The sequence below is a fragment of the Marichromatium sp. AB31 genome, from assembly GCF_003718685.1.
GTDB lineage: Bacteria > Pseudomonadota > Gammaproteobacteria > Chromatiales > Chromatiaceae > Marichromatium > Marichromatium gracile.
Genome location: NZ_RHFI01000004.1, coordinates 1 through 191,428, shown reverse-complemented (window position 1 = coordinate 191,428; position 191,428 = coordinate 1). Strand labels below are relative to the sequence as shown.

The following is a 191,428-nucleotide window of genomic DNA, read 5'->3' as shown; positions in this document are numbered from 1 at the left end:
TCCTCAAGCCCGCGCCCTGGACGCCGCCCTCGCCCGAGGTGCGCTTCCTGCGGGCGCTGCTGGCCCGTCAGCGCGCCCTCATCGAGGACCTGCGACGCGAGCGCAACCGCCTGGAGAAGGTCGAGGCAACCCACACCCCGGCGCTGGTGCGCGACTCGGTGCGCGAGAGCATCGCCTTCCTCGAAGAAGCCCTCGCCAAGCTCCAGCAACAGATCGACGACCACCTCGACGGCCATCCTCAGCTACGCGAGGACGTCGACCTCCTCACCTCGATCCCCGCCGTCGGCCTCAAGGTCGCTCAGCGCTTCGTGGCGCTGCTGCAAAGCCGTCCCTTCACCTCGGCCCAACAGTTCGCCGCCTACCTCGGGCTCGTGCCCGTCGAGCGACAGTCGGGCACCTCCGTGCAGGGGCGCGCCAGACTCTCCAAGGCCGGGCCTGCGCATGCACGCGCACCCTCTACATGGCCGCCGTCACCGCCATTCGCTACAACCCACACGTCAAGGACCTCTACGAACGCCTCCTGGCGCGCGGCAAGCCCAAGATGGTCGCCCTCGGCGCCGCCATGCGGAAACTCGCCCACATCTGTTTCGGCGTGTTCAAGAACCGTCGTCCCTACCAGCCCGATTACGCTTCCGCGGCTTGACGGGAAAGACGGTATCTTTGCGGTTCGAAGCAGCCTCCAGTGATCAGCCTCCAGCCGCCAGTGGCTGCCTGTCTTCGAGTGTTGGTCGGAAACGCACGCCAACCGGTCGCTGACAGCGAATGGAGAGTGGCGCTATCGTTGAGGCCAGTTCATCCACTGGCGGCTGGCAGCTTGAACCCCTTTGCGTGCTTTGCGGTTCGAAGCAGCCTCCAGCGATCAGCCTCCAGCCGCCAGTGGCTGCCTGTCTTCGAGTGTTGGCCGGAAGCGCACGCCAACCGATAGCCGGCAGTGAATGGGGGACGCTATCGTCGAGGTCAGTCCCTCCACTGGCAGCTGGCCGCTGATGGCTGGCAGCTTGAACCCCTTTGCGTGCTTTGCGGCTTTGCGGTTCAATCTCCTGGCCGCTGGCCGCTGGCCGCTGGCCGCTGGCCGCTGGCCGCTGGCCATTCGCTTGCTTTGTGTTCTTCGCGTCTTCGCGGTTCTATCTATGCTTCCTTGACGTGCGCTAACAGGTTAAAGTAACCGGTTTTTTCACGTACGAGGATGCCGCGATGGCCATCAAATCAGATCGCTGGATTCGGCGCATGGCCGTCGAGCACGGGATGATCGATCCCTTCGAGCCCGGGCAGGTGCGCGAGGGCGAGGGGGGGCGCATGATCTCCTACGGGACCTCGAGCTACGGCTATGACGTCCGTTGCGCCGACGAGTTCAAGATCTTCACCAACATCAACTCGGCGGTGGTCGATCCCAAGGCGTTCGACTCCAACAGCTTCGTCGACCTCAAGTCCGATGTCTGCATCATCCCGCCGAACTCCTTTGCGTTGGCGCGGACGGTGGAATACTTCAAGATCCCCCGCAACGTGCTCACCATCTGTCTGGGCAAGAGCACCTATGCGCGCTGTGGGATCATCGTCAACGTCACCCCGCTCGAACCCGAGTGGGAGGGCCATGTGACGCTCGAGTTCTCCAACACCACGCCGCTGCCGGCGAAGATCTATGCCAACGAGGGTGTGGCGCAGATCCTCTTCCTGGAGTCCGACGAGGTCTGCGAGACCTCCTACAGGGACCGTGGCGGCAAGTATCAGGGCCAACGCGGGGTGACCCTGCCCAAGTCCTGACCGACTGGGCGGGTGGTGTGCCCCGCAGGGAGGAACCCGCCCATGACCTTCGACCGATCGACCAAGCTGTTCGTCGTCCTCGGCGGCTTCTTCGTCTGCAATGCGCTGATCGCCGAGCTGCTCGGGGTGAAGATCTTCGCCCTGGAGCCGACCCTGGGGATCGCGCCGCTCGACTGGGAGCTGTTCGGTCAGAGCGGCTCGCTCAACTTCACCGCCGGGGTGCTGCTGTGGCCGGTGGTGTTCGTGATGACCGACATCATCAACGAGTATTTCGGCCGGCGCGGGGTGCGGCTGCTCTCCTATCTCACCGTCGGGCTGATCCTCTACACCTTCGTCTTCGCCTATCTGGCGATCCTGCTCACCCCGGCCGAGTGGTGGGTGGGCATCCAGTCCGCGCGCGGGGTGCCGGACATGCAGGCGGCCTTTGCGGTGATCTTCGGCCAGGGGATGTGGATCATCGCCGGTTCGGTGATCGCCTTCCTGATCGGTCAGCTGATCGACGTGACGATCTTTCACCGCATCCGTCGTGCCACCGGCCCGCGCTGGGTGTGGGCGCGGGCCACCGGCTCGACCCTGGTCTCGCAGCTCATCGACAGCTTCGTGGTGCTCTACATCGCCTTCGTGCTCGGGCCGCAGCGTTGGTCGCTGGAGCTGTTCCTGGCGGTGGGCACGGTCAACTATCTCTACAAGTTCGTGGTCGCGGTGGCGCTCACCCCGGTGATCTATCTGGTGCGCGCGCTGATCGAGCGCTATCTCGGCGCGGCTCGCGCCGAGACCCTGCGTGCCCGTGCCGCCGGAATCGAGAACTGATGTGCACAATGCACAGACCGGCCCCCGTGCATCGTTCGCCTCGGCTATGGTGACTGGTGAGGCCCGGTTTTCCGGGGCGGGCAGGGCGGCGCGATAGTCGTCCGGATCGAACAGGCCGAGAACGGAGGACGAGATGATCTCAGGTATCAACCAAGGGCTGCAGGGGATCCGTGTCGGCACCGAGGGGGTGCGTCAGAACGCCGCCGAGATCGCCAGCGCGCAGACCCTCAATGGTCAGGGCTCGACCCGCGAGCTGACCGAACCGCTGGTCGAGCAGACGCAGAACCTGCGTCAGGTCGAGGCCTCGAGCAAGGTGGTCGCGGCCGGTGACGAGATGATCGGCAGCCTGATCGACGTGATGGCCTGACCTCAGCCGCCGAACTGCCCCTCGGGCGTCCCACGCCCCGCCATGTCGGACGATTGTTGCCCACGTCCGTCGCAACCGCCCCCGCAGACCTCCGCATAGAACCCCAGCATCCGCTCGGCCAGCGCCGGCGCCGACCACGACTGGGCGTGTGCCTCGGCGCCGCGCGCCAGACGCGTGCGTAACCCGGTGTCGCTGAGGATCCGTGCCGCCTGATCGGCGAAGACCTGCTCGTCCTCCGGGACGATCAGCGCGCCCTTGTCGTCGGCCCCGGCGAGCACCTCCGCCGTCCCCATCACCGCGGTCGAGACCACGGGGACGCCGAGCGCCATCGCCTCGAGCAGCACCAGCCCCTGGGTCTCGGTGCGCGAGGCGAAGACGAAGGCCTCACCGGCGCGATAGCAGTCCTCGAGGCTGCCGTCGCGGTCGAGATAGCCGGTGAACAGGGTGTTCTCGGCCAGCCCCAGCTCGCGTGCCTGGGCCTCGAGTTCGGCGCGCGCCGGACCCTCGCCGACCACCACCAGCAACACCTCGGGGATGCGCGTCTTGATCCGTGCCAGCACGCGCAGCACGAAGTCGATGTTCTTCTCGAAGGCCAGACGGCTGACGTGAACCAGCACCGGACGATCGGCGGCGATGCCGTGACGTGCGCGAAAACGCGCGCCATCGCCGCGACTGAACTGGCCGAGCTCGATCCCGGTGGGGATCACCCGCGCCGGGGTGTACACGCCATAGCGCTCGAGCACCTCGAGCATCGCCCGCGAGGGCACGGCGATGGCGTCGACGTCGTTGCACTGGGCGGCGGAGAAGCGACGCGCGGCCCAGCGCATCCATGCCGAGGGCAGCCAGGGCACGTAGTGGTGCAGATACTGCTCGAAGAAGGTGTGATAGCTCTCGATCACCGGCACGCCGAGCCGTCGCGCCAGCCCGAGCCCGAGATAGTGGGCGAGGAAGGGGGTCTGGATGTGCACCAGGTCGAACCCGGCCGCGGCCAGGTGGTCGTGATGACGCCGCAGCTTGCGTGGGCGCAGGATCCGATCCTCGGGGTCGATCGGCAGATAGCGCGAAGGGATGCGCAGGATCTCGAAGGGCTCGTCGTCGTCCCCTGGTTGTGCGTATTCGGGGGCGATCAGGGTGACCGCGTGCCCCTGATCGACGAATTCGCGCGCAAAGGTCTGGATCGAGGTCGAGACACCGGTGACGCGGGGAAAATAGACATCCGAGATCATCAAGACGCGCATGGCGATTCCGCTGGGCAGCCGACAAACCGCGCAATCATAGCCTCAGGGGATCGCCAGTCGCCAGCCGGATCGAACCGCCAGGGCATGGGCGAGCGATATCAGCCGCCAGTCGCCAGCCGCCAGGAAGTTTGAACCGCAAAGCCGCGAAGGGCGCGAAGGAGAGAAGAGCCTCCAGCGATCAGCCTCCAGTCGCCAGTGGTCGCCTGTCTTCGAGTGTTGGTCGGAAACGCACGCCAACCGATGGCCGACAGTGAATGGAGCGTGGCGCTATCGTCGAGGCCGCCCTTCCACTGGCGGCTGGCCGCTGATCGCTGGCAGCTTGAATCCCTTCGCGTGCTTTGCGGCTTGGCGGTTCGAATCCGCTTCCAGCGATCAGCCTCCAGCTGCCAGTGGCTGCCTGTCTTTGAATGTTGGCCGGAAACGCACGCCAACCGGTAGCCGACAGTGAATGGAGCGTGGCGCTATCGTTGAGGTCGTCCACCTACTGGCGGCTGGCCGCTGATGGCTGGCAGCTTGAATCCCTTCGCGTCCTTTGCGGCTTTGCAGTTCAATCTCCTGGTCGCTGGTCGCTGGTCGCTGGTCGCTGGTCGAAAGCCTTCACCTCGCGGGGCGCTTTGCGCTTCAATCCAGGCCTTGCCCGGTGCGTCCCGCGCCGGGTGCTCGTTCACTCGTACAAGGAAACCGAACTCATGCACGATCGATCCCGTACCGGCGCCTCGGGCGCCATTGTCTTGATGTTGGTCCTGGCACTGGGGGCCTCGGCGGCTTGGGGGCAGGCGCCCTCGGCGGCGCTCTGGGGCTATGGGGTCAAGCCCTGTGGTGAGTTCCTGGCGGTGGCGCCCGGGGCTGCGGCACCGACGGCGCTGGCCGACCCCGAGTATCTGCACTATCGCGAGTGGTTCGCCGGGCTGATCTCGGGGCTGAACCTTGCCACCGGCGGTGACGTGCTGCATGGCGCCGCGCTGGATGCGGCGCTGGCGCGGGTACAGGCCTATTGCGAGGCTGATCCCAGACAGGACTTCTTCAACGCCGCGCTGCGCCTGCTGCGCACTCTTCAAAAGGGTCAGCAATCTGGCGGCTGAGTTCGGTCGTCACGAAATGGTCATATCGCGTTCATGGAACGTGCATCGCCGCCGACCACAATACGGCGCTGCCATTCAACGCCCACTGGGAGCTTTCCATGAACAAGACGCTTGTCGCCGCGGCCGTCACCCTTGCCGCGGCCTCCCTGTCGTCACAGGCCATGGCCCGCGACTCCATCTATATCGTCGGGTCCTCGACCGTGTTCCCCTTCTCGACCGCGGTGGCCGAGACCTTCGGTCGCAATACCGACTTTGCCACCCCCAAGGTCGAGTCGACCGGTTCCGGGGGCGGGCTGAAGCTGTTCTGCGCCGGTGTCGGCGTCGATCACCCCGACATCACCAACGCCTCGCGGCGGATGAAGGCCTCTGAGTTCGAGCGCTGCCAGGAGGCCGGCGTCGAGGACATCACCGAGGTCAAGATCGGCTACGACGGTATCGCCCTGGCCAACTCCCGCGAGGCCGAGCAGTTCGATCTGTCGCTGCGCGACATCTGGCTGGCCCTGGCCAAGGACGTGCCCAACGAGGCCGGCGAGCTGATCCCCAACCCCTACCAGACCTGGAACGAGGTCAACCCGGATCTGCCCGAGGTCGCCATCGAGGTGCTGGGTCCGCCCCCGACCTCCGGGACCCGTGACGCCTTCGTCGAGTTGGCGATGGAGGGCGGCTGCAAGACCTACGACTTCATCAAGGCGATGAAGAAAGAGGACAAGTCCAAGTACAAGGCGGTCTGTCACGGCATCCGTGAGGACGGCGCCTATGTCGAGGCCGGCGAGAACGACAACCTGATCGTGCAGAAGCTGGTCGCCAACCCCGATGCGATCGGCATCTTTGGCTTCAGCTTCCTCGACCAGAACGCCGATCAGGTGCAGGGCTCCAAGGTCGACGGCGTCGAGCCGACCTTCGAGAGCATCGCCGATGGCGACTACCCGGTCTCGCGTTCGCTCTTTTTCTACGTCAAGAACGCGCACGTCGGCACCATCCCCGGCATCGAGGAGTTCGTCGCCGAGTTCACCGGCGAGCAGGCCTGGGGCCCCGAGGGTTATCTGGTCGACAAGGGCCTGATCCCGCTGCCCGACGCCATGCGCGCCGAGGTTGCCAGCGCCGCTCAGTCGTTCGCGCCGATGTCCCGGCCCTGAGTCGAGTCCTGAGCATCGCGACCAGGGATGGTCGCCCGTCCTGAATCGGCGCCCCGCGGGGCGCTGATCGTCGTTCGTCTAGCCTGCCGGGAACCCAATGCAAGACTGGATCCTTCTCCTCGTGCTGCTCGCGGTCATGACCGCGGCCTATCATCTCGGACGTCGCCGCGCGGTCACCGGCGCCGGTGGTCCGTCGCAGGTCCACCGCCTGCATTCGCTGCCCGCCTACTACGGTCTCTATGCCGCGCTCTGGGCGGGGCTGCCGGCGCTGTTGCTGCTGGCGCTGTGGGTCGGTCTGCAGGACCAGCTGGTGCTGATGCTGCTGCAGGCGCAGCTGCCCGAGGAGATGACCGCCGGGCTCTCCGAGGGACGGCTCGGGCTGCTGGTCAACGACATCAGGAATCTCGCCTCGGGGGCGATGCTCTCGACCGAGATCACCCCGGAGTTGCAGGCCGCCGCCGATCAGTACGCCCGACTCGACCAGCTGGGACAGTGGTCGATGTGGACCGCGGTGCTGGCCCTGGCGCTGACCGGCGGCTGGGTCGCCTGGGGACGCACGCATCCAGGGTTCAAGGCGCGCAACCAGGTCGAGACCATGGTGATGGCGATCATGGTGTTGTTCTCCTCGATTGCCATCCTCACCACCCTGGGGATCGTGCTCTCGGTGCTGTTCGAGTCGCTGCGCTTCTTCTCCATGGTCTCGCCGCTGGAGTTCTTCCTCGGCACCCTGTGGAGTCCGCAGACGGCGCTGCGCGCCGATCAGGTCGGCGCCAGCGGGGCCTTCGGCGCGGTGCCGCTGTTCACCGGGACGTTGATGGTCTCGGCGATCGCCATGCTGGTCGCCGTCCCCATCGGACTGCTCTCGGCGATCTATCTCTCCGAATATGCGCCACGACGTCTGCGCGCCGTGGCCAAGCCGGTGCTGGAGGTGCTGGCCGGGATTCCCACGGTGGTCTACGGCTTCTTCGCCGCGCTCACCGTCGCCCCCTTCATCCGCGAGCTGGGCCAGTCGGTCGGGCTCGATGTCGCCTCCGAGAGCGCGCTCGCCGCCGGGTTGGTGATGGGGGTGATGATCATCCCCTTCGTCTCCTCGCTCTCCGAAGACGTGATCAACGCGGTGCCGCAGTCGCTGCGCGACGGCTCCTACGCGCTCGGCGCGACCGAGTCCGAGACCATCAAGCGGGTGATCATCCCGGCGGCGCTGCCGGGCATCGTCGGCGGCGTCCTGCTCGCCGTCTCGCGCGCCATCGGCGAGACCATGATCGTGGTGATGGCCGCGGGGCTGGCGGCCAATCTCACCGCCAATCCGCTCGACAGCGTCACCACGGTCACGGTGCAGATCGTCACCCTGCTCACCGGCGACCAGGAGTTCGACAGCGCCAAGACGCTTGCTGCCTTCGCCCTCGGTCTGACGCTGTTCGCCGTGACCCTGGTGCTCAACGTCGTCGCCCTTCACATCGTGCGCAAATACCGTGAGCAATATGACTGATCAGACCCCGGCGAGCGCGCCGAACCAGCGCACCATCGATGCCGTCAACGCCAGCCTCAAGCGTCGCCGCGCCAAGGAGCGCCGCTTCCGTCGTCTCGGCGCTGCGGCGGTGGCCCTGGGCCTGCTGTTCGTGGCGCTGCTGTTCACCGACATCATCGCCAAGGGCCATACCGCCTTCCAGCAGACCTATATCAAGCTGCCGGTCGCGCTCGAGCGCGCGCAGATCGACCCCGAGGGCAGCGGCTCGGCCGAGGTCATCGCCCGCGCCAACTATCTCGGCATCATCCGCGCTGCGCTGCGCGAGCACTTCCCCGAGGTCACGGCCCGGCGCGACAAGCGCGCGCTCTATCAGATGGTGAGCGTCGGCGCGCCGCAGCTGCTGCGTGACCGGGTACTCGCCGATCCGGCGCTGATCGGCACCACCGCCGAGGTCTGGCTGCTCGCCGACGACGACATCGACATGGTGGTCAAGGGCTATATCGATCGCGACCTGCCCGAGTCCGAGCGTCGGGTCAAGGATCGCACCCTCGGCTGGATCGAGCGGCTGGAGGCCGAGGGGCGCATCGCCAAGCGCTTCAACACCATCTTCTTCACCAATGGCACCTCGCGCGAGCCCGAGCTTGCCGGCATCGCCGGGGCGCTTGCCGGGTCCTTCTACACCCTGGCGTTGACGCTGCTGCTGTCCTTCCCGATCGGCGTGGGCGCGGCCATCTATCTCGAGGAGTTCGCGCCGAAGAACCGCTGGACCGATGTGATCGAGGTCAACATCAACAACCTCGCGGCGGTGCCCTCGATCGTCTTCGGTCTGCTCGGGTTGGCGGTGTTCATCGGCATCTTCGGGGTGCCGCGCTCGACCCCGCTGGTGGCGGCGCTGGTGCTGACCCTGATGACCCTGCCGACGATCATCATCTCCAGCCGCGCGGCGCTGAAGTCGGTGCCGCCCTCGATCCGCGAGGCCGCGCTCGGCGTCGGTGCCTCGCCGCTGCAGACCCAGTTCCATCACGTGCTGCCGCTGGCGCTGCCGGGCATGCTCACCGGCGCCATCATCGGTATGGCCCAGGCGCTGGGCGAGACCGCGCCGCTGCTGATGATCGGCATGATCGCCTTCATCGTCGACGTGCCCGCCGGGTTCACCGATCCGGCGACCGTGCTGCCGGTGCAGATCTTCCTCTGGGCCGACAGCCCGGAGCGCGGCTTCGTCGAGCGCACCTCGGCCGCGATCATGGTGCTGCTCGCCTTCCTGATCCTGATGAACCTCGCCGCGGTGTTGCTGCGTCGCCGGTTCGAGCGGCGCTGGTGAGCCGGCGCCCTGTCCTGAGTTTTCCCCGAGGCTAGACCCGCTATGATTACCACGGTAGAAGAGATCCAACGGAGCACCACCGCGATGCGCTCGGGCGAGCTGGCGCGCTCGCAAGAATCGCGCGAGACCGTCGGCGATTACAGCGTGCCCGATGCGCGCATGCGCTGTCGCGACGTCGAGGTGTGGTACGGTGACAAGCGTGCCATCCACGGCGTCAGCCTCGACCTGGGACGCAACGAGGTGCTCTCGATGATCGGTCCCTCGGGTTGCGGCAAGTCGACCTTCCTGCGCTGTCTCAACCGCATGAACGACACCATCGACGGCTGTCGGGTCAGCGGCTCGATCCAGCTCGACGGTGAGGAGATCTACGATCGCGCGCTCGACCCGGTGCCGCTGCGCGCGCGCGTCGGCATGGTCTTCCAGAAGCCCAACCCCTTTCCCAAGTCGATCTACGAGAACGTCGCCTACGGGCCGCGCATCCACGGCCTGACCAACAACAAGACCGAACTCGATGCCCTGGTCGAGACCAGTCTGCGCAAGGCCGGGCTGTGGGACGAGGTCAAGGACCGGCTCGATGCCCCCGGCACCGGGCTCTCCGGCGGTCAGCAGCAGCGTCTGTGCATCGCCCGCACCATCGCCGTCTCCCCCGAGGTGATCCTGATGGACGAGCCCTGCTCGGCGCTCGACCCCATCGCCACGGCGATCATCGAGGAGCTGATCGACGAGCTGCGCGCCAACTACTCGATCGCCATCGTCACCCACTCGATGCAGCAGGCCGCGCGCGTCTCCCAGCGCACCGCCTACTTCCACCTCGGCGACCTGATCGAGGTCGGCGAGACCAATCAGATCTTCACCAACCCCCAGCACCGCTTGACCGAGGACTACATCACCGGGCGCTTCGGCTGATCCGGCAGGGCAGGGACGCATCCAGCCCCTCGCCCCGGTGTCCGCGTGGGCGCCGGGATCGCTTCCCCCGTCCGCTCGCACCACCATGAGGCCCCAGATGACAGAGCCGACCACCCAGGCCCCCGCGGACCTCGCCCGCGGCCATACCGTCAGCCGCTATGACCAGGAGCTGGCCAAGCTGCGCGGCATCATCCTCGAGATGGGCGAGCACGTGGTCGAGCAGATCCAGGCGGCGGTCTCGGCGCTGGTCTCGCACGAGGAGAATCACGCCTTCCGGGTGCTCGATCGCGAGCCGCAGATCGACTTCCTCGCGCTCGACGCCGACGAGGAGGTGTTCCGGGTGATCGCGCGGCGTCAGCCCACGGCGATCGATCTGCGTATCGTGCTGGCGCTCTCGAAGATCGCCGGCGACGTCGAGCGCGCCGGCGACAAGGCCGCCCGCATCGCCCGTCAGACGATCGAACTCGATGCCCTCGGGCGTGGTGAGGAGCTGCTCAGCGCCAGGCTGCGCGAGGCGCTGGGCGCGCTCGACGCCTGCGCCTGCTGCATGTTCGAGCACAGTATCAATGGGGTTGCTCGCTTCGATGTGCGCGTTGCGCTCGATGTCTTCGAGCGCGAGCCGGCGCTCTACGAGGCCTCGCACGCGGTGCGCGCGTTGCTCGGCGACGAGGGGCAGGAGGGGTTGAGCGCGCGCCAGACCGTCTGCGTGCTCACCTGCGCCCACGCGCTCGAGCGTATCGGCAACCATGCCGCCAACGTCGCCGAGCAGGTGATCTACGTCGCCGAGGGTCAGGACGTGCGCTTTCGCAATCGCGAGATCCTGATCGAGACCTTGCGTCATCGGATGCTGTAGCAGGCCGCCTGATTGTGCCGGATCAGGCGATGTCGGTTTTGCTCAGTGACACCATTGTTTTTGCCATCTGCCACCCAGACAATGGTGGGCGGGCCGGGACGCGCCGGCGGTGTCGACGCGCCGTCCGACCACTGCACTCACTGCGAAACAGGGGAGTAAGCATTCATGTCGAGTGAAGGCTATCACGAGCCCATCGATGAGCTGAGCGACGAGACCCGCGACATGCACCGGGCCATCGTCTCGCTGATGGAGGAGCTGGAGGCGGTCGACTGGTACAACCAGCGTGTCGACGCCTGCAAGGACGACGAGCTGCGGGCGATCCTCGCCCACAATCGCGACGAGGAGAAGGAGCACGCGGCCATGGTGCTGGAGTGGATCCGTCGCCGCGATCCGACCTTCGACAAGGAACTCAAGGACTATCTGTTCACCGAGAAGCAGATCGCCCACCACTGATCCGGCCCCGGCCAGTGGTCGGGAGGATCGAGCCGGCGTGGCGCCTTGGTGCCGACTGGTTCAACGAAGACGCCCCTGGCGATCACGCCAGGGGCGTTTTCATATTCGCCCTTGCGTTGGCATCGGGCGTGTCCCGGGGCCATCTCCACCGACATGAAGAGGTCGCGAGCGAAGGCGGGCCGGGTCTGTGCTCGCCCGTTGCCGGTGGCGCCAGCACCGCCGTCAGCGCGCCATCCGCGCGCTTACCCTCGATTGACGGCTGACGGCTGACGGCTGACGGCTGACGGCTGACGGCTGACGGCTGACGGCTTGACGGCTGCGCGCTACTTCTCGCGCGGATAGGGCCAGGCGAGGATACCGCCCTCGAGCACCTTGACGTTGCGGAAGCCGTTGGCCTTGAGCGCCGCGGCGGCCTCGTAGCCCCGCATCGAGACCTTGCAGTAGAGGATGATCTCCTGCGACTTGTCCGCGGGCAGCTCGTCGAGTCGCGAGCGCAGCGCGCCGACCGGGATCAGGTGCTCGCCGATGCCGAGGCGCTCCTCCTCGTACTCCTGCGGGGTGCGGGTGTCGATGATGAAGCACTCGGCACCGCTGTCGACACGCTGCTTGAGTTCGGCGGCCGAGAGTCCCTGCATGAGCCCCTTGAGCTTGTTCTCGAGCACGTGTGCCGAGACGATCACGTGATCGAGCGCGAGCGAGTAGGGCGGGGCATAGGGCAGGTCGGCGTTGGCCAGCTCCTCGATACCGAGTCCGCCGCGGATGGCCATCGCCACGGTCGCCACGCGCTTGCTCGCATCCCCCGGACCGATGCACTGGAAGCCGATGATGCGACCGCTGGCGCGCTCGGCCACCATCTGGCTGATCAGCACCTTGCCGCCCATGTAACCGGGGATGTCGAGCCCGGAGATGGTCACCGTCTCGATGTCGGTGATGCCGCTGGCGCGGGCCTGCTCGGCGTTGAGTCCGGTGAAGCCGATGGTGTAGTCGAACACCTTGCAGATACCGGTGTGGGTGATGCCGGGGAAGCTGGCGCTGTCGGGCTCGATCAGGTTCTGGCCGATCACCCGACCCTGGAGGTTGGCCAGGTCGCCGTAGGGCGCGCGCACCGCCTCGCCGGTGATCAGCGAACGGCACTCGACACAGTCGCCGGCGGCGTAGATGTCGGGGTCGGAGGTCTGCATCCGCTCGTTGACCCTGATGCCGCCGAGCGCGCCGATCTCCAGTCCCGCGGCCTCGGCCAGGGCGACGTTGGGGCGTACCCCGACGGCGACCACCGCCAGCTCGCAGGGCAGCTCGGTGCCGTTGTCGAGCTTGACCCCGGCGAGCTTGCCGTCCTCGCCGAGGAAGGCGGCCACGCCGTTGCCGGTGATGATATCGGCGCCCTGGCGGCGCACCTCATTCTCGACCAGGTGGGCGAGCTGGCGATCGAGGAAGGGCAGGATCGAGTCGGTCTTCTCGATCACCGTGGTCTGGATCCCGGCCAGGTGCAGCGCCTCGCACACCTCGAAGCCGATCAGCCCGCCGCCGACGATCACCGCCTTGCGCACCTTGCCGGCATCGCGGATGGCGCGCAGCGCATCGGCGTCACCGAGCGACTGCAGGGTGTGGATGCCCTCGAGCTCGGTCCCCGGCACCGGCGGGCGCAGCGGGGTGGCGCCGGTGGCGATCACCAGCCGGTCGTAGGAGAGGGTGCGGCTCTCGCCGCTCGGCAGGTGGGTGCAGGTGACGGTCTTGGCGGCGCGGTCGATGTGCGTCGCCTCGGTCTCGACCAGCGCCTCGATCGCCTTGGCCTTCTGGAAGAAGTTGGGATCGCGGACGATGCCCGCCGGGGTGCAGATGAGCTGGTTGCGGTCGTCGAAGACCCCGCCGACATAGTAGGGGAAGCCGCAGGAGGCCATCGACAGGTCGGCCTCCTTCTGGATCAGGGTGATGGCGGCGTGCTCGTCGAGACGGCGGGCCTTGGCCGCGGCCTTGGGGCCGGCGGCCGAGCCGCCGATGACCACGATCTTGAGCGGTTGCGAGGGCATTGTCGGATCCTTCGGAAGGTAGGTGGTGGAACGCGTTCGCGTCGGTGCGCGAGAGGCGGGGGAGTGTGCCCGCAGGTCACCGGGATCGACGTGACGAATCGCAATCGGTTCCCGCTGACCCGGCGGCGGGCTGACTCAGGTCATCAGATTCTTGTCCCTGAGTCGCCACTGGAAGTGACTGAGCAGGCGTGAGCGCACCTTCTTCTCCTTGTGCTTGGCGGCGGCGGCGAGGCGCTTCTCGGCGACCCCGGCGAGGATCTCCTGCGCCCCCTTGGTGTTGTCGTCGGGTGGGGTGCGCTGGGTGTAGTTGCCGTTGGCGTCCATGTCCCAGGCGGTGCGCGAGTCGGCGAGTTGGACGTCGAGGATCAGCCGCAGCTCCTGGCGCAGCTCGGGGTCGTCGACCGGGGCGTGGACCTCGACCCGGCTGTCGAGGTTGCGGCGCATCATGTCGGCCGAGCCGATGAAGTACTCCTCCTCGCCGTCGTTGTGGAAGTAGATGATGCGCGCATGTTCGAGAAAACGCCCGACGATCGAGACCACCCGCGCGCGCGCGCTGACGCCCGGCAGTCCGGGACGGAAGCGGCAGGTGTCGCGGATGATCAGGTCGACCTGCACCCCGGCGCGGCTGGCCTTGTAGAGTGCGCGGGTGATCTCGGGGTCTTCCAGCGCGTTCATCTTCATCTGGATCAGCCCGTTGCCGGCACGCTGGTGGTGGCGGATCTCGCGGTTGATCTTGTCGACGAGCACGCGCTTGAGGGTATAGGGCGCGGCGAGGATCTTGCGGTAGCTCGGCGGTGGCGAGTAGCCGGTGAGATAGTTGAACAGCTCGGTGAGATCCTGACCGATCTCCTCGTCACAGCCGAGCATGCCCAGATCGGTATAGAGCTTGGCGGTGCCGGGGTGATAGTTGCCGGTGCCGACATGGTAGTAGCGACGCAGCTGCGAGTAGTCGCGACGCACCACGAAGATCAGCTTGCTGTGGGTCTTGAGTCCCATGACGCCATAGTTGACGTGGATGCCCTCGCCCTCGAGCCGGCGTGCCCACTGGATGTTGGCCGCCTCGTCGAAGCGTGCCTTGAGCTCGACCAGCACCGCCACCTGCTTGCCGTTGCGCGCGGCCTTGATCAGCGAGTCGAGGATGGCCCCGGCGGAGGTGCGATAGAGGGTCATCTTGATCGCCAGCACCTTGGGGTCCTCGGCGGCGGTGCGCAGGAAGCGCTCAACCGAGGTGCTGAAGGGCTGATAGGGGTGCTGGAGCAGGATCGGCCCGTTCTCGCGGATGATGTGGAAGATGTTGCGCCGGTCGTTGGCGAGCAGCGGGTGGTCGACCGGACGGTGCGGGCGATCGTGGAGTTCGGGGCGGTCGAGCGCGGCGATCTCGAAGAGGTCGCGCAGCGCCATCATGCCCTCGATCTCGAAGACGTCGGCGACCTCGTCGAGCCCCAGCTCGGCGGCGAGCATGCCGCGCTGGATCGGTTGCATGCCGGGGTCGATCTCGAGCCGCACGATGGGGGCGAAGTGACGCTCGCGCAGCTCGGTCTCGATCATCTCCAGCAGGTCGTTGGCGGCCTCGGCGTCGGGCTCGACGATGGCGTTGCGAGTGACCCGGAACAGCGCGCAGGAGTCGATCTCCATGCCCGGGAAGAGCATGTCGAGGTTGTTGACGATGAGGTCTTCGAGGGTGACGAAGGTGGTGCTGGCGTCGATCGCGATCAGTCGCTTGGAGACGTCCTTGCTCACCGGCACCTTGACCCGCGCCATGTAGACCTCGCCGCCGCCGGGGAAGCGCAGCGTCACCAGCAGGTTGAGGGTGAGGTTGGAGATGAACGGGAAGGGGTGGGCCGGGTCCACCGCCAGCGGCGTGAGCATCGGGAAGATGTTGGCGCGGAAGTGTTCGCGAAGCCGCTCGCGGGTGTCCGCGGCGAGCGCGTCGTAACGCACGATGCGGATGTCGTGTCCGGCCAGCTCCGTCATCAGGGTGTCGTGGATGCGCTTGATGTCTGCCTCGAAGGCGCGCACCGCCGCCTGACACTCCCGCAGCTGCTCGCTCGGGGTGCGCCCGTCGATGCTGGGGGTGTGTACCCCGGCGGCGATCTGCTGCTTGAGCCCGCCGATGCGCTTCATGAAGAACTCGTCGAGGTTGTTGCTGGCAATCGCCAGGAACTTGACGCGCTCGAGCAGCGGGGTACGTGGGTCCTCGGCCTCGTGCAGCACCCGGCGGTTGAACGACAGCCAGGTGAATTCGCGATTGAGATACAGGGCGGGATCGTCGAGATCGACCTCTTCGTGGATCGCCGGTGGCGGCTCGCCGATCGTCTCGATCGGGATCTCGGCCTCGACGGCCTGCGGATCTGCGCTGGTGCTCATTGCGTGTTCCCTGGCGATGCGACGTGAATCATGGAATCCAATCCCCCATTTTATCGCGAAAGTCCATGACCGTTGGGTTACAGCCCCCTGCGCCGACATTCGGGTATACAATCGCGCCATGCAGCACAGCGATCCCGACGACCTCTTCGACCGCGCAGAGATGCCGGTCGCTCCCTTTGAATTCAATGCCGATGTCGCCCGTGTCTTCCCCGACATGGTGCGCCGCTCGGTGCCCGGCTATGCCGATCTGGTCGCGCTCTGCGGGCTGGTGGCGCGGCGCGTGGCGCGGCCCGGCACCCATTGCTACGACCTCGGCTGTTCGCTCGGCGCGGTCAGTCTGGCGATGCTCGCCCGCACCCCGTCCGGGGTCGGGATCGTCGCCGTCGACAATGCCCAAGCGATGGTCGACGGACTCGCGCGCCGGCTCGCCGAGGTGCCCGGGGGCGAGCGGGTCAGGGTGTGCTGTGCCGACGTGCGCGAGGTCGAGATCGTCGACGCCTCGGTGGTGGCGCTCAACCTCACCCTGCAGTTCCTGCCACCAGAGGAGCGCGCCGGGCTGCTCGCGCACATCCGGGCCGGGATGGTCCCGGGCGGGGTGCTGGTGCTGGCCGAGAAGGTGCGCCTCGACGATGCCGCCGAGGCCGCTTTCGTGACCGCACTGCACGAGGACTTCAAGCGCGCCAACGGCTACAGCGAGCTGGCGATCGCCGGCAAGCGTGCCGCGCTCGAGCGGGTGCTGGTGCCGGAACGCGCCGAGACCCACGAGCAGCGCTTGCGCGAGGTCGGCTTCGCCCGCGTCACCCGACTCTATCAACATCTCAACTTCGTCGCCTGGGCCGCATGGACCTGACCCCCTTCGCCCCCTTTCTCGATCATCTCGCCGAGACCCCGCTGGCGCCCTGGCGCACTGCGCTGGCCGAGCGGGTCGCGCAGCGTCTCGGGCGCGGTGCCCACGGTGATCTGCCGCGCTGGGAGGCGGCGCTGGCGCAACTCCCCGAGCTGCCGCCGGGCGAGGTGCTGCTGGACGCCGCCCGCGTCGGGCTCGATGGCGCGACCCTCATGCCCGAGCAGCGCGCTGCGCTGCGCGAGGCGTTGATGGCCCTTCATCCGTGGCGCAAGGGCCCCTACAGCCTGCACGGTCTGCACATCGACACCGAGTGGCGTTCGGACTGGAAGTGGGATCGGCTGGTCGATGCCATCTCGCCGCTCGAGGGTCGGCTGGTGCTCGACGTCGGTTGCGGCAACGGTTATCACGGCTGGCGGATGCTCGGTGCCGGCGCCCGGCTGGTGCTGGGGATCGATCCGACGCAGCTGTTCGTGATGCAGTTCCAGGCGATCAACCGCTATCTCGGCAGCGAGCGGCTGAGCGTGCTGCCGCTCGGCATCGAGCACCTGCCCGCGCACCTGACCGGTTTCGACACCCTGTTCTCGATGGGGGTGCTCTACCATCGTCGCTCGCCGATCGATCACCTGGTCGATCTGCGTCGGCTGCTGCGTCCGGGGGGCGAGCTGGTGCTCGAGACCCTGGTGCTCGAAGGGGATGATCAGCAAGTGCTGGTGCCGCCGGGGCGCTATGCGGCGATGCGCAACGTCTGGTTCATCCCCACCGTGGCCGCGCTGCGGGTGTGGATGGCGCGCTGTGGCTTCGACCACATCCGGGTCGCCGACGTCAGTCCGACCACGTTCGAGGAGCAGCGCGCCACCGACTGGATGCACTTCCAGTCGCTCCCGGATCAACTCGACCCTGACGACCCGACCCTGACCCGGGAGGGCCACCCGGCGCCGGTGCGCGCGGTGCTGGTAGCGCGCCGCGCCGGTTGACGATGCTGCCTTCGGCCCGCTGGGGCCGTTGGTTCTCATGGAGGACGAGGATGTCGATCCCCGAGGTGGTGACGGCGCAGTGGCGTCATGATTTCGCTGCTCACGGTGTCCCGATGGCGGTGCTGCCGGACGGGTGTCGCGACCTGATCTGCGTCCAGGTGCAGGGTCTTGCGCCGCGCTGGATGGTGACGCCGCTGTTCGATCATGCGCACCTGCCGCGTCTGGCGTGTGCCGAGACGCGGATGGTCGGCTATCGACTGCATCCCGATGTCCGGCTCGATCAGGGTGCCCTGCTCGGTGCGGTGGCCGGGCGCGACCCCGACGACCGCGTGGCGGTGGAGGCTGCGCTTGCGGCGCATGCGTGCCGCGATCCCGCGCTCGCCGAGGCGCTCGCCTGTCTCGCCGATGCGCCGCGCCCGCTCGTCCAGAGCGCGCGGCAGTGCGGCCTGAGCCTGCGCAGCCTGCAGCGGCTCGTCGGCGAGCGCAGTGGCCGCCCGCCGGTCTTCTGGCATCAGCTCGCGCGCATCCGCCGCGCCGGGCGGATGCTCGGCGGCGAGCGGCCGCTGGCCGAGGTGGCGTTGTGCGCCGGGTTTGCCGACCAGGCGCATCTGAGCCGGGCGTGCCGTCGCTGGTTCGGGCTCTCGCCGGCACGGCTGGCGCGTGCCCCCGAGTTGCGTTGGCAACTCGGACAGCCGGGCTACGACGGCATGGCGACCGGCGAGCAGAGTTCGACCAGATAGCCGTCGGGGGTTCGGACATAGGCCGTCGTCTGCCCCCAGGACTCCTCTCGCGGCTCCTGGACCACCACGGCCCCGGCGGTGCACGCGCGCTCCAGGGTCGCGGCGACGTCGGTGGTCTCGATGGCGATCTCGAACACCGGCGCGTTCGGCTCCGGGGTGCCCGGCATCTTGCCGAGCTGGCGCATCAGTGCCCGCGAGGAGAAGGCGAGCCGGGTTTCGCCGGTGTCGAGTTCGCCATAGTCGCCGCCCTCGTCGACGAAGCCGGAGTCGAACCCGAAGGCGTCGTGGAAGAAGGCGAGGCTGCGGGCGACGTCCTCGACGTAGAGGATGGTGTATGCAAAGCGCATGGTGGCGATCTCCCTGGTGACGATGGAGCGGTCAGTGGATCATCGTGTGGGATGTCCAGGCTTGAACGAATGCGCCAAGGTTCCTGTCGACACTTGGCGCGAATCCTTGAGGTGTTCCCGATCGAGGTGGTGCCGATGAGCCGTTTCCCCGAGCAACTCAGACGCAAGGAGCAGGGCGAGGAGGACAGCTATTTCGCGCGGCGCGATCGCGAGCTGGTCCAGGCGCTCGCCGCCGCGCCCCGGGTGGTCTCCGGCGGCCAGAGCGGGGTCGATCGCGCCGCGCTCGATGCCGCGCTGGCGTTGGGGCTGAGCTGCGGTGGCTGGTGTCCGCGCGGGCGCCGCGCCGAGGACGGCGTGATCGCCGCGCGTTATCCGCTGCGCGAGACCCCGAGCGCGGACTATCCCGAGCGCACCGCCTGGAACGTGCGCGACAGCGACGCGACCCTGATCCTTTGTCGCGGCGCGCCGAGCGGCGGCACCGCGCTGACGCTGCGGCTGGCGCGCGAGCAGGGACGGGCGCTACTGGTGTGTGACCTGGAGGGCGAGCCGGCGATCGCGCCGGTGCTCGACTGGTTGGTGGGCGAGGGGGTGCGGGTGCTCAACTGCGCCGGGCCGCGCGAGTCCGGTGCGCCCGGCATCGAGTGCGCGGCCCGGGCCTGGCTCGCGGACCTGTTCGCCGCCTGGCGCACAGCCCTCGAGCATGCCGCCGGGCGCTGAGGTCGGGCAATCAGTCGAACACGCCCTCGGGCAGTTGCATGGTGATGCAGTGCAGGCTGCCGCCCTGGCGGATCAGCGGGCGGGCGTCGATCGGGATCACCTCGCGGTCGGGGAAGCACTCGCCGAGCACGGCCAGCGCCTCGGCATCGGCCGGATCATCGTAGACCGGGACCAGCACCGCGCCGTTGATCACCAGGAAATTGGCGTAGCCGGCGGGCAGTCGCTCGTCGTCCTCGTCGTAGACCGGGCGCGGGCTCGGCAGCGGTACCAGCCGGTAGGGGCGGCCCTCGGGGTCGCGCAGTGCCTGGAGTTCGCGCTCCATGGCGGAGAGTTCGGGGTAGTCGATGTCCTCGGGGTCGTTGCTGCGCGCGTAGCAGAGGGTATCGGGGGCGCAGAAGCGCACCAGGGTGTCGATGTGACCGTCGGTGTCGTCGCCGCTGATCGCGCCGTGCTCGAGCCAGAGGAAATGACGGATGCCGAGCCGGATCGCCAGCGCCTGTTCGATGTCGGCGCGCTGGTGGTCGGGGTTGCGGTGGGGGTCGAGCAGGGTGCGGCTGACGGCGAGCAGGGTGCCCCGGCCGTCGGTCTCGAGCGCGCCGCCCTCGACCACCAGCTCGCACTTCTCCAGCTCGCAGTCGCCGAAGGTGCCCTGGTCGGCGACCGCGCGGGTGATGCGGTTGTCGAGTCCGGCGGGGTACTTGCCGCCCCAGCCGTTGAAGCGGAAGTCGAGCAGCAAGGGGCGGCCGCGCCCGGTGATCACGGTGATCGGGCCGTGATCGCGCGCCCAGGTGTCGTTGCTCGGCGCGGTGGCCAGGCGCAGCCGCTCGGTCTCGGCGCCGGCCTGCTCGCAGCGGGCGCGCACGGCGGTGGCGTGGTCCGGGTCGCGACAGACGATCAGCACCGGCTCGAAGGCACTGATCCGCGCCGCCAGCTCCGCATAGAGCGTCTCGACCGCCGTGAGTTGATCCACCCAGTCGGTCTCGTCGTGAGGCCAGGTGAGCATGACCCCGCTCTGGGGTTCCCATTCAGCAGGCAGTCGGCGCATGGTCGGTGTCTCGGCTGTGTTCAGCGATGCCGCGTCGCGCACTCCCGGCGACGGGCGAGAGGGCCGCTGTGGCACGTGATCCGGTGCGGCCGGTGTTTGCAAAGATTGTGTGGATTCGACGCCCGCTTGTAAATCCCGGCTCGCCAGCCGCCAGCCGCGGGAAGTTTGAACCGCAAAGCCGCAAAGCACGCAAAGGAGAGAAGAGCTTCCAGCCATCAGCCTCCAGCCGCCAGTGGCTGCCTGTCTTCGAGTGTTGGTCGGAAACGCACGCCAACCGGTCGCTGACAGCGAATGGGGAGTGGCGCTATCGTCGAGGCCGACCATCCACTGGCGGCTGGCCGCTGATGGCTGGCAGCTTGAATCCCTTCGCGTGCTTTGCGGCTTTGCGGTTCAATCTCCTGGCCGCTGGCCGCTGGCCGCTGGCCGCTGGCCGCTGGCCGCTGGCCGCTGGCCGCTGGCCGCTGCTGTTCCTACGTCGTCGCGGGCTTTGTGGTTTAATCCATCCCCATGTTTCATCCCCTGTCACTCTACATCGGTCTGCGCTACACGCGTGCGCGCCGTCGCAACCACTTCATCTCCTTCATCTCGGGGATCTCGATGGTGGGCATCGCGCTCGGCATCATCGCCCTGATCGTGGTGCTGTCGGTGATGAACGGCTTCCACAAGGAGATCCAGCAGCGCATCCTCGGCATGGCCTCGCATGCGACCCTGAGCGATCCCTTCGGTGGCGGCCTCGGCGATTGGCAGCCGCTGCTCGAGCAGGTGCGCGCGCATCCCGATGTGGTCGGCGCCGCACCCTTCGTCGAGGTCCAGGGGATGCTCGCCAACGGCTCGCGGGTGAGCGGGGCGATGGTGCGGGGGATCCTGCCGCGCGAGGAGGATCAGGTCGCCGAGCTGCGTCGTGACATGGTCTCGGGCTCGGTCGACGACCTCGTCGACGGTGCGTTCAACATCGTCCTCGGGCGCGATCTCGCCGGTTATCTGGGGGTCGCGCCGGGCGACAAGGTCACCGTGGTCACCCCGCAGGTGAGTTCCACCCCCGCCGGGGTGATGCCGCGGCTCAAGCGCTTCACGGTGAGCGGGGTGTTCTCGGTGGGAATGGCCGACTACGATCGCAACGCCGCCTTCATCCACATGCGTGACGGCGCGCGCCTGCTCGGACTCGGCGACAACGTCTCCGGGGTGCGACTCAAGCTCACCGACATGTGGGCCGCGCCGCGGCTGGTGCGCGAGATCGCCTACGATCTCGGCGGCGCCTATCGCGTCGTCGACTGGACCCAGGTGCACAGCAACTTCTTCAGCGCGCTGGCGATGGAGAAACGGATGATGAGCATCATCCTCTTTCTGATCGTCGCCGTGGCCGCCTTCAACATCGTCTCGACCCTGGTGATGGTGGTCACCGACAAGCAGTCCGATATCGCGGTGCTGCGCACCCTCGGTGCCTCGCCGGCGCGGGTGATGGGGGTGTTCATGGTGCAGGGCACCGCGATCGGATTGATCGGCACCCTGGTCGGGGTGGTCGCCGGTGTGGTGCTGGCGCTCAACGTCGAGCCGGTGGTGGCCTGGATCGAGGGCGTGTTCGGGGTGCACTTCCTCGATCCCTCGATCTACTACATCAGCGCGCTGCCCTCGGACGTTCAGCTCGTCGACGTGCTGCGGGTGGGCGGCGCGGCCTTCGCGATGTCGGTGCTGGCCACCCTCTATCCGGCCTGGCGCGCGGCACGGACCGACCCGGCGGAGGCGCTGCGCTATGAGTGATCCACGGACACCGGAGGCGGTGCTCGAGACCGCCGCCCTGACCAAGACCTTCCGCCAGGGACCCGCCGAGATCGAGGTGCTGCGCGGGGTCGACTTCCGCGTCGGCGCCGGTGAGCGGGTGGCCATCGTCGGCGCCTCGGGCTCGGGCAAGAGCACCCTGCTGCAGTGTCTCGGCGGACTCGACCGGCCGAGCGCCGGTCGGGTGTGCTGGCGCGGTCAGGACATCGTCGGGCTCTCCGAGGCGCGGGTGGGGCGATTGCGCAACCGTCATCTCGGCTTCGTCTACCAGTTCCACCACCTGTTGCCCGAGTTCACCGCGCTCGAGAACGTCGCCATGCCGCTGCTGATCGGTGGCATGCGCCCGCGCCTGGCGCGCGAGCGCGCGCTCAACCTGCTTGCCCAGGTCGGGCTGGCGCATCGTGGCGCCCATCGTCCGGCCGAACTCTCCGGCGGCGAGCGTCAGCGCGCGGCGGTGGCCCGCGCCCTGGTCACCGAGCCCGATTGTCTGCTTGCCGACGAGCCGACCGGGAACCTTGACCGCAACACCGCCGCCGCCGTCTACGAGCTGATGCTCGAACTCAACCGCGACATCGGCACCGCGCTGGTGATCGTCACCCACGACCCCGAACTCGCCGCGCGGATGGATCAGCGCTGGCGGCTCGACGAGGGCGCGCTGGTCCCGGCAGCGGCGGAGGTCGCTGCCCGGTAGCGGGCACGTCGACGCTGGATCTCGCGTATCAGCTTCCAGCGCCACAGCGTCTGGATGGCGAAATAACCACTCACCGAGCACAGCGTGGCGCAGACCAGCGAGCCGAGCAGCAGCGGCGCGAGTACCGCCAGCCAGTTGCGCCAGTCGATCCAGAAGTGCATGTCGAAGCCGACCACCGGCTGGTCGAGCAGCCAGCAGCCGAGCGCATAGGCGCCGTAAAACATCGGCGGGATGGTGATCGGGTTGGAGATCCAGATCAGGGTCAGCGAGATTGGCAGGTTGACCCGGGTGGCGATCGCCAGCCCCGCTGCCATGAACAGATGACCGAGCGGCGGCAGGTACATCACGAACAGGCCGACCGCGACGGCGCCCGAGACCGAACGTCGGTTGAGATGCCAGAGGTTGGGATCCTGCAGTAGCTTTCCGAAGATACCGAGCTGCCGATTTTCCAGGATCTTCCGGGGGTCCGGCATGACCCGTTTCAGCGATTTCTTCACACGGAGAGTCCGACTGGTCTCAGGTGCCGACGCAGGCGCCAAGTATAGGCCAGACGGGTGGCGTGGTGTGCGGATTGTCTACCCGGTCGCCGCCCGCTGGTGCTGATCGCCGCAGCGCTCGCCTTCGTCCTCGGTGTCCTGGCGGCGCTGCCGCTGCCGGTGCTGCCGCCGCCGGGCTGGTTGGTGGTGGCGGCGCTGGTGCTGTCGCCGGGGTGGCGCCGCCCCCTGGTTCGTCTGGCCGGTGTCGCGCTGCTCGGTTTCTGCTGGTCGCTGTGGCCGCTCTCCTCCCTGGTCTGTCATCCGCTGCCTGATGAACTGGTGCGCGTCCCCCTGGTCGTCGAGGGGCGGGTCGATGCGCTGCCGGTGCGGCGCGGCGGCGCCACCCGCTTCACCTTCCTGATCGAGCACGCCTCCGCTGCCGGCGAGTCGGTCGAGTTCACTGGCCGGGTCAGCCTGTCCTGGTATCGTGACGCCCCGCTGCTCAGTCCCGGTCAACGCTGGCGGTTGCCGGTCCGGCTCAAGCCCGTGCACGGCTATGCCAACCCGGGCGGATTCGACTACGAGCGCTGGCTGTTCGCGCGACGGGTGGTGGCGACTGGCAATCTGCGCGCCGGCGAGCCGCCGCGGCTGCTCGATCCCGCTCCGTCTGGCTATCGGCTGGCGCGGTTGCGTCAGCGCCTCGCCGATCATCTCGCCGCAACCCTCGGCGAGCATCCGGCGCTCGGTGCGGTGCAGGCGCTCACCCTGGGGTTGCGCGATGCCCTCACGCCGCGCGACTGGGAGGTGCTCACCCGCACCGGCACCAACCACCTGCTGGCGATCTCCGGGCTGCATGTGGCGGTGATCGCAACCGCGGTATTCTGGCTGGCGCGCCTGCTGTGGTCGCGCAGTCGGCGCTTGAGCCTGTGGCTCGCCGCGCCCCGCGCCGCTGCACTGTTCGCAGCGGGCGCGGCGCTCGGTTATGCGGCGCTCGCCGGTTTCGCGATCTCCACCCAGCGCGCGCTGATCATGCTCGCGGTGGTACTCGGCGCGCTGTTCTGGCGGCGGCCATTGCGTCCCTGGCAGGGGTTTGTACTGGCGCTCGCCGGGGTGGTCGCGCTCGATCCGCTGGCGCCGCTCGGGGTCGGGTTCTGGCTCTCTTTCGGCGCGGTCGCGGCGATCCTGCTGGCGCTCACCGGACGCCTGCCGAGCCGCTCGCCGTGGCGGCGCTGGGGGCAGGTGCAATGGGCGGTGAGCATCGGGCTGTTGCCCTTGCTGTTGTTGCTGTTCGCCCGTGCCTCGCTGGTCGCGCCCCTGGTCAACCTGGTGGCGGTGCCGCTGTTCTCGCTGCTGCTGCCGCTGTTGCTGGTCGCCGCGGTGTTGAGTCTGCTGCCCGGGCTGGCGGCGCCGCTGCATGCCGTCGCCTGGCTGCTCGAGCAGGGACTCGCTGGTCTCGGCTGGATCGCCGATCAGCCGTGGGCGGCCTTCGCGCTGGCGGCGCGTCCGCCCTGGGTGTGGCTGGCCGCGACCCTGGGCGTCGCGCTGCTGCTTGCCCCGCGCGGGCTGCCGGGGCGCTGGCTGGGTCTGGTGGGGCTGGCGGCGCTGGCGCTGGTGCGCCCGCAGCCGCCACCGCCGGGCGCATTGTGGCTGACCCTGGTCGATGTCGGTCAGGGACTGGCAGTGGTGGCGCGCGCCCATGAGCACACCCTGGTCTATGACACCGGTCCAGGGTTCGCCAGTGGCTTCGAGACCGGCAGCGCGGTGCTGGTGCCGCTGTTGCGCGCCCAGGGCGTCGAGCGGGTCGACCGGCTGGTGATCAGCCATGCCGACCGTGACCATGCCGGCGGGCTGGCGGGACTGCGCCGCGGCGTGGAGGTCAGGCGCGTCGATTCGGGCGAGCCGACTGCGCTCGGCCTCGACGGCGTCGGGCGCTGTCGGGCGGGGCAGGGCTGGTCGTGGTCGGGGGTGCGCTTTCGCTTCCTATACCCAGTGACCGGGGGTGGTTCGGGCAACGATGCCTCCTGCGTGCTGCGCATCGAGGTCGGGGATGTCTCGGTGCTGCTCACCGGCGACATCGGCGCCGCGGTCGAGCGCCAACTCGTCGCGCGCCATGGCGCGGCCCTGCGCAGTCACGTGCTGGTGCTCGCCCATCACGGCAGCGCCAGCTCGTCGAGCGCGGCGTTGCTCGATGCGGTTGACCCCGAGCTGGCGCTGGTCGCATCGGGCTATGCCAATCACTACGGCTTCCCTGCCGAGACGGTGTGCGCGCGCCTCATCGCGCGTGACATCGAGACGCGAGGGACGGCGCACGAGGGCGCGCTGACACTGCGTCTCGATGCCGAGGGCCTGTCGATCGAGCCGGGTTGGCGCGCCCGCCACGACCGGCTCTGGCGTCATCGCCCCGCGGCCGGCTGCGCCCCGCGCTGCCCCTGGGCCTGCGGTCGCGCCCGTACCCTCGCGGCCTGGTTCGTGCCGCTGCCGGCCCCGCTCACCGCGCCGACCTGTCGGGGCGACCGCTAGCAGTCGCCAGCCTCCAGCGGTCAGCCACCAGTGGCCGCCTGTCCCTTGACTCCGGCGCCGAGAACGTGCGCGGTGGTTGATGACGAGCAGTGCCGTCGTCGAGGGCGGCGAGTCACTGGCAACTGATCACTTGATCCTCTTTGTGCTTTTCGTGGCTTCGCGGCTCAATCCCTTGGCGGCTGGCGGCTGGCGGCTGGCGGCTGGCGACCGATGCCCCGATGGCTGGAGGTCGAGGGCTTCGAGTATCATGAAGGGTCAGTCTCGGCCCATTTGGGGCGAGGCCTTCAGTCACAGTCCGCGCCGAGGAGTTCGCCCTTGCTAGATCTGATGTACGCCGGCGGCTGGTTGATGGTGCCGATCATCGCCAGCTCCGTGGTCGCCACCGCGATCGTCATCGAACGCGCCTGGATGCTGCGCCGTGCCCGCATCATGCCGCCGGGGCTGCTGGCGCGGATCTGGCAGCTCTACCGCCTCGGTCAACTCTCCGACACCCAGATCGAGGAGATCCGCTACGGCTCGCCGCTGGGGCGGATGCTCGCCGCCGGTCTGGCCAATCGGATGCACTCGCGCGAGGTGATGAAGGAGGCGATCGCCGAGACCGGTCGCCAGGTGGTCGTCGAGCTGGAGCGCTTTCTCAACACCCTGGGCACCATCGCCGCGGTGACCCCGTTGCTCGGCCTGCTCGGCACCGTGCTGGGCATGATCGATGTCTTCGCGGTGATCATGGAGGCCGGCGTGGGCAATCCCGGGGTGCTCGCCGGGGGCATCTCCGAGGCGCTGATCACCACCGCCGCCGGGCTCTCGGTGGCGATCCCGACGCTGATGTTCCATCGCTTCTACGACAACCGCGTCTCGCGTCTGGTGGTCGACATGGAGGAGTTGTCGCTGCGTCTGATCGAGGTGATCAAGGGCGAGCGCGAGGATACCGTGGAGGCCGGGGCATGAACCTCCGACCCCAGCGCAAGACCCCGATCGACATCAACCTGACGCCCTTGATCGACGTGGTCTTCCTGCTGCTGATCTTCTTCATGGTCTCGACCAGCTTCAAGGACGAGGCGCGGCTGCGGGTGCAGCTGCCCGAGGCCGAGGGGGTGGCGGCGCCAGCCGAGGAACCGCCCGAGACCCTGACCATCGTGATCGACGCCGAGGGGGTCTTCTTCATCGGCGAGCGACGGGTGCTCGGTGCCGACGCTGCGACCCTGGGTCGCGCGATCGCCGCCGCGCTCGCCGGGCGCGACAGCGCGCCGGTGCTGATCCAGGCCGATGCCCGCACCCCGCACCAGGCGGTGATGACCGCGCTTGATGCCACCGCGCGCCAAGGACTCAATCAGGTCGCCTTCGCCGCGACCCGCAACGGGGAGGCGCCATGAGCGACCCGCAGACACCATCCCCGGCGCCCGCTGCGGCGAGCGCCATCTATCGCCGCCTGCTCGGCTACGTCCGCCCCTACTGGCGGATGTTCTCCGTCTCCATCGTCGGCATGCTCGCCTTTGCGATCACCGAGCCGCTGTTCGCGGCGATGATGCAGCCGCTGATCGACGGCAGCTTCGTCGAGCGCGACGAGACCGTGGTGCAGATGATGCCCCTGCTGCTGGTCGCGCTCTTTCTCGGGCGCGGTATCGCCGGCTTCGTCAACAACTACTGTCTGAGCTGGGTCGGACGGCGGGTGGTGGCCGATCTCCGCCAGGAGATGTTCGAGCACCTGCTGCGCGCACCGACGCGCTATTTCGACAACACCGGCTCGGGCCATCTGCTCGCCAAGCTCACCTACAACGTCGAGAACGTCGCCACCGCCGCGACCTCGGCGGTCACCACCCTGGTGCGCGACGGCTTCACCGTGCTCGGGCTGATGGCCTACATGCTCTATCTCGACGCCGAGCTGTCGGTGATCTTCCTGCTCATCGGGCCGTTGATGGCCGGCGCCATCAAGTACGCGACCAAGCGCTTTCGCCGTCACAGCAAGCGCATCCAGGACCGTGTCGGCGAGCTCACCCATGTCGCCCAGGAGGTGATCGACGGCCATCGGGTGGTCAAGGCCTTCGGCGGTCAGGCGCGCGAGGCGCGTCACTTCGGCGCGATCAACGAGAAGACCCGTTCGCTGCAGATGAAGATGATCGCCACCGAGGCGGCGAGCGTGCCGCTGGTGCAGCTGATCTCGGCGATGGCGATCGCGGTGATCGTCTATCTCTCGACCATGCAGGGGCTGCAGGACAACATCTCGGTCGGCACCTTCATGTCCTTCATCGTCGCCATGGCACTGCTGCTGCCGCCGGTCAAGCGTCTGACCTCGGTCAACGCCCATCTGCAGCGCGGCATCATCGCCGCCGAGAGCCTGTTCGAGCTGCTCGACGCCGAGGAGGAGGACGACCGCGGGCGCGGCGAGGTCGAGCGGGCCGCCGGACGGATCGAGTATCGCGGCGTCACCCATCGCTACAGCCCGGACAAGCCGCCGGCGATCCGCGAGCTGGAGCTGATCGTCGCCCCGGGCGAGAAGATCGCCCTGGTGGGGCGCTCGGGCAGCGGCAAGAGCACCATCGCCAGCCTGTTGCCACGCTTCTACGACCCCAGCGAGGGCGAGATCCTGATCGACGGCACGCCGATCCGCGACCTCACCCTGGGCTCGTTGCGCCGTCAGATCTCGCTGGTCACCCAGGACGTGGTGCTGTTCAACGACACCATCGCCAACAACATCGCCTATGGCCAGCCCGAGCCGCCGAGCCGCGAGCGGCTCGAACAGGTCGCCGAGAGCGCGCACGCGCTGGAGTTCATCCGCGCCCTGCCGCAGGGCTTCGACACCGTGGTGGGGGATCGCGGCGTGCTGCTCTCGGGCGGTCAGCGCCAGCGTCTGGCGATCGCCCGCGCGATGCTCAAGGACGCCCCCATCCTCATCCTCGACGAGGCGACCTCGGCGCTCGACACCGAGGCCGAGCGCCACATCCAGGCCGCGCTGCAGGAGCTGATGGAGGAGCGCACCACGCTGATGATCGCTCATCGGCTCTCGACCATCGAGCGCGCCGACCGCATCCTCGTGCTCGATGCCGGACGGATCGTCGAGCAGGGCAGCCATCAGGCGCTGCTCGAGCGCAACGGCTATTACGCGCGGCTGCACCGGCTGCAGTTCCACGACGGTCTCGCGGTCGAGGACTGATGCGCTGGATCGACCCGGCCCGCGTCTGGTACGCCCGGCACTGGCTCGGCGTGCTGCTCGCGCCCCTCGGCGCGCTCTATTGCGCGCTCGCCATGCTGCGGCGGCTGGGTTTTCGGCGCGGCTGGCTGGCGAGCACACGGTTGCCGGTGCCGGTGGTGGTGGTCGGCAACCTCAGCGTCGGCGGCACCGGCAAGACCCCGGCGGTGATCGCCCTGGCCCGACTGCTGCGCGAGCACGGCTGGCGACCGGCAGTCCTCACCCGCGGCTATGGCCGGCGCGAGGACGGGGTGCGCCGGGTCGCGCCGAGCGATGCCCCCGAGGAGGTCGGCGACGAGCCGCTGCTGCTCGCGCGCCACGCCGGCTGTCCGGTGGTGGTCGGCGCCGATCGGGTGGCGGCGGGGCGCTTCGCGCTCGATCGCTGCGACTGCGACCTGTTGCTCACCGACGACGGGCTGCAGCACTACCGTCTGGCGCGCGATATCGAGATCGCCGTGGTCGATGGTCGCCGTGGGCTGGGCAACCGCCGCTGTCTGCCGGCCGGGCCGCTGCGCGAGCCGCCGCGCCGGCTCGAGGCGGTCGATTTGGTGCTCCATAACGGCGGTGAGGCGCCGCCGGGGGCGGGGCGGATGCGACTGGTGCCGGGCGCGGCGCTGGCGCTCGATGGGTCCGGGCGCAGCCGTCCGTTGGCGGCCTTCCGGGACCGGCGGGTGTGTGCGGTGGCGGGGATCGGCAATCCCGATCGTTTCTTCGCCATGCTCGAGACGCACGGTCTGGTGCTCGACCCGCGCCCCTATCCCGATCATCACGACTTCACCGCCGCCGAGATCGCGGCCTGGCCCGCGGGGCCGGTGCTGATGACCGAGAAGGACGCGGTCAAGTGCGCCCGGTTTGGTGGCGGTGATCACTGGTATGTCCCCGTCGAGGCCGAGTTCGATGCCGACTCGCTGGCGGGGCTGTTGACTCGACTGGCAAGGGTGAAGAGGCATGGCTAAGGGTTTCAAGGTGGTGATTCCGGCGCGTTACGGTTCCTCCAGGCTGCCGGGCAAGCCGCTGCTGGAGATCGCCGGGGAGCCGATGATCCGGCACGTGGTGGCGCGGGCCTGCGCCAGCGGCGCCGACGAGGTGGTGGTGGCGAGTGATGACGCGCGCATCCTCGATGCCTGCGCCGGACTCGGTGCCGCGACCCAGCTGACCGCGACGGAGCACCGCAGCGGCACCGAGCGGGTGGCCGAGGTGATCGCCGCGCGTGGTTGGGAGGCCGACACCGTGGTGGTCAACCTGCAGGGCGATGAGCCCTGCATGCCGGCGGCGCTGATCGACCAGGTGGCGAGCGACCTGGCCGGGTGCGCAGGGGCGGGGATGGCGACCCTGGCCTCGCCGATCCGGCGGGTCGAGGCGCTGTTCGATCCGCACGTGGTCAAGGTGGTGACCGATGTCGAGGGCTTCGCGCTCTACTTCTCGCGCGCGCCGCTGCCCTGGCATCGCGACGAGTTCCTCGGCAGCCGCGCGAGCCTGCCCGAGTCGGTGACCTTCCTCCGTCACATCGGGCTCTACGCCTATCGCGCCGGGTTCCTCGAGCGCTATCTCGCCTGGCCGCCGGCACCGCTCGAGGTCGCCGAGTCGCTCGAACAGCTGCGCGTGCTGTGGCACGGCGAGCGTATCCATGTCGGCATCGCCGAGCGCACCCCCGGCCCCGGGGTCGATACCCGCGAGGACCTGGGGCGTGCCGAGGCGTGGATGAGCGCCGACGACTGACGCGTCGCCCTCAGTGGCGCCGTGCGAGGGTCGGGGTGAGGGTGTCGAGCAGTTCGCGCAGCGGTGCCGAGGGGCAGCGGTGACGGTCGAACAGCGGTACCTGCAGCAGGGTATTGCGTCGCTGGCGCGGCCGGCCGTACTGGTCGGCCTGGATCTCGGCGGCGTGCTCGTCGTCCGACTCGAGGATCAGCAACTCCTCGCCGGGGAGCAGGTCGATCAGTCGCCAGGAGGCGCCGCGCAGCCGACAGCGGCGCCCGAGCAGTGTGCGGACCTGGTGCAGCAGCGCCTCGCGGTCGTGCCTGCCCTGTGGGGTCGTGGGTCTGGTGTGCATCGCGCCTCCCGGGTGGGTGTAGCCTGTCGCCGTCTTCTCGGCCTCCGTGCCGCGTCTGTCCCTGTGCTCGATGATGGCGCCACCGGGTTGAGCTTTCCAGTCGCGGACTCCAGCACCTGACCTTGCGGGTCAATCACGCGGACAGGCCGCTGGAGGTCGAGACCATGAGTGCACCGATCATCCGTACCTTCGTCACCGTCTTCATCTGGACGCTCGCCATGCCCGTGGTCGGGGCCGATGCCGCCGCGGTCGGTGCCGCGGAGGCTGCTGGTGCCGGCGGTTGGTTGCGACTCGAGGGCGCTGCCCGCGCACCCGCCGGTCGCCGCCCGGCGCCGACCCGGCAGACGGGCACGCGGCTGCTCGAGCAGCGCCAGGACGAGCGGCGCGCCTGGCAGTCGCTGCGGCGTGAGTCGCGCGCCGCTTCCCCGTCCCTTGACGCGCCGGCGCGCGACAGCGGCGGCTGGCGGTTGCGGCTCGAGCGCCAGAGCGCCGCCCAGGCACGCCAGCGCGAGGCGCAGCGGCTCAGACGCGAGCGTGCCGGCGACTGAGTCCGGCGTCGGGCGCTGCTATGATCGGGACGGTGTCAGCCAGCGATAGAGGGAGTAGCGAGGTGAAACACGAGATCAAGGCCAGGGTTCTGTTCGTCTGCATGGGCAATATCTGTCGTTCGCCGACCGCCCACGGCGTCTTTCGTCAACTGCTGCGCGCCCGTGGGCTCGAACAGCTCGTCGAGATCGACTCGGCCGGCACCCATGCCTATCACGTCGGTGCGCGCCCGGATCAGCGCGCCAGCGACACGGCGCGCGCCCGTGGCATCGATATCCGCGACCTGCGCGCTCGGTGTGTCGGCGCCGATGACTTCGAGCGCTTCGACTATGTGCTGGCGATGGACCAGGACAACTACGCGCATCTCGCCGCGCTCTGCCCGCCCGGGCTGGAGTCGCGCCTGGGGCTGTTGATGGACTTCGCCCCGGACTATTCGCAGCGCGAGGTGCCCGATCCCTACTACGGCGGTCGGCGCGGCTTCGATCAGGTCTTCGACATGGTCGAGGCGGCCGCGCGCGGTCTGCTCGAGGATCTCAACGCACGTTTTCTGTGACCCCGGCGCCGTCGCCTTCGTCGTGGTCCGGGCGGCGCTCGGTGAGCGCGGCATAGCGGCTGTGATGACGGTAGCGTCGCAGGTCCTGGCGCAGCGATTCGGCCAGACGCAGTTCGAGATCCCGTGGGTGGATGCCGATGCGCAGCCATCCCCGGGCGCGCGCGCGGCTGCGGTTGATGCGGTTCCACAGCCGGACCGCGCGGGCGCGCGCCGCGGTGTCGGCCTCGTAGCCGAGCATCGGCACCGGCGCGAACAGTCCGCTCTCGGCCGAGAGCACCCCGGAGAGGTACTCGTAGCGCTCGAAGGGCAGCTCGGCGAGCGCCGAGCGCGCGATCCGGCCCATCGCCCAGGCCGGCGGCACATAGAGTTCGGGCGCGTCCAGTCCCTGATCGCCGAACCAGGCGTGACAGCGACTGATCAGCGCGCCGATGCCCTCGGCATCGAGCGCCAGGTGCTCGGCGACGTCACGCGAGATGAGGCGCGCGTGCAGGCGGTGATACCAGCCGCCGTAGCGCTCGACGCAATGGTGCCAGCCGTGTCCGGCCAGCTCGTGGCCGCGTCGCTGCCACTGGCGTAGCCGCGCGAGGGCGGTGCGATCCCAGGCGCCGCCGGGGATCACCAGCAGGGTGACCGGATAGACCCGCTCGGCCTCAAGCAGGGCGAGCAGCCGCTCGACCCGAGGCAGGGTCTCGGGCATCACATCATGCACCGAGACCAGGGTCCTGGGGGTGGTGTCGTCAGTCGCGCATGTCGACGCTGTGTCCATGATCGCCCGAGAGTACCGATAGCCAGTGTTGAAGGTTGCGGCGGTTGATCTCGATCGCCGCCGCGCGTGCCAGGTGCGCCTTGCGCTCGCGCAGTGCCGGGTCGAGCGCGCGGACCCGCGCCAGTGCCTCGGCGAGCGTCTCGTCCTCGCCGATCGCGTGCAGCCCGCGTCCGAGCAACTCCCAACTGAGGATACCGCATGCCGAGGAAACCACCACGGTGCGCGCGCGCGCCATCGCCTCGAGCGCGATGGTGCCGAAGGATTCGACCCGGGAGGGCAGCACCAGGGCGTCGACCGAATCGAGCAGGGCCATGATCTGGCCGCGCCGCACCCAGCCGAGGTGTCTGAGGTTGGGGTACTCGGCGCAGCGTTGCTCGAGCCAGGGGCGCAGCGGCCCGTCGCCGGCGACCAGGAATTCGATCTCGGGGAGTCGTTGTGCGGCCTCGACGATGCTCTCGAGGTTCTTCTCCGGGGCCAGTCGACCGGCGAACAGGACCCGCCCGAGTCGGGGTGCGACCGGTCGCGGCGGGCAGTCGAGAAAGCGCTTGGCGATCGGCGTGGCCATCAGCGCTGCGCGGTCGGCGCCGATGCGTCGTGCCACCTCGACCATCTCGTGGGAGTTGGCGAGCACCAGCTGGCTGCGGCGGAACAGCATGCGGTGGCAGGTGCCGAGATAGGCGTTGGCCACGCGCGCGCGCAGGCCGCTCCACTCGGGGAAGAGGTCGGTGAGCGCCTCGAAGTGGGTGTGGAAGCCGACCACCAGGGCGATATCGCGCCGCCCGGCCAGGTGCATGCCGAGCATGCCGAAGGGGCCGGGGGTGGGGACGACGATGGCGTTGGGACGCAGCCGGCGCAGTCGGCCGCTGACCAGCGGCCAGGAGGGCAGCAGCAGCCTCTGGGTCGGGTCGCCGGGGAGCGGGAAGGTCAGTCCGCCGTGCCAGCTGCCGCGGCGATAGCGTGGCGCGATCAACTCGACCCGGGCGCCGGCGGCGCGCAGATGATCGGCGAGGTCGCGATAGTAGGCGCCGACCCCGTTACGCTCGGGGGCGGCGTCGGAGAGGATGGCCACGCGTAGCCCCGAGGCGTCGATCGGGTCGGACTGCGCGGTGAGCTGGTCTGGGCACGAGGTGCTCAACATGGCAACGCGGTTTCCGTGGTTCGCGTGGGTGCCGGGGGTGCGGCGGATGGCGGCGCGTCCCGATCATCGATGGCACGCGCACACAGACGACGATAGCAGGCGCCGAGCTCGTGTTCGATACGCTCGGCGTCGAGTCCGAACTGCGCGAGGCTGTACTGGTGCGCGCTGCGATAGCGTCGGGCATGGCGCTGACGCTGCTGGAGGCGGGCGCGGTAGTCGGCGTCGAGCGTGAGTCCGAGCTGGTTGTAGATGGTCTCGATGCTCGGGCCGAGCTGCCCGCGCAGCTGCGTCATGGTCACCCAGGCGCAGCGTTCGACCGGGACGTCGGCGAGGGTCTGTTCGAGGTTGTGGTAGTAGAAGCCGAGCTGCTCGATCATGCGTCGCGCGAACGCGGGCTCGACCGCGCCGACGCCGAACAGCTTGGCGCCGCCGGCGATCGAGCTCAGTTGCGAGGGCAGGGTCTCCTGCGGGGCGCGCAGACAGACCACGAAGCGGGCGTCGGGATAGCGCGCGCGCAGCGCCCCGGCGAGCGGGGCGAAGGCGGCGTTCTTCGACAGCAGTCGCTTGTCCGTGCCGTGGACGTAGAGATGGCGCTGCAGACAGCGATGATGGTGCTCGAGGAGCTGGCTGCGCAGCGGCTCGGGCATGTCGCGGTCGAAGCTGCCCATCCGCCACAGCCGGCTCGAGTCGGGGAAGGGGAGGATGAGGATGAAGCAGGCGAGCGCCGGCAGCAGTGCGAAGTAGTCCTCCTCGGGGTCATCGAGGCGCATGCTGTGGACCGCGTCCAGGGCGCCGAAGGCGTGGCGCTCGATCCGGCGCAACAGCCGGGCGAGCGGGGCGCCGAGCCGGGCGTCGAGTCGGCCGAGGCCGAGCCAGAAGCGGCGGGCGGTGATCGAGAGCGCGAACAGACACTCCCAGGTGGTGAAGGTGGTGACACCGGGATCCTCGGCCAGCACCCGGTGGAGATGGGTGGTGCCGCTGCGCGGTACGCCGAGGATGAACAGCGGCTCGCGGACCTGGACCCGGCGATAGTCGGGGTAGAGCAGCTCGTCGAGCGCCAGCCCGAGCCAGTGGATCAACTGGACCAGGGCGAACAGCGGCACGAAGCCGAGCATCAGCAGGGGGCGGAGATAACCCGCCCGGCCGGCGCCGCGCCTGGGGAGGAGGGCGCGCAGGGCGAGCCCGAGGAGGTGCAGCTGGCTGGAGATGAAGAGTCTGAACATCGTCCGTCCTCAGCCCGGGCGCCGCCACGAGTGCGCCTGCGGGCTCCGGTGGTGCATGCGTGCGGGTCGCCGATGACGACCCGCACGGGTTCAGGGTAACCGCAGCAGGGCGGACCCTAGCACGCACGAGGTGACGATCGCGACCTCAGTCGCCGTCTTCCTGCGTGATCCGTTTCTCGCTCTCGACGGTGGCCGCGGGTCGCGGGGCGCGCTCCGGCGCTGCCGCTGGCGCCTCGGTGGCGGGTTTGGGCGCCGCGGGGGGCGTCTGTGGTCGCGACTCCGGGGGCGGTGTGGGCGCACTCGTCGCGGTCTCTGAGTGAGACTGCGCCTCGCGGGTCGGTTCGGACCTGCTCACCGTGGCGCTCTTGTGCTCGCCGCTCTCGGGTTTCGAGGTCGCCGCGGGTTGCTCCCCGGCGGGCTTCGGCCTGGGCGCCGCGGTCTCAGCGCTGGGCGCCTCGGCAGTCGGCTTGTCCTTGCCCGATTCCGAGTTGGCTGCCTCGGCAGTCGGCTTGTCCTTGCCCGGTTCAGGCTTGGCTGTCTCGGCAGTCGGCTTGTCCTTGCCCGGTTCAGGCTTGGCTGTCTCGGCAGTCGGCCTGTCCTTGCCCGACTCCGGCTTGGCTGTCTCGGCAGTCGGCTTGTCCTTGCCCGGTTCAGGCTTGGCTGTCTCGGCAGTCGGCTTGTCCTTGCCCGACTCCGGCTTGGCTGTCTCGGCGACCGGCTTGTCCTTGCCCGCTTCAGGCTTGGCTGGCGCAGCGGTCGACTTGTCCTTGGCAGTCTCCGGCTTGGGCGCAGCGGCGCTCGATTGGCCCTGGGACGGCTCCGACTTCGCCCTCGCGGACTGTCTGTCGCTGTCCGACTGCTTGGCCTCGGCACCTGTCTGGGGCGCGGGCAGGAGCGCCTGTGGCTTGTGCCGGGTCTCGGTGGCCGGTGCCTCTGTCTCCGTCGCTGCATTGTGCTCGACGCGTGACTGGGTCGGTGCGCGTTCGCGGTCGTTGCCGCTGGGCTGCTCGTTGCCGCCGTTGGTGGGGGTGCTGCGGCGGCGGTTGCGTCCGCCGCGTCGCCGCCGGGTCGAGCGCGGTCGTTCGCCGGCACCATCCTGTTGTGGCGTCGTGTTCTCGCCGTTGCCCTTGGCCGTCTCCGGTGCCGACCGCTCCGTTCTCGCCTCGGTGCTGCGTCTGGACTGTTCCTGGGCCTCGTCGGCATCGCTGCGCTGCGGCTTGTTGGATTCACCACCCTGGGGTTGTTGCGGCTCGCGCGTGCGCTCGTCGTCACCCTTGCCCTTGGCGGCGCGACCGCCGTTCTCGTTGCGGCGGGGACGATTGCGTGTGCTGCTGCGTCGGCTGCGGCCCTCGCCGTTGCGCGCGCTGCGGCCGCTCTCCTCGCCTTCGCCGCCGCGTCCCTCCGGAGGGGTGCTGCGCTTGCGCTCGCGGGACTTGCCACCCTCGCCCTCGCCGCGGGGCTTGGCGTGGCCGCGCTCGGAGTGGTGTTGAGATTCGCTCTGGGGACTCGCCGGGGCCTCGATCTGGCGCGGTGCAAACAACCCGGTCCAGATCCGTTTGATCAGGCTCTCGGGCTCGCTGCGCTCGGGCTCCTGAAGTCCGGCCGGGGTCTTGGGCGTCGTCCGCTGCGGGTTCGGGCGCTGCTGCGGCACCGGGGTGGCGGGGGTGACCTGCTTGACCGCCGGCTCCTCGATACGCGGTGGCGCGGTCAGTCGGGTATAGCGCGACTCGGCCTCCGGCTCGGGCGGGGCCGCGGCGATCTCGTAGCTCTGTCGGCCCTCGTCCTGCTTGGTGACATCCTGGGTGCGGATGCGCTCGATCTGGTAGTCGGGGGTGAGCAGGTGTTCGTTCGGGACCAGCAGGATCTCGACCTCCTGGCGCTGCTCGATGTCGACGATGGTGCGGCGTTTCTCGTTGAGCAGGAAGGTGGCGACGCTGACCGGCAGGTGGGCGAGGATGCGCTGGGTGTTGTCCTTCATCGCCTCCTCTTCGATTATCCGCAGGATCGACAGGCCCAGCGAGTCGACCCCGCGGATGGTGCCCTGACCCTTGCAGCGCGGGCAGACCTGCTGGCTCGATTCGCCGAGCGAGGGACGCAGTCGCTGGCGCGACATCTCCAGCAGCCCGAAGCGCGAGATCCGCGCCACCTGGACGCGGGCGCGATCCTGCTTGAGCGCCTCGCGCAGCCGGTTCTCGACCTCGCGCTGGTTCTTCGGCGGGGTCATGTCGATGAAGTCGATCACGAACAAGCCGCCGAGGTCGCGCAGGCGCAGCTGGCGAGCGATCTCGTCGGCCGCCTCGAGGTTGGTGTTGAGCGCCGTCTCCTCGATGTCGGCGCCCTTGGTGGCGCGCGCCGAGTTGATGTCGATGGCGGTGAGCGCCTCGCCGTGGTCGATCACGATCGAGCCGCCCGAGGGCAGGCGCACCTCACGTTGGAAGGCCGACTCGATCTGGGTCTCGATCTGGTAGCGGGTGAACAGCGGCACCTCGTCGTCGTAGCGGCGCAGTTTCTTGATGTTCTGCGGCATCACCTGACGGATGAAGGTTTCGGCGCGTTCGTAGACGGCGGCGTCGTCGATGACGATCTCGCCGATGTCGGCGCGCAGATAGTCGCGGATCGAGCGGATGATGACATCGCTCTCCTGATAGATCAGGAAGGGCGCCTTGCGCTGCTCGCCGGAGGTCTCGATCGCCTTCCACAGCTGCAGCAGGTAGTCGAGATCCCACTGCAATTCCTCGACGCTCTTGCCGACGCCGGCGGTGCGCACGATCAGCCCCATGTCCTCGGGGATCTCGAGCTGGCTCATGGCGTCGCGCAGCTCGCTGCGGTCCTGGCCCTCGATGCGGCGCGACACCCCGCCGGCGCGCGGGTTGTTGGGCATCAGCACCAGATAGCGCCCGGCCAGCGAGATGAAGGTGGTGAGCGCCGCGCCCTTGTTGCCGCGCTCCTCCTTGTCGATCTGCACCACCACCTCGCGGCCCTCGCGTACCGCCTCCTTGATGTTGATGCGCGAGCCGGGCTTGACCGAGTCGGGCTCGAAATAGGCGCGGGCGATCTCTTTGAGTGGGAGGAAGCCGTGGCGCTCGGCGCCATAGTCGACGAAGGCGGCCTCGAGGCTGGGCTCGACGCGGGTGATGGTGCCCTTGTAGATGTTGGCCTTCTTCAGTTCCCGGCCGGGGGATTCGATGTCGAGGTTGTAGAGCAGTTGACCGTCGACGGTCGCGACGCGCAACTCTTCCGGCTGAGTTGCGTTGATCAGCATTCTTTTCATGTTGTTCCTTCTCTCACCACGGCGCGTGTCCCGTCATGGGGGACGGTTCGCCGCGGACCCCCGGTGGCTGACCTGGGGGCGGCTCGGCGCGTTGCCGTTCGTCCCACGGTGAGCAAGGATCCGACGGCATCAGCACTGTCCGTTCGGTCGCCTCCAGACGGGACCCGGAACGGGCACGCGCGCATGAACTATCGTTGACGGGCGCTGGCGGGCGCCCGCGGGTTCTTGTCCCCGTCCATGCGGAGGGGGAGGTGTTCGGAGCGGCGAGGGTGGTGCCGGATGCGTTGGCCTGCCTTGGCGCACGGCGCGCGGAACGCAGAGGGTGTAGAATGCGCGATTGCTCGCTGCTCGAGTCCGCGCGCGATACCCAATGCTGCCCTCGGGCAGGCGTGGCTAAGATGTCGAAAGACGGCTTCCGGCGCGAAGGCGTCGTCCCGGCCGGTTTCGAGTGGGCGCGGACCAACCTTCGGCTGCGCTCGCCGCTCCCGGAATGATCGATATTCCACAGGCCAGCGCAAGCGATTCATGGTAGCAGCGAAGACTATTAGCATCAATTGAGCCAACAAGGCAAGGCTATCCCCTTTGAGTCCACCAGATTCCCATCCAGATCCCGCGTCCGCCAAGGGCGGTGCGGATACCGGGCCGCGTCTGGTCCGCGTCGATGCCGAGTCCGACGGACAGCGTATCGATAACTTCCTGCTCCGTTTCATCAAGGGCGTTCCGCGCAGCCATCTCTATCGCATACTCCGTCGTGGAGAGGTGCGGGTGAACAAGGGGCGGGTCAAGGCCAGCCATCGGCTGCGCGCCGGGGACATGGTGCGCATCCCGCCGCTGCGTCTGCCCGAGCAGCGCGCCCCGGCGCGCGCGCCCGAGGGCTGGCTGGCGCGGCTCGAGGGCGCGGTGCTCTACGAGGACAACCGGCTGCTGGTGATCGACAAGCCCTCGGGGCTGGCGGTGCACGGCGGCAGCGGACTGAGCTTCGGGCTGATCGAATCGCTGCGCCAGCTCCATCCCGGGCGCGAGCTCGAGCTGGTGCACCGGCTCGATCGCGACACCTCCGGTTGCCTGGTGGTGACCAAGCGGCGCAGCGCGCTGCGCGAGCTGCACCGGATGATGCGCGAGGATGGTATCGAGAAGCGCTATCTGGCGTTGATCGGCGGCGAGCTGCCGCGCGCCGAGATGACCGTCGACGCGCCGCTGCGCAAGAACGTGCTGCGCGGCGGCGAGCGCATGGTCAGCGTCGATCCGGTCGAGGGCAAGGCCTCGCGCACCCGCTTCCGCCGGCTGCGGCGCTTGCGCGCCGGGTCGCGGGTGGCGACCCTGGTCGAGGCCACCCTGGTCACCGGCCGCACCCATCAGATCCGCGTCCATGCCGCCCATCTCGGCGCACCGCTCGCCGGCGACCCCAAATACGGCGACGATGACTGGAACCGGGAACTCAAGGCGCTCGGGCTCGATCGCTTGTTCCTGCACGCCGCGGCGCTGAGTTTTCGCGCCGAATACATGAGTCGGCCGCTGCACGTCGAGGCGCCGCTGCCGGAGACGCTGCAGCGGCTGCTGGACGCACTGGAGGAGATCGCGTGAGTTTCGAGCTGATCGTGTTCGACTGGGACGGCACCCTGATGGATTCCGAGGCGCATATCGTCGAATGCATGCAGCGTGCCTTCGTCGAGCTGGGCCTGGAGCCGCCGCCGCGCGAGGCGGCGCGCGAGATCATCGGGCTGAGCCTGGAGCGGGGCACGCGGGAGTTGCTGCCGGGGGCCGAGCCCGAGGTCTATGAGGCGCTGATCCTCGCCTATCGGCGTCGCTTCCTCGGTGCCACGCCGAACGCCTCGGCGTTGTTCGCGGGCGCCGCCGAGGTGCTCTCGACGCTGACCGAGCGCGGCTGTCGGCTGGCGGTGGCCACCGGCAAGAGTCGCGCCGGGCTCGACAAGGCGCTGCGCGAGACCGGGCTGGGCGGTTTCTTCCATGCCACCCGTTGCGCCGACGAGACCTTCTCCAAGCCCCACCCGCAGATGCTCCTGGAGCTGATGGACGAGCTCGGTGCCAGTGCCGCCGAGACGCTGATGATCGGTGATACCGAGTTCGACATGCAGATGGCGCGCAACGCCGGGGTGGCGGGGTTGGCCGTGAGCTACGGGGTTCACCCCCCGGAGCGACTGCGCGCGCACCAGCCGCTGGACTGTCTGGACGCGGTGAGCGCGATCCCGGAGTGGCTGGCCGCGCGTGCGATGACCGAGATCTGAAGCAGGACGGAGACCGAGACCATGCAGTGGCGATTCTGGAAACGCTGGCGCAAGCCGCCGATGCCCGACCCCGACCAGCCCGGCTGGGAGCGGGCGCTGATCAACCATCTGGCGCTCGACTACATGCGTGAGCGCCGCCGCGCGCGGCGCTGGGGGCTGGTGCTCAAGCTGTTGATCCTGCTCTATCTGGTGGGGCTGGTGGTGGCCGCCTCGGTGCGCGACTGGGATCGGCGCATGGAGCTGACCGAGCCGCACGCGGCGCTGATCGAGATCGACGGGGTGATCGCCGCCGACAGTGACGCCAGCGCCGATCGGGTGGTCGGGGCGCTGCGCAAGGCCTTCGACAACGACAAGGTCGAGGGGGTGATCCTGCGTATCAACAGCCCCGGCGGCAGTCCGGTGCAGGCCGGTTACATCAACGACGAGATCGCTCGGCTCAAGGCGAAATATCGCGAGGCCCATGATGGCGACGACCTGCCGGTGTACGCAGTGGCCGCCGATCTCTGCGCCTCGGGGGGCTATTACATCGCCGTCGGCGCCGATGCCATCTATGCCGACAAGGCCAGCCTGGTCGGCTCGATCGGGGTACGCATCGGCAGCTTCGGGCTCGATCGCCTGCTCGCCGACCTCGGCATCGAGCGCCGGCTGCTCACCGCCGGCGCCAACAAGGGTATTCTCGATCCCTTCTCGCCGCTGCCCGAGTCGCAGCGCGTCTTCATCCAGGGGGTGCTCGATACCCTGCACCAGCAGTTCATCGCCGAGGTCCGGGAAGGCCGTGGCGATCGTCTCCAGGGCGGCGACGAACTCTTCAGCGGGCTGTTCTGGAGTGGCGAGCAAGCGCTCGAGCTGGGCCTGATCGATGGTCTGGCGAGCGCCGGGACGGTGGCGCGCGAGCAGCTCGGCACCGAGACCGTGGTCGACTACACCCAGAAGCGCGACCTGCTCGACTCCTTCGCCGAGCGGCTCGGTGGCGGCATGGCCGGGGCGCTCGGCGCCCTGTTCGGCGGGCTCGACGCCGGGGTGCTGCGCTGAGACCACCCCGGCGACGCGCACCGCGCGTCGCCGGGGCAGACCGCGATCAGTTGCCCAGCGCCTCCTCGATCGCATCGAAGTCGAGCTGCTTGAGATAGTCCTCGAGCGCGCCCTTGTCATCCAGCCCCGTCCCCTGGGCCTGGACCACCAGCCGACTGCCGACCATCAGGGTGATCTCGTAGTCGCGCGTGCCGGAGGCGTGTTCGACCATGCCGCGATGGCCGGCGAGGGCATAGGGTTTGAGCTCGGGGTTGCCCTGCATCATCATCGGCATCGACAGCGCCATGGTCAGCATCGGCATCATCGGCGAGTCGGCCATCAGGCTGAGCGTCACGTCGCTGCCGTCCTCGCGATAGTAGCGACGGCTCAGGTGGGTACCGGTGATCATGCTCGCCATGCCGCCGGACTCGGCCACCGCCTCATCGGCCTGCCAGCCGGAGAGCGGCTCGGGCAGCAGTTCGAGCAGGCCCGCGCTGATCTTCTCCTGGACCTCGGCGATGGCCGCCTCGAGGTGACCGATGGCCCCGCGCAGGGCGCCGTCCTCGTAGGCCGTCTCGGCCGCCTCGATCTGCTCGATCACCGGGTCGGCGGCGGCACTCGCCGTCAGGGGCAGGCCGAGGGCGAGGAGGGCGGCGTACAGCGGGCTGGTTTGTTTCATGCGATGGTCTCCATGGCGTGTTTCGCCACCCGATTATCCACCGAACCCGTGTCGTCGGCAGCCCTCCGTCAGACCTCGCCCGTTCGCATCCGCCCGGCCCAGTCGCGCGCGAACTGCCAGGCGGTGCGCCCGCTGCGCGAGCCGCGGCGCAGCGCCCATTGCAGTGCGGCGCGTTCGATCTCGGGCCAGTCCTCGTTCAACCCAGCGTGCTCCAACCGTTCCAGCCAGTGGCGCACCACCGCCAGGTACTGCGTCTGGCTGAAGGGGTGGAAGGAGACCCACAGTCCGAAGCGATCGGACAGCGAGATCTTCTCCTCGACCGATTCGCCCTGGTGCAGCTCGCCGTCGACCACCCGCGCCTCGCGGTTCTCGGAGTGGAACTCGGGCAGCAGGTGGCGGCGGTTGGAGGTGGCGTAGATCAGCAGGTTCTCGGGGGTGGCGGCGATCGAGCCGTCGAGCGCGGCCTTGAGCGCCTTGTAGCTCGACTCGCCGGGCTCGAAGGAGAGGTCGTCGCAGAACAGGATGAAGCGCTCGGGGCGATCGCGGATCAGCGCGAGGATGTCGGGCAGCTGCAGCAGGTCGTCACGGTCGACCTCGATCAGCCGCAGGCCCTGTTCGCGCAGCGCATTGAACACGGCCTTGACCAGCGATGACTTGCCGGTGCCGCGCGAGCCCCACAGCAGCACATTGTTGGCGCTGCGCCCGGCGAGGAACTGCTCGGTGTTGCGCAGGATCTCCTGCTTCTGCCGCTCCAGGCAGAGCAGGTCGTCGAGCGCGAGCCGGTGCGGCGCGGGCAATGCCTGCAACTCGCCGCCGTGGTCGCCGCGCCGGCGCCAGAGGTAGGCGTGGGCCGACCAGTCGGGTGTCGGGGTGTGGGGGACGAGCACCCGCTCGAGACGGTCGATCAGGGTCTCGGCACGGGCGAAGAGGTGTTCGAGTTCGGACATGGGCATTCCTGGGGTGTGCGACGCCCGCCCGGGTGGGCGGGCGCCCGGGGTCGGATCTGCCCGGACGACCGGCGCCGTTGTGGCGGCGCCGGGGCGGGTCAGGCCGAGAGCTTGCGGTACTTGATGCGGTGAGGCTGGTCGGCGTCGGTGCCGAGTCGGCGGTGACGGTCGGCCTCGTAGTCGGCGTAGTTGCCCTCGAACCAGGTCACCTGCGAGTCACCCTCGAAGGCGAGGATGTGGGTGGCGATACGGTCGAGGAACCAGCGGTCGTGGCTGATCACCACGGCGCAGCCGGGGAAGGTGAGCAGTGCCTCTTCGAGCGCGCGCAGGGTCTCGACGTCGAGGTCGTTGGTCGGTTCGTCGAGCAGCAACAGGTTGCCGCCGCGCTTGAGCAGCTTGGCCAGGTGGACGCGATTGCGCTCACCGCCGGAGAGGTCGCCGATGCGCTTTTGCTGGTCGGAGCCCTTGAAGTTGAAGCGGCTGCAGTAGGCGCGCGAGGGCATCTCGTAGCGACCGACGACGATGTTGTCGGCGCCGTTGGAGATCTCCTCCCACACCGTCTTGCTGTCGTCGAGGGTGTCGCGGCTCTGGTCGACGCAGGCGATGTCGACCGTCTCGCCGACGCGCAGGGTGCCCGAGTCGGCCTGTTCCTGGCCGGTGAGGATGCGAAACAGCGTGGTCTTGCCCGCGCCGTTGGGACCGATCACACCGACGATGCCGCCCTTGGGCAGGTTGAACGAGAGGTTCTCGTAGAGCAGCCGGTCGCCGTAGCCCTTGCGCAGGCCCTCGGCCTCGACCACCAGGTCGCCGAGACGCGGGCCCGGCGGGATGTAGATCTCGTTGGTCTCGTTGCGCGACTGGAACTCCTGCGACTGCAGCTCCTCGAAGCGGGCCAGACGCGCCTTGCTCTTGGCGTGACGGCCCTTGGGGTTGCTGCGCACCCACTCGAGCTCCTGCTTCATGGTCTTGATGCGCGCCTGCTCCTGCTTCTGCTCGAGCTCCAGACGCTTCTCCTTCTGCTCCAGCCAGCTCGAGTAGTTGCCCTCCCAGGGGATGCCGTGACCGCGGTCGAGCTCGAGGATCCAGCCGGCGACGTTGTCGAGGAAGTAGCGATCGTGGGTGACCGCGACCACGGTGCCGGGGTAGTCGTGGAGGAAGCGCTCGAGCCAGGCGATCGACTCGGCGTCGAGGTGGTTGGTCGGCTCGTCGAGCAGCAGCATGTCGGGGCTCGACAGCAACAGCCGGCACAGCGCCACGCGGCGGCGCTCGCCGCCGGAGAGCTTGGTGACGTCGGCATCCCAGGGCGGCAGGCGCAGCGCCTCGGCGGCGACCTCGAGGGTGTGGTCGAGGTTGTGACCGCCGCTGGCCTCGAGCAGGTTCTCGAGCTCGGCCTGCTCCTGGGCGAGGGCGTCGAAGTCGGCGTCGGGCTCGGCATAGGCGGCATAGACCGCCTCGAGACGCTCGCTCGCCTGCTTGATGTGGGCGAGCGCCTCCTCGACGTTGCCGCGCACGTCCTTGTCGGGGTCGAGCTGGGGTTCCTGGGGCAGATAGCCGACCTTGATCCCCGGCTGCGGACGCGCCTCGCCCTCGATCTCGGTGTCGAGCCCGGCCATGATCTTGAGCAGGGTCGATTTGCCCGCGCCGTTGAGGCCGAGCACGCCGATCTTGGCGCCGGGGAAGAAGGACAGGGAGATGTCACGCAGGATGGTACGCTTGGGCGGCACGATCTTGCCGACCCGGTTCATCGTGTAAATGTACTGAGCCATGAGGTCCTTGCGGTCGTTGTCGAGAGTCGGGTGATGGTCCGGGCGCGGTGGGGCGCCCGGGCTGAGGTGTTGCGCCCCGGACGAGGCACTCATTCTGCGCTGGCACCCGGGAAAAGTCCAAGCGCAGACGACCGCTCGCGACCGCTGTCCCGAGGAGTGAACGCGATGGCAGTAGCAACCCCGCCGGTACTCGGCTTCGTCGCCCCCAGCGGCAGCGGCAAGACCACCCTGCTGTGTCGGCTGTTGCCGCTGCTGCGCGCGCGCGGGCTGCGGGTGGGCTGTCTCAAGCACGCTCATCACCGCTTCGACGTCGATCATCCCGGCAAGGACAGCTTCGAGCTGCGCGCGGCCGGCGCCGAGCAGGTGCTGGTGGCCTCGCGCCGGCGCTGGGCGCTGATGGTCGAGACTCCGGAGGCGGACGCCGATCCCGATCTCGACACCCTGCTCGCGCGGCTCGATCCGAGCGGTCTCGACCTGGTGTTGGTCGAGGGTTTCAAGCATGCCGACTATGCCAAGATCGAGGTCCATCGCAGCGCGCTCGGACTCGCGCCGCTCTATCCCGAGGACCCGGCGATCATCGCCGTGGCCAGCGACCGGCCATCGCTGACCGCCCCGGCGCCGCCCCGGCTCGCGCTCGACGACCCGGAGGCAATCGCCGGGTTCGTGCTCGAGTGGTTGGCCGGGCTGGGGGAGCGGTGATCGGGGCAGGTCGGGTCAGCGCAGGTACTGACGCGCGAACTCGGCGGTCGGCAGTGGACGGCTGAACAGATAGCCCTGGTAGGCGTCGCAGCCGGCCTGACGCAGGAAGTCGCGCTGGGCCTCGGTCTCGACGCCCTCGGCGAGCACCCGCAGGTTGAGGTTGCGTGCCATGGCGATGATGGTCGCGGCGATCTCGGCATCGTTGCGGTCCTCGGGGATGCCCTGGACGAAGCTCTTGTCGATCTTGAGCTTGTCGATCGGCAACCGTTTGAGATAGGCCAGCGAGGAGTAGCCGGTGCCGAAGTCGTCGATCGAGAGCGCGATGCCGAGCGCGCGCAGCGCCTCGAGGATCTCCATCCCGCGTCGATTGTGCTGCATGATGGTGCTCTCGGTGAGCTCCAGCTCCAGGCGTTCGGGGGAGAGACCGGAGGCGGTCAGCTCGCGATCGACATGAAGCGCCAGGTCGGGCTGGGCGAACTGGTGACTGGAGATGTTGACCGCCAGGGTCAGCGGCGGGGCGCCGGCGTCGATCCAGTCCTGGAGCTGGCGACAGGCGGTGGCCAGCACCCAGGCGCCGAGCGGGATGATCAGCCCGGTCTCCTCGGCCAGGGGGATGAAGCGGTCGGGTGGGATCAGCTCGCCGTCCGGGGTCTCCCAGCGCACCAGTGCCTCGATCCCGGTGAGCCGGGTGGTGTGCATGTCGACCTGGGGCTGGTAGTGGAGTACCAGCTCCTCGCGTTCGAGCGCGCGCCTGAGGCGTGACTCGAGCGAGAGCCGGGCGTTGGCGGCGCGGGTGAGCGACTCGGTGTAGTAGCGGTAGGTATTGCGCCCCTGCGCCTTGGCCTGGTACATCACGGTGTCGGCGTTGCGCAGCAGTTGGGTGGTATCAGTGCCGTTTTCCGGATAGAGGCTGATGCCGATGCTGGCGCCGAGATAGATCTCGCGTCCGCCGGAGAGACGGAAGGGCTCGGCCATCAGATCGATGATCTGCTGGGCGAGGTTGCCGGCCTCGTCGGGGCGCTCGATCGACTCGAGCAACAGCACGAACTCGTCGCCGCCGAGCCGCGCCAGGGTGTCCTCGGCGCGGATGCGCGCGCGCATCCGCGCGGCGACGGCCTGCAGCAGTTCGTCGCCGACCGGGTGGCCGAGGCTGTCGTTGACGTTCTTGAAGCGGTCAAGGTCGATGAACAGCACCGCGACCTTGCTGCGCTCGCGCTCGGCGCGGTGGATGGCGTGTTCCAGGCGCGAGAGCAGCAGCAGGCGGTTGGGCAGGTCGGTGAGTGCGTCGTAGTGGGCGAGGTGTTCGAGCCGGGCCTCGGACTGCTTGACTTGGCTGATGTCGGAGAAGATCCCGACATAGTTGGTGGTGGCGCCGCGCTCGTCACGCACCCGGCTGATGGTGAGCCAGGCGGGGAAGATCTCGCCGTTGCGCCGACGGTTCCAGATCTCGCCCTGCCAGTGTCCGGTCTGCAGGATCGAGGCCCACATCGCTTGGTAGAACTGACGTTCGTGTCGGCCTGACTTCAACAGGTTCGGCGCGCGTCCCAGGGCCTCGTCCTCGCCATAGCCGCTGATCTCGGTGAACGCCTGATTGACCGCCACCAGCCGATCGCCTCTGGCGTTCGAGACCATGATCCCTTCATGGGTGTTGTCGAGTACCGCAGCGGCCAGCCGCAATCGCTCCTGGTCGCGCAGCCGCTCGGTGATGTCCTGGCCGACGCCGGCGATACCGATCACCGCTCCCTGCTTGTCGCGCACCGGGACGCCGTTGTAGCGATAGCTGCGAATCCCATTGACGGTCCGGGCGCGTCCTTCGAGTTCGCAATAGCCCTGTTCGAGCGCGGCCTGGATGGCGCGTCTGAGCCTGGGGGCGTCGGTGTCGACGAACAGCCGTTCGATCGGCAGCTGGCGCAGGGCCTCGGCCGTATATCCGGTCTCGGCCTCGACGCGCTTGTTCCACCACAGCAGCCGGCCTTCGAGATCGACCATGTAGAGGGTGTCGCGTACCGCCTCGGTGATGGCGCGGCTCTCGCCATAGGCGCGCAGCAGTTCCTGTTGCGCGCGCTTGGGTTCGGTGATGTCGCGCACCGACTCGATGGCACCGACGATGACGCCCGCGCCGTCGCGCAGCGGCGAGGCCACCGAGCGCAGATAGATCCCCTGACTCTGGCCGATATGGGTGTTGAAGACCTCGGCGGTGAGCTGGTCGCCTTCCAGGCGCTGGAGGTTTTGATAGTGCTCGGGGTGGTGGTCGTCGGGGGCGAGGATGAGGTCGACCAGCAGCGCGCGGCGCTCGCCGTAGAAGGCCTTGGCATAGGCCTGGTCGCCTTGGCCGATGATCTGCTGACTGGGGATCCCGGTCATGCGCTCGACGGCGAGGTTCCAGACGATCACCCGGCCCTGGGTGTCGATGGCGAAGGTGGCGTCGGGGAGGAAGTTGATGATGTCGGTCATGCGCCGCTCCGAGGCGCGCAGTGCCTCCTGGGCGCGGGCGCGCTCGGTGATGTGGCCGTATTCGCGCAGCGCCCGTTCGAGCAGGCGGGGCATCTGGGTGAAGGTCTCGGGCGACTTGACCACATAGTCGAGTGCGCCGGCCTTCATCGCCTGTACCGCCATCTGCTCGTCGCCCTGGCTGGTCATCACCAGCACCGGATAGCGGATCTCTTGCACCGCGCCGGGGAGCAGCTCGTAGGCTTTGCCGTCGACCAGGTTGAGGTCGGCGACTACCGCATCCGGTGGCTGCTGTGCGATCGCCTGCAGGGCCTCGGCCAGGGTCTGGGCCACGCGTGGATCGGCGAACTGCTCACTGTCCTCGAGCGCGCGTGCGACCGCCTCGGCATGCGCCGGGTCGTCCTCGACGATCAGCACGGAGATCGGTGTTGGGGGCATAGGGCGTCAACAGGGATAGCGGTTCCAGGCCAGCCAGTAGTGCCCGAGCGAGTCGAACAGCCGGGCGAAGGCCTCGTAGTCGGCCGGCTTCACCAGATAGCTGCTGGCCTGGTTGGAATAGGCGCCCTGGACATCGGGGTCAGCCGCCGAGGTGGTCAGGACCACCACCGGGATGCGCCGGAGCTGATCGTCGGCCTTGATCCGACGCAGCACCTCGAGCCCCTCGACCTTGGGCAGACGCAGGTCGAGGAGGATGAGGTTGGGACGTGGGCTGCTCTCGGGGTCGCTGAAGCGGCCCTGACGGAACAGGTAGTCGAGCGCGGCCTGACCGTCCTCGACATGCTCCAGCCGGGCCGGTAGTGCATTGGACTCGAGTCCGCGTCGGGTGATCTCGGCGTGTGCCGGATCGTCCTCGACCAGCAGGACCGAGAGTGTCTGTTCTTGCATGGCCTCCTCCGTTGCGGTGCGCCGGCTGGGGGTGGCCGGCTCGGTCGAGCCGCTACTGTATACCGCTCAGCCGCTGGCGCCGAACTTGAACTGGCCGATGAGCTGGCGCAGCGTCTCGCTCAGTTGTGCCAGTTCCTGGCTGGCGGCGGCGGTGTGTTGGGCGTTGTCGGCCGACTCTTCCGAGAAGTCGGAGATCTTGACTACGCTGCGATCGATCTCTGAGGCCGCCGCCGCCTGCTCCTCGGCGGCGCTGGCGACATGGGTGTTCATGTCGCGGATGGTGGTGATGGCACCGCCGATCTCGGCGATCGCCTCGTGCGCCTGGCCGGCCTGCTCCAGCGTCTCGCCGGTGAGATGTTCGCTGCGGTCGATGGCGGTGACCGCCTCCTGGGCGACCGCGCGCAGGTTCTGGATCATCTGTTGGATCTCGGTGGTCGAGGCCTGGGTACGGCTGGCGAGGGTGTGGACCTCGTCTGCGACCACGGCGAAGCCGCGGCCCTGTTCGCCGGCGCGTGCCGCCTCGATCGCGGCGTTGAGTGCGAGCAGGTTGGTCTGCTCGGCGATGGCGCGGATCACGTCGAGCACGCCGCCGATCGAGACGCTCTCCTCGCTGAAGCGGCGTACCGCATCGGCGGCCTGGGCGATCTCCTGGGTGAGCGTCTGGTTGGACGCTTGCACCTTGTCGACCGTCTCGCCACCCTGGCGGGCGCTGTCGTCGGCGCTGAAGGCCGAGGCTGCTGCGTCCTCGGCGCTCTTGGCGATCTCCTTGATGGTGGCGGTCATCTCGGTGACCGCGGTGGCCACCTGTTGGATCGCGCCACGCTGGCGTTCGATGCCGTCGTTGTTCGACTGGGTGATGGTCGAGAGCTGCTCGGCGGCGGCGGCGATCTGTTCGGTGGCACGGGCGACCGCGCCGATGGTGCGCTCGGTCTTGTCGGCGAACTCGTTGAAGCCTGCCGCCATGTCGGTGATCTCGTCGCGCCCACTGGTGTCGAGGCGCTGGGTGAGGTCGCCATCGCCCTTGGCGATCCGGTGCATCGCCCGCGCCGCCTCGCCGATCGGAATGGTGATCGAGCGCGAGGTCAGCGCGATCAAGGCCATGACCAGGAGCAGCATGGTCGTGCCCAGCCCCCCCATCAGCGTGGCGTGACGCCAGAAGGCGGTGTCGATGTCGTCGATGTAGATCCCGCTGGAGATGATCCAGCCCCAGGTCGGGTCGCGCTGCGAGAAGGTGAGCTTGGGTTCGGGGCGGTCCGAGCCCGGCTTGGGCCAGACGTACTGGACCGAGCCGCGACCATCGCGCTCGACCTGGTCGAGCAGCTCGGCGACGAAGCGTTTGCCGTTGGCGTCGGTCTGCTGGCGTCCGTCGTTGCCGACCAGTTCGGGCTTGATCGGGTGCATCAGCATGAAGCCGCGGCGATCACGCACCCAGAAATAGTTGTTACCGTCATAGCGCATCGTGCGCAGGGCCTCGAGCGCGCTGCGTTCGGCCTCGGCACGGGGGAGTTCACCGGCCTCGGCGAGTCCCTGGTAGTGCTCGACGACGCCCTGCGCGGTCTCGACCAGTTTCTGGACCTGGGTGAACTTCTCCTGCACCAGGATCGACCTCACCTCAAACAGTGCGAGCGCGACCCCGGCGATGATCCCGAACAGCACCAGGGCCGAGAGCATCCATAGACGCTGCCGGATGGTGAGTGACCGCATCAGCTTCATGCCTGCACCTCTGTCGTCTTGCGTGCGTTGCTATGCTTTTTCGTCAGTGTAGGAATCACTGGCGGGATAATCGTTGCAAGGCGCCGTGGTCGTCGGCCGACCTGTCTGCCGACACCCTCGCCGTCTCGTGCCCTGCCTTAGGAATGGACGCAGGTGATGCTTTAATCAATCGTTCCCGTTCGGGAAATCATCGGCGGATGTCGACAGCTTCACCGAAATTCCTCAGCGCCCTTGACCGATCTGATGCTTCGTCGACGGGGCGGCGCCGCACTCATGGTCGGGGCGTCATCCCGGCCCTGTTGTCTCCAGCGAGGTGGATGGAATGGATAATGAACCCAGGCCGGCATGCTGCATGGATGCTGGCGTCGGCGCGGTGGTGATCGGCGGGGATGGACGGATCTGTCAGGTCGATGCCGACTGGAGTGCCTCGCTCGGTCTGTCGGTGGCGGCGCTGCTCGGTCAGACGCTTGATGTCCTGCTCGACCCACCGCCGTCCTGGGAGCTGCTGAGTGCGCCGCGCCCCTGGCGCGGCAAGCTGCGGTTGCGTTGCGGTGGGGCCGGTGAGCGGTGGTTGCGCGCACACCTGGTGCCGGTGCTCGATGAGGCGGGCCGGATGCGCTGCTGCACCCTGATGTTCGAGCCGCTACCGCCAATGCCGTCGCCCGAGGTTGGTGAAGGTGTCAGCCGGTCTCAGCTGCTCGAGTCGGTCGCCGACTCGGCCTCCGACGCCATCGTGGTCGCCAGACTCGAGCGGCTGGAGGTGATCTATGCCAATCGCGCCGCCCATCTACTGTTCGGCTGTGACCCGGAGTCGCGCGACATGATCGGTCGCGCCGGGGGGCAGTTCTGGCCGGAGGACGGCCTCGCGGTGCTCGAGGCGCTGCTGCCCGAGGCGCTCGCCGGTGGCTGGCGTGGCGAGCTGCGCCAGCGCCGACTCGATGGCAGCGAGTTCCTCGCCGACGCGACCATCTTCGCCCTGCCCAGCCCGATCGGGGCGCCCGAGCTGGTGGCCGGTATGCTGCGCGATCTCAGTGCGCGTCAGCAGGCGGAGCGTCAGCGGCGACTGGCGCACTTCGCCCTGGAGCGCTCGGGGGACGAGGTCTTCCTGCTCGATGCCGAGGCGCGCTTCGTCTATGTCAATGAAAGCATGCATGAGACGCTCGGCCTGAGCCGCGAGCGGCTGTTGACCATGTCGGTGCCGGACATCGATCCGCTGTTCCCGCCGCAGCGACTGCAGGAGGTGTTCGCTCGATTGCTCGAGGAGTCGTCGATTCGACTCGAGACCATCCATCAGCGTGGTGATGGCTCTCGCTTCCCGGTGGAGATCCTCGCCAGTCATTTCGTCGTCGATGGCGAGCCTTACTACAGCTGCATCGGGCGCGACATCACCGAGCGGGTGGCCGCGAGGCGCGCACTCGAGGAGTCGCAGGAATATCTCGACACCCTGATCGATGTCTTGCCGGATGCGCTTTTCGCGATCGATGGCGAAGGCGTGGTGACCATCTGGAACCGGGCCATCGAGCAGATGTCCGGGGTGCCCAGGGAGCAGGTGCTGGGGAGAGCGGGGCGCGTCTATGCGACGGCCTTCTATGGTGAGCAGCGACCCATGCTGATCGACATGGTGTCGGCCGCCCCCGAGAAGTGTGAGGAGATCATGCGTTGCTACGACCATGTTCATCGCGACGGCGATGTGCTGCTGGCTCAGCTGCATCTGCCGCGGGTCTACGGTGGACGCGGGGCCTATGTCTGGGGGAAGGCGGTGCCGTTGCGCGATACCGCTGGCAGGGTCTTCGGCGCGCTCGAGATCATCCGTGACATCTCCGAACTCAAGGAGGCCGAGCGGGCGCTGCGCCTGAGCGAGGCGCGCTTTCGCTCGGTGGTGAGCAATACCCCGGTGATGATCTTCGAGTTCGACGCCGACGGCGTCTTCCGGCTCTGCGAGGGCAGCGGCCTGGAGTCGCTGGGGCTCGAGCCCGGCGCCCTGGTCGGGCAATCGGTGGCCGGTTTTCTCGGTGCCGACTCCGGGGTCGAGACGCACATCGCCCGGGCGATCGGCGGCGACAAGGTACAGTTCACCGCCGCACTCGGTCGACAGGTGTTCGAGACCTACTTCAACCCGGTGCGCGATCCCGGTACCGGCAGCGGGGTGTCGGTGATCGGGGTCGCGGTCGATGTCACCGAGCGCACCGAGCGCGAGGCCGAGCTGCGTCAGCGCACCGACGAGTTGACCCGCTTCACCTATACCGTCTCGCACGACCTCAAGAGCCCGCTGGTGACCATCCGCACCTTCCTCGGCTTTCTCGAACGCGACATCGCCGCCGGCGACGAGGCGCGCATCGCCAAGGACCTGGGGTTCGTGCGCAAGGCCTCGGAGCGGATGACGCGCTTGCTCGATGAGCTGCTGGAGTTGTCGCGCATCGGTCGGCTGGTCAACGACCCGACCGAGTTCAGTCTGCGCGAGGTGGTCGATGAGGTGCTCGAGTTGGTCGCCGGACGCATCGTCGAGCGCGGGGTCGAGGTGACGGTGAGCGATGCGCCGGCATGGATCCTGGGGGATCGCCCCCGCCTGACCGAGGTCTTCCTCAACCTGATCGACAATGCGGTCAAGTTCATGGGCGATCAGTCGGCGCCGCGTATCGAGATCGGACTCGAGAGGTTGGACGACGCGCTGGTGGTGGTCGTTGCCGACAACGGCAAGGGGATCGACCCGCGCCATCTGCACAAGGTCTTCGGGCTGTTCGAGCGCCTCGACCTCGAGGGGGACGGGACCGGCATCGGTCTGGCCTTGGTGCAGCGCATCGTCGAGGTCCACGGTGGGCGGATCTGGGCCGAATCACCGGGGCCCGGGCAGGGGGCGCGCTTCTGCTTCACCCTCGCCGGACTCGAGCTGCGCCCCGCCGGTTGAGCCTCAGCGCTGCCAGAAGGTGGGGGTGAGCAGCACCAGCAGGGTGAAGATCTCGAGCCGGCCGAGCAGCATGGCAAAGCAGAGGATCCACTTGGCCGGGTCGTAGATGTCGGCGAAGTGCGGGCCGACCATGGCCAGCCCTGGACCGAGGTTGTTGATACAGGCGGCGACCGCCGAGAAGGAGGTCAGCAGGTCGAGTCCGGTGGCCGCCAGCATCAGATACATCAGCACGAAGCAGGCGACATAGAGCGAGAAGAAGCCCCATACGGCATCGACCACCCGGTGATCGATGCTCTTGCCGCCGATGCGCACCGGGATCTGCGCGTTGGGGTGGATCAGGCGACCGATCTCGCGCACGCCCTGCTTGATCAGCAGCAGGAAGCGGATGACCTTGATGCCGCCGCCGGTGGAGCCGGCGCAGCCGCCGACGAAGCTGGTGAACAGCAGCAGGATCTGCAGGAAGGGCGGCCAGAAATAGAACTCGGCGGTGGCGAAGCCGGTGGTGGTCCCGATCGAGACGGCCTGGAACAACCCCTTGGTGAAGGCGTCGTCCCAGGTGATGAAGGTGTCGGTGCGATAGAGCGCGACCGTGGCGATGGCGGTCACCGTCACCATGATCAGCAGATAGAAGCGCCACTCGCTGTCGTGGAGATAGACCCCGAGGCTGTGGCGGTGTACCGCCACGAAGTGCAGCGCGAAGTTCATCCCCGCCAGCAGCATGAACACCACCGCGATCATCTCGATCAGGGTGCTGTCGAAGTGACCCATGCTGAGGTCATGGGTCGAGAAGCCGCCGATGGCCACGGTCGAGAAGGCGTGACCGATGGCATCGAACAGGGTCATGCCCGCGCCCCAGTAGGCCAGTGCGCAGGCCACCGTCATCCACAGATAGATGTACCACAGCGCCTTGGCCGTCTCGGTGATGCGCGGGGTGAGCTTGGAGTCCTTCATCGGTCCCGGCATCTCGGCGCGATAGAGCTGCATGCCGCCGATGCCGAGCATCGGCAGCACCGCGACGGCGAGCACGATGATCCCCATACCGCCGAGCCACTGCAGCTGCTGGCGATAGAAGAGGATCGACTTGGGCAGGTCGTCGAGTCCGACGATCACGGTTGCGCCGGTGGTGGTCAGCCCCGAGATCGACTCGAACACCGCATCGGTCGGCGACAGTACCGGGTCGGGGGCGAGCAGGAAGGGCAGGGCACCGGCCAGCCCCAGGGTGGTCCAGAACAGCACCACCACCAGGAAGCCGTCGCGTAGCCGCAGCACCGCCTGATACCGCATCACCGGGAGGAAGATCAGCAGTCCGGCGCTGAGCAGGATGGCGAAGGCGACCAGGAAGGGCCAGGCCTCACCGTCGGCATAGATCAGCTCCACGACCACCGGTGGCAGCATGGCGAAGCTGAACACCGCCAGCAGCAGGCCCAGCACCTTCTGTACCGCAGCGAACTTCATCATGGCGCTAGAGGAAGGTGACGCCGACCTGGAACAGACGCTCGACCTCGGGGATGCGGCGCTTGTCCTGGAGGAAGAGGATGACGTGGTCCTCGGACTGGATCCGGGTGTCGTGGTGGGCGATCAGCACCTGGTCGCCGCGCACCAGTGCGCCGATGCTCGCCCCCTTGGGCAGACGGATTTCGGCGATGGAGCGTCCGATCACCTTGCTCGAGGTCTCGTCGCCGTGGGCGATGGCCTCGATCGCCTCGGCCGCCCCGCGGCGCAGCGAGTGCACCATCACCACGTCGCCGCGGCGCACGTGCTTGAGCAGGCTGCCGATGGTCGCCTGCTGCGGCGAGATGGCGACATCGATCGCTCCCGACTGCACCAGGTCGACATAGGAGGGGCGGTTGATCAGCGCCATCACCTTGCGCGCGCCGAGGCGCTTGGCGAGCATCGCCGAGAGGATGTTGGCCTCGTCGTCGTCGGTCACCGCGCAGAACACGTCGGTGCTCTCGATGTTCTCCTCGAGCAGCAGGTCCTGGTCGGCGGCGTCGCCGTGGAGCACGATGGTCTTCTCCAGGTCCTCGGCGATGTGCTTGCAGCGCTTCAGGTCACGCTCGATGATCTTCACCCGGAAGCTGCGCTCGAGCGCGCCGGCCAGCCGCGTGCCGATGTTGCCGCCGCCGGCGATGATCATCCGTCGGTAGGTCTTGTCGAGCCGGCGCAGCTCGCCCATCACCGCGCGGATGTGTTCGGGGGCGGCGACGAAGAAGACCTCGTCGTCGACCTCGATGACGGTGTCGCCCTCGGGCTGGATGGCGCGGTCCTGGCGATAGATCGCCGCCACCCGCGCCTCGATGTTGGGCATGCGCTGGTGCAGGGTGCGCAGCTCCTGACCGACCAGCGGGCCGCCGTAATAGGCCTTGACCGCCACCAGACGGATGCGCCCGCCGGCGAAGTCGAGCACCTGCAGGGTGCCGGGGTTCTCGATCAGACGGATGATGTAGTCGGTGACCAGCGCCTCGGGGCTGATCGCGACATCGATCGGCAGCGCGTCGGTGCCGAACAGTCGCGGCTGGTCGAGGAAGCTCTGGGCGCGCACCCGGGCGATCTTGGTCGGGGTGTGGAACAGGGTGTAGGCGACCTGACAGGCGACCATGTTGGTCTCGTCGCTGTTGGTCACCGCGATGATCATGTCGGCGTCCTCGGCGCCGGCGCGTGCGAGCACGTCGGGGTGGGCGCCGTGACCGTAGACGGTGCGCAGGTCGAAGCGGTCCTGCAGCTCGCGCAGCAGCGCCGGGTTGTGATCGACCACGGTGATGTCGTTGGCCTCGCTGACCAGATTCGCCGCCACCGAGGTGCCGACCTGGCCGGCGCCGAGGATGATGATCTTCATGCCGCGCTCGGCCCTCGGTCGGGCGCCAGCGGCCAGCTGCCAGCTGCCAGCCACCAGCGGTCAGTCGCCAGTGGCCAGCCTCCAGTCGCCAGCTTCCAGCGGTCTGTCGGTCCCGGGCGCCGTGGCGCGCGCGCCGCCGCCCCGTGGCTGGTGGCCGCGCGCTGGTGGCTGGCAGCTGGTGGCTGGTCGCTGGCAGCTGGCCGCTCGATCCTCATCGTCGCTCCTTGATCTCGATGCCGAGCGAGCGCAGCTTGCGATAGAGATGGGTGCGCTCCATCCCCGCCTCCTTGGCCATCTTGCTGACGTTGCCGCCGTGCTTCTCGAGCTGGTAGTCGAGATAGGCCTTCTCGAACTGCTCGCGCGCCTGACGCAGCGGCTGGTCGAAGGAGACCAGCCCCTCGAGCGCCTGGGCCTGCACCGGTGGCGGCGCGCCGAGCGCGCTCTCGACCTCCTTCTGGCTGATCTCGTCGCCGGCGCCGAGGATCAGCACCCGCTGCACCAGATTCTTCAGCTCGCGCACGTTGCCCGGCCAGGTGTAGTTGCGCAGGAAGTTCTGCGCGCCGACGCTGAAGCGCCGATAGGGCAGTTTCTCGTGGGTGGCGAAGTAGTCGAGATAGAAGTTGAGCAGGTCGGGGACGTCCTCGGCGTGCTCGCGCAGCGGCGGGACGTGCAGCGGCACCACGTTGAGATGATAGAAGAGGTCCTCGCGGAAGCGCCCGGCCTGGACCTCTTCCTCGAGGTTGCGCTGGGTGACGGCGATGATGCGCACGTCGATGCGCACCGGTTCGCTGCCGCCGATGCGCAGGAAGGAGCCGCTGTCGAGCGCGCCGAGGAGCTTGGCCTGGGCGTCGAGCTCCATGTCGGCGACCTCGTCGAGCAACAGGGTGCCGCCGGCGGCCTTCTCCAGGCTGCCGTAATGGATGTGCTCGCCCTCCTCGGTGCCGAACAGCTCGCGTGCGGCGTTGCCGCCGGCCAGGGTGGAGACGCTGAGGTCGACGAAGGGGCGCTCGCGTCGCGCGCTCTGCGAGTGCAGATAGCGGGCGAAGGTCTCGCGACCGCTGCCGGCGTCGCCGGTGATCAGCACCCAGGTGTCGTGCTGGGCGATGCGCTTGACCTGTTCGCGCAGCCGCAGCATCGCCGCGCTGCGCCCGACCGGCTCGTGGACCAGCGGGGTGCGGCGCTTGAGCCCGATGTTCTCCTGATGGAGCTTGTCGGCCTCGAGTGCGCGCTCGACGGTGAGCAGCAGCTTGGCCATCGACAGCGGCTTCTCGAGGAAGTCGTAGGCGCCGAGCCGGGTGGCCTCGACGGCGGTCTCGACGGTGCCGTGCCCGGACATCATGATCACCGGGCAGGGCAGGCTGTCCTCCTCGGCCCACTCCTTGAGCAGGGTGATGCCGTCGAGGTCGGGCATCCAGATGTCGAGCAGGATCAGGTCGGGGCGACGGTCGCGCAGCGCATGCCGGGCCGCCTCGCCATTCTCGGCGCCGGCCACGGTGTAGCCCTCGTCCTCGAGAATGTCCTGGACCAGGCCGCGGATGTCGGGCTCGTCGTCCACGACCAAGATATGGGTTGCACTCATGTCTCTGTGTGTGTTCCTCGCGCTTGAGCGTCCCGGCCGGGGGGCTGCCAGACGGGCAGTCGGATCTCGATCCGAGCGCCGGAACCGGTGTTTTCGACGACGATGATACCGCCGTGTTCCTCGATTATCCTCTTGACGATCGCCAGCCCCAGTCCGGTGCCCTTGGCCTTGGTGGTGACATAGGGCTCGAACAGTCGCTCCATCAGGTGAGGCTCGAAGCCTGGACCGTTGTCGCTGATCTCGAGCCAGACGCCATGCTGCTCGCCCGTCTCGCGCACCCCGGTGGCGACGCGGATGCGGCCATCGGGGTTGCCTTCGAGCGCCTCCTGGGCGTTCTTGATCAGGTTGTGCAGTACCTGGCGCAGGCGCAGCGCATCACCGTTGATCTGGTGCTCGTCGGCGCCGAGCGCGACCTGCAGTGCTCCGGCCCCGGCGCTGCGATAGAGGTCCAGCACCTCGCGCACCAGACGGTCGAACACCAGCGGCTCGGGGCGCAGCTGCGGCGAGCGGGCGTAGTCCGAGAAGTCGTTGACCATCGCCTTCATCGCCTCGACCTGCTGGATGATGGTGTGGGTGGCGCGGTCGATGACCCGGGCGTCGGCCTCCTCGGCCTTGCGCAGCAGCTTGTGGCGCAGCCGCTCGGCGGAGAGCTGGATCGGGGTCAGCGGGTTCTTGATCTCGTGCGCCAGACGCCGCGCCACCTCGCCCCAGGCCGCCTCGCGCTGGGCGGTGATCAGCGAGGTGATGTCGTCGAACACCACCACGTGCCCGGGGGCCTCGTCGTCGCCGCCGGGCAGTGGGCTGCCGCGACACATCAACGTCTGGCTGCCCTCCTGGCGCTGCAGCTGTACCTCGGCGCGCCAGGCCTGGCCGCTCGCGACCTGTTGGCGCACGGTCTCGGTCCAGGGGCTGAGCCAGGGATGGTATGCGGCGATCTGGTCGAGATCCACCGCCGAGGCCTCGGCGATCTCGAGGTCGAGGATCGCGCGTGCGGCCGGGTTGGCGGTGCGCAGGCGGTGCTCGGCATCGAGCGCCGCGACCCCGGAGGAGAGCCGACCGAGCACCGTCTCGAGATAGTTGCGCTGGGTCTCGACGGCCTGCTGGCTGCGCTCGGCCGCGTCGCGGGCGCGGGCGATGCGCCGCGACATGGCGTTGAACGAGGCGACCAGGAAGGCCAGCTCGTCGTCGTGACGTGGCAGCGGGATCTGCTGGCCGTAGTCGCCCTCGGCGATGGCGCGGCTGGCGCGGGCGATGTCGGCCACCGGGGCGACCAGTCGCCGCGCGGTGTGGAAGGCGACGATCAACGCCGCCATCAGGCTGAACAGCAGCACCAGCGAGAGCGTCAGCGAGAAGCTCAACTTGAGCGAGTTGCGCAGATAGGCCAGCTCGGTATAGCGGTTGTAGGCCGCCTCGAGCTGATCGGAGAGCTCACCGATACGCGCCGAGGTGGGGAAGATCGCCTGCATCTGCATCGGTCGCCCGAGCGGGTCGTTGACCAGCACCCGCACCACCAGATCGGCGCCCGGCACCGAGTCGAGTCCGACGTAGTTGTTGCCCGCGCGCACGCTCTGCTGGATCTCGCGCTCGGCGTGGTTGGGCACCAGCTTGGTCGGGTCCTCGCTGGCGTTGGCCAGCACCTGGCCGTTGCCGCCGTAGACGGTCAGCTCGATCGCCCCGGCCTGGCGGCGCAGGCTGTCGAGGCTCAGCGCGATCGCCGTCGAGGAGCGATCCTCGATGCTCACCAGCAGCTGTTCGGTGTATTTGCTCAGTACCCGCTGGTTGAGGTCGAGCGAGGCCTGGTTGAGCACCAGGGCGTCTTCCATCGCCTGGCCGATCTCGACGTCGAACCAGCTGTCGATGCCGCGCAGCAGGAAGCCCAGGGAGAAGTAGTAGACGGTGCCCACCGGCAGCAGCGAGAGCACCGCGAACAGCGCCACGATCCGTGCCGTCAGACGCGACCCGGCGGCCTGCTGGCGATAGCGCCGGACCAGGCGGACGACGTTGAAGCCGACCAGCAGCGCCAGCATCCCGAGCCCGGCGAGCACCACGAAGAGCAGCGGTACGAAGGCCCGGCTGAGCGCCTCGGAGTTGGCCACCGAGTCGCGCATCAGCACCAGCACCACGAACAGCGCGGCGATCAGGATCGCCACCGGCAGGGTGCCGAGCCCGAGTCCGCGCAGTCGACTCACGGTTGCAGTGGCCATTTGGTCCACCCGCTCGAGAGTTTCCAGGCCGGTTTGAGGTAGGCCATCGGGCGCAGCGGCAGCGGTAACGCCTCGATCTCCAGGGTGGTGCGCAGCTGCACCTCGTAGTCGCTGTCGGGAGCGAGTCGCGCGGCGCCGAGCAGCCGCAGGTCGATGAGTTCGCCGAGCGCGCGCAGCGCCGCCTCGCGCGAGACGAAGCTGCGCCCCTCGGTGTCGGGCAGGGTGTAGACCTGATAGCGCTCGGAGAGCGGCTTGTAGCGGATGACGCGGCGCAGCTGGAGGTCGGCGAGGCTGTCCTCCCACAGCCAGGCGCCGCTGCGGCGGACCTGGATGTGGATCAACACCGTCAGCGGTACGCCGTTGTCGAGCGCCTCGAGCGCCTCGGCGCTGAAGCCGTAGTCGATCTCGGCGCTGAGACGGTAGCCGCGGTCGTCGTCGAGTCGGGTGTCGAGACGCTGTACCCGGAAGTCATCGCCGGCGATCGCCAGCGAGACCCAGGCGAGCAGGAGACCGAGGACCAGAGCCGTCGATGGGGTACGCAGGCGCCGTGCCCTCATGAGGCCGGTTTCTCGAGCAGGGCGTAATAGAAGCCGTCACTGCCGCCGCTGCTGGGCAGCAGCTGTCGACCATGGGGGCGGGCGACGCCGGGGGCGCCGGGCAGCGGACACTCGCGGACCTCGGGGTGACGCTCGAGGAAGGCGGCGATCTGGCGATGGTTCTCGTCGCCGAGCAGCGAGCAGGTGGCGTAGAGCAGCCGGCCGCCGGGGGCGAGCAGCGGCCAGATCGCCTCGAGGATGGCGCGCTGCTGGTCGCAGAGCGCGGCGATGTCCTCGGCGCGCCGCAGCCACTTGATGTCGGGATGGCGGCGGATCACCCCGGTGGCCGAGCAGGGTACGTCGAGCAGGATGCGCTCGAAGCCGGTCGCGGCCCAGTCGCCCTCGGGGCGGGCGGCGTCGGCCTCGACCAGGGTCGCGCGCAGTCCGAGTCGGTCGAGCAGCGTGGCGACCGACTGCAGCCGCTCGCCGTCGACGTCGAGCGCGGTCAGCGTCAGTTCGCCGCCGGCGCGCTCGAGGATCGCTGCGCTCTTGCCCCCGGGCGCGGCGCAGGCGTCGAGCACCCGCATCCCGGGCGCGGCCTCGAGCAGCTCGGCGGCGAGCTGGGCGCCGGCGTCCTGTACCGACACCCGCCCCTCGGCGAAGCCCGGCAGACGTTCGGTCGGGCGCGCGTGGGCGAGGGTCAGGCCGTGTGGACAGCCGGCGACGGGTGCGGCATCGACCCCTTCGGCGGCGAGTTCGGCGAGATAGTCGGCGCGGGTGCCGCGCAGCGGGTTGACCCGCAGGGTCATCGGCGCGCGGGTGTCGCTGGCGGTGATGATTTGCTCCCAGTCGTCGGGCCAATCGCGGCGCAGCTGCTCGCGTAGCCACTCGGGCACCGGCCAGCGCACCCGGGGGTCGTGCTCGATCGCCGCGAGCAGGCTCTCGCGTTCGCGCAGGAAGCGGCGCAGCAGGGCGTTGACCAGCCCGGCCTTGCCCGGTCGCGAGAGTTGGCGGGTGGCCTCGACCGTGGCCGCGACCGCGGCGTGCGGCGGGGTCTTCATCGCGGTGAGCTGATAGAGCCCGATCAGGATCAGCGCCTGGAGCTCGGCCTCGCGCTTGGGCAGCGGACGATGCAGCAGCTGCCCGGCGAGTGCCTCGAGCCGTGGCAGGGTGCGCAGTGCGCCATAGGTCATCTCCTGGACCAGGGCGCGATCGGCGGCCTGGTCCGGCAGTCGCAGCCGTTGCAGCACCCGGGTGAGCGACTGACCGCGATCACGGACCTGGTGCAGCGCGCGCGCTGCGGTGGCGCGCGCGGCGGCGCCGCTGCCGTCGGGACGGGGGGCGGAGCGGGGATCAGCCAAGCAGGACACCCTCGAGATTGCGGGCGTTGATGAAGGCGGCGGCCTCCATCGGGCGCTTGCCGGAGGGCTGGAGCCGGGTGATGCAGAGCAGCCCCTCGCCGGTGGCGACACGGATGCCGTGCTTGTCGGCGCCGACGACGCGACCGGGTTCGGCGGTGGTGGCCTCATCCAGCGCGCGGGCGCCCCAGACCCTGAGCTGCTCGTCATCGAGCCGGGTATGGGCGACCGGCCAGGGATCGAAGGCGCGGACCTGACGCTCGATCGCCACGGCCGGGGCGCTCCAGTCGATCAGCGCCTCGTCCTTGGTGAGCTTGTGGGCATAGGTCGCGGCGGCATCCTCCTGGGTCTCCGCCGGGCGGCTGCCGTCGGCGATCCCGGGCAGGGCCTCGACCAGGGCGCGCGCGCCGAGTTCGGCGAGCCGGTCGTGGAGGCTGCCGCCGGTCTCGTCGGCGGCGAGCGTGGTCTCGAGCCGATGGTAGACCGGGCCGGTGTCGAGTCCGGCTTCCATCTGCATGATGCAGACCCCACTGGTGGGGTCGCCGGCGAGCACCGCGCGCTGGATCGGCGCTGCGCCGCGCCAGCGCGGCAGCAGCGAGGCGTGGACATTGACGCAGCCCAGGCGCGGCGCATCGAGCACCGCTTGGGGCAGCAGCAGGCCGTAGGCGACCACCACCATCAGGTCGGCCTCGAGCGCGGCCAGCTCGGCGACCGCCGCCGGGTCGCGCTTGAGGCTCTGGGGCTGATGGACGGGGATCGCGTGTTCGAGCGCGAGCTGTTTGACCGGGCTGGCCTGGAGCTTGCGCCCGCGTCCGGCGGGGCGATCGGGCTGGGTGTAGACGCCGACCACCTGGTGGCCCGCGGCGATCAGCGCGGCGAGGCTCGGACAGGCGAAGTCGGGCGTTCCGGCGAAGATGATTCGCAGTGCACGCATGGGAGAATCGGTCTGGGTCTGGGTTGATGTCGAGGCGACGGCTGGGGACGTCGGCATCAGATCGCGGTCCGGTGCGCCGTCTCGGCGGCACCGTGGTGGCGCTTGCTGACCTTCTCGAGCTTGCGGCGGATGCGCTGGCGCTTGAGCGTGGAGATATGATCGACGAACAGCTTGCCGTCGAGATGGTCGAGTTCGTGCTGGATGCACACCGCCAGCAGGCCCTCGGCCGCGAGGGTGAAGGGTTTGCCGTCGCGGTCGAGCGCCTTGATCCGGACCCGCTCTGCACGGATGACCGGTTCGTAGAACCCGGGCACCGACAGGCAGCCTTCCTCCATCTGCTCCTCACCCTCGCGCTCGAGGATCTCCGGGTTGATCAGACACAGCGGCTGGTCATGATCCTCGGAGATGTCGATCACCACGATGCGCTTGTGAACATTGACCTGGGTGGCGGCGAGTCCGATTCCCGGAGCGGCGTACATGGTCTCGAGCATGTCGTCGATCAGCCGACGCACGGCATCGTCGACCTGGTCGACCGGTTTTGCTGCCTTGCGCAGCCGGGGATCGGGGAAGGTGAGGATTTCGAGCATGGCCATGGTTCGTTGAGTGTCAGGTCCGCGAGTGGAAGAGGGCGCCTGGACTGCGCTACTATCGGAATCAATACTATACCCCGTATTGGGGGCGGGTGAATCCCGTTTCGACCGTCACGGAGGGTCCATGCGCGCTCCCCGCTCGCTTCGTGTGCTGGCACCGCTGTTGCTCGTGCTCCTTGTCCCCGCGCCGACACGCGCCGAGGTGACGCTTGCCCCCGATGCCCCCGCCCGCTACGTGGTGCGCTCGGGCGACACCCTGTGGGACATCGCCGGGCGCTTCCTCCGCGACCCCTGGCGCTGGCATGCGCTGTGGCGCGCCAACCCCGGGATCACCAACCCCGATCTGATCTACCCCGGCGACCTGCTCGAACTCGTCGAGGTCAACGGCGCGGCGCAGTTGCAGCTGACCCGCGGGGGCGGTGACCGGACCCTCGGCTATCAGGACGGGATGCGCGTGGTCAAGCGCTCGCCCCAGGCCCGCGTGACCTCGCTCGAGGATGCCGTGCCGGTGATCCCGATCGCCTCGATCGCCCCCTTCCTCACCCAGCCGCTGGTGGCCGACTCCGATCAGGTCGAGCGCGCGCCCTACGTGGTCGGCTTCCCCGACGAGCACCTCGTCGTCGGCACCTTCGACTCGATCTATGTGCGCCGGCTCGCCCAGACCGACTCCTCGCGCTACCAGGTGGTGCGCCCGGGCAAGGCGCTGCGCGACCCCGACTCCAATGAGCTGCTCGGCTACGAGGTCGAGTTCGTCGCCACCGCCGCGCTCGAGCGCCCGGGCGACCCGGCCAAGCTGCGTATCGCCCGCGCCGAGCGGGAGGTCGCGATCGGCGACCGGGTGATCCCGGCCGAGCAGGAGCGCTCGCTCGAGAACTTCTATCCCGAGCCAGGCCCCGCCGGGGTCCGTGGGCGCATCCTCTCGGTGCTCAAGGGGGTGTCGCAGATCGGTCAGTTCGATGTCGTGATCCTGAACAAGGGGGAGCGTGACGGTATCGAGGCAGGCCATGTGTTCGAGGTCTTCATCGGCGGCGAGACGGCGCCGGATCAGGTGCGTCGGGGCGGCTTCGACTGGAACTGGCGCGACGACTCCCCGCTCGACAGCGATTTCTGGTTCGGTGACTTCTCCTTCGAGGGGTGGCGCGCCGATCCGCCCGGAGAGGACGGCATGCCGCTGCACGCCGACATGCGTCGTGACCGCGACACCTATCTCCGACCCTATGAACGGGCGGGCGTGTTGATGGTGTTCCGCGTCTTCGATCGGGTTAGCTTTGCGCTGGTGCTCGAGGCCTACCGCGCCATGGCGGTCGGCGACCGGGTCGCCCCGCCGCCGGCCTGAGCGAGGTGGCGTTGAGGCACGAGGCGCTCGAGCCCTGGCTGGCCCTGGTCAATGCCCCCGGGATCGGTCCGCGGACTGCCGCCCAGTTGCTCGAGCGCTACGGCGATGCGGAGGCGATCCTCGCCCAGCCCGCGCGCCAGCTCACCGCCGCCGGGCTGCGCCCGGAGACGGTCGCGGCACTCGCCAGTCCGGCGCGCGAGCCGATCGAGCGGGTGCTGCACTGGGTCGAGCAGCCGGGGGCCTGGGTGCTCACCCGCAACGATCCGCGCTATCCGCGGCGTCTCGCCCAGCTCGACGACGCCCCGCCGCTGCTCTACGTACGCGGCGATCCGACACTGCTCGCCGAACCCCAGGTCGCCGTCGTCGGCAGCCGCAACCCGACCCCGGGCGGCGCCGAACTCACCCATGCCTTCGCGCGCGAGCTGGCCGGTTACGGGTTGGTGGTGACCAGCGGGCTGGCCAGCGGGGTCGATGCCGCCGCCCATCTCGGTGCGCTCGAGCGCGGGCGCACCATCGCGGTGCTCGGCACCGGGCCGGACCGGGTCTATCCGGCCGCGCATCGCGAGCTGGCCCACCGCATCGCCGCCAACGGCGCCCTGGTCAGCGAGTTCCCGCCCGGGGTCGAGCCGCTGGCGCGCAACTTCCCCAGGCGCAATCGTCTGATCAGCGGTCTGTCGCTGGGCGTGCTGGTCACCGAAGCGGCGCTCAAGAGCGGTTCGCTGATCACCGCGCGACTCGCCCTCGAGCAGGGGCGCGAGGTGTTCGCGGTGCCGGGCTCGGTGCGCAACCCGCTGGCGCGCGGCTGTCACGCGCTGATCCGCGATGGCGCGCGGCTGGTCGAGGAGGCCCAGGAGGTGCTCGTCGAACTCGCGCCCCAGCTGCGTGCGCTGATCGATCCGGTGCCCGCCGGGGCGCAGCCGGGACCGGCCACCCCGAACGGGCTGGATGACACCGCCACGCGGGTGCTCGAGGCGATGGGTGAGGATCCGGTCGCCCCGGACGAGCTGAGCGCCCGCACCGGATTGCCGGCACAGCAGATCCTCTCGACCTTGTTGGTCCTGGAACTGGACGCTCATGTATCATCGCTGCCGGGTGGTCGCTATTGTCGTCGCGGCGTCGCCGAGCGCGGTGACGCGCCGCCGTCCGTATAAGCGACGCGTCGCGAGGCCAGTGACGACCCCCAGGGCGCATCCAGGCGCCGCTTCCCGCCAGTCGCCCGGCTGGCGCCGCCCACGAGGTTGGCTGATGTTCGAAAACATGGTCGATGTTCTGATCTATCTCTACGAGAATTATATGGACGGTGGGGAGCGCGCCCCCATCGACTCGCACGTGCTCGAGGATGAACTTTCCGAGGCAGGCTTCAACAGCGACGAGATCGAGCAGGCGCTGCGCTGGCTCGACGAGTTGGCCGACGAGGTCGAGGCCCCGCAGTATGCTCCGCAGGACCTGGGCCACGCGGCCGGTTCGCTCCGTGTCTATGCCGAGCAGGAGTGTGTCAAGCTCAGTGCCGAGGCGCGCGGCTTCCTGCTGGCGCTGGAGCAGAACGGGATCCTCGACCCGCTCGGCCGGGAGCTGGTGATCGACCGTCTCTTGGCGACCCATCTGCCGCAGGTGACGGCCGATGAGGTCAAGTGGGTGGTGCTGCTGGTGTTGCTGAACCGACCCGGTCAGGAGGACGCCTTCAGTCAGATGGAGGAGATGGTCTACGATGGGGGGCAGGCCTACCTACACTGAGGATCAGCGCACCGGATCGGACCCGGTGCCGATCGCCGCGTGCGCTCTGGCCCCCTTGTGGGGACTCCGAGCGCACCGCTAAACTGCCCGCATTCCGCGCCGGACCTGGCCCCTGCGTCGGAGGCTCTCCGCGCCGCCCGTGTCCGTCTGCGCCGTCCCGTCGTGCTCCTGCGCGGCAGTGGCGGTGTCACCTCCACCACCTTGACCCGATGACCTGTATCCCGGCAGGCTTCAGTCACACCCACATGGCCGACCAAGACCACAGATGAATCTCGTTATCGTCGAATCACCTGCGAAGGCAAAGACCATCAAGAAATACCTCGGCCCGGACTTCGACGTGGTCGCCTCCTACGGCCATGTCCGCGATCTGGTGCCCAAGGAGGGGGCGGTCGATCCCGAGCATGGCTTCGCGATGAAGTACCAGGTGATCGAGCGCAACGAGAAACACGTCCAGACCATCGCCAAGAAGCTCAAGGGGGCCGATGCGCTGTATCTGGCCACCGACCCCGATCGCGAGGGCGAGGCGATCTCCTGGCATCTCTTCGAGCTGCTCAAGGGGCGCCGCCAGCTCGGCGAGCGGGCGGTGCACCGCGTGGTGTTCAACGAGATCACCAAGCGCGCGGTGCAGGAGGCGGTGGCCAATCCGCGCGAACTCTCGCTCGACATGGTCAACGCGCAGCAGGCACGGCGTGCGCTCGACTATCTGGTCGGCTTCAATCTGTCCCCCTTGCTGTGGAAGAAGATCCGTCGTGGTCTCTCGGCGGGGCGGGTGCAGAGCCCGGCGCTGCGGCTGATCTGCGAGCGCGAGTCCGAGATCGAGCGCTTCGAGCGCCAGGAGTACTGGAGCATCGAGGCCGATCTCGACAGGGACGCCAAGCGTTTCGTCGCCAAGCTGATCCAGCTCGATGGGGTCAAGCTCGAACAGTTCTCGATCACCGACGGCGAGCGTGCCGAGACGGTACGCCAGCAGCTCGAGCAGGCCGCCGCCGGCACCCTGGTGGTCGAGTCGGTCAAGCGCAAGCAGCGCAAGCGTCATCCGGCCCCGCCCTTCACCACCTCGACGTTGCAGCAGGAGGCCGCGCGCAAGCTCGGCTTCACCGCCCAGCGCACCATGCGCGTGGCTCAGCAGCTTTACGAGGGTGTCGATGTCGGCGCCGGCGCCGTCGGTCTGATCACCTACATGCGCACCGACTCGGTCAACCTCGCTCAGGAGGCGCTCGAGGAGATCCGCCAGTGCGTCGCCGATCGCTACGGCGCCGATCACCTGCCGCCGCAGCCGCGCTTCTTCAAGACCAAGTCGAAGAACGCCCAGGAGGCCCACGAGGCGGTGCGCCCGACCTCGGTGCTGCGCGACCCGGCCTCGCTCAAGCCCTATCTCAACCAGGAGCAGCAGCGCCTCTATGAGCTGATCTGGAAACGCACCCTGGCCTGCCAGATGGCCCATGCGCTGATCAACCAGGTGGCGGTCGATCTCAGCGCCGGTGATGGCAACCTGTTCCGCGCCACCGGCTCGATGGTCGCCGAGCCGGGCTTCATGCGGGTCTATCTCGAGGGGCGCGACGATGCCAAGGGCGGGGACGACGACGAGGAGCGGATGCTCCCGGAGATGAACGAGGGCGATCACGTGACCCTGCTCGGGATCCGCCCTGAACAGCATTTCACCGAGCCGCCGCCGCGCTACACCGAGGCCTCGCTGGTCAAGGCGCTGGAGGAGTTCGGCATCGGTCGCCCCTCGACCTATGCCACCATCATCTCCACGCTGCAGGATCGCGAGTACGTGGTGCTCGACAAGAAGCGCTTCCTGCCGACCGACGTCGGTCGGGTGGTCAACCGCTTCCTCACCGAGTACTTCACCTCCTATGTCGACTACGACTTCACCGCCCGGCTCGAGGACGACCTCGATGCCATCTCGCGCGGCGAGGTCGACTGGATCCCGCTGCTCGAGCGCTTCTGGCAGCCCTTCAAGGAGCAGGTCGACCACACCCAGGCCAACGTCAAGCGCAGCGACGTCACCCAGGAGCGTATCGACGAGGTCTGCCCCAAGTGCGGCGGTCAGCTCTCGATCCGGCTCGGTCGCAACGGTCGCTTCATCGGCTGCACCAACTATCCCGACTGCGACTATACCCGCGACCTCAACCCCGATCAGGGCGAGGCCGAGGCCCCCGAAGTGGTCGAGGGGCGCAGCTGTCCCGAGTGCGGCTCACCGCTGGAGATCAAGCGCGGGCGCTATGGCAAGTTCATCGGCTGCAGCGCCTACCCCAAGTGCCGTCATATCGAGCCGCTGGAGAAACCCGAGGACACCGGCGTGCCCTGTCCCAAGTGCGGCAAGGGCACCCTGCAGAAGAAGAAGTCGCGCCGTGGCAAGATCTTCTACTCCTGCTCGACCTATCCCAAGTGCGACTATGCGGTCTGGGACCAGCCGCTCGATGAGCCCTGTCCGCGCTGTGGCTGGCCGGTGCTCACCCTCAAGGTGACCAAGACCAAGGGCGCCTCCAAGGTCTGTCCGCAGAAGGAGTGCGGCTATCGTGCCCCGGTCGAGCAGCCCGGCGGCGAGGACGAGGGCGGGTGAGCACGGTGCTCGGCCCCGCCCAGCGTCATCGGGTGCGACTCGCCGCCGCCTGGCTGCGCGCCGGCGCGGTGGTGGGCTATCCCACCGAGGCCGTCTACGGGCTCGGCTGCGATCCGCGCGATGCCGTCGCGGTCTCACGCATCCTCGAGATCAAGCAGCGCGATCCGGCCAAGGGACTGATCCTGATCGCCGCCGACTACGCCCAGCTCGCCCCCTATGTCGAGGTCGAGTCGCTCGATACCGCGCGCATGGCCGAGGTCTGGGCGAGCTGGCCCGGACCCAACACCTGGTTGCTGCCGGCGCGCCCGAGCACCCCCGACTGGCTCACCGGTCGCTTCTCCACCCTGGCGGTGCGGGTCACTGCCCATCCGCTGGCCGCGGCGCTGTGCCGTGCCTATGGCGGTGCCATCGTCTCGACCAGCGCCAACCGTGCCGACCGTCCGCCGGCCACAACCGCGCGGGCGTTGCGTCTGGCGCTCGCCGGCGACGCTCCCGACTACCTCCTCTATGGCGCCTGCTGCGGCGCCGACCGCCCATCGACCATTCGCGACGCCGCCAGCGGTCGTATCCTGCGCGGCTGATCGGGCGCCGGGGCTTGTTGTTCGGCGCTCACGCCGATATCTCACCGAAATGGTCGGAAAAATCCGGGTGGGGAGGCGTGGATGTTCAATGCCACAGCGACGGCGATTCGTTGGGTCGAGCAGGGGCTGGTGCCGGACGGGGTGACGCGCGGTGGTATTCGCGCGCTGCTGCGTCAGCGCCTGGCGAGCCTGCCGCAGGACGACTGCGAAGCGGCCCTGGCGCAACAGCAGGCGCTGATCGCGCGGATGGATGACTCGGCCGTCGCCGAGGTGCCGCAACGCGCCAACGAGCAGCATTACGAGCTGCCGGCGGCCTTCTTTGCCACCGTGCTCGGACCACGGCGCAAGTACAGCTGCTGCTACTGGCCGGAGGGCGTCGACCGGCTCGAGCGGGCCGAGGAGGCGTCGCTCGCCACGACCCTGGAGCGCGCCGGCATCCGTGACGGTCAGCGCGTGCTCGAGCTCGGCTGTGGTTGGGGTGCCTTCAGCCTCTATCTGGCCGAGCACCTGCCGGGCTGTCGCATTACCGCCGTCTCCAACTCACACGCGCAGCGCCGCTTCATCGAGGCCGAGCGCGATCGGCTCGGGCTCGACGGGCTCGAGGTGATCACCGCCGACATGAACGACTTCCAACCCGACGGGCGCTATGACCGCGTGGTCTCGCTGGAAATGTTCGAGCACATGCGCAACCATCGTCGCCTGCTCGGACGCATCCACGACTGGTTGCACCCGGGCGGGCGGATGCTGATGCACATCTTCTGTCACCGCCACCACCCTTACTTCTTCGAGGACGACGGTCCGAGCGACTGGATGAGCCATTACTTCTTCGCCGGCGGGCTGATGCCGAGCGACGACCTGCCGCTGTCCTTTCAGGACCGGCTGCGCCTGATCGATCGCTGGCGCTGGAACGGGCTGCACTATGCCCACACCCTGGAGGCCTGGCTGGCGCGCATGGATGGCGCGCGCGAGCAGGTCTGGCCGCTGCTCGAGCAGACCTACGGGGTGGCGGACGCGCCGCTGTGGTGGCGGCGTTGGCGGCTGTTCTTCATGGCCTGTGCCGAGCTGTTCGCCTTCCGCGATGGTCAGGAGTGGTACGTCGGGCACTATCTGTTCGAGCGCCCGGCGTGAGCCCCTGAATCGTCACGCTCGGGCGAGGGCGGGAGAGCGCTGCTTCAGAGCTTGAGCCCGGCGGCGAGTCCGGCGAGGAAGGCGGCGGTGCCGGAGAGGTTGGCCGCGACCAGATCGAAGAGCGCCTGGGCATGTGCGCTGGTCCAGGCGCTCCAGGTGTCATAGTGCCCCTCGAGCCCGGCCCAGTTGATCTCCACCACGCCGATCGATTGCAGCCCGACCAGGGCGATCAGGATCACCCCGCCCACCACCAGTGCCACCTTGAAGGCGAACTTGAGCGCGAAACCGAGCGCCAGCCCGACCATGAAGGAGAAGCCCAGGGTGAGAAAGAAGCCCTGGTCGAACAGCTCGCCGGCCTCGGCGCTGAGCGTCGCGGGGGACTGCGCTCGGGCGCCTCCGGCCCCCCAGAGCAGTGGCAGCAAGGGCAGCGCGCGCAGGTGACCAGTGCGGGACGAACGGATCGGGTCGGACATGCGGGGTCTCGGTCAATACGGTCAGCGGAAACCGGGGCATTATCCGGGGAACGCTGGTCAGTCGCCAGTCGGATGAGCGCAGGAGAGCGTCGAACCGCAAAGCCGCAAAGATCGCGAAGGAAAGAACGGTCGTGTGCCGGGTTGGCGGCGACATCGACGTCGACGCCTACCGACGAACCTCGCCGCTCACCTCCGGTGGGTACGCTGTGCTTTGCTCTCACTCGGAGCTGAAGACTTTCCTCCCCCTTGGCGTCCTTTGTGACTTTGCGGTTCGACCTTTGCGGTTCAACCTTTTGGCGGCTGGCCTCCGCCGCCCTCGGTCTCCGCCTGGAAGAGTTCCAGTCGTGCGGCCTGGCTGACGGCGACGACGGCGGGGTGGCGCAGGCGGCGCTCGGCGGAGATCGCGTAGTAGCGCTCGCGCACCGCCTCGGTCGCGCCGATCGTCTCGACTCCGTGCTGGCGCCGGGTCTCCTCGGCGATCACGCTGGGCGAGACGAAGACCCCGACCCCGGCCTGGCCGAAGGCCTGCATCAGCGCTCGGTCCTCGAACTCGCCGACGATCCGCGGGCGGATGTCGAGCTGGTCGAGCCACTGCATCAGCGCGCCGCGCAGCGCGGTGTTGAGCGCCGGGACCAGCATCGGCGCCTGGTGCAGTGACTGCGGGAAGCCCGCGCGATAGCGCGCGGCGAGCGCCGGGGCGGCGAAGAAGGTGATGCCGCACTCGCCAAGCGGATGGTTGAAGGCGCGGACATTGAGCGCTCCGGCCAGCGGGGTGTCGGCGAGCACCATGTCGAGCTTGTGCACCGCGATATCGGCGAGCAGGGCCTCGAGCTTGCCCTCGCGACAGTGGATACGCACCGGCTCGGCCAGGTGCAGCGCCGGCTCCAGCAGCCGGTAGGCGACCATCTTCGGCACCACGTCGACCACCCCGACGGTGAACTGCAGCGGTCGGCCGCTGGTCCGCCCCTGCAGCGCCTCCTCCATCTCCGCGCCGAGACGGAAGATCTCGTCGGCGAAGTTGAACGCCAGCCGCCCGGTCTCGGTCAGCGTCAGCCCGCGTCCGCGCCGGTCGAACAGTCGGGTGCCGAGCTGCTCCTCGAGCACCCGCAGCTGGCCGCTGATGGTCTGCGGGGTGAGGTGCAGCGCCTCGGCGGCGCGGACCACGCCACCCTCCTTGGCGACCATCCAGAAGTAATAGAGGTGCTTGTAATTGCTGCCGCGCATCGCCTTCAGTTCGGTTTTTTCGAACTCTGATCTAGAAAAGATTCGAATTATATTGATCGAAACCTTGTCTTACACTCTGTTGTCACTGGCAGTGGAAGACACCGTCGTGCGACGGTGCGTGACCACCGAATGAACATCACGAGGTAATCCGCAAGATGAATGCACAGGACCAATCCGCGATCGAGGGTCTGTTTCAGCGCCTGCAGCAGGCCGAGACCCAGTCCGGCCAGCGTGACCCCGAGGCGGAGAAGCTGATTCAGGACATGATCGCCCGTCAGCCGGCGGCTCCCTATCTGATGGCCCAGGCGGTGCTGGTGCAGGAGCATGCCCTGCAGAACCTGCAGGGGCGCGTCGAGGAGCTCGAGAAGCAGCTCGCCGAGCGTCCGCAGCAGAGCGGCGGTGGTTTCCTCGGCGGCCTGTTCGGCGGCGGCGCGCAGCAACAGCAGCAGGCGCCTGCCCGTCAGCCGCGTCAGTCGAGCGGTGGTGGCTGGGGCGCCGGGCGTGGCGCGCAGCCGCAGGGCCAGGGCGCGGCCCCCTTCCAGCAGGGCCAGGCCGGTGGCGGCGGCTTCCTCGCCGGCGCGGCGCAGACCGCGATGGGCGTGGCCGGTGGCGTGCTGCTCGGTAACGCCATCGCCGGCATGTTCGCCGACGACGCCGAGGCCGCCGATATCCCCGCCGAGCCGGAGGTGCCGATGGAGCCGGAGATGATGCAGGACCCGATGGAGGCGATGCCCGAGGACGAGGGCGCCTTCTTCGACGACTTCGGCGGCGAAGAGGAGTTCTGATCCCGCCTCAGCCGGACGGGTTGCCGGGCCTTCAGGCCCGTGCCGTCCGGCGCAGCAGGCGGCGGCCATCGGTCGCCGCCACCACCGCGATGAATCCCGCCAAGATGGCTGCGCCCACCGCCACCGACGACCAGCCCCGCGTCTCGGTCAGCCATTCGCCGAGCAGATAGAGCCCGATGCCGAAGGCGAGATAGCCGAGTACCCGCCCGACCTCGTAGGGCACCGGGTAGTAACGCCGTCCGAGCAGATAGGACAGCGCCACCATGCTCGCGTAACACACCAGGTGCGCCCAGGCCGCGCCGACATAGCCGTGAATCGGCACCCACCACCACAGCAGCACCACCGTGATCGCGGCGCCGATCAGCGATACCCCGGCGCCGAGCAGGGTGCGATCGGTGAGCTTGTACCAGATCGAGAGATTGACATAGACCCCGAGCAGCATACCGGCGATCAGCAGCACCGGGACCACACCGAGTCCGGCGCGGTATTCTGGACCGACGAAATAGCCGAACAGCTCCAGGAACAGCGATACCATCAGGAAGATGAAGACGCAGCAGATCACGAACCAGTTGAGCACCAGGGCGTAGACTGCGCGGGCGTCGCGCTCGCGGGCGTAGGCGAAGAAGAAGGGTTCGCCGGCATAGCGAAAGGCCTGGATGAACAGCGCCATCAGGATCGAGAGCTTGTAGCAGGCGCTGTAGATGCCGAGCTGGGCGAGGTTGGTGGCGTCGTCATAGGGCAGCAAGTACTTGAGCGCGGCACGGTCGAGCATCTCGTTGACGATCCCCGCCAGCCCGATCACCACCATCGGCGCCGAGTAGCGGATCAGGCGGCGGAACAGGTCCCCCTGGAATCCACCGAGCCCGTCGCGCAGCTGTGGTACGAGTAACCCGAGCTTGAGCAGGCTGGCGATGAGGTTGGCGATGAAGACGTAGCCGATGCCGATCGCCGGGTCCCACAGCGCCCCCAGGAACGAGTTGGGGTCCTGCTCGAAGGCGGGGCGACAGAGACCGATGAAGAACACCGTCAGCCCGATATTGGCGCCGATCTCGAGCAGCTTGATCGCGGCGAAGCGCGCCGCACGCTCCTCGGCGCGCAGTCGCGCGAAGGCCGCGGCGCCGAGCGCGTCGGTGGCGAGGATGGCCGCGCACCACCAGATGTACTCGGGGTGTTCGGGATGGCGCAGCAGCGCCGCCAGTGGCTCACTCACCAACAGCGCGCCGAGCAGAAACAGCAGGTTGCCGACGAGCAGGGTCTGTACCACGGTGCCATAGACCCGTTCGGGTGCCCAGGTGTCGCCGTTGCGGAAGCGGAAGTAGCCGGTCTCCAGCCCGAAGGTGAGCACCACCGCGAGAAAGCCCATGTAGGCGTAGAATTCAGCGACCACGCCGTAGGACTGGGGCGCGAAGCTGTAGGTCAGCAATGGCACCAGCAGATAGTTGAGAAAGCGCCCGAGGACGCTGCTGACGCCGTAGATGGCGGTCTGCGAGGCGAGTCGTTTCAGTGGGTTCAAGATCGATGCTCTCGGCTTGTGCGGGCAGGGCGCATATTCTAAACCCTGTCGTCGGTCCGTGATGTCAGGGGCTGCTGTCTGGATCCCTGTTGGTTTTCGTGAATCCTGAACGGTGCGATCGAGGCCGGATCATGGTGCAATAACCATGATTTCAAGCGGTGGATACCTGGATGTACGATTTCTCTCTCGCCCTTGCGCTCTACAACCTGCTGCCCGTGGCCGTCACCGGTCTGGCCCTGTGGTGGCTGACCGGCTATGTCCGCGATCGCGACGACACGCAGCTGGCCATGGTCCGGCTCGGTGCCGTGCTGGTCTTTGCCGCGGGGGTGGTCAAGGCGAGCTGGAAACTGCTGGTGGTGACCCTGGGGATGGACATCCCTTGGCTGGCTGCGGCGCTCTTTCCCTTGTTGGGGCCGGGGTTCGCGTTGCTGGCGGTGGCGCTGTGGTCGACGGTGCGACCGCCATTGCGACATCCCTGGCGGCTGGTCCTGGGGGTGCTGGCGCTGGTTGCCGCCGTCGCCGCGGCGCGGGTCGAGCTGCTGGGGATCGCACGTGGCTGGTTCCTGCCGCTGCTGACGCTGGCCTCGATCGCTAAGCTGGCGTTGAGCGCTCTGCTGCTGACGGCGGCGTTGCGGCTGCGACGCTGGGGGGTGGGGCTGCTGCTCGCGGTCGATCTGGCGGTGGTGCTGATCCTGCCCTCGCTGGCCATCACCGAACCCAAGCCGGTGTCGCTGCACTGGACCGAGCAGTCCCTGACCCTGTTCGGCGCGGCCTGTTTTGCGCTCGGGGTGCGTGGTCTGTGGCGCGCGACCCGCCGCGCCACCATCCGTGCCCGTCAGGCCCGACTGCGCCAGCGGGCACGTCATTGAGGATGGGGGACCTCTGGGTGAGACCGACGCGGCGCGATGAGGTCGAGGTGCTGCCCGGGATCGAGCGCTCTGCCGGTGCGTTGTTCAGGACCGTCCCCGAGCTGGCCTGGATCGCCGATGATCGGGTCTTGCCGGTCGCAGCGCACCTGGAGGCGGTCCGGGCAGGGACCTCCTGGGTGGTCGGAGATGGCGCCGACCCCGCTCCCTGGGGCTTTCTCTGTGCCGAGCCGGTGGGGCGAACCCTGCATCTCAGCCAGCTGGCGGTCCGGCTGGCGCAGCAGCGTCGCGGCGGTGGTCGGGGGTTGGTGCGGACGGCGATCGCCTGGGCGCGTTCGCGTCACTACCACGCGCTCACCCTGACCACCTTCCGCGATCTCGGTTGGAACGCCCCCTTCTACGCCACCCTGGGGTTCCGGGTCCTGGAGGAGGACCAGCTCGGGTCGCGGCTGTGCGCGGTGCTGCGTCAAGAGGCCGAGCACGGTCTGGCGCCGGAGCGTCGTTGCGCGATGCGGCTGTCGTTGACCGAGACCTCGGGGGGCGATCCCGACTGAAGCGTGCGACGGGGGTGAAGGTCCGCCGGATGGGCCGTCTTGCAAAGGAGGATGGCTCGGCTAAGGTGACGGTAGGGGCTGCTGTCACCGCCCCGTCATCCTGGCACAGGAGGGCACATCATGCAGATCGAACACTGGCATGCCCGGCGCGACGGCGCGCTCACCGAGGCGAGCATGCGACGCAAGCTCGAGGCTCGCGGTTTCCAGACCCGACTCGACATCTATCCCCCCGGAACCTTCCTCCCCGACCATGACCACGGCATCGATCATATCGATGGCGTCATCTGCGGTCGGATGCGGGTCGGGATCGGCGAGCGCAGCCTGGTGCTCGGCCCCGGCGACCTGGTGGTCATCCCCAGGCACACCTTCTACCAGGCCGAGGTGATGGGCGATGAGCCGGTGGTCAGCCTGGCCGCCGAGCGCATGCGGGCGGCCTAGCCGACCCCGGGCTCAACCGATCCACAGGGTCTTGAGATTGAGGAACTCGGCGATGCCGGGCGCGCCGAGTTCACGACCATAGCCCGAGTCCTTGATCCCGCCGAAGGGCAGGCGCGGATCGCTCTTCACCAGTCCGTTGACGAAGACCGCGCCGCAGGCCATGGCACGCGCAAAGCGCTCGGCGCGCGCGATGTCGGTGCTCCACACGCTGCCGCCGAGCCCGAAGCGGGTATCGTTGGCCACACGCAGCGCCTCGGTCTCGTCGGCCACCCGGATCACCGTCGCCACCGGTCCGAACAGCTCGTCCTCGTAAGCGGGCATCCCCGGTCCGACCCGGTCGAGCAGGGTCGGCGCATAGAACCACCCCGCTCCCGGTAACGGTTGTCCGCCGCAGCGCAGCTCGGCGCCGGCGGCGCGACTCTGCTCGACCTGCTGGTGCAGGGTCTCGCGCAGGTCCTTGCGGGCCAGTGGCGCAAGCGTGGTGTCGGGGTCGCGGGGGTCCCCCGGCACCAGCGCCTCGACCTGGGACTGGAGCCGCGCGACGAAGTCATCGGCCACCGCCTCGACGACGATGAAGCGCTTGGCAGCGATACAGCTCTGTCCGGCGTTGATGAAGCGCGAGCGGGCACCGATCTCGGCGGCGCGCTCGAGGTCGGCATCCTCGAGGATCACGCAGGCATCGGCGCCGCCGAGCTCGAGCAGGCTCTTCTTGAGGTTGGCCCCGGCGATCCCCGCCACCCGGCGTCCGGCGCGCTCGCTGCCGGTGAGGCTGACGGCGCGCACCCGTGGGTCGGCGACCACCTGCTCGGCGGTCTCGGCATCGATCAGCAGGGTCTGGAACACGCCCTCGGGGGCATCGACGGCGGCGAACAGGTCGGCGATCGCCAGCGCGCAGCGCGGCACGTTGGATGCGTGCTTGAGCAGCACCACGTTGCCCGCGGCCAGCGCCGGGGCAGCGCAGCGAAAGACCTGCCAGAAGGGGAAGTTCCAGGGCATCACCGCCAGTACCACGCCGAGCGGCTGGTGGGCGAGCAGGCTGCGGCTGGCGTCGGACGCGAGCGGGATGTCGGCGAGCTGGGTCGCGGCGTGCTCGGCGTAGTAGTCGCAGACCAGTGCGCATTTGTCGATCTCGGCCTCGGCCTCGGCGATGAGCTTGCCCATCTCGTCGGTGATCAGTCGGGCGAGCCGGGCGCGCTCGGCGCGCAACCCTTCGGCCAGGGCGCGCAGCAGTGTCACGCGTGTGGCGAGTGGCTGGGTGCCCCACGGGCCGGCAGCGCGGCTCGCGCTGGCGAGCGCCTGCTCGAGCATCGCGGCGGTGGCCGGCTCCAGGGTGGCGTGGAGGGCGCCGGTTGCGGGGTCGATTGATCTCAGTGGCATCGATGGCTCCTGCGGCTGGGGGGGGCTGGTGGCGCATCGCCGAGCGGGGCGGCCCCCGATGTACGCCACTCGCTGGCGTCGTCGAGACGCATCGCCGTGAGTGTCGGTGCGGGGCCAGGATGGATCAAGCCGGCCTCGCGCGCCCGCACGCATCAGTGGGACCGGGGGCGGCCGTGCCTCGCAGCGCCTGATCGATCGTGTCGGCGGGGCTCGCTCGATGCAGGAACGGGGCCTAGAAACCGAACTCGGAGAGCAGGTCGTCGACCAGATCCTGCTTGAGTGCCTCCGGGGTGCTCGACCCGTTGACCTCGCGCAGCAGCTGGGCCTTCTGCTCGACGTTCTCGATCGAGCTGTTTTGCTGGATGTTGAGGATCACCAGCACCTCAACGAGCCAGTCGCGGATCTGGTCGAGGTCTTCGACCAGTTGTTCCATGCGCTGTCGGGCGACGTCCTGGTAGGACTGCGAGGCGACGATGTCGAACAGGTGGTGCTTGATCTGGCTGAGACGCTGCTCGTGCTCGGGGGCCGAGGCGGTATCGCCCCGCAGCTGCCCCTCGAGGCTCTCGATCTCCTGGGAGAGCCGGTCGGCGTTGTCGAGTACCTGGCCGGTGGACTGCGACATCAGTTCGATCACGTTGCGCGCGTGACTGACGGCGTTTGGCGCCTGTTCGCCGGCGTTGGTCAGCGGGGTCTCGGCGCTCTTCATGTTGACCACCAGCGCGTTGATCTTCTGCGCCAGCACCGAGAGCATGCCCTCGGCGTCGATATCGATGTCGAGACGCTCGTATTCGCCGTTGAGGATGGATTCTGTGGCCTTGACCAGTGAGGCGATGTTCTTGTCGATGTTCTGCGGCTCTGCCATGGGTCCCTCGCGACGATACGATCGCAGCTATCTGTTGTATTTGTGATCTTTGTAGAAGGCCGCCTTGGCGGCATACATGCGTGCGTCGGCGGTCTTGAGCAGCGACTCCGGCGGGGTGCGATCGGTCCCGCAGGCACCGAGGCTGAGGCTGACCGGGAAATGCTCGTGCGGGGCAACCTCGATGCTGGCCCCGGAGAACACGTTCCGCTGGAGATGGTCGACCAGGGCCTCGGCCTCGGTCTCGGTGGATCCGGGGAGCAGAATCACGAATTCGTCGCCGCCGGTCCGGGCGACGAGGTCGCAGTCGCGTACCGCCTGGGTGATCCGCTCGGAGACGGCCAGTATCAGCCGATCACCGGCCTCGTGTCCGTAGCGGTCGTTGGCCTGCTTGAGTCGGTTGACGTCGGCCAGTACTAGGGCATGTGGTATGGCCCTGGTTGCATGATCATGCCGCGCCGTCTCCAGCGCGGCATGCAGATAATCCCGATTGTATACGCCGGTGAGTGCATCGGTGCTGGCCTTTTCCTCGAGCTGGCGCATCAGCCGCCGGTTGTGCAGATAGGCGCCGAAGGGTTCGAAGAAGAGGCTGGCGAGCTCATCGCCGCCCTCGATGGTGCCCGGTCGCCACCAGACCTCGCCGACCCGTCTGCCGTCGCCGCCGACGATCTCCAGCCGGGACTGGTCGGGGCTCGGCTCGGCTGGCGGGTCGCCACGGCGGATCGGGTCGCTCGGGCCGTCGTCGAGGCGCAGCGCGACGGCCTCGCTGCCGCAGGCCGACATGAACAGCGCCAGGAGCTCGTCGGCGACATCCACGGGAGTGGCGGCGTGGCGCATCAGTGACTCCAGGCGTAACAGTCCGGAGAGGATGTCGTTGTTGCGGGTGATGGTGGCGCGCTGTGCCCGGATCTCCTCGATCAGCCGGATCTCGCGGGTGGTGTCGCGAAACAGCAGCAGGCCGTTGCCGTCGCCGGTGTCGATCAGCTGCTCGGTGTAGTAGCGACCGCCGAGCCGGTGCTTGGTCTTGCACGTGGAGCCGAGGGGGAAGCCGCCGTGGGCCGGGCAGTCCGGACAGGGTGCGTCATGGCCGAGCAGCCCGTGGCAGCTCTCCGCCGTCTCGCCCGTGGCGAACCACTGACGGGCGGCGGCATTGCGCCGCAGGATGCGGTGGTCCGAGGAGATGGCTACCAGGGCATCGGGGAGATCATCGATGAGCTGGCTGAGTCCGCGCTGCTCGAGCAGCGCCTCGCGGTGCTGGCGCTCGAGGATGATGCGCTTGGCCTGGGCCTCCTTGCGACCGAGATCGGCGCGTCTGAGCGCCTCGATCTCGCGGCTGATGTCGACCAGGGTGAGCACCAGGCCGTCCGGGCCGTGGGTCAGTGACTCCTTCAAGTAGTGCTCGCGACCTTCCGCGTCGCGAATGTTGCGCGCCAGCGCCGAGGTGGGGTGCGCGTGCGTGGACGGACAGTTGGCGCACGCAGCCGTCTCGCCGGCGAGCAGCGCGAAGCAGTGTTCACCGACGGGATCGCGACCGAACAGCGCCGTTGCCGCCGGGTTGGCGGTGTGGATGCGGTGGCTGTCGTCGAGCACCAGCACCGGCACGCCGACCGCTGTCAGCAACGACGCGTCGGGGCTGTCTGTATCGAGATGATCGCGATCCGGTTGGGCGTGTGATGGCATTGCGGATAACAGGGGTCGAGACTGATCGATGTCTGTGTAGACCAGACGAATGCGGGTGCAACTCCATGGAGGAGTGCACCGACACTGCAGGATACCCGCAATACATGATGGATGCCGCGTCAGCCGCGCGATCGGTCGTTTCAGCGTGCTGGGCGGCGATAGATCAGGGCGCCGGCGAGTGCGGTCAGGGGGGCGACCGCGACCAGGGCAAAGCTGCCGACGATGACGTTGAGCACCTCGGCGGCGACGAAGTGGATGTTGAGCACCTGGGAGAGCGCCAGCCCCTGGCTCATGAACACCATCAGCATGGTGGTGTAGCCGCCGGAGTAGGCCAGCAGCAGGGTGGTGGTCATGGTCCCGACCACCGAACGGCCGACCGCCATGCCGGAGACGAAGAGCGCGCGCGCGTCGAGATCGGGGCGCTTGGCGCGCAGCTCGTCGAGCGCGGCGGCGATGTCCATCGCCAGGTCCATCACCGCGCCCGAGCAGGCGAGGATGATCCCGGCGAGGAAGATCGCGGTGAGGTCGAGACCGGCGAACCCGGCATAGAGCAGGTTCTCGGTGAAGGGGCGCACCACGCCGTGGAGAGCGAAGCCGGTGGCGAAGATGCGCGCCAGCGCATAGGCGAGCAGCAGGCCGCCGAGCGCGCCGAGACAGGCGGTGAGGCCGCGGCGGTTGAGTCCGCCGATCAGCAGGCTGACCGCGGCGGTGAGCCCGGCGACCACCGCGAGGGCGACCAGCACGGGGTCGGCCCCGCGCAGCAACAGCGGGATCAGCACCTTCCACAGCGCCAGTGCGGCGAAGACGAAGGAGAGCAGCGCCTTGACCCCGGTCCAGCCGGCGACCAGCACGAGAAAACCGCAGAACAGCCCGAGCAGCAACAGTTGGTGGTCGAGACGGTAGTGACCGCGCGCATAGGCCAGGCCGATCTCGCCGTCGCGTAGACGGTACTCGACCAGCAAGCGCTCGCCGGGGCGGTAGAACTCGTCGAACTCGAGCTTGCCGGTGAGCGCGTTGGTGACGCGCGCGCGCTGTCCGCGCTGCGCGCCGTCGAGCAGTTCGACGGTGAGCGTCTGGGTGCCGGTGCGTACCACGCCGTGCTGGCGCAGATCGGCGTCGTCGCTGGCGATCACCCGCGCCTTGGCGAGCAGACTGCCCTCGGGACGGCTGTGCTCGAAGCCGGTGGGCGCCAGCCACAGCAGCAGACAGAGCAGGGCGAAGAGTGACACGGTGAGGAGGTCTTTTTTCATCGTTGCTGCGCGACCGGTGGCGGGCGCCCCCGCCAGGGGGACGCCCGTCGGGCTCACTGATCGAGCTCGACCCGCATGGCCGCGGCGATACGCCGCGCCACCTCGGTGTTGTCGTAATAGCCGCCGAAGCGCCAGGCCTCGGCGCCGGTGGCCAGCACCGGCACCGGCACCGCGGTGTGCGAATAGGAGGTCCAGGCGATCCCGGCGCGGCGGTTGAGCAGGTGGGTGAGGGTCACCGAGAACGGGTTGTAGCCGCCGTAGAGCAGGGTGTCGGCCTCGGCGGCGTTGTCGCTGTGGTTGTGTGCGGTCTTGTCGTAGGCGGCCTCGAGGAGTCCGAGCTCGTAGTCGCTGAGATCATCCTCGAGGGTCTCGGTGAGTCCGGCGCCGTCGAGTCCGAAGTAGGTCGAGACCAGCCCCCAGAGGGTTGCGTCGATGTTGGGCGGGGCGGTGTCGAACTGGGCGAGATAGGCCTCGAACACCCGGTCGTCGAAGTCGTCGTAGGCGAGCTGCTGAGCGGCGAGCACCTCGAAGTAGGTGTCATAGGCGGTGCCGGCGAAGCCGAGCGTCATGCCGCCGCACTCGTGATCGCCGGTGACCACGATCAGGGTCTCGTCGGGGTGGCGGGCGCCGAAGTCGGCGGCGACCCGGATGGCGTCGTCGAAGGCGATGGTCTCCTCGATCGCGGCGCGGGCGTCGTTGGCGTGCGCGGCCCAGTCGATCTTGCCGCCCTCGATCATCATGAAGAAGCCCTGCGGGCCGTCGAGTACGGCGATGCCCTTGGCGGTGAACTCGGCGAGGCTGATCGAGCCCTCGTAGGGCCCGCCGGGGTAGTCGCCGGCCTTGCGATTGAGCGCATAGGGGATGGCGTTGGAGCCGTCGAGATAGGGGTTGATGGCGATGGTGCGCAGCCCCGGGGCGAGGGCGTCGAAGGTGGCGCGGTCGTCGGCGTACTGGAAGCCGCGGGCGCGCGCCCACTCGCGCACCAGGGTGTAGCGCTGGGCGTTGCTCAGGTCGGCGTACTGCTCGCTCTGCCACTTGTTGACTCGCAGGCCGCCGCCGGCGAAGTAGTCGAAGTCGCTCGCCAGCAGCGCCTGGTCGATCTGCTCGTAGTTGTTGCGGCTCGACTCGTGGGCATAGAACACCGCCGGAGTGGCGTGATCGAGCGAGACGCTGCTGATGATGCCGACCTTCATCCCCTTGCGCTTGGCCAGCTCGGCGAGCGTGGTGTAGGGCTGAGTGGCGCTCGGGTCCATGGCGATGACCCCGATGTTGGTCTTGAGTCCGCAGGCGAGCGCGGTGCCGGCGGCCGCCGAGCCGGTGATCAGGCGGTCGTTGGCATAGCTCGTCTGCATCCCCTGGACCGGGAACTGGCTCATGTGCAGCGCCACCGACTTGGTCCCGCCGGGCTCGGCGTCGTCCTGCTGCAGGGCGCCGAGATAGGCCTCGGTGGCATGGATCTGCGGGCTGGCCATGCCGTCGCCGATGAAATAGAAGACGTATTTGGGCGCGGCGCTCGCGCCGGCAGCGCCCAGTGCGCACAGCCCCAGGAGCAGGGCGCGGGCCAGGGTGCGTGGCTTGCTGTCGATCATTGCTACGGATCCTCGCGATATGGCGGTGGCGGGGTGTCTCCGCTCACCGGCTTCCTTGGGTTCGGTATCGACCTTGTCGGCGTGGGGTTTCCCCTCAAGCGCGCGATTTCACCAGACGGGGATGACGATTCGTGGACAGCGCTGTGACGTCGAGCGTCATCTGTGGTGCGCGCCGGTGGCCGATGGCCCTGCGCGGACTACCGTTTACGCGATCGCCGTCTACCTTGTGTAGGGCAGGGGCGCAGCCTGACTGCGCACCCCCAATCCGACCACCGATGCTGGAGGTTGCGATGGACGATTCGACCCCGTGCCATCAGGACCTATTCGACGAGCAGGGATTTCTCGAGGACCCCGAGCTGTGGAGTCGCGACCTGGCGCTGGCGATCGCCGCCGAGCTACGTCTCGGCGAGTTGACCGAGACGCACTGGGACCTGATCGATCGGCTGCGAGGTGACTATTTGGAGGGGCATGCGCGCGCCGATCCGTGTCGCGCGCTGGGACTCCCGGCGGATTGTGCCGAGCGTCTGTTCGGGGATATGCGGACAGCCTGGCGGATCGCCGGACTGCCGGCCGCGGACTCGCCTCGCCGTGCGCCCTTGGTGCCCGGCGGTGGGGCGGTACGCCAGTTACGCTGACGCCTTCGTCCCGTAGCGCTGCCGTGGCGGGTGCCGGGGGGGGCAGGGCCCGGCAGGCCGGGCCCCGGGGTGTCAGCGCTCGCCGTTGTCCTCGAGCTGGTCGGTCGCCTGCTCGACCCGGTCCCCGGCACCCTCGAGTGCCTCGGTGACGGCGTCGCGAGCCTGCTCCAGCTGCTGACCGATCTGTTCGGCCTGTTGGTCGATCTTGCGTCCGGCCTCCTCGGCCGGTCCCTCCTGTTCACAGCCGGCGAGGATCGGCGCGCCGAGCAGGCCGATGGTGAGCGCGAACGCGATACGGGGCGATGGGATGGTCATCTCTACACCTCCTGTGCTGTCTCGGTGAGACGGTGTCGGGCGCTTGAGGATAGCGCCAGGATGTCGGTACATGGGGGCCTTGAAGATAGGCTGCGGGTCATTTCGGCCCGCCCGTCGAACTAGATAGGGACGTTTTTTTGCGCTGCAACATGATGAGCGGTCGTTGGAGTGGTCCCGCCGCCCTGTACTCTTGCTTCAGGTCCAGGGACGGAATTGCTGTAGGCGACCGATCGGATCGCTCGATGGGCTGTTCCGCATGTGCGATCCGCTGCGCAATCAGACCACGGAGATGCACGATGACCGAAAATGACTGCTCAGGGGGCGACGCACCCCCCGCTGCACCCTGTGTCTTTCGTTGCTGGAGATGTACCCAGGCATCGTCCGGCGTCCGTTGGAGACATGGCTCGCGTTCGCCATCCGCGTTGCCCCTGCAGCGTCGCGCGGGCCTACGCAAGCCGCCCGATGGTGATGAGCTGGGGTGCGAACTCGCCCGGGCCTGGCTCGCCGCGACCCGGGCGGGGCGCTGGCGTCTGTCGGTACAGACACGGGCCGCGCTCTGTCTGTTGGGTGGAGATGCCTCGCCATGGGAGACACTGATCGCCAGCAGTTTCGCCCGTTCCGGCGGTCGGCTGCGTTGGCATGGCTGATGACGTGCGCGTTTTGTCTCCTGCGGGAGTACATCGACCGATGAGCTTGCAATGGTTGGTGCACGGATGGCGTGTGATGATGGGGGCGCTGTCGCTGACGGCGCTGCTCGGTCTGACCGATGTCCTGGCCCAGGATGGACTGCTGCTGACACCGGGAGAGCGCCAGGGCATCGGTTATGTGAGCGGTGGGGTCGGACTCGACGAACGTCGTTATCTCGATACACGCCTCGGCATCGACTACAACCTCAAGCTCGAGTTCGCGCTGCACGACGGTCGCTATCTCGGCGACGTCGCGGTCGAGATCCTCGGCGCCGATGGCGGGTCGCTGGTGTCGCTGCATTCCCCCGGGCCCTGGCTGCTGCTGCGCCTGCCGGAAGGGCGTTACCGGATTCGTGCCCGGACGCTGTCGCGCTCCTTCGAGCAGTCGATCAACCTGGAGTCAGACACCACCGGAACTCTGATCTTCAATGGCTGGCGGGACACACCCGTGCCTTGACGTCGCGCGCAAGCGCGGCCATGTCGTTCAGCCTCCGCTCCTCCTCCTTCCGCTGTCGCCGCCCCGTCGAACCCTTGGTCGGCCTTGCGACCCGGATCACCCCTTGACCTCGTTGGCGGATGCCGCTCTGGTGATCGCCGTGGCGTGGGATTGTCATCGGTGATTCGGGGTTGAACAGCGCCCGCGCCTTGTCGCAGGATTCCATCAATCATCGCCGCATGTGGCCTTGCAAGGCCCATGGACGGGGGCGTGATGCTCTGGATGCGAGACGGTGCCCGGCGGGTCCATGCGTGCCCCGTGCCTGTCGTCTCGTTCCGTTGGCCAAGGCCGTCGTCCGGGATGTGGCGGCCCCGAGGAGTGAAGAAGATGACGACGATGCAGTATGAGTCCCTGGCCGACTTCGTGCGCGCGCTCGATTTCGCCGCGGACAAGCACCGCGACCAGCGCCGCAAGGACGAGCGTGCCTCGCCCTATATCAACCACCCGATCGCCCTGACCCGGGTGCTGATCGACGAGGCCGGGGTGACTGACCCCGTGGTGCTCTGTGCTGCGCTGCTGCACGACACCATCGAGGACACCGCCACCACCGAGGCCGAGCTGATCGAGCACTTCGGGGATACCGTCACCGCCGTGGTGCTCGAGGTCAGCGACGACAGGTCGCTGGCCCAGCACGAGCGTAAACGGCTGCAGATCGAGCACGCCCCGCAGCTCTCCGAGCAGGCCCGCTTGGTCAAGCTCGCCGACAAGATCTGCAACCTGCGCGACATCCTCGACTCGCCCCCACCGGACTGGAGCCGTGAGCGCCAGCGCGCCTATTTCGACTGGGCCGGACAGGTGATCGACGGCCTGCGCGGGACCCACGCCGCGCTCGAGGCGGTCTTCGATCAGGTCCATGCCCAGGGGCGCGAACTCTGAAGCGGTGTCTACGACAGCGCCGCCAGTGCCTGCTCCAGCCGGCCGAAGCCAGCCCTTATCCAGCTGCACTCTTGGTTGCGGGTGGGGCGCTTGCCGGTATCTCGGTGCACTGAGCGCCAATGCCTCAGAAGACGAGACATATCCGCGCTTCCGTTCGGACGCGTCTGTAGAGCCTCTCCCGAGAAACGACGCAGCTCCTTGAGCTGATGCCCGTGCGCTATGGGTTGGAATGCCTGCTTTACTGCCCTGGCGTGCGAGCCCTCTCTGACCGATTCGTGCTCATTCGAGAAAGACGTCGAGGATGGCATCGATTTCGATTCGAACGCCGTATGTGTCGACCAGATCCAGGAGTAGGCCGAGTACGGTGGGTTGCGGTTGTATACGAGCGCGTCGATCAATGGTACCGGTATCGCGGTTATAGTAGATGTCGCTTTCAGCGAGATGTTGGAGCCGTATGCGGATCATCATCGATGATCCGCATACGGCGGATCTTTCGGCACCTCGGCGGCGTGCTGATGCCAGCGAGGCGTTGATCGCAAAGACGTTTCAGGTGATGGTGGCGTTTGGCTGCCCGAACAACCGGATGAAAGACTGCCATGACATGTTGCTCATCAGCCAGCCGTCTCCTTTCGAGGATGACTGGTTGGGACAATGGCCGCGCCCTTCGAACAGCGTGATGCTGACGATTCTGACTGATCTGCTCGATGCTCTTGCGCCGGACTTTGCCGGGGACAAGTGCAGGCAGTGTCCATGGAGCGGTGTTCTGGAGAACATGGCATTTCGTTCCGTCAGCCTCGCTGATGTGATTGCACGTGTTTATCGATTCATCATGACTCAAGCAATCACCGCAGCAGCGGTCGGCAGGAGCGACTGATGTCATCGGATCCGAGCCGTCTCATTGCCGCACTCGCACGTGACCGGATCCATCTGGACCTGAAGACGCTCGACCTGTGCTTTCTCGCTGGCCTTTACCTGCAGGCCGACCGGGCGTCACTCGCGTCTTTTGAGGAGGATGCGCTTATCGACATGTTCGAGCAGGTGTGCGATGTGGTGGATCCGGGTGCGGACCGTCCACGCAAGCGCGCAACACACGCCATCCAGCGGCTCCGTGACCAGCGCATGCTGGCCCGGGTGGACGGCGCGGGCATCGTTCGATCCGGTGAGTACACGCTGACGCGCCTGGCCGCTGCAGTCGTCGAGTACTTCCTCGCCGATGAGGCACTCACTCGCGAGAGCTTGACCTTGCTCACGGGGACGCTTCGGGCCCAGCTCGCCGAGATCCTTGCAGCGGCCAAACGCGCCGATACGGACGATGCATGGCGGGAGCGAGTGGTGGCGCCATTGCGGGTAACCGTTGGCGATCTTGTCGGCGGCATCGAGCGCCGTCAGCGCGGGCTCGATGCGCAACAGGAAGAGGTGCAGGGAGAGATGGCCGGCCTTCTGCAAGCGGATTGGTTCGGCGCGGTCGAACGATGCCAGTCGTTGCTCGACACAACCACTGATACGCTCCGAGAACTCAACGAGATCCTGCTCCGCGACACCCATCACTTTGTCGCGCTGTTGCAAGAGATTCAGTCCTCGGCTTCCGAGGCGGGACAGACCGAGTCCGAAGAGGCGGTGCAGCGCGTCATCGAGCACGTCGATCGCATCGCCGCCTGGGGCGGCGCCCGGCAGCGCGCGTGGTCGGACTATTACCAATACGTTCATCGTTATCTTCGTGATGTCGTACGCCTCGACCCGGACCGTGCATTGAGTCAGCGACTGCGCGATCAGGTCGCGGGCTGGCCGGCGACACCGTTCCACTTGCTCGTGACGGCGGCACCGTCGATCCGGCTGCTGCGTCCGCTCGAGTCGCGAGTAGAGCGGCCAGCTGTCATGAGGCCACGCGCCGATCGCGAGGGCTCTCCCGATCTTGTTGATCCTGAAGAGGCGGGCCTGGACATCGAGACTTTGGTTGAAGGGGCGCTAGCCGAGGGCGCTCGATCCCTGGCCGAGGTGACCGAGTGGGTATTGCCCCGGTTTCCTGTGGCTCTTCGCTACGCCGTTACCGGCCGCGTGGTCGACGTGTTCGTCCGTATCGTCCGGATACGCAGCACCTACGAGCGTCCGTGGCGTACTGTTGCGCCATGCCTGGAGCTGGAGGACTGGGAGCTGTCGAGGGAGGATGAGTGACGGTGAGCGCCTCCAGCTTTCGGTCCCTCGAAGAGGCCATCAGCGATGAGCATTTCCCCGAGGTGGATCTCGTGCTACGCCGCGGGCGGCACATCGGGCGCGACGACGGCACGGCCTATGACTATCTCGTCGATGCCCTCGACCACCTCGAACCCTTCTATCGGCGGTTCGGCTGTGAGCTGATACAGCGGGCGGACGGGTATTTCTACCTCCTGCCCTCGGGGGATCGACTCGGTCGTCGCCAACTGAGCGCTGGCGAGATGCTCGTCGGTCAAACGCTCGCGCTGATGTACCTGGATCCCGCCACCGTGCAGCACGGGGGCATGGTTCAGCGTGAGACGCTCCTGCAGAGGCTCTCGGGGTTATTGGGGACGGAGGCGCTGGTCCGTATCCTGAATCCACGGCGCAGGAAGTTCGACGAACGGATAGCCGCCGAGACCGTTCGCACCAAGGTCACCGAGGCCCTTCGGCGCCTCACCGACCTCGGGTTCATCGATTCGGTCGACGACGCGATGCTGCGCCTGCGTCCAGCATTGATGCGATTCGCCGAACCAGTCCGCGACCTGAGCGACCGACAAGCCGCGCTGGAACGGTTGGTCCAGAGCGGTGAGATCAGCCTTGGTGACACTGACGAATTGCGCGAGCACGGTGCCAGCGACGGTGATGGAGTCGAGGACGACGAGGAGGAGGCGAGCGGATGAGTCGTACTTGGGCCCGGGCGCTCGTGCTCGCCAACTGGAAAGGCGTCTTCTACGAGCGCTATCTCATCGACCGGCATGTGACGGCCCTCGAGGGGGCCAATGGCGCTGGTAAGACAACGGTGATGATCGCGGCCTATGTCGTGCTCCTCCCGGATATGTCCCGGCTGCGTTTCACGAATCTCGGGGAGACCGGCGCGACGGGCGGTGACAAAGGCATCTGGGGACGCCTCGGTGAGTCTGGCCGGCCGGCCTACTCGGCGATCGAGTTCGCCCTGGCATCGGGTCAGCGCCTCATTGCCGGCGTGCACCTGGAGCGGAAGGGCGAGCCATCCGTCGAGCCAACGCCTTTCATCATCTCGGGTCTCGACATGGGTGTCCGCCTGCAAGACGTGTTCTTGCTCTCACTGGGCGACCACGACGTGGTTCCCGAACTCAACGAGCTGCGTGAGAACGCCGCACGTCTCGGTGGACGCTTGCAGGTCTTCGGTACCGCGCGCGATTACTTTGCCGTCCTGTTCGATCAGGGGGTGATGCCGCTGCGCCTCGCCACGGACGAAGAACGCAATAAGCTCAACGAGATGCTGCGTACCAGCATGACGGGCGGTATCTCACGGGCGCTGACCTCGGAGCTGCGCTCCTTTCTGTTAAAGGAAGAGACCGGGCTGGCCGATACCCTGCAGCGCATGAAGGCCAACCTTGATGCATGCAAGCGCACGCGCACCGAGGTCCAGGAGGCGCAGCAGCTCGAGCGTGAGATCGGCGGGGTGTTCGAGGCTGGACAGACCATGTTCGCCGCGGCCTTCTTCGCGACCCGAGAGCGTGCCGATGAACTCCGGCGCCGTTTGACCGAGGCCGAGGACGCTCGGCGCAAGGGCTGGGAACGGCTTGCAGAGGCCAAGGATCAGCTCGCCCGCGTTCACGATGATCTCGGCAAAAAGGCAGCTCGCCAGGAGGCTCTCGTGGCGGAGGTCAAGGCTGCCGAGGATTGGCTTCAGCGTCTTCATCGAGCGCTGCAGGCGGCTGAAGAAGTCGAGCAACGCCGCGAAGAGCTGTCTTCGTCCGAGGCCGATACACGGATTGCTGAGGCTCAACGCAAGGCGCGAGAACAAACTCGAAGCCAATGCCGGGCAGGCCTGCATTGCTGTCGGGAGGATGATTCGCGCGCCCGCGCGGGCCTCGCAGACCTCCAGCGTGGACTCGACGAACTCCACCGGCGTGCCGGCGCCTACAGGCAGGTGCTCCGTCGGAAGGGTGAGGTAGAGCGGCTACTCGAAGTAGAGGAGCTTGCGATCGGGACTGTCGCTGCTCGGGTGGCGGAGAGCAGGGCCACGCTCGATCAGGTGGATCGCTCTCGCCGAGACGCGAGGCAGCGGCTCGCTGATGCCGATCAGCACAGGCGAGATCACCGGGCCGCGCTTGAGGCACTCGAACTGATGGCAGAGGGGCCGGTCGAAGTGGACACCGCCCATTCGATGGCCCTCCAACAACTTCGCCGCTATCGGGATCTGGAGGCGCTGGCCGGGCGTCTGAGCACGATCGCCGCCGAACTTGCCGAGGCCCGCAAGTTCGCCAGCCGCCAAGCCAAGGCCAGGGAACAGGCTGAAAAACTGGGCATTTCCCTTTCGGGGCAGCGGTCTGCCCGCATCGAGATCACGGAGCCTCTTGAACAGACGGAGCTGGAGCGCGAGCGGTTGCTCGACCAAGCCCGCGAAGCTCAGGCAAACCAAGCTGACTGTCAGCGAACGCTGGACGTTGCGCTGGCGCGGCAAAAGGAGCTCGATGGTCGCGAGCCGATCTGGCGCGCCCTCGCGTTGCGCGCCCAGCGTCTGGCGGACGAACTCGGGTGTCCTCTGACGTCACTCCCGGAGCTTAAAGCTGCGCACCAGCAGGTAGGGCAGCACCTCACCCGAGTAAAGGCGAGTGAGTCCGAGCTTGTCGAGAGACGAGAGAGTCTCCAGTCGGCGGCACGAGAGCTCCTGGCCGTTGGCGGGCCGTTCGATACGGAGCTGCTGCGACTCAAAGACACCCTGGGTGCTGAACTCCTGGCCGGGGTATTCGAGGACGCGTCTGTTGAAGATGCTGCCGTGGTGGAAGCGAGGCTGGGGGCATTGGTGCAGGCGCTTGTCGTTGATGATCCGGTCACAGCCGCCAAGCAGGTCCATGGCCGCCCGGACTCGCTCTCTGATGTGTGGCTTGTCAGCCGCGACGAGGACGTTGCACGGCTCGGTGCGGACGCGGTCCGCGAGAGCGGCGAGGCGACCGATGTCATCGTCTCGGAGCCGCGGGCCATCCGCGTCACGCGGATCCCGACGCGTCCTCGCCTTGGTCGGAAGGCGCGTGAGAAGCGTGCCGCGGAGCTGCGTGCCGTGGCTGATACGCTGGATGCTCAGCTCGAGAACACACGAGTGGGGCGACGCCGGTTCGAGCGCCTGGCGGAGGATGGTGAAGCCCTACTTGTGGAGCAGCGCGTGTGGCTGGCCGGCGACCCGGCACCGGAGCTGGCGGCGATTGGTCGTCAACTCTCGGAGATTCAAGAGCAACGAGAGAGCCACCGTGCTGCAGTGACCCGATTTCAGGAGGCGGCCCGCCAGCTTGCGCCGCGTATTGAGGCGCTACGCGGTCTGCTTGGTTCAGCCGTGTTGCTCGATCCCCCAGATCATGCGCAACGTCGAGACGACCTCGGGCGGGACCACGATGCCGCACAAGCGGCGCAGGCTGAGATTCAGCGTTGTCGGCAAGCCGCCCGGGTGGTCGAGGGCAAGCTCGACACGCTGCGGCGAACGCCGTTGTCGGAGGTGGAGGTTACGATTCTCGAAACCGAGCTGACTCGACTCTCGGACGAACGCGACCGGTTGGATGCCGCGATAGAGGCCATGGAATTTATCGCGGTCAACGCGGAGGCCCTGCGCTGGGACGACGCGCCTGTGCAGCTCGAAGAGAACCGGTTGCTTATTCCGGCGCTTGAGGAACAGCTGCACCGGGCGGAAGAGGCGCTTAACGAGGCGGGTGCCGCGGTCGAGGCCGCCGAGCAGGCGTTCGAAAGCGCCACAGCAAATTGGCAGGACGCCGATGGTCGTCGTCGGGCGGCCGTCGAACAACTTCGGGCCGCGGAGCGGCGCTTCAACGAAATGGAGATTCCCGACCCCACCGAAGCCGCCGTCGCGACCGCGCATGAGGCGATGCGGCGATTGGAAGAGGAGGCGACGGCGCTTGCCGCGGAACTCACAGCGCTGAACACCACCAAGGGGCGTTGTGAGGCCGAGCAGGCGCAAGCAGCTCGCGAGTACGGGGAGGCCGAGGAGAAGGTTGCTGCCGAACGCCGCGAGGCTGAGCCGGCTCTTGATCGCTGGGAGCGCCTGAGAGCGGCCGTAGTGGAGCGGAATCTACTCGCCAGCGTCGTTACCTCCGGAACCAGCGATGTCAGCGGGATCCGCGGACACGTGAATCTCGTGCAGGAGGCACACAAGCAGAGGGCTGTGCTCGTGGAGCGGCTACGAGCCGCTCACGGGGCACAGGATCTGCTCGCCAAGGTCGACAAGAACGCCGAGGGCGAAAGCATCGGGTTTGCCGACGTCTACCTAGAGCTCTGGCTGGCGGTGCGCGACTGGTTGCGTCGCCGGCTGCCGGCGCAGGTGGCCGAAGTGGACGACCCGCGAGAAGCGCTGCTGCGATTGCGTGATCAACTGACAGGGCTCGAGGAGCGCCTTTCGCGTCAGGAAAAGGATCTGCGTGGCGCCAGCGAGGATGTTGCTCGTGGGATCGACGTGCAGATCCGCAAGGCTCGAGGCCAGGTCAGCCGTCTCAACCAGAACCTCAACGGCGTCAGCTTCGGCAGCATCGAAGGGGTTCGGGTGAAGGTCCAGTCAGTGGGGCGGATGGAGCAGGTGCTTCGGGCGCTGCGTGATGGCGCTGTGCAGGGACTGCTGTTCCAGGAAAACCTGCCCATCGAGGAAGCCTTGGATGAGATCTTTCGACGCTACGGCGGTGGGCGCTCGGGTGGCCAGCGACTGCTGGATTATCGTGAGTACGTCCACCTGCAGGTGGAGATCCGTCGTACGGCTGCCCCTGACTGGGAGGCTGCGAATCCCATCCGTCTCTCCACCGGTGAGGCGATTGGTGTTGGCGCTGTGCTGATGATGGTCGTGCTCACCGAGTGGGAGCGGAATGCCACCCTGTTGCGCGGTAAGCGAGCACAGGGGTCGCTCCGCTTCTTGTTTCTCGACGAGGCCAACCGGCTCTCCCACGATAACCTGGGCGTTCTCTTTGACCTGTGTCAGACACTCGAACTGCAGCTGCTCATCGCTGCGCCAGAGGTCGCCAGGGCGGAAGGCAACACAACCTATCGCCTGGTACGGCGTGTCGATGCAGACGGGCGCGAAAAGGTGTGCGTCAGCGGGAGAAGAACGAGGGCGCATGTGTGATCTGGGTGAGCGACAACGCACGCCTGGCGTTGTTGGAGCTGCTTTCACGTGGCAGTCTCAAACGCCGGCGCACGCAGCTGGATGCGTACGACGCCCTTGCTGAGCTTCCCTGGACGCGGGCCACAGGTCGCCGCGACGAGATCGGCATGGTCGAGGAGCGCAGGGCAGAGCTTGCGGGCCTGATCGACCGGGTCTGGCCGGCATGGCGCGATGTGTTGGTGGACTTGGTGGCCGCCGGGCTACCGCCGACACCGGAGGGATATGGCCGGCTGCTCGATATCGAACGCGCCGCCGCCCTGCCCGAGCTGCCGGATCGCATCAACCGGCGAACCGCAGCCTCTCTCACGGCCTCGCATTCCAAGGCATCACTCACTGAAAGCCGAAGGGGTGCGCTCGGCGGGACCGATACCTCGCATGATGGCGCTATCAGGTTGCGTCCGCCGGCTGGGCTGTCGGCTCGAACGGTTAACGGAGTGATCGACCTCGGCGGGATTGCGGCGGTGCTGGGCGAGGTCTCGATACCGGAGCGAGCCTTGGTGGATGGCTTGGCCTTCGAGGGCGAGATGCGCGCTGTGCTCCTCGTTGAGAACCTGGGGGCGTGGCGTGACCTCTCTCCACCGCCGGGCTGGCTGTTGGCCCACGTGCCCGGCTGGGACACTGCCACCGTTGGTCACATGCTCAATCGCATCCAGGGCATACCCGTTGTGCACTTCGGCGACCTGGATCCGAATGGCGTGCGCATCATGCTGCACCTGCGCAAACGCGTACCGAACCTGAAGTGGTTTCTTCCCGAGTTCTGGTTTGAGCTCATAGACGTGTGTGGGCTCCAAGCCTCATGGCCCCAAGATCTCGAGCTCGACTTCGCGCCGGCTCCGGTGCGTGTGCTTGCTGCGCGCGGGCTATGGCTTGAGCAGGAGCGTATCGTCCTTGATCCGCGTATTCCAGAGGCCCTGGACTCGGCACTGATCCTGGATGCCCGGGATCAATGCGGTTTCGGTAGCGTTGAAGGGCCGTAATGCGACAGCCTGCTATAGCGGCGCCTCGTGACCTGATCGGGGTGTTGCGGTGTCTGCCAGGCGTCATGGCGTCACCTTCATCGGCCGTGCGCTGGATCTGCCCAAGCGCTAACTGAATGCCTCGGTGCGCTGTGCCGAGGTCGACGCCCCGGAGCAGCAGCGACCGCTCTGGACCAAGCCGGCACCGCTCAGCACGATACTCGAGCGCGCGCTCGATATCGGGACGCCTACGGCGTTGCGGGTATGGTTCGGCACGGTGTGCCTGTGGCCTGGATGCCGGGGAGGCTCGTGTGGGCGCTGATTCGTGAGCAAGGCCTGCGGGGGAGGGCACCTGCAGCACTGCCAGCTCGTGAACGATGTGATCTCCGCGCAACAAAAAAGGCCAACCATGACTGGTTGGCCTTTGCTGCTTGCTTGGTGGAGGCGGCGGGAATCGAACCCGCGTCCGCAAGCCCTCTGCCCTCGGTCCTACATGCTTAGCCCACTCTATTGTTTTTAGCCTTCTGCCGCCCGAAGGGCAGGGCGATCAGTCGGCGATTCCGTTAGGTTTTAGTGGATCAGGTCCGGACTCCCGTCACCACGATCCTGTGTGAGGTTACCCCTGGAATCCGCCGCCCACAGGCAAGTGACGGTCAGAGGCCCGCTGGGATTAAGCAGCGAGAGCGTAGTTGTCGTCGTTGGCAACTATAAGTTTGCGGAGGGTTTTACGAGGTCAACCGCACCTCGGCATGCACCTTAGGTTTCGCGACCCACGTCGAAGCCAGTCGCCCCCTTAAGTGAAAGGACACTATAGAAGAGCCGGGGTTCCCCGGCAAGTGCGGTGTGCCGGGGCGGGGCACGGATCGCCGCGGCTCAGTTGCCCTTGAACAGCCGCTCCTTCTCGCGTTGCCAGTCACGATCCTTCTCGGTGGTGCGCTTGTCGTGTTGCTTCTTGCCCTTGCCGAGGCCGATCTCGAGCTTGGCGCGACCGCGCTTCCAGTACATGGCCGTGGGCACCAGGGTGAAGCCGGCGCGCTCGGTCTGGCCGATCAGGCGGTTGAGTTCGTGGCGCTTGAGCAGCAGCTTGCGCGATCGCGTGGGGTCGGGGTTGATGTGGGTGGAGGCGGTCTGCAGCGGCGAGATGTGGGCGCCGATCAGGTAGCCTTCGCCATGGAGGATCTTGACGTAGCTCTCCTTGAGCTGGATGCGCCCGGCGCGCAGGCTCTTGACCTCCCAGCCCTCGAGTGCCAAGCCCGCCTCAAGGCGTTGCTCGATGAAGTAGTCGTGGCTCGCCTTCTTGTTGAGCGCGATGGTCGAGCCGCCGTCGGTCTTGTTCTTCTTTCCTTTAGCCATGTCGCGAGTGTAATCGATAGTCGAGGTAGGGCGGTACGGGAGGCGAGCGCCTGTCCAGCCCCCATGATACGCACATCCACGCCCTTTGGCTTGCAAGGGATAGGCTAAGCGGGTAGATTACCCGGCTCGATCAGGACGGAGTCTTTGCCATGCGAGCGCCACTGATTGCAGGGAACTGGAAGATGAACGGCAGCAAGCGCGACGCGCAGCTGCTGTTCGGCGGTGTATCAGCGGGAGCCGCCTCGCTCCAAGGGGTCGAGGTCGCGGTCTGTCCCCCTTTCCCCTATCTGGCGCTCGGTGAGGCCGAACTCGCCGATGGCGTGGTGCGTCTCGGCGCCCAGGACGTCAGCGCCGAGTCCGCTGGTGCCTATACCGGCGAGGTCGCGGCAGCGATGCTGGCCGAGTTCGACTGTCGCTACGTGATCTGTGGGCACTCCGAGCGCCGTGAGTATCACGCCGAATCAGACGCCCTGATTGCGCGCAAGCTGCAATCGGTCATCGCCAGCGGGATGCGTCCCATCCTCTGCATCGGCGAGACGCTGGAGCAGCGCGAGCGCGGCGAGACCGAGGCGGTCATCGCCGCACAACTCGATGGCGTGCTCCAGGTTGCCGGCATCGAGGTCTTCGCTGCGCTCGACATCGCTTACGAGCCGGTCTGGGCGATCGGTACCGGCAAGACCGCGACTCCCGAACAGGCGCAGCAGGTCCACGCCTTCGTGCGCGCAAGAATTGCTGCCTCGGATCAGCGTATTGCGCAGAAGCTGCGGATTCTCTACGGTGGCAGCATGAAGCCCGGTAACGCAGCCGAGCTGCTGGCGCAGCCGGATATCGACGGTGGACTGATCGGCGGCGCGTCGCTGGACGTTGATGATTTTCTCGCGATCTGTCGCGCCGCAGAGGCCGCGGCAGGTTAGCCCAGGGTAACGAGTCAGGCATGCAAACCATTTTGACAATTGTCCAGGTCTTCCTGTCGTTGGGCCTGATAGGCTTGGTCCTCATTCAGCACGGCAAGGGCGCTGACGCTGGAGCCGCTTTCGGAAGCGGTGCATCGCAGACCGTCTTCGGTTCGCAGGGGTCAGGTTCCTTCCTGACGCGAGCGACCGCGATCCTCGCGACACTGTTCTTCCTGACCAGCATGGCGCTGGCCTATTTCGCGACCCAGGTCAGCGAGCCGGAAGGCTTCATGGAAGACATGGATGATGCCGTGCTGATCGAGGCCGCGCCGGAAACCCTGGTGCCGTCCGACGTGCCCTCGGTCCCTGGCGTGGACGCCGGTGACAGCGCCGCTCCGGGCGCTTCCGACATCCCCGCTGCGCCTGCAGCAGAAATTTCTGTTGACAACGACGAAAATTCTGCTAATGTAGTGGGACACGCTGACGGGCAGGCAGATGACGCATCTGTCGAGACCGGTAACAGCGAATAAAATTTATTGCCGACGTGGTGAAATTGGTAGACACGCTATCTTGAGGGGGTAGTGGCGAAAGCCGTGCCAGTTCGAGTCTGGCCGTCGGCACCAAACAGCAAACGGCATACCAGTATCTGGTATGCCGTTTTTTTATGCCGGGATCGATATTCTAAGGGATTGAAAATCCTAATATTTTTGATTGAGCGCCGGGTTGACACTGTCGTTGACGCTGCACTAGACTCAATCTTCCGGCTTTATAAGCAAACCATGAAACACGGGGGTCAAGGTGCTCGAGAACTATTTGCCCATCCTGATCTTTATCCTCGTGGGGATCCTGGTGGGTGTCGGGTCGCTCGGGCTCGGGTACCTGTTGGGACCGCGCCGACCGGATCAGGAAAAGGACTCCCCCTACGAGTGCGGCTTCGAGGCCTTCGAGAACGCACGTCTGAAGTTCGACGTCCGTTACTACTTGGTCGCAATCCTCTTTATCTTGTTCGATCTGGAGATCGCCTTCCTCTTTCCCTGGGCGGTCGTACTGGATGACCTTGGGGTGTTCGCCTTCTGGTCGATGGCGATCTTCCTCGGCATCCTGGTGGTCGGCTTCATCTACGAGTGGAAGAAGGGCGCACTGGAATGGGAATAGAAGGGGTTCTTGAAGAAGGCATCGTCACCACGACGGCCGACAAGCTGATCAACTGGGCGCGCACCGGCTCGATGTGGCCGATGACCTTCGGTCTGGCCTGCTGCGCGATCGAGATGATGCACGCCGGCGCCGCGCGTTACGACCTTGACCGCTTCGGCATCATCTTCCGCCCGAGTCCACGTCAATCCGACGTGATGATCGTCGCCGGCACCCTGGTCAACAAGATGGCCCCGGCGTTGCGCAAGGTCTACGATCAGATGGCCGAGCCGCGCTGGGTGATCTCCATGGGCTCCTGCGCCAATGGTGGCGGTTACTATCATTACGCCTATTCCGTCGTGCGCGGCTGCGATCGCATCGTGCCGGTGGATGTCTACGTGCCCGGCTGTCCGCCGACCGCCGAGGCGCTGCTCTACGGCATTCTGCAGCTGCAGAACAAGATCCGCCGAACGAACACCATCGCCCGCTGAAGCAGTCTCCATAATCCATGTCTACAGAGCACCTGACCCGCAACGCCAGGCTGGATGCGCTCGCCGCTACTCTTCGCGAGCAGTTCGCGGAACACGGCTGTGAGCTGCTGGAGCAGTTTGGTGAGCTGACCCTGGTGGTACCCGCCGAGCGTCTGCTCGACGTGTGCCTGACCCTGCGCGACCACGAGGCGTTGCGCTTCGAGCAGCTGATCGACGTCTGCGGCGTCGATTACGCCGCCTACGGCGAATCCGAGTGGGAGACCGAGACGGCCTCCTTCACCGGCTTCGGGCGCGGCGTCGATCGCGATCCCGAACTCGAACTCGACGACCCCAAGCGCTTCGCGGTGGCCTACCACCTGCTCTCGCTGGCCTACAACCGCCGGTTGCGGTTGCGGGTCCATGCCGGTGGCGCCCAGCCGATGGTCGACTCGGTGGTCGATCTCTGGCCGGCGGCCAACTGGTTCGAGCGCGAGGCCTTCGACCTCTACGGCATCCTCTTCCGCGGTCACCCCGACCTGCGTCGCATCCTCACCGACTACGGCTTCGTCGGGCATCCCTTCCGCAAGGACTTCCCGCTGATCGGCCAGGTCGAGATGCGCTACGACCCCGAGCAGGCCCGTGTGGTCTACGAGCCGGTCTCGATCGAGCCGCGGGTGCTGGTGCCGCGCGTGATCCGTGGCGAGGCACCCGCCGGGTCCGATCCCAGCCAGGAGCCAGGTGATGCCTGAGATTCGCAACTACACCATCAACTTCGGTCCCCAGCACCCCTCGGCCCACGGCGTGCTGCGTCTGGTGCTCGAACTCGACGGTGAGGTCATCCAGCGCGCCGATCCGCACGTCGGCCTGCTGCATCGCGCCACCGAGAAGCTCGCCGAGAGCAAGCCCTACAACCAGAGCATCGGTTACATGGACCGGCTCGACTATGTCTCGATGATGTGCAACGAGCACGGCTACGTGCGCGCCATCGAGCAGCTGCTCGGGGTCGAGGTGCCGGAGCGCGCGCAGTACATCCGCACCATGTACGACGAGATCACGCGCATCCTCAACCACCTGATGTGGTTGGCCGCGCATGCGCTCGATATCGGCGCGATGAGCGTGTTCCTCTACTGCTTCCGCGAGCGCGAGGACCTGTTCGATTGCTACGAGGCGGTCAGCGGCGCGCGCATGCACGCGACCTACTATCGTCCGGGCGGGGTCAACCGCGACCTCCCCGAGCGCATGCCGCAGTTCGACAAGGCCGGCTCCAAGTGGCACGGCGCCAAGGAGATGGCCCGGCGCAACGCCAATCGCCAGGGCTCGCTGCTCGACTTCCTCGAGGACTTCACCGAGCGCTTCCCCAAGCACGTCGACGAGTACGAGACCCTGCTCACCGACAACCGCATCTGGAAGCAGCGTACCGTCGGCATCGGCGTGGTCTCGCCCGAGCGCGCCCAGGCCCTCGGTTTCACCGGGCCGATGCTGCGTGGCTCGGGGATCGCCTGGGACCTGCGCAAGAAGCAGCCCTATGCCGCCTACGACAAGGTCGACTTCGACATCCCGATCGGCATCAACGGCGACTGCTACGATCGCTATCTGGTGCGCATGGAGGAGATGCGCCAGTCCAACCGCATCATCCGTCAGTGCATCGACTGGCTGCGCGTCAACCCCGGTCCGGTGCGCATCGACGATGCCAAGGTGATCGCGCCCTCGCGCGAGCGGATGAAGGCGGACATGGAAGCCCTGATCCATCACTTCAAGCTCTTCAGCGAGGGCTATTGCACCCCGCCCGGCGAGGTCTATGCCGCGGTCGAGGCGCCCAAGGGCGAGTTCGGCTGCTACATCGTCTCCGACGGCGCCAACAAGCCCTACCGGCTGAAGATCCGCGCCCCCGGCTTCCCCCATCTGGCCGCCCTCGACGAGATGTCGCGCGGTCACATGATCGCCGACGTGGTGGCCATCATCGGGACGCTGGATATCGTCTTCGGGGAGATCGATCGCTGATGAGTTTTCGTACCACACCGCTCACTGTCGCGCACGATCGCGACAAGTCGACCCTGTTCACCGCAGAGCTGCGCGAGGCGATCGATGCCTTGCTGACCCGCTACCCCGAGGACTGGCAGCAGTCGGCGGTGATGCCCGCACTGACCCTGCTGCAGGACGCCAACGGTGGCTGGCTCACCCGCGAGCTGATGGACGACCTGGCGGCCTATCTCGACATGCCCGAGGTCGCCGTCTACGAGGTCGCCACCTTCTACGGCATGTACGACCTCGAACCCCAGGGACGGCACAAGGTCTGTGTCTGCAACAGCGTCTCCTGCATGTTGCGCGGCTCCGAGACGCTGATCGAGCACGTCGGTGAGAAGTACGGGGTGGGGCCGGGCGAGACCACCGCCGATGGTCGCTTCACCCTCAAGGAAGTCGAATGTCTCGGGGCCTGCCGCCATGCGCCGGCGGTGCTGGTCGACAAGACCTACCACGAGAACCTCTCGCCGGAGGCGCTCGACGAACTCATCGACGGGCTGGAGTGAGACCATGGTCGAGAACCAGAACACCGTATGCTTTCGCACCATGCACCTCGAGGCCGCGACGCGGCACAGCCTCGAGGCCTATCGCAGCGTCGGCGGCTATGTCCAGTGGGAGCGCATCCTCCGCGAACGCCCGGATCCCAATGACCTGATCGAGGAGGTCAAGCGCTCCAACCTGCGCGGACGCGGTGGCGCGGGCTTCCCCACCGGGCTGAAGTGGAGCTTCATGCCGCGCACCGCGCCGGGGCAGAAGTACATCGTCTGCAACTCCGACGAGGGCGAGCCGGGCACCTGCAAGGACCGCGACATCCTGCGCTACAACCCGCACCAGGTGATCGAGGGCATGGCCATCGCCGGCTACTGCATCGGCGCCACCGTCGGTTACAACTACATCCGCGGCGAGTTCTACGAACCGATCGCGCGCTTCGAGGAGGCGCTCGGCGAGGCCTATGAGGCCGGGCTGCTGGGGCGCGACCTGCTCGGCTCCGGGGTCGACTTCGATCTCTATGTCCATTGCGGCGCCGGCGCCTACATCTGTGGCGAGGAGACCGCGCTGCTCGAGTCGATCGAGGGCAAGAAGGGACAGCCGCGCTACAAGCCGCCGTTCCCCGCCCAGCAGGGTCTCTACGGTTGCCCGACCACCATCAACAACACCGAATCGCTGGCCTCGGTGCCGGTGATCCTGGAGCGTGGCGGGCAGTGGTTCCTCGAGCAGGGACGGCCCAACAACGGTGGTCCCAAGCTGTTCTCGGTCAGTGGCCATGTCAACCGCCCGAACAACTTCGAGGTGCCGCTCGGTACCCCCTTCCGCGATCTCCTGGAGATGGCCGGCGGGGTGCTCGACGATCGCCCGCTCAAGGCGGTGATCCCCGGCGGCTCCTCGGTCCCGGTGGTGCCGGGCGAGATCATGATGCAGACCGACATGGACTACGACTCCATCGCCAAGGCCGGCTCCATGCTCGGCTCTGGCGCGGTGATCGTGATCGCCGAGGGCACCTGCATGGTGCGCGTGCTGCACAACCTCTCGCACTTCTACATGCATGAGTCCTGCGGTCAGTGCACCCCGTGCCGCGAGGGCACCGGCTGGCTGGCGCGGGTGCTCAAGCGCATCCTCGACGGTCAGGGGCGCGCCGAGGACCTGGAGCTGCTCGAGAGCGTGGCCGGACGGATCGGCGGGCGCACCATCTGCGCCCTCGGCGATGCCGCGGCGATGCCGGTGCAGAGCTTCCTCAAGCACTACCGGCACGAGTTCGCGTACCGGATCGAACACGGACGCAGCATGGTCGCCTGAGCGGCCGCGTCCTTCGAGCCATCCTCTGTCGGCCGGCGGCCCGTGTCGCCGCCGACCGTGAATCCATGAGCAGACGGTGTCCGCCGCGGCGGACATCCTGGCGCCCCGTAGCGAGTGCACCTCGGGCGTCTCAATGCGGCCCTCTGGAGGCCGCGTCACTGGTGCCGATCGAGAGACCTTAATGACGGACAAGATCACCATCGAGATCGACGGCCGTGCCTGTGAGGCAGCGCCGGGGGAGATGATCATCGCGGTCGCCGACCGTGAGGGCATTACCATTCCCCGCTTCTGCTATCACAAGAAGCTGTCCATTGCGGCGAACTGTCGGATGTGTCTGGTCGAGGCCGAGGCCGGCGGTCGTCCCTTCCCCAAGCCGGTGCCGGCCTGCGCGACCCCGGTCAGTGACGGGATGAAGGTGCAGACGCGCTCGCCCAAGGCCATCGATGCCCAGGAGGGCACGATGGAGTTCCTGCTGATCAATCACCCGCTCGACTGTCCGATCTGCGATCAGGGCGGCGAGTGCGAGCTGCAGGACGTGGCCATGGGCTACGGCGGTGACGTGTCGCGCTACAGCGAGCGTAAGCGGGTGGTCGAGGACGAGGACCTCGGCCCGCTGATCGCCACCGAGATGACCCGCTGCATCCACTGCACCCGCTGCGTGCGCTTCGGCGCCGAGATCGCCGGGGTGCGTGAGCTTGGCGCCACCGGGCGCGGCGAGACGATGCGCATCGGCACCTTCACCGCCGTCGCCGTGGAGCACGAACTCTCGGGCAATGTCATCGACCTCTGTCCGGTCGGTGCCCTGACCTCCAAGCCCTATCGCTTCCAGGCCCGCGCCTGGGAGCTGACCGGTCGCGACAGCATCTCCCCGCACGACGGGGTCGGCGCCAACCTGCGCCTGCACGTGCGTCGCGACCAGGTGCTGCGGGTCCACCCCAACGACAACGAGACGGTCAACGAGACCTGGATCGCCGACCGCGACCGCTTCAGCTACGAGGGCCTGCATGCCGCCGATCGGCTCACCCAGCCGATGATCAAGCGCGACGGCGCCTGGCAGGCGGTGGCCTGGGGCGAGGCGATGACCCTGGTGGCCGAGCGGCTCAAGGCCGCCGATCCGGCCACCAGCGGTTGGTGGCTGGCGCCCAACGCCACCCTCGAGGAGCTCTATCTCGCGCAGCGGGTGGCGCGTGGACTCGGCGTCGCCGACATCGACAGCCGACTGCGTCAGCAGGACTTCCGCGACGACGCGGTGGCGCCGCTGCGCCCCTGGCTCGGCTGCACCATCGCCGAGCTCGAGACCCGGCGTGCGATCCTGGTGATCGGCAGCGACCTGCGCCAGGAGCAGCCGCTGCTCGCCCATCGCATCCGCAAGGCCGCGCTCGCCGGCGCCGGGGTCGGTTGCGTCAATCCGCTCGAACTCGAACTCAATCACGCCGCCACCCAGCTGGTGGTCGATCCGGCGGCCTTGCCCGCGGCGCTGGCGGCGATCGCCAAGGCGCTCGACTGCGCTCCAGAGGGCGCGGGCGCGGCGCTGATCGCCGCCGCCGAGCCCGACGAGGCGCAGCGCGCGCTCGCCGAGCTGCTGCGCGCCGGTGAGGCCGAGCAGGGCGGTCTGGTCGCGCTCGGCGCGCTCGCCGTCGCCCATCCCGATTACGCGCTGATCCGCGCCCTGGCCGAGACCATCGCCACGGCCAGCGGTTGCGCGCTCGGCTGGCTGCCGGCGGCGGCCAACAGCGTCGGCGCCCATCTCGCCGGCGCCTTGCCCCAGGTCGGCCCCGGTGGCGTCGCGCTGGAGCGGCCCGGGCGTGCGCTCGATGCGATGCTCGCCGAGGCGCCGCGCACCCTGGTGCTGTGGGGCGTCGAGCCCGATCGTGATCTGATCGACCCGGCGCGGGCGATGGCCGTCTGCGAGCAGGCCGAGTTCGTCGTCGCCTGCTCGGCCTTCCGCTCGCCGTCGCTGGAGGCGGGCGCCGACGTGTTGCTGCCGATCGGCGCCTTCGCCGAGACCTCGGGCACCTTCGTCAACGCCAGTGGCGCCTGGCAGTCGTTCCAGGGCGCGGTGGCGCCCCCGGGCGAGGCACGCCCGGGCTGGAAGGTGCTGCGGGTGCTCGGCAACCTGCTCGACCTGCGCGGCTTCGACTATGTCAGCGCGGCCGGGGTCCGCGAGGAGCTTGCCGCACACTGTGGCGAGATCGTCCACGACAATGCCGCGCGCGCACCGCTCGATACGCTCGAGCAGCGCCTGCCTGCGGACGCCCTGGCGCGGGTCGGCGGGGTGCCGATCTATGCGCTCGACGCCCTGGTGCGACGCGCCCCGGCGCTGCAGCGCACCGCCATGCCGCGCGCCGCCCTCGCGCTCTATCTGCACCCGGAGCGGGCCGCCGCGCTGGGGCTGGAGGAGGGCGCCGAGGCGACCCTGACCCAGGGCGGCCGGACGCTCGACTGCGAGGTGCGGCTCGATGCACGGCTCGCCCCCGGGTGTGCCTGGGTGCCGGCCGCGGTCGCGGGCAGCGAGCGGCTCGGCGCGCAGATCGGCCCGATCGAGATCACCGCCGCCGGCGCCCAGAGAGGATGATGCGACTATGATCGAACTGTGGAACAGCCTCCCGGTGGTGATCCAGATCCTGCTCAAGATCACCGCCATCCTGGTCCCGCTGCTGCTGCTGGTGGCCTACTACACCTATGCCGAGCGCAAGGTGATCGGCTATATCCAGGTCCGCATCGGCCCCAACCGGGTCGGTTGGCGCGGCCTGCTGCAGCCGATCGCCGATGCGCTGAAGCTGTTGCTCAAGGAGGTGGTGATCCCCTCCAAGGCCGACAAGGCGCTCTTCCTGATGGCCCCGGTGATCACCATCGGCCCGGCGATGGCCGCCTGGGCGGTGATCCCCTTCGACGCCGGGCTGGTGCTCTCGGACATCAACGCCGGGCTGCTCTATGTGCTGGCGCTGACCTCGCTCGGGGTCTACGGCGTGATCATCGCCGGCTGGGCCTCCAACTCCAAGTACGCGCTGCTCGGCGCGATGCGCTCGGCGGCGCAGATCGTCGCCTACGAGATCGCCATGGGCTTTGCCCTGGTCGGGGTGCTGGTGGCCGCCGGTAGCCTCAATCTCGGCGCCATCGTCGAGGCCCAGGCGGGTAACCTGTTCACCTGGTACTGGCTGCCGCTGCTGCCGCTGTTCGGGGTCTATCTGATCTCGGGCGTGGCCGAGACCAACCGCGCGCCCTTCGACGTCGCCGAGGGCGAGTCGGAGATCGTCGCCGGCTTCCACGTCGAGTACTCGGGGATGGCCTTTGCGGTCTTCTTCCTCGCCGAGTACGCCAACATGATCCTGATCTCGGCGCTGACCGCGGTGCTGTTCATGGGCGGCTGGCTGTCGCCGCTGCCGCAGTCCTGGGTCGACGGGGTGGCGCTGCTCGACGACGGCTTCCACTGGTTCGCGTTGAAGACCGGCTTCTTCATGTTCCTGTTCCTGTGGCTGCGCGCGACCTTCCCGCGCTACCGCTACGACCAGATCATGCGCCTGGGCTGGAAGGTGTTCATCCCGATCACGATCGTGTGGATCCTGGTCGTGGCGCTGGCGGTGGTCTACCGGCTGCCGCCGTGGTGGTCGGCGTGATTGTGGAGGAGGCAAGATGCTGAAACACGCGCGAGAGTATGTGCAGAGCCTGCTCCTGGTCGAGCTGTTCCGGGGGATGCGGGTCACCGGCGGTTATCTGTTCAAACGCAAGTTCACGGTTCAGTACCCGGAGGAGCGCGCGCCGATCTCGCCGCGCTTCCGTGGGCTGCATGCGCTGCGTCGCTATCCCAACGGCGAGGAGCGTTGTATCGCCTGCAAGCTGTGCGAGGCCGTCTGTCCGGCGCTGGCCATCACCATCGAGGCCGAACCGCGCGAGGACGGCTCGCGGCGCACCACGCGCTACGACATCGATCTGTTCAAGTGCATCTATTGCGGCTTCTGCGAGGAGTCCTGCCCGGTCGACTCGATCGTCGAGACCGGGGTCTACGAGTATCACTTCGAGAATCGTGGTGAGCACATCATGACCAAGGACAAGCTGCTGGCGATCGGCGACAAGTACGAGTCCGAGATCGCCGCGGCGCGGGCGGCCGATGCGCCCTATCGATGAACGGGATCACGCGCCGTCTCGCGCATCCAGGAGACTAGGGATCAACCATGGGCTTTGAAAAGTTTCTCTTCTACGTCTTCGCCGCCATCACCCTGGCGGCGGCGGGGATGGTGGTGACGCGGCGCAATCCGGTGCACGCGGTGCTCTATCTGGTGCTCGCCTTCTTCTCCAGCGCCGCGCTCTGGCTGCTGCTCGAGGCCGAGTTCCTCGGGCTGGTGCTGGTGCTGGTCTATGTCGGCGCGGTGATGGTGCTGTTCCTGTTCGTGCTGATGATGCTCGACATCGACCTGGCGACGTTGCGCGCGGGCTTCATCCGCTATCTGCCGCTCGGCGCGGTGATCGCGGTGGTGATGGCCGCGCAGATCCTGCTGGTGGTGGGGCCCGGCAACTTCGGTGCCGAGCAGTTCCCGGCACCGGCCGCGGCGCCGGCCGAGGCCTCCAACATCGAGGAGGTCGGGATGCTGCTCTACACCGCCTATGTCTATCCCTTCGAGCTGGCTGCGGTGATCCTGCTGGTGGGCATCATCGCCGCCATTCGTCTGACCCTGCGCAAGCGTCCCGATACCAAGTATGTCGATCCCAAGCATCAGGTCGAGGTGCGCAAGGGGCCGGACCGGGTGCGTCTGGTCTCGCAGGTCTCCACGGCGGGGCTGCGCGAGGAGCAGGGCGCGCGGGGTGTTGCACAATCGCAAGAGGAAGGGTCCGCATGATCGCGCTCTCCGACTATCTGATCCTCGGTGGTCTGCTGTTCTCGATCTCGGTGGCCGGGATCTTCCTGAACCGCAAGAACCTGATCCTGCTGCTGATGTGCATCGAGCTGATGCTGTTGGCGGTGAACATGAACTTCGTGGCCTTCTCGCACTTCCTCGGGGATGTCACGGGACAGGTGTTCGTCTTCTTCATCCTCACCGTCGCGGCCGCCGAGGCGGCGATCGGACTGGCCATCCTGGTGGTGCTGTTCCGTAACCGACGGTCGATCAATGTGCAGGATCTCGACGTCCTGAAAGGGTAGGGCGCGCGCGGGCGCCGAGGCGCCGGCGGTCCCTGGGAATCGTCGTTGCGGCGCGCGCGGCGGCGCGCGGAGGCCCTCGGGCGCCGCCGCCTCACCGCGGTCGGCACCCGTGGACACGGCAAATAGAGCGAAAGAGCAGAAATCAAGATGGAAAACGTCTACCTGACCATCGTGCTCGCGCCCCTGGTCGGCGCCATCGTCGCCGGCTTCTTCGGCGGCAGGATCGGCCGCGTGGGCGCGCACTCGGTGACCATCGCCGGCGTGGGCCTCTCCACACTCCTGTCGTTGTGGGTGCTGGGACGCTTCATCTGGGCGGAGCAGGCGGTGTTCGATGGCACCGTCTACACCTGGCTGGTCTCCGACGGCATGCGCTTCGAGGTCGGCTTCCTGGTCGACAAGCTCACCGCGATGATGATGGCCACGGTGACCTTCGTCTCGCTGATGGTGCACATCTACACCATCGGCTACATGGCCGACGACGAGCACAACTGGCCCGAGGGTGCGCTCACCGGTCGCAACAGCTATCAGCGCTTCTTCAGCTACATCTCGCTGTTCACCTTCTCGATGCTGATGCTGGTGATGGCGAACAACTTCATGCAGCTGTTCTTCGGCTGGGAGGCGGTCGGTCTGGTCTCCTACCTGCTGATCGGCTTCTGGTCGACCCGCGAGAGCGCGATCTTCGCCAACCTCAAGGCCTTCCTGGTCAACCGCGTCGGCGACTTCGGCTTCCTCCTCGGCATCGCCGCGGTGGCGATGTATTTCGGCACCCTCGACTACGCCGAGGTGTTCGCCGCCGCCCCGGGGCTGGCCGATACCGAGGTGGCGCTGTTCGGCGGCATCTCGCTGATGACCCTGATCTGCGTGCTGCTGTTCATCGGCGCCATGGGTAAGTCGGCGCAGGTGCCGCTGCACGTCTGGCTGCCCGACTCGATGGAGGGCCCGACCCCGATCTCGGCGCTGATCCACGCCGCCACCATGGTCACCGCCGGTATCTTCATGGTTGCGCGGATGTCGCCGCTCTACGAGCTCTCCGAGGCGGCGCTGAGCTTCGTGCTGATCATCGGCGCCACCACCGCCTTCTTCATGGGGCTGATCGGTCTGGTGCAGAACGACATCAAGCGGGTGGTCGCCTACTCGACGCTCTCCCAGCTCGGCTACATGATCACCGCGCTCGGCGCCTCGGCCTATGCCGCCGGCGTCTTCCATCTGATGACCCACGCCTTCTTCAAGGCGCTGCTGTTCCTCGCCGCCGGCTCGGTGATCATCGCGATGCACCACAAGCAGGACATTCGCGAGATGGGCGGTATGCGCAAGTTCATGCCGATCACCTGGATCACCGCGCTGATCGGCTCGCTGGCGCTGATCGGCTTCCCCGGCTTCTCCGGCTTCTTCTCCAAGGACGCGATCATCGCCGCGGTCAACGAGACGGCGATCTTCGGCGGTGGCTACGCCTCGGTGCTGCTCACCCTCGGCGTGCTGGTGACCGCGCTCTACAGCTTCCGCATGTACTTCCTGGTGTTCCACGGCAAGCCGCGGATGGACGAGCATACCCGCGAGCACCTGCACGAGACGCCCTGGGTGGTGACCGTGCCGCTGGTGATGCTGGCCATCCCCTCGCTGTTCATCGGCTGGTTCGCAATCGAGCCGATGCTGATCAACGACTGGTTCGCCTCGGGTGACTGGAGCCCGATCATGGTCGCCCCCGAGCACGACACCCTGGCGCATCTGCGCGAGCACTGGCACGGCCAGAGCGCCTTCGTGATGCACGCGCTCGGCACCCCGACGCTGATGCTCGCGCTCGGTGGTCTGGTGCTCGCCGCGCTGATCTGGTGGGTGGTCGCCGCGCGCAAGCCCGACATCGACGCCAAGCTGCTTGCCCTCGGCGGGCCGCTGACCCGGTTGCTGCAGAACAAGTACGGCTTCGACGACTTCAACCAGCGCTTCCTCGCCGGTGGCGCGCAGCTGCTCGGTCAGACCTTCTGGAGCCGTGGCGACCGGGCGCTGATCGATGACGGTATGGTCAACGGCTCGGCGCGTAGCGTGGGCCGCATGGCCGGCGTGCTGCGTCTGCTGCAGACCGGTTATCTCTACCATTACGCTATCGCGATGATCGTCGGTCTGGTCGGCCTGATGACGATCTTCGTGACCCTCTGACGCGCACAGGGAGACGCCCCGCATGTATCAGTTTCCGCTGCTGACGCTGCTCATCTGGCTGCCGATCGTCGGCGGTATCGCCGTGCTGGCCAGTGGTGACAGGTCGGCCTCCACCTCCAAGTGGACCGCGCTCGGCTTCGCCGTGCTCACCTTCGTCTCCAGCCTGTGGCTGTGGTTCGGCTTCGATCCGGGCACCGCCGAGATGCAGTTCGCCGAGCGCGTGGCCTGGATCCCGACCTTCGACGTCTACTACGCGCTCGGGGTCGACGGCATCTCGATGCCGCTGATCATCCTCACCACCTTCATCACCATCTTCGTGGTGATCGCCGGCTGGGAGGTGATCAGCTACAAGCCGAGTCAGTACATGGCCGCCTTCCTGATCATGGAAGGCGTCATGATCGGCGTGTTCTCGGCGCTCGACGCGGTGCTCTTCTACGTCTTCTGGGAGGCGATGCTGATCCCGATGTTCATCATCATCGGGGTCTGGGGCGGGCCGAACCGGGTCTATGCGACCATCAAGTTCTTCATCTACACCTTCTTCGGTTCGGTGTTCATGCTGGTCGCGCTGATCTACATGTACTTCCAGGCCGACAGCTTCAGCATCCTCGACTTCCACGGCCTCGAGCTGGGGATGACCGCGCAGACGCTGATCTTCATCGCCTTCCTGCTCGCCTTCGCGGTCAAGGTGCCGATGTTCCCGGTGCACACCTGGCTGCCCGACGCCCATGTCGAGGCGCCCACCGGCGGTTCGGTGGTGCTGGCGGCGATCATGCTCAAGATCGGCGGCTACGGCTTCCTGCGCTTCTCGATGCCGATCGCCCCGGACGCCAGCGCCGCGCTCGCCTGGCTGATCATCGCCATGTCGCTGATCGCGGTGGTCTATATCGGCTTCGTCGCTCTCGCCCAGCGCGACATGAAGAAACTGATCGCCTATTCCTCGATCGCCCACATGGGCTTCGTCACCCTCGGCTTCTTCATCGTCTTCGCCATCGTGCAGAACTCGACAGCCGGTGCCGGTGCGGTGATGGGCGTCGAGGGCGGCATGGTGCAGATGATCTCGCACGGCTTCATCTCCGGCGCGCTCTTCCTCTGTGTCGGCGTGCTCTACGACCGGGTGCACTCGCGCGAGATCGCCGATTACGGCGGCGTGGTCAACACCATGCCCTGGTTCGGCGCCTTCTTCGTCTATTTCGCCATGGCCAACTCGGGGCTACCGGGCACCTCCGGGTTTGTCGGTGAGTTCATGGTGATCCTCGCCACCTTCCGTGCCAACTTCTGGTGGGCGCTGCTGGCGGCCACCACCCTGATCCTCGCCGCGGCCTATACCCTGTGGATGATCAAACGGGTGGTGTTCGGCCCGGTGGCCAACGACAAGGTCGCGGCGCTCACCGACCTCAACCGTCGCGAGGCGCTCAACCTCGGCGTGCTCGCCGCGGCGGTGCTGGCGCTCGGTCTGTGGCCGGCGCCGCTGCTCGAGGTGATGCACACCTCGGTCGAGCATCTGGTCGCCCAGGTGACCACCTGCAAGCTGCCGGCCGACGAGATCGGCGCCTGTGTGCTCGCGCGCCCCGAGCCGCTGGCCACCGTCGTCCAACCCTGACCCCTTGTCGCGTGCAGGTCCGGGGCGGTTGAGCACCGCCCCCGCCCCGGGCGCCGCGAACGCGGATCTACTCTCACTGGAAGATTCACATGCACTTCGACGCCGCCAACCTCTTGCCGATCCTGCCCGAGATCGCGGTGCTGCTCACCGCCGCCATCGTGCTCGTGGTCGATCTCTACATCGCTGAACGTCATCGCGAGGTGATCCACGGACTGACCCTGATCGGTCTGGTGGCCGCCGTTGCCCTGACCGGCGCGGTCGGTGGTGGCGCCACCGAGCTGGTGTTCGACGGCAACGTCGTGCGCGACTCGCTGGCCGATCTGCTCAAGGGGGCGATCCTGGTGGTCAGCCTCTTGGTGTTCATCTATGCCCGTCCCTGGCTGCGCGATCGCGACATGCTGGTCGGCGAGTTCTACATGCTCGGGCTGTTCGCGGTGCTCGGCATGTTGGTGATGGTCGCGGCCAACAGCTTCATCACCGTCTATCTCGGTCTCGAGCTGCTGGCGCTGAGTCTCTATGCGCTGGTCGCCTTCGATCGCGACTCCTCGCGCGGGGCCGAGGCGGCGATGAAGTACTTCGTGCTCGGCGCCCTGGGCTCGGGCATGCTGCTCTACGGCATCTCGATGGTCTACGGCGCCACCGGCTCGGTCGAGTTCGGTGCGGTGGCCGAGGCGCTCGCCAGCCAGGGCATGGAGAACAAGGTCCTGGTCTTCGGTCTGGTGTTCATGGTCATCGGCATCGGCTTCAAGTTCGGCGCCGTGCCCTTCCACATGTGGGTGCCCGACGTCTACGAGGGCGCCCCGACCCCGGTGGTGCTGCTGCTCGGCAGTGCGCCGAAGATCGCCGCCTTCGGGCTTGCCATCCGTCTGCTGGTCGATGGCCTGGGCAGCCTCCATGCCGACTGGCAGGGCATGCTGCTGATCCTCGCGGTGCTGTCGATGGGGATCGGCAACCTGGTGGCGATCGCCCAGCGCAACATCAAGCGGATGCTCGCCTACTCGACCATCTCGCACGTCGGCTTCATCTTCCTCGGTCTGCTCGCCGGCACCGAGCAGGGCTATGCCGCGGCGATGTTCTACACCATCACCTATGCGGTGATGGCCACCGGCGCCTTCGGCATCCTCATCATCCTCAGCCGCAAGGGCTTCGACGCCGAGCGCATCGAGGACCTCAAGGGCCTCAACGAGCGCGACTCCTGGTACGCGGCGATGATGGCCCTGGTGATGTTCTCGATGGCCGGGGTGCCGCCGCTGGTCGGCTTCATGGCCAAGCTGCTGGTGCTCGAGGCGGTGGTGCGCATCGGCTTCGTGTGGCTGGCGGTGGTGGCGGTGATCTTCTCGATCATCGGTGCCTTCTATTACCTGCGGGTGGTGCGCTACATCTATTTCGACAAGCCCGAGGAGGATGCGCCGGCGCTGGTCAGCAGCGGCGGGGTGCGGGTGGCGATGTCGCTCAACGGGCTGGCGCTGCTCGCGCTCGGGATCTTCCCGGCAAGCCTGCTGGCCGTCTGTCAGGCGGTCTTCGGCGCCTGATGTGGTGCGCGTGCCGGTGAGCACCGGCGCGCGGACTCGACATTCCCCGTCTGGTGGCGAGAGGTGGCATGGCGCGCTGGTTGTCTCGACGCGTTCGCGCAAGCTACCATGGCCGCTTTGCTCTAATGGAGTCCACGCATGTTACGCGGCAGCATCGTTGCGTTAGTCACGCCCATGCACGCCGATGGCACGGTCGATGAGGAGAGCCTGGGCGCGCTCATCGACTGGCATGTCGAGTCCGGGACCACGGCGATCGTCGCCGTCGGCACCACCGGCGAGTCGGCCACCCTCGACGAGGATGAGCACTGTGCGGTCATCCGCCGTTGTGTCGAGTTCGCCGCCGGGCGCATCCCCGTCATCGCCGGTACCGGTGCGAACTCGACGCGCGAGGCCATCGCGCTGACCCGTTGCGCCCAGTCGGCCGGGGCCGACGCCGCGCTGCTGGTCACCCCTTACTACAACAAGCCGACGCAGGAAGGGCTCTATCTGCACTTCAAGGCGATCGCCGAGGCGGTCGACCTGCCGCAGATCCTCTACAACGTCCCCGGTCGCACCGCCTGTGACATGCACAGCGATACGGTGGCGCGCCTGGCCACGATCGACAACATCGTCGGCATCAAGGATGCCACCGGAGAACTCGAGCGGGTGACGGCGTTGCGCGAGGGCTGCGGGCCGGACTTCGCCCTCTACAGCGGCGATGACGCCACCGGTTGCGAGTTCATGCTGCGCGGCGGTGACGGGGTGATCTCGGTGACGACCAACGTCGCCCCGCGCGAGATGCAGGCGATGTGCGCCGCGGCGCTCGCCGGCGAGCGCGAGCAGGCCGTCGCCCTCGATCAGCCCCTCGCCGGTCTGCATGCCGAGTTGTTCGTGCAGTCCAACCCGATCCCGGTAAAATGGGCCGTCTCCGAACTGGGGCGCAGCCCGCGCGGGATCCGGTTGCCGTTGACCTGGCTCTCCGATGAATATCACGGACGTGTCAGGGCCGCCATGGAGCGGGCCGGCATCCTCTGATCGTCACGCATGGGCCGGGGGAGGGCGCCGCAGCGCTACCCCCGGCCGGCGCCCACACGTCCCCCAACTCCACTGAGAGGTTGCTGACGTTGAGAGCAAGTTTCTGGCTGCCCGGTGTCTGTGCCGTGGCGATCCTGGTCCCCCTGATGGCCGGCTGCAGCATGTCCGCCGTCAACGACGCGCTGCCCGACCAGCGTCTCGCCTACAAAAAGCAGCGCGAGGCCGGCGAGAACCTCGAGGTTCCGCCGGATCTGGTCGGCAGCAGCTTCGACGATGCGCTCGATGTGCCCGGGGTCGTGGCCGGTACCACTACCTATTCCGAATACTCCGGCTCGCGCGCGGCGCGGGCGCGGATCGCTGCCTCGGGGTCCACCGAGGTGCTGCCCGAGGTCGCCGACGTCGAGCTCAAGCGTCGCGGTGACGAGCGCTGGCTCGAGGTCGAGGGTTCGCCGCAGCAGGTGTGGTCGCGGGTCGTCGCCTTCTGGCGCGAGCAGGGGATCCTGCTGCTCGACCAGAACCCCGCCATCGGGGTGATGCGCACCGACTGGCTCGACAACCGCGCCGAGATCCGCAAGGACTTCGTCACCCGCATGTTGAGCAAGGTGGTCGAGGGGGTCTATGCCACCTCGACGCGCGATCAGTACCGGGTGCGCATCGAACGTGGCACCGGCGCCGGCACCACCGATGTCCATCTCAGCCATCGCGGCATGGAGGAGAAGCTGGTCACCAACGCCCTCGGCGACAGTGCCGGGACGGTGTGGGAGCCCAGCGGTCGTGATGCCGGCAAGGAGGCCGAGATGTTGCGCCGGCTGATGATCTATCTCGGTGCCTCGACACAGCGTGCCGCCACGGCGGTCGCCACACGTGGCGATACGGTTGCGCCGCAGCGGGCGCGACTGACCGAGGACGGCGGTGTCCAGGTGCTGGCGATCGACGAGGAGTTCCGTCGCGCCTGGCGCCTGACCGGCTCGGCGCTCGATCGCGCCGGCTTCGCGGTCGAGGATCGTGACCAGAGTCGTGGGCTCTATTACGTTCGCTACGGCGGCGAGGGCGGGCGTGCGGTCGAGGAGGAGGAGAAGCGCGGCATGTTCTCGCGTCTGGCCTTCTGGCGTGGCAAGGGCGACTCGGAGGAGGGGGTGCGTCAGTACCTGATCCAGGTCGAGGGCGATACCCAGAGATCCCGCGTCCGGGTGCTCGACGACAAGGGGCGGATCGACGACTCGGCCAGCGCCGAGCGCATCCTCGGTCTGCTGCAGGCCGAGATCCGCTGACAGCCCTGGCCTCGCCAGTGGCCCGTAGGTTGGGTTGCCGCTTCTTGGCAACCCAACGTCTGCTGCGATGTCCGATCATCGACCTTGACCGCCTGTGCTGAACCGAGGTGGCTCTTGGTGTCAGTTGCCGATGTCGATGTCGGGCTGTCCGTCGATGCGCCCTGGCGAGTTGTCGATGGGGTGATGTCTGGGCAAGCCAGGCCCGACCTGGAAGCCGATGCATCTGCCCCGCCCGTGTCTCCTCGGCGCCCTGGCGATTGGCATCAGCCTTGAGCGATCCGAGGCGGGGCGCAGCTGCTCATGACCAGCGGTTTCAGGTCGGGCGAGGTCCTGGCGGTCCAGCCTCTCTCAGTCCTCGGCCTCGCTCAGCCAGCCTTGCAGCGCGTCGACCAGTGACTGCGCCTGGGCGCGGCTGGAGATGTTGAACTTCGACTGCTGTCGATACTCGCCGCTGCGTTTTTGATAGCGGCGGATGGTGAACTTGTCCGGGCCGTAGCAGTTCTTGGCGCGGTCCCAGTCGCGATAGCGGAAGACGATGGTCGTCCAGCTCCCCTTGGAGAGGATCACCTTGTCGAGTTGCTGCGTGGTTTCGATCCCGTCCTCGACATAGCTGACGGACAGGTCTTCGACCGTTTCGGTCATTGATTGAATCTCCTTGCTGATGATGGACCGCGTTCAGCGGTTTGCGCGCGCACCATTGCGCAGCAGCAATCGCTCGATGGTCCCGGCGTCCGGGCCGATTCCGGGTTGGCGCGCCAGTTCCAGTGGCAGATGGCCCTTGCCGTCGACGCGGTTGACGTCAGCGCCATTGTCGATGAGTCGGGAGACGGCGTCGAGATGGCCGCCGGCGATGGCCAGGTGCAGCGCGGTCCGTCCCTGCGCGTCGGGTTGGTCGATGACCGCGCCCTGTTCGAGCAGGAAGGTATGGACGTCGCGGTCGGCGTTGCCGGTGGCGGCCTGCTCGAGCAACAGCCGTTGGGGATCGAAGGCGGCGCCGGCCTCGATCAGCATCTGTGCGAAGAGGATCTTGCCGTTGGCCAGGGCGACCTCGAGCGGGGTCTGGTCAGCGCCGTTGCGACGTTCGGGGTCGGCGCCGTGTTCGAGCAGAGCGCGACCGATGCTGACCCGATTGGTACGGGCGACGATGTGCAGCGGGTAATCACCGGCGCTGTCGGGGCGGTCGGTCCCGTCCTCCCAGTAGAGGTGGCGCTTGACCTGGTCGAGGTCGCCGATCTCGAGCGCGCGGAACAGGTTGAGCGTCGGCGGTGGCGGTTCGCTACAGGCGCCGAGTACGGCAACGAACAGGATGGGCAGTAAACGATGCATCGGATGATGGGCGAGATCGCCGGCGACAAGGCTCGGTTGATGGTAAGGCCTGCCCTCGGGAAGGCGCAAGCCGTGTGTCAGGACATGGGGGCAGGACGATGATCGGCAAGCTGGTGCTGACCCTGGCGGTGATCGCCGGGGCCTATCTGGTGGTGCGCGCGCGCTGGCGGGGCGACACCGCTCCGGGGATGCGTCCAGGGCTGCCCTCGCGCGCACTGCGCTGGACGGCTGCGGGGCTGGTGGTGGTGATGCTCGGGGCGAGCGGCTTCTATCTGCTGCATGACTGGCAGCGGGGGCGCGAGGTGGTCGAGGTGCGGGTGCTCAATGTCGCCAGCGGCGCCGAGACCCGCTATCTGGCGCGCCGAGGCTCGGTCGAGGGGCGGCGCTTCCGCACCCTCGACGGGATCGAGGTGCGCCTGGCCGACGTCGAGCGGATGCTGCTCGCGCCCGCTCAGGCCGATGTCGCGGCGGGTCCATAACGCACGCCGCCGCTGGCGACATAGGCCTCGAGGACGGCAATCGCGCGTGGGCGCAGCAGGTCGCGGGTGACCGCGATCCCGCGGTGCGCATAGTGCGCCACCCAGTCGGCGGGCTTGTCCCCCTCGTCGAAGCCGATCGCGCGCACGTCGCTGTCGCGAGCCCCGCAGTACAGGGCATCGACCCCGCTCCAGGGGATCGCGCCCATGCACATGGCGCAGGGCTCGGCGCTGCTCACCAGCACGCAGCCGCCGGGACAGGCACGCCCCAGATCATCGTCGCCGAGCCGCTGCTGGGCGCTCGCCAGCGCCAGCATCTCGGCATGGGCGAGCGAACAATGACTGGCGCTGACCCGGTTGACCCCGGCGCCGAGCAGCCGCCCGTCGGCGCGTGCGAACACCGCCGCGCCGAAGGGGCCGCCACTGCGCTGGCGTACATTGGTCTCGGCCAGGGTGAGTACCAGCGCCATCTGCGCCTCGGGGTCGGGCAGGGGCGTGGCGCGGGACGCGAGCAGTCCGTCCAGCCAGTCGGGATGGGGGATGTGGATCGCTTGCATGCTCGATGTCTGTGGTGGTGGTCGGTGCCGGGAGGATGACATGGCGCGTGGCATCGGGACAGCCCGGGGCTTGAATTTTGCCAGCCGCCCATAACCTCTCTCCCTGATCGCGCCGCGCCCTGCGGTGCCTGGACCCATGATCCTCTGCATAGGGAGCGTACGAATGCGTCATTCGATCCTTGCCCTGGGCTGTACTGCCCTGCTTGCCGCGACTCCGGTGCTCGCCGACTGGACCCTTGATCCTGAGCGCTCGCACCTGGCCTTCGTCTCGATCAAGTCGGGCGATGTCGCCGAGATCAACACCTTCGAGGAGGTGCATGGCGTGGTCGGTGAGCAGGGCGATGTCACCGTGACGCTGATGCTCGACAGTGTCGAGACGCTGATCCCGATCCGCAACGAGCGCATGCGCGAGATGCTGTTCGAGACTGCCGATTATCGCGAGGCGCTGCTCGAGGCCAAGGTCGATCCCGAGCAGCTCGCTGCGCTCGAGGTCGGGTCGATGATGCCGCTGATCGCCGAGGGGCGGCTGTCGCTGCACGGTGAGACCCAGCCGATGACCATCAGCATGCAGGTGGCGCGGCTCGACGAGACCACGCTGATGGTGGCGAGCACGAAGCCGTTGATCGTCGATGCGGAGAAGTTCGGGTTGAGTGACGGTGTGGAGCAACTGCGCGAGATCGCCGGGCTCGAGCGCATCGCCCGGGCGGTGCCGGTGACCTTTGTCGTGACCTTCGTCGCCCAGCCGGAGTGAGTCGGTTCGGCGGGTGCGTGGCTTGACTTGTCCGTGGTGAGTTCGGACACTCGGGGGAACGCGGCCGAGCCGCGCGTCGACAGCGTGTCGGTGCGTGGGGTCAGACCCCGGGGCATGGTGCCCTGGGGCGCGGTCGTGAGCGTGACGAGGTTCGTTCAACCATGAAGTGGTATGCCATCCTGCTGGGTGCTGCGATCGGTGCGATCAGCGGTGTCGCGGTGGGTTATTTCCTGATCCCGCACCTGTTCTCCGGCAACTCCGGCGCCCAGTCGCTCGAGGGTGCGGTGCAGAGTCCTCTGCCCGCAGTCGCCGTGGTCGCGACGGTGCCCGTGCAGCCCGCCTGATTTCATCCTCTCGCCGCCGGACGACGCCCGTCGATCCGGCGGCGTGTCAGCCGCTCAGAATCCCTCGGTCGAGGTGAAGAGCCCCACGCGCAGATCCTTGGCGGTGTAGATGGTGCGACCGTCGACCTGGACGATGCCGTCACCGATGCCGAGCACCAGCTTGCGCGAGATCACCCGCTTCATGTCGATGTGATAGGTGACCTTGCTCGCCTCGGGCAGCACCTGTCCGGTGAACTTGACCTCGCCGACGCCGAGTGCGCGACCGTGGCCGGGGTTGCCGATCCAGGCCAGATAGAAACCGACCAGCTGCCACAGTGCGTCGAGACCGAGACAGCCGGGCATCACCGGGTCGCCGGGGAAGTGGCACTGGAAGAACCACAGGTCGGGGTTGACGTCGAGTTCGGCGAGGATCTCGCCCTTGCCGTTGGCGCCGCCGAAGTCGGCGATGCGCAGGATGCGATCCATCATCAGCATGTTGGGGACCGGCAGCTGGGCGTTGCCCGGGCCGAACATCTCCCCGCGGCCGCAGGCGAGGAGTTCTTCCCTGTCGAAGGAGGCTTCTTTGGTCATGATCGTGATTCTGCTGTCAGGAATGGGCGGGAGCGACGCCTGTCGTCGGCGTCGCCGCTCGGGGACGGCGCCGGGACGGGCCGTCGGGGACGACGGGGCGCGTTCGCCCCGCCGCCGGATCAGGCGCTCGGCTGCAGCCGCTCGCGGATGAAGTCGACGATGGCATCGACTGCGACGAGCTGCATCTCGGCGTCGCATCGGCCCTTGTACTCGACCATGCCCTGATCGAGGCCCTTGTCGCCGACGACGATACGGTGCGGGACACCGATCAGCTCCATGTCGGCGAACATGAACCCGGGGCGGGCGTCGCGGTCGTCGAGCAGGACGTCGACCCCGGCCTCGCGCAGCGCGTCGTAGAGCTGCTCGACGGTCTCGCGCACCCGGTAGGACTTGCCCATGCGCATCGGCACCAGGGCGACCTCGAAGGGGGCGATGGGCGCCGGCCAGCAGATGCCCTTGTCGTCGTGGTGCTGCTCGATGGCGGCGGCGACCACGCGCGAGACGCCGATGCCGTAGCAGCCCATGGTCATGGCCGTGGCGCGACCGTCCTCGCCGAGCACGGTGGCCTTCATCGTTTCGCTGTACTTGCGTCCGAGCTGGAAGATATGACCGACCTCGATGCCGCGGGCGATGGTGAGGGTGCCCTTGCCATCGGGGCTGGGGTCGCCCTCGACCACGTTGCGCAGGTCGGCGACCTCGGGCAACGCCAGATCACGCTCCCAGTTGAGCCCGAACCAGTGCTTGCCGTCGCTGTTGGCGCCGGCGGCGAAGTCGGCGGCGACCGCCACCGCGCGGTCGACGACGCAGGGGATCGGCAGCTCGCGCGGGCCGAGCGAGCCGGGGCCGGCGCCGATCGCGGCGCGGATCTCGGCCTCGCTGGCCATGCGCAGCGGGCTGGCGACCTGGGGCAGTTTTTCGGCCTTGATGGCGTTGAGTTCGTGATCGCCACGCACCACCAGCGCGACCAGCTCGGCCTCGCTGTCCTCGGCCGCGGCGACCACCAGGGTCTTGACGGTGCGCTCGATCGGCAGCCCGAAGCCCTCGACCAGATCGGCGATGGTGCGGGTGTCGGGGGTGTCGACCAGGCGCGCCTCCTCGCCCGGCGCGGGGCGCGCGGCGCGCGGCGCCACGGCCTCGGCCAGCTCGACGTTGGCGGCATAGTCGCTGGCATCGGAGAAGGCGATGGCGTCCTCGCCGGAGCTGGCGAGGACGTGGAACTCGTGCGAGGCGCTGCCGCCGATGCTGCCGTTGTCGGCCTGCACCGGGCGGAAGTCGAGCCCGCAGCGGGTGAAGATGCGGCTGTAGGTGGCGTGCATCTCGCGATAGGTCTGCTCGAGCGAGTCGTCGTCGAGATGGAAGGAGTAGGCGTCCTTCATCAGGAACTCGCGCGCACGCATCACCCCGAAGCGGGGACGGATCTCGTCGCGGAACTTGGTCTGGATCTGGTAGAAGTTGACCGGCAGCTGCTTGTAGCTCTTGATCTCGCTACGTGCCAGATCGGTGATGATCTCCTCGTGGGTGGGGCCGAAGCAGAACTCGCGCTGGTGACGGTCGCGTAGCCGCAGCAGCTCCGGGCCGTACTGCTCCCAGCGCCCCGACTCCTGCCACAGCTCGGCCGGCTGCACCGCCGGCATCGAGACCTCGAGCGCGCCGCTGCGGTCCATCTCCTCGCGCACGATGCGCTCGACCTTGCGCAGCACCCGTAGCCCCAGCGGCAGCCAGGTGTAGAGGCCGGCGGCGAGCTTGCGGATCATGCCGGCGCGCAGCATCAGCTGGTGGCTGGCGATCTCGGCGTCGGCGGGGGTTTCTTTGACGGTGTGCAGAGGGAATTGGGATGTGCGCATTGGGCAAGGGGCCAGGACGTAAAATACGCGAGTTTAGGGTGCAACGGTGACGAGCACAACGGGGCGCTGGGTTGCCGGGCGATTGTCTGCGATTGCTTGCCTCCGGCTGGCACCTTGGTCATTGTGTCGAGCCGAACGCGTTCCGCACAGGACGTGCAATCTATAATTGAACGGATAATCATGATGCGCGGTCCTTGTCGAAGGTCGTGCACCGATGCAGCCAGATCCCCCCGATGAGCAAACACGCAGAGTCCAGTTTCCACGAGCGCCGCACCCAGGCACGCATCAGTGCCGAGATCCCCATCAAGGTCAGGCTGCCGGGGCGTGACCAGCCTGTCTCGGCACTGAATCAGGATCTCTCCTGGGGCGGGGCGCGATTCATCGTCAGCGGCAAGTCGCTCGGTGGCCAGCTGCCGACCCGCGAGGCCGGGCCGCTGACGCTGCTGCTGCCCTGGACCGGTGGCGGCCAGATCACCGCCGAGGCCGAACTCGCCCGCGCTCAGCGTCTCGCCGACGGACGCTACCAGGTCGCCGTCCGCTTCCAGAGTCTGTCGCCGCGCAGCCAGGCCCGGCTCGAGAAGCTGCTCAACATGCTCTGTCCCCGCGATGGCGTCGACGGGCCGGCGCTGGTGCGCGAGCTCAACATCACCATGGCCGATGCCAGCGACATGCGCCACACCCTCAAGCAGGTCGTCAGCGGCGAGGTGACGCTGAGCGCCTTCGAGGCCTATGCGGTGGATCAGAGCATCCGCCTGGTGATTCGTGGCGATGGCGATCTGCCCTCGTTGCGGCTGCGCGCGCGGGTGCGCGAGGTGACGGCGGCCCGCGCGGCCGATGGCAACTGGCCGGCGCTCTATTCGCTGCGGTTCGCGATCGAGCATCCGCGCCCGATGCTCAAGAAACTCGTCGAGCTGCTCCTCGAGCAGCTGCCGAGCGACTGGAAGGCCGCGACGTCGAGCTATGCCGAGGCGCCGGACTGGCTGCGTGGCGCGCATCTGGCAAGCCCCAGCGAGGTCCTGCCGCCCTCGAGCGATGGCGGCTCGACGCTCGAGATGCGCTACCCCGATGCGCTCAACTATCTGGCGCTGGTCTGGGGCGACCCCGAGGCCTTCGATCTGCGTTTCCAGGATCTGATCATCGGGGAGCATGCCGAGCCCGGTGGCTGGCCCGAGGACGCCTGGGAGGAGCTGGGACTGCTCCAGGATGTCCACGATCAGGCCTATGGGGTGCCGAGCGTGCGCGACAACCCGCTGCGCGGCGGGCGGGTGACCTGAATCCCGGCCTGGCTTGACCCCCGTTCGGTATGCCTGTAATTTCGATCCCTTTTCAACCAATTTCACCTGTTCCCTGGTATCGGCCCCGGATCCGTGCCGCCCGGCCGCTTCCGGTCGCGGGGCGCGTACGCGCTCCGTCGAGTGTCGCAGTATCAAGGTGGGTGATCGGAGGTCGTAGAGGTGACACTGTCAGTGGAGCCGGATGAGATGGGCGCGGACGCGGCCGAGGGGCCGTCTGGACCGCTGTTGAGTGGCGGCGAGATCGTCGTCCAGGCGCTGGCCGACGAGGGCGTCGAGTGCGTATTCGGCTATCCCGGCGGTGCCGTCCTGCACATCTACGATGCACTCTTCCGTCACGGCGCGCTGCGTCACATCCTGGTGCGTCATGAACAGGCCGCGGCCCATGCCGCCGATGGCTATTCCCGCGCCACCGGCAAGTGCGGCGTCTGTCTCGTCACCTCGGGGCCGGGCGCGACCAATGTGGTCACCGGTATCGCCACCGCCTATATGGACTCGATCCCGATGGTGGTGCTCACCGGCCAGGTGCCGACCCCGGTGATCGGCAGCGATGCCTTCCAGGAAGTCGACACCGTCGGCATCACCCGGCCCTGCGTCAAGCACAACTTCCTCGTCAAGGATGTCAACGAGCTGGCGCTGACCATCCGCAAGGCCTTCTATATCGCGACCTCGGGGCGGCCCGGGCCGGTGGTGGTCGATATCCCCAAGGATGTCACCGACCCCGGCATCAAGGTGCCCTATGCGTATCCGCGCGAGGTGCGGATGCGCTCCTACAGCCCGATCGAGAAGGGCCATTCGGGGCAGATCCGCCGCGCCGTGGAGCTGATGCGCGCGGCCAAGCGACCGGTGTTCTACACCGGCGGCGGGGTGGTGCTCGGCGAGGCCTCGGGGCAACTCACCGAGCTGGTGCGCGAGTCGGGCTTCCCGATCACCAGCACGCTGATGGGGCTGGGTGCCTATCCGACGAGCGATCGTCAGTTCCTCGGCATGCTCGGCATGCACGGGACCTACGAGGCGAACATGGCGATGCACGAGACCGATGTGCTGATCGCCATCGGTGCGCGCTTCGACGATCGCGTCACCGGCAAGATCGAGCACTTCTGCCCGAACGCCAAGATCATCCATGTCGACGTCGACCCCTCCTCGATCTCCAAGAACGTCAAGGTCGACGTGCCCATCGTCGGTCAGGTCGGCAAGGTGCTCGAGGAGATGCTGCGGCTCTATCGCGAGCAGCCGGCGGTCTCGGGCACCGATACGGCGCTCGCCGCCTGGTGGGAGCAGATCGCACAGTGGCGTGCGCTCGACTGCCTCCAGTACGATCGCACCAGCAGCACGATCAAGCCGCAGTTCGCCATCGAGACCCTGCACAAGGTCACCAAGGGTGATCTCTATCTGACCTCCGATGTCGGTCAGCACCAGATGTTCGCGGCCCAGTTCTACGGTTTCGACAAGCCGCGGCGCTGGATCAACTCCGGCGGGCTCGGCACCATGGGCTTCGGCCTGCCGGCGGCCATCGGCGTCCAGCTCGGTCATCCCGATGCCCAGGTCGCCTGCGTCTCGGGTGAGGCGAGCATCCTGATGTGCATCCAGGAGCTGGCCACCTGCATGCAGTACGGGCTGCCGATCAAGGTGATCCTGCTCAACAACGGCTACATGGGCATGGTGCGCCAGTGGCAGGAGTTCTTCTACGACGGCCGTTACGCGCACTCCTATGTCGACGCGGTGCCCGACTTCGTCAAGCTCGCCGAGAGCTTCGGCCATGTCGGCATGCGCGTGGAGCGCCCGGAGGAGTTGGAGTCGGCGATGCAGGAGGCGTTCGCGATGACCGACAGGTTCGTGTTCCTCGACGTGGTGGTCGATCCCACGGAGAACGTCTATCCGATGATCGCCGCCGGCAAGGGCCAGCACGAGATGCAGCTCTCGCCGAGTCTGTCCGATCGAGAACTGGCCTGAGCGCCGCGCCGACACAAGACGAGAAGATCACATGAGACACATCATCGCCGTGTTGCTGGAGAACGAGGCGGGCGCGCTGTCGCGTGTCGCCGGACTGTTCTCGGCCCGTGGCTACAACATCGAATCCCTGACCGTCGCCCCGACCGACGACCCCACGCTCTCGCGCATGACGCTGGTGACCACCGGCAACGACGACATCGTCGAGCAGATCAAGAAGCAGCTCAACAAGCTCGTCGACACCGTCAAGCTGCTCGATCTCTGCGAAGGCCCGCACATCGAGCGTGAGATGATGTTGGTCAAGGTGCGCGCCGAGCGGCGCGACCGCGAGGAGCTCAAGCGTCTGGTCGATATCTTCCGCGCCAAGATCATCGATGTCACCGACACCAGCTATGTCATCGAACTGACCGGGGCGACCCATAAGCTCGACGCCTTCATCGATACCGTCGCCGAGGAGCTGATCATCGAGGTCGTGCGCTCCGGGCCGACCGGGATCTCCCGTGGCGAGAAGGGTCTGACCATCTAGCCTCCGGTATCCATGTGGCGTCCGGGCGGTATCGCCCGGACGCCTTCCGCTTCCATATCCGTCGCCGCGCGGATATCACCATCCGATAGGATCCACACCCATGAGCATCAACGTTTACTACGACAAAGACGCCGATCTGTCCCTCATCCAGGGCAAGCAGGTCGCCATCATCGGCTATGGCTCGCAGGGCCATGCCCATGCCAACAACCTCAAGGACTCCGGCGTCTCGGTCACCGTCGGTCTGCGCGAGGGTTCGGCCTCGGCGGTCAAGGCGGCCAACGCCGGTCTGGCGGTGAAGTCGATCGAGGAAGCCGTTGCCGGCGCCGACGTGGTGATGGTGCTCGCCCCCGATGAACACCAGGGCGCGCTCTACCGCGACCAGATCGCCCCCAACATCAAGCAGGGTGCGGCGCTCGCCTTCGCCCACGGCTTCAACGTCCACTTCGGCCAGATCGAGCCGCGCGAGGACCTCGACGTCATCATGATCGCGCCCAAGGGCCCCGGTCACCTGGTGCGCTCGACCTACACCCAGGGCGGCGGCGTGCCGAGCCTGATCGCCGTCTACCAGGACGCCACCGGTCAGGCCCGCGACATCGCCATGGCCTATGCCTCGGCCAACGGCGGTGGCCGTGCCGGCATCATCGAGACCAGCTTCCGCGAGGAGTGCGAGACCGACCTCTTCGGTGAGCAGGCGGTGCTCTGCGGCGGTCTGGTGTCGCTGATCCAGAACGGTTTCGAGACCCTGGTCGAGGCCGGCTACGCCCCCGAGATGGCCTACTTCGAGTGCCTCCACGAGGTCAAGCTGATCGTCGACCTGATCTACGAGGGCGGCATCGCCAACATGCGCTACTCGATCTCCAACACCGCCGAGTACGGTGATCTCACCCGTGGTCCGCGCGTCGTCAACGCCGAGTCCAAGGCCGAGATGAAGCGTGTGCTCGAGGAGATCCAGTCGGGTCAGTTCGCCAAGGAGTTCATCCTCGAGAACCAGGCCGGTGCCTCCTCGCTCAAGGCCCTGCGTCGCATCGGCGCCGAGCACCAGATCGAGGAAGTGGGCGAGCGTCTGCGCGAGATGATGCCCTGGATCCGCGAGCAGAAGCTGGTCGACAAGACCCGCAACTGATCGCCCCCCGTCGGGGCCGGCCATCCTGGTCGGTCCCGCTCGCGTCCGTGCCCGTCAGGGCGCGGGCGGCCCCTCATCCCGGACGTTCGTCCAGCGCATCCGCGAGCAAGGCTCGTGGTGGCACCTCCATCCTGATCTTCATGCCATCCGCTGCTAGCCGCAGCTCTCCGCCGAGTGCCTGCAACCGCAGCTCGAGCATCTGGCCGAGCGTGGTGCGCGGCAGGTCGGCTGCGCTGCCGGGGGCGGCGATGTCGAGGATGATCGACAACCCCTCGTCCGCCCTCGTGGTGAAGCGGATCCGTGCCAGCGGATAGTGCTCGAGCAGCGCCTGCAGGCTGTCGAAGAGCAGGATGCGGGTTGCCCCAGCGACCACCGGTGGTCCGGCATCGAGTTCGAGCAGTGGCGGTTCGCCGCCGCTGGCGCTGGCCCGTACCTCGCGGGTCAAGGCCTCGGCGAGACCGAACTCGTGCAGCAGTGGGGGGCTGAGTCGGGCGCAGACGCCGCGCATCGAGTCGATCGCGTGATCGATCAGCTGGTGGACACGCCGCAGTGTCTCGCGTGAGGCATCGTCGCTGTCGCGCGCGAGACGTTGGGTGGTGAGTGCGGCCGCGGTGAGCAGCTGCATCGGGTCGTCGTGCAGGGTGCGGGCGAGTCGGTGGGCGGTGCGCCCGTACGCCACCCGTTCCTCGTCGAAGTGCCGAGCCAGGCCGATCCTCGCCGTGGTCGTCTCGACCTGCAACCGCAGCTGGTTGATCGCCAGCGGCAATGCGCCGCCGATCAGTACCAGCACGGCCTGATAGAGCGGGGTCAGCGTCGGTGTGCCGAGCGCGCCGGCCAGCACCAGCGCGAGCAGCTCGAGTCCGCAGAGCATCGCCAGCGCCGCTCGTGGGCCCAGTGCGAGGCCGAAGGCGGCCGCCAGCGGCAGTGCGAGCAGGACGAGGAGTGGCAGCAGCGCGGCGATGCCGTGAGCGCTCAACGGCGCGCTCAACAACGCCAGCAGCAGCGCCAGCCCGAGGGTGGTGCGGGCCGTATCCTGTGCCGGCGGTGGTGGCGTGGGATGGTGTTCATGGTGTTGACGCAACGAGAGCAGGGCGGCGGTGACCAGCAGGGAGACGAAGATGGCCCCGCCCTGGCCGGGTTCGGCGGTCAGGGTGTCGGGCTGGATCAGGCTCTGTGCGGCGATGGCGGCCAGCGCCGTGGCGGCAATCGCCAGCAAGGCATTGAGCGAGGGTCCGAGCATCAACCGCCGGCGCGCCAGATAGTGCCCGAGCAGGCCATAGAGGGGCAGGGGCAGCAGTGCCGTAGCCAGCTGGCGGGTGGCGGCCTCTTCTGGCCAGGCGGTCAGGGCGTAGATCAGAGTGGCGGTGATGGGGAGCAGGAGGGCCTGCAGGCCGCCGAGCATCACCGCAGCCAGGGTCAGGGCGGCCTCCGGTGCGCAGAGCGATGCAACGGGCCAGCCCGGTACCTGCTGCAGCAGGATCCAAAGCGGGATGTAACTCAGCGCCAGGAACAACAGCGCGCGCACGATCGTTCTCCTGGAAACGGCAGACGCCCCGGGGCGCGTCGTTGCCCCGTCATCGCATCTTGGATGAACGCGCGATGACAGGACGCGTGGAGCGGTTAGGATAGAAGAAGCGCGGTCAAAAGGCGATCGCCGACGGGAGGGCGTCGGCTCAGCTGACCAGGATGGTCGGTGGGCGATGTCGCTCGGTACAGCTACGCTCGCCGTGGTCGAGCAGTGTCGCCGGACAGATTGCGTCCTCGGGATAGCAGGCGAAGCCGATGCGCGGGTTGGGTCGGTACTGGGCGCCGGCGGACTCGACGGGTTGGGACAGGGTGGTGCGCAGGCGCTCGACCACGCGCTCGACCTTGTCCACACCGGTGATTTCGCTCAGCAGCAGTGCCAGTCGGCTGGCGCCGAACCGGGCCAGGCGGTCCTGACGGCGACGCCCGTGCTGCAGCCGCTGGATGCAGGCCTGGATCATCGTCTCGGTGTGCGCCGGGTTGGCGTGGTGTCTGCCCAGGGCGATGTCGATCACCAACAGTGCGCAGGAGCGGTTGAGTCGGCGGTGCTGTTGCAGCGCGCGATCGAGCTGGTCGATGAGGTGTGGGCGCTCGACCTCGGGGCAGTGATCGCGGCCATCGTCACGACGCGGTGCCGGACGCAGGACCAGGGTGTAGCCGCCGCTGGCGCCGCCGCGCGCCGGCAGGATGCGACCGTCGAGAGGGAAGAGCGCGCCGTCCTGATGCTGGCCGAGCAGCCCGGCCTGGCCCAGGTCGATGCCGTCGGGGTGCGGGCTGGTGTCGACCTGCTGCAGCAGGTCGCTGAGACGCTGCTGACTCTGGTGCGCGACCAGGTGCTTCCAGGAGTTGCCGCGCAGCGCCTCGGGCGAGTGGCCGAACAGGGGTTCGACGCCATGATCGCAGATCACGATCTGCTCCTGTGCGTCGATGCAGACGAGCACCTCGGGCGTGGTGTTCGGGATCCTGGGCGCATGATGGGGCGTGGGACCGGAGGCATGCAGCACGGTGGTGTAGGGCGGCGTGCCGACTTGCCCTGGATGCTGATCGAAATGGAAGTCGGGCGAGTTCATCTTCGAATGGTGTTTTGCTGCACGTGTGGACGTTGATCTCCGCCTGGCGCGGGTTGGCGCCAGGCTGCGGTCGTCCGCCGTGCCAGGCCGTGTGCCGGGGCTGGACGGACCGATGAAGTCGAGCTTCATTGTCCCAGTGCAACGATGGCGCTAAGATCAGGGATCCCCTGATGCCGGCATCAGGGGATCATCTCGATCGAGTTCCCCCTGTCAGGGGCGATCCTCACGCAACGTGTCTTGATCGGTGGCGTATCTCCAAGTGAACGAGCCTGTAAAACGCATTCTGATCGTGGATGACCATCCGCTGGTTCGGGCCGGTCTGGCGAGTCTGATCGCCGCCGAACCGGATCTGGAGGTCTGTGGCGAGGCCGAGACGCTACGCGAGGGGTTGCAGTTGGTGCGCGACCTCACCCCGAACCTGACCGTCGTCGATCTTTCGCTCGAGGACGGCAACGGTCTGGAGCTGATCAAGCGGCTCAGAACCCATGATGCGGAGATCCGCATCCTGGTCTGCTCGGTGCACGAGGAGGCGTTGTTCGCCGAGCGTGCCATCGGTGCCGGGGCGCTTGGCTACATCAACAAGCACAAGGGCATCGACGAGGTGATCGCCGCGGTCCGCCAGACCCTGGCCGGGCGCATCTATCTCAGCGCCGACATGCAGCAGCGCTTCGTCGAGGGATTCGCGCAGAAGCGTGTGCCGGCACAGTCCCCGGTCGAACTGCTCACCGACCGCGAGCTGCAGGTGTTCATCCTTATCGGCGAGGGGGTGTCGAATGGCCGTATGGCCGAGCGGCTGCACCTCAGCGTCAAGACCATCGAAACCCATCGCGAGAAGATCAAGCGCAAGCTGCAGCTGTCCTCGGCTGCCGAACTGATGCGTTACGCGGTGCAGTGGCAGCTCGAGCAGGGTTGATCGAAAGGGGCTGAATCAGCCGCGCACGAAGGACATGAACTCGGCGCGGGTGCGCGGGTCGCTCTCGAAGGCGCCGCGCATTGCGCTCGACACCGTGGTGCTGCGCTGCTTCTGGACCCCGCGCATCATCATGCAGGTGTGACTGGCCTCCATCACCACCGCCACGCCATGGGCGCCGAGATGCTCCATCAAGGCATCCGCCACCTGGTTGGTCAGACGCTCCTGCACCTGCAACCGGCGCGCGAAGACATCGACGACGCGGGCGATCTTGCTCAGTCCCACCACCTTGCCGTTGGGCAGGTAGCCGACGTGGGCATGGCCGAAGAAGGGCAGCATGTGATGTTCGCACATCGAATAGAACTCGATGTCGCGCACGATCACCATCTCCTTGGCGTCCTCCTCGAACAGCGCCTTCTTGATGATCTCCTCGGCCGACATCTGGTAGCCGCTGGTGAGGAAGTCGAGCGCCTTGGCCACGCGCAGCGGGGTACGCTTGAGGCCTTCGCGCTCGGCGTCCTCGCCGAGCGCGTCGAGCATCTCGCGCACCAGCCCCTCCTTGCGCGGGTCATAGACCTCCGCCTCCGACTCGGCCTCGAAGCTGGTGGCGTAGTGACTGTGGGTGACGATCTTCGGGGCTCTCGCTTGTTCTGCCATCTGGATGCCTGGTCCATTGCTGATATAGAAGATATGGGCGGACGGAGGCCTGAGGCGCGCCCGCTTCAGATCGGACAATGGGGGTCGAGGGGGGAGAACGGAATAGTCTGGCGGTGCGCGTAAGGGTCATACACGGGGCGTTTGTGGAAACACGGTCCGGTGTCGGTTAACATAACGGTCCGTTTCTTCTCAAAATCCAAAGATCTGCGGACGAAAGGCCATGAGTGCTCAGCCGATCGGTCCAGCCAGTCTCCTCGCCTCCTGCGCCGCTCGCGGTGCGGTCCGTTCCGGGGTCACGAGCCGTTGACAGCCAGCGGTCATGTGTCTACTTCCCCCCTGGTCGTTGCGAGCCACCCCTCGTGGATTGGCCGTCCTCTCGTTTCGAGTCCGACCCCGGTCGGCTGCCGTGGATGTCTTCGCCCAATCCCTAGGAGAACCTGACTATGTGTGGTTTCTGCGGTGAGATCCGCTTCGACGACCTCCCGGCGAATCTCGACGCCCTGAGTGCCATGAATGCGGCCATGACCCCGCGGGGCCCCGACGGTCATGGGGTCTGGCAACAGGGTCGGGTGGCGCTCGCCCATCGCCGGTTGTCGATCATCGATCTGAGCAATCATGCCGCGCAGCCGATGGTCGACAGCGAGCTGGGGCTGTCGATCGCCTTCAACGGATGCATCTACAACTATCGCGAGCTGCGCGGTGCGCTCGAGTCCAAGGGCTATCGCTTCTTCTCCGAGGGCGATACCGAGGTGGTGCTCAAGGCCTTTCATGCCTGGGGCGATGCCTGTGTCGAGCGCTTCCACGGCATGTTCGCCTTCGCCATCGCCGAGCGCGACAGCGGGCGGTTGACCCTGGCGCGCGATCGTCTCGGCATCAAACCGCTCTATCTCGCCGAGGTCGCCGGCGGGCTACGCTTTGCCTCGACCCTGCCGGCGCTGCTCGCCGGCGGCGGCGTCGACACCGAGATCGATCCGGTGGCGCTGCACCACTACATGCACTTCCACTCGGTGGTGCCGGCGCCGCACACCATGCTCGCCGGGGTGCGCAAGCTCGCGCCGGCGACCATCCGCGTCGTCGAGCCCGATGGCCGTCAGCGCGATCGCTGCTACTGGTCGCCGAGCTTCGAGCCGTTGGCCGAGGAGCGCGGACTCGGTTACGAGGACTGGCAGGAGCGCGTCCTCGCGGCGCTGCGCACCGCCGTCGAGCGCCGCCTGGTGGCCGACGTCGACGTCGGTGTGCTGCTCTCCGGCGGACTCGACTCGAGCCTGATCGTCGGTCTGCTCGCCGAGCACGGCCAGCGCGGACTCAACACCTTCTCGGTCGGCTTCGAGTCGGTCGGCGGCGAGGCCGGTGATGAGTTCCAGTACTCCGACATCATCGCCCGTCACTACGGCACCACCCATCACAAGATCCGTGTCGACTCGGCCGCGCGGCTGCTCCCGGAGCTGCCCAACTGCGTGCGGGCGATGTCCGAGCCGATGGTCAGCCATGATGTCATCGGCTTCTACCTGCTCTCGCAGGAGGTGGCCAAGCACGTCAAGGTGGTGCAGAGCGGGCAGGGGGCCGATGAGGTCTTCGCCGGTTATCACTGGTACCCGCCGATGGTCGGCAGCAGCGACCCGGTCGGTGACTATGCCCGCGCCTTCTGCGATCGTAGCCATGCCGAGTTCTGCGAGGCGGTCGATCCGCGCTTCCACGGCGCCGACCACAGCCGCGCCTTCATCGCCGCGCACTTCGCCGGCGCCGGCGCCAGCGACGCGCTCGACAAGGCGTTGCGACTCGATCAGCAGATCATGCTGGTCGACGACCCGGTCAAGCGGGTCGACAACATGACCATGGCCTGGGGGCTGGAGGCGCGCGTGCCCTTCCTCGATCACGAACTGGTCGAACTGGCGGCGCGGATGCCCGGCGAGCACAAGCTCACCGATGACGGCAAGGGTGTGCTCAAGGCGATCGGACGCAAGATCATCCCCAGCGAGGTGATCGATCGTCCCAAGGGTTATTTCCCGGTGCCGGCGCTGAAGTATCTGCGCGGGGAGGTGCTGGAGACGGTGACCGACCTGGTGCGCTCGCAGCGTGCCCGCGAGCGCGGGCTGTTCCGCGCGGACTATGTCGAGCACCTGCTGGCCGCGCCCGACGAGCACATCACCCCGCTGCGCGGCTCGAAGCTGTGGCAGGTGGCGCTGCTCGAGCTGTGGCTGCAGGAACACGGGATCTGAGCGCGGGCGGCGTCAGGGAACGACCTGCCGGGCCGCCCGGCATGCGTTGAATCATGCGCTCGCACCCGCCTCGCGGCGGCTGCGAGCGCTTGGCCTGGGGTTCGGTCGGATGCGTCCGGTCGGACTTCGCCCTGGCGCCCGAGCGACGTCATCCGATCCATGCCAGTGACGCAGACAGGACAGCCAGCATGACCATGAAAGAGCGCATCCATCACCGTCTCGAGCGCAGTCGTGCCCCATCGGTCAAGAACTGGGACCGCCGACCACGGACCGATCAGACCCTGGGGCAGTCGGCCAGCGTCGACTGCGGCTGGGGCAGGCTGTTGTTCGGGCAGACCTTCAGCGACCCGGCCGAGATCGCGCGCGCGCTCCAGCAGGAGCGCCCCGGTACCCGCGACGTGGCGCTCTATCTCAATGAGCCGCACGTGGTGCTGGCGCAGGCGCCGCAGGACCTCTTCCTCGACCCCTCGCACACCTTCCGGCTGTGGTTCGAGCGCTACCAGTCCTGCCAGCGCCGCCCCAAGGGGTTCCATATCCGCCTGGTCAACTGCCGTGCCGACGCCGAGGCGATCCAGCGGCTCTATATCAGTCGCGGCATGGTGCCGCCGGGGGCGGACTTCGTCTGGGCGAACCGCACCTCCAAGGTGCTGACCTACTGGGTCGCGGAGGACGAGCAGGACGGCTCGCTGCTCGGCGTGGTCAACGGTGTCGACCATGCCGCAGCCTTCGACGATCCCGAGAACGGCGCCAGCCTGTGGGCGCTCGCCGTCGACGCCCAGGCCCCCTATCCGGGGATCGGCGAGACGCTGGTGCGTCAGGTCATCGAGTATTATCTGGCGCGTGGTCGCGCCTTCCTCGATCTCTCGGTGATCCACGACAACAGCAACGCCATTCGTCTCTACCAGAAGCTCGGCTTCGGCCGCATCCCGGCGTTCGCGGTCAAGAACAAGAACGCCTTCAACGAGCCATTGTTCATGGGACGTCAGCCCGAGGCCGATCTCAACCCCTATGCCACCATCATCGTCAAGGAGGCGCGGCGTCGCGGCATCGGGGTCGAGGTGATCGATGCCGAGGCGGGCTACTTCGCGCTGACCCTCGGCGGTCGTCGGGTGGTGTGTCGCGAGAGTCTCAGCGAGATGACCAGTGCGGTGGCGATGAGCCGCTGCGACGACAAGGCGGTCACCCACCGGCTGTTGCGCCATGCCGGGCTGCGGGTGCCCGAACAGGCCCGCTTCCAGGCGCTCGATCAGGCCGAAGCGCTGCTCTCGCGGCTCGGCAGCCTGGTGGTGAAGCCCGCGCGCGGCGAGCAGGGGGCGGGGATCAGCGTCGATGTGCGCGACGCCAAGTCGCTGGAGCTGGCGATCGGCGCGGCGCGTCGGGTCTGCGAGACGGTGATTCTCGAGGAGTACGTGCAGGGCCACGACCTGCGCATCATCGTCATCGACTACCAGGTGGTGGCCGCCGCCATCCGCCGTCCGGCGCACGTCGTCGGCACCGGGCGCCACAGTATCCGCGACCTGATCCAGGCGCAGAGCCGCCGCCGGCGCGCCGCCACCGGCGGCGAGAGCAACATCCCGATGGACGAGGAGACCTCGCGCTGCGTGCGCGAGGCCGGCTTCGTGCTCGAGCACATCCTGCCCGAGGGGCAGATGCTGCAGGTGCGCAAGACCGCCAACCTGCATACCGGCGGGACCATCCACGATGTCACCGCCGAGCTGCACCCGGCGCTCGCCGAGGCCGCCGAGGCCGCGGCGCGCGCGCTCGAGATCCCGGTGACCGGGCTCGACTTCATCGTGCCCTCGGTTTCCGAGCCCGAGTATGTGATCATCGAGGCCAACGAGCGTCCGGGGCTGGCCAACCACGAGCCGCAGCCGACCGCCGAGCGCTTCGTCGACCTGTTGTTCCCGCAGACCGCGACCCGGGAGGAGTTCCCTTGAAGCTACCCGCCATCGATTCGAATTATCTGGTCGATATCCTGCTGAAGCTGTTGTTCACCCCGAGTCCCTCGGGCTATACCGATCGGGTGGTTCATCTGGTGTGCGAAGAGCTCGAGCGCCTCGGCGTGCCCTTCGAGCTGACCCGGCGCGGGGCGATCCGCGCCACCCTGGAAGGGCGGGTGTCGCAGCCCGACCGCGCCGTGGTCGCCCACATCGATACCCTCGGTGCCATGGTCAAGGGACTCAAGGAGAACGGCCGCTTGCAGCTGGTGCCGGTGGGGCACTGGAACGCGCGCTTCGCCGAGGGCGCGCGCGCAACCCTGTTCACCGACACCGGCCAGCTGCGCGGAACCATCCTGCCGATGAAGGCCTCGGGACACACCTTCGGTCCCGAGATCGACGATCAGCCCGGGGGCTGGGATCACGTCGAGTTTCGCATCGACACACGGGTCTCTGACCTGCACGGGCTGTTGCGCCTGGGGGTGCACGTCGGTGACTTCCTCGCCATCGACACCTGCCCGGAGATCACCGACACCGGCTTCATCAACGCCCGTCATCTCGACGACAAGGCCGGTGCCGCGGTGCTGCTGGCGACCATCGAGGCGGTGCAGCGCGAGCGCCCCGACCTGCCCGTCGACTGCCATCCGCTGTTCACCATCTCCGAGGAGGTCGGCTCCGGCGCCTCGGCGGCGTTGCATCAGGACGTCGCCGAGATGCTCACCATCGACAACGGCACCACCGCGCCGGGACAGAACTCGAGCGAGTTCGGGGTGACCATCGCGATGGCCGACCAGAGCGGTCCTTTCGACTACCACCTCACCCATCGCGTCATCCAGCTCTGCCAGGAGTTCACCATCCCCCATCAGCGCGATGTCTTCCGCTACTACCGCTCCGACAGCGCCGCCGCGCTCGAGGCCGGCAACGACGTGCGCACCGCGCTGGTGACCTTCGGCGTCGATGCCTCGCACGGCTACGAGCGCATCCATCTCGATGCCCTGGAATCGCTGGCGCGGTTGGTCGGGGTCTACATGCAGGCACCGCCGCTGTTCAGTCGCGACCGCTACGAGATGGGGCCGCGCGCCGGCTTCCCGACCCAGCCGGGCTAGTCCTCGGGCGCCAGACAGGCCACGCGATTACGCCCGCTGTGCTTGGCGCGATAGACCGCCTGGTCGGCGCGCGCCAGTGTCTGGTCGAGCGGCTCGCCGGGACGGCCCAGACTGACCCCGAGACTGGCGGTGGTGGGCACGGCCGACTCGCGCGCGATCGCCCGGCGTAGCTTCTCGGCGGTGCGCTCGCCGTCTCTCAGGTTGCTGTAGGGCAGCACCAGCAGGAACTCCTCGCCCCCCCAACGCGCACACAGGTCGCTCTTGCGGGTGTGCTGACACAGTACCCTGGCGACGGCCTGGAGTACCGCATCGCCGCGATCGTGCCCGAGTTCGTCGTTGATCCGCTTGAAGTGATCGAGATCGATGAACACGGTCGCGTACTCACAGGCCCGACCGCGGGTACGCGCCATCGCGCGGTCGAGTCCGCGGCGGTTGAGCAGTCCGGTCAAGGGGTCGCGTTCGGCCTGCTCCAGCGCGCGACAATGCGCCAGTTCGGCGTCGGTGATGTCGTGTAGGGTGAGCACGAAACCACCGACATCCGGCAACCGTCGGCACTCGGCGAGCAGATAGCCGCGTCGTCCGCGACACTCCACCTGGAGCTTGACCGGTCCGCGCGCCGCCGACTCCTCGATCCAGGCCGGAGAGGGGGTGAAGGGGCGGCCGTTGAGCGTCTTGAAGTAGTGACAGATACAGCCGCGTTCGCGCTGGAAGGCGGCCATGTCGTGGATGCCGAAATACTCGCGCAGTGCCGCATTGGCCTGTCTGAGTTGCTGGCCGTCGCTGATCCCGATCATCGCCGGGTTGCAATCGATGATCTGGGCGAGCAGCGCGCGCTCGCGCTCGAGCGCCTGACGCAGCCGCACCTCCTCGGTGACGTCCTTCTGGTTGGAGAAGAAGTAGCGGATGCTGCCGTCGGGGTTGCGGATCGGGGTGATGTTCCAGGAGACCCAGTAAGGCGTGCCGTCCTTGCGATAGTTGACGGTCTGGCCGGCAAACTCCTCGCCTCGTTCGAGGTTGCGGCGCAGCCGGTCGAGGACCGCGCGCTCGGTGCGCTCGCCCTGGAGGATGCGCGGTGTGCGCCCGATCAGCTCCGCGCGCGTATAGCCGGTCATGCGCTCGAAGGCCTTGTTGACGTAGAGGATCTTGGGGTGGTCGTCGTCGAGTTCGGCGCTGGTGATGATGACGCTGGTCAGGGCCTCGTTGAGCACCGCGAGCAGTTCATCGGAGGGGAGGTCGCCGTTCGGTAGGTCGTGTGCGGCCATGACGGGGCGGTTCGGACGCATGGCGCTGTCCGGCCGGGCGTCCAGGTTCGAGGATGGGGGGAGATGCCTATCCTGATGCCGGCGCTGGCCGGTGCCTTCGCGTCTCCCGTGGCGTCCGCCGATCGTGTGCGATCGGGTTGGCTGCTAAAGGATACGTGAGATCGGGGTCAGGTGCACCAACCGGCGCCTGATGCCGTGACCCCGATCCGATATGGTCGCGGACGATCAGTCCTTGGCGGCGGTGTTGATGCCGAAGGGCACATAGGCCGGGCACCAGCCGATCAGTGCGGTGGCCAGCGGCACCAGACCGATGGCGCCGAGCCAGTTCTGGGCGATCAGGCCCCAGAGCAGCAGTACTGCGCCGATGGCCAGACGGATGTTGCGGTCGGTGGAGCCGATGTTCTTGGTCATGTCGTTACCTCGTCGATGGGTTGATGGTCGAGAGGTTAACGCGTAGCGCTGCGCCACTCTGTGACTATGTCACCCAGCAGCGCCAGAGGCGTGGCGAGCAGTCGCTCGGCCTTGTCGAGGCGGCGCCCCAGGCGTGGGTCGGGCGGCGCCTGTCCTGGCGTGTCGGCGTCGAGCAAACCCAGGTCATCATGACTTGTGCGCGTTTTGCCGGCTGGCGGTCCAGACCGCTGTCCTCAGTCGATCGTGTCGCGCGCCCCGAGCAGACCGGGGTCGAGCAGCTCGATGCGTCCGCGCCCGGTACGCAGCGCGCCGCGGCCCTCGAGTTCACCGAGCAGTCGGGTGATCACCTCGCGCGAGCTGCCGAGTTCGACGGCCAGCGCCTGATGGGTGGTGTGCAGCATCGCCGGTCGTCCGGCGGCCTGCCAGCGATGCAGCAGCAAGGCCGCGAGGCGCTGGTCGAGCGGCTTGAAGAGGATCGCGTCGAGCACCCCGAAGACCTCGCCGAGGCGCTCGGCGACCAGCCCGAAGACGAACTCGCGCCAGGGCGCCGATGCGGCCATCCAGCGTCGGACATCGGCGGCGCCGACGACCACCGCCTCGATCGCCGTCTCGCACACCGCGAAGGCGGGGAAGGGCCGCGCGCTGAGGATGCAGGCGGCGGTGACCACGCAGCTCTCGCCCGGCCCGATGCGATACAGGGTGACCTCGCGACCGTTCTCGCCGAGCTTGTAGATCCGTGCCGTGCCCGCCAGCGCCAGCGCCAGCTGTGCACAGCTGCCGCCGTCGTGACAGATGATGTGTCCGGCCGGCAGCCGCGCGGTGACGGCGCGGTCGAAGAAGGCCTCGCGGAAATCGCGCTCGGCGGTGCGCAGGAAAGCGAAGTGTTCGAGCAGTCGAGCCCGTTGCTGGGGGTCCTGGATCATGACGGGGCGTCGTGGCGCGGACGGACGAGATGGAACAACAACAGTGCCGCCAGTCCGCTGCCGGCCATGCCCAGCAGCAGCGGCGTCGGGCTGGCGTCGTGGACCAGACTGATCAACGTGGCCACCGCGGCGCCGGCGCCGAAGCGCGCGGCACCGGCGAGCGCCGAGGCGGTCCCGGCCAGACGCGGGAAGAAGCTCATGAAGCCGGCGGTGGCGTTGCCCAGCACCAGTCCCATCATCCCCAGATAGAGCGCGGTGGTCGGTGCCAGCAACCAGATCGGCGGTGCGCCGTGGAGCGCCAGCCCCAAGGCCATGAACGCCACCGTCGCCTGGGTGGCGAGACCGATGGCGAGCAGACGGTCGGCGCCGAGACGGGGGATCAGTCGGGCGTTGAGCGTGGCCGTCACCATGGTCAGGGCGACGTTGGCGGCGAACACCAAGCCGAACTGGCCGGCGCCGAGCCCGTAGTACTCGATATAGACATAGGGCGAGGCGACGATGAACACCATCATCCCGGAGAAGCTGCTGGCGCCGGCGAGCAGATAGGCGAGCGCGGCGCGGTGGCCGAACAGGCGCAGATAGTTGCGCAGGATGTGGCCGAGGTCGAGACGATGACGGTGCTGGTGGTGCAGGGTCTCGGGGATGAGCGCGAGAAACAGCGCCAGCGCCACCGCACCGATCGCCAGCAGCGCGATGAACACCGCGCGCCAGCCGCCGAGCCCGATCACCAGTGCGCCCAGGGTGGGGGCGACCAGCGGCGCGAAGGACATCACCAGCATGATCAGCGCCATGACGCGGGCATAGTCCTCCTTGTCGTAGAGATCGCGCACCAGCGCCGGCACCGTGACCGCCACCGCGGCGCCGCCGAGGGCTTGGATGGCACGCGCGCCGATCAGCACCGGCAGGCTCGGCGCCAGGGCGCAGCCGAGCGCGGCGGTCATGAACAGCCCCAGCCCGGCGCTGATGGTCAGGCGTCGGCCGAGCACGTCGGAGAGCGGGCCGATGACCAGCTGGGCGAGGGCGAAGACACCGAGATAGATGGCCACGCTGAGCTGCGCCAGCTCGATCGGCCCGTCGAGCGCGCGGGCGATCTCGGGCAGGCCGGGCAGATACATGTCGATGGCGAAGGGGGTCAGCGCCGCGAGCAGCGCCAGGGGGAGGATGAGCGCGGGGCTGGTCGGGGCGATGGCGCGGTTCATCGTGGGTCGAGCAATGCGTCGAGCCGCGCCGGGGCCTCGATCAGCGGGTTGTGCCCGGCGCCGGGGATGACGTGGAGCTGGAGCCTCGGGCGCAGCATCGCCACCCGGCGCGCCAGTCCGAGGAACTTGGCATCGTCGGCGCCGACGATCCAGCGCACTCGACCGGGGTGACGGGCGAGGGTGCGCCAGGTCGGCGGCATCTCGCCGAGCCCGAGCACGGCGAGCGCGGCGGCCAGGCCCTCGGGGTCCTGGGCGAGACGTTGGGCGCGCTGGCGGGTGAGTGCGGCGGGGGCGGCGCGGGTCTGGGTGGCGAACAGCGGCAGTTGCTCCCAGGCGTCGACGAAGGCGCCGATACCCTGTGTGCGCAGCAGCTCGATCCAGCGTCGGTCGGCCGCGCGACGGCGCGCGCGCGCGACCGGGTCGGTGAGTCCGGGATGGGCGGAGATCAGGGTGGCGCGCCGGAAGCGCTCGGGCGCGCCCTGCAGCAGGCCGAGTGCGACCCGGCCGCCGAGCGAGTAGCCGATCAGCTCGTCGATCGAGGGCGGTAGCTGGGCGAGCAGCGCGGCGATGGTGCTCGCGAAGTCGCCCCGTGGGGGCGGGGCGGCGCCGTGACCGGGGAGGTCGATGGCCAGCGCCTCGGGGTCGTGCGCGCAGCGCGTCGCCCAGTCCGCGGCGGTGCCGGTGAAACCGTGCAGCAGCAGGCGACGCGGTGCGCTCACGCCGGGATGGTCAGAGCGAGGCCTCGGCGGTGCGGGCCTCGGCCTCCTTGTCGCGCTCGATCAGGGCGTAGGCCGAGTGGTTATGGATCGACTCGAAGTTCTCCGCCTCGACCACGTAGTAGAGGATGCGATCGTCCTCGTTGAGCCGCTTGGCAACGTCGCGCACCATGTCCTCGACGAACTTGGGGTTGTCGTAGGCGTGCTCGGTGACGTACTTCTCGTCGGGGCGCTTGAGCAGGCCGAACAGCTCGGAGGAGGCCTCCGACTCGACCATCTCGATCAGCTCCTCGATCCAGATGAAGTCGCGCATGCGCACCTGCAGGGTGACGTGCGAGCGCTGGTTGTGCGCGCCGTAGGCCGAGATCTTCTTCGAGCAGGGGCACAGGCTGGTGACCGGGATCACCACCTTGACCTGCAGCGCCGGCTCGCCGTGACGGATCTCGCCGATCAGCGTCACCTCGTAGTCGAGCAGGCTCTGCACCCCGGAGACGGGGGCCTGCTTGCGCATGAAGAAGGGGAAGCGCATCTCGATGTGGCCGGCCTCGGACTCGAGCCGGGTCGACATCTCGGCGAGCATGTCCTTGAAGGAGGCGACGCCGATCTCTTCCTCATGGTTGTTGAGTACCTGCACGAAGCGCGACATGTGCGTGCCCTTGAAATCGTGCGGCAGGTAGACGTACATGTTGAAGGTCGCCACCGTATGCTGCTCATTGCCGCTGCGGTCGCGCACCCGCACCGGGTGGCGGATGTCCTTGATGCCGACCTTGTCGATGGCGATGCGACGGGTGTCGGCGCTCCCCTGGACGTCAGCGATATCGGCGGTCGCGTTGCAACGGTTGGACTCGAGCACATGCTCCATGGGTTCGCTTCCTCGACGGATCGGCGGAAAAGAGATATCGCCGCAAACCCTGGGGGTGTTGCGGCGACAAGACAATGGGTCTGGTGTCGACAGTCGCCCGGGTCGGCCCCGGGCGGTGACGGGGTTCTCAGCTGCGGCGGGTGCTCAGCCCCTCGGCGATGGCGGTGAGCGCAGCGGCGCGCTCGCCGAAGATGCTGATCGCCGAGAGTGCCTCGTCGGTCAGCTCGCGCGCCATCGCCTTGGCCTGGGCGAGCCCGACCAGCGACGGATAGGTGGCCTTTTCGAGCACCTGGTCGCGTCCGGCGGTCTTGCCGATGAGCGCGGTGTCGCCCTCGACGTCGAGCACGTCGTCCTGGATCTGGAAGGCCAGACCGATGCACTTGGCATAGCGGTCGAGCCGCTCGCGCTGGTCGTCGGTGGCGTCGCTGCGGGCGAGCAGGGCCATCTGTACCGAGGCGCGGATCAGCGCGCCGGTCTTGTGGATATGGATGTGCTCGAGCATGGCGACGTCGAGCTGGGTCCCCTCGCCCTCGGCGGCGAGGTCGAGCGCCTGACCGCCGACCATGCCGCGCGAGCCGCTGGCGCGCGCCAGCGCGGTGACCATGCCCACCCGACTCTCGGCGGAGAGCCCCGGGGCCTCGGCCAGGGCCTGGAAGGCGATCGTCTGCAGGGCGTCGCCGGCGAGGATCGCGGTGGCCTCGTCGTAGGCGCGGTGACAGGTCGGCTGGCCGCGACGCAGGTCGTCGTCGTCCATTGCCGGGAGGTCGTCGTGGATCAGCGAGTAGGCGTGGATCAGCTCCACCGCGCAGGCCGGCCGGTCGAGCAGTTCGGGGTCGATGGCGAGCGCCTCGCCGGCGGCATAGGTCAGCAGCGGGCGGATGCGCTTGCCGCCACCGAGCACGGTATAGCGCAGGGCCTCGTGCAGGCGAGCCGGCTCCACGCTGGTGCTCGGCAGCAGTTGCTCGAGCGTGTTCTCGACGCGCGCCTGGTAGCGCGAGCGGAAGGCGTCCAGATTGGTCTCAGTCATGGGTGTCGAAGGCTTCTGGCTCGGCGTCCGGCCGAGCGTCGGTGAGGATGCGCACCCGTTGCTCTGCCGTCTCCAGTGCCTGCTGACAGGTGCGGGTGAGGCCGATGCCGCGCTCGAAGGCGTCGAGCGACTGCTCGAGCGTCATCTCGTCCTGCTCGAGGGCGTCGACGATCGACTCCAGTTCGGCGAGTGCCTGTTCGAAGGTTGGCGGGGAGTGCTCGGGGGCTTTCGTCATCGGGTTTGAACCGGTGTTTGCAGGTACGGTACCGTAGGTCGGTTGAGTGGTCAAACCAGCGCGTCTTGCGCACCGCTCGTTCTCGTCCATCACCCCGCCACAGGAAGATCCAGCACGGCCATGACCGGCAACTACGACGCCTCAGCCATCGAGGTCCTCAGCGGTCTCGACCCGGTGCGCAAGCGCCCCGGGATGTACACCGACACCACCCGCCCCAACCACCTCGCCCAGGAGGTGATCGACAACAGCGTCGACGAGGCGCTCGCCGGCCATGCCAGGCGCATCGAAGTGGTGGTGTTCGCCGATGGCTCGCTGGAGGTCGCCGACGACGGTCGTGGCATGCCGGTCGATCTGCACCCCCAGCTCGGCCAGCCGGGCGTCGAGGTGATCCTCACCAAGCTCCATGCCGGGGGCAAGTTCGGCAGCGGCAGCTATCGCTTCTCCGGCGGCCTGCATGGTGTCGGCGTCTCGGTGGTCAACGCCCTGTCGAATCGCCTCGAGGTGTGGGTGCGTCGTGGCGGTCAGGAGTCGCACATGGCCTTCGCCGACGGCGAGAAGGTCAGCGAGCTGACCGTGGTCGGCAGTGTCGGGCGCAACAACACCGGCACCCGGCTGCGCTTCTGGCCCGACCCCAAGTATTTCGACAGCCCCAGGATCGCGGTGCGTGCGCTGATCCATCTGCTGCGCGCCAAGGCGGTGCTCTGCCCCGGGCTCGAGGTGCGACTGCGCGACGAGGCCGCCGACGAGGAGCACTGCTGGTGCTATCAGGACGGACTCAAGGACTATCTGCTGCAGGCGCTCGGCGGCGTCGAGCGCCTCCCCGAGCAGCCCTTCGTCGGCGACATGCAGGGCACCAACGAGGCGGCGAGCTGGGCGCTGGTGTGGCTGCCCGAGGGCGGCGAGCCGGTGGCCGAGAGCTATGTCAACCTGATCCCGACACTGCAGGGTGGCACCCATGTCAATGGCTTGCGCACCGGGCTGACCGAGGCGGTGCGCGAGTTCTGCGAGTTCCGCAACCTGCTCCCGCGCGGCGTGCGGCTGACCCCGGATGATGTCTGGAGCCGCATCGCCTATATCCTCTCGGTCAAGCTGATCGACCCCCAGTTCTCCGGCCAGACCAAGGAACGACTGTCCTCGCGCGAGTGCGCGGCCTTCGTCTCCGGGGTGGTCAAGGATGCCTTCAGCCTGTGGCTCAACCAGCACGTCGAGTCCGGCGAGCGTATCGCCGAGTTGGCCATCGGCGCGGCCCAGGCGCGGTTGCGCGCCGGGCGCACCGTCACCCGCAAGAAGGTCACCCAGGGGCCGGCGCTGCCCGGCAAGCTTGCCGACTGCACCGCCACCGACCCCGAGCGCAGCGAGCTGTTCCTGGTCGAGGGCGAGTCGGCCGGGGGGTCGGCCAAGCAGGCGCGCGATCGCGAGTTCCAGGCGATCCTGCCGCTGCGCGGCAAGATCCTCAACACCTGGGAGGTCGACCCCGCCGAGGTGCTCGCCTCGCAGGAGGTGCACGACATCGCCGTGGCCATCGGTGTCGATCCGGGCAGCGAGGACCTCTCGCGGCTGCGCTTCGGCAAGATCTGCATCCTCGCCGACGCCGACTCCGACGGTGCCCATATCGCCACCCTGCTGTGCGCGCTCTTCCTGCGGCATTTCCCTCGTCTGGTCGCCGAGGGACACGTCTATGTGGCGATGCCGCCGCTCTATCGTATCGATGTCGGCAAGCAGGTCTTCTACGCCCTCGACGAGGACGAGAAGCGCGGCGTGCTCGATCGCATCGCCGCCGAGGGCATCCGCGGCAAGGTCGGGGTGCAGCGCTTCAAGGGACTCGGCGAGATGAACCCGGCGCAGCTGCGCGAGACCACCATCGCCCCGGACACCCGGCGGCTGGTTCAGCTCACCGTCGATCCGGAGGATGGCAGCGGCGAGCTACTCGACATGTTGCTGGCCAAGCGTCGCGCCGCCGACCGGCGCCGTTGGCTGCAGCACAAGGGGGACCTGGCCGAACTCTGATGCGGTTCAGCGTGCGTTGCGCGATTGTTCCTGTGTCTGCGTGGCGAAGGCGGCGATGAGGTTGAAGCAGGCACGCGCATCCTCGGACATGTCGACGAAGTTGAGGGTGCGCGCGCGCCAGCGCGCGAAGTCGTAGTCGTCCTCGAGGTGCTCGAGGTCGCGAAAGCCCATGCTCCAGTCGGCGAAGATGCGTTGCTTCACCACCCCTTCGTAGACCACCCGCACGCCGTGATGGCGCGGATCCTCGCGCAGTTGCTGCAGCAGGCGCAGCAGGCGGGGACGACTGCCCTCGAGCAGTTGCATGAAGCTGCCGTTGAGATAGAGCAGGAAGCCGGTGAGCCCCTGGCGTCGATTGGACTCGCGCGACTGTTTGAGCAGCTCCTGTAGCTCGCGCGGACTCATCGGTTCGGTGGCCTGGCTGACATAGAGCAGGGCGTAGAGGTCGTGCTCGGCGAGCACCGTGGTCTCGGACGGCGCGGCACCGAGCAGCTCGCGCATCGTCTGCGCGGTCAGCGGGCGATAGAAGTGATAGCCCTGGACGTGGTCGCAACCCATGTCGCGCAGATAGTCGAACTGGCGGGGGTTCTCCACCCCCTCGGCGATCACCCCGAGTCCCATGGCGCGCGCCATGCTGCAGACGGCCGAGACGATGGCGCGGCTGTCGTGACGCTTGTCGAGTCCGTCGACGAACTCGCGATCGATCTTGAGGCTGCTCACCGGCAGGCGCAGCAGCTGGGCGAGCGACGAGTAACCGGTGCCGAAGTCGTCGACCGCCACTCGCAGCCCGCGCTCGGCGAGTCGGCGCAGCATGCCGAGATTGAAGTTGACGTTGCTCATCAGCGAGGTCTCGGTGAGCTCGAGCAGGATGCGCTCGGGATCGGCTCCGGTGGCCTCGAGGATGGCGACGAAGTCATCGACCAGGGTGGCGTCGTTGAGCTGGCGCGCCGAGACGTTGACGCTGATATAAGGGGCGCGCGCGCCGAAGCTGGCGCGCCACTCGGCCTCGGCCAGACAGGCCTGACGGAAGACCCACTTGCCGATCGGCACGATCGCCCCGTTCATCTCGGCGATCGGCACGAAGTGTGCCGGTGAGACCTCGCCGGCGCTCGGGAACCAGCGCAGCAGCAGCTCGGCGCCGCGGATCTGCAGGGTATCGACGCTGAGGATCGGCTGGAAGCGGACCTCCAGCTCGTCGCGTTCGATCGCCTGGCGCAGCCCGTTGCTGATATCGAAGCGCCGGCGCGCCTGTTCGTGGATCTCCTCGCTGAACAGCCGGGCGCCGTCGCGTCCCTGCTCCTTGGCGGAGTACATCGCCGCGTCGGCGTTGCGCAGCAGGTCATCGGCATTGTGGGTGGTGCCGTGACCGAGCGCCACGCCGATGCTGGCGGTGGCGAACAATTGGTGTTGGTTGAGTTGCAGCGGCTCGCGCAGCAGGTCGTTGATGCGCTCGGCGAGCGCGGTGAGGGTCGCCGCGGTGTCGACGCGGTCGCAGAGCACCACGAACTCGTCGCCACCGAGTCGCGCCACGGTGTCGCCGGGTCGGACATGGCTGACCAGTCGTTGCGCGATGCCCTTCAGGAGGGCGTCGCCGGTGGCGTGTCCGTGACTGTCGTTGACCAGCTTGAAGCCGTCGAGATCGATGAACAGCACGCCCACCCCGTGTCCCTGGGTGCGTGAGCGGGTCAGCGCGTGGGCCAGCCGTTCGCGGATCAGCGCGCGGTTGGGCAGTCCGGTGAGGGTGTCGTGCGAGGCACGCCACTCCAGTTCCTCTTCGGCCACCTTGCGGTCGGTGATATCGCTGAGGGTGACCACCAGTACCCACTCGCCGTTGCTCATCACCTTGGAGATCGAGGCCGCGGCGGGGAAGGACGAGCCATCCTTGCGGTATCCGCTGACCTCGGTGCGCATGCCCATCCGCCGCTCGTGCTCAGGCCCATTGAGGAAGCGCTGGATGAGCTGGCCGTGGCGCTGACGGTATTGCGGCGGGATGAGCTGTTCGAGCGCCAGCCCGACCATCTCGTCGCCCCGATAGCCGAACAGCTCGGCGGCGCGCCGGTTGGCCTCGATCACCATCGATTCGGCGCTGATGGCCAGCACCGCGACATCGGCCATCGACAGCATCTGCTCGGGGCCGAAGGGCGAGGTTTGGCTGGCCGATGGTGGCTCGGTGTCGATACAGGCCAGGGTGTAGCCGGCGCGGGCATCGGCGCGCAGCGTCGGTTCGGCGACCACGGCCAGCTGGCGCAGGCTGCCGTCGTTCAGGCGTGCCTGCAGCATGCCTTGCCACTCGTCCTGTTCGGCCAGGTTGCGGCGCGCCTCGGCCAGTGGTTCGTCGGCCTCGGCCCAGAGCAGGGTGATCGGCTTGCCGAGCAGCTCGGACTCCTCGGCGATCCCCCAGCGCTTGAGCAGTGCCCGGTTGACGTACTCGATCCGGTCACGGTCGTCGACACCGACCACGGCGACCTGGGGGACCACGGCCCTGGTCTCGTGCTCCTGCCCGTCGGGCTTGTCTCCGGCGTCGTCGGGGTGCGGTCGCCGCTGCAGGTGGGAGTAACGCTCGGGGATCTCAGGGGCGGTACGGCCGAAGGACTCGATGATCTCGAAACGCCCGGCGAAGTCGCAGCGCGCCAGATGGCCGTTGACCGCCGCGTGATGGGTGATCGGATCCATCCGTACCTCTCCCTGTGGCGCCTCGATGACGACCTGCTCGAGCGCCTCGACCAGCGCCTCGGGCTCGACCGAGCCGGCGCAATTGGCTGCCTGGGCGAAGGCGTGCACGCAGACATAGGTGCCCTCGCCGAAGTTGGTCAGCACGCCACGCCCCTCGGGGTGCAGCGCCTCGACCTCGGGGAGGGCGGCGAGCGCGCGCAGATAGCGGTGGTTGGCCGGGGTGTCGAGGCCCATGAAATAGGTGCTGCTCGAATAGAAGCCCTCGCGCACCTCGGGGGCGAGGTGCGCGGCCATGGCCTCGTCGAAATGGCCCATGACCACGGCCATGCGTGACTTGAGACCGAGCTGGTCGAAGCGGTTGAGCAGCTCGATCTGGTCGGCCCCGGCGAAGTAGGGCACGAAGACATCGGCGCCGGAGCGCTCGACCCGGTTGAGCAGGGCGCCGAGCCGGGCGCTGCCGAAGGGAAGATATTCTTCTCCCACCACCTCGCCGCCACAGGCGACGAGCGCGCGCTTGGCCGCGTCGATCGAGCCGCGCGGCCACTCGTAGTTGCTGCCGGCGAAGAACATCTTGGGGCCGGCCAGCCGCGCCATGTAGGGGATCATGTGATCGATCTGCTGGTTGGGCAGGGCGGCGAAATTGAAGAAATAGCGGTGGTGGATGCTGCCCTCGTAGAAGGAAAAGTTGAGATAGGGCACGCGGCGTGGCTGCGAGACCCGCCCGGCCACGGCGATGCGCGAGTTCGACAGCAGGTTGCCGATCAGTGCCACGCAGCGATGGGTGTCGATCAGTCGGGCGGCGGTCGGTACGGCGGTCTCGGGCTGGCTGCCGTCGTCGACGATCACCAGTTCGAGGGGGCGGCCGAGTACCCCGCCGGCGGCGTTGATCTCGGCACAGGCGATACGCCCGGCCCAGGAGATCTCCGGGCCGTAGAGCGAGACCAGGCCGGTGAGCGGCGGCATCAGGCCAATTCGGATCGGGGTAGCGATACTGTCCGGCATGCGAATCCAGGTCGAGCTTGAAAGGGGCGGCTGGCAGCTTGTGGGCATCCACTGGCAGTGTAGACGCAGTTGGACCTCGAACGCACGGCCCCGAGGGGGAAATGCGATCGCTTTCCAGTCGATTCCAGCGGCGTCACCCCTGGTCGGATCGCGGTGTCAGGCTCAGGGTGTCCGGGGTGTGGTCTTGTCGGCACCTGCCCCCGGCATGGCCGCTTCCAGCAGTCGTCCCGTGACCATCCTGAGCTGCTCGGTGAGTGCCTCTCGGCCGCTCGCGGAGAAGCGCTCGACCAGTGTCGCCGGGGCATGCAGCTGGAGTGCGCAGGCGACCAGCAGTGCCGCCTCGTCCGGGGTGATCCGTCCTGCCCGCAGCGTCTCGGCGAGCCGCGCCCGCGTCAGCCCGACCAGTGGCGCGAGGCTCGCCTCGAGGGTGCGGTGGGCGTTGGCGAAGGCGTGCAGCTCGGCGCTGTCCTCCTCCAGGGCGTCGCGGCTCGGCGGGGGCAGTGCGCTGAGCAGTGCCGCGGCGATCCTCGGGTCGAGGGCGCGCAACGGCCCGGCAAGCAGGATCCCGATCCGCGCGCCGAGTCGGCGCTCGGCGCGGGTCGCCAGTCGCTTACCCGCCGCCGAGCAGGCCGCGAGCAGCACCACCGCGTGTTCGCCGCTGGCGGCGTTGCGGCTGGTGCCGACCTGCGCCAGTCGCCAGCCCTGGTGGCGCCAGAAGGCGAGCAGCCCGGGGGTGGCGCCGAAGCTGGTGCCGACCAGATCGAGGCCCTCGGCGCGTGCCGCCGCCTGCAGGGTCGTCAGCAGTCGCGCGCCCAGCCCGTGTCGGCGCAGCGCCGGGTGGGTGGCGATGCGCACCACCCGCAGCGCGCGCAGCGCTGGGGCCTCGGCCAGCCCGGCATGGGCCGAGAGGGTCTGCGGCAGCAGATGACCGCGCGGGCGCCGGCGTCCCTCGAAGATCGCCGCGCGCAGCGCCGGGTCGTCGATGCCGCCCTCGGCGCTGGCGATCAGGGTCGCCACCACCCGGCCCGCGAGCCGACAGGCATAGACCCGCACCCCGGGGCCGTCGAGCAGCATCCGCAGGTCCGCCGGGCGGGTCTGGTAATGGGCCTGGACCAGCAGCCCGAACAGCGCCCCGAGCGTGGTCTCGTCCCCGGCCAGGGTGTCGCGATCGAGGCGTTCGCAGGTGATACCCGCGAGCGTCGTGCTGCTCGGCGGGTCGATCGCGGGGATGGCCGCATCGAGCAGCAGGGCGCGGAAGCCCAGCGCCTCGAGCGGGTCGTGCGCGGCCCAGCGGATCGGTTGTTCGAGCCGCTCGAGCCGCCACCCCGGGGTGTGGCGCTCGAGCGCATCGCGAAAGCGCAGCTCGAACCCCCGTCCGGTGCCCTCGTAGCCGTGGACGGTGGCGGCGAACACCAGTCGCGGGTAGCGGTGCAGCAGCCCTTCGAGCAGGGGGGCGGGGATCGCCGCGGCCTCGTCGACCAGTACCAGATCGGCGGCGGGGTGGCGGTCGAGCAGGTCGGCGGGGGCGACGAAGTCGAGCCCCGGGTGGCTTCCGGCATGTCCGAGCAGGGTCGCCGCCGCGCCCCGGTTGGGCGCGGTGACGAGGATGCGATAGTCCTCGGCCTCGGCGAGCAGCCGCCGCGCGGCGATGCCGAGCGCCGCGCTCTTGCCGCGCCCGCGATGGGCGCTGAGCACCAGCGGGCGATGAGCGCGTCCGCGCGCGACCCGCAGCACCGCCGCGATCGCCCGCGCCTGATCGGCGCTCGCCGCGCCCTCGGCGTCCGGGGCTGGCGGCGGGGCCGGGGCCGGCGCGCGGGGGGCGGGTTGCGGCCAGTGGGCAGGGGGCTGCGACTGGTCGATGTGGACCAGCGCGGGGTCGCTCACCAGCACCCGCGCCAGCCGCGCGATGAAGCGCCCGCCCGGTTGTGGCGGATGGGGCCAGGGGGCGAGGCGCGCGGTCTGCGGGTCGGTCAGGGTCGACCACTCGGCCAGCGGCGGGGTCAGCAGCAGCAACAGCCCGCCGCCGATCAGCGCGCCGGTGGCGGCGCCGAAGGCGTCGGGGTCGAAGCCGCCGTGGGCGTCGTAGACCAGCAGGGCGAGTTCGCCCCCGAGCAGCTTGCGTGCAGCGCCCAGCGGTTCAGCCTGGGGTGGGCTCGTGCGTGCCGAGAGCCAGGTCGTCGCCACCCCCGGCAGCGCTGCGAGCACCGCCAGCGCCTGACGCTCACACCAGCCGACCTCGCCGCTGACCAGCAACACCCGGCGCTGTCGACACCCCAGCGCCTCGGCGCGCAGCGCCCGCGCCAGCGCGACGATGGCCGTTGCTTGTGGTGACGGAGCCGGGGTGGGCATGGTTCAGGCGTCAGCCTTCGGTCGCCAGCGGTTTGAACCGCAAAGACGCGAAGCGCACGAAGGGATGAAAGGCTGCTGGAGGAGAGGCGATCTGGTGATGATCACAACGCTTGAATACAGGCCCCCAGGCCAAACGGTCGCTTTCTTTGCGTCCTTCGCGTCTTTGCGGTTCAACAGCTTGCAACTGTGCCCCGGCGTTGCTCAATCGCTCGCGGCCAGGCGCTCGCCCCAGGTGCGGGCGCGGGCGAAGGTGTCGGCGGTGTCGATCAGGGTCGGGGCACCGTCGCGCAGTACCTGGCGGCCGTTGATCCAGACCTGGCGCACCTGATGGCTGCTGGCGGCGTAGACCAGCTGCGAGGTGGGGTGATAGACCGGCTGGGTGTGGGCATCGCCGAGGTCGACGGCGACGATGTCGGCGGCCTTGCCGGTCTCGAGCGAGCCGATCTCGTCATCGAGCCCGAGGGCGCGCGCGCCGTTGATGGTGGCCATGCGCAGTGCGGCGCTCGCCGGGACGGCGGCGGCCGAGCCGGAGACGCCCTTGGCGAGCAGCGCGGCGGTGCGCATCTCGCCGAGCATGCTGAGGTCATTGTTGCTGGCCGCGCCGTCGGTGCCGAGGGCGACGTTGACCCCGGCCTCGAGCAGTCTGGCGAGCGGACAGAAGCCGCTGGCGAGCTTGAGGTTGGACTCGGGGCAGTGGACGACATGGGCGCCGGTGGCGGCGAGACGCTCGATCTCGGCGTCCTCGAGCTGGGTCATGTGCACCGCCAGCAGCGCCGGGTCGAGCAGCCCGAGCCCGTCGAGCCGCGCCAGCGGGCGCTGGCCGTGATCGCGCAGCGACTGCGCGACCTCGTCGCGGGTCTCGTGGACATGGATGTGGATCGGGATCTCGAGCTGATCGGCGAGGGTGCGCACCCGGCCCAGCGGCGCGTCGGAGACGGTATAGGGCGAGTGCGGGGCGAAGGCGACCTGGATCAGCGGATGATCGCGATAGCGTTCGTGCAGCGCCAGCCCCTTGGCGATATAGCCGTCGGCGTCGGCGGCATAGCCGGTGGGAAAATCGATCACGATCATGCCGATGACCGCGCGCATCCCGGCCTCGGCGGTGACCTGGGCGCTGACCTCGGGGTGGAAGTACATGTCGTTGTAGCAGGTCACGCCGCCGCGCAGCATCTCGAGCACCGCCAGGCGGGTGCCGTCGCCGACGAAGGCGGGATCGACCCAGCGCTGCTCGGCCGGCCAGATGTGCTCGTGCAGCCAGGTCATCAGCGGCAGGTCGTCGGCGAGCCCGCGCATCAGGCTCATCGCCGCGTGGGTGTGAGCGTTGATCAGCCCGGGGATGAGCACGTGCCCTGGGAGCTCGATCTCGCGTTGCGCCTCGATGCTGGCGCGCGCCTCGGTCGAGGGTAGCAGCGCCTGGATACGCCCCTCGGACACCGCGATCGCATGGTCGTCGAGCTGGCTGTCGGCGGCGTCGACCGGGAGAATCCACGGGGCATGAATGAGGAGCTCGGCTTGCATCGATAGGGGTCCTTTGGTGACGGCGGCAAAATCGGGGACAATGCGCGCAAAATGCCACAAGGAGCCTTTGATGGAAACTGCAACCCCGTTCGTCCCCACCCCCGATGACGCCGTGCGCTGGCAGGACGATCGTCTCTATCTGCTCGACCAGCGGGTGCTGCCCGCGCGCATCGAGGTGCTGGCCTACGATGACGCCGCCGCCGTCGCCGAGGCGATCCGCGACATGGTGGTGCGGGGCGCGCCGGCGATCGGTGTGGCCGCGGCCTATGGCGTGGCGCTTGCCGGGCGCACCGCCTTCGCCGCCGCCGGGACGGACTGGAAGCAGGCCATCGAAGGTGATCTGGAGCGGCTCGCCGGGTCGCGTCCGACGGCGGTCAACCTGTTCTGGGCGATTCGGCGGATGCGCGCGCTGATCGCCACCCTGGGTGCCGCCGACCCCTTCGCCGCGCTGCTCGCCGAGGCGCGCGCGGTGCACGAGGAGGACCGCGCGGCCAACCGGCGTATCGGTGAGCTGGGCGCGGCGCTGATCACCGCGCCGACCGAGATCATCACCCACTGCAACGCCGGCGCCCTGGCCACCGGCGGTTATGGCACCGCGCTCGGCGTGGTGCGCGCCGCGCACGCCGCGGGCAAGGTCGAGCGGGTCTACGCCGACGAGACCCGGCCGTGGATGCAGGGCGCGCGGCTGACCGCCTGGGAGCTGATGCAGGACGACATCCCGGTCACCCTCCAGGCCGACTGTGCGGCCGCCAGCCTGATGGCGCAGGGGCGGGTCGGCTGGGTGGTGGTCGGCGCCGATCGCATCACCGCCAACGGCGACGTCGCCAACAAGATCGGTACCTATGGTCTGGCGGTGATGGCGCGTCATCACGGCATCCGCTTCATGGTCGCGGCGCCGACCTCGACCATCGACATGGGGCTGGCCACCGGCGCCGAGATCCCGATCGAGGAGCGCGATCCGGCCGAGCTGCTCGGCTGCGGCGGCAACCCGGTGGCGCCGGCGGGCTGCGCGGCGCGCAACCCGGTGTTCGACGTCACCCCGGCGGCACTGGTCGATGCCATCGTCACCGAGCGCGGGGTGGTGCTCGAGCCGACCCCTGAACGGATGCGCGCGCTGATGGGCTGAGGCGGGCGTCGGGTTGGACCTTGGGCCGCGCGCCTGTTATCCATAGATCAAGGGGTCGGGCCTGTGCGGTCCGGCCCTTGACCCGCGGTCCTCACAGATGGAGATCCTCATGGCCTGTCCGCGTTGTCAGACACTGCCCCTGACGTCCTCGGCGCGGGGCGAGCTGTTGTTGACCTTTGCGGTGCGCGAGCTGCGCGACAAGTGTCTCGGCTATCTCGAGCAGGCGTTGCTGGTCCACCGGGTCGAGGAGATGGTGGTGCGCCTGCCCGACACCTGCCTGCTCGACTTCCTCGAGCGACTGCGGGTCGATCAACCGTTCAACGCCCTCGAGCGCGAGGGCATCCTGGCACTGTTGCTCGCTCCGGGCGAGGGCCTGGATTTTCACGCCTTCACCCGCGCCCATTCGCTGGAGCGTTGGTTCGCCCTGCTGGCGGCGCGCCCGCTGCTCGAGATCCTCGAATACCAGCGCTTCGTCAGTTGGTTCCAGCCGATCGTCTCGATCGCCGATGGTGCGGTGGTCGGGCACGAGGCGCTGCTGCGCGGACGGTTGCCGGAGGGCGGGCTGATGTTCCCGGGCGAGATCTTCTCGCTGGCTGCGGCCAACGACCTGTTGTTCCAGGTCGATCGTCAGGCGCGTGCCGCGGCGCTGCACTGCGCCGCCGCCCAGGGGCTCGACGGGCTGCTGTTCATCAACTTCCTGCCGACGGCGATCTACGATCCGGTGCACTGTCTGCGCAGCACCGTCGGTTGGGCGCGCAAGCTCGGCATCGATCCCGGTCGGATCGTCTTCGAGGTGGTCGAGACCGAGCGCGTCGGTGATATCGAGCACCTCAAACGCATCCTCGACTACTATCGCGACGCCGGCTACCGGGTGGCGCTCGATGACGTCGGCAGCGGTTATGCCTCGCTCAACCTACTCGCCCAGCTGCGCCCCGACATCATCAAGGTCGACATGGAGATCATCCGCGACATCGACCGCGATCCCGCCCGCCAGTCGATCTATCGCGCCCTCGCCGGCATCGCCGCCGAGCTCGACATCGAACTCCTCGCCGAGGGCATCGAGACCGAGGCCGAACTCGACTACGTCCGCCGTCACGGCGCCGATCTGGTCCAGGGCTATCTGTTCGGACGCCCCGGTCCCGGGGTGGCCGGGGGCTGAGCGGAGGGTCGCTGCCAGTCGCCAGCTATCAGCCGCCAGCTACCAGCTACCAGCTACCAGCTACCAGCTACCAGCCGCCAGCCGCCAGCCGCCAGGAGATTGAACCGCAAAGCCGCAAAGTGCGCGACCAGTCTTCAGCAAGCAGCCTCCAGTGTCGGTTTGCGGTCAACCGCGACGCGACGAGACAACCCAGCCCCTTCACTGGAAGCTGGCGGCTGGAAGCCTTTCTCCATCTTCGCGCTCTTGGCGGCTTGGCGGTTCGAACCAGCTTCCAGCCTCCAGTCGGGGAGGCTGGTGTGCATGATCGGCGATTGACGGGCAAGACGGTATCTTGGCGGTTCGATCTTCTCGGCGGTTCGCTCTTCCCTGGTCGCTGGTTCCCCGCCCAGCCGATCGTCTCCAGCGTGCCTTGGCGCGGCGTGGTAGAATCGACAGGTTCAGAACACGCATCAGGGGCCTCGCTCTGAGGTTCCCTCAAGCACGCTTACAGCCGGTTCACCACACCCATGCCAGAATTCGCCAGAGAAGTCCTGCCCATCAATCTCGAGGACGAGATGCGTCAGTCCTATCTTGATTACGCCATGAGCGTGATCGTGGGGCGCGCGCTGCCGGATGTCCGCGACGGTCTCAAGCCCGTGCACCGCCGGGTGCTCTTCTCGATGCACGAGCAGGGCAACGTGTGGAATCGCGCCTATCGCAAGTCGGCGCGCGTCGTCGGTGACGTCATGGGTAAGTACCACCCCCATGGCGACTCGGCCATCTACGACACCATGGTGCGCATGGCCCAGCCGTTCTCGATGCGCAACCTGTTGGTCGACGGTCAGGGCAACTTCGGTTCGGTCGACGGCGATCCGCCGGCGGCGATGCGTTACACCGAGGTGCGGATGACCCGCATCGCCGATGCGCTGCTCGACGACCTCGACAAGGAGACGGTCGACTTCGCGCCCAACTACGACAACACCGAGCAGGAACCGACGGTGTTGCCGGCGCGCTTCCCGAACCTGCTGGTCAACGGCTCCTCGGGCATCGCCGTGGGCATGGCGACCAACATCCCGCCGCACAACCTCAACGAGGTGATCGACGCCTGTCTGGCGATCATCGACGACCCCCTGGTCGATCTCGAGCAGCTGATCGAGCTGGTGCCCGGCCCGGACTTCCCCACCGGTGCCCTGATCAACGGGGTACGTGGCATCCGCGAGGCCTATCGCACCGGCCGGGGCCGGGTGGTGATGCGCGCGCGCGCCGACTTCGAGGAGCAGAGTCGCAGCGGTCGCGAGGCGATCGTGGTCACCGAGCTGCCCTATCAGGTCAACAAGGCGCGGCTGCTCGAGCGCATCGCCGAGCTGGTCAAGGAGAAGAAGATCGAGGGCATCGCCCAGGACGGGCTGCGCGACGAGTCCGACAAGGACGGCATGCGCATCGTCATCGAGCTCAAGCGCGACACCCATCCCGAGGTGCTGCTCAACAACCTCTACCAGCACACCCAGATGCAGCAGGTGTTCGGCATCAACATGGTGGCCCTGGTCGACGGTCAGCCGCGCACCCTCAATCTCAAGCAGATCCTCGAATACTTCCTGCGTCACCGGCGCGACGTGGTCACCCGCCGCACCCTCTACGAGCTGCGCAAGGCGCGCGATCGCGCCCACGTGCTCGAGGGCTATGCCATCGCCCTGGCCAACATCGACGAGGTGATCGCCACCATCAAGGCCTCGCCGAGCCCGGCCGAGGCCCGCGAGCGACTGATGACGCGGGCCTGGGCGCCGGGCGCGGTCAGCGACATGCTGTCGCGCACCGGGGCCGAGCAGACCCGTCCGGAGACGCTCGATCCCGGCTTCGGCATGACCGATGAAGGCTATCGCCTGAGCGAGCGCCAGGCCAAGGCGATCCTCGAGCTGCAGCTGCACCGACTCACCGGGCTCGAGCAGGAGAAGATCCTCAAGGAGTTCGAGGAGATCCTCGCCCGCATCGGCGAGCTGCTGTCGATCCTCGGCGATCCCGAGCGGCTGATGGCGGTGATCCGCGAGGAGCTGGAGGCGATCCGCGAGCAGTTCGGCAGCGCGCGTCGCACCGAGATCCAGATCGACCACACCGACCTCACCCTCGAGGACCTGATCGCCCCCGAGGACCTGGTGGTGACGCTCTCCCACCAGGGCTACGTCAAGGCCCAGCCGCTCAGCGACTACCAGGCCCAGCACCGCGGCGGGCGCGGCAAGAGCGCGACCTCCTTCCGCGAGGAGGACTTCATCGATCGGCTGTTCGTGGCCAACACCCACGACACCGTGCTCTGCTTCTCCAGCCGTGGTCGGGTCTACTGGATCAAGGTCTACGAGCTGCCCCAGGGCGGACGCAGCGCGCGCGGTCGACCGATGGTCAACCTGCTGCCGCTCGAGCAGGGCGAGCGCATCACCGCGATGCTGCCGGTGCGCGAGTACGAGGACGGTTACTTCGTGTTCATGGCCACCAGCGCCGGCACGGTCAAGAAGACGCCGCTCCAGGACTTCTCGCGTCCGCTCTCGCGCGGCATCATCGCCATCGATCTGCACGAGGACGAGTATCTCGTCGGGGTGGCGATCACCGACGGCAACCAGGACCTGATGCTGTTTACCTCCGCCGGCAAGGCGGTACGCTTCTCCGAGGACCAGGTGCGGGCGATGGGGCGGACCGCGCACGGCGTGCGCGGGGTCAAGCTGCAGCCCGATCAGCGCGTCATCTCGCTGGTGGTGCCCGAGCCCGGTACCGTGCTCAGCGTCACCGAAAACGGGTATGGTAAGCGCACCACAGTCGACCAGTTCCCGACCAAGGGGCGCGGGACCCAGGGCGTGATCGCCATCCGCACCTCGGAGCGCAACGGCGAGCAGGTCGGCGCGGTGCTGGTGCTGCCGGGCGACGAGATCATGCTGATCACCGAGCACGGCACCCTGATCCGGACCTCGGTCGACGAGATCCCGGTGGTCGGGCGCGATGCCCAGGGCGTCAAGCTGATCAACCTCGGCGCCGGCGAGCGGCTGGCCTATGTCGAGCGCGTGGTCGCGCTCGATGAGGAGGCGGAGGCGGAGGCCGAGGCCGATGCCTCGGATGTTGCCGACGAGGCGGGCGCGGATGCCGAGCCGCGCGATTGACAATCCTGATTCTGTGCTAGGGGAAGAGTGAGAATGGCTCGAGTGTACAATTTCAGCGCCGGGCCAGCGATGCTGCCCGAGGCGGTGCTGCAGCAGGCCCGCGAGGAGATGCTCGACTGGCAGGGTACGGGGACCTGCGTGGCCGAGATGAGCCACCGCGGCAAGGCCTTCGTCTCCATCGCCGAGCGCGCCGAGGCCGACCTGCGCGCGTTGCTGGGCATCCCGGACAACTATCGGGTGCTGTTCCTCCAGGGCGGTGCCTCGAGCCAGTTCGCGATGGTGCCGATGAACCTGCTGCGCGGCAAGGGCGAGGCCGACTACGTCAACACCGGCACCTGGTCGAAGAAGGCGATCGCCGAGGCGCGGCGTTACTGCGCGGTCAATGTCGCCGCCAGCACCGTCGAGGAGTCGCTCGGCCGCGCCCCGGCGCAGCACGAGCTGGCGCTCAGCGGCGAGCGCGCGGCCTATGTCCACTACACCCCCAACGAGACCATCGCCGGGGTCGAGTTCTCCTACGTCCCCGAGACCGGCGTGGTGCCGCTGGTCGCCGACATGTCCTCGACCCTGCTGTCGCGCCCGATCGACGTCTCGCGCTTCGGGCTGATCTATGCCGGGGCGCAGAAGAACATCGGTCCGGCCGGACTGACCATCGTCATCGTCCGCGACGACCTGCTCGGCCAGCCGCAGGCGGCGACCCCGACCATGTTCGACTACAAGGTCCACGCCGACGCCGACTCCATGTACAACACCCCGCCGACCTATGCCTGGTACCTCGCCGGGCTGGTGTTCCAGTGGCTCCGGGAGAACGGCGGGCTGGGCGCGATGGCCGAGATCAACGCCCGCAAGGCGGCGCTGCTCTATGGCACCATCGACGCATCCGACTTCTACCATAATCCGGTGGACCCGGGGTCGCGTTCGTGGATGAACGTCCCCTTCACCCTGGCCGATCCGGCGCTCGACGGGCGCTTCCTCGAAGAGGCCGCGGCCGCGGGGCTGACCGCGCTCAAGGGCCATCGCTCGGCTGGCGGGATGCGCGCGAGCATCTATAACGCCATGCCCGAGTCCGGGGTCGAGGCGCTGGTCGCGTTCATGCGCGAGTTCGAGCGTCGTCACGGCTGAGGCGCATCCGGGCGTCGGCGCGCGTCCGTCATCATGCAGGAGGCCGAGCGGGCATGTTCAGGATCCAGACCTTGAATCAGATCGCGGTGGCCGGGCTCGAGCGGCTGCCGCGTGAGCACTACGAGGTGGCCTCGGAGATCGTCCACCCGGACGCCATCCTGCTGCGCTCGGCGCCGTTGCAGGCCGCGGCGGTGCCGTCCTCGGTACGCGCCGTCGGGCGCGCCGGCGCGGGCACCAACAACATCCCGGTGGCGGCGCTGACCGCGCGCGGGGTGGCGGTGTTCAACACCCCGGGAGCCAACGCCAACGCGGTCAAGGAGCTGGTGCTCGCGGCGCTGCTGATCGGCTCGCGCAACATCGCCCAGGCGCTGCGCTTCGTCGAGGGGCTGGATGGCGACGATGCCGCCATCCAGCAGGCGGTGGAGCAGGGCAAGCGCGCCTTCGTCGGCTTCGAGCTGCCGGGGCGTACCCTCGGGGTGATCGGGCTCGGCGCGATCGGGGTCAAGGTGGCCAATGCGGCGCGGGCGCTGGGGATGCGGGTGATCGGCTATGACCCCACCATCACCGTGGCCCGCGCCTGGCAGCTCGAACACGACGTCGAGGCCGCGCACAGCGTCGACGAGGTGCTCGCGCGTGCCGATTGCGTCACCCTCCACGTGCCGCTGACCGAGGACACCCGTCATCTGATCGATGCCACGCGTATCCGCGGCATGCGTCACGGGGCGCTGTTGCTGAACTTCTCGCGGCGCGGCATCGTCGACGACGCGGCGGTGCTCGCGGCGCTCGACGAGGGGCGGCTCCACGGCTACTGCTGCGATTTCCCCAACAACCAGCTCAAGGCCCACCCGCAGGTGGTGGTGCTGCCGCACCTGGGTGCCTCGACCCGGGAGGCGGAGGACAACTGTGCAGTGATGGTCGCCGAGCAGCTGCGCGACTATCTGGAGAACGGCAACGTGACCCATTCGGTCAACTTCCCCGAGATCGTGCTGCCGCGCAACGGCGGTGCACGGATCTCCATCGTCAACAACAATGTCCCCAACATGGTCGGTCAGATCTCGACCCATCTCGGCACCGCCGGGCTCAATATCCTCGATATGCTCAACCGCTCGCGCGAGACCATCGCGGTGACCCTGATCGACGTCGACCGGCGTTGTCCGCCGGAGACGCTCGCCGCCCTGGCGGCGATCGATGGGGTGTGCTCGGCGCGTGCGCTCGACCCGCTGCCGGAGGCGTGCTGACCATGGCCGACAACACACACGACCAGGACGGGCTCGATCAGGTCCGTGGACGGATCGATGCCATCGACCAGGAACTGCTCGATCTGATCAGCGAGCGGGCGCGCTGTGCCCAGCGTGTTGCCCACATCAAGACCGAGACCGATGGCCGCGCGGTACAGTTCTATCGTCCCGAGCGCGAGGTCTCGATCCTGCGCCGGGTCAAGGACGCCAACCCGGGGCCCCTCGACGGCGAGGAGGTGGCACGGCTGTTTCGCGAGATCATGTCCGCCTGTCTGGCGCTCGAGCGTCCGTTGCAGGCCGCCTTTCTCGGGCCCGAGGGTACCTTCACCCAGGCCGCGGCGATCAAGCACTTCGGTCACTCGGTGGTGACCCGGGCGATGGCCACCATCGACGAGATCTTCCGCGAGGTCGAGGCCGGCTCCTGCGACTTCGGCGTGGTGCCGGTGGAGAACTCCACCGAGGGTGTGGTCAGCCACACCCTCGACCTGTTCATGACCTCGCCGCTGGCGATCACCGGCGAGGTCACGCTGCGCATCCATCATCATCTGATGAGCGCCGAGACCGAGCTCGGCGCGATCCGCACCGTCTATTCGCACCAGCAGTCGCTCGCCCAGTGTCGCGAGTGGCTCGATCGCTATCTGCCGCACGCCGAGCGGGTGGCCGTCGGCAGCAACGCCGACGCCGCGCGCACCGCCGCCAAGGAGTCGGGCGCGGCGGCGGTGGCCGGCCATCAGGCCGCCGAGATCTACGGCCTGGCGGTGCTCGCCGAGCGCATCGAGGACGAGCCGGGCAACACCACCCGCTTTCTCGTCATCGGCAAGCAGGACGCACCGCCGAGCGGCGAGGACAAGACCAGCCTGCTGCTCTCGTGTCGCAACAAGGCCGGTGGGCTGCATGCGCTGCTGATGCCCTTGGCCGCCCACGGCATCAGCATGACCCGGATCGAGTCGCGGCCCTCGCGACGCGGTATCTGGGACTATGTCTTCTTCGTCGACATCATCGGTCACCGCGAGGACCTGCCGGTCGCCGCGGCGCTCGAACACCTGGAGCGCGAGGCGCAGCTGTTCAAGGTGCTCGGCTCCTATCCGGTGGCGGTACTCTAGCCGCGACCGACCCCGGCGCAGCCCCTGCGCCGGTCGAGACTGCTACCGGGCGATCGCGCGTCGCCCGGCCTCCGATCATCAATCACGGATCTCGTCCCATCCCCCGGGACGATCAGGACGAGAACATCGCGAGTCTGCATCATGCCCAATCAAGACAACCCCTTCCTCGAGATCGCCGCACCCTGGGTCGCCGGTCTCTCGCCCTATGTCCCCGGCAAGCCGATGGCCGAGCTCGAACGTGAGCTCGGCATCACCGACGCGGTCAAGCTCGCCTCCAACGAGAATCCGCTCGGCCCCGGCCCCAAGGCGCGCGCGGCGATCGCCGAGGCCTGCGGCGACCTCGGTCGCTACCCCGACGGCGGTGGCTTCGAGTTGCGCATGGCGATCGCCGCCCACCACGACGTCTCGCCGAGTGCGGTGACCCTCGGCAACGGTTCCAACGACGTGCTCGACCTGATCGCGCGCGCCTTCCTCCAGCCCGGCACCGAGTCGGTGTTCTCCGAACACGCCTTCGCCGTCTATGCCATCTCCACCCAGGCGGTGGGGGCGAGCGCGCGCATCGCCCCGGCGCGCGACTACGGCCACGATCTCGAAGCGATGGCCGCGCTGGTCAACGAGCGCACCCGGGTGGTGTGGATCGCCAACCCCAACAACCCCAGCGGCACCTGGCTCGACGCCGCCGCGCTCAAGAGCTTCATCGAGGCGCTGCCGCGCACCTGTCTGGTGGTGATCGACGAGGCCTATACCGACTATGTCAGCGAGCCCGACTTCCCCGACGCCACCCTGTGGCTGGAGAAGCACCCCAACCTGATCGTCACCCGCACCTTCGCCAAGGTCCACGGGCTGGCGGCGCTGCGCGTCGGCTACGGGCTGAGTCATCCCAAGGTCGCCGACCTGCTCAACCGGGTACGCCAGCCGTTCAATGTCAACGCCCTGGCCCAAGCCGCGGCGGTCGCCGCCCTCGACGATCGCGAGCACGTGCGCGCCTCGGTCGAGCTCAACCGCGCCGGGATGCGCCAGTACACCGAGGCCTTCGCGCGTCTGGGGCTCGATTTCATCCCCTCGGTGGGCAACTTCATCACCGTCGACGTCGGCCGGCCGGCCGGTCCGGTCAACGACGCCCTGCTGCGCCTGGGGGTGATCGTGCGTCCGGTGGCCAACTACGGGCTGCCCAATCACCTGCGCATCAGCATCGGGCTGGAGGCGGAGAACGCCCGCTGCATCGCCGCGCTCGAGCAGGTGCTGGGCCGATGATCGCGCGGCTCGCGGTCATCGGCGTCGGGCTGATCGGCGGCTCGCTGGCGTGCGCGCTGCGCGAGGCCGGGGCGGTCGGCGAGGTGGTCGGCTGCGGCCGCTCGCTGCCCAACCTCGAGTGCGCCCGCGAGCTGGGGGTGATCGATCGCTTCAGCCAGGACCCGGCCGAGGCCGTCGCCGGCGCCGACATGGTCTTCCTCGCCGTGCCCATGCGGGCGATGCGGGGGGTGCTCGAGACCATCGCCCCGGCGCTCGCGCCGGGTGCGGTGGTCACCGACGGCGGCAGCGTCAAGGGCAGCGTGGTGGCCGATGCCGGCGCGGTGTTCGGCGCGCCGCCGCCGTTCCTGGTGCCGGGACACCCGATCGCCGGCACCGAGCGCAGCGGGGTCGAGGCCGCCTTCGCCGAGCTCTATCGCGATCGTCGGGTGATCCTCACCCCGGTGGAGCAGACCGCGCCGGAGGCGGTCGATCGGGTCGAGGCGATGTGGCGGGCCTGCGGGGCCGAGGTGACGCGGATGGACGTCTCCCACCACGACGAGGTGCTGGCCGCGACCAGCCACCTGCCGCACATGCTCGCCTTCGGTCTGGTCGACACCCTGGCGCGGATGCGCGAGAACGACGAGATCTTCCGCTACGCCGCCGGCGGCTTTCGCGACTTCACCCGTATCGCCTCGAGCAGCCCGGAGATGTGGCGCGACATCTGTCTGGCCAACCGCGAGGCGTTGAGCGCGATGCTCGGACGTTTCAGCGTCGAGCTGGCCGATCTCGCGCGGTTGATCCGCGAGGAGGACGGCGACGAGCTGCTGGCGTTGTTCGCGCGCGCGCGCGAGGCGCGCGACCGCTACATCGACGGCGTGCGCTGATCGAGCGCGCGCGCCTCGAGCGGCGCGAGCAGGGTGTCGAAGGCCGCCGGGGCGACGTACTGGATGACGGTCTCGCCGTCGGCGGCGAGGGCGATGTCGATGCCGCGGTCGGGATAAAGGTAGTGGACGATGCCGCCCTCGGACTCGACGAGGCGCTGTGCCGGCTGGCCGAAGCGGCGCTCGATCAGCGCCGGATCGAGCCGCGCCTGGGGCAGGTAGGTGATGGCGCGGATCGGCGCGGCGGCGAACGCGGTCTCGTCCTCGGGGGCGAGACGGACCTTCTTGTCGCCGCTCGGCAGCTGGCTGATGCGCAGCCCGCGGGCATAGGCCGCGGTCAGCCGCTCGGGCGGGATCGCCAGACTGAGGATGAAGTCGGCGCGCAGCCGGTGCAGGTGCAGGCGCGCGAAATAGGCCTCGACGCTCAGGCGCGGCGCCTGCTCGGTACCTGCGCGAAACAGGTTCAGCTCGCCCGACTCGCCGAACAGCGTGCGGGCGTCGGCCAGGGTGCTGGTGCCGAGGGTCAGACCGAAGACCTCGGTGGCGCCGTCGGCGCTGAGGCTCACCTGCCAGGGCAGACGCGCACCGGCGGGCGCCGGCGGATCGGGCATCAGCAGCGCCAGTCCGAGGATGGCGAGCAGGGCGGCGATGAGGAGACCGGGGACCAGGGCGCGATCCATGGCGTGTGCTCCGGTGCGGGTCAGTAGGGCAGCAGCCCGGCCACCACTCGCCGGTCCTCGGCGAGGAGGATGTTGAAGGTGCGGCAGGCCGCGCCGGTGTCCATGAACTCGACGCCGACCCCGCGCGCGATCGCCTCGCGATAGACCGCGGGGTCGGGGAAGACCTGACGCGCCCCGGTGCCGATGACGATGACCTGGGGATCGCCCTCGAGCAGCGCGGCGATGTGCTCGGGGGTGAGCGCCTCGGCGCGCGCCGGTCCCCAGTCGGGGTCGAGCCGTTCGGCCGAGACCAGCAGGGCATGGGTGTAGCGCCGCTCGCGGATCTGGGTCCCCTCGGGGCCGTAACCCTGTACCCGGTTGCTGTCGGCGTCTTCTGTCTGGGCGAATTTCATGTCTCGGACCATACCCCAGGGCTCGGGGAGGGGACAAGCTGTCAGCCTCCAGCCTCCAGCCTCCAGCCTCCAGCCTCCAGCCTCCAGCCTCCAGCCTCCAGCCTCCAGCCTCCAGCCTCCAGCTGTCACAGCCTTCAGCCTTCAGCCTTCAGCCGCCAGCCGCCGCGCGCTCGGCGTGACGCTGGCGGCTGGAGGTCGGTCGTATCATTTGCGCTTCGCTCGTCTCGATTCTCCGCCGACCGCGCCACCCGGGTTCGCGGCGGTCGGCTCTGCTAGAATCTGCGCTCACTCCCATCACAACCGATCCGGAATCCCATGACCGTTCGTACCCGATTCGCACCGTCTCCAACCGGCTATCTGCACGTCGGCGGCGCTCGTACCGCGCTGTTCAGCTATCTCTTCGCCCGCAGGCACGGTGGGCAGTTCGTGCTGCGGATCGAGGACACCGATCTCGAACGCTCGACCGAGGAGTCGGTCAACGCGATCCTCGAGGGCATGACCTGGCTCGGGCTCGAGTACGACGAGGGGCCCTTCTACCAGACGCAGCGCTTCGACCGTTACAACCAGGTCATCGACGAGCTGCTCGACAAGGGTCTGGCCTATCGCTGCGACTGTCCCAAGGAGCGGCTCGAGAAGCTGCGCGAGGACCAGATGGCGCGCAAGGTCAAGCCGCGCTATGACGGCTGCTGCCGCACCCGTCAGGTCGACCCCGACAAGCCGCACGTGATCCGTTTCAAGAACCCCGCCGACGGCGTGGTGGTGGTCGACGACATGATCCGCGGACGGATGCCGTTCAACAACGCCGAGCTCGACGACCTGATCATCCGTCGCAGCGACGGCTCGCCGACCTACAACCTCACCGTGGTGGTGGACGACGCCGACATGGGCATCACCCATGTCATCCGTGGCGACGACCACATCAACAACACCCCGCGCCAGATCAACATCCTGCGCGCGCTCGGTCGCGACGTGCCGCAGTACGCCCACGTGCCGATGATCCTCGGCGACGACGGCGCGCGGCTGTCCAAGCGTCACGGTGCGGTGGGGGTGATGTCCTATCGCGATCAGGGCTATCTGCCCGAGGCGCTGCTCAACTATCTGGTGCGTCTGGGCTGGTCGCACGGCGATCAGGAGATCTTCTCGCTCGAGGAGATGGTCGAGCTGTTCGACATCGGCGCGGTCAACAAGGCCGCCTCGGCCTTCAACACCGACAAGCTCGACTGGCTCAACCAGCACTATCTGCACCATGCCGAGCCTTCCCGCATCGCCCGTCTGCTCAGCCCGCACATGGGCCGGCTGGGGATCGACCCCAGCACCGGCCCGGAGCTGGCCGCGGTGGTCAAGGCCCAGGCCGCGCGCGCCAAGACCCTCGCCGAGCTGGCCGAGATCAGCGCCTTCTGCTACCAGGACTTCGAGGCGTTCGACGAGACCTCGGCGAAGAAGCACCTGCGTCCGGTCGCGCGCGAGGCGCTCGAGCGGTTGCGCGCCGCCTTCGAGATGATGGCCTACGAGGACTGGAACCCGGACGATCTCAAGCGCGTGGTCGAGCGCGTCTCCGAGGAGCTGGAGGTGAAGATGGGCAAGGTCGCCCAGCCGCTGCGCGTGGCCATCGTCGGTCGCGCCGCCTCCCCGGGGATCGAGGAGACGCTGATGCTGGTCGGCAAGGAGGCGACGCTGCGTCGTATCGACAAGGCGCTCACCTATATCGCCGAGCGCGAGAGCGCCGCCTGATCGGTCCGTCGTCGGCTTGAACGACCCGCGCGCCGGGGTCCTCGCGGGCCCCGGCGCGCTTGCGTTCGGGCTCAGCGCCTGCGGCGACTCAGCCCCAGCCCGAGGACGCCCGCGAGCAGCAGGGCGAGGCTCGTCGGCGTCGGAATGCTACCGCCGCTGTCGTCCGCGGCGAGCGCGGTGAACTGCAGCCCGGAGTAGATCGCGTTGCGCTGCGAGTAGTTGTAGAAACCGATCCCGCCGTCGGCGAAGTTGCCCGCCAGATCGAGTTCCTTGATGCCGTCGATGAACAGTTCGACCCCGGTGGCGGTGAAGTGCAGGTCGAAGTCGTAGCTGGTGTAGGGGTCCCAGCCGGTATCGCCGAGGGTGAGCCCGCGCGCCAGCTCCTCGACGCCCTGAGCCGGGTCGTGCCACCAGGCGCCGCTGTTCTCGTCGAGCCGATCGGTGACGCGCGAGATGGCCAGACCGCCCTCGGCGCGCCCGCCGTAGCGGCTCTGGTCCGAGCGGCGCCAGTCGATCAGCAGATAGTCGACGTCGCTGGCGCCGAGATCGCCGGCTCGATAGCCGAGGACGAAGCCGATGACATCGTTGTCCTTGGCATAGTCGACCTGGAGCTGTCCGGAGAGGCTCAAGCCCTGGGCCGGGTCGCTGCTGAAGAAAACGGTGGGGGCCTCGTTGCGGGTCTGGGTGACGCTGCCCGGGTCGCCGAGTTGCCACTTGCCGGGTCCCTCGGCCTGCCAGCCGGAGAGGTCGATCGGTGTGGCCAGCGCCGACAGGCTGGTGAGCCCGAGGGTGAGGCCGAGAAGTCGTCTGCTGTGCGTGCGCATGTGCTTATGGTTGTCGTGATCGCCGCCGACCGGTCCCGGCGGTGGGGACCGGGCGCCTTCGCGCCCGTGCCTGGAATCCCTCCAGAACGGATCAGATTACCACTCCGGGCGTGCCGCCTTGAGTGCGCCAGTGCCCGTTCAGTGGTCCCACATCACATTGGCCTCGGCGGCCGCGGCCGCCTCCAGGAGCTCGATGAGCGGCAGGGCGCGATGGGCGAGGCTGACATGGCGGCGCTCGCCGTCGTCCTCATCGCGCCGCGGATCGAGATAAAGCCCGGGGTGATCCGCGACCCCGTCGCGCAGTCGCTCCAGCGCCCGGGGGACATCGGCGGCGAGCAGCGCGCCGGGCACGCTGCCGCTGTGCCCCATCAGCTTGATCAGGGGCACGGCGACCTCGCCGAACATGGTGATGGTGGCATAAGCACTGGTCTGGAAATGAACGAGCATGATCGGCTCCGATGATGGGCGGGTGAAGGGCTAGGCTAGCAGTCGCCAGTCGCCAGTCGCCAGTCGCCAGTCGCCAGTCGCCAGTCGCCAGTCGCCAGTCGCCAGGGGATTGAACCGCAAAGACGCAAAGGAGACGAAGCAAGGGGAAGAGTCTCCAGTCCCCAGCCTCCAGCCTCCAGCCTCCAGCCTCCAGCCTCCAGCCTCCAGCCTCCAGCCTCCAGCCTCCAGCCTCCAGTTGGATGGTGGTAGCCGGGGCGCGGATCGCAAAATCGCGAAGGGGGGCGCTCTCGGTGGGTGGTGGTGAGCAGATCAACAGCAAGAGCCTCACGCAGGTCCTGCTGTGTTTTGGGGCTGACAGCGAGAGGCGGCGTGGGGTGGTTCGTGCCCGCTGCGTTCGTCGAGTCTGTACGCCCACTGGCGGCTGGCGGCTGGCAGCTGAGCGCTGCCCGCTGTCGACCGATCAGTCAGGCTGACGCCCAGGGACGCGCGCGATAAAATATCCTGTTCGTCGTCCAATCAATCTATCGCCTGCCCGAGACATCATGACCGACGCTGCCGAGCCGACCCGCACCAACTTCATCCGCCAGATCGTCGAAGCGGATCTGGCCGCCGGGACCCACGACCGGGTGGTGACCCGTTTCCCGCCCGAGCCCAATGGTTATCTGCACATCGGCCACGCCAAGTCGATTGCGCTCAACTTCGGCTTGGCCGAGTCGCTCGGCGGGCAGTGCAACCTGCGCTTCGACGACACCAATCCGCACAAGGAGAACGTCGAGTTCGTCGAGGCGATCAAGACCGACGTGCGCTGGCTCGGCTTCGAGTGGGGCGGGCAGGCGCGGTTCGCCTCCGACTACTTCGAGCGGCTCTATGGCTTCGCCGTCGAGCTGATCGAGCAGGGGCTGGCCTATGTCTGCGAGCTCGATGCCGAGCAGATGCGCGAGTATCGCGGCACCCTCACCGAGCCCGGTCGCCCGAGCCCGTGGCGCGATCGCCCGGTGGCGGAGAACCTCGAGCTGTTCGCGCGGATGCGCGCCGGTGAGTTCCCCGATGGTTCGCGCACCCTGCGCGCGCGCATCGACATGGCCGCGCCCAACATCAATCTGCGCGACCCGGTGCTCTATCGCATCAAGCACGGGGTGATCCATCACCAGACCGGGGACGCCTGGTGTCTCTACCCGACCTATGACTTCACCCACCCGCTGAGCGATGCCATCGAGGGCGTCACCCACTCGCTCTGCACCCTCGAGTTCGAGGACCACCGTCCGCTCTACGACTGGTGCGTCGAGCACGTCTCGGTGCCGAGCCGGCCGCGTCAGATCGAGTTCAGCCGGCTCAACCTCGAGTACACCGTCACCAGCAAGCGCAAGCTCACCGAGCTGGTCGCCGAGGGGCACGTCGATGGCTGGGACGATCCGCGCATGCCGACCATCGCCGGGCTGCGGCGGCGTGGCTACACCCCGACGGCGCTGCGCGAGTTCTGCGAGCGCATCGGCGTGACCAAGTCGGAGAACCGGGTGGAGATGGCGATGCTCGAGAGCGCCATCCGCGACGATCTCGACGCCCACGCGCCCCGGCGCATGGCGGTGCTGCGCCCGCTCAAGGTGGTGCTGACCAACTACCCCGAGGACGAGGTGCTCAACATCAGCGCGGCCAACCATCCCAAGGACGAGTCGATGGGCAGCCGCGAGATCCCCTTCGGGCGCGAGCTCTATATCGATCGCGCGGACTTCGCCGAGGTCCCGCCGAAGGGCTTCAAGCGGCTGGTGCCGGGCGGTGAGGTGCGGTTGCGCAACGCCTATGTGATCCGTTGCGACGAGGTGGTGAAGGACGCTGCCGGCGAGGTCGTCGAGCTGCGCGCAAGCATCGACCCGGCCACCCTCGGCTGCAAGCCCGAGGGGCGCAAGGTCAAGGGGGTGATCCACTGGGTCGCCGCCGCGCACGCGGTGGCCGCCGAGGTGCGTCTCTACGACCGTCTGTTCCGGGTTGCGATGCCCGGCGCCGAGGGGCAGGATTATCGCAACGACATCAACCCCGACTCGCTCGAGGTGCTGGTCGATTGCATGCTCGAGCCGAGCCTCGGTGGGGCACAGCCGGGCGAGCGCTTCCAGTTCGAGCGTGAGGGCTATTTCGTCGTCGATCCCGATTCGACGGCGCAGCGCCCGGTGTTCAACCGCACCGTGGGGCTGCGCGACAGCTGGGGCAAGGGCAACGGGTGAGTAGACGCGAGACCGACGCAACCGATCCGACGGGTCAGCGCCTCCCGGCACACGAGCGCCTGGTGGCCGATCTCGGCCTGCGCGCCTATGCCGCGCTGTCGTCGCCGGGGTCGGTGCTGCGTCTGTTTCGCCGCGAGGCCGAGCAGGCCTGTGCCATCGCCGCCGGGCTCGACGAGGTGCAGGGGCGGCGTGCGGTGCGCATCCGTCGCGTCGCCGGACTCGAGCCCGGTGGACGTGACTGGTCGGTCTACATGGTGCTCGATCACCTGGTGATGGTGAACACCGCCGTCACCGCGCTGGTCCACGCCCTCTGTGTCAGCCAGGGGCACAGCGTCGAGATCGCGCCGGCCGATGTCACTCCGCATCTCGACGCCGGCCCCGACCGTATCGATGCGCTGCGCGCGAGCGTCGAGCGCCACGCCGAGGTGATCGAACGCCTCGGCGTGCTCAATGGTCGTGAACCCTATCCCCATCCCTGGTTCGGCCCACTCAGCGCTCGCCAGTGGCACGCCCTGGCGGCGCTGCACAACCGCATCCATCGCGTGCAGATCCAGCGGATCGCGCGCCGTCTCGACTGATCCCGTCTCAGGAGTCCGATGTCTTCAACCCCCTTCACCGTCGCCGCCGACGCCGCCCCGGCCGACCGGCTCGCTGCCCTGACCCGGTTGCACCACGCGCTCGAGGACTGTCGTCGCTGCCCGGCGATGTTCGGCCCCTCGGTGCACAGCGCCACCCTGATCTCGCCGGTGATGCTGGTCGGTCAGGCGCCGGGTACCCGCGAGATCGAGCAGGGGTTGCCGTTCTGCTGGACCGCGGGCAAGACGCTGTTCCGCTGGCTCGGCTCGATCGGTATGGACGAGCCGGTCTGTCGCGAGCGGCTGCTGATCAGCGCCGTGTGTCGCTGCTTCCCGGGCAAGAACCCCAAGGGCGGGGACCGGGTGCCGGATGGCGAGGAGATCGCGCGTTGCGCCGAGTGGTGGCGCGGCGAGCTGGCGTTGTTGCGGCCACGGCTGATCATCCCGGTGGGCAAGCTCGCCATCGCTCAGTTGATGGACTTCAAGCGGCTCAACGAGGTGGTCGGTCAGCAGTGGCGCTATCGCGACCCGGCCGGGTGGGAGGCGGACATGATCCCGTTGCCGCACTCCTCGGGGGCCTCGACCTGGTTCAAGATGGAGCCGGGCAAGACCCTGCTGGCCGAGGCGCTGGCGCTGATCGAGGCGCACCCGGCGTGGCGCGCGCTGCGCGCCGATCACTCCTTGGTGGTGAAGTAGGGCAGGCTGATCTCCCAGCGGATCGCCGCCAGCCGGAGCAGGAACACCAGGCTGCCGCCGGTGACGGCGGCGATGCTGGGGTTGATCTCCAGTTCGAGCATCGCCAGGAGCACCAGTGCGCCGAGCCAGGAGGCGGTGGCGTAGAGGGTGCCCTGGAACACCAGCGGCTCCTCGTTGCAGAGCACGTCGCGGAGGATGCCGCCGACCACCCCGGTGATCACCCCCATGAAGCTCGCCACCAACCAGGGCGCGTCCCAGGCGAGCGCGGCCTTGGTGCCGGTGACGGTGAACAGCGCCAGTCCGAGCGCGTCGGGGATCAGGAACAGCCGCGCCGGCAGCGAGAACACCCGCGCCAGGAAGAAGGTGAAGAGCGCCGCGCCGAGGGCGACGATCGAATAGGTCTGGTCGGCGATCCAGAACACCGGGCGATCGAGCAGCAGGTCGCGCAGCGAGCCGCCGCCGAGCGCGGCGGCGAGCGCCACCACCACCATGCCGAACAGGTCGAAGCGCTTGCGCCCGGCCTCCAATACCGCGGCGGCGGCCATCATCGCCACCGCGGCGAGGCTGGTGCAGTACATCAGCAGATCGAGCGGGATGTGCAGTTGGGGCATGTCGTGACCGATTCCGTCGCCAGGGGGGCGGGCTGTCTCATTCCGTCGGCTGATCGAACAGCCCGGGCTCGGCGTCGCGGCGCGCGCGCAGGCCGAAGTGGTCGTAGGCGATCTGGGTGGCCATGCGCCCGCGCGGGGTGCGCATCAGGAAGCCCTGCTGGATGAGATAGGGTTCGAGCACGTCCTCGATGGTGCCGCGCTCCTCGCCGATCGCCGCGGCCAGGCTCTCGACCCCGACCGGGCCGCCGTCGAACTTCTCGATCACCGCTTCGAGCAGGCGTCGGTCCATGTGGTCGAAGCCCTGGGCGTCGACCTTGAGCATCTCCAGCGCGCGATCGGCGACGGCGGCGTCGATATGGCCGTCGGCGCGCACCTCGGCATAGTCGCGCACCCGTCGCAGCAGCCGGTTGGCGATGCGCGGGGTGCCGCGCGAGCGGCGCGCGATCTCGCTTGCGCCGGCGGTGTCGGCGGCGATGCCGAGCAGTCGTGCCGAGCGCTCGACGATGGTGGTGAGGTCGGCGGCAGAGTAGTACTCGAGCCGCTGGACGATACCGAAGCGATCGCGCAGCGGTGAGGTCAGCAGCCCGGCGCGGGTGGTGGCGCCGACCAGGGTGAAGGGCGGCAGGTCGAGCTTGATCGAGCGCGCCGCCGGACCCTCGCCGATCATGATGTCGATCTGGTAGTCCTCCATCGCCGGGTAGAGCACCTCCTCGACCACCGGGCTGAGACGGTGGATCTCGTCGACGAAGAGCACGTCGCCCTCCTCGAGGTTGGTGAGCAGCGCGGCCAGATCGCCGGGCTTCTCCAGCACCGGTCCCGAGGTCTGGCGCAGGTTGACCTGCATCTCCTGGGCGATGATGTGGGCGAGCGTGGTCTTGCCGAGACCGGGGGGGCCGAAGATCAGCACGTGATCGAGCGCCTCGGCGCGCGCCCGGGCGGCGCCGATGAAGATCTCCATCTGGTCGCAGACCGCCGGCTGGCCGACATAGTCGGCCAACGTGCGGGGGCGGATGGCGCGATCGAGCGCATTGTCGTCGGTGGCGGCCTGGGGGCTGATGATACGGTCTGGGTCGGTCATGTCGGGCGGCGAGGGGAGACAAGGGAGTTGGTCGGGTGCGCCTATGATAGGGGATGCGGACATCTTCGTGCCGGAGATCGCGCCTCGATCGACGTGCGCGCCAGCGTGACGTATGGTCCCCGCGCAGGCGAGAAGCGGGACGCTTTCTGTGAGCGAATTGAGGAGCAAGCATGCCAAACGAAAACAGTCGACTGCTGCTGGAGATCGACGCCGCGATCCGCGAGATCAACCGCCGCCACATCAATCCGGCGATCTCGGCGCTGACCCTGAGCGATCTCAATCCGGTGATCGAGATGGTGGCGCGTGCGCGCGCGAGCTATCTGCAGGCGCTGTTCGAGATCGCCACCAAGAGTAACGGTGAGCTGCCGGGCAAGGAGGCGGTGGCGCGGCTGCATGCGCTGCGGATGCGCTACGAGGAGCTGGTCAAGGGCATGCAGGCGCTGGAGACGGCGGTCGAGCGCGAGTATCTGGATGTGCGCAAGCGCTGATCCAGGGCCCGCCGCCGGCGCTGGCGTCAGCCGTGGAGTTCGCGCAGGAAGGTCTCGGGCGGCTGCACCTTGAGCGCGCTGCCGGGGAAGTCCTCGGGGTTGGCGGTGATCAGGTAGTCGAGTCCCTGGGCGCGGGCGCACTCGTGGGTCAGGGCATCGTCGAGATAGTCCCAACCGAGCTCCATGGCCGCGTCGACGATGCCGGCGTCGACCGGGGCGATCTCGAAGAGCGCGCGCAGCCGGTCGAGCGCGCCGCGCGCCTGGCGCTGGCCCTGGGTGCGGGAGAGGAAGTCGTGCAGTGCGTCGATCGCGCTGGCGCAGATATAGCCGCGTACGCGTCCATCAGTGACCAGGCCGAAGGCCGCGCGTGCGGGGCCGTTGCGGGAGTCCTCCGCGGCCATGGCCGCGGTCAGCACGGTGACGTCGAAGAGCGCCTTGGGGGTGTCGGACATCGTTCGTTCCCTGTGGTATTCGCCTGTCATGGCCGGCGAGCGGTGGGTATGCCGAGCGGATGCCCGGTGTCGCGGTCCATGCCGGAGCGCCCCGCATCTGTCGATGCGGGGCTATCAATCAGGAAACCCTTATAAGTCAAGACTCATCGGTGTGACAAGCGTCACATTTCGTGGCCGGATGAGTGGTCAGCGCGTCGTCTCCGCCCCGCTCTCCACCGGCAATGGCTCGACCGCCCAGATCCGCTCGGCATATTCGCGGATGGCGCGGTCGGAGGAGAAGCGGCCCATGCGCGCGACGTTGAGGATCGACATCCGCGTCCAGCGTGCGGGGTCGCGGTAGGCGCTGCTGACATGCTCCTGGGCCTCCACATAGGCGCGATAGTCGGCCAGCACCATGAAGGGGTCGTGGTTGACCAGCTGGTCGGTGAGCGGGCGAAACAGGCTGGTGTCGCCGTGCGAGAACAGCCCCGAGTTGATCAGGTCGATATCGGCGCGTAGTTCCGGGTCGTTGCGATAGTACTCCCAGGGGTGGTAACCCTCGGCCTGGCGGTGCGCCACGGTCTCGGCGTCCATGCCGAAGAGGAAGAAGTTGTCCTCGCCGACGGCGCGACGGATCTCGATGTTGGCGCCGTCGAGGGTGCCGATGGTCAGTGCCCCGTTCATCGAGAACTTCATGTTGCCCGTCCCCGAGGCCTCCTTGCCGGCGAGCGAGATCTGCTCGGAGAGGTCGGCGGCGGGGTAGAGTCGCTGACCGTTCTTGACGTTGAAGTCGGGCATGAAGGCGACGCGGATGGTGCCGTTGACCTCGGGGTCGTGGTTGATCACCTCGGCCACGGCGTTGACCAGCTTGATCAGCAGCTTGGCGGCGAAGTAGCCGGGTGCGGCCTTGCCGCCGAAGATGAAGGCGCGCGGCACCAGGTTGTGATCGGGGTCCTGCTTGATGCGCTGGTAGGTGCGGATGATGTGCAGCACGTTGAGGTGCTGGCGCTTGTACTCGTGGATGCGCTTGGCCTGGACGTCGAAGAGCTGCACCGGGTCGAGGTCGACCCCGGTGCGCGCGGCCATCCAGTCGGCCAGATCGCGCTTGGCGGCGGTCTTGATCTCGCGCCAGCGGGCCTGGAAGGTGGGGTCGTCGGCGTATTCCTCGAGTCGGCGCAGCTGCTCGAGGTCGCGCGCCCAGCCGGTGTTGCCGCAGACCTCGCTGATCAGCCGCCCCAGCCGCGGGTTGCTGACCATGATGAAACGTCGCGGCGAGACCCCGTTGGTGACGTTGGTGAAGCGCTCGGGCCAGAGGTCGTGGAAGTCGCGCAGGATGGTGGTGCGCACCAGCTCCGAGTGCAGCTCCGCCACCCCGTTGACCTGATGGCTGCCGACCACCGCGAGGTGCGCCATGCGCACTCGGCGCTCGCCGTCCTCGCCGATCAACGACATCCGCGCCACCCGCGCGTCGTCGGCGAAGAAGCGCACCCGCACCTGATCGAGAAAGCGCTGATTGATCTCGTAGATGATCTCCAGATGGCGCGGCAGCAGCCGTTCGAGCAGTGCCACCGGCCAGGTCTCGAGGGCCTCGGGCAGCAGGGTGTGGTTGGTGTAGCAGAAGGTGCGGTGAGTGATCCCCCAGGCCTGCTCCCAGTCCATCCCGTGCTCGTCGAGCAACAGCCGCATCAGCTCGGCGATGGCCAGCGCCGGGTGGGTGTCGTTGAGCTGGGCGACGAACTTCTGATCGAACTGCTCGATCGGTCCGACGGTGTTGAGGTGCAGCCGGATCATGTCCTGGATCGAGCAGGAGACGAAGAAGTATTGCTGCTTGAGCCGCAACTCCTTGCCCGCCTCGGGCTCGTCGTTGGGGTAGAGGATCTTGGAGATGGTCTCGGCCTCGATCTTGGCGTGCACCGCGCCGTAGTAGTCGCCGATGTTGAAGGCCTGGAAGTCGAGCGACTCGGCCGCCTCCGATTTCCACAGCCGCAACAGGTTCACGTTGTCGGTACCGAAGCCGAGGATCGGGGTGTCGTAGGCGACGCCCTGGATCACCATCGCCGGTACCCAGCGGGTGCGCCACTGGTCATCGGCGTCGCGATAGCGCTCGGTGTGCCCGCCGTAGCAGACCGGGAAGCAGATCTTCGGCCGCGGGATCTCCCAGGGGTTGCCGTTGCGCAGCCAGTTGTCGCTGACCTCGACCTGCCAGCCGTCCTCGATGCGCTGGTCGAAGATGCCGAACTCGTAGCGGATGCCATAGCCGATGGCGGGGATGCGCAGGGTCGCGAGCGAGTCCATGAAGCAGGCGGCCAGCCGCCCCAGCCCACCATTGCCGAGTCCCGGCTCCTCCTCCTCCTCGAGTACCGCGGTGAAGTCGAGTTCGAGTTCCTCGGCCGCCTCGCGCGCCGCCTGGGTGATGCCGAGGTTGATCAGCGTCTTGGCCAGGTGCGGACCGAGCAGGTACTCGGCCGAGAGGTAGCAGACGGTGCGCGCATGGCTCGACTTGAACAGCTGCGCCGAACGCACCCAGCGCTCGAGCAGTCGGTCGCGCGCGGTGTAGGCCGCGGCCATGTAGAGGTCATGGGGGGTGGCGACCTCGCGAAAGCGTCCCTGGATGAAGAACAGGTTGTCGATATAGGCCTGTTTCAGCGCCTCCTTCGACATCCCGGTGCGGGTCGGCTCGCGGGGCTCGCAGGGTGACTCGGGTCGTTGCGCCTTGCTCATCGGTGACGCCTCAGTGTGGGGAGAGGGGAGATGCGTCGGGGCGGGGCGCGTGAACGCGCCCCGGTCGGATCAGATCAATAGGGCCAAGTCCAGTCGTCGACCTCGGGCTTGTCGACGCCGTGCTCGAAGGCGTAGTTGCGACACTCGATCTGCATGTCGCGCAGCCGCTCCTTGACGTGGGCGCCGGCCACCTGCAGCCGCGGTACCCGATCGATGGCGTCGATGGCGAGGCTGAAGCGGTCGATCTCGTTGTTGATCGCCAGCTCCAGCGGGGTGTTGATGTTGCCCTTCTCCTTGTAGCCGCGCACGTGCAGGTTCCTGTGGTTGGTGCGACGGTAGGCGAGACGGTGGATCAGCCAGGGATAGCCGTGGAAGTTGAAGATCACCGGCCGATCCTTGGTGAACAGGCTGTCGAAATCGGCGTCGTTGAGCCCGTGGGGGTGTTCGCCGGCCGGTTGCAGACGGAACAGGTCGACGACGTTGATGAAGCGGATGCGGATGTCGGCGAAGTGCTCGCGCAGCAGCGCGGTGGCCGCCAGCGCCTCCTTGGTGGGGATGTCGCCGCAGCCGACCATCACCAGGTCGGGTTCGCCGCCCTGGTCGTTGCTCGCCCACTCCCAGATGCCGATGCCCTTGGTGCAGTGCTTGATGGCCGCGTCCATGTCCAGGTACTGCAGATGGTTCTGCTTGTCGGCGACAATCACGTTGATGTCGTCGCGGCTGCGCAGGCAGTGGTCGACGGTCGAGAGCAGGGTGTTGACGTCCGGGGGCAGGTAGATCCGCGTGACCTCGGGGTTCTTGTTGACCACCACGTCGAGGAAGCCCGGGTCCTGGTGGGTGAAGCCGTTGTGGTCCTGGCGCCAGACGGTGGAGGTGATCAGCAGGTTGAGCGAGGAGACACGGGCGCGCCAGGGGATGTCCTCGCAGATCGACAGCCACTTGGCATGCTGGTTGTACATGCTGTCGATGACGTGGACGAAGGCCTCGTAGGTGGCGAAGAAACCGTGCCGCCCGGTGAGGATATAGCCCTCGTACCAACCCTCGAGGGTGTGCTCCGAGAGCATCTCCAGCACCCGGCCATCGGGTGAGAGTTCACCGCCGTCGGCGTCCTCCTCGCGGTAGTCGCACAGCCACAGCTTCTTGCTCACCTCGTAGATGGCGTCGAGCTTGTTGGAGGTGTTCTCGTCCGGGCCGAAGACACGGAAATTGTCGGTGTTGCGCGCCATCACGTCGCGCAGCATCGCCCCCAGGGGACGGGTGTTCATCGCCCGCTCGGTGGCCGGACGGCTGATCGGCTGGGCGTAGTCGCGGAAGTCGGGCAGGCGCAGTGCACGTCGCAGCAGGCCGCCGTTGGCATGGGGGCTGGCGCTCATGCGCATCTCGCCCCGGGGCGCGAGTGCCTTGAGCTCGGGGCGCAGCCGGCCCTGCTCGTCGAACAGCTCCTCGGGTTGGTAGCTGCGCATCCACGCCTCGAGCTGTTCGAGATGGGCGGGATTGCCGTGCATCCCCGAGAGCGGCACCTGATGGGCGCGCCAGAAACCCTCGACGCGCTTGCCGTCGACCGTCTTCGGACCGGTCCAGCCCTTGGGGGTGCGCAGCACGATCATCGGCCAGTGGCAGCGGTTGGCCTGGCCGCTCTCGCGTGCCTGCTGCTGGAAGCCGCGGATCTCGGCGAGGCAGCGATCGAGCGTCTCGGCCATGCGCTGATGCATCTCCATCGGGTCGTCGCCCTCGACGAAGTGCGGGGTCCAGCCGTAGCCGCGCATCAGGTTGCTCAGTTCCTCGTTGGGGATGCGCGAGAGCAGGGTGGGGTTGTTGATCTTGTAGCCGTTGAGATGAAGGATCGGCAGCACCGCGCCGTCGCGGATCGGGTTGAGATACTTGCTCGAGTGCCAGGAGGTGGCCAGCGGCCCGGTCTCGGCCTCGCCGTCGCCGACGGCGACCGCCACCAACAGATCCGGGTTGTCGAAGGCCGCGCCGAAGGCGTGCGAGATCGAGTAGCCGAGTTCGCCGCCCTCGTGGATCGAGCCGGGGGTCTCGGGCGTGCAGTGCGAGCCGATGCCGCCGGGGAAGGAGAACTGCTTGAAGAAGGCGCGCAGACCTTCCTCATCCTCGCTCTTGTTGGGATAGACCTCGGAGTAGGTGCCCTCGAGATAGACCGGGGCGAGCACCCCGGGGGCGCCGTGACCCGGGCCGGCGAGAAAGATGGCGCGCTGGTCGTAGGCATTGATGATGCGGTTGAGATGGACGTACATGAACGACAGTCCGGGACTCGCGCCCCAATGACCGAGCAGGCGCTGCTTGAGATGTTCCTCGCGCAGCGGTTCGCGCAGCAGCGGGTTGTCCCGCAGATAGATCATGCCGACGGCCAGGTAGTTGCAGGCGCGCCAGTAGGCGTCGATCCGCTTCAAAAGCTCTGGGGACAGGTTCGCGTCAGGATGCGCGACGGGGGTGACCATTGCAGACTCCTCAATCGGTGATTGCGTGAGTTCAGGTGATCACGATAGTCGATGGTCGGGGGGAAGGCCAGACAGGATGGCCGAGTGGGGTCAGGTGGGTGCGTGATGGCGCCATGGCGCCGCGACATCACCGGGCCTCGTCAAGGTCATATGGCAATGCGCTGAATATTAAGTTTTTATGGCATCGCCATCCGGGCGTGTGAGCGGTATCGGCTCGGTCAGTGACGCAGCGGCGAGAGCGCCGTGACCATCAGGGTACGAATGCGCGCGCGCGTACGCTCCTGCCAGCAGCGCCACACGTCGGCCATGATCCAGCGCGCCGCCCTGAGCTTGAGGTGGCACAGCGGGCAGTCGGCACGCGAGCGCCGGCGCTGTACGCGCTGGGGGTGCGCCCTGTTCCACTTTGGCGTTTTTCGTATAGGATGGACCAGAGGAGCGGCCGCCGGAGGACGCGATTGATGGATCAATGGAGTCAGTGTCGAGAGGATGGTGCTCGCCGCCAGTGGCTGGGACGCGTGATGCCGCACCACCAGGCTGGCGCAGGCCGGGTTGCTGCGTACGCCCTCCACCCCGGGCAGGGCGCGCAGCGCCTTGACCAGCGCCGTCGCCGCAGCGGGTTCGGCGAGCAGCAGCGGCACGCGCAGCCGCACGCGCCCCGGCACCTGATGACAGATCGAGATCGGGGGCAGCTGCCCCTGGCGTGCTGCGGGTACGGACGGCATCGCTGGTTCCTCCGGGGGATACTCCAACCATCTCCAGACCCTCCGAGTCTAACCGCGCCCCGCTCTCTATGCAAACGTAAATCGTTATTGTTTACGACGGGCGGCTGCGTTAACTTTACCCTCCAGTCGGGACCGTCCGCCGTGGCAGTGCGGTGCCCCCACCGCTGCGGTCTCGATCGAGCGGTCCGTGCATCGCGAGGTCGAGGACGACGATGAGCACCGTCTCGAGTGCGGTGCCGCAACCCATCCATCCAAGCGGAGTCACCATGAGCGAACACAAGTCAGAGGCGCAGGCGCGACCGGATATGCCCGGAGGCGGCCAGGAGGGCGCGCAGGCCTGGCAGGCCGAGGGCTGCGACAGCGCTGCGGGCCAGGGTGTCCAGGGCGCCGGCGTACCCTGGTCGGCGCAGGGCCAGGAGCCTGGCATGGGCATGCACCCCGGCCAGCAGCAGGCCCCGCAGCCGGCCTGGGGCGCGCCGTCGCCGGGCGTTGCCGCGGCCCAGCCCCAGGGACCACAGACCGCGCAGGGTGGATATGGGCCTCAGGCCGGTGGCCAGCCGCAATGGATGCCGGGGATGATGCCGCCGCAGCAGCCGTATCCGGGACAGCCGTACCCGGGGGCGCAGCCGCCGCAGTACGGCTATCAGCCCGGTGGCATGCCGCCTGGGGCCATGCCCTATCAGGGCGCGCCGTACCAGGGTGGGCAGCCCGAGTGGGCCGGTCATGGCGCGGCGCCGGGTGGTTATCCCCCGGGGGCCGGTGCGCACCAGGGGTTCGGTGCCCAGCACGGCGCCGGCGCCGGGGTGGCGGAACTGGTCGATGAGCTGGCCAATGGTGGCAACGGACTCAACAGCCTCTCCAAGCTGATCGACTTCAATGACACCGACTTCTGGAAGGGCGCGCTGCTCGGTGCCGCCGCCGTGTTGGTGTTCACCAACGGCTCGGTCCAGCGCACCCTCTTCGGTGGCGACAAGGGTCAGGGTGGTGGCGAGGAGCAGAAGGCATGAGCCAGCCTCCCGTTTTCTGGCCGGGCACGGCGCCCACGGCCCCGGCGATCAGCAGCGATTGCGGGTCGTTGGTGCGGCTCGCCACCCTCGGTGCGGTGATCGGCGGCAGTCTCGCCGCGGCCCGTCAGGTCGATCGCATCCAGGCCGGCGAGCAGCTTCCCAACCTGGCCCTGGTCGAGACCGGCAAGAGCGCGGTGGCCGCGGGTGTGGCCACCGCTGCGGCCGGCGCCGTGGCCTCCACCGTCGCCGATCAGGGGGCGCTGCGGCTCGGGCTGATGTTCCTGGCCGGGTCGGCGGTCTTCTACGGGCTGCGTCAATGGACCGATGGGGATATGCATGACTGATCAACGTCAACGTCATCAGCACGGGGTCACGAAGAACATCGCCGAGGGCATCGGCGGTTTGATCACCGGCGCGGCACTGGTGATGTTGCTGCGTGGCCTGGTCAAGGCGCGCGGCAACCGGCAACCGGCACCGAACAACGCACGACCGACCACAGGAGACTCGGCATGAGCAATCAATACGGCTATCCAGGGCAGGGCGCCCAGGGCCAACCGGGGGGTGCCCCCCAGGGACAGGCCCAGGGTGGGCAGTATCAGCAGTATCACCAGGGCCAGGGTGCGGCTCTTCCGCCTCAGGGACAGGCCTATTACTACCAGGGCTATCATGCGCCCATGGCGATGCAGCAGCCCCAGTGGAACCCCCAGAACCAGCAGGGCACGCTGGCGACGCTGTCGCGTGACCGCTTCCTCAAGGGGCTGGTGATCGGCGCCGCTGCGACCTATCTGCTCACCAACGAGCAGGTGCAGCGCACCGCGATCAACGGCATGGTACGCGCCTGGGCGATGGTCCAGGGCGGGGTCGAGGAGATCAAGGAGCGTTTCGGCGACGCCGAGGCCGAGCTGCGGCACGCCTCGCAGCGTCAGGATCCCTGAGCGTCACCCTCTCCCCCAGCCCACGTGGGGGGCGGGTGCGTCCGCCCGCCCACGCCCAGTTCAGGACCCTGATCTCGTGACCCCTTCCTTGCCCGCGCTGCGCTATCGCGTCGTTCACCAGCTGCCCGGTCGGTTGCGGCTGCGTCTCCCCGCCCTCGGCGCCCCCGGTTATGCACCGGACACCCTTGAACTCTGGCTCGATGCCCTGCCCGAGGTGCGCGAGGTGCGTACCGGGGTGGCGACGGGTTCGCTGGTGATCGAGTTCACGCCTACGCCCGAGGCGCGCGCTCGCGTCATCGAGCGGCTGCGCGCCTATGTGCCCCATGTCGGTCACGACGCGCTGCCGGTGTCCGCCGGCGAGCCGGACTCGGGGCTGGCGCCGGTGGCGACCTCGTTGTTGGCGCTGGCGCTGCTGCCGCTGTTGCCGCCGGGCTGGCGGTTGGCGCTGGCGGTGACCAGTGCCGCGCCGACGCTGGCGCGCGGGGTCGACACCTTGGTCAACGAAGGGGTCAAGGTCGAGGTGCTCGATGCCGTGGCGGTAGGGCTCTCGGCGGCGCGTGGCGAGGTCTATGCCGCCACCGTCACCGACCTGCTGCTGCGTCTCGGCGCCTATCTCGAGGAGCGCACCGCGCGTCGCTCCGATCGCATGCTGGCGCGGCTGCTGCGCCCGGACCCCGCGCCGGCCTGGGTCGAGCGCGACGGTGAGCTGGTGCGCGTGCCCGGCGATCAGGTCGAGGTCGGCGAGATCGTTCAGGTCGGGCCGGGGGAGCGCATCGCGGTCGACGGTCGGGTGATCGATGGGGTGGCGCTGGTCGATCAGTCGGCGGTCACCGGCGAGGACGTGCCGGTGCGCAAGTCGGTCTATCGGCGGGTGATCTGCGGCTCGGTGCTGGTCGAGGGGCGGCTGCGCATCGAGGCCACCCAGGTCGGCGCCGAGACCACCTCGGCGCGGGTGGCGCGCTTCATCGGCGATGCGCTCACCAAGCGCTCGGTCACCCAGAGCGAGGCCGACCGGCTCGCCGATCAGCGCGTGGCGCTGACCCTGGGCACGGGGGCGGCGGTCTATGCCGCCACCCGCGACCTGCGTCGGGTGCAGTCGGTGTTCCTGGTCGATTATGCCTGCGCGCTCAAGCTCGGCACCCCGGTGGCGATCAAGTCGGGGATGGCGCGTGCGGCGGGCAATGGGGTGCTGATGCGTGGTGGCGAGGCGATCGAGCAGCTCGCCGGGGTCGATACGCTGGTGTTCGACAAGACCGGCACCCTGACCCACAGCGAGCTGGCGGTCACCGATGTCGAGGTGCTCGCCACCCACCCGGGTTGCGACGAGTGTGACCTGCTCGCGCTGGTCGCCTCGATCGAGGAGCACGCCTCGCACCCGATCGCCAGCGCCGTGGTCGACGCTGCACAGGCGCGCGGACTCGAGCACATCAGCCACGGCGAGGTCGATTATCTGGTCGCCCACGGGCTCTCGGCCGATGTCGCCGGGGGGCGGATCATGATCGGCAGCCGTCACTATCTCGAGGAGCACGAGGGCATCGACTTCTCGCCCTTCGAGCCGCGTATCTCGAGCTTCCACGACGCCGGCAAGATCCTGCTCTTCGTCGCCAACCGCGAGGGCCCGGTCGGGCTGATCGCGCTGCGCGACACGCTGCGCCCCGAGACCCCGGAGACGCTGGCGCGGCTGCGTGCGCTCGGCATCGAGCGGCTGGTGATGATCAGCGGCGACCGCCGCAGCAAGGCCGAGGCGTTGGGTCGCGAGCTCGGTTTCGACGCGGTGCACGCCGAGGTCGCGCCCGAGGACAAGGCGGCGATCCTGATGCGCCTGCAGGATGCCGGGGCCAAGGTCGCCTTCGTCGGCGACGGGGTCAACGACGGTCCGGCGCTCGCTGCCGCCGATGTCGGCATCGCCATGCCGCGCGGTGCCGATATCGCCCGCGCCACGGCCGACATCCTGCTCACCGACGATCGGCTCGATGCGGTGGCCGACGCGCGCGCCCTGGCGCTCAGCACCATGCGATTGATCCGCAACAACTTCCGCGCCGCCGTCGGCATCAACACCGCGATCCTGGTCGGCGCGGCGAGCGGTCGGGTCTCGCCCCTGGCCAGCGCGGTGCTGCACAACGGCACCACCCTGGCGGTGCTGCTCAACGCCCTGCGCGGGGTGGACTTCGATGGTGCCGAGGAGCGTCGTCTCGCGCCGCCGGTCGACGACTGAGAGCGGGGTCAGCCGCGCTGCAGGTGTGCGCGTACCGGCGCGCCGAAGAAGGCCAGCACGGTGAGATCCTCCTCGATGTCGAAGAAGGCATGGCTGCAGGCGGCGTGCACGTACATCAGCGTGCCCTTCTCGACCAGCCGCACGCTGTCGCCGACCCGCAGTTGCGCGCGTCCCTCGAGCACCAGATAGAGCTCGTCCTCCTCATGGGCGCTGGCCATGTCCTTGGAGCCTGCCGGGAGGTGATAGACCGAGCAGGAGAGCGACGGGGTGCGCAGGAATTCCTTGAAGGCGACACCGTTGCGATCGACGCTCGAGACCAGGTCGTCGAGCTGGAAGAGGAGCCAGTCTGCTTCTTTCATGAAATCGTTCTAACGCTCCGCGAGCTTGAGGTGGAAGAGGGCGGGCCGATCCCGCTGATTCGATCGAAAATAGCAAGGTTGTCGGCAAGAAACAAACGCGCACAACCCTTGCTTAATGCCTGATCGAGAACTATTATCGATAACCGTTCGCGTTTGCGATGGCGTCGGGACGACGACACTCCGACAGGCCGTTGCAGGAGCGCAGCGACGACGCGAAACGGCACGGATTCGGTTGTTCCCGGGCCGGTGGGCGCCGGCGACAGGCCAGGCACATCGATGACCTTCCAGCGACGAGAGTACCGAGGGTTCCATGAGTCACTACATCCATCATGTTCCAGGGCGACTGCGTATCCGCTCGGCGGCACTGCGCTGTCGCTCGCTGCTCGACGGCGAGGCGCAGCGTGAGCTGCAGGCGCTCGAGGGGGTGACCGAGGTGCGCTTCAATCCGCGCGCATCGAGCCTGACCCTGCTCTATGATCCGGCACGCATCGGTCGTGCCCAGCTGCTCGAGGCCCTCGAGCGTCATGGCTGTGTCGAGATCGACTCACGCTCCGGTGAGCTGGCGACCAGGGCCGGCACCCTGTTCGGCAAGGCGCTCGTCGGCGCCTTCGTCAACAAGGCGGTGGAGCGCTCGGCCTACAAGCTGGTGAGCGTGCTGCTCTGATCGCCGCCCCCATCCCGTCCCCGCCGGTCTCGCAATAGCGGCGGGACGGGATGCGGGCGATCGCCTTCGACCCGCGCCATCGCGTCCGGTTCCGGCGCGCCTGACTCAAGGCGCCTGCAGGGGGCGTGCGAGCAGGTCGTCGATCTCGGCATAGGGGATCAGCACCCGTTGTGCGCCGGCGGCATAGGCGGCGACCGCATAGGGCGGGAAGATCACCGTGAGCCCATCGGGGCCGGGCAGCAACAGTTGATAGTTCTCCGCCACCGGCGCGGTGCCCTGGTTGACCCAGTCGGCATCGGCACCGAGCAGGTCGCGTCCGGCGAGTGCCGCGCGGCTGAGTCGGGCGAGCCGCGCGAGCCAGTCGCTGTCGGCGCGGAAGAGTTCCGCCGGGTCGAGCGCGCGGGCCTCGGACAGATCAAGCAGCAGCGGCGCGAACAGCGGCATGCCGTGCGCCCCGCCGTAATAGGCATAGCCCTCGAACGCGACGACCTGCAGGGTGTCGGTGCGGTGGCCGGCCTCGCCCTCGAGCGCGAACGACCATGCCGGTCCGAGCGGCGGCTCGGGATCGGCCAGGAGCTCCTCGGTGCTGGCGAGGAAGGCATCGACCTGATCCTGGACGAATGCACGCACCGCGCGGTTGATCGTCTCCGGCGCTCCGGCGAACACCGGATAACTGGCCTCGAGCTGGTAGTGCGGGCCGGTGCGGGTGAGCCGTGCCCGTGGTGGTGCGAGCGCTTCGATGCGCTGCAGATACTGCGCTCGCAGACAGTCTCGATCCGGGCCGCAGCGGTTGCGCGCGGCGAGCCAGCTGCGCTGGGTCTGGCGCAATGCCTCGCGCTCGGCGGGCGCGAGCCGCTCGCGCGCGGCGCGATAGAGTTCGGCGAGCCGGGCGTCGAGCGCGTCGAGCTCGGCGTCGGCGCAGATGCTGTGCTCGATCGGGGTCGAGGCGCGCTCGCAGTCGAACCCGGCGCCGGCAGCGAGTGTCGGCAGGAGCGCGACACCGAGCAGCGCGGCGGTGCAATGACGCGTCACATCCATTCGATCGTCCTTTATTTCAGTGTGTCGAGCGTCTCGCGCGCCCAGTCGATGGCCTGAATATAGCGGGTCGAGAGCGCCTCGGCGGTGACCGCGAGGTCGTCGGGCAAGGGGGTGTCGGGTTGCTCGAATCCCTCGATGATCTCCAGCGCCAGCCCCATGATCCCCTCATGATTGAACAGGGCCGCGCGCAGCTCCGGTCCCAGTCGCACCTGCTCCACCATCTCCTCGAGCGCGACGCCGAGGAAGCGCTCGACCGCCGAGAGCAGCCCCAGGGTGAAGTAGCGCTGGGGTGCATCACCGGGTGCGAGCACGGGTGCGAGCAACTCGCCCATGCGTGCGCGTATCAGGATCTGCTCGATCGCCACCGGCGAGCCCTGGGTGCGGCGCAGCGTGAGCAGCAGCGCCCAGTGACGAATGGTGTCGCGCCCGAGCACGATGATCGCGTGCTCGACCGATTCGATCGGCTCGCGGCGACGGAAGCGGGGGCTGTTGGCGAGCCTGAGGATCTCCAGGCTGAGCGCCGCGTCGCTGGTGATGCTGCGGTTGATCTCGGCCACCGTGGTATCGGGGCGCTGCAGGGTCTCGATCAGGCGCAGCAGCGCGAGCGCCGCGCCGGCCATGCGCTGCCCCTCGATTACGTTGGGGTAGGAGAGATAGAAACCCTGGTAATAATCGAAGCCCAGCGCCCGGCAGCGGGCGAGCGTGGTCTCGTCCTCGATCTTCTCGGCGATCAGGGTGAGCCCGTGGGCGGCGAGCCGGGCGCACTGCGCCTCGAGCTCCGGTGCCGCGGTGGCGCGGGCGTCGAGCTTGACCAGATCGACGGCCTCGAGCGCGTGCGCCGGCAGCGCGCCCGCGCCCGTGCACTGCAGCGCGACCCTGAAGCCCTGGTCCCTGAGCAGACGGATGGCGGCCAGGGTCTGGGGACCGATCCCGGCGCTGACCGACAATTCGAGTACGGTGCGCTCGGCGGGCAGGGCGGCGATCACCTCGCGCCCGATGAAGCGCGGCGAGAGGTTGATGAAGGCGAGCCGGTCACCGACCAGGTTCTCGACGCCGATGTCGACGAAGACGGTACGCAGCAGCTCGGTGGTGGCGCGGTCGCTGTCGTCGATCGCGGCCCTGTCGGTGTGTCCGGCGCGAAACAGCAGCTCGAAGCCGACGATCCCCGCGCTGGCGTCGAAGATCGGCTGGCGACCGACGAAGACCGGGCGCATGGCGCCCGCGCTCTGGAGCGATGTGGGCATCAGGGCGCCTCGCGCAGCGCGCCGAGCGCACGCAGCTCGTCCAGGGTGGCGTTGGCCAGTGGGCGTAATTGCGCGCGGGCCGCGGCGATCGTCTCGGGCTCGCCGGCGCGCGCGGCCTGTTCGAGCGCGCCGGCCGCGCTGGCCAGCATGGTCGCGCCGATGTTGCCGGCGCTGCCCTTGAGGGCATGGGCCAGCGCCCCGCACTCGCTCGGTGAGGCCTGCTCCAGGCGCTCGAGCTGGACGGGGAGCTGTTGGGCGAAGGCGAGCATGATGGCGTCGAGCTCCTCGTCGAGCAGGTCGCGCAGCTCGGCGATCGTCTCGGGGTCGACATGGTGCATGATGATCACCTCGGGCTTGTGGCTGCTGACTGGGTGCCGTTCGAGCCGCGACGGTTTGTATCGGTTGCTCCTGCCTCAACCTTAGATCGCGGGCCATCGGGAGATGGAGGACTAGATGGGGACGCAGGGGGCGGATACGCAGGGGACGGGTGCGCTCGGGCGGGTGTTGGTCGTCGATGACGATGCCCCGACCCGGGGGCTGATCTGTGGCGCGTTGCGCCGCCAGGGGTTCGCCGTCGAGGCCGCCGCCGATGGCGCCCAGGCGCTCGAGTGCTTTGCCCGCATTCAGCCCGATCTGGTGCTGCTCGATGTCTGCATGCCGGGGATTGACGGGCTCGAGGTCTGCCGGCGGATCCGCGCGCTCGAGGTCGAGATCGCCACGCCGGTGATCATGGTCACCGGGGCCGACGAGGTCGAGACCATCGAGGCGGCGCTGGAGGCCGGCGCCACCGATTTCATGGTCAAGCCGATCAACTGGTCGCTGCTGAGCCAGCGGGTCCGTTATGCGCTGCACGCCGGCGCACTCAACCTGCAGGTGCGGCGCAATCGTCAGCACGAGCGGGTGGCGCGCGGCATCGCGCGGCTGACCTTCTGGCAATGGTCGCTGGAGGATGATGCGCTGTCCTGGTCCGATGACGCGGCCGTGTTGCTCGGGGTCGATGCCGGTGCGCTCGAGCGGGTGTCCTCGGTGCTGGCGCTGGTCCACCCCGCCGATCGCCCCCGGCTCGAGCGGATGATGCAGGTGGCGCGCGTCGGCAAGGGCTCCTTCGAGATCGAGTTCCGGCTGTGCGGCGACAATGGCGAGCGGCTGCTGCGGGTGGTCGGCGAGCACTCCGAGCACGACGCCGAGCGGGTGTTGGGCGTGCTCCAGGACGTGACCGAGATGCGCCGCACCGAGGATTTGGTCGACTATCTGTCGCTGCACGACGAGTTGACCGGGCTGGCTAATCGACGGCTGTTCCTGCGCCAGATCGAGGAGGCGCTGCGCCGGGCGGTGGTGACGGGTTCGGTGTTGCTGGTCGGCTGGATCGATGTGGTCGAGTTCCATCGTCACAACGACGCCCTGGGCGAGCCTGCGGGCGATCTGCTGCTGGGTAGCCTGGCGCAGCGGCTCGAACAGTCCGGCGGGTCGTCGGAGCTTGCGGCCAGGCTTGGTGGCGACGAGTTCGGGGTGCTGCTCTGCGGGGCCGATCTGCCGAGGTTGCAGGCGCGCTTCGCCCGTCTGTTGCATGCGCTGGGGCGGCCTTATCCGATCGATGGGCGCGAGCTGGTGCTCACCCTGAGCGGTGGATTCTGCTGTCATCCAGGTCACGGCGACGACGCCAAGCAGCTGCTCGCGCTCGCCGAGCAGGCGCAGCGTCTGGCGCGGCTGCGTGGCACGCTGAGCGAGGAGGCGCCCTCGGCGCCACGGTTGCGTCAGGGGTTGGCCGAGGCGCTGGAGCTGGAGCAGGCGTTGCACGGCGCGCTCGAGCGCGAGGAGTTCCATCTTCACTACCAACCGCAGCTCGATCTCGAGTCGGGGCAGATCGTCGCGGTCGAGGCGTTGCTGCGCTGGCGCCATCCACGCTGGGGCGATCTCTCGCCGGCGCGCTTCGTGCCGCTGCTCGAGTCGCTCGGGTTGATCCGGCCGGTCGGCGCCTGGGTGCTGGAGCAGGCCTGTCGTCAGTGTGTCGCCTGGGAGGGGACGGGCCTGGGGGTCGCGGTCAACCTCTCGGCGCGTCAGTTCCTCGACCCCGGGCTGTTCACGCTGATCGAGCGGGTGCTCGGCGACACTGGCGTCGACCCCGGTCGTATCGAACTCGAGATCACCGAGCGCCTGGCGATGCAGGAGCCGGAGGCCGCCGTCGAGCTGCTCGGTCGCTGTCGCGCGCTCGGGCTCAAGGTCGCGATCGACGACTTCGGCATCGGTTACTCGTCGCTCGAGTATCTGCAGCACTTCCCGCTCGATGTGCTCAAGATCGACCGCGCCTTCGTCGCCACCGTCACCCGGGGACGGCGGGCGCGGGCGATCGTGCGCGCGGTCACGGTGATGGGGCAGAGCCTGGGGCTGACGGTGATCGCCGAGGGGGTCGAGACCCAGCGTCAGTGCGACTTCGTCGAGGCGCTCGGGGTCGATCAGGTGCAGGGCTATCTGATCGGACGACCGATGGCGCCACCTTCGCTCGAAGCGCTGCTGCGCGCCTTCGTGCCGCCCGGCGGAGCGCTGTGATGGCGACCTCCCCGAACGACGAGACCGAGGTGCTCTACGCGCTCGCGGTGGCCATCGGTGAAAGCGTCGATCTCGAGCCCATGGTGCGCCGCTTCCTGGTCAGCATGATGCGCCTGCTCGAGGGCAGCGGCGCAGCGGTGCTCCAGCTCGAAGAGGTCTCGTCGACGGCGCCGCCGCTGAGCTGCATGCTGCCGCGCAACCTCGCGCGCAACCCCTGCTATGCCGCTTTCTGGGAGCGCTGGACGCCACAGGGGCTGTATCAGGCATTGCGCCAGCAGCCCGGTGGCCTGCCGCTGGTGGCGGTCGATTCGCGCTGTGCACTCCATGCCTTCCGTCTCGAGGGGTTCGGGGTGCTGCTGTTGCTGCGCGGGGCCGATGTCGGCATGCTCTCGACCCGTTTCCAGCGGGCCTTCGTGCCGCTGGTGCGTCGTCTCGCCAATGCCGCACGCGGTTGTCTGTTCGAGACCGAGCTGCGTCATCAGCGCGCGCGCCTGGAGCTGGCGGCGGCCACCGCCGGGCTCGGGGTGTGGGAGTGGCACCCGCAAGGGGACCGACTCGATTGGGATGCGCGCATGCTGGCCCTGCATGGTCTCGACGCGGTCGAGTTCGATGGCCGGGTAGAGACCTGGCTGCGCCGTCTCCACCCGGATGACCGCGCGCGGATGGAGACGGCGTTGCGCGCCTCGTTCGACGAGGCGCGCGACCTCGAGGCCGAGTTCAGGGTGCTGCTGCCCGGCGGCGAGCTGCGTCATCATCGCGTTCAGGCCACCCCCTGCGATCAGGGCGACGGTCGGGCGCCGCGCATGACCGGGGTCGCTATGGACATCACCGCGTGGAAGCGGGTCGAGGCCGAGCTGCGCGAGGCACGCGACATGGCCGAGTCGGCCAACGCGGCGAAGAGTCGCTTCATCGCCAACATGAGCCATGAGATCCGCACCCCGATGAACGGCATCATCGGGATGACCGAGCTGGCCCTCGAGACCGACCTGGATCCGACCCAGCGCGACTATCTCACCATCGTGCGCGCCTCGGCCGGGACCCTGCTGGCGCTGCTCAACGACCTGCTCGACTTCGCCAAGATCGAGGCCGGCCGGGTCGAGCTCGAGCACATCCCCTTCGATCTTGCCGAACTCCTTGCCGGGGCCCTCAAGCCGCTCGGCACACGGGCCGCCGCCAAGGGGGTCGAGCTGGTCCTGGAGCTTGCCCCGACGCTGCCCCGGCGGCGCCTCGGCGATCCGGCGCGGTTGCGCCAGGTGCTGGTCAATCTCTGCGACAACGCGATCAAGTTCACCGCCGCCGGCGAGATCCGGGTCACCCTGGAGCGCCTCTCCTCCGGCCAGGGCGAGTGGGTCGCGCTCGCGGTGGCCGATACCGGGGTCGGCATCCACCCCGACCAGCTCGAGGGGATCTTCGAGGTCTTCGGTCAGGCCGATGTCTCGATCACCCGCCGCTTCGGCGGTACCGGGCTGGGGTTGAGCATCATCTCGCGTCTGGTGGAACTGATGGGGGGGCGGATCACGGTCGACAGCGAGCCGGGTCGGGGGAGCCGTTTCACCGTCGAGTTGCCGTTGTCGCTCGACGAGACCTTCGTCGCCGGAGCCGAGACCGAGGCGTCTCGGTCTCGAGGGTGGGCACTGGTGGTCGAGCCGCACCCGCGTGCGCGCCTCACCCTGGTCGACTGGCTCGAGCGGCTGGGGTTGCGTGTGGTGAGTGCCGCTGCGGTCGAGGCCGAGATGCGCGCCCGCGATGCGCGGCCGTTGACCCTGGCGCTGATCGCCGCGCGCGACGGTGGCGTGGCCCTGGCCGAGCGGCTGGTCGAGGCCGGGCTGGTCGAACGTGAGCGGTTGGCGCTGCTCTCCTATGGGCTGCAGGGCGAGGAGGCGCGACGCTGTGCCGCCGCGGGCTTTGCGGTGCTGACCAAACCGGTGAGTCCGGGCGAGGTCGCCGGCTTGCTGCGGGCGTTGGATGGGCCGCGCCCGGCGCCCTCGGGCGCGCCCGGCGGTACGGCGCTGCTCGCTGGGGTGCGGGTGCTGCTGGTCGAGGACAATGTGATCAATCAACGTCTGGCGCGGGCATTGCTGGAGCGCTGGGGGTGTGTGGTCACGCTGGCCGAGCACGGTGCCGAGGCGCTCGAGCGCTTTGCGCCCGGACGTTTCGAGCTGGTGTTGATGGACATGCAGATGCCGGTGCTCGACGGGCTCGCGGCGACGCGCGCGATCCGCGCGCGCGAGTCCGGTGCCGGGCAGCGGGTCGCGATCGTGGCGATGACCGCCAATGCCATGGCGAGCGATCGTGAGGCCTGTCTGGCGGCGGGGATGGATGACCATGTGCCCAAGCCGCTGCGACCGCGCCAGCTGCTCGCGACCCTGCGCGAGCAGCTGCTCGCGGGTG

At 68.1% G+C, this 191,428-nt stretch carries 167 protein-coding genes, 1 tRNA gene and 1 other RNA gene; 100 read left to right on the top strand and 69 right to left on the bottom strand.

The genetic code is table 11. The features are described 5' to 3' along the window. The 4 genes from EBL84_RS05530 to EBL84_RS05515 all read left to right on the top strand — a co-directional run. Nucleotides 1–686, top strand: a 686-nt coding sequence (locus tag EBL84_RS05530; RefSeq protein ID WP_148040266.1) for a transposase, incomplete at its 5' end; no start/stop codon positions are given. A gap of 508 nt (nucleotides 687–1,194) precedes the next feature. After that, nucleotides 1,195–1,761 (top strand): dCTP deaminase, encoded by a 567-nt coding sequence (dcd, locus tag EBL84_RS05525; protein WP_062274142.1) that lies wholly within the window; start codon nucleotides 1,195–1,197, stop codon nucleotides 1,759–1,761. Between the two features lie 42 nt (nucleotides 1,762–1,803). Next, the gene (locus EBL84_RS05520; protein WP_123139898.1) at nucleotides 1,804–2,571 is read left to right on the top strand and encodes a queuosine precursor transporter; all 768 of its coding nucleotides are present in this window, start codon (nucleotides 1,804–1,806) and stop codon (nucleotides 2,569–2,571) included. Between the two features lie 133 nt (nucleotides 2,572–2,704). Continuing rightward, nucleotides 2,705–2,938, top strand: a complete 234-nt coding sequence (locus EBL84_RS05515) for a hypothetical protein (RefSeq protein WP_062274146.1) — start codon at nucleotides 2,705–2,707, stop codon at nucleotides 2,936–2,938. Nucleotides 2,939–2,940: 2 nt separating this feature from the next. On the opposite strand, the gene EBL84_RS05510 is transcribed toward EBL84_RS05515, so the two are convergent. Then, the gene (locus EBL84_RS05510) at nucleotides 2,941–4,176 is read right to left on the bottom strand and encodes a glycosyltransferase (protein WP_123139897.1); all 1,236 of its coding nucleotides are present in this window, start codon (nucleotides 4,174–4,176) and stop codon (nucleotides 2,941–2,943) included. A gap of 689 nt (nucleotides 4,177–4,865) precedes the next feature. On the opposite strand from EBL84_RS05510, the gene EBL84_RS05505 reads away from it, so the two are divergent. The 7 genes from EBL84_RS05505 to EBL84_RS05475 all read left to right on the top strand — a co-directional run bounded on the left by EBL84_RS05505 (nucleotide 4,866) and on the right by EBL84_RS05475 (nucleotide 11,395). Continuing rightward, entirely contained in the window at nucleotides 4,866–5,258 is a 393-nt protein-coding gene (locus tag EBL84_RS05505) for a hypothetical protein (RefSeq protein WP_123139896.1), read from the top strand. A 98-nt stretch (nucleotides 5,259–5,356) separates the two neighbouring features. Continuing rightward, the gene (locus EBL84_RS05500) at nucleotides 5,357–6,394 is read left to right on the top strand and encodes a PstS family phosphate ABC transporter substrate-binding protein (RefSeq protein WP_123139895.1); all 1,038 of its coding nucleotides are present in this window, start codon (nucleotides 5,357–5,359) and stop codon (nucleotides 6,392–6,394) included. 97 nt (nucleotides 6,395–6,491) lie between these two features. Continuing rightward, nucleotides 6,492–7,883: a phosphate ABC transporter permease subunit PstC gene (gene pstC / locus EBL84_RS05495; protein WP_123139894.1), complete on the top strand. Its 1,392-nt coding sequence runs from the start codon at nucleotides 6,492–6,494 to the stop codon at nucleotides 7,881–7,883. After that, entirely contained in the window at nucleotides 7,876–9,183 is a 1,308-nt protein-coding gene (gene pstA / locus EBL84_RS05490; protein ID WP_123139893.1) for a phosphate ABC transporter permease PstA, read from the top strand. The genes pstC and pstA overlap by 8 nt, the downstream gene beginning before the upstream one ends. A 42-nt stretch (nucleotides 9,184–9,225) precedes the next feature. After that, the gene (pstB, locus tag EBL84_RS05485; protein WP_062274156.1) at nucleotides 9,226–10,089 is read left to right on the top strand and encodes a phosphate ABC transporter ATP-binding protein PstB; all 864 of its coding nucleotides are present in this window, start codon (nucleotides 9,226–9,228) and stop codon (nucleotides 10,087–10,089) included. A gap of 97 nt (nucleotides 10,090–10,186) precedes the next feature. Beyond that, nucleotides 10,187–10,942 (top strand): phosphate signaling complex protein PhoU, encoded by a 756-nt coding sequence (phoU, locus tag EBL84_RS05480; protein WP_123139892.1) that lies wholly within the window; start codon nucleotides 10,187–10,189, stop codon nucleotides 10,940–10,942. 165 nt (nucleotides 10,943–11,107) lie between these two features. Further along, nucleotides 11,108–11,395, top strand: a complete 288-nt coding sequence (locus EBL84_RS05475; RefSeq protein ID WP_123139891.1) for an encapsulin-associated ferritin-like protein — start codon at nucleotides 11,108–11,110, stop codon at nucleotides 11,393–11,395. A gap of 323 nt (nucleotides 11,396–11,718) precedes the next feature. Here EBL84_RS05475 and EBL84_RS05470 read toward each other — a convergent pair whose 3' ends face one another. Together EBL84_RS05470 and ppk1 are read right to left on the bottom strand one after the other, a co-directional pair. Further along, nucleotides 11,719–13,422: an FAD-dependent oxidoreductase gene (locus tag EBL84_RS05470; RefSeq protein ID WP_123139890.1), complete on the bottom strand. Its 1,704-nt coding sequence runs from the start codon at nucleotides 13,420–13,422 to the stop codon at nucleotides 11,719–11,721. A 135-nt stretch (nucleotides 13,423–13,557) separates the two neighbouring features. Then, a complete protein-coding gene (gene ppk1, locus EBL84_RS05465; RefSeq protein WP_123139889.1) occupies nucleotides 13,558–15,789 on the bottom strand; it encodes a polyphosphate kinase 1 in 2,232 nt (743 codons plus the stop codon). A 118-nt stretch (nucleotides 15,790–15,907) separates the two neighbouring features. Here ppk1 and cmoA point away from each other — a divergent pair, with 118 nt between their 5' ends. The 3 genes from cmoA to EBL84_RS05450 are packed head-to-tail and all read left to right on the top strand — an operon-like array spanning nucleotide 15,908 to nucleotide 18,350. Further along, on the top strand, nucleotides 15,908–16,639 hold the full coding sequence (gene cmoA, locus EBL84_RS05460; protein WP_123139888.1) for a carboxy-S-adenosyl-L-methionine synthase CmoA: 732 nt from the start codon (nucleotides 15,908–15,910) through the stop codon (nucleotides 16,637–16,639). Next, nucleotides 16,630–17,610 (top strand): tRNA 5-methoxyuridine(34)/uridine 5-oxyacetic acid(34) synthase CmoB, encoded by a 981-nt coding sequence (gene cmoB / locus EBL84_RS05455; protein ID WP_123139887.1) that lies wholly within the window; start codon nucleotides 16,630–16,632, stop codon nucleotides 17,608–17,610. Before cmoA ends, cmoB begins: the two co-directional genes overlap by 10 nt. Nucleotides 17,611–17,660: 50 nt before the next feature. Further along, nucleotides 17,661–18,350, top strand: coding sequence for an AraC family transcriptional regulator (locus EBL84_RS05450; protein WP_190287893.1), 690 nt, complete (start codon nucleotides 17,661–17,663; stop codon nucleotides 18,348–18,350). Here EBL84_RS05450 and EBL84_RS05445 read toward each other — a convergent pair. Next, nucleotides 18,308–18,697, bottom strand: coding sequence for a VOC family protein (locus tag EBL84_RS05445; RefSeq protein WP_123139885.1), 390 nt, complete (start codon nucleotides 18,695–18,697; stop codon nucleotides 18,308–18,310). The two genes, EBL84_RS05450 and EBL84_RS05445, sit on opposite strands and share 43 nt — an antisense overlap. Nucleotides 18,698–18,790: 93 nt before the next feature. Between EBL84_RS05445 and EBL84_RS05440 the strand changes: the two genes are divergently transcribed. Further along, complete coding sequence (locus EBL84_RS05440) at nucleotides 18,791–19,414, top strand: putative molybdenum carrier protein (RefSeq protein WP_223806068.1); 624 nt, start codon at nucleotides 18,791–18,793, stop codon at nucleotides 19,412–19,414. A 10-nt stretch (nucleotides 19,415–19,424) separates the two neighbouring features. Here EBL84_RS05440 and EBL84_RS05435 read toward each other — a convergent pair whose 3' ends face one another. After that, on the bottom strand, nucleotides 19,425–20,483 hold the full coding sequence (locus EBL84_RS05435) for an agmatine/peptidylarginine deiminase (protein WP_123139906.1): 1,059 nt from the start codon (nucleotides 20,481–20,483) through the stop codon (nucleotides 19,425–19,427). A 483-nt stretch (nucleotides 20,484–20,966) separates the two neighbouring features. Between EBL84_RS05435 and EBL84_RS05430 the strand changes: the two genes are divergently transcribed. Together EBL84_RS05430 and lolD are read left to right on the top strand one after the other, a co-directional pair. Next, on the top strand, nucleotides 20,967–22,217 hold the full coding sequence (locus tag EBL84_RS05430; RefSeq protein ID WP_123139884.1) for a lipoprotein-releasing ABC transporter permease subunit: 1,251 nt from the start codon (nucleotides 20,967–20,969) through the stop codon (nucleotides 22,215–22,217). Beyond that, the gene (gene lolD, locus EBL84_RS05425; protein WP_123139883.1) at nucleotides 22,210–22,926 is read left to right on the top strand and encodes a lipoprotein-releasing ABC transporter ATP-binding protein LolD; all 717 of its coding nucleotides are present in this window, start codon (nucleotides 22,210–22,212) and stop codon (nucleotides 22,924–22,926) included. Before EBL84_RS05430 ends, lolD begins: the two co-directional genes overlap by 8 nt. Here lolD and EBL84_RS05420 read toward each other — a convergent pair. Further along, the gene (locus EBL84_RS05420; RefSeq protein WP_123139882.1) at nucleotides 22,863–23,399 is read right to left on the bottom strand and encodes a DUF2062 domain-containing protein; all 537 of its coding nucleotides are present in this window, start codon (nucleotides 23,397–23,399) and stop codon (nucleotides 22,863–22,865) included. The two genes, lolD and EBL84_RS05420, sit on opposite strands and share 64 nt — an antisense overlap. 123 nt (nucleotides 23,400–23,522) lie before the next feature. On the opposite strand from EBL84_RS05420, the gene EBL84_RS05415 reads away from it, so the two are divergent. The 6 genes from EBL84_RS05415 (at nucleotide 23,523) to kdsB (ending at nucleotide 30,825) form a co-directional block, all read left to right on the top strand. Beyond that, nucleotides 23,523–25,922 (top strand): DNA internalization-related competence protein ComEC/Rec2, encoded by a 2,400-nt coding sequence (locus tag EBL84_RS05415; RefSeq protein ID WP_223806958.1) that lies wholly within the window; start codon nucleotides 23,523–23,525, stop codon nucleotides 25,920–25,922. 315 nt (nucleotides 25,923–26,237) lie between these two features. Then, the gene (locus EBL84_RS05410) at nucleotides 26,238–26,867 is read left to right on the top strand and encodes a MotA/TolQ/ExbB proton channel family protein (RefSeq protein ID WP_123139881.1); all 630 of its coding nucleotides are present in this window, start codon (nucleotides 26,238–26,240) and stop codon (nucleotides 26,865–26,867) included. Next, the gene (locus EBL84_RS05405; protein ID WP_123139880.1) at nucleotides 26,864–27,292 is read left to right on the top strand and encodes a biopolymer transporter ExbD; all 429 of its coding nucleotides are present in this window, start codon (nucleotides 26,864–26,866) and stop codon (nucleotides 27,290–27,292) included. The genes EBL84_RS05410 and EBL84_RS05405 overlap by 4 nt, the downstream gene beginning before the upstream one ends. Beyond that, a complete protein-coding gene (msbA, locus tag EBL84_RS05400) occupies nucleotides 27,289–29,070 on the top strand; it encodes a lipid A export permease/ATP-binding protein MsbA (RefSeq protein ID WP_123139879.1) in 1,782 nt (593 codons plus the stop codon). Before EBL84_RS05405 ends, msbA begins: the two co-directional genes overlap by 4 nt. Further along, nucleotides 29,070–30,062 (top strand): tetraacyldisaccharide 4'-kinase, encoded by a 993-nt coding sequence (gene lpxK / locus EBL84_RS05395; RefSeq protein ID WP_123139878.1) that lies wholly within the window; start codon nucleotides 29,070–29,072, stop codon nucleotides 30,060–30,062. The genes msbA and lpxK overlap by 1 nt, the downstream gene beginning before the upstream one ends. Beyond that, nucleotides 30,055–30,825 carry a 3-deoxy-manno-octulosonate cytidylyltransferase gene (gene kdsB / locus EBL84_RS05390; protein WP_123139877.1) on the top strand — a complete coding sequence of 257 codons (771 nt, stop codon included), beginning with the start codon at nucleotides 30,055–30,057 and terminating at the stop codon, nucleotides 30,823–30,825. The genes lpxK and kdsB overlap by 8 nt, the downstream gene beginning before the upstream one ends. 10 nt (nucleotides 30,826–30,835) lie before the next feature. Here kdsB and EBL84_RS05385 read toward each other — a convergent pair whose 3' ends face one another. Continuing rightward, on the bottom strand, nucleotides 30,836–31,156 hold the full coding sequence (locus tag EBL84_RS05385; protein WP_005224395.1) for a hypothetical protein: 321 nt from the start codon (nucleotides 31,154–31,156) through the stop codon (nucleotides 30,836–30,838). A 164-nt stretch (nucleotides 31,157–31,320) separates the two neighbouring features. On the opposite strand from EBL84_RS05385, the gene EBL84_RS05380 reads away from it, so the two are divergent. Continuing rightward, nucleotides 31,321–31,704 carry a hypothetical protein gene (locus tag EBL84_RS05380; protein WP_132230373.1) on the top strand — a complete coding sequence of 128 codons (384 nt, stop codon included), beginning with the start codon at nucleotides 31,321–31,323 and terminating at the stop codon, nucleotides 31,702–31,704. Between the two features lie 62 nt (nucleotides 31,705–31,766). After that, on the top strand, nucleotides 31,767–32,255 hold the full coding sequence (locus EBL84_RS05375) for a low molecular weight protein-tyrosine-phosphatase (RefSeq protein WP_123139875.1): 489 nt from the start codon (nucleotides 31,767–31,769) through the stop codon (nucleotides 32,253–32,255). Here EBL84_RS05375 and EBL84_RS05370 read toward each other — a convergent pair. From EBL84_RS05370 to EBL84_RS05355, 4 genes are all read right to left on the bottom strand, one after another. Beyond that, complete coding sequence (locus EBL84_RS05370; protein ID WP_255420154.1) at nucleotides 32,236–32,964, bottom strand: DUF2334 domain-containing protein; 729 nt, start codon at nucleotides 32,962–32,964, stop codon at nucleotides 32,236–32,238. The two genes, EBL84_RS05375 and EBL84_RS05370, sit on opposite strands and share 20 nt — an antisense overlap. 28 nt (nucleotides 32,965–32,992) lie before the next feature. Continuing rightward, entirely contained in the window at nucleotides 32,993–34,159 is a 1,167-nt protein-coding gene (locus EBL84_RS05365; protein WP_123139873.1) for a glycosyltransferase, read from the bottom strand. After that, nucleotides 34,153–35,382, bottom strand: a complete 1,230-nt coding sequence (locus EBL84_RS05360) for a sulfotransferase (protein WP_123139872.1) — start codon at nucleotides 35,380–35,382, stop codon at nucleotides 34,153–34,155. The genes EBL84_RS05365 and EBL84_RS05360 overlap by 7 nt, the downstream gene beginning before the upstream one ends. Nucleotides 35,383–35,527: 145 nt before the next feature. Then, nucleotides 35,528–38,653 (bottom strand): Rne/Rng family ribonuclease, encoded by a 3,126-nt coding sequence (locus tag EBL84_RS05355; protein ID WP_123139871.1) that lies wholly within the window; start codon nucleotides 38,651–38,653, stop codon nucleotides 35,528–35,530. A gap of 582 nt (nucleotides 38,654–39,235) precedes the next feature. Here EBL84_RS05355 and EBL84_RS05350 point away from each other — a divergent pair. Genes EBL84_RS05350 through EBL84_RS05340 form a run of 3 tightly spaced genes read left to right on the top strand, consistent with a single transcriptional unit; the run spans nucleotide 39,236 to nucleotide 41,931 of the window. Next, a complete protein-coding gene (locus EBL84_RS05350) occupies nucleotides 39,236–40,237 on the top strand; it encodes an RluA family pseudouridine synthase (RefSeq protein WP_190287892.1) in 1,002 nt (333 codons plus the stop codon). Further along, the gene (locus EBL84_RS05345) at nucleotides 40,234–40,899 is read left to right on the top strand and encodes an HAD-IA family hydrolase (RefSeq protein WP_123139870.1); all 666 of its coding nucleotides are present in this window, start codon (nucleotides 40,234–40,236) and stop codon (nucleotides 40,897–40,899) included. Before EBL84_RS05350 ends, EBL84_RS05345 begins: the two co-directional genes overlap by 4 nt. Before the next feature lie 21 nt (nucleotides 40,900–40,920). Further along, nucleotides 40,921–41,931: a S49 family peptidase gene (locus EBL84_RS05340; protein WP_123139869.1), complete on the top strand. Its 1,011-nt coding sequence runs from the start codon at nucleotides 40,921–40,923 to the stop codon at nucleotides 41,929–41,931. A 46-nt stretch (nucleotides 41,932–41,977) separates the two neighbouring features. On the opposite strand, the gene EBL84_RS05335 is transcribed toward EBL84_RS05340, so the two are convergent. From EBL84_RS05335 to ettA, 3 genes are all read right to left on the bottom strand, one after another. Then, nucleotides 41,978–42,589, bottom strand: a complete 612-nt coding sequence (locus tag EBL84_RS05335) for a hypothetical protein (protein WP_123139868.1) — start codon at nucleotides 42,587–42,589, stop codon at nucleotides 41,978–41,980. Between the two features lie 68 nt (nucleotides 42,590–42,657). Further along, a complete protein-coding gene (locus EBL84_RS05330; RefSeq protein WP_123139867.1) occupies nucleotides 42,658–43,536 on the bottom strand; it encodes an ATP-binding protein in 879 nt (292 codons plus the stop codon). A gap of 98 nt (nucleotides 43,537–43,634) precedes the next feature. Next, nucleotides 43,635–45,302: an energy-dependent translational throttle protein EttA gene (gene ettA / locus EBL84_RS05325; RefSeq protein WP_123139866.1), complete on the bottom strand. Its 1,668-nt coding sequence runs from the start codon at nucleotides 45,300–45,302 to the stop codon at nucleotides 43,635–43,637. 165 nt (nucleotides 45,303–45,467) lie between these two features. Between ettA and mobB the strand changes: the two genes are divergently transcribed. Further along, the gene (gene mobB / locus EBL84_RS05320) at nucleotides 45,468–46,001 is read left to right on the top strand and encodes a molybdopterin-guanine dinucleotide biosynthesis protein B (protein ID WP_123139865.1); all 534 of its coding nucleotides are present in this window, start codon (nucleotides 45,468–45,470) and stop codon (nucleotides 45,999–46,001) included. Nucleotides 46,002–46,016: 15 nt separating this feature from the next. Here the strand turns inward: mobB and EBL84_RS05315 are convergent, their stop codons facing one another. The 3 genes from EBL84_RS05315 to EBL84_RS05305 form a co-directional block, all read right to left on the bottom strand. Beyond that, entirely contained in the window at nucleotides 46,017–48,890 is a 2,874-nt protein-coding gene (locus EBL84_RS05315) for an EAL domain-containing protein (RefSeq protein ID WP_123139864.1), read from the bottom strand. Between the two features lie 6 nt (nucleotides 48,891–48,896). After that, a complete protein-coding gene (locus EBL84_RS05310) occupies nucleotides 48,897–49,337 on the bottom strand; it encodes a response regulator (protein WP_123139863.1) in 441 nt (146 codons plus the stop codon). Between the two features lie 66 nt (nucleotides 49,338–49,403). Next, nucleotides 49,404–51,050: a methyl-accepting chemotaxis protein gene (locus EBL84_RS05305; RefSeq protein ID WP_123139862.1), complete on the bottom strand. Its 1,647-nt coding sequence runs from the start codon at nucleotides 51,048–51,050 to the stop codon at nucleotides 49,404–49,406. Between the two features lie 322 nt (nucleotides 51,051–51,372). Between EBL84_RS05305 and EBL84_RS05300 the strand changes: the two genes are divergently transcribed. Continuing rightward, the gene (locus EBL84_RS05300) at nucleotides 51,373–53,955 is read left to right on the top strand and encodes a PAS domain S-box protein (RefSeq protein ID WP_123139861.1); all 2,583 of its coding nucleotides are present in this window, start codon (nucleotides 51,373–51,375) and stop codon (nucleotides 53,953–53,955) included. Between the two features lie 3 nt (nucleotides 53,956–53,958). Here the strand turns inward: EBL84_RS05300 and EBL84_RS05295 are convergent, their stop codons facing one another. The 8 genes from EBL84_RS05295 to def all read right to left on the bottom strand — a co-directional run bounded on the left by EBL84_RS05295 (nucleotide 53,959) and on the right by def (nucleotide 63,995). Then, on the bottom strand, nucleotides 53,959–55,410 hold the full coding sequence (locus EBL84_RS05295) for a TrkH family potassium uptake protein (RefSeq protein WP_123139904.1): 1,452 nt from the start codon (nucleotides 55,408–55,410) through the stop codon (nucleotides 53,959–53,961). Between the two features lie 7 nt (nucleotides 55,411–55,417). Further along, entirely contained in the window at nucleotides 55,418–56,791 is a 1,374-nt protein-coding gene (gene trkA, locus EBL84_RS05290; protein WP_123139860.1) for a Trk system potassium transporter TrkA, read from the bottom strand. A 211-nt stretch (nucleotides 56,792–57,002) separates the two neighbouring features. Continuing rightward, on the bottom strand, nucleotides 57,003–58,370 hold the full coding sequence (locus EBL84_RS05285; protein ID WP_062273965.1) for a sigma-54 dependent transcriptional regulator: 1,368 nt from the start codon (nucleotides 58,368–58,370) through the stop codon (nucleotides 57,003–57,005). Next, nucleotides 58,367–60,574, bottom strand: a complete 2,208-nt coding sequence (locus EBL84_RS05280; protein ID WP_123139859.1) for an ATP-binding protein — start codon at nucleotides 60,572–60,574, stop codon at nucleotides 58,367–58,369. The genes EBL84_RS05285 and EBL84_RS05280 overlap by 4 nt, the downstream gene beginning before the upstream one ends. Next, complete coding sequence (locus tag EBL84_RS05275; RefSeq protein ID WP_062273961.1) at nucleotides 60,556–61,131, bottom strand: DUF4390 domain-containing protein; 576 nt, start codon at nucleotides 61,129–61,131, stop codon at nucleotides 60,556–60,558. The genes EBL84_RS05280 and EBL84_RS05275 overlap by 19 nt, the downstream gene beginning before the upstream one ends. Further along, on the bottom strand, nucleotides 61,128–62,471 hold the full coding sequence (rsmB, locus tag EBL84_RS05270; protein WP_123139858.1) for a 16S rRNA (cytosine(967)-C(5))-methyltransferase RsmB: 1,344 nt from the start codon (nucleotides 62,469–62,471) through the stop codon (nucleotides 61,128–61,130). The genes EBL84_RS05275 and rsmB overlap by 4 nt, the downstream gene beginning before the upstream one ends. Beyond that, nucleotides 62,464–63,402, bottom strand: coding sequence for a methionyl-tRNA formyltransferase (fmt, locus tag EBL84_RS05265; RefSeq protein ID WP_123139857.1), 939 nt, complete (start codon nucleotides 63,400–63,402; stop codon nucleotides 62,464–62,466). Before fmt ends, rsmB begins: the two co-directional genes overlap by 8 nt. 56 nt (nucleotides 63,403–63,458) lie before the next feature. After that, nucleotides 63,459–63,995 (bottom strand): peptide deformylase, encoded by a 537-nt coding sequence (def, locus tag EBL84_RS05260; RefSeq protein ID WP_123139856.1) that lies wholly within the window; start codon nucleotides 63,993–63,995, stop codon nucleotides 63,459–63,461. Nucleotides 63,996–64,116: 121 nt separating this feature from the next. Here def and EBL84_RS05255 point away from each other — a divergent pair, with 121 nt between their 5' ends. From EBL84_RS05255 to EBL84_RS05230, 6 genes are all read left to right on the top strand, one after another. After that, on the top strand, nucleotides 64,117–65,328 hold the full coding sequence (locus EBL84_RS05255; protein ID WP_123139855.1) for a LysM peptidoglycan-binding domain-containing protein: 1,212 nt from the start codon (nucleotides 64,117–64,119) through the stop codon (nucleotides 65,326–65,328). 11 nt (nucleotides 65,329–65,339) lie between these two features. Continuing rightward, nucleotides 65,340–66,479 carry a DNA-processing protein DprA gene (dprA, locus tag EBL84_RS05250; protein WP_123139854.1) on the top strand — a complete coding sequence of 380 codons (1,140 nt, stop codon included), beginning with the start codon at nucleotides 65,340–65,342 and terminating at the stop codon, nucleotides 66,477–66,479. A gap of 94 nt (nucleotides 66,480–66,573) precedes the next feature. Further along, nucleotides 66,574–67,062 carry a DUF494 domain-containing protein gene (locus EBL84_RS05245; RefSeq protein WP_062273949.1) on the top strand — a complete coding sequence of 163 codons (489 nt, stop codon included), beginning with the start codon at nucleotides 66,574–66,576 and terminating at the stop codon, nucleotides 67,060–67,062. A 265-nt stretch (nucleotides 67,063–67,327) separates the two neighbouring features. Continuing rightward, complete coding sequence (gene topA / locus EBL84_RS05240) at nucleotides 67,328–69,631, top strand: type I DNA topoisomerase (RefSeq protein ID WP_123139853.1); 2,304 nt, start codon at nucleotides 67,328–67,330, stop codon at nucleotides 69,629–69,631. Continuing rightward, nucleotides 69,628–70,212 (top strand): L-threonylcarbamoyladenylate synthase, encoded by a 585-nt coding sequence (locus EBL84_RS05235; RefSeq protein ID WP_123139852.1) that lies wholly within the window; start codon nucleotides 69,628–69,630, stop codon nucleotides 70,210–70,212. Before topA ends, EBL84_RS05235 begins: the two co-directional genes overlap by 4 nt. Before the next feature lie 81 nt (nucleotides 70,213–70,293). Continuing rightward, the gene (locus tag EBL84_RS05230; RefSeq protein ID WP_123139851.1) at nucleotides 70,294–71,340 is read left to right on the top strand and encodes a cyclopropane-fatty-acyl-phospholipid synthase family protein; all 1,047 of its coding nucleotides are present in this window, start codon (nucleotides 70,294–70,296) and stop codon (nucleotides 71,338–71,340) included. Between the two features lie 44 nt (nucleotides 71,341–71,384). Here EBL84_RS05230 and EBL84_RS05225 read toward each other — a convergent pair whose 3' ends face one another. Then, entirely contained in the window at nucleotides 71,385–71,813 is a 429-nt protein-coding gene (locus tag EBL84_RS05225; RefSeq protein WP_123139850.1) for an FUN14 domain-containing protein, read from the bottom strand. 285 nt (nucleotides 71,814–72,098) lie between these two features. Then, complete coding sequence (nhaR, locus tag EBL84_RS05220) at nucleotides 72,099–73,037, bottom strand: transcriptional activator NhaR (protein ID WP_123139849.1); 939 nt, start codon at nucleotides 73,035–73,037, stop codon at nucleotides 72,099–72,101. A 155-nt stretch (nucleotides 73,038–73,192) separates the two neighbouring features. On the opposite strand from nhaR, the gene EBL84_RS05215 reads away from it, so the two are divergent. Then, nucleotides 73,193–73,822, top strand: coding sequence for a DUF2076 domain-containing protein (locus EBL84_RS05215; RefSeq protein ID WP_123139848.1), 630 nt, complete (start codon nucleotides 73,193–73,195; stop codon nucleotides 73,820–73,822). A 31-nt stretch (nucleotides 73,823–73,853) separates the two neighbouring features. Here the strand turns inward: EBL84_RS05215 and EBL84_RS05210 are convergent, their stop codons facing one another. Next, nucleotides 73,854–75,335, bottom strand: coding sequence for an oligosaccharide flippase family protein (locus tag EBL84_RS05210; RefSeq protein ID WP_123139847.1), 1,482 nt, complete (start codon nucleotides 75,333–75,335; stop codon nucleotides 73,854–73,856). Between the two features lie 170 nt (nucleotides 75,336–75,505). On the opposite strand from EBL84_RS05210, the gene EBL84_RS05205 reads away from it, so the two are divergent. From EBL84_RS05205 to EBL84_RS05195, 3 genes are all read left to right on the top strand, one after another. After that, nucleotides 75,506–76,204 carry a hypothetical protein gene (locus tag EBL84_RS05205; RefSeq protein ID WP_123139846.1) on the top strand — a complete coding sequence of 233 codons (699 nt, stop codon included), beginning with the start codon at nucleotides 75,506–75,508 and terminating at the stop codon, nucleotides 76,202–76,204. Between the two features lie 17 nt (nucleotides 76,205–76,221). Further along, nucleotides 76,222–76,755, top strand: a complete 534-nt coding sequence (locus tag EBL84_RS05200; RefSeq protein WP_223806957.1) for a GNAT family N-acetyltransferase — start codon at nucleotides 76,222–76,224, stop codon at nucleotides 76,753–76,755. 120 nt (nucleotides 76,756–76,875) lie between these two features. Further along, nucleotides 76,876–77,193 (top strand): cupin domain-containing protein, encoded by a 318-nt coding sequence (locus EBL84_RS05195; protein WP_123139844.1) that lies wholly within the window; start codon nucleotides 76,876–76,878, stop codon nucleotides 77,191–77,193. 12 nt (nucleotides 77,194–77,205) lie between these two features. Here EBL84_RS05195 and EBL84_RS05190 read toward each other — a convergent pair whose 3' ends face one another. The 5 genes from EBL84_RS05190 to EBL84_RS05170 all read right to left on the bottom strand — a co-directional run bounded on the left by EBL84_RS05190 (nucleotide 77,206) and on the right by EBL84_RS05170 (nucleotide 83,948). Then, nucleotides 77,206–78,570, bottom strand: coding sequence for an NAD-dependent succinate-semialdehyde dehydrogenase (locus EBL84_RS05190; protein ID WP_123139843.1), 1,365 nt, complete (start codon nucleotides 78,568–78,570; stop codon nucleotides 77,206–77,208). A gap of 232 nt (nucleotides 78,571–78,802) precedes the next feature. After that, the gene (locus EBL84_RS05185) at nucleotides 78,803–79,432 is read right to left on the bottom strand and encodes a protein phosphatase CheZ (protein WP_123139842.1); all 630 of its coding nucleotides are present in this window, start codon (nucleotides 79,430–79,432) and stop codon (nucleotides 78,803–78,805) included. Nucleotides 79,433–79,459: 27 nt separating this feature from the next. Continuing rightward, nucleotides 79,460–81,049 carry a sensor domain-containing diguanylate cyclase gene (locus EBL84_RS05180; RefSeq protein ID WP_190287891.1) on the bottom strand — a complete coding sequence of 530 codons (1,590 nt, stop codon included), beginning with the start codon at nucleotides 81,047–81,049 and terminating at the stop codon, nucleotides 79,460–79,462. A gap of 200 nt (nucleotides 81,050–81,249) precedes the next feature. Then, a complete protein-coding gene (locus EBL84_RS05175) occupies nucleotides 81,250–82,359 on the bottom strand; it encodes a YibE/F family protein (RefSeq protein ID WP_123139840.1) in 1,110 nt (369 codons plus the stop codon). Between the two features lie 53 nt (nucleotides 82,360–82,412). After that, nucleotides 82,413–83,948, bottom strand: a complete 1,536-nt coding sequence (locus EBL84_RS05170) for an alkaline phosphatase (RefSeq protein ID WP_123139839.1) — start codon at nucleotides 83,946–83,948, stop codon at nucleotides 82,413–82,415. A gap of 290 nt (nucleotides 83,949–84,238) precedes the next feature. Between EBL84_RS05170 and EBL84_RS05165 the strand changes: the two genes are divergently transcribed. Further along, nucleotides 84,239–84,583: a TusE/DsrC/DsvC family sulfur relay protein gene (locus EBL84_RS05165; RefSeq protein WP_165913537.1), complete on the top strand. Its 345-nt coding sequence runs from the start codon at nucleotides 84,239–84,241 to the stop codon at nucleotides 84,581–84,583. A 72-nt stretch (nucleotides 84,584–84,655) separates the two neighbouring features. On the opposite strand, the gene EBL84_RS05160 is transcribed toward EBL84_RS05165, so the two are convergent. After that, entirely contained in the window at nucleotides 84,656–84,898 is a 243-nt protein-coding gene (locus tag EBL84_RS05160; protein ID WP_123139837.1) for a hypothetical protein, read from the bottom strand. A 723-nt stretch (nucleotides 84,899–85,621) separates the two neighbouring features. Here EBL84_RS05160 and EBL84_RS05155 point away from each other — a divergent pair. The 7 genes from EBL84_RS05155 (at nucleotide 85,622) to EBL84_RS05125 (ending at nucleotide 95,266) form a co-directional block, all read left to right on the top strand. Further along, complete coding sequence (locus EBL84_RS05155) at nucleotides 85,622–86,041, top strand: hypothetical protein (RefSeq protein WP_123139836.1); 420 nt, start codon at nucleotides 85,622–85,624, stop codon at nucleotides 86,039–86,041. 366 nt (nucleotides 86,042–86,407) lie between these two features. Further along, nucleotides 86,408–86,956 (top strand): HD domain-containing protein, encoded by a 549-nt coding sequence (locus EBL84_RS05150; RefSeq protein WP_190287890.1) that lies wholly within the window; start codon nucleotides 86,408–86,410, stop codon nucleotides 86,954–86,956. Between the two features lie 454 nt (nucleotides 86,957–87,410). Further along, entirely contained in the window at nucleotides 87,411–87,830 is a 420-nt protein-coding gene (locus EBL84_RS05145; RefSeq protein ID WP_123139835.1) for a hypothetical protein, read from the top strand. Continuing rightward, nucleotides 87,830–89,128: a condensin subunit MukF gene (locus tag EBL84_RS05140; protein ID WP_190287889.1), complete on the top strand. Its 1,299-nt coding sequence runs from the start codon at nucleotides 87,830–87,832 to the stop codon at nucleotides 89,126–89,128. Before EBL84_RS05145 ends, EBL84_RS05140 begins: the two co-directional genes overlap by 1 nt. 2 nt (nucleotides 89,129–89,130) lie before the next feature. After that, nucleotides 89,131–89,829 (top strand): chromosome partition protein MukE, encoded by a 699-nt coding sequence (locus EBL84_RS05135; protein ID WP_062276806.1) that lies wholly within the window; start codon nucleotides 89,131–89,133, stop codon nucleotides 89,827–89,829. Further along, nucleotides 89,826–94,250, top strand: coding sequence for a chromosome partition protein MukB (gene mukB / locus EBL84_RS05130; protein WP_123139833.1), 4,425 nt, complete (start codon nucleotides 89,826–89,828; stop codon nucleotides 94,248–94,250). The genes EBL84_RS05135 and mukB overlap by 4 nt, the downstream gene beginning before the upstream one ends. A 5-nt stretch (nucleotides 94,251–94,255) precedes the next feature. Continuing rightward, the gene (locus EBL84_RS05125; protein ID WP_223806956.1) at nucleotides 94,256–95,266 is read left to right on the top strand and encodes a Wadjet anti-phage system protein JetD domain-containing protein; all 1,011 of its coding nucleotides are present in this window, start codon (nucleotides 94,256–94,258) and stop codon (nucleotides 95,264–95,266) included. 415 nt (nucleotides 95,267–95,681) lie between these two features. On the opposite strand, the gene ssrA is transcribed toward EBL84_RS05125, so the two are convergent. Beyond that, nucleotides 95,682–96,038: a transfer-messenger RNA gene (gene ssrA / locus EBL84_RS05120) on the bottom strand. Between the two features lie 80 nt (nucleotides 96,039–96,118). Beyond that, the gene (smpB, locus tag EBL84_RS05115) at nucleotides 96,119–96,598 is read right to left on the bottom strand and encodes an SsrA-binding protein SmpB (protein ID WP_005220205.1); all 480 of its coding nucleotides are present in this window, start codon (nucleotides 96,596–96,598) and stop codon (nucleotides 96,119–96,121) included. Between the two features lie 149 nt (nucleotides 96,599–96,747). Between smpB and tpiA the strand changes: the two genes are divergently transcribed. From tpiA to bamC, 19 genes are all read left to right on the top strand, one after another. Then, nucleotides 96,748–97,512: a triose-phosphate isomerase gene (tpiA, locus tag EBL84_RS05110; RefSeq protein WP_123139831.1), complete on the top strand. Its 765-nt coding sequence runs from the start codon at nucleotides 96,748–96,750 to the stop codon at nucleotides 97,510–97,512. Between the two features lie 20 nt (nucleotides 97,513–97,532). Further along, complete coding sequence (secG, locus tag EBL84_RS05105; protein ID WP_123139830.1) at nucleotides 97,533–98,021, top strand: preprotein translocase subunit SecG; 489 nt, start codon at nucleotides 97,533–97,535, stop codon at nucleotides 98,019–98,021. Between the two features lie 8 nt (nucleotides 98,022–98,029). Next, a tRNA-Leu gene (locus tag EBL84_RS05100) sits at nucleotides 98,030–98,114 on the top strand. A gap of 175 nt (nucleotides 98,115–98,289) precedes the next feature. Further along, the gene (locus tag EBL84_RS05095) at nucleotides 98,290–98,646 is read left to right on the top strand and encodes an NADH-quinone oxidoreductase subunit A (RefSeq protein ID WP_025275102.1); all 357 of its coding nucleotides are present in this window, start codon (nucleotides 98,290–98,292) and stop codon (nucleotides 98,644–98,646) included. Then, nucleotides 98,637–99,113, top strand: a complete 477-nt coding sequence (locus tag EBL84_RS05090; protein ID WP_005220209.1) for an NADH-quinone oxidoreductase subunit B family protein — start codon at nucleotides 98,637–98,639, stop codon at nucleotides 99,111–99,113. Before EBL84_RS05095 ends, EBL84_RS05090 begins: the two co-directional genes overlap by 10 nt. A 17-nt stretch (nucleotides 99,114–99,130) precedes the next feature. Beyond that, nucleotides 99,131–99,841, top strand: coding sequence for an NADH-quinone oxidoreductase subunit C (locus tag EBL84_RS05085; RefSeq protein WP_123139829.1), 711 nt, complete (start codon nucleotides 99,131–99,133; stop codon nucleotides 99,839–99,841). After that, nucleotides 99,834–101,093, top strand: coding sequence for an NADH-quinone oxidoreductase subunit D (locus EBL84_RS05080; protein ID WP_123139828.1), 1,260 nt, complete (start codon nucleotides 99,834–99,836; stop codon nucleotides 101,091–101,093). The genes EBL84_RS05085 and EBL84_RS05080 overlap by 8 nt, the downstream gene beginning before the upstream one ends. Next, complete coding sequence (gene nuoE, locus EBL84_RS05075; RefSeq protein ID WP_123139827.1) at nucleotides 101,093–101,620, top strand: NAD(P)H-dependent oxidoreductase subunit E; 528 nt, start codon at nucleotides 101,093–101,095, stop codon at nucleotides 101,618–101,620. Before EBL84_RS05080 ends, nuoE begins: the two co-directional genes overlap by 1 nt. Nucleotides 101,621–101,624: 4 nt before the next feature. Beyond that, nucleotides 101,625–102,908, top strand: coding sequence for an NADH-quinone oxidoreductase subunit NuoF (gene nuoF, locus EBL84_RS05070; protein ID WP_190287888.1), 1,284 nt, complete (start codon nucleotides 101,625–101,627; stop codon nucleotides 102,906–102,908). A gap of 181 nt (nucleotides 102,909–103,089) precedes the next feature. After that, nucleotides 103,090–105,483: an NADH-quinone oxidoreductase subunit NuoG gene (nuoG, locus tag EBL84_RS05065; RefSeq protein WP_123139826.1), complete on the top strand. Its 2,394-nt coding sequence runs from the start codon at nucleotides 103,090–103,092 to the stop codon at nucleotides 105,481–105,483. A 7-nt stretch (nucleotides 105,484–105,490) separates the two neighbouring features. Further along, entirely contained in the window at nucleotides 105,491–106,525 is a 1,035-nt protein-coding gene (gene nuoH, locus EBL84_RS05060; RefSeq protein ID WP_123139825.1) for an NADH-quinone oxidoreductase subunit NuoH, read from the top strand. Between the two features lie 16 nt (nucleotides 106,526–106,541). Next, on the top strand, nucleotides 106,542–107,033 hold the full coding sequence (gene nuoI, locus EBL84_RS05055) for an NADH-quinone oxidoreductase subunit NuoI (protein ID WP_005220216.1): 492 nt from the start codon (nucleotides 106,542–106,544) through the stop codon (nucleotides 107,031–107,033). Between the two features lie 47 nt (nucleotides 107,034–107,080). After that, nucleotides 107,081–107,743, top strand: a complete 663-nt coding sequence (locus EBL84_RS05050) for an NADH-quinone oxidoreductase subunit J (RefSeq protein WP_123139824.1) — start codon at nucleotides 107,081–107,083, stop codon at nucleotides 107,741–107,743. Then, entirely contained in the window at nucleotides 107,740–108,045 is a 306-nt protein-coding gene (gene nuoK / locus EBL84_RS05045; protein WP_062276709.1) for an NADH-quinone oxidoreductase subunit NuoK, read from the top strand. The genes EBL84_RS05050 and nuoK overlap by 4 nt, the downstream gene beginning before the upstream one ends. A gap of 147 nt (nucleotides 108,046–108,192) precedes the next feature. Beyond that, nucleotides 108,193–110,199: an NADH-quinone oxidoreductase subunit L gene (gene nuoL, locus EBL84_RS05040; RefSeq protein ID WP_123139823.1), complete on the top strand. Its 2,007-nt coding sequence runs from the start codon at nucleotides 108,193–108,195 to the stop codon at nucleotides 110,197–110,199. A gap of 22 nt (nucleotides 110,200–110,221) precedes the next feature. After that, nucleotides 110,222–111,799: an NADH-quinone oxidoreductase subunit M gene (locus tag EBL84_RS05035; RefSeq protein ID WP_005220220.1), complete on the top strand. Its 1,578-nt coding sequence runs from the start codon at nucleotides 110,222–110,224 to the stop codon at nucleotides 111,797–111,799. Between the two features lie 89 nt (nucleotides 111,800–111,888). Next, complete coding sequence (nuoN, locus tag EBL84_RS05030; RefSeq protein WP_123139822.1) at nucleotides 111,889–113,331, top strand: NADH-quinone oxidoreductase subunit NuoN; 1,443 nt, start codon at nucleotides 111,889–111,891, stop codon at nucleotides 113,329–113,331. Between the two features lie 138 nt (nucleotides 113,332–113,469). Beyond that, nucleotides 113,470–114,345 carry a 4-hydroxy-tetrahydrodipicolinate synthase gene (dapA, locus tag EBL84_RS05025; RefSeq protein ID WP_123139821.1) on the top strand — a complete coding sequence of 292 codons (876 nt, stop codon included), beginning with the start codon at nucleotides 113,470–113,472 and terminating at the stop codon, nucleotides 114,343–114,345. 89 nt (nucleotides 114,346–114,434) lie between these two features. Next, nucleotides 114,435–115,616, top strand: coding sequence for an outer membrane protein assembly factor BamC (bamC, locus tag EBL84_RS05020; protein ID WP_123139820.1), 1,182 nt, complete (start codon nucleotides 114,435–114,437; stop codon nucleotides 115,614–115,616). Nucleotides 115,617–115,964: 348 nt separating this feature from the next. Here bamC and EBL84_RS05015 read toward each other — a convergent pair whose 3' ends face one another. Together EBL84_RS05015 and EBL84_RS05010 are read right to left on the bottom strand one after the other, a co-directional pair. Continuing rightward, complete coding sequence (locus tag EBL84_RS05015; protein WP_123139819.1) at nucleotides 115,965–116,258, bottom strand: hypothetical protein; 294 nt, start codon at nucleotides 116,256–116,258, stop codon at nucleotides 115,965–115,967. 33 nt (nucleotides 116,259–116,291) lie between these two features. Then, a complete protein-coding gene (locus tag EBL84_RS05010; RefSeq protein ID WP_123139818.1) occupies nucleotides 116,292–116,942 on the bottom strand; it encodes an ankyrin repeat domain-containing protein in 651 nt (216 codons plus the stop codon). Nucleotides 116,943–117,040: 98 nt separating this feature from the next. Between EBL84_RS05010 and EBL84_RS05005 the strand changes: the two genes are divergently transcribed. Next, entirely contained in the window at nucleotides 117,041–117,421 is a 381-nt protein-coding gene (locus tag EBL84_RS05005) for a hypothetical protein (RefSeq protein WP_123139817.1), read from the top strand. On the opposite strand, the gene EBL84_RS05000 is transcribed toward EBL84_RS05005, so the two are convergent. Next, nucleotides 117,394–117,975, bottom strand: a complete 582-nt coding sequence (locus tag EBL84_RS05000; protein ID WP_123139816.1) for a nucleoside deaminase — start codon at nucleotides 117,973–117,975, stop codon at nucleotides 117,394–117,396. The two genes, EBL84_RS05005 and EBL84_RS05000, sit on opposite strands and share 28 nt — an antisense overlap. A 163-nt stretch (nucleotides 117,976–118,138) precedes the next feature. Between EBL84_RS05000 and EBL84_RS04995 the strand changes: the two genes are divergently transcribed. Next, the gene (locus EBL84_RS04995) at nucleotides 118,139–118,726 is read left to right on the top strand and encodes a YceI family protein (protein WP_123139815.1); all 588 of its coding nucleotides are present in this window, start codon (nucleotides 118,139–118,141) and stop codon (nucleotides 118,724–118,726) included. 161 nt (nucleotides 118,727–118,887) lie between these two features. Next, on the top strand, nucleotides 118,888–119,070 hold the full coding sequence (locus EBL84_RS04990; protein WP_123139814.1) for a hypothetical protein: 183 nt from the start codon (nucleotides 118,888–118,890) through the stop codon (nucleotides 119,068–119,070). Between the two features lie 54 nt (nucleotides 119,071–119,124). On the opposite strand, the gene fabA is transcribed toward EBL84_RS04990, so the two are convergent. Together fabA and EBL84_RS04980 are read right to left on the bottom strand one after the other, a co-directional pair. Beyond that, nucleotides 119,125–119,640, bottom strand: coding sequence for a 3-hydroxyacyl-[acyl-carrier-protein] dehydratase FabA (gene fabA / locus EBL84_RS04985; RefSeq protein ID WP_062276685.1), 516 nt, complete (start codon nucleotides 119,638–119,640; stop codon nucleotides 119,125–119,127). 119 nt (nucleotides 119,641–119,759) lie between these two features. Next, entirely contained in the window at nucleotides 119,760–121,484 is a 1,725-nt protein-coding gene (locus EBL84_RS04980) for a proline--tRNA ligase (RefSeq protein ID WP_123139813.1), read from the bottom strand. 233 nt (nucleotides 121,485–121,717) lie between these two features. Here EBL84_RS04980 and EBL84_RS04975 point away from each other — a divergent pair, with 233 nt between their 5' ends. The 4 genes from EBL84_RS04975 (at nucleotide 121,718) to ilvC (ending at nucleotide 126,375) form a co-directional block, all read left to right on the top strand. Then, nucleotides 121,718–122,758 (top strand): PilZ domain-containing protein, encoded by a 1,041-nt coding sequence (locus EBL84_RS04975; protein ID WP_123139812.1) that lies wholly within the window; start codon nucleotides 121,718–121,720, stop codon nucleotides 122,756–122,758. 207 nt (nucleotides 122,759–122,965) lie between these two features. Beyond that, the gene (locus EBL84_RS04970) at nucleotides 122,966–124,729 is read left to right on the top strand and encodes an acetolactate synthase 3 large subunit (protein ID WP_123139811.1); all 1,764 of its coding nucleotides are present in this window, start codon (nucleotides 122,966–122,968) and stop codon (nucleotides 124,727–124,729) included. A gap of 31 nt (nucleotides 124,730–124,760) precedes the next feature. Next, the gene (gene ilvN / locus EBL84_RS04965; protein ID WP_005220234.1) at nucleotides 124,761–125,252 is read left to right on the top strand and encodes an acetolactate synthase small subunit; all 492 of its coding nucleotides are present in this window, start codon (nucleotides 124,761–124,763) and stop codon (nucleotides 125,250–125,252) included. 106 nt (nucleotides 125,253–125,358) lie between these two features. Next, entirely contained in the window at nucleotides 125,359–126,375 is a 1,017-nt protein-coding gene (ilvC, locus tag EBL84_RS04960) for a ketol-acid reductoisomerase (RefSeq protein ID WP_025275104.1), read from the top strand. A 73-nt stretch (nucleotides 126,376–126,448) separates the two neighbouring features. Here the strand turns inward: ilvC and EBL84_RS04955 are convergent, their stop codons facing one another. After that, entirely contained in the window at nucleotides 126,449–127,900 is a 1,452-nt protein-coding gene (locus EBL84_RS04955) for a sensor histidine kinase (RefSeq protein ID WP_123139810.1), read from the bottom strand. 148 nt (nucleotides 127,901–128,048) lie between these two features. Beyond that, nucleotides 128,049–128,969 (bottom strand): PAS domain-containing protein, encoded by a 921-nt coding sequence (locus tag EBL84_RS04950; RefSeq protein ID WP_190287887.1) that lies wholly within the window; start codon nucleotides 128,967–128,969, stop codon nucleotides 128,049–128,051. Between the two features lie 289 nt (nucleotides 128,970–129,258). Between EBL84_RS04950 and EBL84_RS04945 the strand changes: the two genes are divergently transcribed. After that, complete coding sequence (locus tag EBL84_RS04945) at nucleotides 129,259–129,882, top strand: response regulator transcription factor (protein ID WP_243695653.1); 624 nt, start codon at nucleotides 129,259–129,261, stop codon at nucleotides 129,880–129,882. A gap of 15 nt (nucleotides 129,883–129,897) precedes the next feature. On the opposite strand, the gene folE is transcribed toward EBL84_RS04945, so the two are convergent. Continuing rightward, on the bottom strand, nucleotides 129,898–130,536 hold the full coding sequence (folE, locus tag EBL84_RS04940) for a GTP cyclohydrolase I FolE (RefSeq protein ID WP_123139807.1): 639 nt from the start codon (nucleotides 130,534–130,536) through the stop codon (nucleotides 129,898–129,900). Nucleotides 130,537–130,979: 443 nt separating this feature from the next. Between folE and EBL84_RS04935 the strand changes: the two genes are divergently transcribed. The 3 genes from EBL84_RS04935 to EBL84_RS04925 all read left to right on the top strand — a co-directional run bounded on the left by EBL84_RS04935 (nucleotide 130,980) and on the right by EBL84_RS04925 (nucleotide 135,798). Then, nucleotides 130,980–132,755, top strand: coding sequence for an N-acetylglutaminylglutamine amidotransferase (locus tag EBL84_RS04935; RefSeq protein ID WP_123139806.1), 1,776 nt, complete (start codon nucleotides 130,980–130,982; stop codon nucleotides 132,753–132,755). A gap of 188 nt (nucleotides 132,756–132,943) precedes the next feature. Further along, nucleotides 132,944–134,692: an N-acetylglutaminylglutamine synthetase gene (gene ngg / locus EBL84_RS04930; RefSeq protein WP_123139805.1), complete on the top strand. Its 1,749-nt coding sequence runs from the start codon at nucleotides 132,944–132,946 to the stop codon at nucleotides 134,690–134,692. Beyond that, nucleotides 134,689–135,798 carry an osmoprotectant NAGGN system M42 family peptidase gene (locus EBL84_RS04925; protein WP_123139804.1) on the top strand — a complete coding sequence of 370 codons (1,110 nt, stop codon included), beginning with the start codon at nucleotides 134,689–134,691 and terminating at the stop codon, nucleotides 135,796–135,798. Before ngg ends, EBL84_RS04925 begins: the two co-directional genes overlap by 4 nt. Here EBL84_RS04925 and EBL84_RS04920 read toward each other — a convergent pair. From EBL84_RS04920 to EBL84_RS04885, 8 genes are all read right to left on the bottom strand, one after another. Beyond that, complete coding sequence (locus tag EBL84_RS04920; RefSeq protein ID WP_190287886.1) at nucleotides 135,795–137,060, bottom strand: diguanylate cyclase; 1,266 nt, start codon at nucleotides 137,058–137,060, stop codon at nucleotides 135,795–135,797. The genes EBL84_RS04925 and EBL84_RS04920 overlap by 4 nt on opposite strands. A gap of 225 nt (nucleotides 137,061–137,285) precedes the next feature. Next, entirely contained in the window at nucleotides 137,286–137,471 is a 186-nt protein-coding gene (locus EBL84_RS04915; protein ID WP_062276659.1) for a DUF2892 domain-containing protein, read from the bottom strand. Nucleotides 137,472–137,704: 233 nt separating this feature from the next. Continuing rightward, nucleotides 137,705–138,394, bottom strand: coding sequence for a Crp/Fnr family transcriptional regulator (locus tag EBL84_RS04910; RefSeq protein WP_123139802.1), 690 nt, complete (start codon nucleotides 138,392–138,394; stop codon nucleotides 137,705–137,707). After that, nucleotides 138,391–139,593: a Bcr/CflA family multidrug efflux MFS transporter gene (locus EBL84_RS04905; RefSeq protein ID WP_123139801.1), complete on the bottom strand. Its 1,203-nt coding sequence runs from the start codon at nucleotides 139,591–139,593 to the stop codon at nucleotides 138,391–138,393. Before EBL84_RS04905 ends, EBL84_RS04910 begins: the two co-directional genes overlap by 4 nt. After that, nucleotides 139,590–140,312, bottom strand: a complete 723-nt coding sequence (locus EBL84_RS04900) for an alpha/beta fold hydrolase (RefSeq protein WP_123139800.1) — start codon at nucleotides 140,310–140,312, stop codon at nucleotides 139,590–139,592. The genes EBL84_RS04905 and EBL84_RS04900 overlap by 4 nt, the downstream gene beginning before the upstream one ends. 10 nt (nucleotides 140,313–140,322) lie before the next feature. Then, nucleotides 140,323–141,171, bottom strand: coding sequence for a GTP cyclohydrolase FolE2 (folE2, locus tag EBL84_RS04895; RefSeq protein ID WP_123139799.1), 849 nt, complete (start codon nucleotides 141,169–141,171; stop codon nucleotides 140,323–140,325). 127 nt (nucleotides 141,172–141,298) lie between these two features. Beyond that, on the bottom strand, nucleotides 141,299–142,198 hold the full coding sequence (ispA, locus tag EBL84_RS04890) for a (2E,6E)-farnesyl diphosphate synthase (RefSeq protein WP_123139798.1): 900 nt from the start codon (nucleotides 142,196–142,198) through the stop codon (nucleotides 141,299–141,301). Continuing rightward, nucleotides 142,191–142,433: an exodeoxyribonuclease VII small subunit gene (locus EBL84_RS04885; protein WP_062276649.1), complete on the bottom strand. Its 243-nt coding sequence runs from the start codon at nucleotides 142,431–142,433 to the stop codon at nucleotides 142,191–142,193. Before EBL84_RS04885 ends, ispA begins: the two co-directional genes overlap by 8 nt. Before the next feature lie 120 nt (nucleotides 142,434–142,553). On the opposite strand from EBL84_RS04885, the gene parE reads away from it, so the two are divergent. Continuing rightward, nucleotides 142,554–144,440 (top strand): DNA topoisomerase IV subunit B, encoded by a 1,887-nt coding sequence (gene parE / locus EBL84_RS04880; RefSeq protein ID WP_123139797.1) that lies wholly within the window; start codon nucleotides 142,554–142,556, stop codon nucleotides 144,438–144,440. Between the two features lie 6 nt (nucleotides 144,441–144,446). Here the strand turns inward: parE and EBL84_RS04875 are convergent, their stop codons facing one another. From EBL84_RS04875 to EBL84_RS04865, 3 genes are all read right to left on the bottom strand, one after another. Next, the gene (locus EBL84_RS04875; protein WP_255420152.1) at nucleotides 144,447–148,073 is read right to left on the bottom strand and encodes an EAL domain-containing protein; all 3,627 of its coding nucleotides are present in this window, start codon (nucleotides 148,071–148,073) and stop codon (nucleotides 144,447–144,449) included. Between the two features lie 201 nt (nucleotides 148,074–148,274). After that, a complete protein-coding gene (locus EBL84_RS04870) occupies nucleotides 148,275–150,461 on the bottom strand; it encodes a tRNA(Met) cytidine acetyltransferase TmcA (protein WP_123139795.1) in 2,187 nt (728 codons plus the stop codon). A gap of 201 nt (nucleotides 150,462–150,662) precedes the next feature. After that, nucleotides 150,663–151,979: a TRZ/ATZ family hydrolase gene (locus tag EBL84_RS04865; RefSeq protein ID WP_123139794.1), complete on the bottom strand. Its 1,317-nt coding sequence runs from the start codon at nucleotides 151,977–151,979 to the stop codon at nucleotides 150,663–150,665. Between the two features lie 70 nt (nucleotides 151,980–152,049). Here EBL84_RS04865 and mtnA point away from each other — a divergent pair, with 70 nt between their 5' ends. The 8 genes from mtnA to EBL84_RS04825 all read left to right on the top strand — a co-directional run bounded on the left by mtnA (nucleotide 152,050) and on the right by EBL84_RS04825 (nucleotide 162,960). Continuing rightward, entirely contained in the window at nucleotides 152,050–153,105 is a 1,056-nt protein-coding gene (mtnA, locus tag EBL84_RS04860; RefSeq protein WP_123139793.1) for an S-methyl-5-thioribose-1-phosphate isomerase, read from the top strand. Nucleotides 153,106–153,214: 109 nt separating this feature from the next. Then, nucleotides 153,215–154,264 (top strand): EAL domain-containing protein, encoded by a 1,050-nt coding sequence (locus EBL84_RS04855; RefSeq protein ID WP_123139792.1) that lies wholly within the window; start codon nucleotides 153,215–153,217, stop codon nucleotides 154,262–154,264. Between the two features lie 506 nt (nucleotides 154,265–154,770). Further along, nucleotides 154,771–157,383, top strand: coding sequence for a DNA gyrase subunit A (gene gyrA, locus EBL84_RS04850; RefSeq protein WP_123139791.1), 2,613 nt, complete (start codon nucleotides 154,771–154,773; stop codon nucleotides 157,381–157,383). Between the two features lie 33 nt (nucleotides 157,384–157,416). Then, on the top strand, nucleotides 157,417–158,502 hold the full coding sequence (gene serC / locus EBL84_RS04845) for a 3-phosphoserine/phosphohydroxythreonine transaminase (RefSeq protein ID WP_123139790.1): 1,086 nt from the start codon (nucleotides 157,417–157,419) through the stop codon (nucleotides 158,500–158,502). 53 nt (nucleotides 158,503–158,555) lie between these two features. Continuing rightward, a complete protein-coding gene (locus EBL84_RS04840; RefSeq protein WP_123139789.1) occupies nucleotides 158,556–159,740 on the top strand; it encodes a 3-phosphoglycerate dehydrogenase family protein in 1,185 nt (394 codons plus the stop codon). 2 nt (nucleotides 159,741–159,742) lie between these two features. After that, the gene (gene pheA, locus EBL84_RS04835; RefSeq protein WP_123139788.1) at nucleotides 159,743–160,843 is read left to right on the top strand and encodes a prephenate dehydratase; all 1,101 of its coding nucleotides are present in this window, start codon (nucleotides 159,743–159,745) and stop codon (nucleotides 160,841–160,843) included. Nucleotides 160,844–160,984: 141 nt separating this feature from the next. Next, nucleotides 160,985–162,097 (top strand): histidinol-phosphate transaminase, encoded by a 1,113-nt coding sequence (gene hisC / locus EBL84_RS04830; RefSeq protein ID WP_123139787.1) that lies wholly within the window; start codon nucleotides 160,985–160,987, stop codon nucleotides 162,095–162,097. Beyond that, nucleotides 162,094–162,960 (top strand): prephenate dehydrogenase/arogenate dehydrogenase family protein, encoded by an 867-nt coding sequence (locus EBL84_RS04825; protein ID WP_123139786.1) that lies wholly within the window; start codon nucleotides 162,094–162,096, stop codon nucleotides 162,958–162,960. Before hisC ends, EBL84_RS04825 begins: the two co-directional genes overlap by 4 nt. On the opposite strand, the gene EBL84_RS04820 is transcribed toward EBL84_RS04825, so the two are convergent. Both EBL84_RS04820 and EBL84_RS04815 read right to left on the bottom strand, forming a co-directional pair. Continuing rightward, complete coding sequence (locus EBL84_RS04820; protein ID WP_123139785.1) at nucleotides 162,939–163,637, bottom strand: hypothetical protein; 699 nt, start codon at nucleotides 163,635–163,637, stop codon at nucleotides 162,939–162,941. The genes EBL84_RS04825 and EBL84_RS04820 overlap by 22 nt on opposite strands. A 20-nt stretch (nucleotides 163,638–163,657) precedes the next feature. Continuing rightward, nucleotides 163,658–164,029, bottom strand: a complete 372-nt coding sequence (locus EBL84_RS04815) for an Mth938-like domain-containing protein (protein ID WP_223806955.1) — start codon at nucleotides 164,027–164,029, stop codon at nucleotides 163,658–163,660. Nucleotides 164,030–164,344: 315 nt separating this feature from the next. On the opposite strand from EBL84_RS04815, the gene gltX reads away from it, so the two are divergent. Then, nucleotides 164,345–165,760: a glutamate--tRNA ligase gene (gene gltX, locus EBL84_RS04805; RefSeq protein WP_123139784.1), complete on the top strand. Its 1,416-nt coding sequence runs from the start codon at nucleotides 164,345–164,347 to the stop codon at nucleotides 165,758–165,760. 71 nt (nucleotides 165,761–165,831) lie between these two features. On the opposite strand, the gene EBL84_RS04800 is transcribed toward gltX, so the two are convergent. Both EBL84_RS04800 and EBL84_RS04795 read right to left on the bottom strand, forming a co-directional pair. After that, nucleotides 165,832–166,584: a PEP-CTERM sorting domain-containing protein gene (locus tag EBL84_RS04800; RefSeq protein WP_123139783.1), complete on the bottom strand. Its 753-nt coding sequence runs from the start codon at nucleotides 166,582–166,584 to the stop codon at nucleotides 165,832–165,834. 138 nt (nucleotides 166,585–166,722) lie between these two features. Then, a complete protein-coding gene (locus tag EBL84_RS04795) occupies nucleotides 166,723–167,031 on the bottom strand; it encodes a DUF1840 domain-containing protein (protein WP_123139782.1) in 309 nt (102 codons plus the stop codon). 542 nt (nucleotides 167,032–167,573) lie between these two features. Between EBL84_RS04795 and EBL84_RS04785 the strand changes: the two genes are divergently transcribed. From EBL84_RS04785 to EBL84_RS04775, 3 genes are read left to right on the top strand one after another with little or no spacing between them, the layout of a single operon-like run. Then, nucleotides 167,574–169,247: a glutamine--tRNA ligase/YqeY domain fusion protein gene (locus EBL84_RS04785; protein ID WP_123139781.1), complete on the top strand. Its 1,674-nt coding sequence runs from the start codon at nucleotides 167,574–167,576 to the stop codon at nucleotides 169,245–169,247. Continuing rightward, nucleotides 169,244–169,825 (top strand): DinB family protein, encoded by a 582-nt coding sequence (locus EBL84_RS04780; protein ID WP_123139780.1) that lies wholly within the window; start codon nucleotides 169,244–169,246, stop codon nucleotides 169,823–169,825. The genes EBL84_RS04785 and EBL84_RS04780 overlap by 4 nt, the downstream gene beginning before the upstream one ends. An 18-nt stretch (nucleotides 169,826–169,843) precedes the next feature. After that, nucleotides 169,844–170,518: a uracil-DNA glycosylase family protein gene (locus EBL84_RS04775; RefSeq protein ID WP_123139779.1), complete on the top strand. Its 675-nt coding sequence runs from the start codon at nucleotides 169,844–169,846 to the stop codon at nucleotides 170,516–170,518. Here the strand turns inward: EBL84_RS04775 and EBL84_RS04770 are convergent. Both EBL84_RS04770 and ruvB read right to left on the bottom strand, forming a co-directional pair. Next, nucleotides 170,497–171,129 (bottom strand): trimeric intracellular cation channel family protein, encoded by a 633-nt coding sequence (locus EBL84_RS04770; RefSeq protein WP_005220290.1) that lies wholly within the window; start codon nucleotides 171,127–171,129, stop codon nucleotides 170,497–170,499. The genes EBL84_RS04775 and EBL84_RS04770 overlap by 22 nt on opposite strands. Nucleotides 171,130–171,166: 37 nt before the next feature. Beyond that, nucleotides 171,167–172,207 carry a Holliday junction branch migration DNA helicase RuvB gene (gene ruvB / locus EBL84_RS04765; RefSeq protein ID WP_123139778.1) on the bottom strand — a complete coding sequence of 347 codons (1,041 nt, stop codon included), beginning with the start codon at nucleotides 172,205–172,207 and terminating at the stop codon, nucleotides 171,167–171,169. 170 nt (nucleotides 172,208–172,377) lie between these two features. Between ruvB and EBL84_RS04760 the strand changes: the two genes are divergently transcribed. Next, nucleotides 172,378–172,695, top strand: coding sequence for a hypothetical protein (locus EBL84_RS04760; RefSeq protein WP_123139777.1), 318 nt, complete (start codon nucleotides 172,378–172,380; stop codon nucleotides 172,693–172,695). Nucleotides 172,696–172,721: 26 nt separating this feature from the next. Here the strand turns inward: EBL84_RS04760 and EBL84_RS04755 are convergent, their stop codons facing one another. From EBL84_RS04755 to EBL84_RS16865, 4 genes are all read right to left on the bottom strand, one after another. After that, nucleotides 172,722–173,147, bottom strand: a complete 426-nt coding sequence (locus EBL84_RS04755) for a PIN domain-containing protein (protein WP_123139776.1) — start codon at nucleotides 173,145–173,147, stop codon at nucleotides 172,722–172,724. 186 nt (nucleotides 173,148–173,333) lie between these two features. After that, a complete protein-coding gene (locus tag EBL84_RS04750; protein ID WP_123139775.1) occupies nucleotides 173,334–175,847 on the bottom strand; it encodes a glycogen/starch/alpha-glucan phosphorylase in 2,514 nt (837 codons plus the stop codon). Between the two features lie 74 nt (nucleotides 175,848–175,921). Beyond that, entirely contained in the window at nucleotides 175,922–178,306 is a 2,385-nt protein-coding gene (locus EBL84_RS04745; RefSeq protein WP_123139774.1) for a phosphoketolase, read from the bottom strand. Between the two features lie 218 nt (nucleotides 178,307–178,524). Continuing rightward, nucleotides 178,525–179,028, bottom strand: a complete 504-nt coding sequence (locus EBL84_RS16865) for an HMA2 domain-containing protein (RefSeq protein ID WP_148040265.1) — start codon at nucleotides 179,026–179,028, stop codon at nucleotides 178,525–178,527. Between the two features lie 266 nt (nucleotides 179,029–179,294). Here EBL84_RS16865 and EBL84_RS16860 point away from each other — a divergent pair, with 266 nt between their 5' ends. The 5 genes from EBL84_RS16860 to EBL84_RS04715 all read left to right on the top strand — a co-directional run bounded on the left by EBL84_RS16860 (nucleotide 179,295) and on the right by EBL84_RS04715 (nucleotide 183,185). Next, entirely contained in the window at nucleotides 179,295–180,035 is a 741-nt protein-coding gene (locus EBL84_RS16860; protein WP_148040264.1) for a hypothetical protein, read from the top strand. Continuing rightward, nucleotides 180,032–180,379: a magnetosome protein MamC gene (locus EBL84_RS04730; protein ID WP_132230531.1), complete on the top strand. Its 348-nt coding sequence runs from the start codon at nucleotides 180,032–180,034 to the stop codon at nucleotides 180,377–180,379. The genes EBL84_RS16860 and EBL84_RS04730 overlap by 4 nt, the downstream gene beginning before the upstream one ends. After that, nucleotides 180,372–180,548 (top strand): hypothetical protein, encoded by a 177-nt coding sequence (locus EBL84_RS04725; protein ID WP_062276597.1) that lies wholly within the window; start codon nucleotides 180,372–180,374, stop codon nucleotides 180,546–180,548. The genes EBL84_RS04730 and EBL84_RS04725 overlap by 8 nt, the downstream gene beginning before the upstream one ends. Continuing rightward, entirely contained in the window at nucleotides 180,545–180,970 is a 426-nt protein-coding gene (locus tag EBL84_RS04720) for a hypothetical protein (protein WP_123139771.1), read from the top strand. The genes EBL84_RS04725 and EBL84_RS04720 overlap by 4 nt, the downstream gene beginning before the upstream one ends. Nucleotides 180,971–181,046: 76 nt before the next feature. Beyond that, on the top strand, nucleotides 181,047–183,185 hold the full coding sequence (locus tag EBL84_RS04715; protein ID WP_123139770.1) for a heavy metal translocating P-type ATPase: 2,139 nt from the start codon (nucleotides 181,047–181,049) through the stop codon (nucleotides 183,183–183,185). 8 nt (nucleotides 183,186–183,193) lie between these two features. Here the strand turns inward: EBL84_RS04715 and EBL84_RS04710 are convergent, their stop codons facing one another. Continuing rightward, nucleotides 183,194–183,544, bottom strand: a complete 351-nt coding sequence (locus EBL84_RS04710; protein WP_005220313.1) for a cupin domain-containing protein — start codon at nucleotides 183,542–183,544, stop codon at nucleotides 183,194–183,196. A gap of 310 nt (nucleotides 183,545–183,854) precedes the next feature. Between EBL84_RS04710 and EBL84_RS04705 the strand changes: the two genes are divergently transcribed. Next, complete coding sequence (locus tag EBL84_RS04705) at nucleotides 183,855–184,208, top strand: HMA2 domain-containing protein (RefSeq protein WP_123139769.1); 354 nt, start codon at nucleotides 183,855–183,857, stop codon at nucleotides 184,206–184,208. A gap of 105 nt (nucleotides 184,209–184,313) precedes the next feature. Here the strand turns inward: EBL84_RS04705 and EBL84_RS04700 are convergent, their stop codons facing one another. Genes EBL84_RS04700 through EBL84_RS04690 form a run of 3 tightly spaced genes read right to left on the bottom strand, consistent with a single transcriptional unit; the run spans nucleotide 184,314 to nucleotide 186,828 of the window. Further along, nucleotides 184,314–185,246, bottom strand: a complete 933-nt coding sequence (locus EBL84_RS04700) for a DUF3298 domain-containing protein (RefSeq protein ID WP_123139768.1) — start codon at nucleotides 185,244–185,246, stop codon at nucleotides 184,314–184,316. An 11-nt stretch (nucleotides 185,247–185,257) separates the two neighbouring features. After that, nucleotides 185,258–186,490 carry an EAL and HDOD domain-containing protein gene (locus tag EBL84_RS04695; RefSeq protein WP_123139767.1) on the bottom strand — a complete coding sequence of 411 codons (1,233 nt, stop codon included), beginning with the start codon at nucleotides 186,488–186,490 and terminating at the stop codon, nucleotides 185,258–185,260. After that, nucleotides 186,490–186,828: an Hpt domain-containing protein gene (locus tag EBL84_RS04690; RefSeq protein ID WP_123139900.1), complete on the bottom strand. Its 339-nt coding sequence runs from the start codon at nucleotides 186,826–186,828 to the stop codon at nucleotides 186,490–186,492. The genes EBL84_RS04695 and EBL84_RS04690 overlap by 1 nt, the downstream gene beginning before the upstream one ends. 115 nt (nucleotides 186,829–186,943) lie before the next feature. Here EBL84_RS04690 and EBL84_RS04685 point away from each other — a divergent pair, with 115 nt between their 5' ends. Both EBL84_RS04685 and EBL84_RS04680 read left to right on the top strand, forming a co-directional pair. Then, nucleotides 186,944–189,037: a bifunctional diguanylate cyclase/phosphodiesterase gene (locus tag EBL84_RS04685; protein WP_123139766.1), complete on the top strand. Its 2,094-nt coding sequence runs from the start codon at nucleotides 186,944–186,946 to the stop codon at nucleotides 189,035–189,037. Next, nucleotides 189,037–191,428: ATP-binding protein (locus EBL84_RS04680; protein ID WP_123139765.1), on the top strand; the 2,392-nt coding region annotated here is incomplete at its 3' end. The genes EBL84_RS04685 and EBL84_RS04680, both read left to right, overlap by 1 nt.

Excerpts from the sequence above, each read along its gene's own strand:
- EBL84_RS05450 (WP_190287893.1), top strand. The coding sequence starts at position 17,661 with ATGTCGATCCCCGAGGTGGTGACGGCGCAGTGGCGTCATGATTTCGCT.
- EBL84_RS05050 (WP_123139824.1), top strand. The coding sequence starts at position 107,081 with ATGGGCTTTGAAAAGTTTCTCTTCTACGTCTTCGCCGCCATCACCCTG.
- EBL84_RS04820 (WP_123139785.1), bottom strand. The coding sequence starts at position 163,637 with ATGGATCGCGCCCTGGTCCCCGGTCTCCTCATCGCCGCCCTGCTCGCC.
- EBL84_RS05170 (WP_123139839.1), bottom strand. The coding sequence starts at position 83,948 with ATGATCGACAGCAAGCCACGCACCCTGGCCCGCGCCCTGCTCCTGGGG.
- EBL84_RS04730 (WP_132230531.1), top strand. The coding sequence starts at position 180,032 with ATGAGCCAGCCTCCCGTTTTCTGGCCGGGCACGGCGCCCACGGCCCCG.
- EBL84_RS04710 (WP_005220313.1), bottom strand. The coding sequence starts at position 183,544 with ATGAAAGAAGCAGACTGGCTCCTCTTCCAGCTCGACGACCTGGTCTCG.
- EBL84_RS04875 (WP_255420152.1), bottom strand. The coding sequence starts at position 148,073 with ATGCCGCCGCTCACCGGCCTGGTCTCGCTCTACGGCCCGGAGATCTCC.
- EBL84_RS05355 (WP_123139871.1), bottom strand. The coding sequence starts at position 38,653 with ATGAAAAGAATGCTGATCAACGCAACTCAGCCGGAAGAGTTGCGCGTC.
- EBL84_RS05035 (WP_005220220.1), top strand. The coding sequence starts at position 110,222 with ATGTATCAGTTTCCGCTGCTGACGCTGCTCATCTGGCTGCCGATCGTC.
- EBL84_RS05145 (WP_123139835.1), top strand. The coding sequence starts at position 87,411 with ATGCGGATCATCATCGATGATCCGCATACGGCGGATCTTTCGGCACCT.
- EBL84_RS04885 (WP_062276649.1), bottom strand. The coding sequence starts at position 142,433 with ATGACGAAAGCCCCCGAGCACTCCCCGCCAACCTTCGAACAGGCACTC.
- EBL84_RS04695 (WP_123139767.1), bottom strand. The coding sequence starts at position 186,490 with ATGCCCACATCGCTCCAGAGCGCGGGCGCCATGCGCCCGGTCTTCGTC.
- ppk1 (WP_123139889.1), bottom strand. The coding sequence starts at position 15,789 with ATGAGCACCAGCGCAGATCCGCAGGCCGTCGAGGCCGAGATCCCGATC.
- parE (WP_123139797.1), top strand. The coding sequence starts at position 142,554 with ATGACCGGCAACTACGACGCCTCAGCCATCGAGGTCCTCAGCGGTCTC.
- EBL84_RS05205 (WP_123139846.1), top strand. The coding sequence starts at position 75,506 with ATGTACGATTTCTCTCTCGCCCTTGCGCTCTACAACCTGCTGCCCGTG.
- folE2 (WP_123139799.1), bottom strand. The coding sequence starts at position 141,171 with ATGGAGCATGTGCTCGAGTCCAACCGTTGCAACGCGACCGCCGATATC.
- ngg (WP_123139805.1), top strand. The coding sequence starts at position 132,944 with ATGACCATGAAAGAGCGCATCCATCACCGTCTCGAGCGCAGTCGTGCC.
- EBL84_RS05335 (WP_123139868.1), bottom strand. The coding sequence starts at position 42,589 with ATGAAACAAACCAGCCCGCTGTACGCCGCCCTCCTCGCCCTCGGCCTG.
- nuoH (WP_123139825.1), top strand. The coding sequence starts at position 105,491 with ATGATCGAACTGTGGAACAGCCTCCCGGTGGTGATCCAGATCCTGCTC.
- msbA (WP_123139879.1), top strand. The coding sequence starts at position 27,289 with ATGAGCGACCCGCAGACACCATCCCCGGCGCCCGCTGCGGCGAGCGCC.
- nhaR (WP_123139849.1), bottom strand. The coding sequence starts at position 73,037 with ATGCGCGGCAGCAATTACAAGCACCTCTATTACTTCTGGATGGTCGCC.
- EBL84_RS04770 (WP_005220290.1), bottom strand. The coding sequence starts at position 171,129 with ATGCCCCAACTGCACATCCCGCTCGATCTGCTGATGTACTGCACCAGC.
- dcd (WP_062274142.1), top strand. The coding sequence starts at position 1,195 with ATGGCCATCAAATCAGATCGCTGGATTCGGCGCATGGCCGTCGAGCAC.
- ruvB (WP_123139778.1), bottom strand. The coding sequence starts at position 172,207 with ATGACCGACCCAGACCGTATCATCAGCCCCCAGGCCGCCACCGACGAC.
- EBL84_RS05445 (WP_123139885.1), bottom strand. The coding sequence starts at position 18,697 with ATGCGCTTTGCATACACCATCCTCTACGTCGAGGACGTCGCCCGCAGC.
- EBL84_RS05505 (WP_123139896.1), top strand. The coding sequence starts at position 4,866 with ATGCACGATCGATCCCGTACCGGCGCCTCGGGCGCCATTGTCTTGATG.
- EBL84_RS04795 (WP_123139782.1), bottom strand. The coding sequence starts at position 167,031 with ATGCTCGTTCATTTCCAGACCAGTGCTTATGCCACCATCACCATGTTC.
- nuoL (WP_123139823.1), top strand. The coding sequence starts at position 108,193 with ATGGAAAACGTCTACCTGACCATCGTGCTCGCGCCCCTGGTCGGCGCC.
- secG (WP_123139830.1), top strand. The coding sequence starts at position 97,533 with ATGCAAACCATTTTGACAATTGTCCAGGTCTTCCTGTCGTTGGGCCTG.
- gyrA (WP_123139791.1), top strand. The coding sequence starts at position 154,771 with ATGCCAGAATTCGCCAGAGAAGTCCTGCCCATCAATCTCGAGGACGAG.
- mobB (WP_123139865.1), top strand. The coding sequence starts at position 45,468 with ATGGCAGTAGCAACCCCGCCGGTACTCGGCTTCGTCGCCCCCAGCGGC.
- EBL84_RS05185 (WP_123139842.1), bottom strand. The coding sequence starts at position 79,432 with ATGGCAGAGCCGCAGAACATCGACAAGAACATCGCCTCACTGGTCAAG.
- EBL84_RS05175 (WP_123139840.1), bottom strand. The coding sequence starts at position 82,359 with ATGAAAAAAGACCTCCTCACCGTGTCACTCTTCGCCCTGCTCTGTCTG.
- EBL84_RS05405 (WP_123139880.1), top strand. The coding sequence starts at position 26,864 with ATGAACCTCCGACCCCAGCGCAAGACCCCGATCGACATCAACCTGACG.
- EBL84_RS04995 (WP_123139815.1), top strand. The coding sequence starts at position 118,139 with ATGCGTCATTCGATCCTTGCCCTGGGCTGTACTGCCCTGCTTGCCGCG.
- EBL84_RS05340 (WP_123139869.1), top strand. The coding sequence starts at position 40,921 with ATGCAGTGGCGATTCTGGAAACGCTGGCGCAAGCCGCCGATGCCCGAC.
- cmoA (WP_123139888.1), top strand. The coding sequence starts at position 15,908 with ATGCAGCACAGCGATCCCGACGACCTCTTCGACCGCGCAGAGATGCCG.
- EBL84_RS04950 (WP_190287887.1), bottom strand. The coding sequence starts at position 128,969 with ATGAACTCGCCCGACTTCCATTTCGATCAGCATCCAGGGCAAGTCGGC.
- EBL84_RS05165 (WP_165913537.1), top strand. The coding sequence starts at position 84,239 with ATGGACGATTCGACCCCGTGCCATCAGGACCTATTCGACGAGCAGGGA.
- EBL84_RS04785 (WP_123139781.1), top strand. The coding sequence starts at position 167,574 with ATGACCGACGCTGCCGAGCCGACCCGCACCAACTTCATCCGCCAGATC.
- nuoF (WP_190287888.1), top strand. The coding sequence starts at position 101,625 with ATGGTCGAGAACCAGAACACCGTATGCTTTCGCACCATGCACCTCGAG.
- trkA (WP_123139860.1), bottom strand. The coding sequence starts at position 56,791 with ATGAAGATCATCATCCTCGGCGCCGGCCAGGTCGGCACCTCGGTGGCG.
- fmt (WP_123139857.1), bottom strand. The coding sequence starts at position 63,402 with ATGCGTGCACTGCGAATCATCTTCGCCGGAACGCCCGACTTCGCCTGT.
- EBL84_RS04855 (WP_123139792.1), top strand. The coding sequence starts at position 153,215 with ATGGCCTGTCCGCGTTGTCAGACACTGCCCCTGACGTCCTCGGCGCGG.
- EBL84_RS05080 (WP_123139828.1), top strand. The coding sequence starts at position 99,834 with ATGCCTGAGATTCGCAACTACACCATCAACTTCGGTCCCCAGCACCCC.
- EBL84_RS04935 (WP_123139806.1), top strand. The coding sequence starts at position 130,980 with ATGTGTGGTTTCTGCGGTGAGATCCGCTTCGACGACCTCCCGGCGAAT.
- lolD (WP_123139883.1), top strand. The coding sequence starts at position 22,210 with ATGAGTGATCCACGGACACCGGAGGCGGTGCTCGAGACCGCCGCCCTG.
- EBL84_RS05430 (WP_123139884.1), top strand. The coding sequence starts at position 20,967 with ATGTTTCATCCCCTGTCACTCTACATCGGTCTGCGCTACACGCGTGCG.
- smpB (WP_005220205.1), bottom strand. The coding sequence starts at position 96,598 with ATGGCTAAAGGAAAGAAGAACAAGACCGACGGCGGCTCGACCATCGCG.
- EBL84_RS04920 (WP_190287886.1), bottom strand. The coding sequence starts at position 137,060 with ATGGCCGCACACGACCTACCGAACGGCGACCTCCCCTCCGATGAACTG.
- EBL84_RS04825 (WP_123139786.1), top strand. The coding sequence starts at position 162,094 with ATGATCGCGCGGCTCGCGGTCATCGGCGTCGGGCTGATCGGCGGCTCG.
- mukB (WP_123139833.1), top strand. The coding sequence starts at position 89,826 with ATGAGTCGTACTTGGGCCCGGGCGCTCGTGCTCGCCAACTGGAAAGGC.
- EBL84_RS05365 (WP_123139873.1), bottom strand. The coding sequence starts at position 34,159 with ATGTTGAGCACCTCGTGCCCAGACCAGCTCACCGCGCAGTCCGACCCG.
- EBL84_RS05520 (WP_123139898.1), top strand. The coding sequence starts at position 1,804 with ATGACCTTCGACCGATCGACCAAGCTGTTCGTCGTCCTCGGCGGCTTC.
- nuoE (WP_123139827.1), top strand. The coding sequence starts at position 101,093 with ATGAGTTTTCGTACCACACCGCTCACTGTCGCGCACGATCGCGACAAG.
- EBL84_RS04800 (WP_123139783.1), bottom strand. The coding sequence starts at position 166,584 with ATGCGCACGCACAGCAGACGACTTCTCGGCCTCACCCTCGGGCTCACC.
- folE (WP_123139807.1), bottom strand. The coding sequence starts at position 130,536 with ATGGCAGAACAAGCGAGAGCCCCGAAGATCGTCACCCACAGTCACTAC.
- nuoI (WP_005220216.1), top strand. The coding sequence starts at position 106,542 with ATGCTGAAACACGCGCGAGAGTATGTGCAGAGCCTGCTCCTGGTCGAG.
- gltX (WP_123139784.1), top strand. The coding sequence starts at position 164,345 with ATGACCGTTCGTACCCGATTCGCACCGTCTCCAACCGGCTATCTGCAC.
- ettA (WP_123139866.1), bottom strand. The coding sequence starts at position 45,302 with ATGGCTCAGTACATTTACACGATGAACCGGGTCGGCAAGATCGTGCCG.
- EBL84_RS05195 (WP_123139844.1), top strand. The coding sequence starts at position 76,876 with ATGCAGATCGAACACTGGCATGCCCGGCGCGACGGCGCGCTCACCGAG.
- EBL84_RS05305 (WP_123139862.1), bottom strand. The coding sequence starts at position 51,050 with ATGAAGCTGATGCGGTCACTCACCATCCGGCAGCGTCTATGGATGCTC.
- cmoB (WP_123139887.1), top strand. The coding sequence starts at position 16,630 with ATGGACCTGACCCCCTTCGCCCCCTTTCTCGATCATCTCGCCGAGACC.
- EBL84_RS05255 (WP_123139855.1), top strand. The coding sequence starts at position 64,117 with ATGCGCGCTCCCCGCTCGCTTCGTGTGCTGGCACCGCTGTTGCTCGTG.
- EBL84_RS05215 (WP_123139848.1), top strand. The coding sequence starts at position 73,193 with ATGAATGCACAGGACCAATCCGCGATCGAGGGTCTGTTTCAGCGCCTG.
- dapA (WP_123139821.1), top strand. The coding sequence starts at position 113,470 with ATGTTACGCGGCAGCATCGTTGCGTTAGTCACGCCCATGCACGCCGAT.
- EBL84_RS05010 (WP_123139818.1), bottom strand. The coding sequence starts at position 116,942 with ATGCATCGTTTACTGCCCATCCTGTTCGTTGCCGTACTCGGCGCCTGT.
- EBL84_RS04910 (WP_123139802.1), bottom strand. The coding sequence starts at position 138,394 with ATGATCCAGGACCCCCAGCAACGGGCTCGACTGCTCGAACACTTCGCT.
- EBL84_RS04760 (WP_123139777.1), top strand. The coding sequence starts at position 172,378 with ATGCCAAACGAAAACAGTCGACTGCTGCTGGAGATCGACGCCGCGATC.
- EBL84_RS05330 (WP_123139867.1), bottom strand. The coding sequence starts at position 43,536 with ATGTCCGAACTCGAACACCTCTTCGCCCGTGCCGAGACCCTGATCGAC.
- EBL84_RS05160 (WP_123139837.1), bottom strand. The coding sequence starts at position 84,898 with ATGACCATCCCATCGCCCCGTATCGCGTTCGCGCTCACCATCGGCCTG.
- mtnA (WP_123139793.1), top strand. The coding sequence starts at position 152,050 with ATGGAAACTGCAACCCCGTTCGTCCCCACCCCCGATGACGCCGTGCGC.
- EBL84_RS16865 (WP_148040265.1), bottom strand. The coding sequence starts at position 179,028 with ATGCCGTCCGTACCCGCAGCACGCCAGGGGCAGCTGCCCCCGATCTCG.
- EBL84_RS05315 (WP_123139864.1), bottom strand. The coding sequence starts at position 48,890 with ATGCCCCCAACACCGATCTCCGTGCTGATCGTCGAGGACGACCCGGCG.
- EBL84_RS04685 (WP_123139766.1), top strand. The coding sequence starts at position 186,944 with ATGGGGACGCAGGGGGCGGATACGCAGGGGACGGGTGCGCTCGGGCGG.
- EBL84_RS05090 (WP_005220209.1), top strand. The coding sequence starts at position 98,637 with ATGGGAATAGAAGGGGTTCTTGAAGAAGGCATCGTCACCACGACGGCC.
- EBL84_RS05360 (WP_123139872.1), bottom strand. The coding sequence starts at position 35,382 with ATGTTCAGACTCTTCATCTCCAGCCAGCTGCACCTCCTCGGGCTCGCC.
- EBL84_RS05285 (WP_062273965.1), bottom strand. The coding sequence starts at position 58,370 with ATGAGTGCAACCCATATCTTGGTCGTGGACGACGAGCCCGACATCCGC.
- pstC (WP_123139894.1), top strand. The coding sequence starts at position 6,492 with ATGCAAGACTGGATCCTTCTCCTCGTGCTGCTCGCGGTCATGACCGCG.
- EBL84_RS04970 (WP_123139811.1), top strand. The coding sequence starts at position 122,966 with ATGGGCGCGGACGCGGCCGAGGGGCCGTCTGGACCGCTGTTGAGTGGC.
- EBL84_RS04700 (WP_123139768.1), bottom strand. The coding sequence starts at position 185,246 with ATGGATGTGACGCGTCATTGCACCGCCGCGCTGCTCGGTGTCGCGCTC.
- nuoN (WP_123139822.1), top strand. The coding sequence starts at position 111,889 with ATGCACTTCGACGCCGCCAACCTCTTGCCGATCCTGCCCGAGATCGCG.
- EBL84_RS05295 (WP_123139904.1), bottom strand. The coding sequence starts at position 55,410 with ATGAAGTTCGCTGCGGTACAGAAGGTGCTGGGCCTGCTGCTGGCGGTG.
- EBL84_RS05420 (WP_123139882.1), bottom strand. The coding sequence starts at position 23,399 with ATGCCGGACCCCCGGAAGATCCTGGAAAATCGGCAGCTCGGTATCTTC.
- topA (WP_123139853.1), top strand. The coding sequence starts at position 67,328 with ATGAATCTCGTTATCGTCGAATCACCTGCGAAGGCAAAGACCATCAAG.
- pheA (WP_123139788.1), top strand. The coding sequence starts at position 159,743 with ATGGCCGACAACACACACGACCAGGACGGGCTCGATCAGGTCCGTGGA.
- EBL84_RS05310 (WP_123139863.1), bottom strand. The coding sequence starts at position 49,337 with ATGCAAGAACAGACACTCTCGGTCCTGCTGGTCGAGGACGATCCGGCA.
- EBL84_RS05280 (WP_123139859.1), bottom strand. The coding sequence starts at position 60,574 with ATGGCCACTGCAACCGTGAGTCGACTGCGCGGACTCGGGCTCGGCACC.
- EBL84_RS05150 (WP_190287890.1), top strand. The coding sequence starts at position 86,408 with ATGACGACGATGCAGTATGAGTCCCTGGCCGACTTCGTGCGCGCGCTC.
- EBL84_RS05515 (WP_062274146.1), top strand. The coding sequence starts at position 2,705 with ATGATCTCAGGTATCAACCAAGGGCTGCAGGGGATCCGTGTCGGCACC.
- nuoK (WP_062276709.1), top strand. The coding sequence starts at position 107,740 with ATGATCGCGCTCTCCGACTATCTGATCCTCGGTGGTCTGCTGTTCTCG.
- EBL84_RS05470 (WP_123139890.1), bottom strand. The coding sequence starts at position 13,422 with ATGCCCTCGCAACCGCTCAAGATCGTGGTCATCGGCGGCTCGGCCGCC.
- serC (WP_123139790.1), top strand. The coding sequence starts at position 157,417 with ATGGCTCGAGTGTACAATTTCAGCGCCGGGCCAGCGATGCTGCCCGAG.
- EBL84_RS05385 (WP_005224395.1), bottom strand. The coding sequence starts at position 31,156 with ATGCACACCAGACCCACGACCCCACAGGGCAGGCACGACCGCGAGGCG.
- EBL84_RS05510 (WP_123139897.1), bottom strand. The coding sequence starts at position 4,176 with ATGCGCGTCTTGATGATCTCGGATGTCTATTTTCCCCGCGTCACCGGT.
- EBL84_RS04755 (WP_123139776.1), bottom strand. The coding sequence starts at position 173,147 with ATGTCCGACACCCCCAAGGCGCTCTTCGACGTCACCGTGCTGACCGCG.
- ispA (WP_123139798.1), bottom strand. The coding sequence starts at position 142,198 with ATGACTGAGACCAATCTGGACGCCTTCCGCTCGCGCTACCAGGCGCGC.
- fabA (WP_062276685.1), bottom strand. The coding sequence starts at position 119,640 with ATGACCAAAGAAGCCTCCTTCGACAGGGAAGAACTCCTCGCCTGCGGC.
- kdsB (WP_123139877.1), top strand. The coding sequence starts at position 30,055 with ATGGCTAAGGGTTTCAAGGTGGTGATTCCGGCGCGTTACGGTTCCTCC.
- EBL84_RS04815 (WP_223806955.1), bottom strand. The coding sequence starts at position 164,029 with ATGAAATTCGCCCAGACAGAAGACGCCGACAGCAACCGGGTACAGGGT.
- EBL84_RS05015 (WP_123139819.1), bottom strand. The coding sequence starts at position 116,258 with ATGACCGAAACGGTCGAAGACCTGTCCGTCAGCTATGTCGAGGACGGG.
- EBL84_RS05275 (WP_062273961.1), bottom strand. The coding sequence starts at position 61,131 with ATGAGGGCACGGCGCCTGCGTACCCCATCGACGGCTCTGGTCCTCGGT.
- nuoG (WP_123139826.1), top strand. The coding sequence starts at position 103,090 with ATGACGGACAAGATCACCATCGAGATCGACGGCCGTGCCTGTGAGGCA.
- EBL84_RS04725 (WP_062276597.1), top strand. The coding sequence starts at position 180,372 with ATGACTGATCAACGTCAACGTCATCAGCACGGGGTCACGAAGAACATC.
- EBL84_RS05300 (WP_123139861.1), top strand. The coding sequence starts at position 51,373 with ATGGATAATGAACCCAGGCCGGCATGCTGCATGGATGCTGGCGTCGGC.
- EBL84_RS05155 (WP_123139836.1), top strand. The coding sequence starts at position 85,622 with ATGATGGGGGCGCTGTCGCTGACGGCGCTGCTCGGTCTGACCGATGTC.
- EBL84_RS04840 (WP_123139789.1), top strand. The coding sequence starts at position 158,556 with ATGTTCAGGATCCAGACCTTGAATCAGATCGCGGTGGCCGGGCTCGAG.
- EBL84_RS05190 (WP_123139843.1), bottom strand. The coding sequence starts at position 78,570 with ATGCCACTGAGATCAATCGACCCCGCAACCGGCGCCCTCCACGCCACC.
- tpiA (WP_123139831.1), top strand. The coding sequence starts at position 96,748 with ATGCGAGCGCCACTGATTGCAGGGAACTGGAAGATGAACGGCAGCAAG.
- phoU (WP_123139892.1), top strand. The coding sequence starts at position 10,187 with ATGACAGAGCCGACCACCCAGGCCCCCGCGGACCTCGCCCGCGGCCAT.
- EBL84_RS04915 (WP_062276659.1), bottom strand. The coding sequence starts at position 137,471 with ATGACCAAGAACATCGGCTCCACCGACCGCAACATCCGTCTGGCCATC.
- hisC (WP_123139787.1), top strand. The coding sequence starts at position 160,985 with ATGCCCAATCAAGACAACCCCTTCCTCGAGATCGCCGCACCCTGGGTC.
- EBL84_RS05500 (WP_123139895.1), top strand. The coding sequence starts at position 5,357 with ATGAACAAGACGCTTGTCGCCGCGGCCGTCACCCTTGCCGCGGCCTCC.
- EBL84_RS05245 (WP_062273949.1), top strand. The coding sequence starts at position 66,574 with ATGTTCGAAAACATGGTCGATGTTCTGATCTATCTCTACGAGAATTAT.
- EBL84_RS04750 (WP_123139775.1), bottom strand. The coding sequence starts at position 175,847 with ATGAGCAAGGCGCAACGACCCGAGTCACCCTGCGAGCCCCGCGAGCCG.
- ilvN (WP_005220234.1), top strand. The coding sequence starts at position 124,761 with ATGAGACACATCATCGCCGTGTTGCTGGAGAACGAGGCGGGCGCGCTG.
- EBL84_RS04980 (WP_123139813.1), bottom strand. The coding sequence starts at position 121,484 with ATGCGCACATCCCAATTCCCTCTGCACACCGTCAAAGAAACCCCCGCC.
- EBL84_RS05140 (WP_190287889.1), top strand. The coding sequence starts at position 87,830 with ATGTCATCGGATCCGAGCCGTCTCATTGCCGCACTCGCACGTGACCGG.
- pstB (WP_062274156.1), top strand. The coding sequence starts at position 9,226 with ATGATTACCACGGTAGAAGAGATCCAACGGAGCACCACCGCGATGCGC.
- EBL84_RS04705 (WP_123139769.1), top strand. The coding sequence starts at position 183,855 with ATGAGTCACTACATCCATCATGTTCCAGGGCGACTGCGTATCCGCTCG.
- EBL84_RS05475 (WP_123139891.1), top strand. The coding sequence starts at position 11,108 with ATGTCGAGTGAAGGCTATCACGAGCCCATCGATGAGCTGAGCGACGAG.
- EBL84_RS04990 (WP_123139814.1), top strand. The coding sequence starts at position 118,888 with ATGAAGTGGTATGCCATCCTGCTGGGTGCTGCGATCGGTGCGATCAGC.
- EBL84_RS05225 (WP_123139850.1), bottom strand. The coding sequence starts at position 71,813 with ATGTCCGACCCGATCCGTTCGTCCCGCACTGGTCACCTGCGCGCGCTG.
- pstA (WP_123139893.1), top strand. The coding sequence starts at position 7,876 with ATGACTGATCAGACCCCGGCGAGCGCGCCGAACCAGCGCACCATCGAT.
- EBL84_RS05005 (WP_123139817.1), top strand. The coding sequence starts at position 117,041 with ATGATCGGCAAGCTGGTGCTGACCCTGGCGGTGATCGCCGGGGCCTAT.
- EBL84_RS05380 (WP_132230373.1), top strand. The coding sequence starts at position 31,321 with ATGAGTGCACCGATCATCCGTACCTTCGTCACCGTCTTCATCTGGACG.
- EBL84_RS04745 (WP_123139774.1), bottom strand. The coding sequence starts at position 178,306 with ATGGTCACCCCCGTCGCGCATCCTGACGCGAACCTGTCCCCAGAGCTT.
- EBL84_RS05230 (WP_123139851.1), top strand. The coding sequence starts at position 70,294 with ATGTTCAATGCCACAGCGACGGCGATTCGTTGGGTCGAGCAGGGGCTG.
- EBL84_RS04775 (WP_123139779.1), top strand. The coding sequence starts at position 169,844 with ATGTCTTCAACCCCCTTCACCGTCGCCGCCGACGCCGCCCCGGCCGAC.
- EBL84_RS04865 (WP_123139794.1), bottom strand. The coding sequence starts at position 151,979 with ATGCAAGCCGAGCTCCTCATTCATGCCCCGTGGATTCTCCCGGTCGAC.
- EBL84_RS05085 (WP_123139829.1), top strand. The coding sequence starts at position 99,131 with ATGTCTACAGAGCACCTGACCCGCAACGCCAGGCTGGATGCGCTCGCC.
- EBL84_RS05000 (WP_123139816.1), bottom strand. The coding sequence starts at position 117,975 with ATGCAAGCGATCCACATCCCCCATCCCGACTGGCTGGACGGACTGCTC.
- lpxK (WP_123139878.1), top strand. The coding sequence starts at position 29,070 with ATGCGCTGGATCGACCCGGCCCGCGTCTGGTACGCCCGGCACTGGCTC.
- EBL84_RS16860 (WP_148040264.1), top strand. The coding sequence starts at position 179,295 with ATGAGCGAACACAAGTCAGAGGCGCAGGCGCGACCGGATATGCCCGGA.
- EBL84_RS04690 (WP_123139900.1), bottom strand. The coding sequence starts at position 186,828 with ATGCACCATGTCGACCCCGAGACGATCGCCGAGCTGCGCGACCTGCTC.
- EBL84_RS04905 (WP_123139801.1), bottom strand. The coding sequence starts at position 139,593 with ATGAACCGCGCCATCGCCCCGACCAGCCCCGCGCTCATCCTCCCCCTG.
- def (WP_123139856.1), bottom strand. The coding sequence starts at position 63,995 with ATGGCCATGCTCGAAATCCTCACCTTCCCCGATCCCCGGCTGCGCAAG.
- EBL84_RS04870 (WP_123139795.1), bottom strand. The coding sequence starts at position 150,461 with ATGCCCACCCCGGCTCCGTCACCACAAGCAACGGCCATCGTCGCGCTG.
- EBL84_RS04975 (WP_123139812.1), top strand. The coding sequence starts at position 121,718 with ATGAGCAAACACGCAGAGTCCAGTTTCCACGAGCGCCGCACCCAGGCA.
- EBL84_RS04720 (WP_123139771.1), top strand. The coding sequence starts at position 180,545 with ATGAGCAATCAATACGGCTATCCAGGGCAGGGCGCCCAGGGCCAACCG.